Origin of the sequence: Pseudomonas sp. TE3-3-F2023 (assembly GCF_036784815.1) — a bacterium.
Classification (GTDB): Bacteria; Pseudomonadota; Gammaproteobacteria; order Pseudomonadales; family Pseudomonadaceae; genus Aquipseudomonas; species Aquipseudomonas pudica.
Window position 1 is genome coordinate 343,993 of the sequence record NZ_CP145113.1, and the last position, 230,686, is coordinate 574,678.

The 230,686-nt window shown below is 63.1% G+C and carries 200 protein-coding genes (2 of these 200 running past the window's edge); 89 read left to right on the forward strand and 111 right to left on the reverse strand.

The features are described from left to right. The 5 genes in view from V3314_RS01560 to V3314_RS01580 are tightly spaced (at most 47 nt apart) and all read right to left on the reverse strand, a layout consistent with a single transcriptional unit that may run on beyond the window. Positions 1–4,779: the 5' portion of an Hpt domain-containing protein gene (locus V3314_RS01560; RefSeq protein WP_338459851.1), read on the reverse strand. The gene continues 174 nt to the left of window position 1, outside the view; only the first 4,779 of its 4,953 coding nucleotides appear in the window; it begins with the start codon at positions 4,777–4,779; its stop codon lies beyond the left edge, outside the window. Between the two features lie 35 nt (positions 4,780–4,814). Next, entirely contained in the window at positions 4,815–6,839 is a 2,025-nt protein-coding gene (locus V3314_RS01565; RefSeq protein WP_235431385.1) for a methyl-accepting chemotaxis protein, read from the reverse strand. A gap of 41 nt (positions 6,840–6,880) precedes the next feature. Beyond that, positions 6,881–7,435 (reverse strand): chemotaxis protein CheW, encoded by a 555-nt coding sequence (locus V3314_RS01570; RefSeq protein WP_003257767.1) that lies wholly within the window; start codon positions 7,433–7,435, stop codon positions 6,881–6,883. Then, the gene (gene pilH, locus V3314_RS01575; RefSeq protein WP_025340906.1) at positions 7,432–7,797 is read right to left on the reverse strand and encodes a twitching motility response regulator PilH; all 366 of its coding nucleotides are present in this window, start codon (positions 7,795–7,797) and stop codon (positions 7,432–7,434) included. The genes V3314_RS01570 and pilH overlap by 4 nt, the downstream gene beginning before the upstream one ends. 47 nt (positions 7,798–7,844) lie before the next feature. Next, complete coding sequence (locus tag V3314_RS01580; RefSeq protein ID WP_003257770.1) at positions 7,845–8,246, reverse strand: response regulator; 402 nt, start codon at positions 8,244–8,246, stop codon at positions 7,845–7,847. Between the two features lie 297 nt (positions 8,247–8,543). On the opposite strand from V3314_RS01580, the gene gshB reads away from it, so the two are divergent. The 14 genes from gshB (at position 8,544) to V3314_RS01650 (ending at position 22,604) form a co-directional block, all read left to right on the forward strand. Beyond that, positions 8,544–9,497: a glutathione synthase gene (gshB, locus tag V3314_RS01585; protein ID WP_338459852.1), complete on the forward strand. Its 954-nt coding sequence runs from the start codon at positions 8,544–8,546 to the stop codon at positions 9,495–9,497. A gap of 91 nt (positions 9,498–9,588) precedes the next feature. Then, entirely contained in the window at positions 9,589–10,494 is a 906-nt protein-coding gene (locus tag V3314_RS01590) for an energy transducer TonB (RefSeq protein WP_046613438.1), read from the forward strand. Between the two features lie 178 nt (positions 10,495–10,672). Next, a complete protein-coding gene (locus V3314_RS01595) occupies positions 10,673–11,242 on the forward strand; it encodes a YqgE/AlgH family protein (RefSeq protein ID WP_015272081.1) in 570 nt (189 codons plus the stop codon). Next, positions 11,242–11,679 carry a Holliday junction resolvase RuvX gene (ruvX, locus tag V3314_RS01600; RefSeq protein ID WP_013974530.1) on the forward strand — a complete coding sequence of 146 codons (438 nt, stop codon included), beginning with the start codon at positions 11,242–11,244 and terminating at the stop codon, positions 11,677–11,679. Before V3314_RS01595 ends, ruvX begins: the two co-directional genes overlap by 1 nt. Positions 11,680–11,728: 49 nt before the next feature. After that, entirely contained in the window at positions 11,729–12,247 is a 519-nt protein-coding gene (gene pyrR, locus V3314_RS01605) for a bifunctional pyr operon transcriptional regulator/uracil phosphoribosyltransferase PyrR (protein WP_025340908.1), read from the forward strand. Between the two features lie 12 nt (positions 12,248–12,259). Next, the gene (locus V3314_RS01610; protein ID WP_338459853.1) at positions 12,260–13,264 is read left to right on the forward strand and encodes an aspartate carbamoyltransferase catalytic subunit; all 1,005 of its coding nucleotides are present in this window, start codon (positions 12,260–12,262) and stop codon (positions 13,262–13,264) included. Further along, positions 13,261–14,532, forward strand: coding sequence for a dihydroorotase (locus V3314_RS01615; RefSeq protein ID WP_046613441.1), 1,272 nt, complete (start codon positions 13,261–13,263; stop codon positions 14,530–14,532). Before V3314_RS01610 ends, V3314_RS01615 begins: the two co-directional genes overlap by 4 nt. Before the next feature lie 214 nt (positions 14,533–14,746). Next, on the forward strand, positions 14,747–15,277 hold the full coding sequence (gene hslV, locus V3314_RS01620) for an ATP-dependent protease subunit HslV (protein ID WP_003249309.1): 531 nt from the start codon (positions 14,747–14,749) through the stop codon (positions 15,275–15,277). A 76-nt stretch (positions 15,278–15,353) separates the two neighbouring features. Continuing rightward, positions 15,354–16,697, forward strand: coding sequence for an ATP-dependent protease ATPase subunit HslU (hslU, locus tag V3314_RS01625; RefSeq protein ID WP_015272084.1), 1,344 nt, complete (start codon positions 15,354–15,356; stop codon positions 16,695–16,697). Positions 16,698–16,885: 188 nt separating this feature from the next. After that, positions 16,886–17,263, forward strand: a complete 378-nt coding sequence (locus V3314_RS01630; protein ID WP_003249306.1) for a DUF971 domain-containing protein — start codon at positions 16,886–16,888, stop codon at positions 17,261–17,263. Positions 17,264–17,532: 269 nt separating this feature from the next. Beyond that, complete coding sequence (gene phaC / locus V3314_RS01635) at positions 17,533–19,212, forward strand: class II poly(R)-hydroxyalkanoic acid synthase (RefSeq protein ID WP_046613445.1); 1,680 nt, start codon at positions 17,533–17,535, stop codon at positions 19,210–19,212. 61 nt (positions 19,213–19,273) lie between these two features. Then, entirely contained in the window at positions 19,274–20,125 is an 852-nt protein-coding gene (phaZ, locus tag V3314_RS01640; RefSeq protein WP_338459854.1) for a poly(3-hydroxyalkanoate) depolymerase, read from the forward strand. Between the two features lie 168 nt (positions 20,126–20,293). Further along, positions 20,294–21,976: a class II poly(R)-hydroxyalkanoic acid synthase gene (phaC, locus tag V3314_RS01645; RefSeq protein ID WP_338459855.1), complete on the forward strand. Its 1,683-nt coding sequence runs from the start codon at positions 20,294–20,296 to the stop codon at positions 21,974–21,976. Between the two features lie 13 nt (positions 21,977–21,989). Then, on the forward strand, positions 21,990–22,604 hold the full coding sequence (locus V3314_RS01650) for a TetR/AcrR family transcriptional regulator (protein WP_046613449.1): 615 nt from the start codon (positions 21,990–21,992) through the stop codon (positions 22,602–22,604). A 113-nt stretch (positions 22,605–22,717) separates the two neighbouring features. Here V3314_RS01650 and V3314_RS01655 read toward each other — a convergent pair whose 3' ends face one another. From V3314_RS01655 to V3314_RS01665, 3 genes are all read right to left on the reverse strand, one after another. Next, on the reverse strand, positions 22,718–23,500 hold the full coding sequence (locus V3314_RS01655) for a phasin family protein (protein ID WP_046613450.1): 783 nt from the start codon (positions 23,498–23,500) through the stop codon (positions 22,718–22,720). 10 nt (positions 23,501–23,510) lie between these two features. Continuing rightward, positions 23,511–23,930, reverse strand: a complete 420-nt coding sequence (locus V3314_RS01660; protein WP_046613451.1) for a phasin family protein — start codon at positions 23,928–23,930, stop codon at positions 23,511–23,513. A 122-nt stretch (positions 23,931–24,052) separates the two neighbouring features. Continuing rightward, positions 24,053–24,328: a polyhydroxyalkanoic acid system family protein gene (locus tag V3314_RS01665; RefSeq protein ID WP_015272091.1), complete on the reverse strand. Its 276-nt coding sequence runs from the start codon at positions 24,326–24,328 to the stop codon at positions 24,053–24,055. A 124-nt stretch (positions 24,329–24,452) separates the two neighbouring features. Here V3314_RS01665 and ubiE point away from each other — a divergent pair, with 124 nt between their 5' ends. The 11 genes from ubiE (at position 24,453) to V3314_RS01720 (ending at position 34,722) form a co-directional block, all read left to right on the forward strand. Then, the gene (gene ubiE, locus V3314_RS01670) at positions 24,453–25,223 is read left to right on the forward strand and encodes a bifunctional demethylmenaquinone methyltransferase/2-methoxy-6-polyprenyl-1,4-benzoquinol methylase UbiE (RefSeq protein ID WP_046613452.1); all 771 of its coding nucleotides are present in this window, start codon (positions 24,453–24,455) and stop codon (positions 25,221–25,223) included. Further along, positions 25,223–25,846 (forward strand): SCP2 sterol-binding domain-containing protein, encoded by a 624-nt coding sequence (locus V3314_RS01675; RefSeq protein WP_046613453.1) that lies wholly within the window; start codon positions 25,223–25,225, stop codon positions 25,844–25,846. Before ubiE ends, V3314_RS01675 begins: the two co-directional genes overlap by 1 nt. Next, positions 25,843–27,462: a ubiquinone biosynthesis regulatory protein kinase UbiB gene (ubiB, locus tag V3314_RS01680; RefSeq protein WP_046613454.1), complete on the forward strand. Its 1,620-nt coding sequence runs from the start codon at positions 25,843–25,845 to the stop codon at positions 27,460–27,462. The genes V3314_RS01675 and ubiB overlap by 4 nt, the downstream gene beginning before the upstream one ends. Positions 27,463–27,534: 72 nt before the next feature. Then, on the forward strand, positions 27,535–27,927 hold the full coding sequence (gene hisI / locus V3314_RS01685) for a phosphoribosyl-AMP cyclohydrolase (protein ID WP_013974544.1): 393 nt from the start codon (positions 27,535–27,537) through the stop codon (positions 27,925–27,927). A 1-nt stretch (position 27,928) separates the two neighbouring features. Continuing rightward, on the forward strand, positions 27,929–28,264 hold the full coding sequence (locus V3314_RS01690) for a phosphoribosyl-ATP diphosphatase (RefSeq protein ID WP_046613456.1): 336 nt from the start codon (positions 27,929–27,931) through the stop codon (positions 28,262–28,264). Between the two features lie 154 nt (positions 28,265–28,418). Beyond that, positions 28,419–28,691 (forward strand): twin-arginine translocase TatA/TatE family subunit, encoded by a 273-nt coding sequence (locus tag V3314_RS01695; protein WP_003259853.1) that lies wholly within the window; start codon positions 28,419–28,421, stop codon positions 28,689–28,691. A gap of 3 nt (positions 28,692–28,694) precedes the next feature. Further along, positions 28,695–29,072 carry a Sec-independent protein translocase protein TatB gene (tatB, locus tag V3314_RS01700; RefSeq protein WP_338459856.1) on the forward strand — a complete coding sequence of 126 codons (378 nt, stop codon included), beginning with the start codon at positions 28,695–28,697 and terminating at the stop codon, positions 29,070–29,072. After that, a complete protein-coding gene (gene tatC, locus V3314_RS01705; protein WP_013974546.1) occupies positions 29,069–29,857 on the forward strand; it encodes a twin-arginine translocase subunit TatC in 789 nt (262 codons plus the stop codon). Before tatB ends, tatC begins: the two co-directional genes overlap by 4 nt. Next, a complete protein-coding gene (locus V3314_RS01710) occupies positions 29,854–30,561 on the forward strand; it encodes a 16S rRNA (uracil(1498)-N(3))-methyltransferase (protein ID WP_338459857.1) in 708 nt (235 codons plus the stop codon). Before tatC ends, V3314_RS01710 begins: the two co-directional genes overlap by 4 nt. Before the next feature lie 100 nt (positions 30,562–30,661). Beyond that, positions 30,662–32,578, forward strand: a complete 1,917-nt coding sequence (locus V3314_RS01715; protein WP_046613459.1) for a methyl-accepting chemotaxis protein — start codon at positions 30,662–30,664, stop codon at positions 32,576–32,578. 200 nt (positions 32,579–32,778) lie between these two features. Next, positions 32,779–34,722 (forward strand): methyl-accepting chemotaxis protein, encoded by a 1,944-nt coding sequence (locus V3314_RS01720; protein WP_046613461.1) that lies wholly within the window; start codon positions 32,779–32,781, stop codon positions 34,720–34,722. 133 nt (positions 34,723–34,855) lie between these two features. Here the strand turns inward: V3314_RS01720 and V3314_RS01725 are convergent, their stop codons facing one another. The 7 genes from V3314_RS01725 to pip form a co-directional block, all read right to left on the reverse strand. Continuing rightward, entirely contained in the window at positions 34,856–35,590 is a 735-nt protein-coding gene (locus V3314_RS01725; RefSeq protein ID WP_013974550.1) for an amino acid ABC transporter ATP-binding protein, read from the reverse strand. Then, positions 35,583–36,545, reverse strand: coding sequence for an amino acid ABC transporter permease (locus V3314_RS01730; RefSeq protein ID WP_338459858.1), 963 nt, complete (start codon positions 36,543–36,545; stop codon positions 35,583–35,585). The genes V3314_RS01725 and V3314_RS01730 overlap by 8 nt, the downstream gene beginning before the upstream one ends. A 78-nt stretch (positions 36,546–36,623) precedes the next feature. Then, positions 36,624–37,421 carry a transporter substrate-binding domain-containing protein gene (locus V3314_RS01735; protein WP_024087841.1) on the reverse strand — a complete coding sequence of 266 codons (798 nt, stop codon included), beginning with the start codon at positions 37,419–37,421 and terminating at the stop codon, positions 36,624–36,626. 253 nt (positions 37,422–37,674) lie between these two features. Then, a complete protein-coding gene (mdoH, locus tag V3314_RS01740) occupies positions 37,675–40,248 on the reverse strand; it encodes a glucans biosynthesis glucosyltransferase MdoH (RefSeq protein WP_025340923.1) in 2,574 nt (857 codons plus the stop codon). Beyond that, a complete protein-coding gene (locus V3314_RS01745) occupies positions 40,241–41,962 on the reverse strand; it encodes a glucan biosynthesis protein G (RefSeq protein WP_338459859.1) in 1,722 nt (573 codons plus the stop codon). The genes mdoH and V3314_RS01745 overlap by 8 nt, the downstream gene beginning before the upstream one ends. A gap of 263 nt (positions 41,963–42,225) precedes the next feature. Next, a complete protein-coding gene (dtd, locus tag V3314_RS01750; RefSeq protein ID WP_046613464.1) occupies positions 42,226–42,663 on the reverse strand; it encodes a D-aminoacyl-tRNA deacylase in 438 nt (145 codons plus the stop codon). Further along, the gene (pip, locus tag V3314_RS01755) at positions 42,660–43,631 is read right to left on the reverse strand and encodes a prolyl aminopeptidase (protein WP_013974556.1); all 972 of its coding nucleotides are present in this window, start codon (positions 43,629–43,631) and stop codon (positions 42,660–42,662) included. Before pip ends, dtd begins: the two co-directional genes overlap by 4 nt. A 171-nt stretch (positions 43,632–43,802) precedes the next feature. On the opposite strand from pip, the gene V3314_RS01760 reads away from it, so the two are divergent. The 3 genes from V3314_RS01760 to V3314_RS01770 all read left to right on the forward strand — a co-directional run bounded on the left by V3314_RS01760 (position 43,803) and on the right by V3314_RS01770 (position 55,103). Then, positions 43,803–45,068, forward strand: coding sequence for a DUF6543 domain-containing protein (locus tag V3314_RS01760; RefSeq protein ID WP_338459860.1), 1,266 nt, complete (start codon positions 43,803–43,805; stop codon positions 45,066–45,068). Between the two features lie 27 nt (positions 45,069–45,095). Further along, positions 45,096–49,328, forward strand: a complete 4,233-nt coding sequence (locus V3314_RS01765; RefSeq protein WP_338459861.1) for an NEL-type E3 ubiquitin ligase domain-containing protein — start codon at positions 45,096–45,098, stop codon at positions 49,326–49,328. Between the two features lie 264 nt (positions 49,329–49,592). Continuing rightward, positions 49,593–55,103 carry a DUF6543 domain-containing protein gene (locus V3314_RS01770; protein ID WP_338459862.1) on the forward strand — a complete coding sequence of 1,837 codons (5,511 nt, stop codon included), beginning with the start codon at positions 49,593–49,595 and terminating at the stop codon, positions 55,101–55,103. A 100-nt stretch (positions 55,104–55,203) separates the two neighbouring features. On the opposite strand, the gene hutG is transcribed toward V3314_RS01770, so the two are convergent. The 7 genes from hutG to hutC all read right to left on the reverse strand — a co-directional run bounded on the left by hutG (position 55,204) and on the right by hutC (position 63,632). Next, positions 55,204–56,007 (reverse strand): N-formylglutamate deformylase, encoded by an 804-nt coding sequence (gene hutG, locus V3314_RS01775; protein ID WP_046613469.1) that lies wholly within the window; start codon positions 56,005–56,007, stop codon positions 55,204–55,206. Between the two features lie 10 nt (positions 56,008–56,017). Further along, the gene (gene hutI / locus V3314_RS01780) at positions 56,018–57,223 is read right to left on the reverse strand and encodes an imidazolonepropionase (RefSeq protein ID WP_046613470.1); all 1,206 of its coding nucleotides are present in this window, start codon (positions 57,221–57,223) and stop codon (positions 56,018–56,020) included. A 16-nt stretch (positions 57,224–57,239) separates the two neighbouring features. Beyond that, positions 57,240–58,643: an amino acid permease gene (locus V3314_RS01785; protein ID WP_338459863.1), complete on the reverse strand. Its 1,404-nt coding sequence runs from the start codon at positions 58,641–58,643 to the stop codon at positions 57,240–57,242. Between the two features lie 152 nt (positions 58,644–58,795). Continuing rightward, positions 58,796–60,328, reverse strand: coding sequence for a histidine ammonia-lyase (hutH, locus tag V3314_RS01790; RefSeq protein ID WP_338459864.1), 1,533 nt, complete (start codon positions 60,326–60,328; stop codon positions 58,796–58,798). A 107-nt stretch (positions 60,329–60,435) separates the two neighbouring features. Then, positions 60,436–62,109, reverse strand: a complete 1,674-nt coding sequence (hutU, locus tag V3314_RS01795; RefSeq protein ID WP_013974561.1) for a urocanate hydratase — start codon at positions 62,107–62,109, stop codon at positions 60,436–60,438. A 243-nt stretch (positions 62,110–62,352) separates the two neighbouring features. Then, positions 62,353–62,925, reverse strand: coding sequence for a HutD family protein (locus V3314_RS01800; protein ID WP_196188485.1), 573 nt, complete (start codon positions 62,923–62,925; stop codon positions 62,353–62,355). Further along, the gene (gene hutC, locus V3314_RS01805) at positions 62,922–63,632 is read right to left on the reverse strand and encodes a histidine utilization repressor (RefSeq protein WP_153671434.1); all 711 of its coding nucleotides are present in this window, start codon (positions 63,630–63,632) and stop codon (positions 62,922–62,924) included. The genes V3314_RS01800 and hutC overlap by 4 nt, the downstream gene beginning before the upstream one ends. 145 nt (positions 63,633–63,777) lie before the next feature. Between hutC and V3314_RS01810 the strand changes: the two genes are divergently transcribed. Then, on the forward strand, positions 63,778–65,142 hold the full coding sequence (locus tag V3314_RS01810) for a formimidoylglutamate deiminase (RefSeq protein WP_046613479.1): 1,365 nt from the start codon (positions 63,778–63,780) through the stop codon (positions 65,140–65,142). 33 nt (positions 65,143–65,175) lie between these two features. Here the strand turns inward: V3314_RS01810 and V3314_RS01815 are convergent, their stop codons facing one another. The 5 genes from V3314_RS01815 to V3314_RS01835 all read right to left on the reverse strand — a co-directional run bounded on the left by V3314_RS01815 (position 65,176) and on the right by V3314_RS01835 (position 70,605). Next, complete coding sequence (locus tag V3314_RS01815; protein ID WP_046613480.1) at positions 65,176–65,748, reverse strand: lipocalin family protein; 573 nt, start codon at positions 65,746–65,748, stop codon at positions 65,176–65,178. Then, positions 65,745–65,999, reverse strand: coding sequence for an outer membrane protein assembly factor BamE (gene bamE, locus V3314_RS01820; RefSeq protein ID WP_003249234.1), 255 nt, complete (start codon positions 65,997–65,999; stop codon positions 65,745–65,747). Before bamE ends, V3314_RS01815 begins: the two co-directional genes overlap by 4 nt. A gap of 296 nt (positions 66,000–66,295) precedes the next feature. Further along, positions 66,296–66,892: a DUF924 family protein gene (locus tag V3314_RS01825; protein WP_046613482.1), complete on the reverse strand. Its 597-nt coding sequence runs from the start codon at positions 66,890–66,892 to the stop codon at positions 66,296–66,298. Positions 66,893–66,895: 3 nt separating this feature from the next. Continuing rightward, positions 66,896–67,906: a class 1 fructose-bisphosphatase gene (locus V3314_RS01830; RefSeq protein ID WP_085599848.1), complete on the reverse strand. Its 1,011-nt coding sequence runs from the start codon at positions 67,904–67,906 to the stop codon at positions 66,896–66,898. 248 nt (positions 67,907–68,154) lie between these two features. Beyond that, positions 68,155–70,605: a glycogen/starch/alpha-glucan phosphorylase gene (locus V3314_RS01835; protein ID WP_046613484.1), complete on the reverse strand. Its 2,451-nt coding sequence runs from the start codon at positions 70,603–70,605 to the stop codon at positions 68,155–68,157. Between the two features lie 185 nt (positions 70,606–70,790). Here V3314_RS01835 and V3314_RS01840 point away from each other — a divergent pair, with 185 nt between their 5' ends. Further along, positions 70,791–71,195, forward strand: a complete 405-nt coding sequence (locus V3314_RS01840) for a YkgJ family cysteine cluster protein (RefSeq protein WP_046613485.1) — start codon at positions 70,791–70,793, stop codon at positions 71,193–71,195. Between the two features lie 12 nt (positions 71,196–71,207). On the opposite strand, the gene V3314_RS01845 is transcribed toward V3314_RS01840, so the two are convergent. The 3 genes from V3314_RS01845 to thiI form a co-directional block, all read right to left on the reverse strand. Further along, the gene (locus V3314_RS01845; RefSeq protein WP_046613486.1) at positions 71,208–72,629 is read right to left on the reverse strand and encodes a PhoPQ-activated pathogenicity-related family protein; all 1,422 of its coding nucleotides are present in this window, start codon (positions 72,627–72,629) and stop codon (positions 71,208–71,210) included. 185 nt (positions 72,630–72,814) lie between these two features. Beyond that, entirely contained in the window at positions 72,815–74,635 is a 1,821-nt protein-coding gene (typA, locus tag V3314_RS01850) for a translational GTPase TypA (protein WP_013974573.1), read from the reverse strand. A 127-nt stretch (positions 74,636–74,762) separates the two neighbouring features. After that, positions 74,763–76,217, reverse strand: a complete 1,455-nt coding sequence (gene thiI, locus V3314_RS01855; protein WP_046613488.1) for a tRNA uracil 4-sulfurtransferase ThiI — start codon at positions 76,215–76,217, stop codon at positions 74,763–74,765. A gap of 491 nt (positions 76,218–76,708) precedes the next feature. Between thiI and glnA the strand changes: the two genes are divergently transcribed. The 4 genes from glnA (at position 76,709) to ntrC (ending at position 81,523) form a co-directional block, all read left to right on the forward strand. Then, a complete protein-coding gene (gene glnA, locus V3314_RS01860) occupies positions 76,709–78,115 on the forward strand; it encodes a type I glutamate--ammonia ligase (protein ID WP_015272115.1) in 1,407 nt (468 codons plus the stop codon). A gap of 173 nt (positions 78,116–78,288) precedes the next feature. Continuing rightward, positions 78,289–78,732 (forward strand): cupin domain-containing protein, encoded by a 444-nt coding sequence (locus tag V3314_RS01865; RefSeq protein WP_080958396.1) that lies wholly within the window; start codon positions 78,289–78,291, stop codon positions 78,730–78,732. A 272-nt stretch (positions 78,733–79,004) separates the two neighbouring features. Continuing rightward, positions 79,005–80,090 carry a nitrogen regulation protein NR(II) gene (glnL, locus tag V3314_RS01870; RefSeq protein WP_025340937.1) on the forward strand — a complete coding sequence of 362 codons (1,086 nt, stop codon included), beginning with the start codon at positions 79,005–79,007 and terminating at the stop codon, positions 80,088–80,090. Then, positions 80,087–81,523, forward strand: coding sequence for a nitrogen regulation protein NR(I) (ntrC, locus tag V3314_RS01875; protein WP_046613491.1), 1,437 nt, complete (start codon positions 80,087–80,089; stop codon positions 81,521–81,523). The genes glnL and ntrC overlap by 4 nt, the downstream gene beginning before the upstream one ends. A gap of 356 nt (positions 81,524–81,879) precedes the next feature. On the opposite strand, the gene V3314_RS01880 is transcribed toward ntrC, so the two are convergent. Then, the gene (locus tag V3314_RS01880; protein WP_046613493.1) at positions 81,880–82,317 is read right to left on the reverse strand and encodes a hypothetical protein; all 438 of its coding nucleotides are present in this window, start codon (positions 82,315–82,317) and stop codon (positions 81,880–81,882) included. Between V3314_RS01880 and trmL the strand changes: the two genes are divergently transcribed. Continuing rightward, complete coding sequence (gene trmL, locus V3314_RS01885) at positions 82,316–82,777, forward strand: tRNA (uridine(34)/cytosine(34)/5-carboxymethylaminomethyluridine(34)-2'-O)-methyltransferase TrmL (RefSeq protein WP_046613495.1); 462 nt, start codon at positions 82,316–82,318, stop codon at positions 82,775–82,777. The two genes, V3314_RS01880 and trmL, sit on opposite strands and share 2 nt — an antisense overlap. 162 nt (positions 82,778–82,939) lie before the next feature. Here trmL and secB read toward each other — a convergent pair whose 3' ends face one another. From secB to V3314_RS01900, 3 genes are read right to left on the reverse strand one after another with little or no spacing between them, the layout of a single operon-like run. Then, the gene (gene secB / locus V3314_RS01890) at positions 82,940–83,425 is read right to left on the reverse strand and encodes a protein-export chaperone SecB (RefSeq protein WP_013974581.1); all 486 of its coding nucleotides are present in this window, start codon (positions 83,423–83,425) and stop codon (positions 82,940–82,942) included. Positions 83,426–83,465: 40 nt separating this feature from the next. Beyond that, on the reverse strand, positions 83,466–83,720 hold the full coding sequence (grxC, locus tag V3314_RS01895; RefSeq protein WP_003249204.1) for a glutaredoxin 3: 255 nt from the start codon (positions 83,718–83,720) through the stop codon (positions 83,466–83,468). Between the two features lies 1 nt (position 83,721). Next, complete coding sequence (locus V3314_RS01900; protein WP_003259887.1) at positions 83,722–84,135, reverse strand: rhodanese-like domain-containing protein; 414 nt, start codon at positions 84,133–84,135, stop codon at positions 83,722–83,724. A 206-nt stretch (positions 84,136–84,341) separates the two neighbouring features. On the opposite strand from V3314_RS01900, the gene gpmI reads away from it, so the two are divergent. From gpmI to V3314_RS01920, 4 genes are all read left to right on the forward strand, one after another. Continuing rightward, the gene (gpmI, locus tag V3314_RS01905) at positions 84,342–85,877 is read left to right on the forward strand and encodes a 2,3-bisphosphoglycerate-independent phosphoglycerate mutase (protein WP_338459865.1); all 1,536 of its coding nucleotides are present in this window, start codon (positions 84,342–84,344) and stop codon (positions 85,875–85,877) included. Positions 85,878–86,106: 229 nt separating this feature from the next. Further along, complete coding sequence (locus V3314_RS01910) at positions 86,107–87,399, forward strand: murein hydrolase activator EnvC (protein ID WP_046613498.1); 1,293 nt, start codon at positions 86,107–86,109, stop codon at positions 87,397–87,399. A gap of 77 nt (positions 87,400–87,476) precedes the next feature. Further along, the gene (locus V3314_RS01915) at positions 87,477–88,793 is read left to right on the forward strand and encodes a S41 family peptidase (protein ID WP_046613499.1); all 1,317 of its coding nucleotides are present in this window, start codon (positions 87,477–87,479) and stop codon (positions 88,791–88,793) included. A gap of 5 nt (positions 88,794–88,798) precedes the next feature. Continuing rightward, positions 88,799–89,587, forward strand: a complete 789-nt coding sequence (locus tag V3314_RS01920; protein ID WP_046613500.1) for a divergent polysaccharide deacetylase family protein — start codon at positions 88,799–88,801, stop codon at positions 89,585–89,587. Here the strand turns inward: V3314_RS01920 and V3314_RS01925 are convergent. Together V3314_RS01925 and V3314_RS01930 are read right to left on the reverse strand one after the other, a co-directional pair. Then, complete coding sequence (locus V3314_RS01925) at positions 89,571–94,217, reverse strand: DUF6543 domain-containing protein (protein ID WP_338459866.1); 4,647 nt, start codon at positions 94,215–94,217, stop codon at positions 89,571–89,573. The genes V3314_RS01920 and V3314_RS01925 overlap by 17 nt on opposite strands. Before the next feature lie 120 nt (positions 94,218–94,337). Continuing rightward, a complete protein-coding gene (locus V3314_RS01930; RefSeq protein WP_223998156.1) occupies positions 94,338–96,284 on the reverse strand; it encodes a BCCT family transporter in 1,947 nt (648 codons plus the stop codon). A gap of 533 nt (positions 96,285–96,817) precedes the next feature. Here V3314_RS01930 and betI point away from each other — a divergent pair. The 7 genes from betI (at position 96,818) to trxC (ending at position 108,318) form a co-directional block, all read left to right on the forward strand. Continuing rightward, positions 96,818–97,474: a transcriptional regulator BetI gene (gene betI, locus V3314_RS01935; RefSeq protein WP_003259891.1), complete on the forward strand. Its 657-nt coding sequence runs from the start codon at positions 96,818–96,820 to the stop codon at positions 97,472–97,474. Positions 97,475–97,513: 39 nt separating this feature from the next. Continuing rightward, entirely contained in the window at positions 97,514–98,986 is a 1,473-nt protein-coding gene (gene betB / locus V3314_RS01940; protein WP_025340943.1) for a betaine-aldehyde dehydrogenase, read from the forward strand. A 78-nt stretch (positions 98,987–99,064) separates the two neighbouring features. Further along, positions 99,065–100,762, forward strand: coding sequence for a choline dehydrogenase (betA, locus tag V3314_RS01945; RefSeq protein ID WP_046613502.1), 1,698 nt, complete (start codon positions 99,065–99,067; stop codon positions 100,760–100,762). Between the two features lie 267 nt (positions 100,763–101,029). Further along, positions 101,030–102,772: a potassium/proton antiporter gene (locus tag V3314_RS01950; RefSeq protein ID WP_338459867.1), complete on the forward strand. Its 1,743-nt coding sequence runs from the start codon at positions 101,030–101,032 to the stop codon at positions 102,770–102,772. A gap of 34 nt (positions 102,773–102,806) precedes the next feature. Then, positions 102,807–106,115: a mechanosensitive channel MscK gene (gene mscK / locus V3314_RS01955; protein WP_338459868.1), complete on the forward strand. Its 3,309-nt coding sequence runs from the start codon at positions 102,807–102,809 to the stop codon at positions 106,113–106,115. 180 nt (positions 106,116–106,295) lie between these two features. Further along, on the forward strand, positions 106,296–107,756 hold the full coding sequence (locus V3314_RS01960; protein WP_338459869.1) for a YdiU family protein: 1,461 nt from the start codon (positions 106,296–106,298) through the stop codon (positions 107,754–107,756). 127 nt (positions 107,757–107,883) lie between these two features. Next, positions 107,884–108,318 (forward strand): thioredoxin TrxC, encoded by a 435-nt coding sequence (gene trxC, locus V3314_RS01965; protein WP_063912048.1) that lies wholly within the window; start codon positions 107,884–107,886, stop codon positions 108,316–108,318. Here the strand turns inward: trxC and V3314_RS01970 are convergent. Together V3314_RS01970 and V3314_RS01975 are read right to left on the reverse strand one after the other, a co-directional pair. Continuing rightward, positions 108,315–109,088 carry a ParA family protein gene (locus V3314_RS01970; RefSeq protein WP_046613507.1) on the reverse strand — a complete coding sequence of 258 codons (774 nt, stop codon included), beginning with the start codon at positions 109,086–109,088 and terminating at the stop codon, positions 108,315–108,317. The two genes, trxC and V3314_RS01970, sit on opposite strands and share 4 nt — an antisense overlap. Positions 109,089–109,224: 136 nt before the next feature. Next, positions 109,225–110,136, reverse strand: coding sequence for a LysR family transcriptional regulator (locus V3314_RS01975; RefSeq protein ID WP_046613508.1), 912 nt, complete (start codon positions 110,134–110,136; stop codon positions 109,225–109,227). 166 nt (positions 110,137–110,302) lie between these two features. Here V3314_RS01975 and V3314_RS01980 point away from each other — a divergent pair, with 166 nt between their 5' ends. Further along, positions 110,303–111,490 carry an MFS transporter gene (locus tag V3314_RS01980; protein WP_338460304.1) on the forward strand — a complete coding sequence of 396 codons (1,188 nt, stop codon included), beginning with the start codon at positions 110,303–110,305 and terminating at the stop codon, positions 111,488–111,490. Positions 111,491–111,605: 115 nt separating this feature from the next. On the opposite strand, the gene V3314_RS01985 is transcribed toward V3314_RS01980, so the two are convergent. From V3314_RS01985 to pilM, 24 genes are all read right to left on the reverse strand, one after another. Next, a complete protein-coding gene (locus tag V3314_RS01985; protein ID WP_075046628.1) occupies positions 111,606–111,953 on the reverse strand; it encodes a NirD/YgiW/YdeI family stress tolerance protein in 348 nt (115 codons plus the stop codon). Positions 111,954–112,014: 61 nt separating this feature from the next. After that, on the reverse strand, positions 112,015–112,398 hold the full coding sequence (locus V3314_RS01990) for a hypothetical protein (RefSeq protein WP_329604126.1): 384 nt from the start codon (positions 112,396–112,398) through the stop codon (positions 112,015–112,017). A 92-nt stretch (positions 112,399–112,490) separates the two neighbouring features. Then, positions 112,491–113,600 (reverse strand): type II secretion system protein GspL, encoded by a 1,110-nt coding sequence (gene gspL / locus V3314_RS01995; protein WP_046613512.1) that lies wholly within the window; start codon positions 113,598–113,600, stop codon positions 112,491–112,493. Beyond that, on the reverse strand, positions 113,593–114,450 hold the full coding sequence (locus tag V3314_RS02000; protein WP_338459870.1) for a type II secretion system protein GspK: 858 nt from the start codon (positions 114,448–114,450) through the stop codon (positions 113,593–113,595). The genes gspL and V3314_RS02000 overlap by 8 nt, the downstream gene beginning before the upstream one ends. Then, positions 114,447–115,037, reverse strand: a complete 591-nt coding sequence (locus V3314_RS02005) for a type II secretion system protein GspJ (protein WP_161797613.1) — start codon at positions 115,035–115,037, stop codon at positions 114,447–114,449. The genes V3314_RS02000 and V3314_RS02005 overlap by 4 nt, the downstream gene beginning before the upstream one ends. Further along, positions 115,024–115,404, reverse strand: a complete 381-nt coding sequence (gspI, locus tag V3314_RS02010; protein WP_052970496.1) for a type II secretion system minor pseudopilin GspI — start codon at positions 115,402–115,404, stop codon at positions 115,024–115,026. The genes V3314_RS02005 and gspI overlap by 14 nt, the downstream gene beginning before the upstream one ends. Further along, a complete protein-coding gene (gspH, locus tag V3314_RS02015) occupies positions 115,382–115,846 on the reverse strand; it encodes a type II secretion system minor pseudopilin GspH (RefSeq protein ID WP_046613516.1) in 465 nt (154 codons plus the stop codon). The genes gspI and gspH overlap by 23 nt, the downstream gene beginning before the upstream one ends. Further along, on the reverse strand, positions 115,843–116,289 hold the full coding sequence (gspG, locus tag V3314_RS02020) for a type II secretion system major pseudopilin GspG (RefSeq protein WP_046613517.1): 447 nt from the start codon (positions 116,287–116,289) through the stop codon (positions 115,843–115,845). The genes gspH and gspG overlap by 4 nt, the downstream gene beginning before the upstream one ends. 1 nt (position 116,290) lies before the next feature. Continuing rightward, entirely contained in the window at positions 116,291–117,496 is a 1,206-nt protein-coding gene (gene gspF / locus V3314_RS02025) for a type II secretion system inner membrane protein GspF (protein WP_338459871.1), read from the reverse strand. Between the two features lies 1 nt (position 117,497). Next, positions 117,498–118,961, reverse strand: a complete 1,464-nt coding sequence (gene gspE, locus V3314_RS02030; RefSeq protein WP_046613519.1) for a type II secretion system ATPase GspE — start codon at positions 118,959–118,961, stop codon at positions 117,498–117,500. Further along, positions 118,958–120,799: a type II secretion system secretin GspD gene (gspD, locus tag V3314_RS02035; protein WP_338459872.1), complete on the reverse strand. Its 1,842-nt coding sequence runs from the start codon at positions 120,797–120,799 to the stop codon at positions 118,958–118,960. The genes gspE and gspD overlap by 4 nt, the downstream gene beginning before the upstream one ends. After that, a complete protein-coding gene (locus V3314_RS02040; RefSeq protein WP_338459873.1) occupies positions 120,796–121,293 on the reverse strand; it encodes a type II secretion system protein N in 498 nt (165 codons plus the stop codon). The genes gspD and V3314_RS02040 overlap by 4 nt, the downstream gene beginning before the upstream one ends. A 5-nt stretch (positions 121,294–121,298) precedes the next feature. Further along, a complete protein-coding gene (locus V3314_RS02045; protein WP_338459874.1) occupies positions 121,299–121,811 on the reverse strand; it encodes a cytochrome b/b6 domain-containing protein in 513 nt (170 codons plus the stop codon). 51 nt (positions 121,812–121,862) lie between these two features. After that, a complete protein-coding gene (gene gbpA / locus V3314_RS02050; protein ID WP_338459875.1) occupies positions 121,863–123,323 on the reverse strand; it encodes an N-acetylglucosamine-binding protein GbpA in 1,461 nt (486 codons plus the stop codon). Positions 123,324–123,731: 408 nt separating this feature from the next. Next, positions 123,732–124,796 (reverse strand): uroporphyrinogen decarboxylase, encoded by a 1,065-nt coding sequence (gene hemE, locus V3314_RS02055; RefSeq protein WP_338459876.1) that lies wholly within the window; start codon positions 124,794–124,796, stop codon positions 123,732–123,734. 231 nt (positions 124,797–125,027) lie between these two features. Further along, the gene (locus tag V3314_RS02060) at positions 125,028–126,446 is read right to left on the reverse strand and encodes an FAD-dependent oxidoreductase (RefSeq protein ID WP_338459877.1); all 1,419 of its coding nucleotides are present in this window, start codon (positions 126,444–126,446) and stop codon (positions 125,028–125,030) included. A gap of 106 nt (positions 126,447–126,552) precedes the next feature. Further along, positions 126,553–130,998 carry a glutamate synthase large subunit gene (gene gltB, locus V3314_RS02065; protein WP_046613524.1) on the reverse strand — a complete coding sequence of 1,482 codons (4,446 nt, stop codon included), beginning with the start codon at positions 130,996–130,998 and terminating at the stop codon, positions 126,553–126,555. Between the two features lie 372 nt (positions 130,999–131,370). After that, positions 131,371–132,996 carry an AAA family ATPase gene (locus V3314_RS02070; RefSeq protein ID WP_338459878.1) on the reverse strand — a complete coding sequence of 542 codons (1,626 nt, stop codon included), beginning with the start codon at positions 132,994–132,996 and terminating at the stop codon, positions 131,371–131,373. A 15-nt stretch (positions 132,997–133,011) separates the two neighbouring features. Beyond that, positions 133,012–134,109, reverse strand: coding sequence for a 3-dehydroquinate synthase (gene aroB, locus V3314_RS02075; protein WP_046613526.1), 1,098 nt, complete (start codon positions 134,107–134,109; stop codon positions 133,012–133,014). A gap of 96 nt (positions 134,110–134,205) precedes the next feature. After that, complete coding sequence (gene aroK / locus V3314_RS02080) at positions 134,206–134,724, reverse strand: shikimate kinase AroK (RefSeq protein WP_338459879.1); 519 nt, start codon at positions 134,722–134,724, stop codon at positions 134,206–134,208. 4 nt (positions 134,725–134,728) lie between these two features. Continuing rightward, the gene (locus tag V3314_RS02085; RefSeq protein ID WP_338459880.1) at positions 134,729–135,997 is read right to left on the reverse strand and encodes a secretin N-terminal domain-containing protein; all 1,269 of its coding nucleotides are present in this window, start codon (positions 135,995–135,997) and stop codon (positions 134,729–134,731) included. Further along, positions 135,921–136,922 (reverse strand): pilus assembly protein PilP, encoded by a 1,002-nt coding sequence (locus V3314_RS02090; protein ID WP_338460305.1) that lies wholly within the window; start codon positions 136,920–136,922, stop codon positions 135,921–135,923. Before V3314_RS02090 ends, V3314_RS02085 begins: the two co-directional genes overlap by 77 nt. Before the next feature lie 11 nt (positions 136,923–136,933). After that, entirely contained in the window at positions 136,934–137,470 is a 537-nt protein-coding gene (locus tag V3314_RS02095; RefSeq protein ID WP_108480397.1) for a PilN domain-containing protein, read from the reverse strand. Further along, the gene (gene pilM, locus V3314_RS02100) at positions 137,467–138,348 is read right to left on the reverse strand and encodes a pilus assembly protein PilM (RefSeq protein WP_338459881.1); all 882 of its coding nucleotides are present in this window, start codon (positions 138,346–138,348) and stop codon (positions 137,467–137,469) included. Before pilM ends, V3314_RS02095 begins: the two co-directional genes overlap by 4 nt. A 204-nt stretch (positions 138,349–138,552) precedes the next feature. On the opposite strand from pilM, the gene V3314_RS02105 reads away from it, so the two are divergent. Further along, complete coding sequence (locus V3314_RS02105) at positions 138,553–141,006, forward strand: penicillin-binding protein 1A (RefSeq protein ID WP_046613531.1); 2,454 nt, start codon at positions 138,553–138,555, stop codon at positions 141,004–141,006. A 110-nt stretch (positions 141,007–141,116) separates the two neighbouring features. Here the strand turns inward: V3314_RS02105 and V3314_RS02110 are convergent, their stop codons facing one another. The 3 genes from V3314_RS02110 to rpmE all read right to left on the reverse strand — a co-directional run bounded on the left by V3314_RS02110 (position 141,117) and on the right by rpmE (position 143,602). Continuing rightward, on the reverse strand, positions 141,117–142,385 hold the full coding sequence (locus V3314_RS02110) for a malic enzyme-like NAD(P)-binding protein (protein ID WP_046613532.1): 1,269 nt from the start codon (positions 142,383–142,385) through the stop codon (positions 141,117–141,119). Positions 142,386–142,562: 177 nt separating this feature from the next. Further along, positions 142,563–143,384 carry a thermonuclease family protein gene (locus V3314_RS02115; RefSeq protein ID WP_108480399.1) on the reverse strand — a complete coding sequence of 274 codons (822 nt, stop codon included), beginning with the start codon at positions 143,382–143,384 and terminating at the stop codon, positions 142,563–142,565. Between the two features lie 2 nt (positions 143,385–143,386). After that, positions 143,387–143,602, reverse strand: coding sequence for a 50S ribosomal protein L31 (rpmE, locus tag V3314_RS02120; RefSeq protein ID WP_046613534.1), 216 nt, complete (start codon positions 143,600–143,602; stop codon positions 143,387–143,389). Positions 143,603–143,769: 167 nt separating this feature from the next. Between rpmE and V3314_RS02125 the strand changes: the two genes are divergently transcribed. The 3 genes from V3314_RS02125 (at position 143,770) to V3314_RS02135 (ending at position 148,644) form a co-directional block, all read left to right on the forward strand. Beyond that, the gene (locus tag V3314_RS02125) at positions 143,770–145,989 is read left to right on the forward strand and encodes a primosomal protein N' (protein WP_196188251.1); all 2,220 of its coding nucleotides are present in this window, start codon (positions 143,770–143,772) and stop codon (positions 145,987–145,989) included. A gap of 218 nt (positions 145,990–146,207) precedes the next feature. Next, the gene (gene argS / locus V3314_RS02130; protein WP_046613536.1) at positions 146,208–147,944 is read left to right on the forward strand and encodes an arginine--tRNA ligase; all 1,737 of its coding nucleotides are present in this window, start codon (positions 146,208–146,210) and stop codon (positions 147,942–147,944) included. Position 147,945: 1 nt separating this feature from the next. Then, positions 147,946–148,644: an SPOR domain-containing protein gene (locus V3314_RS02135; protein WP_196182388.1), complete on the forward strand. Its 699-nt coding sequence runs from the start codon at positions 147,946–147,948 to the stop codon at positions 148,642–148,644. Between the two features lie 125 nt (positions 148,645–148,769). On the opposite strand, the gene V3314_RS02140 is transcribed toward V3314_RS02135, so the two are convergent. Further along, positions 148,770–149,186, reverse strand: coding sequence for a TM2 domain-containing protein (locus V3314_RS02140; protein ID WP_085602019.1), 417 nt, complete (start codon positions 149,184–149,186; stop codon positions 148,770–148,772). Between the two features lie 166 nt (positions 149,187–149,352). Between V3314_RS02140 and V3314_RS02145 the strand changes: the two genes are divergently transcribed. Beyond that, entirely contained in the window at positions 149,353–149,988 is a 636-nt protein-coding gene (locus V3314_RS02145; RefSeq protein WP_085602018.1) for a C40 family peptidase, read from the forward strand. A gap of 127 nt (positions 149,989–150,115) precedes the next feature. Here V3314_RS02145 and V3314_RS02150 read toward each other — a convergent pair whose 3' ends face one another. Then, a complete protein-coding gene (locus V3314_RS02150) occupies positions 150,116–151,114 on the reverse strand; it encodes a PilT/PilU family type 4a pilus ATPase (RefSeq protein WP_338459882.1) in 999 nt (332 codons plus the stop codon). 65 nt (positions 151,115–151,179) lie between these two features. On the opposite strand from V3314_RS02150, the gene V3314_RS02155 reads away from it, so the two are divergent. The 9 genes from V3314_RS02155 (at position 151,180) to V3314_RS02195 (ending at position 157,749) form a co-directional block, all read left to right on the forward strand. Continuing rightward, on the forward strand, positions 151,180–151,866 hold the full coding sequence (locus tag V3314_RS02155; RefSeq protein WP_085602016.1) for a YggS family pyridoxal phosphate-dependent enzyme: 687 nt from the start codon (positions 151,180–151,182) through the stop codon (positions 151,864–151,866). Positions 151,867–151,904: 38 nt separating this feature from the next. Then, positions 151,905–152,723, forward strand: coding sequence for a pyrroline-5-carboxylate reductase (gene proC, locus V3314_RS02160; RefSeq protein ID WP_046613542.1), 819 nt, complete (start codon positions 151,905–151,907; stop codon positions 152,721–152,723). A 10-nt stretch (positions 152,724–152,733) separates the two neighbouring features. Beyond that, a complete protein-coding gene (locus V3314_RS02165; RefSeq protein ID WP_013974619.1) occupies positions 152,734–153,324 on the forward strand; it encodes a YggT family protein in 591 nt (196 codons plus the stop codon). Between the two features lie 99 nt (positions 153,325–153,423). Then, positions 153,424–154,563 carry a homoserine O-acetyltransferase gene (locus tag V3314_RS02170; RefSeq protein WP_046613543.1) on the forward strand — a complete coding sequence of 380 codons (1,140 nt, stop codon included), beginning with the start codon at positions 153,424–153,426 and terminating at the stop codon, positions 154,561–154,563. 7 nt (positions 154,564–154,570) lie between these two features. Further along, positions 154,571–155,191 carry a methionine biosynthesis protein MetW gene (metW, locus tag V3314_RS02175; protein WP_015272149.1) on the forward strand — a complete coding sequence of 207 codons (621 nt, stop codon included), beginning with the start codon at positions 154,571–154,573 and terminating at the stop codon, positions 155,189–155,191. Positions 155,192–155,213: 22 nt separating this feature from the next. After that, entirely contained in the window at positions 155,214–155,648 is a 435-nt protein-coding gene (locus V3314_RS02180) for a DUF4426 domain-containing protein (RefSeq protein ID WP_338459883.1), read from the forward strand. Then, the gene (gene rdgB, locus V3314_RS02185; protein ID WP_046613545.1) at positions 155,645–156,241 is read left to right on the forward strand and encodes an RdgB/HAM1 family non-canonical purine NTP pyrophosphatase; all 597 of its coding nucleotides are present in this window, start codon (positions 155,645–155,647) and stop codon (positions 156,239–156,241) included. Before V3314_RS02180 ends, rdgB begins: the two co-directional genes overlap by 4 nt. Beyond that, a complete protein-coding gene (gene hemW / locus V3314_RS02190; protein WP_338459884.1) occupies positions 156,238–157,413 on the forward strand; it encodes a radical SAM family heme chaperone HemW in 1,176 nt (391 codons plus the stop codon). Before rdgB ends, hemW begins: the two co-directional genes overlap by 4 nt. A gap of 9 nt (positions 157,414–157,422) precedes the next feature. Further along, positions 157,423–157,749, forward strand: coding sequence for a DUF3392 domain-containing protein (locus V3314_RS02195; RefSeq protein WP_003257821.1), 327 nt, complete (start codon positions 157,423–157,425; stop codon positions 157,747–157,749). A 37-nt stretch (positions 157,750–157,786) separates the two neighbouring features. Here V3314_RS02195 and V3314_RS02200 read toward each other — a convergent pair whose 3' ends face one another. The 5 genes from V3314_RS02200 to V3314_RS02220 form a co-directional block, all read right to left on the reverse strand. Continuing rightward, positions 157,787–157,981, reverse strand: a complete 195-nt coding sequence (locus tag V3314_RS02200; protein WP_338459885.1) for a hypothetical protein — start codon at positions 157,979–157,981, stop codon at positions 157,787–157,789. Positions 157,982–158,002: 21 nt separating this feature from the next. Then, entirely contained in the window at positions 158,003–158,725 is a 723-nt protein-coding gene (trmB, locus tag V3314_RS02205) for a tRNA (guanosine(46)-N7)-methyltransferase TrmB (RefSeq protein ID WP_085602013.1), read from the reverse strand. Between the two features lie 9 nt (positions 158,726–158,734). Continuing rightward, positions 158,735–159,529, reverse strand: coding sequence for a thiazole synthase (locus V3314_RS02210; protein ID WP_013974625.1), 795 nt, complete (start codon positions 159,527–159,529; stop codon positions 158,735–158,737). Between the two features lie 53 nt (positions 159,530–159,582). Continuing rightward, entirely contained in the window at positions 159,583–159,783 is a 201-nt protein-coding gene (gene thiS, locus V3314_RS02215; RefSeq protein ID WP_003257817.1) for a sulfur carrier protein ThiS, read from the reverse strand. Between the two features lie 102 nt (positions 159,784–159,885). Next, positions 159,886–160,257: a DUF423 domain-containing protein gene (locus V3314_RS02220; RefSeq protein WP_046613548.1), complete on the reverse strand. Its 372-nt coding sequence runs from the start codon at positions 160,255–160,257 to the stop codon at positions 159,886–159,888. A gap of 64 nt (positions 160,258–160,321) precedes the next feature. On the opposite strand from V3314_RS02220, the gene mtgA reads away from it, so the two are divergent. Further along, the gene (mtgA, locus tag V3314_RS02225) at positions 160,322–161,032 is read left to right on the forward strand and encodes a monofunctional biosynthetic peptidoglycan transglycosylase (protein WP_046613549.1); all 711 of its coding nucleotides are present in this window, start codon (positions 160,322–160,324) and stop codon (positions 161,030–161,032) included. Positions 161,033–161,213: 181 nt separating this feature from the next. Here mtgA and rpoH read toward each other — a convergent pair whose 3' ends face one another. The 4 genes from rpoH to ftsY all read right to left on the reverse strand — a co-directional run bounded on the left by rpoH (position 161,214) and on the right by ftsY (position 165,384). Further along, complete coding sequence (gene rpoH / locus V3314_RS02230; protein ID WP_046613550.1) at positions 161,214–162,068, reverse strand: RNA polymerase sigma factor RpoH; 855 nt, start codon at positions 162,066–162,068, stop codon at positions 161,214–161,216. Between the two features lie 111 nt (positions 162,069–162,179). After that, positions 162,180–163,202 carry a permease-like cell division protein FtsX gene (gene ftsX / locus V3314_RS02235; RefSeq protein ID WP_338459886.1) on the reverse strand — a complete coding sequence of 341 codons (1,023 nt, stop codon included), beginning with the start codon at positions 163,200–163,202 and terminating at the stop codon, positions 162,180–162,182. After that, on the reverse strand, positions 163,199–163,870 hold the full coding sequence (gene ftsE, locus V3314_RS02240; protein ID WP_013974630.1) for a cell division ATP-binding protein FtsE: 672 nt from the start codon (positions 163,868–163,870) through the stop codon (positions 163,199–163,201). Before ftsE ends, ftsX begins: the two co-directional genes overlap by 4 nt. A 2-nt stretch (positions 163,871–163,872) precedes the next feature. Beyond that, positions 163,873–165,384 (reverse strand): signal recognition particle-docking protein FtsY, encoded by a 1,512-nt coding sequence (gene ftsY / locus V3314_RS02245; protein WP_338459887.1) that lies wholly within the window; start codon positions 165,382–165,384, stop codon positions 163,873–163,875. Between the two features lie 230 nt (positions 165,385–165,614). On the opposite strand from ftsY, the gene V3314_RS02250 reads away from it, so the two are divergent. From V3314_RS02250 to V3314_RS02275, 6 genes are all read left to right on the forward strand, one after another. Next, complete coding sequence (locus tag V3314_RS02250; RefSeq protein WP_338459888.1) at positions 165,615–166,970, forward strand: pitrilysin family protein; 1,356 nt, start codon at positions 165,615–165,617, stop codon at positions 166,968–166,970. Beyond that, positions 166,963–168,453 carry a pitrilysin family protein gene (locus tag V3314_RS02255; RefSeq protein ID WP_338459889.1) on the forward strand — a complete coding sequence of 497 codons (1,491 nt, stop codon included), beginning with the start codon at positions 166,963–166,965 and terminating at the stop codon, positions 168,451–168,453. The genes V3314_RS02250 and V3314_RS02255 overlap by 8 nt, the downstream gene beginning before the upstream one ends. Continuing rightward, a complete protein-coding gene (rsmD, locus tag V3314_RS02260) occupies positions 168,453–169,055 on the forward strand; it encodes a 16S rRNA (guanine(966)-N(2))-methyltransferase RsmD (RefSeq protein ID WP_284385603.1) in 603 nt (200 codons plus the stop codon). The genes V3314_RS02255 and rsmD overlap by 1 nt, the downstream gene beginning before the upstream one ends. Before the next feature lie 94 nt (positions 169,056–169,149). Continuing rightward, positions 169,150–170,451, forward strand: coding sequence for a pitrilysin family protein (locus V3314_RS02265; protein WP_338459890.1), 1,302 nt, complete (start codon positions 169,150–169,152; stop codon positions 170,449–170,451). Position 170,452: 1 nt separating this feature from the next. Beyond that, positions 170,453–171,817 carry a pitrilysin family protein gene (locus tag V3314_RS02270; protein ID WP_338460306.1) on the forward strand — a complete coding sequence of 455 codons (1,365 nt, stop codon included), beginning with the start codon at positions 170,453–170,455 and terminating at the stop codon, positions 171,815–171,817. A 60-nt stretch (positions 171,818–171,877) separates the two neighbouring features. Then, entirely contained in the window at positions 171,878–172,870 is a 993-nt protein-coding gene (locus V3314_RS02275; RefSeq protein ID WP_046613557.1) for a hydrolase, read from the forward strand. Between the two features lie 45 nt (positions 172,871–172,915). On the opposite strand, the gene V3314_RS02280 is transcribed toward V3314_RS02275, so the two are convergent. Then, positions 172,916–173,770, reverse strand: a complete 855-nt coding sequence (locus V3314_RS02280) for a sulfurtransferase (RefSeq protein WP_338459891.1) — start codon at positions 173,768–173,770, stop codon at positions 172,916–172,918. A gap of 47 nt (positions 173,771–173,817) precedes the next feature. Continuing rightward, complete coding sequence (locus V3314_RS02285) at positions 173,818–174,483, reverse strand: TetR/AcrR family transcriptional regulator (protein ID WP_025340981.1); 666 nt, start codon at positions 174,481–174,483, stop codon at positions 173,818–173,820. A gap of 151 nt (positions 174,484–174,634) precedes the next feature. On the opposite strand from V3314_RS02285, the gene V3314_RS02290 reads away from it, so the two are divergent. The 5 genes from V3314_RS02290 to V3314_RS02310 all read left to right on the forward strand — a co-directional run bounded on the left by V3314_RS02290 (position 174,635) and on the right by V3314_RS02310 (position 179,132). Next, a complete protein-coding gene (locus V3314_RS02290) occupies positions 174,635–176,065 on the forward strand; it encodes a coniferyl aldehyde dehydrogenase (protein WP_338459892.1) in 1,431 nt (476 codons plus the stop codon). Between the two features lie 10 nt (positions 176,066–176,075). After that, the gene (locus tag V3314_RS02295) at positions 176,076–176,561 is read left to right on the forward strand and encodes a hypothetical protein (protein WP_046613560.1); all 486 of its coding nucleotides are present in this window, start codon (positions 176,076–176,078) and stop codon (positions 176,559–176,561) included. A 20-nt stretch (positions 176,562–176,581) separates the two neighbouring features. Next, positions 176,582–178,180 (forward strand): GMC family oxidoreductase, encoded by a 1,599-nt coding sequence (locus tag V3314_RS02300; protein WP_338459893.1) that lies wholly within the window; start codon positions 176,582–176,584, stop codon positions 178,178–178,180. A gap of 112 nt (positions 178,181–178,292) precedes the next feature. Continuing rightward, positions 178,293–178,772: a pantetheine-phosphate adenylyltransferase gene (gene coaD, locus V3314_RS02305; protein ID WP_014861498.1), complete on the forward strand. Its 480-nt coding sequence runs from the start codon at positions 178,293–178,295 to the stop codon at positions 178,770–178,772. 108 nt (positions 178,773–178,880) lie between these two features. Further along, positions 178,881–179,132 carry a YfhL family 4Fe-4S dicluster ferredoxin gene (locus V3314_RS02310; protein ID WP_013974644.1) on the forward strand — a complete coding sequence of 84 codons (252 nt, stop codon included), beginning with the start codon at positions 178,881–178,883 and terminating at the stop codon, positions 179,130–179,132. A 157-nt stretch (positions 179,133–179,289) separates the two neighbouring features. Here the strand turns inward: V3314_RS02310 and mutM are convergent, their stop codons facing one another. Both mutM and V3314_RS02320 read right to left on the reverse strand, forming a co-directional pair. Continuing rightward, entirely contained in the window at positions 179,290–180,102 is an 813-nt protein-coding gene (gene mutM, locus V3314_RS02315) for a bifunctional DNA-formamidopyrimidine glycosylase/DNA-(apurinic or apyrimidinic site) lyase (protein ID WP_046613562.1), read from the reverse strand. Between the two features lie 3 nt (positions 180,103–180,105). Further along, the gene (locus tag V3314_RS02320; protein ID WP_200899996.1) at positions 180,106–180,924 is read right to left on the reverse strand and encodes an HDOD domain-containing protein; all 819 of its coding nucleotides are present in this window, start codon (positions 180,922–180,924) and stop codon (positions 180,106–180,108) included. A 190-nt stretch (positions 180,925–181,114) separates the two neighbouring features. On the opposite strand from V3314_RS02320, the gene V3314_RS02325 reads away from it, so the two are divergent. The 3 genes from V3314_RS02325 to ilvD all read left to right on the forward strand — a co-directional run bounded on the left by V3314_RS02325 (position 181,115) and on the right by ilvD (position 185,052). Further along, a complete protein-coding gene (locus V3314_RS02325; RefSeq protein WP_046613564.1) occupies positions 181,115–181,654 on the forward strand; it encodes a type 1 glutamine amidotransferase domain-containing protein in 540 nt (179 codons plus the stop codon). A gap of 88 nt (positions 181,655–181,742) precedes the next feature. Further along, positions 181,743–182,939, forward strand: a complete 1,197-nt coding sequence (locus V3314_RS02330; protein WP_046613565.1) for a class I SAM-dependent rRNA methyltransferase — start codon at positions 181,743–181,745, stop codon at positions 182,937–182,939. 271 nt (positions 182,940–183,210) lie between these two features. After that, positions 183,211–185,052: a dihydroxy-acid dehydratase gene (ilvD, locus tag V3314_RS02335; protein ID WP_046613566.1), complete on the forward strand. Its 1,842-nt coding sequence runs from the start codon at positions 183,211–183,213 to the stop codon at positions 185,050–185,052. Positions 185,053–185,244: 192 nt separating this feature from the next. On the opposite strand, the gene V3314_RS02340 is transcribed toward ilvD, so the two are convergent. Further along, positions 185,245–186,300, reverse strand: coding sequence for a haloacid dehalogenase-like hydrolase (locus tag V3314_RS02340; protein ID WP_338459894.1), 1,056 nt, complete (start codon positions 186,298–186,300; stop codon positions 185,245–185,247). A gap of 244 nt (positions 186,301–186,544) precedes the next feature. Here V3314_RS02340 and V3314_RS02345 point away from each other — a divergent pair, with 244 nt between their 5' ends. Next, positions 186,545–187,936 (forward strand): L-cystine transporter, encoded by a 1,392-nt coding sequence (locus V3314_RS02345; RefSeq protein WP_046613568.1) that lies wholly within the window; start codon positions 186,545–186,547, stop codon positions 187,934–187,936. Positions 187,937–188,057: 121 nt separating this feature from the next. Here the strand turns inward: V3314_RS02345 and V3314_RS02350 are convergent, their stop codons facing one another. After that, on the reverse strand, positions 188,058–188,573 hold the full coding sequence (locus V3314_RS02350) for a dihydrofolate reductase (protein ID WP_046613569.1): 516 nt from the start codon (positions 188,571–188,573) through the stop codon (positions 188,058–188,060). Between the two features lie 54 nt (positions 188,574–188,627). Here V3314_RS02350 and V3314_RS02355 point away from each other — a divergent pair, with 54 nt between their 5' ends. Continuing rightward, the gene (locus tag V3314_RS02355; protein ID WP_338459895.1) at positions 188,628–190,019 is read left to right on the forward strand and encodes a DUF2868 domain-containing protein; all 1,392 of its coding nucleotides are present in this window, start codon (positions 188,628–188,630) and stop codon (positions 190,017–190,019) included. Further along, entirely contained in the window at positions 190,012–191,376 is a 1,365-nt protein-coding gene (locus V3314_RS02360) for a GTPase/DUF3482 domain-containing protein (RefSeq protein WP_046613571.1), read from the forward strand. The genes V3314_RS02355 and V3314_RS02360 overlap by 8 nt, the downstream gene beginning before the upstream one ends. 93 nt (positions 191,377–191,469) lie before the next feature. Here V3314_RS02360 and V3314_RS02365 read toward each other — a convergent pair whose 3' ends face one another. The 7 genes from V3314_RS02365 to V3314_RS02395 all read right to left on the reverse strand — a co-directional run bounded on the left by V3314_RS02365 (position 191,470) and on the right by V3314_RS02395 (position 200,573). Next, positions 191,470–192,345 carry a hypothetical protein gene (locus V3314_RS02365; RefSeq protein WP_338459896.1) on the reverse strand — a complete coding sequence of 292 codons (876 nt, stop codon included), beginning with the start codon at positions 192,343–192,345 and terminating at the stop codon, positions 191,470–191,472. Positions 192,346–192,739: 394 nt separating this feature from the next. After that, positions 192,740–193,288 (reverse strand): phosphonate degradation HD-domain oxygenase, encoded by a 549-nt coding sequence (locus V3314_RS02370; protein ID WP_046613572.1) that lies wholly within the window; start codon positions 193,286–193,288, stop codon positions 192,740–192,742. A 133-nt stretch (positions 193,289–193,421) separates the two neighbouring features. Continuing rightward, the gene (locus V3314_RS02375; protein WP_046613573.1) at positions 193,422–194,447 is read right to left on the reverse strand and encodes a putative 2-aminoethylphosphonate ABC transporter substrate-binding protein; all 1,026 of its coding nucleotides are present in this window, start codon (positions 194,445–194,447) and stop codon (positions 193,422–193,424) included. A 17-nt stretch (positions 194,448–194,464) separates the two neighbouring features. Then, on the reverse strand, positions 194,465–196,189 hold the full coding sequence (locus tag V3314_RS02380; protein ID WP_046613574.1) for a putative 2-aminoethylphosphonate ABC transporter permease subunit: 1,725 nt from the start codon (positions 196,187–196,189) through the stop codon (positions 194,465–194,467). A 1-nt stretch (position 196,190) separates the two neighbouring features. Next, complete coding sequence (locus V3314_RS02385) at positions 196,191–197,249, reverse strand: putative 2-aminoethylphosphonate ABC transporter ATP-binding protein (RefSeq protein WP_135001754.1); 1,059 nt, start codon at positions 197,247–197,249, stop codon at positions 196,191–196,193. A gap of 228 nt (positions 197,250–197,477) precedes the next feature. After that, positions 197,478–198,350 (reverse strand): LysR family transcriptional regulator, encoded by an 873-nt coding sequence (locus tag V3314_RS02390; protein ID WP_046613576.1) that lies wholly within the window; start codon positions 198,348–198,350, stop codon positions 197,478–197,480. 9 nt (positions 198,351–198,359) lie between these two features. After that, a complete protein-coding gene (locus V3314_RS02395; RefSeq protein WP_338459897.1) occupies positions 198,360–200,573 on the reverse strand; it encodes a heavy metal translocating P-type ATPase in 2,214 nt (737 codons plus the stop codon). An 84-nt stretch (positions 200,574–200,657) separates the two neighbouring features. Here V3314_RS02395 and cadR point away from each other — a divergent pair, with 84 nt between their 5' ends. Further along, a complete protein-coding gene (gene cadR / locus V3314_RS02400; protein WP_046613578.1) occupies positions 200,658–201,101 on the forward strand; it encodes a cadmium resistance transcriptional regulator CadR in 444 nt (147 codons plus the stop codon). A 130-nt stretch (positions 201,102–201,231) separates the two neighbouring features. On the opposite strand, the gene V3314_RS02405 is transcribed toward cadR, so the two are convergent. From V3314_RS02405 to V3314_RS02415, 3 genes are read right to left on the reverse strand one after another with little or no spacing between them, the layout of a single operon-like run. Next, on the reverse strand, positions 201,232–202,203 hold the full coding sequence (locus tag V3314_RS02405; protein WP_196182367.1) for a thymidylate synthase: 972 nt from the start codon (positions 202,201–202,203) through the stop codon (positions 201,232–201,234). 51 nt (positions 202,204–202,254) lie between these two features. Further along, on the reverse strand, positions 202,255–203,061 hold the full coding sequence (gene lgt, locus V3314_RS02410) for a prolipoprotein diacylglyceryl transferase (protein ID WP_013974665.1): 807 nt from the start codon (positions 203,059–203,061) through the stop codon (positions 202,255–202,257). Between the two features lie 16 nt (positions 203,062–203,077). Beyond that, positions 203,078–203,860 (reverse strand): sulfite exporter TauE/SafE family protein, encoded by a 783-nt coding sequence (locus V3314_RS02415; RefSeq protein WP_046613580.1) that lies wholly within the window; start codon positions 203,858–203,860, stop codon positions 203,078–203,080. A gap of 128 nt (positions 203,861–203,988) precedes the next feature. On the opposite strand from V3314_RS02415, the gene V3314_RS02420 reads away from it, so the two are divergent. Continuing rightward, positions 203,989–204,735: an NRDE family protein gene (locus V3314_RS02420; protein WP_338459898.1), complete on the forward strand. Its 747-nt coding sequence runs from the start codon at positions 203,989–203,991 to the stop codon at positions 204,733–204,735. Between the two features lie 134 nt (positions 204,736–204,869). On the opposite strand, the gene ptsP is transcribed toward V3314_RS02420, so the two are convergent. After that, positions 204,870–207,149 (reverse strand): phosphoenolpyruvate--protein phosphotransferase, encoded by a 2,280-nt coding sequence (gene ptsP / locus V3314_RS02425; protein ID WP_338459899.1) that lies wholly within the window; start codon positions 207,147–207,149, stop codon positions 204,870–204,872. A gap of 22 nt (positions 207,150–207,171) precedes the next feature. Then, positions 207,172–207,651 (reverse strand): RNA pyrophosphohydrolase, encoded by a 480-nt coding sequence (locus V3314_RS02430; RefSeq protein WP_003249017.1) that lies wholly within the window; start codon positions 207,649–207,651, stop codon positions 207,172–207,174. Between the two features lie 141 nt (positions 207,652–207,792). Here V3314_RS02430 and V3314_RS02435 point away from each other — a divergent pair, with 141 nt between their 5' ends. Next, entirely contained in the window at positions 207,793–208,449 is a 657-nt protein-coding gene (locus V3314_RS02435) for an HAD family hydrolase (RefSeq protein ID WP_135001758.1), read from the forward strand. Between the two features lie 130 nt (positions 208,450–208,579). On the opposite strand, the gene V3314_RS02440 is transcribed toward V3314_RS02435, so the two are convergent. Continuing rightward, positions 208,580–209,005, reverse strand: coding sequence for a DUF2269 domain-containing protein (locus tag V3314_RS02440; protein WP_046613582.1), 426 nt, complete (start codon positions 209,003–209,005; stop codon positions 208,580–208,582). 86 nt (positions 209,006–209,091) lie between these two features. Then, the gene (ilvA, locus tag V3314_RS02445) at positions 209,092–210,606 is read right to left on the reverse strand and encodes a threonine ammonia-lyase, biosynthetic (protein ID WP_338459900.1); all 1,515 of its coding nucleotides are present in this window, start codon (positions 210,604–210,606) and stop codon (positions 209,092–209,094) included. Between the two features lie 134 nt (positions 210,607–210,740). On the opposite strand from ilvA, the gene rpiA reads away from it, so the two are divergent. Beyond that, positions 210,741–211,415: a ribose-5-phosphate isomerase RpiA gene (rpiA, locus tag V3314_RS02450; RefSeq protein ID WP_013974672.1), complete on the forward strand. Its 675-nt coding sequence runs from the start codon at positions 210,741–210,743 to the stop codon at positions 211,413–211,415. 88 nt (positions 211,416–211,503) lie between these two features. Here rpiA and V3314_RS02455 read toward each other — a convergent pair whose 3' ends face one another. The 4 genes from V3314_RS02455 to V3314_RS02470 form a co-directional block, all read right to left on the reverse strand. Continuing rightward, complete coding sequence (locus V3314_RS02455) at positions 211,504–212,406, reverse strand: SdiA-regulated domain-containing protein (RefSeq protein WP_085601851.1); 903 nt, start codon at positions 212,404–212,406, stop codon at positions 211,504–211,506. Between the two features lie 90 nt (positions 212,407–212,496). Beyond that, positions 212,497–213,417, reverse strand: a complete 921-nt coding sequence (locus V3314_RS02460; protein ID WP_085601850.1) for an SdiA-regulated domain-containing protein — start codon at positions 213,415–213,417, stop codon at positions 212,497–212,499. 182 nt (positions 213,418–213,599) lie between these two features. After that, on the reverse strand, positions 213,600–214,265 hold the full coding sequence (locus V3314_RS02465) for a fumarylacetoacetate hydrolase family protein (RefSeq protein WP_039615006.1): 666 nt from the start codon (positions 214,263–214,265) through the stop codon (positions 213,600–213,602). 25 nt (positions 214,266–214,290) lie between these two features. After that, positions 214,291–215,688, reverse strand: a complete 1,398-nt coding sequence (locus V3314_RS02470; protein ID WP_338459901.1) for an FAD-binding oxidoreductase — start codon at positions 215,686–215,688, stop codon at positions 214,291–214,293. 170 nt (positions 215,689–215,858) lie between these two features. On the opposite strand from V3314_RS02470, the gene serA reads away from it, so the two are divergent. Then, a complete protein-coding gene (gene serA, locus V3314_RS02475; RefSeq protein ID WP_046613587.1) occupies positions 215,859–217,088 on the forward strand; it encodes a phosphoglycerate dehydrogenase in 1,230 nt (409 codons plus the stop codon). 105 nt (positions 217,089–217,193) lie between these two features. Here the strand turns inward: serA and V3314_RS02480 are convergent, their stop codons facing one another. Continuing rightward, on the reverse strand, positions 217,194–217,670 hold the full coding sequence (locus V3314_RS02480) for a DUF4399 domain-containing protein (protein WP_046613588.1): 477 nt from the start codon (positions 217,668–217,670) through the stop codon (positions 217,194–217,196). 223 nt (positions 217,671–217,893) lie between these two features. On the opposite strand from V3314_RS02480, the gene V3314_RS02485 reads away from it, so the two are divergent. After that, positions 217,894–218,382, forward strand: coding sequence for a transporter substrate-binding domain-containing protein (locus tag V3314_RS02485; protein ID WP_046613589.1), 489 nt, complete (start codon positions 217,894–217,896; stop codon positions 218,380–218,382). A gap of 122 nt (positions 218,383–218,504) precedes the next feature. Here V3314_RS02485 and V3314_RS02490 read toward each other — a convergent pair whose 3' ends face one another. Both V3314_RS02490 and V3314_RS02495 read right to left on the reverse strand, forming a co-directional pair. Next, positions 218,505–219,008, reverse strand: a complete 504-nt coding sequence (locus V3314_RS02490; RefSeq protein WP_046613590.1) for a DUF523 domain-containing protein — start codon at positions 219,006–219,008, stop codon at positions 218,505–218,507. Beyond that, the gene (locus V3314_RS02495; protein ID WP_046613729.1) at positions 218,995–219,627 is read right to left on the reverse strand and encodes a 2OG-Fe(II) oxygenase; all 633 of its coding nucleotides are present in this window, start codon (positions 219,625–219,627) and stop codon (positions 218,995–218,997) included. Before V3314_RS02495 ends, V3314_RS02490 begins: the two co-directional genes overlap by 14 nt. Positions 219,628–219,740: 113 nt before the next feature. Between V3314_RS02495 and V3314_RS02500 the strand changes: the two genes are divergently transcribed. Beyond that, positions 219,741–220,493 (forward strand): DUF2059 domain-containing protein, encoded by a 753-nt coding sequence (locus V3314_RS02500; RefSeq protein ID WP_153671407.1) that lies wholly within the window; start codon positions 219,741–219,743, stop codon positions 220,491–220,493. Here V3314_RS02500 and V3314_RS02505 read toward each other — a convergent pair whose 3' ends face one another. Beyond that, on the reverse strand, positions 220,494–221,420 hold the full coding sequence (locus V3314_RS02505; protein WP_135002122.1) for an alpha/beta hydrolase: 927 nt from the start codon (positions 221,418–221,420) through the stop codon (positions 220,494–220,496). Positions 221,421–221,632: 212 nt separating this feature from the next. Here V3314_RS02505 and V3314_RS02510 point away from each other — a divergent pair, with 212 nt between their 5' ends. Beyond that, on the forward strand, positions 221,633–222,202 hold the full coding sequence (locus V3314_RS02510) for a DUF6436 domain-containing protein (protein ID WP_046613593.1): 570 nt from the start codon (positions 221,633–221,635) through the stop codon (positions 222,200–222,202). Here the strand turns inward: V3314_RS02510 and V3314_RS02515 are convergent. Then, a complete protein-coding gene (locus V3314_RS02515; RefSeq protein ID WP_046613594.1) occupies positions 222,181–222,747 on the reverse strand; it encodes a sugar O-acetyltransferase in 567 nt (188 codons plus the stop codon). The two genes, V3314_RS02510 and V3314_RS02515, sit on opposite strands and share 22 nt — an antisense overlap. An 86-nt stretch (positions 222,748–222,833) precedes the next feature. Between V3314_RS02515 and V3314_RS02520 the strand changes: the two genes are divergently transcribed. Both V3314_RS02520 and V3314_RS02525 read left to right on the forward strand, forming a co-directional pair. Next, positions 222,834–225,197, forward strand: a complete 2,364-nt coding sequence (locus tag V3314_RS02520; RefSeq protein ID WP_046613595.1) for a penicillin acylase family protein — start codon at positions 222,834–222,836, stop codon at positions 225,195–225,197. Between the two features lie 120 nt (positions 225,198–225,317). Further along, entirely contained in the window at positions 225,318–226,136 is an 819-nt protein-coding gene (locus tag V3314_RS02525; RefSeq protein WP_046613730.1) for an alpha/beta hydrolase, read from the forward strand. 130 nt (positions 226,137–226,266) lie between these two features. On the opposite strand, the gene V3314_RS02530 is transcribed toward V3314_RS02525, so the two are convergent. The 6 genes from V3314_RS02530 to V3314_RS02555 form a co-directional block, all read right to left on the reverse strand. Next, positions 226,267–227,139 carry a transporter substrate-binding domain-containing protein gene (locus V3314_RS02530; RefSeq protein WP_046613596.1) on the reverse strand — a complete coding sequence of 291 codons (873 nt, stop codon included), beginning with the start codon at positions 227,137–227,139 and terminating at the stop codon, positions 226,267–226,269. Then, on the reverse strand, positions 227,136–227,909 hold the full coding sequence (locus V3314_RS02535; protein ID WP_338459902.1) for an amino acid ABC transporter ATP-binding protein: 774 nt from the start codon (positions 227,907–227,909) through the stop codon (positions 227,136–227,138). Before V3314_RS02535 ends, V3314_RS02530 begins: the two co-directional genes overlap by 4 nt. After that, positions 227,906–228,565, reverse strand: coding sequence for an amino acid ABC transporter permease (locus V3314_RS02540; RefSeq protein ID WP_338459903.1), 660 nt, complete (start codon positions 228,563–228,565; stop codon positions 227,906–227,908). The genes V3314_RS02535 and V3314_RS02540 overlap by 4 nt, the downstream gene beginning before the upstream one ends. Then, positions 228,546–229,211, reverse strand: a complete 666-nt coding sequence (locus tag V3314_RS02545; protein WP_135002117.1) for an amino acid ABC transporter permease — start codon at positions 229,209–229,211, stop codon at positions 228,546–228,548. The genes V3314_RS02540 and V3314_RS02545 overlap by 20 nt, the downstream gene beginning before the upstream one ends. A gap of 276 nt (positions 229,212–229,487) precedes the next feature. After that, positions 229,488–230,273: a MetQ/NlpA family ABC transporter substrate-binding protein gene (locus V3314_RS02550; RefSeq protein WP_025341021.1), complete on the reverse strand. Its 786-nt coding sequence runs from the start codon at positions 230,271–230,273 to the stop codon at positions 229,488–229,490. A gap of 175 nt (positions 230,274–230,448) precedes the next feature. Further along, positions 230,449–230,686, reverse strand: the 3' end of a protein-coding gene (locus V3314_RS02555) for a sigma 54-interacting transcriptional regulator (protein ID WP_085601839.1). 593 nt of this gene lie beyond the right edge of the window; the window shows 238 of its 831 coding nt (coding positions 594–831); the start codon falls outside the window, past its right edge; the stop codon is at positions 230,449–230,451.

Here is a 230,686-nt window from a genome sequence, read left to right on the forward strand (position 1 = left end):
GCGTGTGGCCACCTCGAAGCCGTCCATGCGCGGCATCTCGATGTCCAGCAGCAGCACATCGGGGCGGTGCTCTTCCAACAGGGCCATGGCATCAACCCCGTCCTTGGCCGTCAGCACGCTCATGCCGTGCCGTTCCAGCAGGCGGCTGGTGACCTTGCGCACGGTCACCGAATCGTCCACCACCATTACCAGCAACGCCCGCCGTGGCGCCGGGCCGAACACTTGGCGCCGGGCCGCACCATCGCCCGGCAGGCGCGCCAGGCGCCGCTGCTGGCCACGCAACTGGCCCAGCAGGTCGAGAATCAATACCACCCGGCCATCGCCCAGCAGCGTCGCCCCCGACAACCCGGCAACCGCGGCAAACTGCGGCCCCAGGCTCTTCACCACGATCTCGCGGCTGGGCGACAGGCTGTCGGCCTGGATGGCGAACGATTGCTCCTGGGAATGCACCAGCAACACCGGCAGCGGCACGCTCTGCCCGAGCAATGCCGGGCGTGGCATGCCCTGCAGCAGTTCACCCAGGTAGCGCAGCTCGTATTCGTGGCCGGCGTACACATAACGCGGGGCATCCAGCTGGTAGCACGCCGCCAGTTCGGCCGGCGGCACGCGGACGATGCCCTCGATGGTGTTCAGCGGAATGGCGTACTGCTCTTCGCCCAGATGCACCATCAGCGCACGGTTGACCGACACGGTGAACGGCAGGCGGATCAGGAAGCGCGCGCCCTTGCCCTGGGCCGACTCGATACTCATCGAGCCGCCCAGTTGCTTGACCTCCTCATGTACCACGTCCATGCCCAGGCCACGCCCGGAGATCTGGGTGATCTTCTCGGCAGTGGAAAAGCCCGGGCGCAAGATGAACTGGAGGATTTCGTGATCGCTCAGTTGCGCCTGCGGGTCCAGCAGGCCGCGTTTGATGGCCTTGCGGCGCACCGCTTCCAGTGGCACGCCGGCACCGTCGTCGGTCATTTCGATTACGATGTCCGCGCCTTCGTGCAGCAGATTCAGGTGAATGGTGCCCTGCTCCGGCTTGCCGGCGGCCAGGCGCATTTCGCGGCTTTCCAGGCCATGATCGACGGCGTTGCGCAGCATGTGCTCCAGCGGCGCCACCATACGTTCGAGCACGCTGCGGTCCAGTTCGCCCTCGGCATTGCCGACCACCAGCTCCACCTGCTTGCCCAGCTCGCTGGCCACCTGCCGTACCACACGCTGCAAGCGCGGCACCAGGCGCTCGAAGGGCACCATCAGGGTGGCGGTCAGGCCTTCCTGCAACTGGCTGTTCACCCGCGCCTGCTGCTGCAGCAGGCTGTAGGCCTCCTGGGCGCGCTGTGCCAGGGTTTCCTTGAGGTCCAGCAAATCCGAGGCGGACTCGAACAGGGCCCGCGACAGCTGCTGCAGTTGCGAGTGGCGGTCCATTTCCAGCGGGTCGAAGTCGTCATACGCATCACCTTCGAACTGCTGCCGGCTGGATATCCGCCCTTGGGTCTCGATGTCCAGGCGCAGCAACTGGTCGCGCATGCGCTCGAGGGTGGTTTCCATCTCGTTGAGGGTGAACTGCGCATCGTTGACCTGCTGCTCGATGCGCCCACGGATGATCGAGTGCTCACCGGCCAGGTTGCCCAGGTCGTCGAGCAACTCGGCATCGACCTTGACCATGTCGCCCGGTGCCCGCTCCGGTGCCACCGCCGGCGCCTCACTGGTCGCGGCCTCGACCGCCCCCTGGCCGGCGGCGCTATCGGCCAGGGCCGAGAAGCTGAAGTTGCGGATGTAGTCGATCAGCGCGGTGGCGGCATGCAACGGCTGCCCCAGGCGCACGGCATCGAGCATGTGCGCCAGGCGGTCATGGCAGTTCTGCAGCAAGGCGAACAATGGTGCGCTAGGCGGCATACGGCCAGCGGCCAGCAGCTCGTAGAGAAACTCCAGCTCGTGGGCCAGGTCGCCGATCGGCGCAATTTCGACCATGCGCGCCACACCCTTGAGGGTGTGCAGGTCGCGCATCAGGTTGTCCACCTCCACACTGTTGCGCGGGTCGGCCTGCCAACGCGCCAGTGCTGCGGCGGCACTCTCGACGATGTCCGAGCTTTCTTCGAGGAAGACTTCCAGCAGCTCTTCGCCTGGGCTTTCCGGCTCTTCGACCAGCGGCTCGGCCACAGCAGGCAGCAAAGGGTGGTGCGCCGGCCCCAGGCCAAGGGTATCGGCCAGGTCCATGTCCGGGTGCAGCGGCGTGACCGTGTCGATGCCCACCAGGCCGGTAGCCTCCGGAGCCAGGGCCTGGCCCAGCAGGTGGCGCAGGCTGTCGACCAGCCCCGGCCTTGGCGGGATGTCCTGCCCGGCCGCCACTTCGTCGAGCATGTCCAGCAGGGCCTCATGGGCCCGTTGCACGTGGGCGAAGAAACGCGCATCGGCGGGCAGGCTGCCCTCCTCCACGGCGCCGTACAGGTCGAGCAAGGCCTCGCACACGTCATCCATCTGCCACAGGTCGGCCGAGTGTGCTGCGTGGCCCAAGGTGGTCAGTTCGTCGAGCAGCGTGTCCAGCGCATCGCGCTGGCCGGGCTGTTCCTGCCAGCGCGACAGCAACGATTCGGCATCCAGCAGGATATCCATGGCCTGGGCCAGGAAACTGGCAATCAACTGCGGGTCGCGCTTGCTGCGCCGCTGATGCTGCGAGTCGTCATGCAAGCTGGCCAAGTGCGCGTCCACCGCCTGGCCAACCTGCTCGATCAGCTCCGCGGCACCAGGGATGGCCGCCAGCGGCGTACTATCGAGTTGCGCCAGGCCCAGGTGGAACAGCGAGCGAGCAGCTTCCAGCCATTCGATCTCGGCCATTTGCAGAGGCAGTTGGTGGCCTTTGTATTCACGTGCCAGGCGATCGAAGGCGGTGGCCAGTTCGGCGACCGGCATCACCCCGGCCATGGCGGCACTGCCCTTGAGCGTATGCAGGGCGCGCTGCAGGCCATCGCTGACCTGCGTATCGTGGCCGTCGGCGCCTTGCAGGAAAGCATCCAGGCTGGCCAGGTGGCCCTGCGCCTCGCTACGGAAAATGTCGAGCAATTGCGGGTCGAGACCATCGATGTCAGCTGCCACCGGGGCATCGTTTTCGGCCAGGGCATGCAGGTGCCCGGCCAGCTCCTCGATTTCCGTCAGTTGCGGTAACTGGCCTGCGGCAAAGTCGGCGAGCAGGTCGGGCAGGTAGACGAACACCTGCTGCAGGGCCACAACGCCTTCCGGGCCGAGCACGCTGCGGCCCTCGAGTACCCGGTTCAGCAGGTGTTCGGCGCCCCAGGCCAGTTCGGCCACCGCCTCGGCATGCACCATGCGGCCGCTGCCCTTGAGCGTATGCAAGGCACGGCGCACTTCTCCCAATGCCTCGCGCTGCTGGTTGTCGGCACGCCAGCGCAGCCAGTGGCGCTCGATTTCCGGCAGCAGCTCACCGGCCTCGTCGAGGAACACTTCACGCAACTCGTCATCGATGCCATCAGCGCTGCCATCGCGGCCCGCGGTGGCCTCGACCAGCGCGCAGTGCACCCCCAGCGCCGCAAGGCTGGCGCGCGCCATGTCGATGAAGGGCTGGCCATCCGCCAATGGGTCCGCCACCCGCCATTGCAGGTAGCATTCGGCGGCGCTCAGGGCCTCGGCCAGGTGCGTCAGCTCATCGGCTGGGGGCTCCATCTCCAGGTGCTGCAGCCAGCGCTGCACATAGCTGGCGCAACCGGCAAACAGCTCGGCCACGGCTGGTAGCATCAACATCGCCAGCGCACCGCGAATCTGCTGCAACAGCCCTGGCAAAGGTTGCAGGCGTTGCCGCGGCCAGCCGGACTCCAGGCAATCGCCGATCAGGTCCTTGGCCTGCTGCAGTACGTTCAGCGACTCGTTCAACACCAGTTGGCGGATCTCGGCCAGGTCCGAGCCCGGCAGGCCGCCCTGGCCGTTTTCCTCCAGCGGGCCGACCATGCCGTTGAGCGTAGCCTCCACGTACAGCAAGGCCCCTGCTACATCCATCAATACCGCGTCGTCCACGGCCCGCTCGCCCTGGGCCAGGGCCTGCAGCGCCAGCACCTGGTCGATGATCACCCGGCGTGGCTGCTGGAAGCCCAGCACTGCCAGGGTGTCGGCCACGTGGCGCAGGGGCGCCAGCAGGGCATCGAGCTGCTCGCTGTCCTGGCGGTCGCCACGCACGAACTGGTCCAGCCGCTCCTTGATGCGCATCAGGTCGTCGCACAGCGCGGTCACCACCGAGCGCAGGGCATCGCGGCCAGGCCCTGCCTGCAGCTGCTCGCGCCAGTTGCCCAGCGACAGGTCGAGGTTGGCCAGGTCGTCGGCACCGGCAAAGCGTTGGGCGGCGCCGCTGATCAGGCTGGCCTGGGCCAATGGCTCCTCGCCACGGCAGGCACGCAGTTGGTTGAGCAGCGGCAGCATCACCAGAGGCAGGTCGTGGCGGGCGCCGCGCAGGCGCTCCAGGTACGACGGCAATTGCTCCAGGCCGCGGAACAACGCGCCCAGGCAATCACCGCGGGGGCTGACCTGGCCATCGGCCAGGGCCTTGGCGAACAGTTCCAGTTCTTCGGCCAGGCGCGTGGCGCCGCGCAGTTCGAGCATGCGCAGGCAGCCGTGCACCTGGTGCAGGTTGTCGACCACGAATGCCAGCATCGACAGGTCGCCAGGCTCGCCGGCAAAGCGCTCCAGCGCCTGGCGCGCCTGGCCCAGGCAGTCGAGGATGGCGGCCTTGGTCCAGGCCAGCGCCACCGTGTCGTGGCGCTCAGGGCTTACTGGTGCTACAGCCATGGGCACTCCTCGGCGCGGCTCTTCAGCAGGACCATTCACTTGGGCTCTGCTGGTGGCGGCAGGGTGAATCCGGACACCGAACGGCGCATCTCGCTGGCCATGCGTGCCAGGTGGCGGATGCTGTCGGCGGTGGCGCCGGAACCGGCGGAGGTCTGCGCGGTAATCTGCTGGATGACCGCCATGGTGTGGGAGATCTGCCCGGCAGACGAAGTCTGCAGCTGGGCGGCATCGGAGATGCTGTGGATAAGATCGGCGAGGTTCTGCGATACGCCTTCGATCTCGGCCAGCGCCACCCCGGCATCCTGGGCCAGGCGGGCACCGCGCACCACTTCGGCGGTGGTCTGCTCCATGGAAATGACCGCCTCGTTGGTGTCGGCCTGGATGGTGCGCACTAGCGCCTCGATCTGCCGGGTGGCCGACGACGAGCGCTCGGCCAGGCGCTGCACTTCGTCGGCAACCACGGCGAACCCACGGCCAGCCTCGCCGGCCAGCGAGGCCTGAATCGCCGCGTTGAGCGCGAGAATGTTGGTTTGGTCGGCAATGTCGTCAATCAGGCTGACGATATCGCCGATTTCCTGGGAAGACTCACCGAGGCGCTTGATGCGTTTGGCGGTGTCCTGGATCTGCTCGCGAATGTTGTCCATGCCGTTGATGGTGTTGTGCACCACCTCGTTGCCCTTGTTGGCGATCGCCACCGAGCGTTCGGCCACCTTGGCCGACTCGTAGGCGTGTGCCGAAACCCGGTCTATCGACTCGACCATGTCGCCTACCGCCTCGGATGCCTCGCTGATCTGCTCGGCCTGGTGTTCGGAGGCCTTGGCCAGCTGGCGTGCGGTGTTCTGTGTGTCCTGCACGGCGGCAGCGACCTGCACGGCGCTGTGGTTGATGGTGGCGACCAGGTCGCGCAGTTGGTCCACGGAATAGTTGATCGAATCGGCAATGGCGCCGGTGAAGTCTTCGGTCACCGATACGGTCACGGTCAGGTCGCCGTCAGCCAGCTCTTCGATTTCATCGAGCAGGCGCATGATCGCCTGCTGGTTGCGTTCGTTCTTTTCCGCTGTCTCACGCAGCTGGCGGTTGGTGGTGCGCACCATCACCAGGCCGATGAGGATGATCGAAGCCAGCGCCAGCAGGCCCAGCACATAGCCGCCGACAGTGTCGAGGGTGCGCCCGCCGGCCAGGTTCTCGAAACCGTTGGCCAGGTGCGAGGCCTCGTCGAGCAGGGTTTGCGACAGGCTGAAGATGTTGCCGGCAGCCTCGCGCACCCGGAACAGTTCCGGCGAGGTTTCGAGGATTTCATCCACCGAGCCGGCAACGAACTGGAACAGCTCGGCAATTTCGGCCAGGCGCGCACGAGCGTCGGCGTCTTCGACACGGGTCACCTGGATCGCCGCGTTGCCACTGAGCATGCCCTCGAGCACCTGGCCGAAGCGCCCGGCATCGCGGCCGAAGGCGTCGGCCGCCTGGGCCGCGGCGTCGTCACCGGCCAGCACGGTGTTGACCGAGCCAAGAATGCGTTCGGCCAGCAGCAGCTGACGCTGGGCTACAGCCACCTGGCTGGCCGGGGCGCCGCTCTGCAGCAGGATTTCGACCACTTTCTCGTATTCCACCTGCAACTGCGGCACGGTCTCGGCCAGGGTCGCCGCCACCTGGTGCAGCGACAGCACCGTCTGCTCGCTGGCCAGGATGGTGTCGGTGTTCTTGCGCAGGTTTTCCCAGTCGCGGCGTACCGCCTCCATCTCGTCACGCACCGTGGGCGGCGCGGGTGGCAGGCCGGTGGACTTGTCACCTTCACGCAGGTAGCCCCAGCGCCGCTCGAAATCGTTGCGCGCGTCCGACAGCAGTTTGAAGGCCAGGGCCTTGCCGGTGGCGGCTTCCGTGGCGTTCTTGGCGATGCGCTGCGACAGCACCCGCAGTTCGCCGGCGTGGCCGATGTACTGCTTGTCGTAGTTGGACTGGGTATTCAGGTAGGCAAAGTTGGCGAACAGCAGGATGATCGACAGGATCAGGATCAGGAACAACAAGGTGATCTGCGCGATGCTGCGGGTACGCGGGGTCACGGTGGTGACGGGGGTGACAGGCTTGTTCACGTTCGCAGGTCCTATAACGCCACATCGAGAAAGCCCGGCGCCTGGGCCAGGGCGAAGGGGCTGAAGATCGCCCAGTTGCGTTCACGCGGGAAGTGCCCCTGCACGAAAGGTGCAGCGGCGCGGATCAGCGGCTGTGGTGGCGACAGCTGCAGGCTGTCGAGGGCAAAGTGCTGCAGGCCCAGCACCTCGTCCACCAGCAGGCCGACGAACAGGTCCTCGTGGTCCAGCACCAGCACCCGCCGCTGCTTGCCCGGGGCGGCGTGGCCCAGGCCGAAGAAGCTGCTCAGGTCCATCACCGGCAACAGCCGGCCGCGCAGGTTGGCTACCCCGCACACCCACGGCTGCACGCCGGGCACGCGGCTGCTGCGCGGTTCGCGCAGCACCTCGGCCACCTCGCCCATGGGCGCGACGAACCATTGCCCGGCAATACGAAAGCCGATGCCGCTCCACTGTTGCAGGCGGTTGTCCTGCGGCGGCTGGTCGGCGACCAGCAGGCGGCAGCGCCGGTCGATGTCCAGCAACAACTCGAAGGCGGTCAGCGACGCGCCCTGCGGGCGGGTGGTCAAGCCCCGAGCACTTCTTTGAGCTTGGCGATCAACGCGTCCTCTTCCACCGGTTTGGTCAGGAAGTCACGAGCGCCCTGGCGCGTGGCCCAGATACGGTCGGTTTCCTGGTCCTTGGTGGTGACCACGATCACCGGGATGGCGCTGGTTTCCGGGTCCTTGCTGAGCTGGCGGGTGGCCTGGAAGCCGTTCATGCCGGGCATGACGATGTCCATCAGCACTGCGTCGGGCTTGTCCTGCCTGGCCAGGGCCACGCCATCGGCACCGTTGTTGGCCTTGAGCACCTGGTAGCCGTGCTTTTCCAGCCATTCGGTCAATCGGTACATCTCTGTCGGCGAGTCGTCGACAATCAGAACTCGGGCCATGCTGGTTCCCCATCAGGAAAGAAAGACCGTGCCATGGCGGGGCGCGGTCAGGGTGCGTGTTGTTGGGCTGCGGCAAAACCGGGCACGTGGGCGCGGATCGCGTCGAGCAGTTCTTCCTTGCTGAACGGTTTGGTCAGGAACTGGTCGGAGCCGACCACCCGGCCGCGGGCCTTGTCGAACAGGCCGTCACGTGACGACAGCAAAATGACCGGGGTGTCCTTGAAGGCACTGTTGTGCTTGATTACCGCGCAGGTCTGGTAGCCGTCCAGGCGCGGCATCAACACATCGACGAAGATGATGCTGGGCTGGTGGTCGACGATCTTGGCCAGGGCATCGAAGCCATCGCTGGCGGTGATCACCTCGCAGCCCGCTTCACCGAGCAACATCTGCGCGGTGCGGCGGATCGTGCGCGAATCGTCGATCACCATCACCTTCAGGGGTTGTTCCATCACTTGGGCTACCGTCGCTGCTTATGCCGAATTCCTGGGGCCGCTTCGCGCCCCTATCGCGACACAAGGCCGCTCCTACAAGGGACCGCAATCTCCTGTAGGAGCGGCCTTGCGTCGCGATAGGGCTGCGCAGCAGCCGCAAAGGCCTGTTGTATAGCGCTATGACTGGCATTTTTAGCACACTCCGGGTGGCCGTTCCATCTGCGGAGCCCCTTGACCGGCGGCGCTCACGGCGCCACCCTGAGCCACTTTTCTTTCGATCCATCGCGGCCATGCGCCGCCAAGAGGAACCACCCCATGAGCGTTCGCCTCGGCATTGTCATGGACCCCATCGCGTCCATCTCCTACAAGAAGGACAGCTCGCTGGCCATGTTGCTGGCCGCACAGGCACGCGGCTGGAGCCTGTTCTACATGGAACAGCGCGACATGTACCTGGGCGCCGGCCAGGCCCGTGCACAGATGCGCCCGCTGAAAGTGTTCGCCGACCCGGCCCGCTGGTTCGAGCTGGGCGAGGAGCAGGACAGCGCGCTGGCCGAGCTGGACGTGGTCCTGATGCGCAAGGACCCGCCCTTCGACATGGAGTTCGTCTACAGCACCTACCTGCTCGAGCAGGCCGAGCGCGAAGGCGTGCTGGTGGTCAACCGCCCGCAGAGCCTGCGCGACTGCAACGAAAAACTGTTCGCCACCCAGTTCCCGCAGTGCATGGCGCCGACCCTGGTCAGCCGCCGTGTCGACATCCTGCGCGAGTTCGCCAACAGCCGTGGGGATGTGATCCTCAAGCCGCTGGACGGCATGGGCGGCGCCTCGGTGTTCCGCCACCGCAAGGACGACCCGAACCTGTCGGTGATCCTGGAAACCCTGACCCAGCACGGCAACCAGCAGATCATGGCGCAGGAATACCTGCCGCAGATCGTCGACGGCGACAAGCGCATCCTGATGATCGACGGCGAGCCGGTGGACTACTGCCTGGCGCGTATCCCGGCCAGCGGCGAGACCCGTGGCAACCTGGCCGCCGGTGGCCGTGGCGAGGCACGCCCGCTGACCGACCGCGACCGCTGGATCGCCGCCCAGGTCGGCCCGACCCTGCGCGAGAAGGGCCTGATGTTCGTGGGCCTGGACGTGATCGGCGACTACCTCACCGAAATCAATGTCACCAGCCCCACCTGCATCCGCGAGATCGATGCCGCCTACAACACCGATATCGGCGGGAAATTGATGGATGCCATTGATCGCCAGCTGAAGGCGCGCTGACCGCCGACGCACGGCAACAACCCAGAGTGGGGTATGATGCGGGTCCTTTTGGCCTGGCCTGCTACCCCGCCCTGCGGTTGCTGGAAACCTGATGACGCTGCCCGCTGACATCCCCGCCGACCTGCTCCCCCCCCGTGTTCGCCCGGTGGACCGGCTCGGCTTTACCCTGTTCCTGGCCGCCCTGGTGCACCTGGCGCTGATCCTTGGCGTCGGCTTCAGCGTGGTCAAGCCTGCCGAAATCCGCCACACCATGGACATCACCCTGGCCACCTTCAAGAGCGAGAAACCGCCGGAGAAGGCCGATTTCCAGGCCCAGGACAACCAGCAGGGCAGCGGCACCCTGGACAAGAAAGCGGTGCCCAAGACCACCGAACTGGCACCGTTCCAGGACAGCAAGATCAACAAGATCACCCCGCCACCCGCCGCGAAGCCCGAGGTGGTACCGCCCCCTGTCCAGCAGAAGTCGGCGGTAGTGACCACGGCGCCCAAGCCACAGAAGGTCGAGCCCAAGCCCAGGGAAAGCAAGCCGCAGCCCAAGCCGGCAGCCCCGGCACCGGACTTCGACAGCTCGCAGTTGTCCAGCCAGATCGCCAGCCTGGAGGCGGAGCTGTCCAACGAACAGCAGATGTACGCCAAGCGCCCACGCATCCACCGGCTCAATGCTGCATCGACCATGCGCGACAAGGGTGCCTGGTACAAGGAGGAGTGGCGCAAGAAGGTCGAGCGTGTGGGCAATTTGAACTACCCCGACGAAGCGCGCCGGCAACAGATCTACGGCAACCTGCGCATGATGGTGTCGATCAACCGCGATGGCTCGCTGTACGAAGTGCTGGTGCTGGAGTCGTCCGGCCAACCGGTGCTGGACCAGGCGGCGCAGCGCATCGTTCGGCTGGCGGCGCCGTTTGCGCCGTTTACCGGGGACCTGGCCGAGTTTGACCGGCTGGAGATCATCCGTACGTGGCGCTTTGCCCGTGGGGACCGTCTGTCCAGTAACTGAATCAGGGCCGCTTTGCGCCCCATCGCCGGCAAGCCAGCTCCCACAGGGATAGCACATGGCTTGAGATCGATGCGATCGGTGTGGGAGCTGGCTTGCCGGCGATGGGCTGCACAGCAGCCTCAAAACAGCCATGCCGAGCACCTTGTCAGCCTCGCCACCTGGCGCCACACTATCCCCCATGAAAACCCTCACGCCGAGCTACCTCAAGCATCAGTTCCTGATCGCCATGCCGCACATGGCCGATCCGAACTTCGCCCAGACCCTCACGTACATTGTCGAGCACAATGCCCATGGCGCCATGGGTCTGGTGGTCAACCGGCCGCAGGAGCTGAACCTGGCCGACATCCTCGAGCAGCTGCGCCCGGACGAAATGCCACCGGCCAGCACCTTGCAGGTGCCAATCTACCAAGGTGGCCCGGTACAGACCGACCGCGGCTTCGTGCTGCACAGCAGCGAATGCAGTTTCCAGGCCACCGTGGCGCTGGAGGGGCTGTCGCTGACCACTTCGCAGGATATATTGCTTGCCATCGCCGCCGGCGTAGGTCCGAAACAGAGCTTGATCACCCTGGGCTATGCCGGCTGGGAAGCGGGCCAACTGGAAGCGGAGCTTGCCGACAACGCCTGGCTCAACTGCCCGTTCGACCCGGAAATCATCTTCGGCCTGACCAGTGACCTGCGCCTGGAAGCCGCCGCCGCCAGCCTGGGGATCAACCTGAACCTGCTGACCAGCCAGGCGGGCCATGCCTGATGGCCGAACTGCACCCTGAACTGCGTCTGCTGCTGGGCTTCGACTACGGCAGCAAACAGATCGGCGTGGCCGTCGGCCAGGTGGTCACCGGCCAGGCCCGCGAGCTTTGCACCCTGAAGGCACAGAACGGCGTGCCGGACTGGGCCCAGGTGGAAAAGCTGATTGCCGAATGGAAGCCCGACGCCATCGTCGTCGGCCTGCCGCTGAACATGGACGGCACCCCCAGCGAAATGAGCGCCCGCGCAGAAAAGTTCGCCCGCCGCCTGAACGGCCGCTTCAACCTGCCCGTGCACACCCACGACGAACGCCTGACCACCTTCGAGGCCAAGGGCGAGCGCATGGCCCGTGGCGGCCAGCGCGGCAGCTACCGCGACAACCCGGTCGATGCCATCGCGGCCGCCCTGTTGCTGCAAGGCTGGCTGGAGGCCAATACCTGATCATCTTTGCCGCCGGGCCCGCCCGGCGCACCCTTCCGAGGAGCCTGCAATGAGCCTACCCGATCCAGCCGAACTGATTCGGCAGATGGCAGTCGACCTTCGCGCCCACCTGGCCCGCCGGGCAATTACCGAACCGCGCTACATCGGCATCCGCACCGGCGGCGTCTGGGTTGCCCAGGCCCTGCAGGAAGCCATGGGCGACACCAGCCCCATGGGCACTCTGGATGTGTCGTTCTATCGCGACGACTTCAGCCAGAACGGCCTGCACCCGCAAGTGCGCCCGTCCGAGCTGCCGTTCGAGGTCGAGGGCCAGCACCTGGTGCTGGTGGATGACGTGCTGATGAGCGGCCGCACGGTGCGCGCCGCGCTCAACGAACTGTTCGATTATGGCCGCCCGGCCAGCGTCACCCTGGTCTGCCTGCTGGACCTGGATGCCGGCGAACTGCCAATCCGCCCGAATGTACTCGGCGCCACCCTGTCGCTGGCCGCCCATGAACGGGTAAAATTGACCGGACCCGCACCGCTCGCCCTCGAGCGCCAGGACCTCGCCTCCGCTTCCGCCCTTTAAGAGTCCCCCGCGATGACGCCAATCGACGCCAAGCGCCCGCTGCAGCTCAATGATCAGGGCCAGCTGCGCCACTTCCTCTCGCTCGACGGTTTGCCCCGCGAACTGCTCACCGAGATCCTCGACACTGCCGACTCCTTCCTGGAAGTCGGTGCCCGGGCCGTGAAGAAAGTCCCGTTGCTGCGCGGCAAGACCGTGTGCAACGTGTTCTTCGAGAACTCCACACGTACCCGTACCACCTTCGAACTGGCGGCCCAGCGCCTGTCGGCCGACGTGATCAGCCTGAACGTGTCGACCTCCTCGACCAGCAAGGGCGAAACCCTGTTCGACACCCTGCGCAACCTCGAAGCCATGGCCGCCGACATGTTCGTGGTGCGCCACTCCGATTCCGGGGCCGCGCACTTCATCGCCGAGCACGTGTGCCCGGAAGTTGCCGTGATCAATGGCGGCGACGGCCGGCATGCGCACCCGACCCAGGGCATGCTCGACATGCTCACCATCCGCCGCCACAAGGGCAGCTTCGAGAACCTGTCGGTGGCCATCGTCGGCGACATCCTGCACTCGCGCGTGGCTCGCTCCGACATGCTGGCGCTCAAAGCCCTGGGCTGCCCGGACATTCGCGTGGTCGGCCCGAAAACCCTGATCCCGATCGGTATCGAGCAGTATGGTGTGAAGGTATACACCGACCTTGCCGAAGGCCTGAAGGACGTCGATGTGGTGATCATGCTGCGCCTGCAGCGTGAGCGCATGGCCGGTGGCCTGCTGCCCAGCGAAGGCGAGTTCTACCGCCTGTTCGGCCTGACCACCGCGCGCCTGGCCGACGCCAAGCCCGACGCCATCGTCATGCACCCGGGCCCGATCAACCGTGGCGTGGAAATCGAGTCGGCGGTGGCCGACGGCAAGCACTCGGTGATCCTCAACCAGGTCACCTACGGTATCGCCGTGCGCATGGCCGTGCTGTCCATGGCCATGAGCGGGCAGAACGCGCAACGTCAATTCGACCAGGAGAACGCCCAGTGACCATCAGTATTCTCGGCGCCCGGGTCATCGACCCCAACAGCGGCCTGGACCAGGTCACCGACCTGCACCTGGACGGCGGCCGCGTTGCCGCCATCGGTGCCGCACCGGCCGGGTTCAGCGCCAGCCGCACGATCCAGGCTGACGGCCTGGTCGCCGCGCCCGGCCTGGTCGACCTCGGCGTGTCCCTGCGCGAGCCGGGCTACAGCCGCAAAGGCAACATCGCCAGTGAAACCCGCGCCGCCGTCGCTGGCGGTGTCACCAGCCTGTGCTGCCCACCGCAGACCAAGCCGGTGCTGGACACCTCGGCCGTGGCCGAACTAATCCTCGACCGCGCCCGCGAGGCCGCCAACAGCAAGGTCTACCCGATCGGCGCCCTGACCAAGGGCCTGGAAGGCGAGCAACTGGCCGAGCTGGTGGCCCTGCGCGACACCGGCTGCGTGGCCTTCGGCAATGGCCTTAAGGAAATCCCCAACAACCGTACCCTGGCCCGCGCCCTGGAATACGCCGCCACCTTCGACCTGACCGTGGTGTTCCACTCCCAGGACCGCGACCTGGCCCACGGTGGCCTGGCCCACGAAGGTGCCATGGCCAGCTTCCTCGGCCTGCCGGGCATCCCGGAAACCGCCGAGACCGTGGCCCTGGCGCGCAACCTGCTGCTGGTGGAACAGACCGGCGTGCGGGCGCACTTCACCCAGATCACCAGCGCCCGCGGCGCGCGGCTGATCGCCCAGGCACAGGCCCTGGGCCTGCCGGTGACCGCCGATGTGGCGCTGTATCAGCTGATTCTCACCGACGAATCGCTGCGCGAGTTCTCCAGCCTGTACCACGTGCAGCCGCCGCTGCGCACCGCCGCCGACCGCGACGGCCTGCGCGAGGCGGTGAAGTCGGGGGTGATCCAGGCGATTTCCAGCCACCACCAGCCGCACGAGCGCGACGCCAAGCTGGCCCCGTTTGGCGCCACCGAGCCGGGCATCAGCAGCGTCGAGCTGCTGTTGCCATTGGCCATGACCCTGGTGCAGGACGGCCTGCTCGACCTGCCAACCTTGCTGGCCCGCCTGAGCAGCGGCCCGGCGGCGGCCCTGCGCCTGCCGGCCGGCGAGCTGAAAGTGGGTGGCGCGGCCGACCTGGTGCTGTTCGACCCGCAAGCCTCGACCGTGGCCGGCGAGCAGTGGTTCTCGCGTGGCGAGAACTGCCCGTTCATCGGCCACTGCCTGCCGGGGGCGGTGCGTTATACCTTGGTCGATGGGCACGTCTGCCACGAGGCCTGAGTAACCCTCACTGGCCTCATCGCCGGCAAGCCAGCTCCCACAGGGAAATCACTGCCCTCCAGGCCTGTGCTATCCCTGTGGGAGCTGGCTTGCCGGCGATGAGGCCAGCGCAAGGGAACATCTACCATTCATCCCCCACGGTTGAAATCCTTCCCCCCACCCCCATATGAGTCTGCATCAGGCACTTTCGCCCCGCTGCGTGGAGACTCTCCCCTTGACCACCATCGTTTCTGTCCGCCGTAACGGCAAAGTCGTCATGGGCGGCGACGGCCAGGTATCCCTCGGCAACACCGTGATGAAAGGCAACGCCAAGAAGGTGCGCCGCCTGTACCACGGCCAGGTCATCGCGGGCTTCGCCGGCGCCACCGCCGATGCGTTCACCCTGTTCGAGCGCTTCGAAGGCCAGCTCGAGAAACATCAGGGCCATCTGGTCCGCGCCGCCGTGGAACTGGCCAAGGAGTGGCGTACCGACCGTTCCCTGAGCCGCCTGGAAGCCATGCTGGCCGTGGCCAACAAGGACGCCTCTCTGATCATCACCGGCAACGGCGATGTGGTCGAGCCCGAAGACGGCCTGATCGCCATGGGTTCCGGCGGCGCCTACGCCCAGGCCGCAGCCCGCGCCCTGCTGAACAAGACCGACCTCTCGGCCCGTGAAATCGCCGAGACCGCCCTGAACATCGCTGGCGATATCTGCGTGTTCACCAACCACAACCTGACCATCGAGGAGCAGGACCTGGCCGACTGATCAGCTGTTCTGGCGCCTCATCCCGGTGATGGGGTTTTTCCACGCTGATTCATTCCGCCCGAGGACCATTTTCATCATGTCCATGACCCCCCGCGAGATCGTCCACGAACTCAACCGCCACATCATCGGCCAGGACGACGCCAAGCGCGCCGTGGCCATCGCCCTGCGCAACCGTTGGCGGCGCATGCAGCTCCCCGCCGAGCTGCGCGCAGAAGTGACCCCGAAAAACATCCTGATGATCGGCCCCACCGGCGTCGGCAAGACCGAGATCGCCCGCCGCCTGGCCAAGCTGGCCAACGCGCCGTTCCTCAAGGTCGAAGCCACCAAGTTCACCGAAGTGGGCTACGTGGGCCGCGACGTCGAGTCGATCATCCGCGACCTGGCCGATGCCGCGCTGAAGATGCTGCGTGAGCAAGAGATCATCCGCGTGCGCCACCGCGCCGAGGACGCCGCCGAAGACCGCATCCTCGACGCCCTGCTGCCGCAGGCGCGGGTCAGCAGCTTCGCCGAGGAAGCCGCGCAGACCAGCACCGACTCCAACACCCGCCAGCTGTTCCGCAAGCGCTTGCGCGAAGGCCAGCTGGACGACAAGGAAATCGAGATCGAAGTGGCCGATGCCGTGGGCGTCGAAATTGCCGCGCCGCCCGGCATGGAAGAAATGACCAACCAGCTGCAGAGCCTGTTCGCCAACATGGGCAAAGGCAAGCGCAAGGCGCGCAAGCTGAAGGTTAAAGAAGCGCTGAAGATGGTTCGCGATGAAGAAGCGAGCCGCCTGGTCAACGAGGAAGAGCTCAAGGCCAAGGCCCTGGAAGCGGTCGAACAGCACGGCATCGTGTTCATCGACGAAATCGACAAGGTTGCCAAGCGCGGTAACGTTGGCGGCGCCGACGTGTCCCGTGAAGGCGTGCAGCGCGATTTGCTGCCGCTGATCGAAGGCTGCACCGTCAACACCAAGCTGGGCATGGTCAAGACCGACCACATCCTGTTCATTGCCTCGGGTGCGTTCCATCTGAGCAAGCCGAGCGACCTGGTGCCCGAACTGCAAGGCCGCCTGCCGATCCGTGTGGAGCTCAAGGCACTGACCCCGGAAGACTTCGAGCGCATCCTGCAGGAGCCGCACGCGTCGCTGACCGAACAGTACCAGGCCCTGCTCAAGACCGAAGGCCTGAACATCGAGTTCCTCGCCGACGGCATCAAGCGCCTGGCCGAAATTGCCTACCAGGTCAATGAGAAGACCGAGAACATCGGTGCCCGCCGCCTGCACACCCTGCTCGAGCGTTTGCTCGAAGAGGTGTCGTTCAGCGCTGGCGACCTGGCCAGCACTCATGACGAAGCGCCGATCCAGATCGACGCAGCGTATGTGAACAGCCACCTGGGTGAGCTGGCGCAGAACGAAGACCTGTCGCGTTACATCCTGTAAGACCGCACGGGGCCGCTTTGCGGCCCAATCGCCGGCAAGCCAGCTCCCACAAGTCAGCGCGGCCCTCAAGGCCAGTGGAGTACCTGTGGGAGCTGGCTTGCCGGCGATTGGGCTGCAAAGCAGCCCCCTTGCACAATCCCCCGAATCTCCCGAAGCTGTACACCATCAGTTCTCCAGAGATTCCAGCCATGGCCCGCCTGCCCACCGCCATCAACCTGCACAAAGCCTCGAAAACCCTCAGCCTCACCTACGCCCCCGGCGAGGTCTACCACTTGCCCGCCGAATTCCTGCGCGTGCACTCTCCCTCCGCCGAGGTCCAGGGCCACGGCAACCCCATCCTGCAGTTCGGCAAGATCAACGTTGGCCTCAGCGGCCTGGAGCCTGCCGGCCAATACGCACTGAAACTGACCTTCGACGATGGCCATGACAGCGGCCTGTTCACCTGGGAATACCTCGAGCAGCTGTGTCTGCGCCAGGAACAGCTGTGGGCCGAATACCTCGACGAACTGCACAAGGCTGGGAAGTCCCGCGACCCCGCCGAGTCGGTGGTCAAACTCATGCTCTAGCGCAAGGCCTGCGGGATTTAGAGCGCATTTTCTAAAATCATCTGTTTGAATGCCTTACAGACAGCCCAGTGACGGGCTGTCTTGCGCATTACATGAAAGTCGGGTAACCAATGGGGGGTGGCAAGTTCCCTGCATCGAATTGCAGGTAGTCAGCACCCTCGCAGCACCGCTGTTCCTTATCACTGGTCACCCGAGTAGCAGTACCGGGCTCAGAACTGTGCACCCGTCACAGCAACCGGTACTCGTCTCAGGACAACGGAGCGTCGTAGATGAGTAACAAGAACAATGATGAGCTGCAGCGGCAGGCCTCGGAAAACACCCTGGGGCTGAACCCGGTCATCGGTATCCGTCGCAAGGACCTGTTGAGCTCGGCACGCACCGTGCTGCGCCAGGCCGTGCGCCAACCGCTGCACAGCGCCAAGCATGTGGCCCACTTTGGCCTGGAGCTGAAGAACGTGCTGCTGGGCAAGTCCAGCCTTGCCCCGGAAAGCGACGACCGTCGCTTCAATGACCCGGCCTGGAGCAACAACCCGCTTTACCGCCGCTACCTGCAAACCTACCTGGCCTGGCGCAAGGAGCTGCAGGACTGGATCGGCAGCAGCGACCTGTCGCCCCAGGACATCAGCCGCGGCCAGTTCGTCATCAACCTGATGACCGAAGCCATGGCCCCGACCAACACCCTGTCCAACCCGGCAGCGGTCAAACGTTTCTTCGAAACCGGCGGCAAGAGCCTGCTCGATGGCCTGTCCAACCTGGCCAAGGACCTGGTCAACAACGGTGGCATGCCCAGCCAGGTGAACATGGACGCGTTCGAAGTGGGCAAGAACCTGGGCACCAGCGAAGGTGCCGTGGTGTACCGCAACGACGTGCTGGAGCTGATCCAGTACAGCCCCATCACCGAGCAGGTGCATGCCCGACCTCTACTGGTGGTGCCACCGCAGATCAACAAGTTCTACGTATTCGACCTGAGCCCGGAAAAGAGCCTGGCGCGCTACTGCCTGCGCTCGCAGCAGCAGACCTTCATCATCAGCTGGCGCAACCCGACCAAGGCCCAGCGCGAATGGGGCCTGTCCACCTACATCGATGCCCTCAAGGAAGCGGTCGACGCGGTGCTGGCTATTACCGGCAGCAAGGACCTGAACATGCTCGGTGCCTGCTCCGGCGGCATCACCTGCACGGCATTGGTCGGCCACTATGCCGCCCTTGGCGAGAACAAGGTCAATGCCCTGACCCTGCTGGTCAGCGTGCTGGACACCACCCTGGACAACCAGGTCGCCCTGTTCGTCGACGAGCAAACCCTTGAGGCCGCCAAGCGCCACTCGTACCAGGCCGGCGTGCTCGAGGGCAGCGAGATGGCCAAGGTGTTCGCCTGGATGCGCCCCAACGACCTGATCTGGAACTACTGGGTAAACAACTACCTGCTCGGCAACGAGCCGCCGGTGTTCGACATCCTGTTCTGGAACAACGACACCACGCGCCTGCCGGCCGCCTTCCACGGCGACCTGATCGAGATGTTCAAGAGCAACCCGCTGACCCGCCCGGACGCCCTGGAAGTGTGCGGCACCCCGATCGACCTGAAGAAAGTGCCGTGCGACATCTTCAGCGTGGCCGGCACCGCAGACCACATCACCCCCTGGCAGTCCTGCTATCGCTCGGCGCACCTGTTCGGCGGCAAGATAGAATTCGTACTGTCCAACAGTGGCCATATCCAGAGCATCCTCAACCCGCCGGGCAACCCCAAGGCGCGCTTCATGACCGGCGCCGATCGCCCGGGTGACCCAGTGGCCTGGCAGGAGAACGCCACCAAGCATGCCGACTCCTGGTGGCTGCACTGGCAGAGCTGGCTGGCCGAGCGCGCCGGCGAGCTGAAGAAGGCGCCGACCCGCCTGGGCAACCGTGCCTATGCCGCAGGCGAAGCCGCCCCAGGCACCTACGTTCACGAACGTTGAGCTGCAGCGCCGTGGCCCCCTGCGGGGCTACGGTGTTCATTTCACCCCATGAGTCACGCGCATGCCGCAACCCTACATCTTCAGGACCGTCGAGCTGGACAATCAGTCCATCCGCACCGCCGTCCGCCCGGGCAAACCGCATCTGACGCCGTTGCTGATCTTCAACGGCATCGGCGCCAACCTGGAGCTGGTGTTTCCGTTCATCGAAGCACTGGACCCGGACCTGGAAGTCATTGCCTTCGATGTGCCCGGGGTCGGCGGCTCGTCCACGCCCCGCCACCCGTATCGCTTCCCCGGTTTGGCCAAACTGACGGCGCGCATGCTCGACTACCTCGACTACGGCCAGGTCAATGTCATCGGCGTGTCATGGGGCGGCGCCCTGGCCCAGCAGTTTGCCCACGATTACCCCGAGCGCTGCAAGAAGCTGGTACTGGCCGCCACTGCAGCCGGTGCGGTGATGGTGCCGGGCAAGCCCAAGGTGTTGTGGATGATGGCCAGCCCGCGGCGTTACGTGCAGCCGTCGCATGTTATCCGCATTGCGCCGATGATCTATGGCGGCGGCTTCCGGCGCGACCCGGAGCTGGCCATGCACCATGCTGCCAAGGTGCGCTCCGGCGGCAAAATGGGCTACTACTGGCAACTGTTCGCCGGGCTTGGCTGGACCAGCATCCACTGGCTGCACAAGATCCAGCAGCCTACCCTGGTGCTGGCTGGCGACGACGACCCGCTGATCCCGCTGATCAACATGCGCCTGCTGGCCTGGCGAATTCCCAATGCCCAGCTACACATTATCGACGACGGCCATCTGTTCCTGATCACCCGGGCCGAGGCCGTCGCGCCGATCATCATGAAGTTCCTTCAGCAAGAGCGTCAGCGTGCCGTCATGCATCCTCGCCCGACTTCGGGTGTGTGAGGGCGATTTGGGGGCCTGTGGGAGCGGGTTCACCCGCGAAGAATCCAACTCGGTGTATGGCACCGGCTTCGCCGGTGTGCGCGGGTGAACCCGCTCCCACAGAGACCCTGCTAAATCAGTAAGTATGTTTAGTCATGAGGCACCAGGTCAGGACGAGGGAGTGTTGCCATGAAAGACAAACCGGCCAAAGGAACGACAACGCTTCCCGCCACCAGCATGAACGTGCAGAACGCCATCCTCGGCCTGCGCGGTCGTGACCTGATTTCCACGCTGCGCAATGTCAGCCGCCAGAGCCTGCGCCACCCGCTGCACACCGCACATCACCTGTTGGCACTGGGGGGCCAACTGGGCCGGGTGATGCTGGGGGACACACCGTTTCAGCCGAACCCGCGCGATCCGCGCTTCAACGACCCGACATGGAGCCAGAACCCGCTCTACCGGCGCGGCCTGCAGGCCTACCTGGCGTGGCAGAAACAAACTCGCCTGTGGATCGAGGAAAGTCACCTGGACGATGATGACCGGGCCCGTGCGCACTTTCTGTTCAACCTGATCAACGATGCCCTGGCTCCGAGCAACTCGCTGCTCAACCCGTTGGCAGTCAAGGAACTGTTCAACAGCGGTGGCCAAAGCCTGGTACGCGGCATGGCCCATCTGCTCGATGACCTGCGCCACAACAACGGCCTGCCACGCCAGGTCGACGAGCGCGCCTTCGAAGTGGGCGTCAACCTGGCCGCGACCGCCGGCGCCGTGGTGTTTCGCAACGAGCTGCTGGAGCTGATCCAGTACAAGCCGATGAGCGAAAAGCAGTACGCCCGGCCACTGCTGGTGGTGCCGCCACAGATCAACAAGTTCTACATCTTCGACCTCAGCGCGACCAACAGCTTTGTCCAGTACATGCTCAAGAGCGGCCTGCAGGTTTTCATGGTCAGCTGGCGCAACCCCGACCCGCGCCACCGCGAATGGGGCCTGTCCAGCTACGTGCAGGCCCTGGAAGAAGCGCTCAATGCCTGCCGGAGCATCAGTGGCAACCGCGACCCCAACCTGATGGGGGCCTGCGCCGGCGGCCTGACCATGGCCGCGCTTCAGGGCCACCTGCAAGCCAAGCACCAGCTGCGCCGGGTGCGCAGCGCCACCTACCTGGTCAGCCTGCTGGACAGCAAGTTCGAAAGCCCAGCCAGCCTGTTCGCCGACGAGCAGACCATCGAGGCCGCCAAGCGCCGCTCCTACCAGCGCGGCGTGCTGGATGGCGCCGAGGTGGCACGGATCTTTGCCTGGATGCGGCCCAACGACCTGATATGGAACTACTGGGTAAACAACTACCTGCTCGGCAAGACACCACCAGCCTTCGACATCCTGTACTGGAACGCCGACAGCACACGCCTGCCCGCCGCGCTGCATGGCGACCTGCTGGACTTCTTCAAGCTCAACCCGCTGACCCACCCCGCCGGCCTGGAAGTGTGCGGCACACCCATCGACCTGCAGAAGGTCGAACTGGACAGCTTCACCGTGGCCGGCAGCAACGACCACATCACCCCATGGGACGCCGTGTACCGCTCGGCCTTGCTGCTGGGCGGTGACCGGCGCTTCGTGCTGGCCAACAGCGGGCACATCCAGAGCATCATCAACCCGCCCGGCAACCCCAAGGCCTACTACCTGGCCAACCCCAAGCTGTCCAGCGACCCGCGTGCCTGGTTCCACGACGCCAAGCGCAGCGAAGGCAGCTGGTGGCCGTTGTGGCTGGAGTGGATCACCCCGCGCTCCGGTCCGCTCAAGGCACCGCGCAGTGAACTGGGCAATGCCACCTACCCACCATTGGGCCCTGCGCCGGGCACCTACGTGCTGACCCGATGAGCATGCCGACCGGATGAAGACTCGCGACCGAATCCTCGAATGTGCCCTGCAGTTGTTCAACCAGCAGGGCGAACCGAACGTATCCACCCTGGAAATTGCCAACGAACTGGGTATCAGCCCCGGCAACCTCTACTACCACTTCCACGGCAAGGAGCCTTTGGTGCTGGGGCTGTTCGAGCGCTTCGAAGAAGCGCTGATGCCCTTGCTCGACCCGCCGCTGGAGGTACGCCTGGACGCCGAGGATTACTGGCTGTTCCTGCACCTGATCGTCGAACACATGGCGCAGTACCGCTTCCTGTTCCAGGACCTGTCGAACCTGACTGGGCGCCTGCCCAAGCTGGCCCGCGGCATGCGTAGCCTGATCAACGCGCTCAAGCGCACGCTGGCGGCATTGCTGGCCAGCCTCAAGGGCCAGGGGCTGGTAGAGAGCGAAACCCAGGCGCTGGGGCAACTGGTGGAGCAGATCACTTTGACACTGATGTTCTCGCTGGATTATCAGCGGGTACTGGGGCGCGAGGGGGATGTGGGAATTGTGGTGTACCAGGTGATGATGCTGGTGGCGCCGCATTTGCAGGCTCAGGCGCGCGGGGCAGCGGAGCAGTTGGCGGTGCGGTATCTGGAGGGGTAGGCCTGACAGGAATGTATTGCAGCAGCCGACGCATTCGCGGGTGAACCCGCTCCCACAGGGTACGGTGCAGTACCTGTGGGAGCGGGTTTACCCGCGAAGAAGTCGACGCGGTATCAGATCAGGGTACCGGTACCTGTCTGTGCCGGAGGCGGGTTGCTGGCCGGAGCAGCGGTTGGTGCCGGAGCTGCGCTAGCGGCCGGAGCGGCGCTGGCCGCTGGGGCTGTCGGCTTGGCCGGTGCTTTCTTCACCGCAGGTTTCTTAGCCGCGGCCGGCTTGGCCGCGGCCGGTTTCGCTGCCGGTTTCGCTGCCGGTTTCGCCGCAGGCTTGGCCGCCGCAGTCTTGGCAGCAGGTTTAGCCGCTGGGGCCTTGGCTGCCGGCTTGGCTGCCGCGGTTTTGGCCGCAGGCTTGGCCGCTGCCGTCTTGGCCAGTGGCTTGGCCGCCGCCTTGCTCGCAGCCGGTTTGGCCGCAGCGCGCGACGAAATCGGCGTAACCGAGGCACCGGTGAGTTTCTCGATCTGCTTGGTCAGGCTATCCACTTGCTGGTGCAGGGCCTTGATCTCGTTGCGGCTCGGCACGCCAAGGCGCGAGATGGCGCTGTTCAGGCGCTTGTCGAAGGCCTCTTCGAGTTCGCTCCACTTGCCCAGCGCACGATCCTTCACGCCCGATACACGCGAAGTGGTCGACGACTTGGCAGTTTCAGCGACATCTTCGGCGGTCTTCTTCGCCTGCTTCTCGGCCTTCTCACCATCCTTCACCAGCGAGTCGAACAGCTTCGGGCCGTCCTGGTCGATCTTCGAATAGATACCAAGCCCAGCCAGCCAGATCTTGCGGGAGTACTTCTCGATCCCGCCGACCCAGGAGCTGCCTTCTTTCTCTGAATTCTTCTTGCCAGCCATCCTGCTCTCCTTATGGTTTGTGCGCGACGCGCTCGAGCAGCTCGTGCAGCTGTTCAAGCTTGATGGACAACGCCTCAACGTCATGTTTAGACGGAATGCCAAGGCGATTCAAGGCGCGACCTACCCGCGCGTCGAAAGCTTTTTCGATCTTGTCCAGTTGAACTTCGACCTTGCCGCGTACGCGACTGACTTCCTGGGTCGCTTCGTCGATCTGGTTGTTGGCAGCATCGAGCTCCTTGTCGATGCGCTTCTTGCCACGCTTCTCGACGCCTTCGCCGGCCTTGACCAGCTCACTGAAGTAGTCGGAGCCTTCCTGGCCCACACGCGCATAGGCGCCGATGCCCGCCAGCCAGATCTTGCGCGCGTAGCCGCGCACCTCGCCCAGCGTGCCCGGGGCGTCGTCCTTTTTCTTCACAGTCACTTTGGCCATGCTCTGTACCTCATGCTCATGAGTGGAGGAGAAACCGCCCATGGAGGTTGGGCTTGAGCACAAGGTAGAGAGGGAAATTAGAATCTTCACCCTAAGGTGAAGGAGCATGGCCCGGGAAGGGCTCAGGCCAGGGCTTTGTCCAGCGCCCGCTCGATCTCGCCCTTGATGGTGCCGCTCATCATCGACAGCATCATGCCCAGCTTCAATTCGACACGGATGCGGTCATCGAAGATGTGCACGCTGCCGTTGGCACCGCTGCGCGCCACGTCGACCCGGTCACCGTTCCAGGTGGCCTTGAGGTCGTACTCGCGGGTCAGTTTGTCGACCAGCGCTTCAGCCTTGGCACGGGCGGCATCGCGGCCGAGGGAATGTTTGCGTTCGACGCTGATCTGGGTCATGCGGGTGTTCCTGAAGATGAAGACATAATGAGCATTATGCCCGCCCCCGCCCACTGGCACACCCCGCCAAGACAAATCCGCCCGTTCGCCCTAGAATGGCGGTAATTTTTTCCGGTGAAGCGATATGAACGACCAGCGCAAAGGCGACCACGCCGAACCCACCACCCATTTCGGTTACCAGGACGTCCCTGAAAGCCAGAAGGCGAAGAAAGTCGCCGAGGTGTTCCACTCGGTAGCGGCCAAGTATGACCTGATGAACGACGTGCTTTCCGGCGGCATGCACCGCCTGTGGAAGCGCTTCACCATCGAGCTGTCGGGTGTACGCGCCGGCAATCGTGTACTGGACATCGCCGGCGGTACCGGCGACCTGGCCGCCAAGTTTTCGCGGCTGGTCGGCCCGACCGGCCAGGTAGTGCTGGCCGACATCAACGAATCAATGCTCAAGGTGGGCCGTGACCGCCTGCTCGACCGTGGCGTGGCCGGCAACATCGAGTTCGTCCAGGCCGACGCCGAGAAGCTGCCATTCCCGGACAACCACTTCGACTGCGTGACCATTGCCTTCGGCCTGCGCAACGTCACCCACAAGGACGAAGCCATCCGCTCGATGCTGCGCGTGCTCAAGCCGGGCGGTCGCCTGCTGGTGCTGGAGTTCTCCAAGCCTACCAACAAGCTGATGTCCAAGGCCTACGACGCTTACTCGTTCGCCTTCATGCCGCTGGCCGGCAAGCTGATCACGAACGACTCGGAGAGCTACCGTTACCTCGCCGAGTCGATCCGCATGCACCCCGATCAGGAAACCCTGAAGGCCATGATGGTCGATGCCGGTTTCGACCGCGTCACCTATCACAACATGACCAGCGGCATCGTTGCCGTGCACCGGGGAATCAAACCCTGATGCTGCTGGCCGGGCTGTTCGCCAGCGTCGAACATGGCCTGAACCGCGTCCTGCGCATGGACAGCACGGCACTGCCGCGGCTGGCCGCGCTCGAGGGCAAGGTCATCGAGATCGACTGCCGCCAACCGGCCCTGCAGGTGTTCATCCTGCCCGATGAAGAGGGCCTGATGCTCGCCGCCCACTGGCAAGGCGAGGTCGACTGCAGCCTGCGCGCCCCGGCCGGCAGCCTGGCGCAACTGGCCCTGGCCAGGGACAAGACTGCCGTGCTGCACAGCCCGCAAGTGGAACTGCATGGCGACAGCGCCGTGCTGCTCGACCTGTTCGGTGTGCTGCAGGACCTGGAGCTGGACTGGGAGCACGAGCTGCAACGCTGGCTCGGCCCGGTCGCCACGGCGCTGCTGGCCGGCCACATCCGCCTGCGCGCACGTTGGACCCGTCAGGGCCTGACGCGCTTCAGCCAGAACCTTTCCGAGTACCTGGCCGAAGAGTCCCGCACTCTGGTCGGCAAGCGTGAAGCCGAAGCCGCCTTCAGCGAGCTCGATGCCCTGAAGCTCGATACAGAACGACTCGAGGCGCGTCTCAAGCGCCTTTCCCGAACCCTTGATACCAGCGATAACGCATGAAGCTGCTCGCCGTCCGCCGTCTATTTCGCATCCAGCGTGTGGTGATCCGCTACCGTCTCGATGACCTGCTGTTCGATCTGCCGCTCCCCTGGTGGCTGATGAGCCTGCGCCTGCTGATGCCGTGGCGCTGGTTGCCGCGCAAGCCGTCCGAGCTCAGCCGTGGCGCGCGCCTGCGCCTGGCCCTGCAGGACCTGGGGCCGATCTTCATCAAGTTCGGCCAATTGTTGTCCACCCGCCGTGACCTGCTGCCCAACGACATTGCCGATGAGCTGATGCTGCTGCAGGACCGCGTGCCGCCGTTCGACCCCAAGCAGGCCGTGGCGCTGATCGAGGCACAGCTAGGCGCCCCGGTAACGCAACTGTTCAGCCGCTTCGACGTCGAGCCGCTGGCATCGGCCTCGGTGGCCCAGGTGCACGCTGCGCGCCTGAAAAGTGGCGAGGAAGTGGTGGTCAAGGTGGTACGCCCGGGCCTGAAGCCGGTGATCGCCCAGGACCTGGCATGGTTGTTCCTGATCGCCAAGGCTGCCGAGCGCGCTTCGGCTGATGCCCGCCGCCTGCACCCTGTGGAAATCGTCGGCGACTACGAAAAAACAATCTACGACGAGCTCGACCTGCTGCGCGAAGCGGCCAACGCCAGCCAGCTGCGGCGCAACTTCGAAGGCTCCGAGCTGATGTACGTGCCCCAGGTGTACTGGGACCTGTGCCGTCCCAAGGTGCTGGTGATGGAGCGCATCTATGGCGTGCCGGTGACAGACATGGCCACCTTGGCCGACCAGCGCACCGACATGAAGCTGCTGGCCGAACGAGGCGTGGAGGTGTTCTTTACCCAGGTGTTCCGCGACAGCTTCTTCCATGCCGACATGCACCCCGGCAACATCTTCGTCAGCACGGTCAAACCATGGAGCCCGCAGTACATCGCCATCGACTGCGGCATCGTCGGCAGCCTGACCGACGAGGACCAGGACTACCTGGCGCGCAACCTGATCGCCTTCTTCAAGCGTGACTACCGCCGCGTCGCCCAGTTGCACATCGACTCGGGCTGGGTGCCGGCGCACACCAAGGTCAACGAGTTCGAAGCGGCGATCCGCACCGTATGCGAGCCGATCTTCGAAAAACCGTTAAAGGATATTTCCTTTGGCCAGGTGCTGATGCGCCTGTTCCAGACCGCCCGGCGCTTCAACATGGAAGTGCAGCCGCAGCTGGTCCTGCTGCAGAAGACCCTGCTCAACATCGAAGGCCTGGGCCGTCAGCTGTACCCGGAGCTGGACCTGTGGAGCACCGCCAAGCCATTCCTCGAGCGCTGGATGCGCGACCGCATGAGCCCCAAGGCCGTGCTCGGCAACATCCACAGCCAGGTCGAGCAACTGCCGCACCTGGCAGACATGGCCCGCGACCTGCTCGAGCGCCTGTCGCAACCGCACCTGCACGATCCGCAACTGCCGGAGCGGCGCCGCCAGGGCGACCGTTGGGCGCTGCGCCTGCTCGGCGCCGGCCTGCTCGGCGGTGGTGCGGTACTGGCCGCTGGTGCCGCCGCAGATGCCAGCCTGGCCGCCCCTGCCGCCTGGCCGGCCTGGCTAATGCTGGCCGCCGGCCTTTACCTGATCGTGCGCCAATAGCCAGCCGCGCCCATGGCTGGCACACTAGCGCAAAGGGCCCGGCACAGGAGCGGGCCCGCTTTGGAGTCGACGATGAAAGACTGGCTGGACGAGATCAAGTGGAACAGCGAGGGCCTGGTACCGGCGATCGCCCAGGACCACAAGACCGGACGCGTGCTGATGATGGCCTGGATGAACCGCGAATCGCTGGCCCTGACCGCCGCCGAGCAACGCGCCATCTACTGGTCGCGTTCGCGTGGCAAGCTGTGGCGCAAGGGTGAGGAGTCCGGGCATGTGCAGAAGCTGCATGAAATGCGCCTGGACTGCGATGCCGATGTGATCATTCTGATGGTCGAGCAACTGGGCCATATCGCCTGCCATACCGGCCGGGAAAGCTGCTTCTACCGCGTCTTCGAAGACGGCCAGTGGAAAACCGTCGACCCGGTCCTGAAAGACCCGGATGCCATCTACAGCGCAGGACACTGACATGAGCGACACCCTCAACCGCCTTGCCGAAGTGCTTGAAGAACGCAAGCAAGCGGCGCCCGACAGCTCCTACGTGGCCAGCCTGTACCACAAGGGCCTGAACAAGATCCTCGAAAAGCTCGGCGAAGAGTCGGTCGAGACGATCATTGCCGCCAAGGACGCGGCGGTCAGCAAGGATTACAGCGATGTCATCTACGAAACCGCCGACCTGTGGTTTCATAGCCTGGTAATGCTCAGCGCGCTGGGCCAGCATCCACAGGCCGTGCTAGATGAGCTGGAACGCCGTTTCGGGCTTTCCGGGCATGATGAGAAGGCGGCACGAACGCCTTCTGCCTGACGTATTTTGGGGCGCCTGTGGGAGCGGGCGTGCCCGCGAAGAATGCGACGCGGTGCATGGCACCGGCTACGCCGGTGTTCGCGGGCATGCCCGCTCCCACAGGGGCCGTGTTGCCGGATCGATTTGCTGTACACACATTTTTCAGGAGTACGAAATGGGTATCTTTGACTGGAAACACTGGATCGTCCTGCTGGTGGTCGTGGTCCTGGTGTTCGGCACCAAGAAGCTGAAGAATTTCGGCAGTGACCTGGGCGAGTCGATCAAAGGCTTCCGCAAGGCCATGAGCGATGAAGAGAACAAGCCGGCCGAGCAGACCCCGCCGCCTGCCCAACCCGTTCCACCAGTGCAGAATACTGCCCAGCAGAACCAGGGCCACACCATCGAAGGCCAGGCCCAGCCGGTCCAAGAGCCGCAGCGGAAAGACTGACCTATGTTCGGCATCAGTTTCAGCGAGCTGCTGCTCGTCGGCCTGGTCGCCCTGCTGGTGCTCGGCCCCGAGCGCCTGCCCGGTGCCGCGCGCACGGCAGGCCTGTGGATCGGCCGGCTCAAACGCAGCTTCAACAGCATCAAGATGGAAGTGGAACGCGAAATCGGCGCCGACGAAATCCGCCGCCAGCTGCATAACGAACACATCCTGCAGTTGGAAGAGGAGGCCAAGCGCATCCTCAACCCGATGACGCCACCGGCGCAGCCACCTGTTACCACCGCAACCGTTCAGCCGCCCGCCGGGCTCGAAGCCAGGCCGGTCGAGACCGCTGCCACCCCGGCCACGCCTTCTGAACCGCCTCAACCGCCGCGAGCCCCATGAGCGAAAATCCGGAACACGACCAGCCAATGCCGCTGGTTTCGCACCTGACCGAACTGCGCACCCGCCTGCTGCGTTGCGTTGCCGTCATTTTCCTGATCTTTGCCGGGCTGTTCTCCTTTGCCCAGCAGATCTACACCCTGGTCTCCGCGCCGCTGCGCGAGCACTTACCGGCCAATGCCACGATGATCGCCACCGACGTGGCCTCTCCGTTCCTCACGCCGTTCAAGCTAACCATGATCGTCTCGCTGTTCCTGGCGATCCCGTTCATCCTGCAGCAGATCTGGGGCTTCATCGCACCCGGGCTGTACCGGCATGAAAAGCGCATTGCCATTCCGCTGCTGGTTTCCAGCATCTTCCTGTTCTACGCCGGCATGGCCTTCGCCTATTTCCTGGTGTTCCCGCTGATCTTCGGCTTCTTCGCCAGCGCCACACCGGAAGGCGTGTCGATGATGACCGACATCGCCAGCTACCTCGACTTCGTGATGACGCTGTTCTTCGCCTTTGGCGTGGCCTTCGAAATCCCGGTAGCGGTGGTGCTGCTGGTATGGATCGGCGTGGTCGACGTCAAGTACCTGAAGAAGATTCGCCCCTACGTGATCATCGGCTGCTTCGTGGTCGGCATGGTCCTTACCCCACCGGACATCTTCTCTCAGACCCTGCTGGCCGTACCCATGTGGCTGCTGTTCGAGATCGGCGTGCTGTGCGGCAGTCTAATCCGCAAGCGCAGCGCCCACGACGAAACCGCCAACGACCACAACGACCAGCCACCAGCGACCCAACCGTGAACCTGTTGCTCCTTGAAGAGGCCGACTTCGTGTCGGCCGAACGCGTCGTTCTCGCAGACCGGCGTTTCACCCACATGCAGGACATCCACCGTGTAGCGGTGGGCGACAACCTGCGCGTGGGCCGTATCAACGGCCTGATGGGAAAGGCCACGGTGCTGCGCCTGGAAAGGCACGAAGCCGAACTGGAAGTCGCCTTTGACCAGCAGCCACCGGCCAAGCTGCCGCTGACACTGGTGCTGGCCGTACCTCGGCCGAAAATGCTGCGCCGGCTGTTCCAGACCGTATCTACCCTTGGCGTGCCGCGGCTGATTTTGCTGAACAGCTACAAGGTCGAGAAAAGCTTCTGGCAAACACCCTTCCTGCACCCGGACAGCATTCGCGAGAACCTCATCCTGGGCCTGGAACAAGCCCGCGACACCGTGCTGCCCGAAGTGATCATCGAGAAGCGCTTCAAGCCGTTCGTCGAAGACCGTCTGCCGGCCATCGCCGCAGGCACCCTGGGCCTGGTCGGGCACCCCGGCCCCTACCCCGCCTGCCCGCGTGCAGTGGAGCAGCCAGTGACCTTGGCCATTGGCCCGGAGGGCGGCTGGATCCCCTACGAGGTGGACCTGCTGGGCAAGGCCGGCCTGGCTCCGGTCCAGCTGGGCGACCGCATACTGCGGGTAGAAACCGCGGTGACAGCGTTGCTTTCACGGATTTTCTGACACACAAGTCAACTTTCACCCATAAAGTTTCCCTTCCTCAGGCCGATTGTCTTGGCAACACAACAATTAATCGTGCTGCCAAGGCGCCGGGGAGTCGTACATGTATCAATGGTTCGCCCAATCATTGGGCAATGTGAGCGTCAATCGCAAACTGGGGCTGGGCTTCGGCCTGGTGCTGCTGTTGACACTGGCCATCACCCTGGCCGGCTGGCACGGCATGGACAGCATCATCAACCGTGGCGACAAGCTGGGGAACATCTCGGTCATCCAGCAGTACACCCAGGAGCTGCGCATCGCCCGCCAGCATTACCAGCGCCAGCCTGACGAAGCCTCGGTGGCAGAGCTGGAAAAGGCCCTGGGAAACCTCGACCGCCAGGTGCAGTTCATGCTCGGGCAGATCGAGCAGCCCGCTGACAGTCAACGCCTTGAGCAGCAGCGCGAGGCCGTGCGCGGCTACCAGCAGGCATTCAACGAGCTGAAACAGGCCGGCCAACGCCGCGAGGCCAGCCGCGCCGTGCTTGGCGACACTGCCGACAAGGCCGCGGAGCTGATTGCCCGGGTGCAACGCGGCCTGCTGCAGGGTGGCGATATCAGCCAGTACCAGCACGCAGTGGAAGTCAGCGCCCTGTTGCAGCAGGCGCGCTTCCAGGTACGCGGCTATACCTACAGCGGCAACGCCGACTACCAGCAAACGGCGCTGAAGGCCATCGACCAGGCCTTGGCCGAGCTGCGCGCGCTGCCGGCCAAAGTACCAGCGGAGCACGCTGCCAGCCTGGACGATGCCACCACCGCCCTGGCAGGCTACCGCGACGCGGTCACCCAGTTCGGCAATGCCCAGGTTGCCAGTGAGCAGGCCCTGCAGAGCATGGTCGAACACGGCACGGTACTGCTGCAGACCAGCCAGGCGATGACCACCTCGCAAACCGCTGTGCGTGACGCCGGGGCTACCCAGGCCAAGACTCTGCTCGCCGTGGCGACCGTCCTGGCGCTGGCCCTAGGCCTGCTGGCGGCCTGGGTCATCACCCGGCAGATCATCATTCCGCTGCGCCAGACCTTGCACGCCGCCGAACGCGTGGCCAGTGGCGACCTGACCCTGAACCTGCAGGTACAACGCCGCGACGAACTGGGCCAGTTGCAAGCCAGCATGCATCGCATGACCCAAGGCCTGCGCGAGCTGATCAGCGGCATCGGTGATGGTGTCACGCAGATCGCCAGCGCTGCCGAGGAGCTGTCGGCGGTGACCGAGCAGACCAGTGCCGGGGTCAACAACCAGAAGGTCGAGACTGATCAGGTGGCGACCGCCATGAACCAGATGACTGCCACGGTGCATGAGGTGGCGCGCAATGCCGAGCAGGCCTCGGAAGCTGCGTTGATGGCCGACCAGCAAGCCCGTGAAGGCGATCATGTGGTCGGCGAGGCGGTAGCGCAGATCGAGCGCCTTGCCGGCGAAGTGGTCAACTCCAGCGAAGCGATGAACCAGCTCAAGGCCGAAAGCGACAAGATTGGCAGCGTGCTTGATGTGATCAAGTCGGTGGCCCAGCAGACCAACCTGCTGGCCCTCAACGCCGCGATCGAGGCGGCCCGTGCCGGCGAAGCCGGGCGTGGCTTTGCCGTGGTGGCCGATGAAGTGCGCAGCCTGGCGCAGCGCACCCAGCAATCGACCGAAGAGATCGAAGAACTGATTGCCGGGCTTCAGAGCGGCACCCAGCGCGTGGCCAGCGTGATGGACAGCAGCCGCCAGTTGACCGACAGCAGCGTCGAACTGACGCGCCGTGCCGGCAGCTCGCTGGAGACTATCACCCGGACCGTTTCGTCGATCCAGGCCATGAACCAGCAGATTGCCACGGCAGCGGAAGAACAAACCGCCGTGGCAGAAGAAATCAACCGCAGCGTGATGAACGTACGGGATATTTCTGACCAGACCTCGGCGGCCAGTGAAGAAACGGCCAGCTCAAGTGTGGAGCTGGCGCGGTTGGGTACCCACCTGCAAGGGTTGGTGGGGCGGTTCAAGCTGTAGGTTGATGTGTAGGTCGCCTGCACTGGCCTCTTCGCGGTAAACCCGCGAAGAGGCCGGCGCAGGCGGAGTATTCCTACCTATTGAAGCGAAATTTCCTACCTGATTATCAGGTCAAGTCCTACGGCTCCGCTGCCGATTGGCAAAGGTGTGATGCCAGCAATGCGTCTGCATCCCCGCCCCCAATCGCACGGAGATTCCTCATGCTCGGCTACCTCAACCGAAAGCTCGGCAACATCAGTGTCGCAGCCAAGCTCGCCCTTGGCTTCGCCGTAGTCCTGCTGCTTACCCTGGCCACCACCGTCAGTGGCTGGCGTGCACTGGATGACGCCATTGTGCGCTCGCAGCAACTCAGCGAAATCGGCCTGATCAACGATCTGACCAAAGACCTGCGCGCAGAGCGCATCACTTACCGTGTGCTCAACGACGACGCCAGCAGAACCCGGATAGCCAACATTCTCGACCAGCTCGACAGCATGCTGACCACCTTGCAGCAACGCAGCAGCGTGGATGAATCTCGGCAGATGCTGACGGAAAAGCTGGCGTTGCTGCAGCGCCTGCGCGACGACTTCAGCGAGCTGGAAAACACCGTCAACAAGCGCATCGCCCTGCGCCAGGCCATGCTGGCACAGGAGCAAAAGCTCAGTGAAGTGATCGATGATCTCCAGACCCAGGCCTTGCTGAAAATGCCTGCCGACAGCCAGCAAGGCGGTGTGCTGGGGCTGATGGACACGCTCAGCCGTCATATCGATGGTGCCAACCAGCAGAGCCTCGTTCCGGCCTATACCTTCTCCCCCGTGGAAAGCTTTGCCAAGGTCGGGGAGGCTTCGCTGGATGCCGCTGACAACAGCCTTGCGCAATTGCTCAAAGGCCTTGCTCCACTCGGTTTGCCCCGTACGCTCACCCAGCAGCCCGGGGAGCAGCTGGCCAGGTATCGCGCCAGCCTGGATGAATATCGCCGGACCGCAGTGCGTGTCGAACAGCTGCAAAACAACATGGAGAACATGGGCAACGAGCTGCGCGCGGTCAGCCTGGAACTTGGCAAACGCAAGATCGAGCAGCGCGACAGGGAAGCCCTCGAAGCACGCTCGCTGCTGGCCACTGTAGCCCTGCTGGCGTTAGTCGTAGGTGTGGTCGCCGGCTGGTTGATCACTTTGCAGATCACCCAGCCTTTGCGCCAAACCTTAGCCGTGGCCGGGCGCATCGCCATGGGCGACCTGAGCCAGACCGAACCGGTACAACGCCGCGACGAGATGGGCCAGTTGCAAACCAGCATGCGCGAAATGACCTTGAGCCTGCGCGAGCTGATCGGTGGCATCGATCAGGGCGTCGGCCAGCTGTCACAGGCCGCCACACAGTTGGCGGCCAGCAGCGAAGACACCAAGCTGCGCATCAACCAGCAGCGCGAGGAAACCGACCAGGTGGCCACGGCCATGAACCAGATGAGCGCCACCGTGCAGGAAGTGGCACAGAACGCTGAACAGGCCTCGCTGGCAGCGACCAACGCCGACCAGCAAGCGCAGGTCGGCGACCAGGTTGTGGCCGAAGCTATCGGCCGTATCGAACAGCTGGCCGGCCAGATGGACCATTGCCTGGCAGCCATGCAGCACCTGGCAGGCGAAAGCCAGCGTATCAGCGGCATCCTCGATGTGATCAAGTCGGTGTCCGAGCAGACCAACCTGCTGGCCCTGAACGCGGCGATCGAAGCGGCACGGGCGGGTGAAGCAGGACGTGGTTTTGCCGTGGTGGCCGACGAAGTACGCGGCTTGGCCCAGCGCACATCGACGGCGACCGAAGAGATTGGCCAGCTTATCGACAGCCTGCACAGCGGTACCGACGAAGTGACCCGCTTGCTGGACAACAGCAAGAACCTGACCGAACAGAGCGTGGAGCTGAGCCGCAAGGCGGGGCAGGCCCTGAGCCAGATAACTGATACCGTGTCGAACATCCAGGGCATGAACCAGCAGATTGCAACGGCCAGCGAAGAGCAGAGCGTGGTCGCCGAGCAGATCAACCGTAGTGTGCTGAATGTGCGGGATGTGTCGGATCAGACCAGTGCGGCCAGTGAGCAGACGGCGGCCTCGAGTGGGGAACTGGAGCAGCTGGGACAGCAGTTGCGAGGGATGGTGGGGCGATTCAGCATTTGAGATTGCGGGGGACCGCTTTGCAGCCCATTCGCCGGCAAGCCAACGCCCACAGGGACCGCACAGTTATCAGTACCTGTGGTAATCCTGTGGGAGCCGGCTTGCCGGCGATTGGGGCGCAAAGCGCCCCCTGCGGTTAAAGCACCTGGCGCAGGAACGCCTGCGCGCGCGGGTCTTTCGGCGAGGCGAAGAACGCAGCCGGCGCCGAATCTTCCAGCAGCTTGCCATGATCGAAGAACAGCACCCGGTCCGCCACTTCACGGGCAAAGCCCATTTCGTGTGTGACGCAGACCATGGTCATGCCTTCCTGGGCCAGGGTCTTCATCACATCCAGGACCTCGCCGACCATTTCCGGGTCGAGCGCCGAGGTCGGTTCGTCGAACAGCATCACTTTCGGGTCCATGGCCAGGGCTCGGGCGATCGCCACCCGCTGCTGCTGGCCACCGGACAGGCGCGACGGGTATTCGTTGGCTTTCTGCGCAATGCCCACCTTCTCCAGCAGCGCCCGGGCCTTGGCTTCGCGGTCGGCCTTGTTGCGCTTGCGCACCACCTTCTGTGCCAGGCACAGGTTCTCCAGCACGGTCATGTGCGGGAACAGGTTGAAGTGCTGGAACACCATGCCGACTTCGCGGCGATAGGCGTTGATGTCGGTTTTCGGATCGGCCAGTTGCAGGCCGTCGATGGCCACATGGCCTTCGTCGAAATGCTCCAGGCCGTTGAGGCAGCGCAGGAAGGTCGACTTGCCCGAGCCCGACGGGCCGAGTACCACCACCACTTCGCCCTTGGCGACCTGGGTGGTGACGTTATCCACGGCCCGTACCACGTGGCCACGGGTGTCGAAGACTTTCAGCAGGTCACGGACTTCAATCACTTTGCGCAAGCCTCCGCTCGAGCCGGCTGGCCAGGTGCGACAGCGGCAGGTTGATCAGCAGGTACAGGCCTGCCACGCAGAACCAGATCTCGAAGGTCGAGAACGAGGTGGTGATGGCCTCGCGGCCGCTCTTGGTCAGTTCGGTAATGGCGATCACCGAGACCAGCGAGGTGTCCTTGACCAGGCTGATGAACTGGCCGGCCAAAGGCGGCAGCACACGCTTGAAGGCCTGCGGCAGGATCACGTGGCGCATCGACTGGCCCGCGTTCAGGCCCAGCGAGCGGGCCGCTTCGTTCTGGCCCTTGGCGATGGACTGCACGCCGGCACGAACGATTTCGGCCACGTAGGCGCCGGTGAACAGCGCCAGTGCAGCCACCCCGGCAAACTCGCGGGACAGGTTGAGCACGGTACCGATGAAGAAGTAGAAGATGAAGATCTGTACCAGCAGCGGTGTACCGCGCACCAGTTCGACATACACCGTCGACAGGTCACGCAGCGTAGGGTTGCTGGACAGGCGGCAGAGGCCGGCGAACAGGCCGATCAACAGGCCCAGGGCACCGGATACCACCGAAATCCAAAGCGTGGTCCACAGGCCCCAGGCCAGCGGGCCGGCCGCCCAGTGGCGGGTGACGCCAATCTGGTCGCCTTCGGAAACATCGTCGCCGCGGGCCAGCTGCAGGCTGTCCTTGGCAACATCGAGCACCTGCTCGGCGCCGCTCTCGTCTTTCAGCGTGACACGGGCATCGTCGCCAGAGATGACGATGTCCTGCACGGTGCCGTAACCGGCGGCGCGCTGTGCTTCCTCGGCCTTGTAGGCGAAGTACTGCGGTACGCGGTTCCAGCGCCACTCGTAGGAAATCATCGAGGTGGCCATGTACAGGCTGAACGCCAGGCCCACCAGGACCAGGGCAGTCAAACCGTGCCAGGGCCACTGGGCTTTCTTGTGTTTGATCACGTGGGGTACTTCCGTAAATGCGAACGCGCAGGGTTTGCCTGCGCGTCGAGGTCATAAAGCCGGCTTGTGGCCTGGGCCTTATTCCATTTCCTTCAGCCAGTCCTTGTTCTTGAACCACTTGTCGTGAATACGATCGTAGGTCCCGTCATGCTTGATCTGGTGCAGGAAGTTGTTGATGAAATTGATGCTGTCGTAGTCGCCTTTCTTCAGGCCGAAGGCCAGCGGCTCGTAGGTGAAGGGTTCTTCGAGGAACAGCAGCTTGCCGGCACCGGCCTTGTCCACTGCCACCACGTTGTACGGCGCGTCGTAGACGAAGGCGTCAGCCTTGCCGTTGACCACGTCCATCACCGCTTCCTGCTCGTTGTCGTAGCCGTGGTACTTGGCCTTGGCGATCAGCTTCTTGGAAACCATTTCGCCGGTGGTGCCGAGCTTGGAGGTGATGCGGTACTTCTCGTTGTTCAGGTCCTTGTACGACTTGATCTCGCCCGCCAGTTCCTTGCGGATCAGCAGGGTCTGGCCAACCACGATGAAGGGTTCGCTGAAGTTCAGGCGCAGGTTGCGTTCCTGGGTCAGGGTCATGCCGCTGCCGATCATGTCGAACTTGTCGGTCAGCAGGGCCGGGATGATGCCGTCATAGGCCGTGGATACCGGCTCGAACTTGACGCCCATGGACTTGGCCATGGCTTTGAGGATATCGACTTCGAAGCCGATGATCTCGCCACGCTTGTTGGTCATCTGGAAAGGCATGTAGGTCGGATCCATGCCCACCCGCAGGGTGCCGCGCTTGACCGCGTCATCGATCGCGCCCGCCTGGGCCGCCGTCACGGCGACCAGGGCGGTGACACCGACCAGCAGTCGCGAAAGGTATTTCTTGATCATCACCAAGTCCCCTAGCAAGAAAAGTAGCGAATCTTATTGTTGGCATGGCCGTGGCGGCCGATGCGTCATATCGGAGAGGGATGCTAACGCATGGCGGCTCGGGGACCTAGAGCCGGGGGGGACTTTGTTGGCCAAAATCGGTGGGAGCCCTGAAAAGCTTCGCGGGCACGCCCGCTACCACAGGTACAGCGCATGCCTCAAAGGCTGTGAAGTACCCTGTGGGAGCGGGCGTGCCCGCGAATAGGCCCGATCAGGCGCCGACGAGTGCCGGTTGGCCTTCATTCTCCGGATGCAGCGGCAACAGCGGCGAATGCGGGTCGTTCTTGATCGATGCACGCCACACGTTGATCCACGCCGCATTGTGCTCGGCCCAGACCTGCTCGTGCAGGCGGGTCAGCGCCACCGGGTCGCTGAGCAGGGCCAGGCGGGTATTGAGGTCCAGCCCTTGCGGCCCGACCTCCATCGCCTTGGCCACGCGCTCGACGCGCAATGCCTCGATAGGCGCCGCCTGACCATGACGGGCAGTGGCCATGGCGCATGCCAGGGCGTTCTGCCGCGGGTCGACCACAGCCCGCACGAAGCCGTCATGCAGGGCATGCCAGCGGTTTTCGTGGGTGTACTGGTCGGTGGCCAGCAGCTCCTGCGGAGTGGCGTATTCCTCGGGGATGAGGAACAGCTTCTCGTCCTTGGCCGCCAGGCCCAGGCGGGTGCGGCTGGAGATCACCGAAACCGGAATCGACAGCACCAGCGAACCAACGATTGGCGCCAGCCACCACAGGAAGCTTGGGTTCAGCCAGGCCACCAGCGCCGCCCAGGCAATGCCCAACAGGGTCTGCGGGCCGTGGCGGCGCACCGCTTCGCTCCACGGAGTGGAGTCGTCGTCACGCTGCGGCGAGTTCCAGGTCGCGGCCCAGCCGAGGAACGCGGCCAGCACGAAGCGGGTGTGGAAGATCATGCGCACCGGTGCCAGCAGCATGGAGAAAAGCATCTCCATCAGCATCGACAGGGTGACCTTGATGCGCCCGCCAAACTCGGTCGCGCCCTTGGCCCAGATCAGGATGACGCTCAGCAGCTTGGGCAGGAACAGCAGCACGATGGTGGTGGAGAACAGCGCCACGGCCTTCTCCGGATGCCACTGCGGCCATAGCGGGTAGAGCTGGTACGGCTCGATGAAGTACTGCGGCTCCATCAGCGTGTTGGTCGCCAGCAGCGCGGTCGACAGCACCAGGAACAGGAACCACAGCGGTGCCGACAGGTACGACATCACCCCGGTGAGGAACACCGCACGGTGCACCGGGTGCATGCCCTTGACCAGGAACAGGCGGAAGTTCATCAGGTTGCCGTGGCACCAGCGGCGGTCGCGCTTGAGCTCGTCGAGCAGGTTCGGCGGCAGTTCTTCGTAGCTGCCCGGCAGGTCGTAGGCAATCCACACGCCCCAGCCGGCACGGCGCATCAGCGCAGCTTCGACGAAGTCGTGGGAGAGGATTGCACCAGCGAACGCACCCTTGCCCGGCAACGGCGCCAGGGCGCAGTGCTCGATGAACGGCTTCATGCGGATGATCGCGTTGTGGCCCCAGTAGTGCGACTCGCCCAGCTGCCAGAAGTGCAGGCCGGCGGTGAACAGCGGGCCATACACGCGGGTGGCGAACTGCTGCAGGCGCGCATACAGGGTATCCATGCCCGAAGCCTTCGGCCCGGTCTGGATGATGCCGGCGTCCGGGTTGGCCTCCATCAGGCGCACCAGGCTGCTCAGGCACTCGCCGCTCATGACGCTGTCGGCGTCGAGTACGACCATGTATTTGTATTCGCCGCCCCAACGACGGCAGAAGTCGTCGAGGTTGCCGCTCTTGCGCTTCACCCGGCGCCGACGGCGGCGGTAGAAGATGCGGCCGAAGCCTTTGGTTTCGCGGCACACGTCCAGCCAGGCCTGTTGTTCGGCCACGGCGATGTCGGTGTCGTTGGTGTCGCTGAGCACGAAGAAGTCGAAACGGTCGAGGTTGCCGCTGGCGGCCACCGATTCGAACGTTGCGCGCAGGCCGGCGAACACACGTGGCACGTCTTCGTTGCAGATCGGCATCACCAACGCGGTACGCGCCTCGGGCGCGATCGGCTCGTTGCCTGCACTGCTACCCGAAATCTTGTACTTGTCACGCCCGGTGAGCAGCTCGAGGAAGCCCATCAGCGCGGTCCAGAAGCCCGCCGATACCCAGCAGAACAGGATGCCGAAGAGAACCAGGATGGACGTCTGCAAGGCATACGGCCAAACCTGTACCACGGTGTCCCACAGCGGCTGGTTGACGACTTCGTCAAAGTCTACGAACGACCAGCCTTGGTACGGCAGGATGCCCTTCATGTACCAGCCGGCAACGATGGTCTGGCCGATCATCAGCGCCAGCAGGATGTAACGGCGGATCGAGCCGACCGTGCGCCAGCGGGCTGGCGGCAGCTCGCGCTTGGGCGGCTGCGGGGCGTTGGTGCGACCGGTCATGCGCCGCCACATGCGAATCAGCACGTTGGTGCGCCATGGCTCGGGCACGACCTTGGTGCGCTTGATCGGCGGTGCGATCTTCAGGCACAGGCGGCCACTGCCGTCGACGCCAAGCATTTCGGCGTCTTCCAGCTCGGCGGCGCTGCCTACGGTCAGGCGCGGGCCCACCGAGGCCTGCACGGCCTCGGCAGAGCTGGCGGCCGGGTTGGCCGCCAGGCGTTGGTGCAGCTCACTGAAGGACGTGCAGCTGGCGAGTTCCGCACGCTGCTCGTCGCTCAGTGGTAGGTGGGCCAGGTACTCGCGAAGCGATTCCGGCCTTGCGCTTGAGTTACTCATCGGCAGGCAACTGATAGCTCCAGGTCTCGGTCAGCACCTTCTCGGTGGTGGCCGGGGTCCCGTTGGTGGGCGCCGCATCGGCGGCAGGTTGTTCGGCCTTGGCGGCTTTCTCGGCCTTGGCTTGCTTGGCTGCAGCCTTGTCCTGCTTGGCGTCCTTGGCAGGCTTGGCGGCTTCGACCGGCACGTCACGCACCAGCGCGGCACGCATTTCGGTCGATTTGTTGGCTTCCTTGACCTTCAAACGAAGGGTCAGGCGCCAGCCCTTGGTCTCAGGGTTATAGCGCAGGTTGTTCTCGACCACCTCGGCATTGTCGCCCACGCTGATCTGGCTGCGCACGGCGGTATCTTCCGGCAGGGCGGCCAGCGTCGGGCCGGCGAAGTCGACCAGGAAGGCCACGCTGCCGTCTGGCTGGCGGATCAGGTTGGACTGCTTGACGTCGCCGGTGGAACGCAGGGTCTGCTTGACCCAGCCCAGCTCTGGAGCCTGGAACTTCGGCTCATCGATGGTCCAGTGCAGGCGGTAGGCGTACTCGAATGGCTTGCCTGGCTCAGGCAGCTTTTCCGGGCTCCAGAAGGCCACGATGTTGTCGTTGGTCTCGTCGGCAGTCGGGATTTCGACCAGGTCGACGGTACCCTTGCCCCAGTCACCCTTCGGCTCGATCCAGGCGCTCGGGCGCTTCTGGTAGTTGTCGTCGAGGTCTTCATAGTCGCTGAAGGCACGCTGGCGCTGCATCAGGCCGAAACCACGCGGGTTATCGACGCTGAAGTTGCTCACGGCCAGGTGTTTCGGGTTGTTCAGCGGGCGCCACAGCCACTCGCCGTTGCCGGCATGGATCGACAGGCCTTCGGAGTCGTGCAGGGCCGGGCGGTAGTTGAGGACCTTGGACGGCTGGTTGGGGCCGAACAGGTACATGCTGGTCAGCGGGGCAATGCCCAGGCGGCTGACATGGTCACGCAGGAACACGCGGGACTGCACGTCGACCACGGTGTCGTTGCCTGGGCGCAGGATCAGCTTGTAGGCACCGGTGGAGCGTGGCGAGTCCAGCAAGGCGTAGATGACCAGGTGCTTGTCGGCCGGCTTGGGCTTCTCGACCCAGAACTCGGTGAAGCGCGGGAATTCCTCGCCCGACGGCAGTGCGGTGTCGATGGCCAGGCCACGGGCCGACAGGCCGTACACGTGGCCCTTGCCGACCACGCGGAAGTAGCTGGCGCCAAGCAAGGTCATGATCTCGTCCTGCTTGTCGGCCTTGTTGATCGGGTACAACACACGGAAGCCGGCGTAACCGAGGTTCTTGGTGGTTTCCGGGTCGTGTGGCACGTCACCGAACTCGAAACGGCTCGGGTCGTACTTGATTTCCTCGACCTTGGTGGCGGTGACCTGGTTGATCTTCACCGGGGTGTCGAAGTGCATGCCCTGGTGATAGAACGACAGCTTGAATGGGGTCTTGTCCTTGGCCCACTCGGCCTTTTCCTGCAGGAAATGAATCTTCTGGTAGTCCGCGAACTTCATGTCGCGGAATACGGCCGGCAGGTTGCTTTTCGGTGCTTCGTACTTCTGGCCGGCCAGATCCTTTGCCTTGGCTGCAACATCGTCAAGATTGAATGCCCACAGCTGGCCCGCGCTCATCAGGCCGACCACTGCCACACTGGCCATCAGGGCCTTGCGCAGCCCGGTACCGGGGATTCTTGATGCTTTTTGGGGACTAACAATCACGAGCAACCCTCGCCGAAAACAGATCATGAAACCAACGGCCAGCGACAAATGCCGGGTTGGCGAGCACTGTTCGGACCCCGTGAGGGCGTAATGATTCCCCAAACGGATCCAGACAGTACTCGAGTCAGAGTGAAACGAACCTGCGAACGCAGGTCCATGCAGCGCGCGATTATCCAGCAGGTCGCGTGACAACGCATCAGGCTGGAACAACTATTTATCGTACAAAACCCCTTGTTTTCCTGTGAACAAGGGGTTTTTTACACTCACATTTGTAACATAAATGTTACGGGGCCATCATTGACCAGGTGCACCTGCATGTCTGCCCCGAAACGGCCGCTTGCCACATTGGCGTGCTGGGCCTTCGCCTGCTGCAAAAGATAGTCGAACAACTCGGCGCCGAGGGCCGGTGGCGCTGCTGTCGAAAAGCTCGGGCGCATGCCGTTGCGGGTGTCCGCCGCCAGGGTGAACTGCGACACCAGCAACAAACCTCCCCCGACATCCTTGAGCGACAGGTTCATCTTGCCCTGCTCGTCGCTGAACACCCGGTAGTTCAACAGCTTGTGCAACAGTTTGTCGGCCTGCTCACGGGAATCTTCAGGCTCGACGGCCACCAGTACCAGCAACCCTTGGTCAATTGCACCCACTACCTCCCCCGCTACCTCCACCCGTGCGCCACGCACACGCTGCAACAGGCCCCTCATGCTTCTTCCAGGGGCAGGTCGAGCAGGCGCCGGGCCATCTGGTCGGCGGCACGCACCAGGGCATCGGTGATGCCCGGCTCGGAAGCGGCGTGGCCAGCGTCACGGATCACCTTCAGCTCGCTGTTCGGCCAGGCCTGGTGCAACGCCCAAGCGTTGTCCAGCGGGCAGATCACATCATAGCGGCCATGCACGATCACCGCCGGCAGGTGGGCGATCTTTGGCAGATCGCGGATCAGCTGGTCCGGCTCGAGGAAGGCATTGTTCATGAAATAGTGGCATTCGATACGGGCGATCGACAGCGCGCGCTGCGGCTCGGAGAAACGGTCGACCACCAGCGGGTTGGGGCGAAGGGTGGCGGTACGGCCTTCCCAGGTGGACCAGGCCTTGGCCGCGTGCATCTGGGCGATCTGGTCGTTGCCGGTCAGGCGCTTGTGGAAGGCCGTGACCAGGTCACCACGCTCCTCTGGCGGGATTGGCGCAATGTAGTCCTGCCAGTAATCGGGAAACAGCCGGCTGGCGCCTTCCTGGTAGAACCACTGGATCTCCTGAGGCCTGCACAGGAAGATGCCGCGCAGGATCAGGCCATGCACCCGCTCGGGGTGGGTCTGGGCGTAGGCCAGGGCCAGCGTGGAGCCCCACGAACCGCCGAACAGCACCCACTTGTCGATGCCAAGGTGCTCGCGGATGCGCTCGAGGTCCTCGACCAGGTGCCAGGTGGTGTTGTTCTCCAGGCTTGCGTGCGGCGTGGAGCGGCCACAGCCGCGCTGGTCGAAGGTGATTATGCGGTACAGGGTCGGGTCGAAGTAGCAGCGGCTCTGGGCGTCGCAACCGGCGCCCGGGCCGCCGTGGATGAACACCACCGGCAGACCTTCTGGCGAGCCGCTTTCGTCGACATACAGCACATGCGGCGCTTCCACGGCCAGATCGTGCCGGGCGTAGGGTTTGATCTGCGGGTACAGGGTCTGCATTGCGCACTCCGTGTGAGGATTATTCGGCCGTGGGCCATCATAAACCTGAATTGCGCTTTGAGCACTGCCCGCGCTGATGCCACCGCACGGCAAGGGGCACATATATCTACCTCCAGCAACTCAGGCAGGCCCGCGATAGTCCCTCGCCCCAAATCAAGCAAGGGCCTCGCCATGCCAGCTGCAGTCACTGCCGTGCCTAGTGTTCATTACGCCACCATCGAGCGCAGAATCCCCACTTGGCTCAAGCACGCTCCACCAGAAACCCACCGTGCGATGCGCAACTGGCATCAGCCCCCTGCCTGGCTGGCGATGGCACTCCAGCAACAACCAGAAGTCGCCAAGGCATGGCAGGTAGAACACACACGCCACCGCGAGCACCAGGTACAGGTGCACAAGCTTTTCGAACAGCTTCCCACCCTGGAAACTTACGCCAGCAAGGCACTCACCGAAGCCATAAAGCAGCGATTCAGGCTTGACCTGGATGTGCGCAACACCTACCTCGTCGATGCCCGCCTGATCGAAACGACCAACGCCGTCGACAGCCGCCAGGCCGTCGACCGGGCTACACGCTCGCTGCTGCAGTGCGCCTTGCACAACTTCGACCATGACGCCACTGCCGAACATGGCATGGACGCGCCCGCCTCCCTGCTCAAGAGGTCGGTCATCGTCGATCACCGCCGCTTCATGGGCACCGTGCCGATCATCAATACACTGGATATCGCCGCCGAAGACTTCGCCGACTTGTGTCGCACGCTGGATATCGGCGGCAAGTACCATGAACAGGTACATGCCATCTATTACCCGGCGGGCACGCTTTCACTCGGCGCCGATGAAGCCGCACTGGCCGTTTATGAAACCCTGGGGCGTGCCGAGGTCTCGGCATTCCGGCAATCCCTGCATTTCGCCCGCCTCAAGGGTGATATCAGCGAAGCACTCTATTGCGCCGCTCTTGCAACACCACTTGACCAGGCGCCATCGCCCTCTTCGCCGGTGACGTTCAGCTTGCTCGACCTGTGGGAAGCCGAGCTGACCGGCGTTGTGCTCATTACCCTGCAAACTGAAGGGCATCAGGCCGTGGCGCTGTACATTCCTGAAGACAGCACGACGCCCCTCAAGGAGTTCGCCAGCCAGCAAGCCGTGCACGACGAATTGCGCGACAGGCTACAGACCGATATCGGCTATTTGGACAGGCACCTCGCCGACCGCGACAAGGCGTCGATAATCACCCGCCTGAAGGACCGGCTCATGCCCCTCGCCTGGAGTGCCCGCGGCTTGCATGAACGTGTAATGGACCCGCATGCCACCCTGTACCCAGTCATGAGGCCTTTCAGCCACGCTTTCCAAGGCGTGATGGCTTTCCAGAAGGCCCAGCGTCATGAGAAGGATGTGCTGTACCATGCCACTCCGACCGAAATCGTCGACCGGCGCACCACGTAAGCCCACCGGGAATTGGTTGCCGGCCGCGTGCTTACGGCCTTGAACATCGCCGGCTTCTTCGTGCCGGGGCTTGGCGAGGCAATGCTTGCCGTTTGCCTGGCCCAACTGGCCCATGAGGTGTATGAAGGGATCGACGCCTGGGAAAACGACGAGCGTGATACTGCCTATGGCTATCTGATCGATGTGGTCGAAAACGTGGCCGTCATGGCCGCCCTCGCCGCAGCAGCCAGGGCATTGAGGGGCTCACGGGGCAGCGAAAGCGGCACGGCGCTGGAAGGGCCGGAGACAGAAGAGCGAGCGGGCGCGGAGCCAGAGATAGCCCGTATTCCTGTAGAAACGCCTTCATTCATCGAAGAACTGGAAAGCGTGGAAACAGCCGATGGTCAGATACGGTTGTGGAAACCCGACCTGACGCCCTACCAGAGCTCCGAAATGCTGCCCAATGACCTGGTACCGGACGAACTGGGCCTGCGGCTTCACCAAGGGAAACGCTGGCTGGTACTTCAGGGCAATCAGTACATCGTCAGCCAAGCGCCAACGACAGGTGAATATCGTTTGCAACACCCTGCAAGTCCTCGCCGTTACCAGCCGCCAATGCGGCACAACGGTGCCGGAGCATGGTTGCACGTTACGGATAAGCCACTGAGCTGGTCGGGCATGACACTCCTGCGCCGCATCGGCCACTTGAGTGCGCACTTCGATGAGCCGACGCTGCAGCAGATTGTCACCATCAGTGGCGTACACGAAGACGAGCTGCGCCGAACCTTGGCCGAAAGCCGGCGGCTGCCGGCCTTGCTGGAAGACACCCTGCAACGCTTCAAGCTGGACGAAACAATCCGCCAGCTAGCAGACGAGAGCACTCGGCCAGCTGAGTTTTACAGGGCCTACGCCGGCCTTTCGCGCAACCTGGCACCGGGCGCCGAGGCGATCCAGAGAGCGTATCCGAAATTGCCGCCAGCAGTCGCCGATGAGCTGGCGCGCGAGGCCAGTGCCAACGAACTGAAGATGCTCGACAACGGCAAGGTACCCATACGCCTTGCCGAGGAAGTGCGCATCTACCAGCAACAAATTCGCCTTGCCCGCGCCCGCGAAGGGCTGTACCTGTCCAGCGTGCCGAACTGGGATAGCGACCTGTTGATCATGCATACGCTAGAACGCTTGCCAGGCTGGCCTGCGCAGACCAGGCTCCGGCTGCTCCAGCGCATGTTCTGGCCGACCCAGGATCATGCCATAGGCACGCCTGACACCTACCCAGTCAAGACCATCACCCATGCCCAAACAGGGTACATCGTCCACGACCATAGTCTGCCCAGTGCGGTGATCAAGGTGCATCCAAGCCTTTTCGCTGCATTGTACGAGGCACTACCAGCGGCCATGGCAAGCATGGACGTCACCGATCAGCAAGCGCTGCAGCGCCTTGTACAGGAAAGCCCGTTGCCGCCCCGCCCGGCCTTGAGGATGCTACTGGGCATGCAGCCCGTACGCCCTGGCTACCGTTCCCCCATGCGCCTGGCCGATGGCCGCCTGGGCTACCCGCTCAGTGGAGGCGGCCCGGCCACCCATGGCATCACCCGCCAGCGCCTGCTGGAAGCTATCGAAGCCACAGGGCTCGCCGCACGTACCGGCCGCTCAGCGGATCAGATTCTGCTGGCACTTGCCAGCCGCGGCCGTACGCAACTGCAGATACTCGAACATTTGCAGACACTGCTGGAGCAGCGGCAGGAGCTGCAAAGCAGCCTTGACGATTGGAGCGAAGCCATTTCGCCGGCAACCGACCAGGCAGCACACGACTACGACAGCCTGCGTGACTCGATCATGCAACATTGGTACGACACTGCTCTGGACGAGAGCAGCGGGCCCACCACCGAACTGCGTATTGCCCGCGTCCCCCTTGCCGACGTGCCGCTCACCTTGCCCGCCTTTTTCAATTCACGCGTGCGCAGCCTGAGCCTGATCGACCTGCCGTCTGGGTCCTTGGCGGGTTGGGCGCAGAACGAGCGCCTGCTGCAACGCCTGCTCAGGCAGATGCCACAGATCGAGTCGCTGGAAATCAGCCGTTCGTTTGACCCCAGGGCAACGCCCTCACCCTTCCTGTTCAGCGTGCCCACCATCACCGAGTGCCTGCCAGGGTTGCAACGACTGGTGCTCACCAACCAGAACATGACGCTCTCCGAAAGCGACCTGAACCTGCTGTCAGGGCTTCGCCAATTGAGATACCTCGACCTGAGTGGTAACCGGCTGGCGCAGAGCAACAGGCCAAGCTTCCATGAATTGACCCTGGATTACCTGGGCCTGGACCAGATGCAATTGGCCCAATGGCCGATCGGGATTGGCAGCGACGCCCTGGCGCGCATTGCCCATCTCTCATTGCGCCACAACAATCTCAGGTCGTTGCCCTCGTTCCTGCTTCATGAAGCAGACATGCTGACCACCCCACCGGTGATCTCGCTGGAAGGCAACAGCATCAATGAAACCCACCTGCAGCGCTTGTTGCTGAATGACCGCATCGACATCTCGGGTATCACCACTGACCAGCCAGCAGCACTTTCCGAACAGCTCACACGCATTCGCGATGAGCGACGGCAGATGCGCGATGCGATCGATGGCTGGGCCCAGGCATCCAGCTCGAGCAACCCATTGACCCAGGCCGCGCTGGCGGACAGGCAACGCATCGCGTCGGCGATCGGTCAATTCTGGGAACAACAGGAGCAGGGCCAGTCATACCTGCGCCTGCAACTCGAGGATGTGGCCATCGAGCATTTCCCCAGGCGGCTTCCAGCGTTCTTCGGCGCCCGGGTGCGTGCACTAAGCCTGACGCGGTTGCGGGGCAGCACCTCGCAGCTCGATGAACTACTCAGCCGGTTCCCCAACATCAGCCGGTTGACCATCGATGAACACCAGGCCGCCATGCCCTCGCTGGCATCTGCCCTGGTTCGCCTTCCCCGACTTACCTACCTGGAGTTTCGCAACATGGGGCTGGAGGTCGACCAGGCCATGATGGACATTTTCGCAGGGCTGCGAAACCTGACCTCGCTGGACCTGTCGGGCAACCGTGTAGGCAACATCGACCGGGTACCCGCATCATTGGCCAGCAACCTGCAGTCACTCGCATTGACCAACATGAACCTGCAAGCCTGGCCCAGCTGGTGTGACAGCTTGCTGCCACTGGAACTTCTGGACCTGAGCTCGAACAACATCACCCAGTTGCCCGAGCACATCCTGTCGAACCTGAACAATCCCATGCCGATCTCGTCGATCGCCTTGTTCGACAACCCGCTGCCTCTTGAAACCATCCTGCGGGTACGCACCTTCTCGGACAGTCAGCACAGCTATTCCTTTGCCCTGGATATCCCCGACGACCTGATGTTCGCCGATTCTTCCAGCGAAGGATCTCTCGACCATCCTCACTTCCCACTGCTGGGAGATGATACGCCCAGGCTGGAACACTGGATGCTGGGTAGCGAGGCGCAGAATGCCGCATTGCAGGACTGCTGGGAGCAGCTCGAAGGCAGTGACCTATTGCGTCTGACGGGCCGCTTGCACAATGCCGCCCCATACGTTGACCCAAATACGCGAGCCACCTTCTGCGAACGGGTGCGCTTGATGCTGGTGGTGGCTGCAAGCAACGAAACCGAGCGCCCGATCATGGAGAGCATCGCCGCAGCGGCATTGCCAGACCCGATAACCGGCTCGCAGACCTGCCATGACGGAGCGCTGCAGGAGTTCAACAATATTGAACTGTACCTGATGAGCCAACGCCTGTTGGTCGACGCCGGCGATTCCCTGCAAGCATTGCGTCGTCGCCTGTTGCAGCTTTTCCGGATCGAACAGCTGGAGCTGCTAGCCAACCAACGGACCGGCTCGGGTGACCGGGTTTCGGTACGCCTGGCCTACCGCCGGGAACTGGCCAGGGAACTGGACCTGCCGATTGCCGACAGCATGCGTTTTCGAGGTGCTGCGAACCTGGCGCACGATGAGCTATCCAGTGTGCTGGAAAAGGTCCGGAAAAGTGAACTGAGCGATGCACTGGTCGACTACATGCTGGCAAATACGGACTGGACCACGCGTCTGCGAGCCGAGTGTGCCGACCGCTTCGCCGAAATAGACGCACGTTTCCGTCTGCGGGTGCTCGAGCTGGCCAGCCAGGACCACTCGCTTCAGGACGAGTTGAACTTGCAGCAAGGCCTGCAAGATGACAAGGATCAGGAAGAGAGGGAGCTACTGCGCGAACTCACCATCAAGCAGATCAACAACAACTGACCCGTAGTGACTGGCGACGCGCATGACCTGCATCGCGTCGCCCATTTAATGGCCGAACCTTACCACCGATATCTCGCCTCCCCCCATTCCATCAGCGCCTGCGCTGATACGGGAGCTACCCCTTCCGAGCAACTCCGATCACTGGCCGCGAGTTTGCAAACAACTATCTAACACCTCCGGCCCCACCAAGGCGCCAAAACTTTCGCAAGCCACAGCTCGAATGAAACCTGTGGCGACCTTGATCAGCAAGATTCGGAGATGTTCATGCGAAAGCTTTCCCAAGCACCCACGGTGTCCACTCGCCACGTTGAAATCGTCCGGGCCAGGCTTCCAGAATGGGTGAGCGACCTCTCCGCGGACGAGGCCGGCGCGTTGAAAACATTCAGCTCCTCGCTGTGGGATTGGTTCGACCGGTCCAACCGCTCTCATCCAGACATCATCAAAGAGTTGCTGCACGACTATGCTGCTTATCGCAAGAGCACGGGCCCGCTGGCGGCTACCGTCGCAACCCTCCCAACCGTTGAGGAGTACGCGGCACCACTACTGACAGCTGCGATCAAGGCACGCTTCCGTATCGACCTTGATGTTCGCACAACCTATCTGAATGACGCCCGCCTATGGTCCTCGCATGCCACGCATATCGACGTGGCGAGCTATCCGACCGATATTCGCAAGCCGGTGCTACGTACCGACTACAGAACACTGTTGACCGCAGCGTTGCAAAACTTCAGCCCTAGCGAAACTGCCTTGGGTGCGCTGGACTTTGATCGGCGTATCCGGGCCAAGATCGCTACGGGTCCGTCCCGTGATAAACGCACGCTTTACGACATGGAGCCTGCACATTTCGCTGCGCTTTGCCGCGACCTCGATTTGGGACAAGGCTATCAAGACCTGATTGACTCGACGTTGGCGGATACGCAGCAGCAGCGGACGGCAGAGCGTTCAGCATTACTTGTCGAAGCTCACATGGCGTACCTCAAAGGGGATGTGAGTGAGGTATTCTACGAGCGGATAAAAGCGACCGCTGCCGGGCAGACGCCTGACGATGGCGCTGCCAACCTGACCGCTTACGCGCTTCGGCTCTGGGATACACCTCTTAACGGCGTGCTGGTTTTGAGCGACGATCTGGACAACGTCGAACGCACCCTGCCCGTGGTCGTCCATATCCCCGGCGACCCGGTGGCCCCGCTGAAAGAGTATCCATCATCGACCGCTTTTACCCATGCGCTGGTAAAACGGCTTGAACAGATGAATTACCTGGATTTCTTCCAGCGTTTCTTCCCGGCAAGGCACCGGGCCAAGTTGCGCGAAAAGGTCGTTGCCAGTATTTACCCCTATGGCTGGAGCCCGAAGGCCAACCTTTTGATACGTCAGCGCAGCACCAACCCTTCATTGCATCTACGTGCCAGCAAGCTCCCCGGGTCACCACTGGATGAAATGGTGAAGAGGAAAGTGGCCTCGGTGAAAGACGATGCCTTGTTCCATGCGGTACCCACTCGCCTGAAGAACCAACAAGCATTTGATGAGCGCATTCATCACTATCTGGCATTGGGCCTCGGTGCCCTCAATGCAGCTGCGTTCATCGTGCCGGTCGTTGGCCAGGCGATGGCTGTGGTCAATGTCATACAACTCGCATCCGAAACCTTCGATGGCATCCAGGCCTGGTCCCGCGGTGAGCAGGAACAGGCCTGGAGCTACCTGACGGATGTGATAGAGAACATAGCCTTGATCGGCGCGCTGGGGGCGGAGGGCCAAAGCAGTGTGCCTGCCAGAGAAATCATCCCCGTGGAAACTCCTTCCTTCATTACCGAACTGGAGCCGGTGACCTTGCCAGATGGACAGGAGCGTTTATGGAAACCAGACATGACGCCCTATGCCCACGACATCGTTCTGCCTCCTGGCCTGCAACCAGACCAATACGGCATCTATCACTATCAGGACAAAGCATGGGTCGCCATCGAGGACAAATATTTTGCGGTCACCCACAACCGGAATGGCGCCGACTATCGAGCCCGGCACGCCACTCTGATCGGGACCTACGAGCCCAAGCTGCGTCATAACGGGTTTGGCACTTGGCAACATGAACTGGACCGCCCTCTGCAGTGGCAGGGAGCCAAGCTGGTAAAACGTCTGGGACCCGACTTCTGGCGGCTGGATGAGCAAACCGCACAGCGGCTGTTGCGCATAAGTGACACCCACGAAACCGTACTTCGCCGCGCCTTGAGCGAAAACGACCGACCGCCGGCGCTGCTGGAGGACGCCAGGCGACGCTTCGCAGCGGATGAGCAAGCTTGCCAGGCTTACCCGGCAAGCGAAGCGTCAGCCCGGGCCGAGGCGTTCGAAAACTACTACCTGGAACTGTCCAGCACGGACGACCCAGCGGCGCTAGCCTTACAGCAGCACTATCCTCGGCTGCCGGCGGTCATTGCCGAAGAGCTTGGTTTTCACGCCAATGCCGAGGAGCTGAACCAGCTCGCCCAAGGCCGGGTACCTCAACGCCTTGCCGAGGAAGTCAGGGTCTATCAACAGGAGGTGCGCCTGGCTCGCGCCTATGAAAAGCTGTATCTGCAAACCCCGGCCTACAACCCGGATAGCGACAAACTGATCTTCCACAGCCTCGCTCGGATTACCGGCTGGTCAGATCAGCTACGTCTGGAAATACGCGATCGCTGGTACGGCGGTGCATTGATCGACAGCATCGGACAACCCAATGCGCCCACCCGGAAAATCCTCGTGCTAGAGGCCCCCCTGTACCAAGCCCATGATGACCAAGGTCTTCACCTGCATGGCGCTGACGAGCTCTATGCATCAGTACTGCACGCGTTGCCTGACGACATGCGTACCGCACTGGGTTTCCCCGGCACTTGGCAAAGCCAGGACCTGAAAGCGGCAATAGAACACAACTTGATGCCACGTCATGGCTTGCGCAAGCTACTGGGCATGCAACCGACACATCCTTCCCGCGTACCACCCATGCGCCTGGCTGGGGGCCGTATCGGCTATGCCTTGAGCGGCAGGGGCGCGCTAAGCGGCTTCATTGCACGGGAAACGCTGCTCGACTTGATATTGACGCTGCAGCTGGGTCCAGGCCTGGACCTGGAGCCTGAGAACATACTCAGGGCACTGGAAGCAAACTACGACCGCCAAAGCATTCTGGACAGGCTGCGGCAACTTCTGGACGAGCGCAGCCAGCTGGCCCTAGCCTTGGATACATGGGGGGCAGGCTCGGCGCATTCATTGGACCCGCAAGCCGAAGCACCAGGTCGAGCGAGGTTGGTAGAGGCAATCTGGCAAGCATGGTTGGATACCGCATTGGCCGACGTAATGGAGACCCCGTCTACCCTGTGGCTACAAGAGATATGGCCTACATTGTTACCTACCCAATTGCCTGCTTTCCTCACTCGGCGGATCAGGCAACTTCGCATCCAGACAACGACCCCGACGGCCAATGAGTTTGTCCGCGCTCATGAAACGATGGTCGCTTTCCTAGAACAATTCAGCGACCTGAGGGTACTGGAGCTGACCACTGCGGACCACACTCCCAGTAATGTGAGCCTCCCCCTGCTGCCTACACTTTTCAGCCGCTTTCCCAATTTGCAAGAGCTTCGCCTGATCAACCAGAGCCTGGTGATCGGCACATGGGAGATTCAAAGACTTCGGGAGATGCCACACCTTGAAGTTCTGGACCTGTCCGGCAACCTTGTACCAGATTCCGCAAACCTTGAGCGTTTACTACAGATGCATTTGCGTTACCTCGGCCTCGATCGTATAGCGCTACGCCAATGGCCCACCTGGATCACGCCCACCAATCTGGAAGGCGTGGAGGTACTCTCACTGAGAGAAAACAACATCACCAATATCCCGGGTGACCTTTTCAGTCAACCCAGTCTCCATGCTGCCCGGACGCGGATCAATCTGCATGGCAACGTTCTGACGGATCGAACCATTCGCAGGATCCTGCTTGACTGGAACCACCCGGGATACCCACTGTGGTTTGAATTGGATGTGCCGCAAGGGCTGCAAACTCAAATAGAGCATCTGCAAACCGAACGCTCCGAACTGAATGCTGTCATCGAGCAATGGACTTACGGCCAAGCTTCGTCCTCCGCACAAGCGGCGGACCGGCAACATATAGGCGAATGCATCATGAATGCCTGGCGCCGCCAAGCCGAAGGGGACAACTTTTCAGCAATGGAGCTCAGGAATGTCGGCCTCGAACATTTTCCTGAACGATTGCCAGCATTTTTCTGCAATCGCCTGCGCAGCCTGCAGCTTGACCGAGTAACTTTCTGGCAGCCCCAGCTGGACAATTTCTTGATGCGCTTTCCTAACCTGGAGGCGCTGAGAATGCATGGTCATGTCTACCCGTTACAGGCAGTCCCGAATGCCTTGCTGCGGTTGGAACAGCTTCGAACTGTGGTACTGGTAGACCAAGGTCTTCTGGTGGATCAGCAGGCCATGACGTTACTCGGCCAAATCCGCCAACTGGACACACTTGAACTCAGCGGCAATACCATTGGCCAGATCACAGATCATTCAACTTTGCCGCGGCACTTGAGCATGCTGCACCTGGATAACACAGGTTTGGTCGCCTGGCCCGAATGGGTCGAATCTATGATGCCAATCAGCGTTCTGGACCTGGACCACAACCAGATCAGCACGTTGCCTGCGCATGTTCTCGAAAATCCGCGCGACGACGGCATTCATACTGAAATTTCGCTGATGGGCAACCCGTTGAATCGGGAAACCATGATCAGTGCACATACCTCCGAGGGCTATCACCGACGCTTTTCTTTCAATATGGACTTGCCGCCTGATATCGAGGCAATGTCCCCTAACGTCCACTCCGACTCCAACAGCAGCTCCGTGGCATCCAGTGGGCATGTACATTCACCGGCACCCTTGGAGCAAGAAGTACCTTCCGTTGATCATTGGTTATCGACACAGGATGGCCAGGCGAGCACTCGGAGAACTGTCTGGGCCAGGCTGGAACAACAAGACCCCAATAACAACCTGCTGCGCCTGGTACAGCGGTTGACACACTCTGCGCCCTATCGCAACACTACCCTGCGCCCCGAATTAGTTCAGCGCGTGTGGGCGGTGATAGAGGCAGCGGACCGTGATGATGGCCTGCGAGCCTTGTTCAACGGGATAGCACAAGATGCATTACCCCAAGCTGACGGCAACCAGACTTGTGCCGATGGCGCGCTGCTGGTGTTCGTCCAGATTGAACAACAGATACTCCTGCAAAACATCCTTGGCGGACCGCCTGAGCATTATGGCGAAAACCTGCTCCGGTGGATGCGGAGCCAGTATCGTCTGCAGGCGCTTGATGAATACGCTGGCGCTCACCTTGTCGGGCGGGACGAAGCAGAGGTACGGCTGGCGTACCGCTTGCGCCTGAGTGCCGAACTTGACCTGCCGCTGCCCCCACGAGGCATGCTCTATGAAGGATCAGCTGACGTGGGTCAGCGCGAGCGGGAAGCCGTTGTCGAGTATGTACGCCAACGTGAAGACGGTGACGGCTGGCTCAGTTATGCGGCCGCGCAAGACCAATGGGTCCAATATCTGAGAAGTACGGATGAAGCGTACTTCCGCCAACAGAAAGAGGCCTATGAACTCAGTGTGCTCAACCTGCCTGACAGATACCCTGGCATGACCATCGAAGCACTACAACCTATGTACGATCAGCTCAAGCTCGACTATGACTCTCTGGTGCTCAGCCGCATTTATCAGCTGACCATTCAAAAGAGACGCGAGTTCTTGCACGACTGATCGGCGCAAAGCCCGGCAGCATTGTAGACGCTGTCGGGCTTTGGTAACTGCTCGCTTTCCATGCATGGCTGCTTGTCAGTCATTCCCCAGGTTGGCCGGGTTACCGACCATAACGCTGTTCCGCCCACGCCAGGCACGCCTGCAACAATCTCCGCAGCGCCTCCTGTGTCGGCCGTGCCAGGTCTTCGCGGTAATCGAACGGCTCGCTTTCTTCCATATACGTGCTCTGCGCCAGCTCCAGCTGCACCGCATGGATGTGATTGGCTGGGTTGCCGTAATGCCGGGTGATATGCCCGCCTTTGAAACGACCGTTGAGCACATGGCTGTAGCCCTGTGCCTGGGCACAAACACCTTGCAGGCGCTCGGCCAAATCCGGATCGCAGCTGGCGCCATTGAAGGTACCCAGGTTGAAGTCCGGCAGCTTGCCGTCGAACAGATGCGGGATCAGCGAACGGATCGAATGGGCGTCCCACAGCAGGGCGTAGCCGAATTCCTCGCGCAGCCGCGCCAGCTCACGACGAATCGTGTCGTGGTAGGGGCGCCAGATCTGCTCCAGATACTGCTTGCGTTCCTCGCCTGTCGGCACCAGCCCGTCCTTGAACAATGGCTCGCCATCGAACAGCGTGGCCGGGTACAGGCCAGTGGTGGCACCGGCGTACAGCGGCTTGTCGTCATCCGGGCGGTTCAGGTCGATGACGAAACGCGAATACTCCGCTGCCACGACACTGGCGCCCATCTCACGGGCGAAGTCATACAGCCGTGGAATATGCCAGTCGGTGTCCGGCAGGCTGCGCGCCTGGTCCACCAGACCGTCTCGTACAGCCGGCGAAAGTTTCAGGCCGGCATGGGGCATGCTGATCAGCAGCGGCAGGCGCCCCTGGTGAAAACTCAGTACCTTGTCCATCGTGCCTCACTCAGTTGGAAATCTCGTGGCCCTTGCGCACCACGCGCTTGGGCAGGTCGCCGCCCAGCCAATAGGCCAGGTCGGCGGGGCGTTCGATCTGCCAGGCGACGAAGTCGGCGACCTTGCCCACTTCCAGCGAGCCGTGGCTGTCACCCAGGCCCAGCGCCGTGGCGGCGTGCACGGTGACACCGGCCAGGGCTTCCTCTGGGGTCATGCGGAAGCAGGTGCAGCCCATGTTCAGCATCAACCTCAGCGACAACCCTGGCGAGGTGCCGGGGTTAAGGTCGCTGGCCAGGGCAATCTTCACGCCGTGGTGGCGCAAGGCGTCCATCGGTGGCAGCTGGGTTTCGCGCAGGAAGTAGAACGCGCCCGGCAGCAGCACGGCGACCGTGCCGGCTTTTGCCATGGCCATGGCGTCTTCCTCGGTCATGAATTCCAGATGGTCGGCCGACAGCGCGTGGTAGCGCGCCGCCAGGCTGGAACCGTGCAGCGACGACAACTGTTCGGCGTGCAGCTTGACCGGCAAGCCAAGCTCGCGCGCCTTGATGAACAGCCGCTCGACCTGGGTCGGGGAGAACGCCAGGTGTTCACAGAAGGCATCCACTGCGTCCACCAGGCCTTCAGCGGCCAGGGCCGGCAGCATTTCGTCGCAGATGTGCGCGATGTAGTCGTCAGCCCGGCCCACGTATTCCGGCGGCAGGGCATGGGCTGCCAGGCAGGTGGCGCGCACCGCCAGCGGCAACTCGTCGGCCAGGCGCCGGGCCACTCGCAGCATCTTGCGCTCGTTGGCAAGGTCCAGGCCATAGCCGGACTTGATCTCGATGGTGGTCACGCCATCGCGCATCAGCGCCTGGACCCGCTGGCGAGCACTGGCGAACAGCTCGTCCTCGCTGGCAGCGCGGGTGGCCCGCACGGTGCTGGCGATGCCGCCGCCCTGTGCGGCGATTTCGGCATAGCTAACGCCCTGCAGGCGCTGCTCGAACTCGCCGCTGCGATTGCCACCGAACACCGCGTGGGTGTGGCAGTCGATCAGCCCCGGGGTGACCCAGGCGTCGCCAAGGTCAACCGTACGCTCTGCCTCGACCGCCGCCAGCTCGACACGAGGGCCGATCCACTCGATCAGCCCGGCGTTGGTGACGATGGCCGCGTCTTCGATGGCCGAATAACGACCCCCGACCATGGTTGCTACATGGCAGTGCTGCCAGACGGTTCTCATACATTGACTCCTGTACTTAGCGGTGCAGCTCGGCCGGTTCCGCTACCGGTTCGCCTTGCCCTGCGCGCGGCTTGCACCACAGCAGGTAGGACGCCACCAGGAACACCACCCAGACCACGCCGACGAGCAATGCCGCCTGGGTATCCGGGAAGTAACCGAGCACACCAAAGATGAACACCATGAACGCAATGGCCATGGCCGGGCCGTAAGGCCAGAACGGCACCGGGAACTGCAGCTGGGCCACTTGTTCACTGCTCATGCTGCGGCGCATGGCCACTTGGGTGAGCAGGATCATCAGCCACACCCACACGGTGGCGAAGGTGGCGATCGAAGCGATCAGCAGGAACACATTTTCCGGGATCAGGTAGTTGAGCAGCACGCCGATCAGCAACGCAGCCCCCATCACCACCACGGTCATCCACGGCACGCCGTGCTTCGACAGCTTGCTGAAACCGCGCGGTGCATGGCCTTGCTGGGCCAGGCCGTACATCATGCGGCCGGCGCCGAAGATGTCGCTGTTGATGGCCGAGATCGCTGCGGAAATCACCACGATGTTCAGCACGGCGGCGGCAGAGCCGATGCCCAGGTTACTGAAGATTTGCACGAACGGGCTGCCCTGGCTGCCGATCTGCGGCCATGGGAACAGGCACATCAGCACGAACAGGGTGAGCACGTAGAACAGCAGGATGCGCAGGGGCACGGCGTTGATCGCCCTGGGGATGACCCGTTGCGGGTCCTTGGCCTCACCAGCGGTGACGCCGATGATCTCGATGCCGCCAAACGCGAACATCACCACTGCAAAGGAGGCAATCAGGCCACCCACGCCATTGGGCATGAAGCCGCCGTGCTCGAACAGGTTGCTGACACCCACGGCCTGCCCGGTGCCTACCTGACTGAAGCCAAAGGCCATGATGCCGAGGCCGGCCAGGATCATCGCCACGATGGCGCCGACCTTGAGCAGCGACAGCCAGAATTCCATTTCGCCAAAGACCTTGACGTTGCACAGGTTGAGGCCGCCGATCAGGAAGACGATGCCCAGCACCCAGATCCAGCGGGCCACTTCCGGGAACCAGAAGCCCATGTAGATACCGAAGGCGGTGACATCGGCGATGGCGACGATGACCATCTCGAAGGCGTAGGTCCAGCCGAGGATGAAGCCGGCCATGGGGCCGAGGTAGGTGCTTGCGTAGTGGCCGAACGAGCCGGCGACCGGGTTGTGCACGGCCATTTCGCCGAGGGCGCGCATGACCATGAATACGGCGGCGCCGCCGATCAGGTAGGCCAGCAACACGGCCGGGCCGGCCATCTGGATGGCCGAGGCGGAACCGTAGAACAGCCCGGTGCCGATGGCGGAGCCGAGGGCCATGAAACGGATGTGGCGGGCACTTAGCCCGCGTTTTAGACCTTGAGCTTGTTGCATGTCACGTCCTTGAATTGTTTTTGTGGTCGTGAGATCGAGGGGGCTGCCTTGCAGCCCTTTCGCAGCACAAGGCTGCTCCTACAAGGGAGCGCGTCGCCTTTGCAGGAGCAGCCTTGCGCTGCGAATGGGCCGCACAGCGACCCCTGGGGGCATTACAGGCTTGGCAGCACACCAGCCGGCAGCAGGCCGGTCAGGCGACCCTTGGCCAACAGTTCCACGGCCTTTTCGATGTCGGGCGCGAAGAAACGGTCACGGTCGTAGTGCGGCACTTCGCTGCGCAGCGCCTGGCGCGCCTGCTCCAGCTTGGCCGAGGTCTTCAGGCCCTTGCGCAGGTCCAGACCCTGGCAGGCGCCCAGCCATTCGATGGCCAGCACGCCACGGGTGTTTTCGGCCATTTCCCACAGACGCTTGCCGGCAGCCGGGGCCATCGACACGTGGTCTTCCTGGTTGGCCGAGGTCGGCAGGCTGTCCACACTGTGCGGGTGCGACAGGGCCTTGTTCTCGCTGGCCAGGGCAGCAGCGGTGACCTGGGCGATCATGAAGCCCGAGTTGACCCCACCGTTCTCCACCAGGAACGGCGGCAGCTGGGACATGTGCTTGTCCATCATCAGCGAGATACGGCGCTCGCTGAGCGAACCGATTTCGGCAATCGCCAGCGCGATGTTGTCGGCGGCCATGGCCACCGGCTCGGCGTGGAAGTTACCACCGGAAATCACATCACCTTCGGCAGCGAACACCAGTGGGTTGTCCGACACCGCGTTGGCTTCGGTGCCCAGTACCTCGGCGGCCTGGCGCAACTGGGTCAGGCAGGCGCCCATGACCTGCGGCTGGCAGCGCAGCGAGTACGGGTCCTGGACCTTGTCGCAGTTCTTGTGCGACAGCGACACTTCGCTGGAGTCACCCAGCAGGTCACGGAAGCAGGCAGCAGTGTCGATCTGGCCACGCTGGCCGCGCACTTCGTGGATGCGCGCATCGAACGGCGAGCGCGAGCCCAGTGCGGCTTCGACGCTCAGGCCGCCACAGGCGATGGCAGCGGCGTACAGGTCTTCGCCCTGGAACAGGCCACGCAGGGCATAGGCGGTGGACGCCTGGGTGCCGTTGAGCAGGGCCAGGCCCTCCTTGGCGGCCAGCGTCAGCGGCTCGAGGCCGGCCACGGCCAGGGCTTCGGTGGCTGGCAGCCACTGGCCCTTGTAGCGGGCCTTGCCTTCACCCAGCAGCACCAGCGACATGTGCGCCAGCGGGGCGAGGTCACCGGAAGCGCCCACCGAACCCTTCAGCGGGATGTGCGGGTAGACTTCGGCGTTGACCAGGGCGATCAGCGCGTCGATGACTTTGCGACGGATACCGGAGAAGCCACGGCTGAGGCTGTTGATCTTCAGCACCATGATCAGCCGCACCAGGTCGTCATCCAGCGGCGCGCCGACACCGGCGGCGTGGGACAGCACCAGCGAGCGCTGCAGGTTTTCCAGGTCATGGCTGGCGATGCGGGTCGAGGCCAGCAGGCCGAAACCGGTGTTGATGCCGTAGGCAGTACGGTCTTCGGCAATGATCTGCTCGACGCAGGCAACGCTGGCGTCGATGGCTGGCGCGGCGCTGGCGTCCAGTTGCAGGCGCACGGGCGCGGCATGGATGGCGCGCAGTTGGGCCAGGGTCAGGGTGCCGGGCTTGAGGGTCAATTCGGTCACTTCACTACTCCAATCGCGTGGAGCCGCAGGCCCGTTTGCAGGTGCCTGCGTGCTCCTTCTTGTTGTTCAGTATCACCCCTGGCGGGGTGCGATCCAAAGCGTGGCGATCAGCCAGTGATCATCGGCAGGTCCAGGCCCTGCTCCTTGGCGCACTCGATGGCGATGTCGTAACCGGCATCGGCATGACGCATTACACCGGTCCCTGGGTCGTTGGTCAGCACGCGTGCGATACGCTCGGCGGCTTCATCGGTACCGTCGCAGACGATGACCATGCCCGAGTGCTGGGAGAAGCCCATGCCCACACCACCACCGTGGTGCAGCGAAACCCAGGTAGCACCGCCGGCGGTGTTCAGCAGGGCGTTGAGCAGCGGCCAGTCGGAGACAGCGTCGGAACCGTCGCGCATGGCTTCGGTTTCACGGTTGGGGCTGGACACCGAACCGGAGTCCAGGTGGTCACGACCGATCACGATCGGTGCCGACAGCTCGCCGCTGCGTACCATTTCGTTGAACGCCAGGCCCAGCTTGGCGCGCAGGCCCAGACCAACCCAGCAGATACGTGCCGGCAGGCCCTGGAAGCTGATGCGCTCGCGGGCCATGTCCAGCCAGCGGTGCAGATGGGCGTCGTCGGGGATCAGTTCCTTGACCTTCGCGTCGGTCTTGTAGATATCTTCGGCATCACCTGACAGCGCCGCCCAGCGGAACGGGCCGATGCCGCGGCAGAACAGCGGGCGGATGTAGGCCGGTACAAAGCCCGGGAAATCGAAGGCATTGGCCACGCCTTCTTCCTTGGCCATCTGGCGGATGTTGTTGCCGTAGTCGAAGGTCGGCACACCCTGCTTCTGGAAATCGAGCATGGCTTGCACGTGCACGGCCATCGACTGCTTGGCGGCCTTGACCACTGCAGCCGGCTCGGTCTGCGCGCGGTCGCGGTACTGTTCCCAGGTCCAGCCGGCTGGCAGGTAACCGTTCAGCGGGTCGTGGGCGCTGGTCTGGTCGGTGACCATGTCCGGGCGCACGCCACGCTTGACCAGCTCTGGCAGGATTTCGGCAGCGTTGCCGTGCAGGGCGATGGAGATGGCCTTGCCTTCGGCGGTGTACTTGGCGATGCGTGCCAGGGCGTCGTCGAGGTCAGTGGCCTGCTCGTCGACGTAACGGGTTTCCAGGCGGAAGTCGATGCGGCTCTGCTGGCATTCGATGTTCAGCGAGCAAGCACCGGCCAGGGTGGCGGCCAGTGGCTGGGCGCCGCCCATGCCGCCCAGGCCGGCGGTCAGTACCCACTTGCCTTTCAGGCTTCCACCGTAATGCTGGCGACCGGCTTCGACGAAGGTTTCATAGGTGCCCTGGACGATGCCCTGGCTGCCGATGTAGATCCAGCTGCCGGCGGTCATCTGGCCGTACATGGCCAGGCCCTTGGCGTCCAGTTCGTTGAAGTGTTCCCAGTTGGCCCAGTGCGGCACCAGGTTGGAGTTGGCGATCAGTACGCGCGGGGCGTTGCTGTGGGTCTTGAACACGCCGACCGGCTTGCCCGACTGCACCAGCAGGGTTTCATCGTCTTCCAGGCGGGTCAGGGTCTCGACGATCTTGTCGTAGCACGCCCAGTTACGGGCAGCGCGGCCGATACCGCCGTACACCACCAGTTCTTTCGGGTTTTCCGCGACCTGTGGATCGAGGTTGTTCATCAGCATGCGCAGTGGCGCTTCGGTCAGCCAGCTTTTGGCAGTCAGCTTGTTGCCACGTGGGGCACGGATTTCAACGTCACGGTATTTGTTGTTGTCGGTCACGGGAAAGGTCCTCTGCGGTCGTCCGCGGGCGGGTATGTCGTGGTAGATATACAAACACACCTTTACTTGTATGTACAAGCATGGACAACCAAAATAGTTGGACTTTTCCGCTGAGCGGTGCGGAAAACCAAGGGGCCGCTGCGCGACCCATTCGCAGCACAAGGCTGCTCCTGCAAGGGTTTGCGTTCCCCTGCAGGAGCAGCCTTGTGCTACGAATGGGCTGCGCAGCAGCCCCCGGCTATCTCAACGTGAAACGAGTTCGATCAGGCAGAACCGCCCCTGCACATCCAACCCCAACAACTGGTCATTGCCTTCCAAGCGCAGGCAGTCATACAACCCCAAGCGCTGCGTCTCACCCCCGGCGATGCCAACCTCGACCTGGCTGCTGGCAGCGAACAGCAACACCGTCGACGCCGAGCTGTACAAGCGGCTGGTGCCATCGAACCACTGCAACCGCGCCCGGTAGCGCTGCGGTGCATAGATCAGGTTGAAATCGCGGATCGCCCCGCCCAGCAGCTTGCAGCTAACCTGGCTCTCTCCACTGAAGGCGAAGGCATCGAACGGCAGCAATGGCCTGCTGGCCTGGCCGTCGACCAGCAGGCGCATGCCGTCACCCTGCAGCACGGTGATGATCCGCTGGTAGCCGGCGAAGGTAGAAAACCCGCCCGACTCCTCGATATCGGCAATCGACAGGCGCCAGCCAAAGCCTTCCAGGCCTTCGCCACTGTCGCGGGTGATCTCTTCGGTGAAACCGCCACCGTTCTTCCACGGCATGCGCGGGTAGCCCTGCGCACGCAACAACTGCAGCTGGCTCATTTACTGAAACGTCCTTCCAGGCGATGACGGGAACCGGGGTGGATCAGCCGCGCGGCGGTCACCGGCTGGCGGCCGGACCAGGTGCGACGGCGGATCAGCAGGCAGGGCTCGCCCCGCTCGATCTGCAACAGGCGGCATTCTTCCGGCTCGGCCAGGATTGCCTCGACCACGTGCTCACCCTCGGTCAGCGGCGCCACCTGCGACAGGTAGGCGTAAGGCGTCTGCCGGGTGAAGTCCTGCTTGAGGTAGTCGGGGGCAATCGCCGCATTGACGTAGCGGTCCTCGATCTGCACCGGCACGCCGTTCTCGAAATGCACGATCAGCGAGTGGAACACCCGCTGGCCTTCGCGCATGTCCAGGGCCAGGGCCCGCTCGGAACCGGCCGCTTCCTCGGTGAGGGTGATTACCTGGCAGCTATGCTGGTGGCCACGCGCGGCAATTTCGTCGGCGATGTTGTTGACCTCGAACAGCGCCGAACGCCCCTTGGGCTCGGCAACGAAGGTACCGACCCCTTGCATGCGCACCAGCAGGCCTTCGGCGGTAAGTTCGCGCAGGGCGCGGTTGATGGTCATGCGGCTGAAGCCCAGCTGGCTGACCAATTCGCTCTCCGAGGGTACCCGGTGATGCGGTGGCCAGCTGCCGTTGTCGATCTGCTGGATGATCATCTGTTTGACCCGGGCGTACAGCGGAGCCGGGCCCTCGCCCATCTGGGCAACCAGCGCGGAGACAGGAGGTGTCGGCACGGCGTTGGATCCTTGTGCAAATGGAATGAGCGGTAGCTTGCCGCAGTTTACCCGGCAGGCAAACGCCTGTATATGTATATACAAGTTAACAATAACAGGATTTTCACCAATGTCCGCCTACTTCGCCGAACGCGCCCTGCTGCCTACGGGTTGGGCCAGCCATGTCCGCATCGAGGTTACCAGTGATGGCCAGCTGGCCCGCATCGAACCAGGTGCCTCGGGCGAGGGCGCCGAGCGGCTGGCCGGCCCGCTGCTGCCCGGCATGCCCAACCTGCACTCGCATGCCTTCCAGCGCGCAATGGCAGGGCTGGCGGAAGTCGCCGGCAACCCCAACGACAGTTTCTGGACCTGGCGCGACCTGATGTATCGCTTGGTCGGCCAGATCAGCCCGGAGCAGCTACAGGTCATCGCCCGCCAGCTGTACATCGAGATGCTCAAGGCCGGCTACACCTCGGTCGCCGAGTTCCACTACGTGCACCATGACCAGGCCGGCAAGGCCTACGCCGACCCGTCCGAACTGTCCCGCCGCATCAGCGCAGCTGCTGCCGACAGCGGCATTGGCCTGACCTTGCTACCGGTACTGTACAGCCACGCAGGCTTCGGTGGCCAAGCCCCGAACGACGGGCAACGGCGCTTTATCAACTCCACCGAACAATACCTGCAACTGCAAGCGCAGCTGGCCCCACTGCTGGCCGCACAACCTGCGCAGCAACTGGGTTTGTGCTTCCATTCGCTGCGCGCCGTGACGCCCGGGCAGATCGCAGAAGTGCTGGCAGCCAGCGACAAGCAGTGCCCGGTGCATATCCATATCGCCGAGCAGCAGAAGGAAGTCGACGACTGCTTGGCCTGGAGCGGCCTGCGCCCGCTGCAGTGGCTGTACGAGCACGTGGACGTGGACCCACGCTGGTGCCTGGTGCATGCAACCCATGCCGAGCCGGATGAAGTCACCGCCATGGCCCGCAGCGGCGCGGTTGCGGGGCTGTGCCTGACCACCGAGGCCAACCTTGGCGACGGGATTTTCCCGGCAGTGGACTACCTGGCGCAGGGTGGGCGCATGGGCATTGGTTCAGACAGCCATGTGTCGCTGAGCGTGGTGGAGGAGCTGCGCTGGCTGGAATATGGCCAGCGGCTGCGCGACCAGCGGCGTAACCGCCTGTATCGCGGCGACCAGCCGATGGTCGGGCGCACGCTGTATGACGCTGCACTGGCGGGCGGCGCGCAGGCGCTGGGGCAGGCGGTCGGGGAACTGACCGTGGGCAAACGTGCCGACTGGCTGGTGCTCGATGGACAGGACCCTTACATCGCCATGGCCGATGGGGATGCGATTCTCAACCGCTGGCTGTTTGCCGGGGGCGATCGCCAGGTGCGGGATGTGATGGTGAATGGGCAGTGGGTGGTGCGCCAGGGGCGCCATGCACAGGAAGAGCAAAGCCGGTTGGCGTTTGCCAAAGTACTGCGGCAGCTTTTGGGCTGAGTCTATTGGGGCTGCTTTGCAGCCCCCAGAAACTCAGTGCCTCTTGACGATCTGCTGGTCCGACGCACGCCAGATCAGCCGACTGGTGTCGTACCCCTGCTGCCGGGCCTTGGACATCAAGTTCTCGCGCTCCCAGGCCGGTAGCGTCGGCGTGCGCGACAGGATCCACAAGTGCTTGCGGTCCGGGCTGCCGACCACCGCTGTGCGGTAGCGCTCATCCACATAAAGAATCCAGTACTCGCCCCTCGCCACCCCTGGCACCAGCTTGGTGAACCAATTGTCGAACTCGACCCACAACTTGTCGGTGTGCCCCGGCTCCTGGATGTTCGCATGCCCTTCGGCGCGCAGCCATTCGTCACCCATGGTGCGGCAGCGGTTGAGGACGCCGAGGCTACCATCGAGCCTGAGATTGTAGTGCGCTTCGGACTGCTCGCAGCCGGTCTGGTAGCGCATCGGCAGGCGTGCCAGCTCGTACCACTTGCCCTGATAGCGCTTGAGGTCGATGTTGCCCGCAGTTTTCGGTGCCAGCGGGTCGTGCACAGAGCCGGCACAGCCACCCAGCAGCAACGCCAGGCATACCCCCATCAGCAGATACAGGTGCCTCATTTGAGACCCTGCCCTGAATACATGAGCACCTTGTCAGCCGCGTACTGCACACTGATGAAGCTCTTCTCGTCCCCCCAGGTGCAACTGCTCATCCCCAGCGCGCCAGAGCACTCGGTCGGCGTGCCAAGCAGCTGCTCGACCTCGGCCTTGTTCATACCGGCCTTGATCTTGGAATAGTTTTCCTGATTGATCTTGCTGCAGGCAGTCAGGACGACGCACAGCGACAACAGGGCGAGGGAACGCAACGACATGAAGGACACTCCTGGAGAGGGGATACAGGCGAGTGGCCTGCAGTGACCTTCGACGGCAAAAACCCTCCCAGGTTCCCTGGTCACCCTCCTCTCCCCCTACGCCATTGGTCGGATGGCCACTACTGTGCGATTAATCACAAAGAATTATCCTGCTCAAACAAAAAAGGCCGCCCCTACACACTGTAGGAGCAGCCTTGTGCTGCGAAAGGGCCGGTAAGGCCAACAAGGATGCAAGGGCAGCAGGGGCCTCTTCGCAGCACAAGGCTGCGCCTACGAAGATCCCGCCAGCCCTGGAATCAGAACCTGGACCCAGGCTCCAGCAAAAAGTCCATCTCTTCGCTGGTACTCGGCCGCTCCAGCACCAGGTTGCGGTGCGGGAAGCGCCCGAAACGGGCAATTACCCGCTGGTGCTGCTCGGCGTAGTCGAGGAAGCCTTCGAACAACCTGCGGTTGGCTTCGGGCTGCTCGTCCAGCAGCACCTGGTAGCGCTCGACGCACAGGTTCTGCCAGTCCAGCACCTCGGCATGCTCCAGCACCAGCAGCACGAACACTCGCTGGATCGGCAGCAACTGGTAATCCCAGTTTTTCTGCAAACCTTGCATCGCCACCACCTGGGCACGCCGGTCGCCCTCGAAGGCGCGCGGCGTGTCGCGGTAGATCATGCGTGGCAGCTGGTCCAGCAGGATCAGCAGGCCCAGCCAGCCCTGCGGGCTTTGCTGCCACTCGTCGAGCCCACCCGCCAGGGCGTGCTCGACCAGCTCGCCAAACAGCGCATGGGCCTCGGCATCATGATGCTTGCCGAACCACAGCGTGCTCTTCTCGTCAGCCACGGCCTGGGGACTGGTGCCCCAACCGAACCACCACTCCAGCAACGGCTGCCAAGGTGCGAGCATGACTTACTCCTTGTGGTAGGCGGTGACGCGCTCGACCTCTTCCTTCGAGCCGAGGATTACCGACACACGCTGGTGCAGGCTTTCTGGCTGAATGTCGAGGATGCGATCGTAACCGTTGGTGGAAGCGCCACCGGCCTGTTCGATGATGAAGGACATCGGGTTGGCTTCGTACATCAGGCGCAGCTTGCCCGGTTTGCTCGGCTCGCGGGCGTCACGTGGGTACATGAACAGGCCGCCACGGGTCAGGATGCGGTGTACGTCGGCCACCATCGAGGCGATCCAGCGCATGTTGTAGTTCTTCTTCAACGGGCCGGTCTCGCCTGCCAGCAGTTCGCCCACGTAGCGCTGAACCGGGGCTTCCCAGTGGCGCTGGTTGGACATGTTGATGGCGAACTCTGCAGTGCTTTCCGGCACACGGATGTTTTCGTGAGTGAGGACGAAGCTGCCCAGTTCGCGGTCGAGGGTGAAGCCCTTGACGCCGTTGCCCAGGGTCAGGATCAGCATGGTCTGCGGGCCGTAGATGGCGTAACCGGCGGCGACCTGCTGGGTACCTGGCTGCAGGAAGGCATTTTCGTTCAGGGTTTCGTTCTGGCTCAGGTATTCGTTAGGGCAACGCAGTACCGAGAAGATGGTGCCGACCGAAACGTTCACGTCGATGTTGGACGAGCCGTCCAACGGGTCGAAGACCAGCAGGTAGGCGCCTTTCGGGTACCGGCCCGGGATCTGGTAGGCGTTGTCCATTTCTTCGGAGGCCATGCCGGCCAGGTGGCCGCCCCACTCGTTGGCTTCCAGCAGGATATCGTTGGAAATCACGTCCAGTTTCTTCTGGACTTCGCCCTGCACGTTTTCAGTGCCCATGCTGCCCAGCACGCCACCAAGGGCACCTTTGGACACGTGATGGCTGATTTCCTTGCACGCACGCGCCACCACTTCGATCAGGAAGCGCAGATCGGCAGGGGTATTGTTGCTGCGGGTCTGCTCAATCAGATAGCGACTCAGGGTAACGCGGGACATGTATGGCTCCGAAAGGATTGGGGGATGAAAACCCCCGCAGTTTACAGGGAGAGTTGCGGGCTAGCGAGCAAAGAGACTCGACTTCAGCCCCTGAAGTTCAGCAAGCACCAAGCCGATGGTCGGTTGGGCTGCTGTGCAGCCCATCGCCGGCAAGCCAGCTCCCACAGGGACTGCACATGGCTCGAGGTCGACGCGGTCGAGGTAGGAGCTGGCTTGCCGGCGATGGGCCGCACAGCGGCCCCTTTTCCTCAATCCAGCGCCTTCCAGATCTCGCTGGCATACTCCCGAATGGTCCGGTCCGACGAGAACCAGCCCATCCGCGCGGTATTCAGCACCGCCATGCGCCACCATTCCTGCGGCGTGTGCCACAGCTCCTCTACCCTTCGCTGCGCATCCCAGTAGGCATCGAAATCGGCACACACCAAGAAGCGGTCATGAGCCACCAGCCCGTCGATCAGCGCGCTGTAGCGCGACGGGTCGTCCGACGAAAACACCCCGCTGCGAATGGCCTGCAGCACGTCGTTCAGGCGACTGGACGCAGCAATCGCCGCACTGGCGCCAAAGTCCCCGTCACGCCGCCTGGCCTCCACCTGCTGCGCGGTGAGGCCGAAGATGAACATGTTTTCGGTACCCACCTGCTCGCTCATCTCGACATTGGCACCATCCAGGGTGCCGATGGTCAGCGCGCCATTCAGGCCGAACTTCATGTTGCTGGTGCCGGAAGCTTCGTAACCGGCGGTGGAAATCTGCTCGGAAAGGTCCGCCGCCGGGATGATGCTCTCGGCCAGGCTGACATTGTAGTTGGGCAGGAACACCACTTTCAGCAGGCCGCGCACGGTCGGGTCGTTGTTCACCACCCGGGCGATGTCGTTGGCCAGCTTGATGATCAGCTTGGCCTGGTGATAGCTGGCCGCAGCCTTGCCGGCGAAGATTTTCACCCGCGGCACCCAGTCGGTACCGGGGTCGTTGCGCATGGCCTGGTACAGCGCCACGGTGTGCAGCAGGTTGAGCAACTGGCGCTTGTATTCGTGAATGCGCTTGACCTGCACATCGAACAGCGCTTCGGGGTTCACCGTAACGCCAAGGCGGTCCTGGATGATGCTGGCGAGGGCACGCTTGCTGTGCAGGCGCTGCGCGGCGAACTGCTTGCGGAAGCCGCTCTTGTCGGCAAACGGCACCAGATTGGCCAGGCGCCCTTCCGGGTCGTCCAGCAGTTCAGGGCCCAGCGCCTCGACCAGCATGGCGGTCAGCTGCGGGTTGGACTGGTACAGCCAGCGGCGGAAGGTAATGCCATTGGTCTTGTTGTTGATCCGTTGCGGGTAGAGCTTGTGCAGCTCGGCGAACACCGTGCTCTTCATCAGCTTGCTGTGCAGCGCCGACACACCGTTGACGCTGTGCGAACCAAGGAACGCCAGGTTGCCCATGCGCACCCGACGACCGTTGTCTTCTTCGATCAGCGACACGGCCCGCAACACGTCGAAGTCGTGCAGGCCTTTCGCCCTCAGCGCGTCGATGTGGTAGGCGTTGATCAGGTAGATGATCTGCATGTGCCGCGGCAGCATGCGTTCCATCAGCGCCACCGGCCAGGTTTCCAGGGCTTCGGGCAGCAAGGTGTGGTTGGTGTAGGCCAAGGTGCCGACGGTCAGCTCCCAGGCGGTATCCCAGGGGATTTCATGCTGGTCGACCAGCAGGCGCATCAGCTCGGCCACGGCGATCGACGGGTGGGTGTCGTTGAGCTGGATGGCCGCCGCGTCAGGCAGGTTGAGCAAGTTCTCGTGCATGTTCAGGTGGCGGCGCAGCAGGTCCTGCAACGAAGCCGAGACGAAGAAGTACTCCTGGCGCAGGCGCAGTTCCTGGCCCGCCTCGGTGCTGTCAGCCGGGTACAGCACCCGCGAGATGCTTTCAGCCCGTGCCACCTCGGCCACCGCCCCCAGGTGGTCACCGGCATTGAAACGTTCCAGGTGCAGCTCTTCCAGCGCCCGCGCACGCCACAGGCGCAGGGTATTGACGCTGGCCCCGCGCCAACCGACCACCGGGGTGTCGTAGGCCACCGCCCGCACGGTCTCGCCCGGCCACCACACCTGGCGCTGCTGGCCGTGGGTGTCGTGCACCGTTTCGACGCTGCCGCCAAAGCTGATGGGGTAGATCACCTCGGCGCGCTCGAACTCCCAGGGGTTGCCGAAGTCCAGCCAGTTCTCGGTCTGCTCCTGCTGCCAGCCATCGACCATGGCCTGGCGAAAAAGCCCGTGCTCGTAGCGGATGCCATAGCCGTGAGCGGCAATGCCCAAGGTCGACATGCTCTCCATGAAGCACGCCGCCAGGCGGCCAAGGCCGCCGTTGCCCAGCGCGGCATCGGGCTCGAGCAGGCGGATGCGCTCCAGGTCCACGTCCAGCCCTTCCAGTGCGTCACGGGCAATGTCGAGCAGGCCCAGGTTGCTCAGGCTGTCGTACAGCAAGCGGCCGATGAGGAATTCGAGGGAAAGGTAATAGACCCGCTTCTGGCTGCGGCGATAAGCCTGGCGGGTGTGGTCCATCCAGTGATCGACCATGTGATCGCGCGCGGCCAGGGCGATGGCTTCGAACCAGTCGTGGTCGAAGGCGTGCTCCGGGTCCTTGCCGACCGCGTAGGTCAGCTTGTCCAGTACAGCGGCGCGAAATTCGGCCACCTCGGCGTCACGAGCTTTGGGTTCCTGGGACATGCGGCATCCTCGGGCAAGTTGACGAAAACGGAGGGAGACTGTTGAGCCTAGACCCTTCGACAGGGAGTGACAGTTACCGTTCGCAGTTTTCATGCCCACTCTGCGATTCCGGCAAAAGGTTGTTCATAAATTGAACAATTCCGGTATGATCGCGCGCCCCAAGACCGTGATACACCACCATAACGATGAAAACGACCCTGATCGCCGCAGCCGAAGTCGACCGCCTGGAGACCTGGCAGCGCTACACCAGCAACATGTGCCATGGCTGCCATTCGACCTGCTGCACCCTGCCGGTGGAGGTGAAGATCAAGGATCTGATCCGTATCGGCGTGGTCGACGAGTTCGAGAAAGACGAACCGCCGAAGAACATCGCCAAACGCCTGCAGAAGGACGGCATCATCGAACGCTTCAACCAGAAGTCGGGAATCTTCACCCTGACCCGGATGAGCAATGATGACTGCCTGTACCTGGATCGTAAAAGCCGGCTGTGCACCATTTATGACAAGCGGCCGGATACCTGCCGCAACCACCCCAAGGTCGGGCCGCGGCCAGGTTACTGTGCTTACAAGCCAAAGGTGGCCTCGCGCTAGACCAGCCTGCCACTACCCACCAGCGGGGAAGCTCTTGCACGCACCGCCATGATCCATCGGCGGATGCTCAGGATAAGTCTGCGGCAGCACGCTGACCGGGCTGGTGGCGATGAAGCCGTCAGCAAATTTCGCCTCGATGAACTGCGCCTGCCAGCCTACAGCCGGCGCGGTGTGCCGCAGTGTGAAGCTCTGCATGGGAGCGAGCGTCTCGGACTGGTAGCGCACACCGCAGGCATAGCGGAAGTCGCGGTCATGGCTGTTGCTCGCCGTCCATAGCTTCACCGCCACGGGCGGCTCAGAGAAGCCGACGCTCATCTGCCCGGCATGCCCGCTTGCCGATACCTGCACGCTTGGCAAAGGTGTGCCATCGCGCAAGCGCGTCAGCGCAGGCACCAAGGTGCTGACAACCGCCTGACGCACTCCACCATGGTCCGAATTGGGTAGCACCCTGAGGCTGGTCTGGCCTGGCAAGCGCTGCTGATAGTCAGTGACCGGGTCAGGTGCGAAGAAATCGTCACCGCTGGCGGACACCAGGTACTTGGGAATGGCCAGACGCTGCCCTTTTTCGTTCAGGTACTGCATCGGGTCCATCATCGCCATCAGCCGCTCGAATGCCGGCGTTCCCAGCTGTTGCAGGACACCGGCCTGCTGGTAGGAACCCAGTGCCAAGGGCCAGTGACCACCATAACGCTTGCGCAATCCGGCCAGCATGTCCGAAGTATCCGCGACGTCGATCACACTGGGCACGATGGCCATTACCCTCTCATCGGCCAATGCCGTGAGCCATGCGCTCCAGCCGCGCTTGGAGGCGCCAGTGATAATGAAGCGATCAACAGTGAGCCCTTGCTTTTCCAGCTCTTGCTCGGCCAGATCCATCGCCCGGCTTGCCGCCGCGGCCATCGGCACGTGCAGTGGCAATTCCGGCGCGGCGCCGCGTAGCGCATGCGCCCAGGTATGGGCCACGGCGTCATCCTCACGCAAGGGCTTCTCGTTATCGTTGAAGGTCACGTACTGATTGGGCACATCGCTGATCATGACCACGGCCATCCGTGCCTTGAGGGCGACTTCGCGTAATGCCTCGCGGGTATAGTCAGGAGTTTGCGCCGGCCCGAACCGCACACCGTTGTTCACAACCAGCAAGGCTTTGCCGGGCACGGCATTGTGTGGGATATGCAGCTCGACATCATGCTCCCAGCGGTGCGGCTCAACCACCGGGGCTGGCTCCCACACCTGGGAGACCATCTGCAAGCGACGGAACTCATAGCCAGGCTCGGAGGCTTGCTCGAGCAATACGGCTTCCAAGGGTGCCTGACGCACCTTGCCAATATGACACTGGACGACATCCTGCGGACGCGGGTTGGCACAGTCCTGCACAGCACAAGCCTGCAAGCCAGCCATCAGGCAAGGGATGGCCAACGCTAAACGATAATTCATGTGCATGCTTCCTGCTTCAAGAAAGCACTTCACGCTAGGCCTCACAACAAGCGCGCACAAGTCGCAAAAGGCCGTGAAAGATGCAACCTACATCCGCTTGAGATATCCCCTACAAAAACCCGACAAACAAAAACGCCCCCGACCTTTCGACCGGGGGCGTTCTCGTTTCAGCTCAAGCTAGACGATCAAGCCTTGGCTTTCTTGGCAGCGCGGGTACGCTCGCCTTCGTCCAGGATCTTCTTGCGCAGGCGGATCGACTTCGGAGTCACTTCGCACAGCTCGTCGTCCTGGATGAATTCCAAGGCCTGTTCCAGGGTGTGGCGAACCGGCGGTACCAGGGCGATGACTTCGTCTTTGCCCGAAGCACGCATGTTGTCGAGCTTCTTGCCCTTGGTCGGGTTCACGCCCAGGTCGTTGTCACGGCTGTTCAGACCGATGATCTGACCGTTGTAGATGTCCTGGCCGTGCTCGATGAACAGCTTGCCGCGAGCCTGCAGGGTTTCCAGCGAGTAGGTCAGCGCCTTGCCGGTCTCGATCGAAACCAGTACACCGTTCAGGCGGCCGGACATCTGGCCGGCTTTCATGGTGTCGTAGCGATCGAAGATCGAGGTCAGGATGCCGGCACCGTTGGTCAGGGTCAGGAACTGGTTACGGAAACCGATCAGGCCACGAGCAGGCACGTTGTACTCCAGACGTACACGGCCCTTGCCATCCGGCGCCATGTTGGTCAGGTCGCCCTTACGCAGGCCCATTTCTTCCATGACCTTGCCCTGAGATTCTTCAGGGATGTCGATGGTGACGTTTTCGAACGGCTCCTGCTTCACGCCGTTGACTTCACGAATGATCACTTCAGGGCGGCCTACAGCCATCTCGAAGCCTTCACGACGCATGGTTTCGATCAGAACCGACAGGTGCAGCTCACCACGGCCGGAAACCTTGAACTTGTCAGCCGAGTCGCCTTCTTCAACGCGCAGTGCAACGTTGTACAGCAGCTCTTTGTCCAGACGTTCCTTGATGTTACGGCTGGTGACGAACTTGCCTTCCTTGCCGCAGAACGGCGAGTCGTTGACCTGGAAGGTCATCGAAACGGTCGGCTCGTCAACGGTCAGTGGCTTCATCGCCTCGACGTGGTTCATGTCGCACAGGGTGTCGGAGATGAACAGCTCGTCGAAACCGCTGATGCAGACGATGTCGCCAGCCTGGGCTTCTTCAACGTCGACGCGGTGCAGGCCGTGGTGGCCCATCAGCTTGAGGATACGGCCGTTACGCTTCTTGCCTTCGGTGTCGATGGCAACAACCGGGGTGTTCGGCTTGATACGGCCACGGGCGATACGGCCAACGCCGATAACACCGAGGAAGCTGTTGTAGTCCAGAGCGGAGATCTGCATCTGGAACGGGCCATCGACGTCAACGTTCGGCGCCGGTACGTTGTCGACGATCGACTGGTACAGCGGGGTCATGTCTTCGGCCATGTCGGTGTGGTCCAGACCGGCGATGCCGTTCAGGGCCGAAGCGTAGACAACCTGGAAGTCCAGCTGATCATCGGTGGCACCGAGGTTGTCGAACAGGTCGAAGATCTGGTCCAGAACCCAGTCAGGACGCGCGCCAGGGCGGTCAACCTTGTTGATCACGACGATTGGCTTCAGGCCAGCTTCGAAAGCCTTCTTGGTCACGAAGCGGGTTTGCGGCATCGGGCCGTCCTGGGCATCGACCAGCAGCAGCACGGAGTCGACCATCGACATTACACGCTCAACCTCGCCACCGAAGTCGGCGTGGCCGGGGGTGTCGACGATGTTGATGTGGTAGCCGTTCCAGTTGATGGCGGTGTTTTTCGCCAGGATGGTAATGCCGCGCTCTTTTTCCTGGTCGTTGGAGTCCATCACGCGCTCGTCGTTGAGCTCGTTACGCTCCAGGGTGCCGGACTGGCGCAGGAGTTTGTCTACCAGGGTGGTTTTACCATGGTCAACGTGGGCGATGATGGCGATGTTACGCAGATTTTCGATCACAACTGTATCTCGATCAGAGGATTCGGTTGCCGCCAGTGTAGGCGGCGAATATGTACGGTTTGAGGCTCAGCGGGCCCGATGGTCGGGAGGGCGATGGCGGATGCTGCCGCCATACAGCCCTGGCGTCTTATGCCGGACGATAAACACGCACATTGGCATGTCCCTCACTGAGCAGGTGGTGTGCGTGCAGACGGCTCATCACACCTTTGTCGCAATACAGCAAGTACTGGCGGTTGGCATCCAAATGCTTGAACTTGCTGTTGATGGCATAGAACGGCATGGCCTGGACTTCGATACCGTCGAGCACCAGAGGTTCGTCTTCCTGGGCATCGGGGTGACGAATGTCGATGACGATCTGGCCGGGCAGCGCCTCGGTCACTTCCTCGATTTCGATGTCCTTGCCCAGTTCGTCGATCACATGGTCGATGGATATCAGCCGGGCGCGTTCCAGTGCGCGCTCCAGCACGGCCATGTCGAACTGCTTCTCTTCATGCTCCATGCGGTGGCGCTTGGCGTGGGTGGTCGGGTTTACCGAGATCACGCCGCAGTATTCTGGCATGTGCTTGGCGAAGTCGGCAGTGCCGATCGCGTAGGCCTGATCAATGATGTCCTGCTTGTGGCTGGCCAGCAGCGGGCGCAGCACCAGCTTGTCGGTGGCCGAGTCGATGATCGACAGGTTCGGCAGGGTCTGGCTGGACACTTGGGAAATCGCCTCGCCGGTGACCAGAGCGTCGATCTCCAGGCGGTCGGCCATGTGCGCGGCACCGCGCAGCATCATGCGCTTCAGGGTCACACCCATGTAGCTGTTGTCGACCTTGTTGAGGATCTCGCCGACCACTTCCTCGAACGGCACGCTGATGAACAGCACGCGCTGGCTGCTGCCGAACTTCTTCCACAAGTAGTGGGCTACTTCCATAACGCCCAGCTCGTGGGCACGGCCGCCGAGGTTGAAGAAACAGAAGTGGGTCATCAGGCCACGGCGCATCATCTGGTAGGCCGCCACGGTCGAGTCGAAACCGCCGGACATCAGCACCAGGGTCTGCTCCAGGGCGCCCAGCGGGTAGCCGCCGATGCCTTGGTGCTGGTTGTGGATCACGTACAGACGCTGGTCGCGGATTTCGATGCGCACCAGCACTTCCGGGTTCTTCAGCGCGATGCCGGCGGCGCCGCACTGCTGGCGCAGCTGGCTGCCGACGTAACGGTCGACGTCCATCGAGGTGAAGTCGTGGTGGCCGCCGCGCTTGCAGCGCACGGCGAAATGCTTGCCGGCCAGCAGGTGGCCGAAGTGCTGCTTGCACTTGGCGACGATGTCATCGAAGTCGCCGAGCGGGTATTCCTCTACCTGCAGGAAGTGGGTGATACCGGGGGTGCAGGTCAGGCGCTCGATCATTTCGCGCTGGACTTTCTCGTCTTCGACGCGGGTGACCACTTCGAGATTGTCCCAGACACCATCGACCACGAGCTCAGGGTCGAGGTCCTTGAGCACGTTGCGGATGTTCTTGCCGAGCTGGCGGATGAAGCGCTTGCGCACCGGCCGGCTCTTGATGGTGATTTCTGGGAAGACTTTGACGATAAGTTTCATTGGTTAACAGCGCGCGCAGGGCCTGCCGAAAATGAGGGGCGCGAATTATAGCGGAAATTGCTCAGGATTTGACCAACTTTTGATCAGAAGCTTTCAGATAAATGCAGGAAGCGGGTTTTGCCCTGCCTGCTCCGGCCCTTTCGCGGGCTCGCCCACTCCCACAGGGACCGGACACATTTCCAAGGTTGTGCTAACCCCTGCGGGAGCGGGCGAGCCCGCGATGAGGCCCTCAAAGAAAGCACACAACTCAAGCAATGCACGCTATTGGTGCACTGCTACCAAAATTCGCATCTTAAGAGTGCATTCTTAACCGCCAACCCTACGCCAAATGCCCGCAAACGCCCCCTTTTATCCCGCCCTCGCCATTTTCGGGCACTGGCATGCAATTTGCTCCCTTGTGAGGCAGGTAAGCTTGGCCGACTATCCGCGCCCGGCAACACCCTTTTTCCAGGGCAGCGGCCCACCGCGCTCTAGACCATCCGGAGGACAACATGTCGAAGTCGGTTCAACTCATCAAAGATCATGACGTCAAGTGGATTGATCTGCGTTTCACGGACACCAAAGGCACTCAGCACCACGTGACCATGCCGGCGCGTGATGCACTGGAAGACGACTTCTTCGAAGTCGGCAAGATGTTCGACGGTTCCTCCATCGCTGGCTGGAAAGGCATCGAAGCTTCCGACATGATCCTGATGCCGGTCGACGAGACTGCCGTACTGGACCCGTTCACCGAAGAGCCGACCCTGATCATCACCTGCGACATCGTCGACCCTTCGAGCATGCAGGGCTACGATCGCGACCCTCGCGCCATCGCCAAGCGCGCCGAAGAGTACCTGAAGAGCACCGGCATCGGTGACACCGTATTCGCAGGCCCGGAGCCAGAGTTCTTCATCTTCGACGAAGTGAAGTTCCAGTCGGATATTTCCGGTTCGATGTTCAAGATCTTCTCCGAGCAAGGCTCCTGGATGACCGGCGCTGACGTGGAAGGCGGCAACAAAGGCCACCGTCCAGGCGTGAAAGGCGGCTACTTCCCGGTTCCGCCGTTCGACCACGATCACGAAATCCGTACCGCCATGTGCAACGCCCTGGAAGAAATGGGCCAGACCGTCGAAGTTCACCACCACGAAGTGGCGACTGCCGGCCAGAACGAAATCGGCGTCAAGTTCAACACGCTGGTGAAGAAGGCTGACGAAGTACAGGCGCTGAAGTACGTCGTGCACAACGTTGCCGACGCCTACGGCCGCACCGCCACCTTCATGCCTAAGCCACTGTACGGCGACAACGGCTCGGGCATGCACGTGCACATGTCGATCTGGAAAGACGGCAAGAACACCTTCTCGGGTGAAGGCTATGCCGGCCTGTCCGACACCGCCCTGTACTTCATCGGCGGTATCATCAAGCACGGTAAGGCCCTGAACGGCTTCACCAACCCATCGACCAACTCCTACAAGCGTCTGGTTCCAGGCTTCGAAGCCCCGGTAATGCTGGCCTACTCGGCTCGCAACCGTTCCGCCTCGATCCGTATTCCTTACGTCGGCAGCCCGAAAGCCCGCCGTATCGAAGCTCGCTTCCCGGACCCATCGGCCAACCCGTACCTGGCCTTCGCCGCCCTGCTGATGGCTGGCCTGGACGGTATCCAGAACAAGATCCACCCAGGCGATGCTGCCGACAAGAACCTGTACGACCTGCCGCCTGAAGAGGCCAAGGACATCCCGCAGGTTTGCGGCAGCCTGAAAGAAGCTCTGGAAGAGCTGGACAAAGGCCGTGCGTTCCTGACCAAGGGCGGCGTGTTCTCCGACGACTTCATCGATGCCTTCATCGAGCTGAAGAGCGAAGAAGAAATCAAGGTCCGCACCTTCGTTCACCCGCTGGAATACGAGCTGTACTACAGCTGCTGATCTGATCGGCGCCTGGCGCCGATGACATGATCACGAACGGCCTCCTTCGGGAGGCCGTTTTCGTTTCCGTGGCTGCGTCCTCGATTTCATACAGAACCGGCAGATGCCGCTGACATTTCGCCGCCCCTTCAGCACGCAGGGTAGGCGTCCCTTCAGTCAACGGACATCACGCCATGCGCAAACTTCTAACTGCAATGATTACCGTATCCGCCCTCCTCGCCGGCTGCGCCAGCAATGGCACCGCGCCAGGCCAGGCAACGTCACAGGTGCTTCACCGCGCCACCGGCAGTTGGGACGGCACCCCCTATCGCGATTACCCCGAAGGACGACCAGTGCTGTCGCTGGTGAAAGTCAGCATTCCCGCCCACACCACCCTTGGTTGGCACTGCCATCAGGCGCTCAACCTGGGCTATCTGGCAGAGGGCAGACTTGAGGTGGAAACCCGCGACGGCAAGCGCACAAGCCTGGTTGCAGGACAGACGCTGGCAGAACTTCATGGGGAAGTGCATCGCGGGCACACCACTGGGCAACCCGCCACTGTCATGGTGTTCCACGCAAGCAATGAAGACCTGGCGTTTTCAACGCCAGAAGCCGAATGCCCGCCAACTGTGCGATAAACCCTGAATCCACCTATGCTCTATATTGGTGCATTCTGTGAGCCAATGCCCCCGAATGCACCCCAAAAGCGATCACGTGAACCGTTTAATCAGTTCATTCTGGTGCGGTTTTCCCCGTTTCCAGGGCTTTATAGGCAAATTCCGCTTCTTTTCGGAGCCTTGGTTTGGTTCTTGCATTTTTTGCCCAAAGACTGGAATCAGCGGATCCACCGCGCGCCCGACCATGGCCGCGCCCATGCCCGACACGCGCCAAAAGAGGTCGACGACGCCCTATGACCATCAGCGATGCCCAGCACCGTCTGCTTCTGGACAACCTGACCACCGCCACGCTACTGCTCAACGCCGAGCTGCGCCTGGAGTACATGAACCCGGCCGCGGAAATGCTTCTGGCAGTAAGTGGCCAGCGCAGCCATGGGCAGTTCATCAGCGAGCTGTTCACCGAGTCGACCGAAGCGCTCAGCTCGCTGCGCCAGGCGGTCGAGCAGGCGCATCCGTTCACCAAGCGCGAAGCGCAACTCACCTCGCTGACCGGGCAGACCATCACCGTCGACTACGCGGTAACGCCGATCCTGCACCAGGGCCAGACCCTGCTGCTGCTCGAAGTGCACCCGCGCGACCGGCTGCTGCGCATCACCAAGGAAGAGGCCCAGCTGAGCAAGCAGGAAACCACCAAGATGCTGGTACGCGGCCTGGCCCACGAAATCAAGAACCCCCTCGGCGGCATTCGCGGCGCAGCTCAGCTGCTGGCCCGCGAGTTGCCTGAAGAAGGCCTGCGCGACTACACCAACGTGATCATCGAGGAAGCCGATCGCCTGCGTAACCTGGTCGACCGCATGCTCGGCTCGAACAAGCTGCCGTCGCTGGCCATGACCAACATCCACGAAGTGCTGGAGCGGGTCTGCAGCCTGGTGGAGGCCGAAAGCCAGGGCTGCATCACTTTGGTGCGCGACTACGACCCCAGCCTGCCGGATGTGTTGATCGACCGCGAGCAGATGATCCAGGCCGTGCTCAACATCGTGCGCAATGCCATGCAGGCGATCAGTTCACAGAACGAACTGCGCCTGGGCCGCATCACCCTGCGCAGCCGTGCCCTGCGCCAGTTCACCATCGGCCATGTGCGCCATCGCCTGGTGGCGCGGGTGGAGATCATCGACAACGGCCCGGGCATCCCGCCGGAACTGCAGGACACCCTCTTCTATCCCATGGTCAGCGGTCGCCCGGACGGTACCGGGCTGGGCCTGGCCATTACCCAGAACATCATCAGCCAGCACCAGGGCCTGATCGAGTGTGAAAGCCATGCAGGCCACACCGCATTCTCGATCTACCTGCCCCTGGAACAAGGAGCCACCGCCTCATGAGCCGAAGTGAAACCGTATGGATCGTCGACGATGATCGCTCCATCCGCTGGGTCCTGGAAAAAGCCCTGCAACAGGAAGGCATGACCACCCAGAGCTTCGATAGCGCCGATGGCGTGATGGGCCGCCTGGCACGCCAGCAACCGGACGTGATCATTTCCGACATCCGCATGCCGGGCACCAGCGGCCTCGACCTGCTGGCACAGATCCGTGAGCAGCATCCACGCCTGCCGGTCATCATCATGACCGCCCACTCCGACCTGGACAGCGCCGTTGCGTCGTACCAGGGCGGTGCCTTCGAGTACCTGCCCAAACCATTCGATGTGGACGAGGCGGTCTCGCTGGTCAAGCGCGCCAACCAACACGCCCAGGAGCAACAAGGGCTGGATGTACCGCAGAGCCTGGCGCGCACGCCGGAAATCATCGGTGAAGCACCGGCAATGCAGGAGGTGTTCCGCGCCATCGGCCGCCTCAGCCACTCCAACATCACCGTACTGATCAACGGTGAGTCCGGTACCGGCAAGGAGCTGGTGGCCCACGCCCTGCACCGCCACAGCCCGCGCGCGGCCTCACCATTCATTGCCCTGAACATGGCAGCCATCCCCAAGGACCTGATGGAGTCCGAGCTGTTCGGTCATGAAAAGGGCGCTTTCACCGGCGCCGCCAACCTGCGCCGGGGCCGCTTCGAGCAGGCCGACGGCGGCACCCTGTTCCTCGACGAAATCGGCGACATGCCTGCCGACACCCAGACCCGCCTGCTGCGGGTATTGGCCGATGGCGAGTTCTATCGCGTGGGCGGCCACGTACCGGTCAAGGTCGACGTGCGCATCATCGCCGCCACCCACCAGAACCTGGAGTCGCTGGTACAGGCCGGCAAGTTCCGCGAGGACCTGTTCCACCGCCTGAACGTGATTCGCATCCACATTCCACGGCTGGCCGACCGCCGCGAGGATATCCCCGCCCTCGCCCGCCACTTCCTCGCCCGCGCCGCCCAGGAACTGGCGGTCGAACCGAAGATCCTCAAGCCGGAAACCGAGGAGTTCATCCGCAACCTGCCATGGCCCGGCAACGTGCGACAGATGGAGAACACTTGCCGCTGGATAACCGTGATGGCTTCCAGCCGCGAAGTGCTGATCGGCGACCTGCCGCCAGAGCTGCTGAACCTGCCACAGGACGCCGCACCCGTAACCAACTGGGAGCAGGCCCTGCGCCAGTGGGCCGACCAGGCGCTGGCACGTGGGCAAACCAGCCTGCTGGACAGCGCAGTGCCGAGCTTCGAGCGGATCATGATCGAGACGGCGCTCAAGCACACCGCTGGCCGTCGGCGCGATGCGGCACTGTTGCTGGGTTGGGGGCGCAATACCCTGACCCGCAAGATCAAGGAGCTGGGGATGAATGTGGCGGGTGGCGATGATGAGGAAGGTGATGACCACTGAGTTCCGGTAAACCCATTGATCCTCGGGGCCGCTTTGCGGCCCCGAACATTTCAGCCCTTCGATGCACCGATCCTGTGCCCGATGCACCTCACTAAGGCACAAACCCCCTCAAAAAACGGCCAATTCACCCTGAAACCCAATATTCATGGGCGTTTAAAAATTGGCACGCCACCTGCAATGGATAGTACATACCCAGTTTCGGGGGCCCTGGTACAGGCAGGCCGGGTGAACCCCTCTTTTATTCGCAACATCGCCAGTTTTGGGGACCTCGGTACAGGCAGGCCGGGCCATCCCCCCTTTATACGCAGTACCCCTTTCGGGGACCCTGGTACAGGCAGGCCGGGATATCCCCTCTTTTATTCGTGCAGTTTCACCTGCAAACGCCAGCGCCCAGCGTCCTCTGCACCGGCCCACTCGCCGTGCAGAGGGCGCGCGGCCACCACGGTCAACAACAGACCTTCCTTGCTATTCTGCACCCGCCAGCTCACAGGCTTGCCCTGCAGGCTCAGTTGCCCTTGCCGGGCCGTGCCCTGGGCCTGGAACAACAGTGCTACCGTACCATCCACATTCTCACCATGCAGCTGGGGCTCTTCGTTGAACCACAGCTCCAGGCCATCCTGCACTACCTCCACCTGCTGCAGCTCGCGCTCTTCGGGCGTGGTCAGGCGACCGATCATCAGCCCCACCATCAAGCCGACGATCGCCAGCGACAGCATCACCCGCGGGAACGCCTTCGAACGCACGTCCGGTTCAGGGGTAGAATGCTCGTCATCTTCACGCTTGGAGCCGTGCATGTTTCACGTCATCCTTTTTCAACCAGAAATTCCGCCGAATACCGGCAATATCATTCGCCTGTGCGCCAACAGCGGCTGCGACCTGCACCTGATCGAGCCCATCAGCTTCGAACTGGATGACAAGCGCCTGCGGCGCGCGGGGTTGGACTACCACGAGTATGCCACGCTCAAGCGCCACGAGAGCCTGGCCGGATGCCTGGAAAGCCTGGGCAATCCACGGCTGTTTGCCTTCACCACCAAGGGCTCGCATCCCTTCCACGAAGTGGCCTACCAGCCGGGTGATGCCTTCCTGTTCGGGCCAGAAAGCCGTGGCTTGCCGACCGAGGTACTGGACAGCCTGCCGGCCGAACAACGTCTGCGCCTGCCAATGCGGCCGGGGTGCCGTAGCCTGAACCTGTCCAATACCGTGGCTGTAACGGTGTATGAGGCGTGGCGGCAGAATGGGTTTTCCGGCAGTTGATACGCTGCCTGCACTGGCCTTATCGCCGGCAAGCCAGCTCCCACAGGGACCGCACCGGCCTTGAAACCTGTCAGTAACTGTGGGAGCCGGCTTGCCGGCGATAGGGCGGGAACAGGCCAACAAAAAAAGGCGACCGAAGTCGCCCTTTTTCAAACGCAGCTATTACTGCACAGTCGGCGCTTCGCCAGCTTCCTGCATGCGCTGCATTTCCTGCGCGTACAGGGCGTCGAAGTTGACCGGCGACAGCATCAGGGCCGGGAACGAACCGCGGGTCACCAGGCTGTCCAGGGTCTCGCGGGCGTACGGGAACAGGATATTCGGGCAGAAAGCACCCAAGGTGTGGCTCATCGAAGCCGCATCCAGGTTCTTGATCAGGAAGATACCGGCCTGCTGCACTTCAGCGATGAAGGCCACTTCGTCACCGTTCTTGACGGTAACCGACAGGGTCAGCACCACCTCGTGGAAGTCGCCTTCCAGGGCTTTCTGCTTGGTGTTCAGATCCAGGGCAACGCTCGGTTCCCAGGTCTGACGGAAGATCTGCGGGCTTTTCGGGGCCTCGAACGACAGATCGCGCACATAGATGCGCTGCATGGAGAACTGAGGGCTGTTGTCTTCTGCAGCAGCGCCGTTGGTCTGTTGGTCAGTCATGGCAGATCCTTATCCTAATGTTTTTGAATGCAGTGCAAATTCAGGCCGCCAGCAGCGCGTCGAGCTTGCCGGCGCGCTCCAGGGCATAAAGGTCATCGCATCCACCGACGTGAGTGCTGCCGATCCAGATCTGCGGCACCGATGTACGACCGGCCTTCTGGCTCATTTCGGCACGAACCTGTGGCTTGCCGTCGACCTTGATTTCCTCGAAGGCCACGCCCTTGCTCTCGAGCAGGTACTTGGCGCGCATGCAGTAGGGGCAGTAGTCGCTGGAATAGACGATGACGGGCTTCATATCACTTCACCAGGGGGAGGTTATCGGCTTTCCAGCTGGAAACGCCACCGCTCAGCTTGGCGGCGTTGTAACCAGCCTTGAGCAATTCGCGGCAGATGGTGCCGGACTGCTGGCCCATCGAGTCGACGACGATCAGGGTCTTCTCTTTGTGCTTGTCCAGCTCGCTCATGCGGTTGACCAGCTTGTCCTGCGGGATGTTCACCGCACCGACGATGTGACCGGCGGAGTATTCCTTGGTCGGGCGGATATCGATGACCAGGGCTTTCTCGGCATTGACCAGGGCAGTCAGCTGGCCGTTGCTCAGGCTCTGGCCACCACGACGGATTTCGTTGACCAGCAATGCGACCAGCAAAACAACGAAGATCGCCACCAGGATGTAGTGGTTTGTCGCAAATTGAATCAGGTTAGCAACCATCTGGGGTGTTCCACGCGATTGAAAATGCCGGCCAGTATACACAGCCCCTTATTGCCACCAAAGCCCGACGGGCCGGCCGGAAAGGTACCTTCATGTTGCTACATTGGCCACGCTGGTCAGGGAACAGGACGAATATTCGCCGCCAGTGGCGCATTTGCCCTAAAATGCGTGTCTTTATCATCTTTGAACAACCGTGAGTTTGATTGATGACGAGTACGCCCAAACCCCTGGTCCTGATCATCCTGGATGGCTTCGGCCACAGCGAAAGCCCCGAATACAACGCCATCTATGCCGCCAACACACCGGTCTATGACCGCCTGCGCGCCAGCCAGCCGCATGGCCTCATTTCCGGCTCGGGCATGGATGTCGGCCTGCCGGACGGGCAGATGGGCAACTCCGAAGTCGGTCACATGAACCTCGGCGCCGGCCGCGTGGTGTACCAGGATTTCACCCGGGTGACCAAGGCCATCCGCGACGGCGAGTTCTTCGAGAACCCGGTACTGACCGGCGCCGTGGACAAGGCAGCCAGTGCTGGCAAGGCCGTGCATATCCTCGGTCTGCTGTCCGATGGCGGCGTACACAGCCACCAGGACCACCTGGTGGCCATGGCCGAACTGGCCGCGCAGCGCGGTGCACAAAAAATCTACCTGCACGCCTTCCTCGACGGCCGCGACACTCCGCCACGCAGCGCGCAGTCGTCCATCGAACTGCTCGACGCCACCTTCGCCAAACTGGGCAAGGGCCGCATCGCCAGCCTGATCGGCCGCTACTACGCCATGGACCGAGATAACCGCTGGGACCGCGTCAGCGCCGCCTACAACCTGATCGTCGACAGTGCTGCCGAATACACTGCCGACACCGCACTGGCCGGCCTGGAAGCAGCCTACGCCCGCGACGAGAGCGACGAGTTCGTCAAGGCCACGCGCATCGGTGAAGCAGTCAGGGTCGAAGATGGCGACGCGGTAATCTTCATGAACTTCCGCGCCGACCGCGCCCGCGAACTGTCGCGCGTGTTCGTCGAAGCGGACTTCAACGAATTCCCGCGTGCCCGCCTGCCAAAACTGGCCGCCTACATCGGCCTGACCCAGTACTCGGCGAAAATCCCGGCACCTGCCGCCTTCGCCCCGGCCAGCCTGAACAACGTGCTGGGCGAGTACCTGGCGAAAAACGGCAAGACCCAGCTGCGCATCGCCGAGACCGAGAAGTACGCCCACGTCACCTTCTTCTTCTCTGGTGGCCGCGAAGAGCCGTTCGAAGGCGAAGAGCGCATCCTGATCCCGTCGCCGAAGGTCGCCACGTACGACCTGCAGCCGGAAATGAGCGCACCGGAAGTTACCGACCGCATCGTCGAGGCCATCGAGCAGCAGCGTTATGACGTGATCGTGGTCAACTACGCCAACGGCGACATGGTCGGCCATACCGGCGTGTTCGAAGCTGCGGTGAAGGCCGTCGAGGCCCTGGATGGCTGCGTCGGGCGCATCGTCGAGGCGCTGGACAAGGTCGGTGGCGAAGCGCTGATCACCGCCGACCACGGCAACGTCGAGCAGATGGAAGACGAGTGCACCGGCCAGGCGCACACTGCGCACACTACCGAGCCGGTGCCGTTCATCTATGTCGGCAAACGCAACGTCAAAGTGCGTGACGGCGGCGTGCTGGCCGATGTGGCGCCGACCATGCTGAAGCTGCTGGATCTGGAAAAGCCGGTGGAAATGACCGGCACCTCCATCCTGGTCGACGCCTGATTCTGTGTATCGGGGCCGCTCTACGGCCCATTCGCAGCACAAGGCTGCTCCTACAAAGGGCTCGCGCAATGCCTGCAGGTGCAGCCTTGTGCTGCGAATTGACTGCACGGCAGCCCCGATAACACATGAATTCCAGACAAACGCCCCTCTGCACCCGCAGCGAGGCGTTTTTTTTGCCCGCCCGCGCGGGCATACTAGGCCAGTCTCCATCCTTGGTACGCCAAACCCCATGCTTCGCGCCCTGATCCTCCTAGCCCTGTCTTGCCTGCTCAGCCCGGCCTTTGCCGATGAGCGTGCGCAGACCCAGCAGCAACTGGACGCCACCCGCCAGGACATTGCCGAGCTCAAGAAGACGCTGAGCAAGCTCCAGGAAGAAAAGGCCGGCGTGCAAAAGGACCTCAAAGCCACCGAGACCGATATCGGCAACCTCGAAAAGCAGGTGGAGGCCCTGCAGCAAGAACTAAAAAAGACCGAGGGCGAGCTGGAGCGCCTTGATACCGAGAAAAAAAAACTCCAGAGCGCCCGCGTTGAACAACAGCGACTGATCGCCATCCAGGCCCGTTCGGCCTACCAGAATGGCCGCGAGGAATACCTCAAGCTTCTGCTCAACCAGCAGAACCCCGAGAAGTTCGCCCGCACCCTGACCTACTACGACTACCTGAGCAAGGCGCGCCTGGAGCAACTGCGCACCTTCAACGAGACCCTGCGCCAACTGGCCAACGTCGAACAGGAAATCGCTACCCAGCAGCAACAGCTGCTGGCCCAGCGCGCCGACCTCGACAGCCGCCGCCAGGCCCTGGAAACCGAGCGCGGCAAGCGCCAGCAGGTACTGGCCAAGCTCAACAGCGACATGAAGGACCGCGACCAGAAGCTGCAATCGCGTGAACAGGATCAGGCCGACCTGTCCAAAGTTCTCAAGACCATCGAAGAAACCCTCGCCCGCCAGGCCCGCGAGGCCGAAGAAGCGCGCAGGAAGGCCTTGCTGGCCCAGCAGGAAGCGGAAAAACGCCGCCAGCAGGAAGCCCTGGCCGCCGCTGCCGCCCGGGAACCGGTGGAGCCACCGAAAAAGGCCCGTACAACCCTGGGCCCGATGGTTTCCAGCGACGGGGCGAGCTACGGCGGCGCATTTTCTGCCGCACGGGGAAAACTTCCATGGCCAGTCAATGGTCGATTGCTGGCACGTTTCGGTGATGCCCGCGGCAGCGATGCCCGTGCCAAGTGGGATGGGGTGATGATCAGCGCAAACCCGGGCACCCAGGTACGCGCCGTGCACGGCGGGCGTGTGGTGTTCGCCGACTGGTTGCGCGGTGCCGGGCTTCTGGTCATTCTCGACCATGGCAACGGATACCTTAGCCTGTACGGCCATAACCAGAGCCTGCTCAAGAGTGCCGGTGATATCGTCAAGGCCGGCGAGGCCATTTCCACCGTCGGCGACAGCGGTGGCCAGGACGCTGCCGGCTTGTACTTCGCCATCCGCCAGCAGGGCCGGCCTACCGACCCTTCGCAGTGGTGCCGGGGCTAGTCAAATTTCCACGGGGTAGCCACAGGCTGCACCGATGCTCCCAAGGGAGCGCTTACAGGATCAGGAGTTCGTTCGACATGCTGCACTCGCCTCGTCTCACCCAGCTGGCCCTGTCCATCGCCCTGGCGGTCGGCGCGCCCCTGGCCACTGCCGCGGAGCCGGCCAAGCCGGCCGCAGTACCGGCCACCGAGGTGACCGCCAAGGCGCCACTGCCGCTTGAAGAGCTGCGCACCTTCGCCGAGGTCATGGACCGCATCAAGGCGGCCTATGTGGAGCCGGTGGATGACAAGACCCTGCTGGAAAATGCCATCAAGGGCATGCTCAGCAACCTTGACCCGCACTCGGCCTACCTCGGCCCCGAGGACTTCCAGGAACTGCAGGAAAGCACCAGCGGCGAGTTCGGCGGGCTGGGCATCGAAGTAGGCCAGGAAGACGGCTTCATCAAGGTTGTCTCGCCGATCGATGACACCCCGGCCTCGCGTGCCGGCGTGCAGGCCGGCGACCTGATCGTCAAGATCAACGGCGCCCCGACTCGTGGCCAGACCATGACCGAGGCGGTGGACAAGATGCGCGGCAAGGTCGGCGAGAAAATCACCCTGACCTTGGTGCGCGACGGCGGCACCCCCTTCGACGTGACCCTGGCCCGCGCGGTCATCCAGGTCAAGAGCGTGAAGAGCCAGCTGCTGGAGAACGACTACGGCTACATCCGAATCACCCAGTTCCAGGTCAAGACCGGCGACGAAGTAGGCAAGGCCCTGGCCAAGCTGCGCAAGGATAACGGCAAGAAGCTGCGCGGCGTGGTGCTGGACTTGCGCAACAACCCGGGCGGCGTGCTGCAGTCGGCGGTGGAAGTGGCCGACCACTTCCTGACCAAGGGCCTGATCGTCTACACCAAGGGCCGCATTGCCAATTCCGAACTGCGCTTCTCGGCCGACCCGGCCGATGCAAGCGACGGCGTGCCACTGGTGGTGCTGATCAACGGCGGCAGTGCCTCGGCCTCGGAAATTGTCGCCGGCGCCCTGCAAGACCAGAAGCGCGCCGTGCTGATGGGCACCGACAGCTTCGGCAAGGGCTCGGTGCAGACCGTGCTGCCATTGGCCAACGACCGTGCGCTGAAGCTCACCACCGCGCTGTACTTCACCCCCAACGGCCGCTCGATCCAGGCCCAGGGCATCGTACCCGACATCGAAGTGCGCCCGGCCAAGCTCACCGCCGAAGCCGACACCGACAACTTCAAGGAAGCCGACCTGCAGGGCCACCTGGGCAACGGCAACGGCGGTGCCGATCGCCCGACCGGCAGCGGCAAGCGCAAGGAGCGCCCGCAGGATGACGACTTCCAGTTGAGCCAGGCACTGAGCCTGCTCAAAGGGTTGAACATCACCTCCGGCAAGTGATCCCCATGCGGTATCTGCTTTGTCTGCTGTTCTGCCTTATGGCCGGGGTCGCGCAAGCGGCGCCGGCCGGCAAGGCCTACATGAGCATCATCATCGACGACCTGGGCCAGAGCAGCGAGCGCGACAGCCGTACCTTGGCCCTGCCCGGCCCAGTGACCATGGCGATCATGCCCGACACCCCGCATGCCACCACGTTCGCCCGTCAGGCACACAAGGCCGGCAAGACGGTGATCCTGCACATGCCCATGGACCCGGCTACCGGCCCTTACGCCTGGCACCCCGGCACACCTCTGCCGGAGCTGGCCCGGCGCCTGGACGCCGCCCTGGCGCAGGTGCCGTGCGTGGTCGGCATCAACAACCACATGGGCAGCCGCATGACCGCCGAACCCGAAGCAATGGCGATGCTGATGGCCGACCTGCAACGCAGGCACCTGTTCTTTGTGGACAGCCGTACCAGCGCTGCCACGGTAGCTGCATTCCAGGCTCAGGCCCAGGGCCTGGCACAGGTATCCCGCGATGTCTTTCTGGACAACGTACGTACGGTCGAGGCAATCGGCAGCGAATTACAGCTCGGGGTCGAACTGGCTCGCAAGCAAGGCTCAGCCGTGCTGATCGGCCACCCTTATCCGCAAACCCTCGAAGTGCTCGAACGCGAACTGCCCCGGCTGAAGCGCCAGGGCGTAGAACTGATCGGCCTGGAACAGATGATTGCCGAGCGGGGCAATCAGACGATGCCTGCGCATGTCAGGCATCACCCCACTGCCCCCGTTGGCCGGCTCAACGGAAAGGAATGATTCCTCGGGCCTCGGCCAGCGTAAGTCTTCCCCTGTGCACCCGCTGGCCCGAGGCTGCAGCGACCTGACTACTCAAACGACGCTGGCTCCAGGTCTTGAGGTGACCCACAGTGAAGTCCTCTGCAAAAGCGTCTGGCGAGCTGAAATGGAAGTGCGCAGCCCAGAGGTTACGCTTGCTCGGTAGGCGCACGATCCGGTATTCGTCAAAAGCGCTGCCATCCTGCATGGTGCGCCGTTCCAGATATTCGACCTGTATCAGGCGCTCTTCGTGGAGATACTGCAAGCCTTCGGCCGACGGATACTTGGTGTCAGTATAGAGCGTGGTCAATTGCAGTTTCTTCTCCGCCCCCAACTTGTCCAGATCCAGTTCCAGCGCCCTGACCAGTTTGTCGTTTCCTCCGGCATTGCGCACCACATTGAGCGCCTGATTCAGCTTTTCCAGATGCTGATCGAACAACTGCTTGAGCAACGCCCCTTTGATGTCGTGCTCGAGATAGTCCTTGGCCTGCTCCCGCACGGAATCGCTCTCGTCCAACAGCGCCTGTACCCACATGGGCAGGTCTGTTGGAGTAGCTTCGTCCGCCAATGAAGGGCGCTTGCTTTCCCGCTGTCGCCATTCCCCATCCACCAGTTCAAAGATAGCCAGTACTTCTTCACTGAAGGGCTCACGCACTTCCACGACCTGGTTTTCACCTATCGTCCTTTCAACTCCGATCATCAACTGCCCAGCGAGGTTGCGTACCACCCGCTGTTCTTCGGCAGACACCTTGTAGGGCGTGCGCTTTTGCGCGACTTTTCCACCATCCTGCTCCGAGATCGCGGCCACCAGCCGCTGCCCCGCATCCTCCTTCAGTTGCTCTACATGGTTGCGATACCGCTCGAGCATTGCGGGCTCTATCAGGTCGCCACCTTCGCGGAGAATGCGGGCACTATTGAGTAGTGCGGCAGAGTACTCATCCCATGCCTCCTGCAGGATCACGATACGGTCATCCGCCGACAGATTGGCGAAATCAAGCTCCCCATGAGCCTCCGCAGCATTGCGCAAGGCCACGCTGACCAGATCGTCCCGGTAGCGGCTGACTATCCGAGGGTCGCCGGGCGCATCAAGGTGCAAGGCCAAGTCAGCAAGGTTCTGCACCTGATGGAAGCGCATCTGCACGGTCGAGAATGTTCTTTCGTCGATCAAATGCCCCACTGTGCGATGGTCGCCAGGGGGGTTGGAAGGTATGACGAGCTCAATCGGCGACTCGGCCAGCAAATTGTCCAGGTGCAATCGTATGGCGAGCATGCGGTCCTGGTACCTCGCCACATGCTCCAGCTTGATACGGAACGCAGCATATTGTTCGCCGACCTCTGCCAATGGCTTCCCATTGATAGCCCGTTGCAGGGCGGCAAGTTGCGGATAGTCCGTCAGGTTCCAGAGCTCGTTATATACGAACACGCAATCGCGAATCAGCTCTATGCGAGCATTCTTTTCATGCTTGGCAACAGGTTCATCCAACCCATCTTTCTTGCGTTGCGTGGCATATTTGGGTTCTGCCATCGTGATCAACAGCTTTAGCTGTTCGTCTTCCTTGCCGATGGCCTCTTCAAGCAGCGAAACGATTTGCTCACGCTGCTGGGCGATGCTTTCCCGCACTTCCATCGCTCGTTGTTCATAACGCGCGGTCAGTGATCGGAGTGCTGTCGTATCAGTACCTGCCGGGGCCGAATTCACATCCTCCTGGGCCTTTACCTTCAACTCTTCTATTTTGGTAAGGCTCTGGTGCAAGGTCATCATCTGCTGTGTGACTGACTGGACCGTTGACTTCAACTTAGGAATTTCCACATCCAGCTGGTCGACGCGGTCGTACAGTTTCTTGAATCGGACCGATACCGAAGTCCTGGGGCCGGGAGCTCCTCCTGCAAGGCGCAGTTTCGTATCCACCCGCCAAGCCCCATCGACCAGTGCCAGCCAGGGCCCATAACCGCCAGTCGCATCGACCACCCGAACTCCATCAGCCAGCAACTTCACGCTATAAAGGTCACCAGCCATGGCCGCGTAGTAGTTTTCACCAATCTGGTACAGGCCTTCACCATCACCCGCTGCCAAGGGGCTCAAGCCATTGACCGAAACGCTGGAGCGCATGGCTTGCAACCTCTGCCGCTGTTGCGCGGGCAGCCAGTTGAACCCATGCTGGCCGCGCCAGGAAAAGTCCAGCACCTGGCTGCCCAGCTCGCCCAGCTTGCCTTCCGGTTCTTCACGCGCCTCGATAGCAAGTTCGACAAACGCGCCGTTTTGCAGGTCAGGCCCTTCGAACAGTGAAACCTCAGGCAGCCGCCTTGTGGGCATTGTCTCCTGCTTCGGTTGATGGGCATGCAGCAGCGTCATCCCGAGGTTGAGCAACAAATCGGCCACTGCAGCGGACCGATCGAACTCACCACCCTGCTCCAACGCGGTCAAGTCGTTTTGCAGAGAAGCCAGAAACTGTACCAACCAGGCCACAGACGCGACCGGACCGCGTATCGCCTGAGTCACCACATCGAACAACAGCCAGGCGCCTTCGCACAGGAGCTGCCAGCGGCTCTCGGCGTCAGATACCGATTCCAGGCCTGCCAGCTCGACCAGCAGATCTCGATTGGCCTGGTAAATTTTCTCGTCAACCTTGTTGAGCCACAGCTTCAGGTCGAGCATCGCCGGCTCCGGCTTGGCCGGGAGCGTATAAGGGTCGATACCAATACTCACAATGTGCGGCTCGCTGAAACCACCCTCTGCGTATACGTCGCGCGCGGTCGGATCGATCCAGTCAAGAATGCTCCCTTGCAAGAGAGCCGATTCACGAATATGTGCAAGCAGGGCCTCAAGGCTTGCGTACTCGCGAACCGTGTCCTGTCGATATAGCGGGCGGTACAGCAGAACCCTTGCCGGCTCGGCGCAGAACAGCAAGTACATGCCGCGCACATCGTCTTCCTTGCGCGAGTGACGGCTGCGCCTGAAAGCCAGGGGGATCAATGACATGCGCGGAACCAATGGGTCCTGATGACCTGCGCAAAAATCCACCACGCACCGTAAACCCACCTCGGAGACTTTCGCGTCGAGCCTGGCCGAAAGGGCGCTGGAAAGAAACGCGCTTCGCCATTCCCTGGCAAAACGCACGATGCGCTCGGCGCGCATGGTCTGATCATCGAACTGTTCGGCAACATAGGCTGGGTAACGGCCACCAATGTCTACCTGGGTCACCAGTCGCTTCGCAGCATTGGCATCCAGCCACTTCGGGGGCGTGATGCCCTTCTGATGGCGGACCTTTTTGATCTCCGCGCCCTTAAGCGAAGCAAGGTTACCGATAGCAAATTCGGTAAGCGACTTGGTACCCACGAACGCCAGTGGCTCGCCGCCGCCGGCACCTGTCGCAGCGCCGCCAGGCACACCCCGAGCGATATACAGGTCGAGAAGCAGGTGATCTGGAGAGGTTTCGTCCCCGTGCTCCTTTTTCATCTGCTCGCCCAGTTGCTGCGCGGTATACGCCGTCAATGACTGGATGCCGTCCAGCACCGAAACACCCCCGGCTTCCAACTGGTCAAGGGCGAGCTGCAACAACGCGGCGCGACAGGCAAAGCTGTCCTGGGGAGCGCTGGCCCTGAGCCCTGGCGGGGCCATGGTGGCTGGCGTGTCGTCTTCGTAGCGTACGAACCAGGCCGCCGGGTCGCTCAGATCGGCGAAACGCCTCTCCATTGCCGCCACATCGGACAAGCCACTGAAGCGCATCAGGTCGAAAGACTGGAACATGGACTCGAGCAACAGCGAAACCTGCTGGGCAAAGACGTTGCCCTCAACCGGCTGACGCGTCCACGAAAGGCTTTGGAAACTGTAGTGCCGCGCCAGTTCGTTGCGCAACGCTTCGCCGAAATCAGCCAGGGAAGCGAAGCTGCGCGTGATACCGGACGGCGCGCACCAGAGCACCACCTGCCGCTCATCGTAATCGCCAGTCACCAGCAGGTGACTGAGCATCTGGTCGTATTGAATCGACCCACAGGTCAGGCTGGCTTTCACGAAATAGACCGATGGCTGGGCAGCACCACCGCGGATCAATCCGCGGATGCAGGCCTGCTCCTGAGCATCCAGCCCCTGCAGAGGCAGGCCACGCAAGAGTGCAGTCCTGAGCAGCAGTTGCAACCACTGGTCACGGCTCACCCCTGCACTGCCCTTGGCATTCCAGTATTTGAGCTGTGCCTCGCAGAAAAGCCGTGGCAACTGCTTTACCAGCTCGTCGAGCGCATCGGACATGCCGCTCAGTTGGCGGGTGTCGAAAGCGCTGTCCGAGCCAGGAAAACGGTATGAGGAGGTCAGTGCAAGATTATGATGCCGCTCACCGAGAGGCTCGATGTCCAGCGGCTGTGCTTCGAGCAATGCCTGGAGCACACGGTCGACCAGCGGTTGCGTGGTCCAGTAGGGCGTCTCGGGATCGGGACTATCCAGCATGAGAGGGTCGGCGTTGGACAGCGCCGGCTTCACAAAGGCAAGCCAGGGCAGCTTCCCCAGCAGCAAGGTCCACAGCTTCTCGCTGGCCACCTGCCGCAATGTCGGCCGATCACTGAACTGACTGGCTGCGGCGTATTGAAAATCGAATGTGGGAATAGCGGAACGTTTCATCAAGCATGCCTCCGGAAGAAAACCGGCAGGCTGCAGCAAACTTGTCCGACACCCGGGCTAATTATTGCTTGCCAATGAAAAAGGCCCTGCGTCTTGCAGGGCCTCCTCATCGCTCAAGAATCAGCTGTACACACGCCCCAGCAACTGGCGGTGGCTTTCGAACTGGTCCAGTACATCACGCACGATCTGCTCTGGCGCAAAGCCCATCAGGTCGTACTCCTGGCTGCCATCGTGCAGGTACACCTCGGCACGATAGAAGCGCTGGCGCACTTCCGGCTCGCCTTCCACCGGTGCTTCGCTCGGCGCGGCCAGGTAGCCGTCCAGGCTCACTTCATAGACGAACGGGTTGCCCTCTTCCATCATCACCCGCAGGCCCATCATGTTGCGCGACTGGCCAACCCGGGTTTCCACCTCGAAGCCCAGGGTCTGCAACTGCGCGGCGGCTTCTTTCAGCGCCGGGCTGACCTGCTTGTCCATGAAACGCTGCACCACGGCCTGAGTCGGCTGCAGTTCCAGCTGGGTCAGGCGCTCGCTGAAGCCACGACGGCCACGGGCGGCCAGCTCGGCACGCTCCTGCTCGACTGCCACGTCCTGCTTCATGGCCTTGTACAGGCCGAACATGAACAGTACCAGCACCACCGAGAACGGCAGGCCCGCCAGCACTACCATGGTCTGCATCGCTTCGAAGTTACCGGCGAACAGCAGGCCGATGGTGACCAAAGTGATGACCACCGACCAGAACACCACCATCCAGTGCGGGGCGTCTTCGTCGACCTTGCCGCCTTTGCACGACAGGTTGGCCATCATCACCGCACCGGAGTCGGCCGGGGTGAGGAACAGCACGAAGCCGACGAACACCGCTACACCGATCACGATCTTGGCCGCCGGGAAGTATTCCAGCAGCTGGTAGATCGACATCGACGGCTGTTCCAGGGCGGTCTTGCCCAGCTCCACGGCGCCCTGGTTGATCACCAGGTCCAGCGCGGTGTTGCCGAAGATCGACAGCCAGGCCAGGGTGAAGCCCAACGGGATCAGCAACACACCGCTGACCAGTTGGCGCACGGTGCGGCCCTTGGAGATACGGGCAATGAACATGCCGACGAACGGGCCCCAGGAGATCCACCAGGCCCAGTAGAACACGGTCCACAGGCCCAGCCAGCGCTCCGACTTGCCGGCTTCGCCTTCATATACATAAAGGTCGAAGGTTTTCAGCACGATACCGTTGAGGTAGTCACCGATGTTCTGCACGAAGCCGTTGAGCAGGTGCAGGGTTTCGCCGCCCAGCAGGACGAAGATCAACAGGCCGCTGAACAGTACGATGTTCAGGTTGGAAAGGCGGCGAATGCCGTTTTCCACACCCGAGACCGCCGCCACGGTAGCAACACCGGCCATGACCAGGATCACCACCAGCAGGTTGGTCTTGCTGTGGTCCATGCCGAACAGGTATTCCAGGCCAGAGGCTACCTGCATCGAGCCGATGCCCAGGTTGGTCACCAGGCCCAGCAGGGTGACGAACATGCCGAAGATGTCCACGGCATTGCCGGCAGCGCCCTTGACCCAACGCTCACCCACCAGCGGGTACAGTGCCGAACGCAGGGCCAGCGGCTGGTTGTGGCGGTAGGCGAAGTAACCCACGGCCAGGCCGACCAGGGCGTAGATCGCCCAGCCATGCAGGCCCCAGTGCAGGAAGGTCAGCTGCAGGCCCTGGCGCGCTGCATCGAGGCTGGCAGAAGTGCCTTCCGGTGGATTGAAGTAGTGGTCCAGTGGCTCGGAGGCGCCGAAGTACAACAGCGAAATGCCGATACCGGAGGAGAACAGCATGCCGGCCCAGGCGCCATAGCTGAAGTCGGGCTGGTCATCCTTGCCGCCAAGCTTGAGCTTGCCGTAGTCGGAGAAGGCCAGGTAGATGACGAACAGCAGGTAACCGCCGATTACCAGCATGTAGTACCAGCCGAAGGTGCGCGTCAGCCATTTCTGGGCCACGCCCAGTACTTGTCCGGCGGTTTCGGGTACAGCGATAAGCAAGGCAGTCAGAACGAGGATCATCAGCGCGGAGGTGAAGAACACCACGCGGTTGACCCGTACCCTCTCGGCCGGAGGGTTGGTAAGTGAGGCAGAACTCATTGCACGAATGCTCCGGGCAGTGCGGCTGTGGAGGCTAATCAGTCTTTCCCGAGCAATTGGTGGAATATCCCCACTGCATCAGGTGTTATAAAAGCACCCTGGAAACCGTGATCCCGAATCGATACGTTGCAAAAAAACAGACAGGTGGCCTGCTGCAAATGCCACACCTTCGCTGAGGTGCGCGCATTCGTCACAGATCACCCCGCCCGCTCCAAGGGCCCGCCGCAGGGTCCATGACCGCACGGCAGAATCTGCATTTCGCATCGCTCATGCCCGTCAACGCCTTGTATTCCGGGGGTTACGCGATTTCCTGGGGTGTCAATCCGTGCCTTCTCGACCGCCTGAAAAACTGTCAATGGCACAAATTGTCGCAGAGCTTATTCTTTATTGATTGAACGTTCAATCAAAACAAAATAGACTGGCCTTCGCCGAGTCAGCCGCCCGTCGTCTGCTCGCAGGCCTGAGGAGATAGCAAGATGCCCAAGGTCGGTATGCAACCCATCCGCCGCCAGCAGTTGATCGAAGCCACGTTGCAGGCGGTCGATCAGGTCGGACTGGGCGACGCCAGCATTGCGCTGATTGCCCGTTTGGCCGGTGTGTCGAACGGCATCATCAGTCACTACTTTCGGGACAAGAACGGCCTGATCGCAGCGACGATGGGTTACATCATGAACATGCTCAACGAAGGTGTTAGAGCACGTCGCCAGGCCCTGACGGACGACAGCCCGCGCGCCCACCTGAAAGTGATCATCGAGGGCAACTTCGATGCCAGCCAGGTGAACGGCCCGGCGATGAAAACCTGGTTGGCCTTCTGGGCTTCCAGCATGCACCAGCCCGATTTGCACAGGTTGCAGCGGATCAACGACCACCGCTTGTATTCCAACCTGTGTTGCCAGTTCCGCCGCGCCCTGCCGCTCTACCATGCGCGCAAGGCAGCCCGTGGCCTGGCAGCCTTGATCGACGGCTTGTGGCTGCGTGGCGCCCTGTCGGGAGATGCATTCGACACCGACCAGGCGATACGGATTGCTTACGAATACATGGATCTACAACTGGCTAAGCAGCACACCCTGGGTACAAACGACCAGGCCGCTGAACAGCCGCGCACGGCCCTTGCCAACCCGGCAGGAGCGTGACGCGCAAGCCAAACCACACACTGCACTTGCGAGGACACTATGGCCCGTTTCGGAACGCAAAAACTCTACATTGATGGCGCTTACGTCGACGCTGGCAGCGATGCCACCTTCGAAGCCATCAACCCGGCTACCGGCGAAGTCCTCGCCCACGTGCAACGTGCCACCGAGGCTGACGTCGAGAAGGCCGTCGAAAGCGCCGAGCGTGGCCAGAAAGTCTGGGCCGCGATGACCGCCATGCAGCGTTCGCGCATCCTGCGCCGCGCCGTCGAGATCCTGCGCGAGCGCAACGACGAACTGGCTATGCTGGAAACCCTGGACACCGGCAAGTCGTACTCGGAAACCCGCTACGTCGACATCGTCACCGGCGCCGACGTGCTGGAGTACTACGCTGGCCTGGTTCCGGCCATCGAAGGCGAGCAGATCCCGCTGCGTGAATCGTCCTTCGTCTACACCCGCCGCGAGCCGCTGGGCGTGACCGCCGGTATCGGCGCCTGGAACTACCCGATCCAGATCGCCCTGTGGAAATCCGCCCCGGCCCTGGCCGCCGGCAACGCGATGATCTTCAAACCGTCGGAAGTCACCTCGCTGACCACCCTGAAACTGGCCGAGATCTACACCGAAGCCGGCCTGCCGAACGGTGTGTTCAACGTCCTGACCGGCAGCGGCCGCGAAGTCGGCACCTGGCTGACCGAGCACCCACGCATCGAAAAAGTCTCCTTCACCGGCGGCACCACCACCGGCAAGAAGGTCATGGCCAGCGCCTCGAGCTCGTCGCTCAAGGAAGTCACCATGGAACTGGGCGGCAAGTCGCCACTGATCATCTGCGCCGACGCCGACCTGGACAAGGCCGCCGACATCGCCATGATGGCCAACTTCTACAGCTCGGGCCAGGTGTGCACCAACGGCACCCGCGTGTTCATCCCGGCTGAAATGAAAGCTGCCTTCGAGGCCAAGATCGTCGAGCGCGTTGCCCGCATCCGCGCTGGCAACCCGGAAGACGAAAACACCAACTTCGGCCCGCTGGTCAGCTTCCAGCACATGGAAAGCGTGCTTGGCTACATCGCCAAGGGCAAGGAAGAAGGTGCCCGTGTGCTGTGCGGTGGCGAGCGACTGACCGCCGGTGACTTCGCCAAGGGCGCGTTCGTGGCCCCGACCGTGTTCACCGACTGCACCGACGACATGACCATCGTCAAGGAAGAGATCTTTGGCCCGGTGATGAGCATCCTCACCTACGAAACCGAAGAAGAAGTCATCCGTCGTGCCAACGACACTGAATACGGCCTGGCCGCCGGTGTCTGCACCAACGACATCACCCGCGCCCACCGCATCATCCACAAGCTGGAAGCCGGTATCTGCTGGATCAACGCCTGGGGCGAATCGCCGGCCGAAATGCCGGTCGGTGGCTACAAGCAGTCGGGCGTCGGCCGTGAGAACGGCGTCAGCTCGCTGGCTCAATACACTCGCATCAAGTCGGTCCAGGTCGAGCTGGGCGGCTACAACTCGGTCTTCTAAGGCCCTGTCCAGCCACGCCCGTGCCTCTGCGCACGGGCGTTCCCGCTCCCTGATCACCGCCAACACGAGGGTACTTTCATGTCCCAAGAATTCGATTACATCATCGTCGGTGCCGGCTCGGCCGGTAACACCCTGGCGACCCGCCTGACCGAAGACGCCGGCGTCACCGTACTGCTGCTGGAAGCCGGTGGCCCCGACTACCGCTTCGACTTCCGTACCCAGATGCCGGCCGCCCTGGCCTTCCCGCTGCAGGGCCGCCGCTACAACTGGGCCTACGAGACCGACCCGGAGCCGTACATGGGCGGCCGCCGCATGGAATGTGGCCGCGGCAAGGGCCTGGGTGGTTCGTCGCTGATCAACGGCATGTGCTACATCCGCGGTAACGCCATGGACTTCGACGGCTGGGCGGAACTGCCAGGCCTGGAAGACTGGACCTACCTGGACTGCCTGCCGTACTTCCGCAAGGCTGAAACCCGCGACATCGGCCCGAACGACTACCACGGGGGCGAAGGCCCGGTCAGCGTGACCACGCCGAAAGCCGGCAACAACCCGCTGTTCCACGCCATGGTCGAAGCCGGCGTGCAGGCCGGTTACCCACGCACCGAAGACCTCAACGGCTACCAGCAGGAAGGCTTCGGCCCGATGGACCGTACGGTGACCAAGAACGGCCGTCGTTCCAGCACCGCCCGTGGCTATCTGGACCAGGCCAAGAAACGCCCGAACCTGACCATCGTCACCCACGCCCTGACTGATCGCGTGCTGTTCGAGGGCAAGCGCGCCATCGGTGTGACCTACCTGGTCGGTGACAGCGAAGAGCGCGTTGAAGCACGCGCCCGCAAGGAAGTGATCGTCAGCTCTGGCGCCATCGCTTCGCCGCAGTTGCTGCAGCGCTCCGGTGTTGGCCCGCGCGCCCTGCTGGAAAGCCTCGACATCCCGGTGGTGCACGACCTGCCGGGCGTTGGCGAGAACCTGCAGGACCACCTGGAACTGTACCTGCAGTACGCCTGCACCCAGCCGGTGTCGCTGTACCCGTCGCTGCTGTGGTGGAACCAGCCAGCCATCGGTGCCGAATGGATGTTCAATGGCACCGGCATCGGCGCCAGCAACCAGTTCGAAGCCGGTGGTTTCATTCGTACCCGCCCTGAATTCAAGTGGCCGAACATTCAGTATCACTTCCTGCCGGTGGCCATCAACTACAACGGCTCCAATGGCGTGAAGGAACACGGCTTCCAGGCGCACATGGGTTCGATGCGTTCGCCTGCGCGTGGCCGCATCCAGGCCAAGTCGAAAGACCCGCGCCAACACCCGAGCATCCTGTTCAACTACATGTCCACCGAGCAGGACTGGCAGGAATTCCGTGACGGCATCCGCCTGACCCGCGAAATCATGGCCCAGCCAGCACTGGACCCGTACCGTGGCCGTGAGATCAGCCCAGGCGCACACGTGCAAACCGATGAAGAGCTGGACAAGTTCATCCGCGAGCACGCCGAAACCGCCTTCCACCCATCCTGCTCGTGCAAGATGGGCACCGACGACATGGCAGTGGTCGACGGTGAAGGACGCGTTCATGGCATGAAGGGCCTGCGCGTGGTCGATGCGTCGATCATGCCGCTGATCATCACCGGCAACCTCAACGCCACCACGATCATGATCGCCGAGAAAATCTCGGACAAGATCCGTGGCCGCAAGCCGCTGCCGCGCAGCACCGCCAAGTACTACGTGGCCAACGGTGCACCGGTTAAGGGCAAGCCGATGCGTGAGGTCAAGCAGGCGTAAATCCTGCACCGGTCTTTTCGCGGTTAAACCGCTCCCACAGGGTTTGCACAGGTCTGGAAACTGTGCAGCACGTGTGGGAGCGGGGTTCACCCGCGAAAGGGCCTGCCCAGACAACACCAGAAAAGGCACCCACCGCGGTGCCTTTTTTTCATCTGCAGAAACGCTTTACAGCCTGCCAATTCATCAGGTTAGAATCATTTGGCACGCGACCTGCTAGCGTCATGCTATCAAGTCCCCTCCCCCCTGCGGTCCCCGGAGTATCTGCCTTTGGATGCAAGCACCATCAACAGCCTGTTCCTGATCGGCGCATTGCTGGTGGGCGCAAGTATCCTGGTCAGTTCGCTGTCGTCGCGCCTGGGCATCCCTATTCTGGTCATCATCCTCGCCGTCGGCATGGTCGCCGGGGTCGATGGTGGCGGCATCATCTTCAACAACTACCCGACCGCCTACCTGGTGGGCAACCTGGCGCTGGCCGTGATCCTGCTTGACGGCGGCCTGCGCACGCGGGTGGCGAGCTTCCGCGTGGCGCTGTGGCCGGCGCTGTCGCTGGCCACCATCGGCGTGATGATCACCACCGCCCTCACCGGCCTGGTCGCCGCCTGGCTGTTCGACCTGAGCCTGATCCAGGGCCTGCTGATCGGCGCCATCGTCGGCTCCACCGACGCCGCGGCAGTGTTCTCGCTGCTCGGGGGCAAGGGCCTGAACGAGCGGGTCACCGCCACCCTGGAGATCGAGTCGGGCAGCAACGACCCAATGGCGGTGTTCCTCACCGTCACCCTGATCGACATGATCGCCAGCGGCCAGACCGGCCTGCACTGGAGCCTGCTCACCCACTTGCTGCGCGAGTTCGGCATAGGCGGGCTGCTCGGCCTGGGCGGCGGCTGGCTGATGCTGCAGTTGGTCAACCGTATCAAGCTGGCTGGCGGCCTGTATCCCATCCTGGTGATCGCCGGCGGCCTGGTGGTTTTCTCGGCAACCAACGCCCTGCACGGCAGCGGCTTCCTTGCCGTGTACCTGTGCGGCCTGGTGCTGGGCAACAAGCCTATCCGCAGCCGCCACGGCATCCTGCACATGCTCGACGGCATGGCATGGCTGGCGCAGATCGGCATGTTCCTGGTGCTGGGGCTGCTGGTCACGCCCCACGACCTGCTGCCCATCGCCCTGCCGGCGTTGGGCCTGGCGCTGTGGATGATCCTGGTGGCGCGGCCGCTGTCGGTGGTCGCTGCCCTGCTGCCGTTCAAGGCTTTCCATGGCCGCGAAAAGGGCTTCATCTCTTGGGTCGGCCTGCGCGGTGCGGTACCGATCATTCTGGCGGTGTTCCCGCTGATGGCCGGTCTGCCGGATGCCCAGCTGTTCTTCAACCTGGCATTCTTCATCGTGCTGGTGTCGCTGTTGGTGCAAGGCACCAGCCTGCCGTGGATGGCCAAGCTGCTGAAAGTGACGGTGCCGCCAGACCCGGCGCCAATCTCCCGTTCCGCCCTGGAAGTGCACATCACCAGCGAGTGGGAAATGTTCGTCTACCGCCTGGGCGCCGAAAAATGGTGTATCGGCGCCGCCCTGCGCGAATTGAAAATGCCCGAAGGCACGCGGATCGCCGCGCTGTTCCGCGGCGAGCAACTGCTGCACCCGTCCGGCAGTACGGTACTGGAAGTGGGGGACATGCTCTGCGTGATCGGCCACGAGCACAACCTGCCGGCCTTGGGCAAACTGTTCAGCCAGGCGCCACAACGTGGCCTTGACCTGCGTTTCTTCGGCGACTTCGTGCTCGAAGGCGATGCCGAACTGGGTGCTGTAGCGGCGTTGTACGGCCTGAAACTCGACGGACTGGACGCGAAAATGCCGCTGGCCCAGTTCATCCGACAGAAGGTCGGAGGCGCTCCAGTAGTAGGTGACCAGGTCGAATGGCATGGCACGATCTGGACCGTGGCCACCATGGACGGGAACAAGATCCAGAAAGTAGGCGTCAGATTCCCCGAAGGAACGCGACCCGGACCAGGATTGTTCCTCTAAATTTCATTCTGCCGGATCCACAAGTAGCCTGCCTATGTCCCTGCGCGTGTACCTCCGCACAGCCCTCCTCGGGCTGTGCCTGTCTCTCTCTTTTGCAGCCACGGCAGCAGAAGCCCCGACCACCGCCAGCATCCAGAACAGCCTCGACAAAATCGCCGAGCGCAAGCTGCCCGAGGCCGAGCAGAAAGCCCTGCAGCAGGTGCTGGAGCAAACCCTCAGCCTGCTCGCCAGCAAGGAAGACAACGAAAAGAAACTCGCCGCGCTGAAGCAGCAGCTTGCCGGTGCGCCGAAAGAAACCAGCGACAGCCAGCGCGAACTGGCCAGGCTAAAGGAAAGCAAGCCACAGCCGGTGGCTCAGCGTTACGCCAGTCTCTCGGTGCCGCAACTGGAGCAGATGCTCAGCGAGCGCAGCACCCTGCAGGGCGAGCTGCAGAAGGCGTTGTCAGAAGCCAACAGCCTGATCATCAACTCGCAGACCCGCCCGGAACGCGCACAGGCCGAAATCAGCAACAGCCAGGCGCGCACCCAGCAGATCAACAGCCTTCTCAAGACCGGCAAGGACGCTGGCAAACCGATCAACGCCGACCAGCGCAACCAGTTGAATGCCGAACTGGCCTCGCTCAACGCCCTGACCCTGCTGCGCCGCCAGGAGCTGGCCGGCAACAGCCTGCTGCAAGACCTGGGCAACGCCCGCCACGACCTGCTGATCGAGCGCACCGCGCGCCTGGAACAGGAAATCCAGGACCTGCAGACCCTGATCAACGACAAGCGCCTGGCCCAGTCCCAGGAAGCGGTCACCCAGCAGTCGATCGAGGCCCAGAAAGCCGGCGGCAGCAGCTTGCTGGCCACCGAAAGCGCGGTCAACCTCAAGCTCTCCGACTACCTGCTGAAAAGCACCGACCGCCTCAACGAACTGACCCAGCAGAACCTGCGCACCAAGCAGCAACTGGACAGCCTGACCCAGGCTGACCAAGCGCTGGACGAGCAGATCAACGTGCTCAAGGGCAGCCTGCTGCTGTCGAAGATCCTCTACAAGCAGAAGCAGACCCTGCCGCACCTCAAGGTCGATCGCGACCTGGCCGACCAGATCGCCGACACCCGCCTGTACCAGTTCGAGATAAACCAGCAACGCGAGCAGATGAGCAGCCCGGTCACCTACGTCGACAAACTGCTGGCTGCCCAACCACCGGAAGATGTGACGCCACAGCTGCGCAAGGCCTTGCTGGAAGTGGCGATTACCCGCAGCGATCTGCTGGAGCGACTGAACCGCGAGCTGTCGGCGCTGCTCAACGAATCCATCACCCTGCAGCTCAACCAGAAGCAGCTGTTGGGCACCGCCCAGAGCCTGCGCACCACCCTCGACGAGCAGATGTTCTGGATCCCCAGCAACAAGCCGCTGGACTGGGACTGGCTGCGCTATGTGCCGGAGCGCCTGGCCGACCAGATGGCCAACCTGCCGTGGGGCTCGGGCCTGAAGGAGCTGGGCGACGGCCTGAGCCAGCGCCCGTTGCTGTTCTTGCCGCTGCTGCTGGTGATCGGCGCCCTGCTGTGGCGCCGCAAGTACCTGTACCAACGGCTGGGCAAGGTGCACCAGGACATCGGCCACTTCCGCCGTGACAGCCAGTGGCACACACCCCAGGCGATCCTCATAAACATCCTGCTTGCGATGCCGGTCAGCCTGGGCCTGGCCCTGTGCAGCTACGCCCTGCAGATCGACGCCCGCGGGCAGAACGCCAACCTCGGTGCCGCCCTCTGGCAACTGGCCCAGGCCTGGCTGGTGTTCTACACCGCCTACCGCATCCTCGCCCCGGGCGGCGTGGCGGAAATCCACTTCCGCTGGCACAAGCCACAGGTCGAGTTCCTGCGCGGCTGGGTGCGCCGCCTGGGCACCGTGGTACTGGCACTGGTCGGCGTGGTGGCGGTGGCCGAACATCAGCCTTCGGCGCTGGCCGATGATGTACTGGGTATAGGCGTGGTACTGACCTGCTACGCACTGATGGCCTGGCTACTCAGCCGCCTGTTGCTCAGCAGCCCGGCACACCGCGACACCTCGCTGTTCCGCAAGGCCGTGGGTGTGGCCTTCACCGCCCTGCCCATCGCTCTGTTCGTGGCCGTGTGCTTCGGCTACTACTACACCGCGCTGAAACTTACCGACCGGCTCATCTACACCCTGTACCTGCTGCTGTTCTGGCTTGTGATCGAAGCCGCGTTCGTGCGTGGCCTGTCGGTGGCGGCACGGCGCCTGGCCTACCAGCGCGCGCTGAGCAAGCGGGCGGCGGCCAAGGAAGGGCTGGATGGCGAGGTCATCACCGAAGAGCCAACGCTAGACATCGAGCAGGTCAACCAGCAGTCGCTGCGCCTGATCCGCCTGGCCCTGCTTGGCGGCTTCATCGCCGGCTTGTACTGGGTGTGGGCGGACCTGATCTCGGTGTTTGCCTACCTCAACAATTTCGTCCTCTACGAATACACCAGCGGCACCGGCGCCGCCGCCAGCATGGTGCCGATCAGCCTCGGCGACCTGCTGGGCGCATTGGTGATCGTCGGCATCACCTTTGCCCTGGCCGGCAACTTGCCCGGCCTACTGGAAGTGCTGGTGCTGTCACGCCTGAACCTGGCTCAGGGCAGTGCCTACGCCACCACCACGCTGTTGTCGTACACCATCGTCGGTATCGGTATCGTCAGCACCCTGTCGACCCTGGGGGTCAGCTGGGACAAGCTGCAATGGCTGGTGGCCGCGCTGTCGGTGGGCCTGGGCTTCGGCATGCAGGAGATCTTCGCCAACTTCATCTCCGGCATCATGATCCTGTTCGAGCGCCCGGTGCGGATTGGCGACACCATCACCATCGGCAACCTGTCGGGCACGGTGAGCAAGATCCGCATCCGCGCCACCACGATTACCGACTTCGACCGCAAGGACATCATCGTCCCCAACAAGACCTTCATCACCGGTCAGCTTATCAACTGGTCGCTGACCGACACGGTCACCCGGGTAACGCTGAAGCTGGGCATCGACTATGGCTCTGACCTGGATCTGGTGCGTGACCTGCTGCTCAAGGGTGCCCACGAAAACCCACGCGTGCTCAAGGACCCGGAGCCGATCGTGTACTTCCTCAACTTCGGCGAGAGCTCGCTGGACCACGAGCTGCGCATGCACGTACGCGACCTGGGCGACCGCAACCCGACGCTGGACGAGATCAACCGCTACATCAACCGCGAGTTCAAGGCACACAACATCAAGATCTCGGTGCGCCAGGTCGAGGTGTTCCTGATGGATCCGAAGGGCGGCAAACAGCAGCTGATTCCGGTGGAGCAGCCGAAACCGGATGGCACTGCTTCGGCCTGAGTGGGCTCTAATACTTTATTCTGTGCAGAATCCCTGCGAGGGCTTTGCCCTCGATCGCCGGCAAGCCAGCTCCAACAGGGGCCGTGCCGCACCCAGGCCCTGCACATCCCCTGTGGGCGCTGGCTTGCCGGCGATGGGCCGCAAAGCGGCTCCCTAGGTACCGACTTCCAGGAGCAGCCCGTGAAAGCCCTCGACCAACTCACCTTTGACAATCGCTTCGCTCGCTTGGGTGACGCGTTCTCCACCCAGGTCCTGCCCGACCCCATCTCAGACCCGCGCCTGGTGGTAGCGAGCGAGTCGGCCATGGCGCTGCTCGACCTCGACCCGGCCCAGGCAGAGCTGCCGGTTTTCGCCGAGCTGTTCAGTGGCCAAAAGCTGTGGGAAGAGGCCGACCCGCGGGCTATGGTCTATTCCGGCCATCAGTTCGGCTCCTATAACCCACGCCTGGGTGATGGCCGCGGCTTGCTGCTGGCCGAAGTGCTGAATGACCAGGGCGAGCACTGGGACCTGCACCTCAAGGGCGCCGGACAGACGCCCTATTCGCGCATGGGCGACGGCCGCGCTGTGCTGCGCTCCTCGATCCGCGAGTTCCTCGCTTCCGAGGCCCTGCACGCCCTGGGCATTCCCAGCAGCCGGGCACTGTGCGTGATCGGCTCCAGCACCCCGGTGTGGCGCGAAACCCGCGAAAGGGCGGCGATGCTCACCCGCCTGGCGCAGAGCCATGTGCGTTTCGGGCATTTCGAATACTTCTACTACACCAGGCAGCCGGAACAGCAGCGCGTGCTGATCGACCATGTGCTGGAGCAGCACTACCCCGAATGCCGCGATGCCGTGCAGCCGTATCTGGCCATGTTCCGCACCATCGTCGAGCGCAATGCAGAGCTGATCGCCCTGTGGCAGGCCTATGGCTTCTGCCATGGGGTGATGAACACCGACAACATGTCGATCCTCGGCATCACCTTCGACTTCGGCCCGTACGCCTTCCTCGACGATTTCGACGCCAACTTCATCTGCAACCACTCCGACGACCGTGGCCGCTACAGTTACGCCAACCAGGTCCCTATCGCCCATTGGAACCTAAGTGCGCTGGCCCAGGCGCTGACCACGGTGATCGAAGTCGAAGCGCTCAAGGAGGCGCTGGGCCTGTTCTTGCCGCTATACCAGGCACACTACCTGGACCTGATGCGCCGGCGTCTGGGCCTGACCACCGCGGAAGAGGACGACATGGCGTTGGTGGAGCGCCTGCTGCAGCGCATGCAGAGCGGTGGTGTGGACTACAACCTGTTCTTCCGCAAGCTGGGCGATCAGCCCGTTGCCGAGGCGCTGAAGGTGGTGCGTGACGACTTCATCGACCTGGCCGGTTTCGATGCCTGGGGGACGGACTACCTGGCCCGCTGCGAGCGTGAAGCGGCCAATGCGGAAGGGCGGCGTGAGCGCATGCATGCGGTTAACCCGCTGTATGTACTGCGCAACTACCTGGCACAGAAAGCCATCGAAGCAGCCGAAGCGGGGGATTACAGTGAAGTGCGTCGGCTGCATCAGGTGCTGAGCCGCCCGTTCGAGGAGCAGGCCGGGATGCAGGGCTATGCCGAGCGACCGCCGGAATGGGGCAAGCACCTGGAAATCAGCTGCTCATCATGAATCCTGGGGCCGCTGCGCGGCCCATCGCGACACAAGGCCGCTCCTACGAGGGTACTCGGACTCCTGTAGGAGCGGCCTTGTGTCGCGATGGGCTGCAAAGCAGCCCCAAAAACCTCAAGGAATTGACATGTCCGAACCACTGGTAATCCCCTGCCCCCACTGCAACGGCCTCAACCGCCTGCCCGCCGAGCGCCTGGGCGACGCGCCGAAATGCGGCCGCTGCAAACAGGACGTGCTGCTGAGCACCCCTTTCGAACTCACCGAAGCCAGCTACGCCAGCCAGATCAAAGGCGATCTGCCACTGCTGGTCGACATCTGGGCGGATTGGTGCGGTCCGTGCAAATCCTTCGCCCCCACCTTCGAACAGGCCGCCCGCCAACTGGCCGGCCGCTGCCGCCTGGCCAAGCTCGACAGCGAAGCCAACCGCAACCTGGCCGGGCAACTGGGCATCCGCTCGATCCCCAGCCTGCTGCTGTTCAAGCATGGCCGTGAAGTCAGCCGTCAGGCCGGGGCGTTTCCACTCCAGTCGCTGATGGAGTGGTTGCGTAGCCAGGGGGTCTAAGCGTTCTCCTCGAGCAGCGAGTGCAACTCGACAAACTGCAGGGTCAGCTTGTGCCTGGGCTCCAGATGAATCAGCGGAAGGCTGGCATGGTGCGACTCACGCATCTTCACCGAGCTGCCCAGGTACACCGGTAGCACCGGGAGCCCTTCGGCCAGCAGCTCGTCGAGCATCTGCTGTGGCAGGCTGGCGCGGGACTGGAATTGGTTGACCACGATGCCTTCGACCACAAGGTCTTCGTTGTGGTCATCCTTGAGTTCTTCGATCTCGGCCAGCAGGCCATACAGGGCCTGGCGAGAGAAGCTGTCGCAGTCGAAAGGAATCAGCACGCGATCGGCGGCGATCAGTGCGGAAACCGCATAGAAGTTAAGTGCTGGCGGGGTATCGATGTAAATGCGCTCGTAGTCCTCGTCGAGTTCGTCGAGCAACTTACGCAGCTTGTTGATCTTGTGCTTCGCCTCAAGCTTCGGCTGCAGATCGGCCAGCTCGGCCGTGGCGGTGACCACGTGCAGGTTGTCGAACGGGGTTTCATAGATATCGACCTGATTCTTCTTGCTGAACGGCCCGCTGGACAGGCTTTGCTTGAAGAAGTCGGCGATGCCCATGGGGATATCGTCGCCGGTCAGGCCAGTCAGATACTGGGTCGAGTTGGCCTGGGCATCCAGGTCGATCAGCAGGGTCCGATAACCTTCGCTGGCGCTCACCGCCGCCAGGTTGCAAGCGATGCTCGACTTGCCCACACCACCTTTCTGATTGAACACCACGCGCCGCATGATTGACCTCCGTGTATCAACGAATGCCCGAGTATGTGGTGCGGCTGCGGCAATGACCAGTGCCATTTGCCCGAAGCAACAGCCTCAAGCCATGCGCGCCCCCTGTGGGTGCTGGCTTGCCGGCGATGGGGCCCGATCAGGCAACGACACTGCCCCCGCCAGCCACCTGCCCCGTGAGCAACTCGGCAAATGCCCGTGCCATCGCCGACCCACCATGCTCGCGCTGCACCAGCCACACCGCCGACATCGCCCCTTCATCCAGCAGCGTGCGATAAACCACCCCTTCGATGCGCATGCGCTGGAACGACGCCGGCAGCACCGATACCCCAAGCCCTGCCGATACCAGCCCGATGATGGTCATCGCCTCCCCCGCCTCCTGGGCAAAATGCGGGCTGAAACCCGCCTGGCGCGCCAGGCTCAGCAACTGCGCGTGCAACCCGCTGCCATAGCTGCGCGGGAAGAACACGAACGGTTCATGGGCCAGCGCGGCCATGTGCACGCCATGGTCAGTGCCTTCGGCCAATGGATGCGAGGCATTGATCACCGCCACCAGCGGCTCGCGAAAAAGTTCGGTTGCCACCAACCCTTCTGGCAGCGGCATCGGCCGCATCAGCCCAACCTCGATGGACTCGTCGAACACTCCTTCTGCAACATCGCGACTGCTCATTTCCTTGAGGTTAAGGTGCACCGCCGGGAAGCGCTGGCGAAACGCGTGGATGGCCTTGGGGATCTTCGAGGTGAACGGTGCCGAGGAGGTAAAGCCGATCTTCATCTCCCCCAGCTCCCCCAACTGCGCACGCCGGGCGACATCGGCGGCCTTTTCCACCTGCGCCAGCACCTGGCGGGCCTCCTCCAGGAACAACCGCCCCGCCTCGCTCAGCTCGACCCGACGGTTGGTACGCTCGAACAGCCGGGCCCCCAGCTCCTGCTCCAGCGCCTGGATCTGCTGGCTCAAGGGTGGCTGGGAAATGCCCAGCTGCTGGGCGGCGCGGCCAAAATGCAGCTCTTCGGCCACGGCGATGAAGTAACGCAAATGGCGCAGTTCCATGATCGGCTCCGAACAGGTCGCAAAACGTCTTAAATAGGTCGAACAATATATTGGATCTAATCATTAGCCAGCTATATGCTTTTTTTCATTGCGCCAGAGGTACCCGCCCGTGAAAACTGCTGTAGCCCCCCTTCCCGTCGAGCCAGACCCTGCCCCGCTGAACGAAATGTGGATCGAAAAAGGCACACCCGCCTTCATGAAGACTGTGCTGGCGCTATTCAGCGGCGGCTTCGCCACCTTCGCCCTGCTGTACTGCGTGCAGCCGATGATGCCATTGCTGTCGAAGGAATTTGCCATCAATGCGGCGCAGAGCAGCCTGGTGCTATCAGTCTCCACAGCCATGCTGGCGTTCGGCCTGCTGATCACCGGCCCGATCTCCGACCGCATCGGGCGCAAGCCGGTGATGGTGTTTGCCCTGGTCTGCGCCGCCCTTTCCACCCTGGCCAGCGCTGTGATGCCGAGCTGGGAACTGGTACTGGCCTCCCGCGCCCTGGTCGGCCTGTCGCTGAGCGGCCTGGCGGCGGTGGCGATGACCTACCTGAGCGAAGAGATTCACCCGCAGCACATCGGCCTGGCCATGGGCCTGTACATCGGCGGCAATGCCATTGGCGGCATGAGCGGGCGCCTGATCACCGGCGTACTGATCGACTTCGTCAGCTGGCACACGGCGATGCTCACCATAGGCGGCCTGGCCCTGGTGGCGGCGCTGGTATTCTGGAAGGTGCTGCCCGAATCGCGCAATTTCCGCCCGCAGGCGATGAACCCACGCAGCCTGCTGGATGGCTTCGTCATGCACTTCAGGGATGCCGGCCTGCCCTGGTTGTTCCTCGAAGCCTTCCTGCTGATGGGCGCATTCGTCACCCTGTTCAACTACATCGGCTACCGCCTGCTGGCCGAGCCCTATCACATGAACCAGGCGCTGGTCGGCTTGCTGTCAGTGGTGTACCTGTCTGGCATCTACAGCTCGGCGCAGGTGGGCGCGCTGGCTGACAAACTGGGCCGGCGCAAGGTGTTCTGGGCCAGTATCGTGGTGATGGCGGGCGGCTTGATGATGACTCTGGCCAGTCCGTTGGCGATGGTGATCGTCGGTATGCTGGTGTTCACCTTCGGCTTTTTTGGCGCGCACTCGGTGGCCAGCAGCTGGATCGGCCGCAGGGCTTTGAAGGCCAAGGGACAGGCGTCGTCGTTGTACCTGTTCAGCTATTACGCCGGGTCGAGTGTGGCCGGTACGGCGGGCGGGGTGTTCTGGCATCAGTGGGGCTGGAATGGCATCGGGCTGTTCATCGGCAGCCTGCTGGCGGTGGCGTTGCTGGTGGCGCTACGCCTGAGCAAGTTGCCGCCCAAGACAGCCTGAGCATGGGGCTGCTTTGCAGCCCATCGCCGGCAAGCCAGCTCCCACAGGACCCCACAAGGCTCATGACCTGTGGAGTACTTGTGGGAGCTGGCTTGCCGGCGATAGGGCCCTCGGATCAGTTGATGATCTCGACCATATCCACATCCACCTCCCGGCTCATCAGGTGCTTCTCCACCTCACCGGTCAGCTTGACCTTGGTCTTGTCGTTGAACGGCGTCGGCGGCAGGTCTTCATCATCGATTTCCACGGTGATGGTGCCGGTGTTGTCCTTGAACTCGTACTTATCGTCGTTGTTGATCTTTTTGGTCACGAAGCCTTGCAGCACCACTGGAGTGTCGTCGGCAGCGTCGTTGGCCGCTGCTACGGTGGTGACCGACTGGGCGCCGGGGCCGGTGTAGCCGGCAGCCAGGGCGGCAGTGCTGAACAGAGGGGCGAGGATCAAGGCGAGGTAACGGATTTTCATGGTGACAGGTCCTGATTCGATTTCGATGGAAACAGCCTACCGCTGCTGGCTGAAGCCAACCTTAATCAGCACTGGCCTCATCCAGCGCCAACCCCAACTGCGCCTGCAGCCGCTCCCCGACTACTTGCAACTGCAAGCTACGGACCTGCGCGCCTTCACGCTCCAGCGCATGCAGCCACCCCAGCAGTGGCGCAGGCTCACCCTCGAGGCTTACGTCCACCTGACCGGCCCGTGCCTGCAACCCGATAATTCGCAAACCGGCGGCCAGTGCGCGCTCGTTCAGAACAGCGGGTGTCAGCACCGTCACCGGTTCCCTGGCCAAGGCCGGGCCTGTCGAAACCCGTTGCAGATGCCCGGTGAGCTTCAGCTCATGCGCATGGGCGAGCTCGGCCTGTTGCAAGCGCTGCTTGCCGGGTACCCAGGCAAACTGCCAGAGCAGGACCATGGCCAAACTCCAGAGTGCGGCCATGATCACTGCCCTTCGATTACCGGGTATCGATTGCCATTGGCCTATCAGGGCCTGCTCAATCCACCGCATCAGCGAGTCTCCCTGAAAGTCAGGGTCGCGCGCACAACCTGCTCGGCCTGCCGGGCTTGATCCATCAGCACGGCAGGCGCCCGCTGGCGCAGGCGCTCAAGGTCATCGAAACCTTGCGCAACCACTTCCATGCGCCACCCTCCGCGGGGACTGGACACGGCTCGCTCAACCGTGATGTTCCCGGTTTCCACCAATTGCTCCGTGAAAGATACCAGCCCCTCCACGGTAGTCTTCTCTCGGGGACGGAATTCCAGTGCCCTGATCTGTGTGGCCAGGTCACCTGCGACAGACTGCTCGGGCGCCCAACGCAGAAACGTCTGAAGATTCTCGGCATGTAGCTGTGCTGTACGTTCCGACAGCCATTCAGCACGCAGATGTTCCGCCAGGCACACCATTGCGAAGGCCAGCAGCGCTCCGCCCGCCAGGGAGGGCCAGGGCACGATCGGGCTGCGTCGCCGAAATGGCCCCTGACGCAGGTCCAGGGCCTTGGCTCGACCTTGGATGAAGGTGTGAAAGGCGCTATCGACGGTTTGGTTGTGGAGCGCCTGCCCTGCATCAGCAGGTTCGGCCGGCCGCTCCATCGGCGGCAGTTGCCGCACCAGGACCTCGGCCGCCTGGGGGCCGGCGACCAGCCAAGGCCCACCATGCCCACCCAACAACCAGCGGCCCTCGAGCCACAGTGCACGGGGCTGCTCTGCGCCCAGCAGGTCGGCATCGACATGGATCCCGAGCGGGTCGATTCCCTGGCTTTTCAACAAGGCCATCAGGCTGGCCAGAACTTGACGCTCTATCACCAGAGCCCGGCGATGCCCCTGCGCATCCGGCGGGCCGAACACCAGATGCAGCGTTTCCAGCGGCGCTGCCAAATGGTCTTCGGCAGCGTAGATCAATGTTTCAGGCTTGGGCCGCTTGCCCGGCACAGGACCGATCTCGCAACTGCCCAGCATCTCCATAGGTACCACCACGATAGCAGGACCGGTGAGCGTCGGAGCCAGCTCCTCCAGTCGTGCCTTGTGCAGGCTGCCGTCCGCTGCACGCAGCCACACCGGCCACCGCGCATCGGCTGCCGCAACCCCTTCCGGCAACAGGTACAGCCAATTCTCACTCATCTGCTCTTTGCTCCCGCATCGCAGAAAACACACGCCGCACCACACGAACCTGATGCGTGTCCAGATCGATCTCCAGGTCGCTGTACAGGTACATGCGCTTACCTGCCATCTCTGCCTGCACCTCCAGGCGAAACCAGCGGCTGGTCACGGCCAGCCCGCGCCTGTCCAGCCCCACGCCTTCCAGTTGGGGCAGGGCCAAAAAACGTTCTACCGTTGGGTAACCCGCTTCGGGGCGCTCGCTTACCAGTTGGCTTGCCACCGTAAGCGACACCTCGGCGGACGCCGCAAGCAGTAGCGCCGGGGCCGTGTTGATGTTGAGCCGCGCCTCCTTGGGCAACACCACTACCCAAGGCTGCAAACGCGCCATTACCTCAGCGGAAACACCCGGCAACGTACGCAACTGGGTTGGGTCGAGCATCGGTTGGCCAGTGAGCCCTTCCAAAGCGGGTGGCTCCACCTGCAACGAATGGCACAGGCGCTCCCAGCGCTTGAGCAGCAGCGGGTCGGGTGCCTTGCCTGCCATCAGGGCGCCGAGGTTCAAGCGGCCCGACAGGTCCTCCAGCTGCAGGCTCAGTTGCCCCTGACCAAGGGTGAACGCTCGGGGCTGGGCCCAGGATTGTCGAACATGAGTGACCTGCAGTACTTCGCCAACCTCACGGCGCAAGCTCGCCAGGGCATGCTGCTCGCCGGCCTGAGCCAAACGCAGCAAGCGCGACGCTTCGATCTGCTGGCCGACACCACCAATCAGCAGTTGATGGCTGCGCAACATACCGGCTGACAGCAACGTGAGCAGCGCCATGACAAGCAGCACGGTGACCAGCGCAAGCCCCTTTTGACGTTGTCCCCTCATTGGCTGGTGCCTCCCAGCGGCAGTACTCGCCGAATCTGTTCAAAACGGCTGGTCGACAGTGTCACCTCCAGCGCCTGCGGTGGCACCGGCCGGCGCTGGGCCATTGGCCAGCGCGCCTGCCAGCCGCTACCGGGCACATGCAGACGCCAGTGCAGCTCGCCTACACCTTCGAGCAAACGCTGCGGGCGTGGCTGGCCTTGCCCCAGCGTGCGTCGCTGGCGCCACAGCACGCCGTCTTCGAGCCAGTACTCGACAACCCTCAGCTCGCTGCGCTTGAGCGCTTGGCTGCCTTGTTCGCTGGCCAACCAATGGACCCGAGTGCCGTTCAGCAGAATGCCGTAACCGCCCTTGCCCAGGCTCGCGGGCGCATACCCCAGCATGGCATCGCGCTGGATCAAGCTCATGGCCCTGCCCAGCGCACGCAGCTCATCGGCCTGTGCCTGGCGTGCGTACTCGGCACGCATGAACACATCGAACACGCGCGCACTTCCAATTGCCAGGATGGCAAAGATAGCGAGCGCCAACAGCAGCTCGATCAAGGTGAAGCCCCCCTGGCGGGTCATCCTGCCCGGGCTAGCGCGGTGCATCCGCCATCCCCAGCCACCCCGTGGCCTGATGCAGCACCTGGCGGTCCGCAGCAAGGCCCACACGCACATGCACCTCCAGCAAGCCACCCACGCCCAGGCGGCGGCTTTCGTGCAGAGTCCAGCGGTGTTGACCGAACATGACCTCCAGGCTCCGCTGGCCGGGAGCCAGCGCAGCTTGCAGGCCCAGCTCCGTCAGGTGGTTGTCGGCCACCCAACTAGCCAATAGACGCTCTCGAACCCCCTGCGACTGCGCCAGTACATGCTGGCTGGCCGTGGTCACCGCCACGGCCAGTACTGCGAAAATCGCCAGCGCCACCAACACCTCCAACAGGGTGAAGCCGCGTTCAGTACACGAGCTGGGGGTCATTGAGGCCATCACTCGACACGGAAACAAGGCGCACATCGTCCGCCTCGAAATGCAGGGAAAACGGCGTGTGCTCGTCATTACCGTACATCAGCAGCTGCGGCGCCCCGCCAGCCAGAGCATATGGCGCAGACAGCCCATCCATCTCCAAGCGCAGGTCCAGGTCAATATCGCGATGCCTGCCGGCTGCCTCCCAGCCATCCTCGGAGGCTTTGAGCAGTTGGTAACCCTGGGCATCGATGCGAATACCTTGCGTCAGCCCTTCCAGCACCGCCTGCTGCCGCGCGAATTGCACCAACTGGAGGAAGAGGCTGGCCTCCTGACTGGCCACTCGCTGCGGATCGCGTGCGAACGTGAATCCGGCCATGCCCATCACAATGCCCAGCAACAGCATCACCAGAAGCAGCTCCAGCAGGGTGAAGCCTCGAGAACGGCGCTGTTTCATTCAGACCAGTTACCGATATCAGCATCCATTTCCTCTCCGCCCGGCTGACCGTCGCCGCCCAGGGAGTAAAGGTCATAGCCCTGGGTCGAACGGGTTCCTGGGCTTGCATACTGGTAATGCGAGCCCCAGGGGTCGGTTGGCGTGCTCTTCAGATAGCCTTGGGCACTCCATTGACGTGGCAGTGGCGCCACCGTGGGGCGTTTCACCAAGGCGTCCAGCCCTTGCTCGGTTGTCGGGTAGCGGCCATTGTCCAGACGGTAGATTTCCAGCGCGGTGGAAATTGACTGGATATCGGTGCGGGCTGCGGTCAGCTTGGCATGGTCGGGACGGCTCATGACGTTGGGCAGCACCAGCGCGCCAAGAACCCCCAGGATAATGACCACCACCATGATTTCGATGAGAGTGAAGCCGCGTTCGGCGCGGCGTGATGAACGCATGGACATGTCAGTTGACCAGTTGGTTGAGGTTGAGGATCGGCAGCAGGATGGCGAGCACGATGAACAGCACGATGCCCCCCATCACCAGCAGCATCAGGGGCTCACAGAGGCTCACCAGCAAGGAAATACGCCCCGCCAGTTGCTTGGCCTGAAGGTCTGCGGCACGTTCGAGCATGGTGTCGAGCTCACCGGCGCGTTCGCCGCTGGCGATCATGTGCAGCATCAGCGGTGGCAAGGCTTCGCTGCGTGCCAGGCAGTTGGCCAGCGAGGCGCCCTCGCCCAGCTCACGGGCGGCCCGCAGCAGGCGCTCGCGTAGAATCAGGTTGCCGATCACGGCCGCGCTGATGTTCATCGCCTCGACCAATACCACGCCGCTGCGCCCCAGAATCGCAAGGGTGCTGATGAAGCGGGCCGCTTCGCTGGCCCGGACGAATTCGCCATATCCGGGCAGGCGCAGTGAAAAGCCATGCCATTGCCTGCGCCGTGCCGGTTGGCGAAGGGCACAGGCAACCAGTGCGATGGCCATGGCCAATAGCGCCAGCGCTGCCAAGCCATAATGGTTCGTGGCATCGCTCAAGGTGATCAGCACTCGCGTTGCCAGCGGCAGTTGTGCATGGTCACGCGAAAAGGCCTGCACCACGTCTGGCACCACATAGCCCAGCAGAAAACCCACCACCAGCAACGAGATAACCAGCAGGATCACTGGGTAAACCATCGCCAGCTGTACCTTCTGCCGCAGGGCCTGATGGTTCTCGCCATGCTCGGCCAAACGCTCGAGCACACCTGCCAGGTGGCCGGAACGTTCGGCAGCGGCCACGGTGGCCCGATAAACCATGGGGAATGCCTGTGGGTAATGCGCCAGGGCCTGCGCCAGCGCATGGCCTTCGGCAACCCGCTCAGCCACGCCGCGCAATACCTGACGTACGTGGCGCGGCGTACTCTGCTCGGCAACTGCCTGCAAGGCCTCGGTCAACGGCACCCCGGCATGCAGCAGAGTCGCCAGCTGGCGCGTCAGCAGCGAGCGCCGGGCCAGACTCAGGGTATTGCGTGCCAGCAACCGGGCCAAAGGGGATGCCCCCAAGGGTCTCATGCTCAGCACCAGCAACCCTTGCTCGCGCAATGTTTGCCGGGCCTGGCGCGCACCCAACGCCTCCACGGTGCCTCGCTGGCGCACACCCTTGGCATCTTGGGCCTGGTAGCGGAACAGCGCCATGTCAGTCCTGCCCCGTCACGCGCAGCAGTTCTGCCACGCTTGTCTGCCCCTGGCAGACACGCTGGACGCCATGCTGGAACAGGCTTGGTGTATCCACGCGGATCAATTCGAGCATGTCGTCCTGAGACGCCCGGGCATGAATCGCCTGGGCCAACGCGGGCTTCACCACCAGCATCTCGTGCAACGCCAGGCGCCCGCTGTAACCCAGCTGGCATTCGCTACAGCCCTGCGCCTTGTAGAGCCGCGGCGGCAATTCGGCCGGGTGGCCCAGGACGCTCGCCGTGGCCTCGTCCACTTCATGTTCGACCCGGCAATGGGGGCAAAGCCGTCGCACCAGGCGCTGGGCCATGATCCCGGCCAGTGAAGATGCGAGCAGGCAAGTATCGACGCCCATGTCGGCAAGCCGTGTAATTGCGCCCAGAGCGCTATTGGTATGCAAGGTGGACAGCACCAGATGGCCCGTCAGCGAGGCCTGCACCGCAATCTCGGCGGTCTCCCGATCGCGGATCTCGCCCACCATGACCACGTCGGGGTCCTGTCGCAAGATGGCACGCAGCCCCCGGGCGAAGGTCATGTCGACCTTGGTGTTGACCTGGGTCTGGCCGATGCCGGGAAGGTAGTATTCGACCGGGTCTTCGACGGTGAGGATATTGCGCGATACCTGGTTGAGGTACGAAAGCGCGGTGTACAGCGTTGTGGTCTTGCCGGAACCGGTGGGCCCGGTGACCAGGAAAATGCCATGTGGTTTCGCCAGCATGCGCATGAAGCCAGCACGTACCGAGCCGGGCATCTGCATATGGTCGATGTCCAGACGCATTGCCTGTTTGTCCAGCAAACGCAGTACCACCCGCTCGCCATGGGCGGCGGGCAAGGTCGACACCCGCACATCCACTTCGTGGCCGGCCAGACGCAGGCTGATCCGGCCATCCTGAGGCACGCGCTTCTCGGCGATGTCCAGGCGCGCCATGACCTTGATGCGCGAAACCAACAGTGCAGATAGCTCCCGCGGTGGCGCCAGCACCTCGCGCATGACGCCGTCGATACGCATGCGTACGCGCAACTGATGCTCGAAGGTTTCCAGGTGGACGTCCGAGGCCCGGGCCCTGACCGCCTCGCTGAACAAGGCATTGAGCAGGCGGATGATCGGCGCATCGTCCTGTTGCTCCAGCAGGTCGCTGGTTTGCGGCAAGGCTTCAGCCAGCTGCGCAAGGTCGATTTCCCGGTCCAGGCCCTGAACAACGGCCTGCGCTGCATCCTGGCCGGGGCCGTAGCAACTGGCAAGGCGCTCGGCGAAGTCGGCATCGCTGACACGCCGCAGGTGCCAGTTACTGCCCACTACACGGCAGGCCTCGGCAAGAGCGGCCAGCGAAGTGCTCTCTCGCATCAGCAAGGCAGGCTCAGCCGCTTGGCGGTCGAGCAGAATGCCGTGACGTCGGGCAAAGCTGAACGGCAGGTCGCTGTTCATGAGCGTGGCCCTGGTGCGCCGGGCAGAGCCTGCGACTCGAACATCTGCCGGGGATCTTCCGGCAGGGTCGAATCATCCGCAGCGCGTACCCCTTCGTAGGCGCGTCGCCCCGTTTCGACCAGCTCGGCCTGGCTGCGCAGAATGGTCGGGCGCAGGAAGACCATCAGGTTGGTTTTTTCCTGAGTATCGCTGCGCCACCGGAACAGACCGCACACCCATGGGATTCGGCTGAGCAGCGGAACACCGCGCTCTACCTTGCGCACGCTGTCCTTGATCAGGCCGCCGATCACGATAATCTCGCCATCGGCGGCCAAGATGGTGCTCTTGAGCGTGCGCTTGTTGGTGATCAGGTCGTTCTCGGTCGTGCTGGGTGCAATTTCCGAGCTCTCCTGCTCGACCTCGAGGCGCAGGCTGCGCCCTTCATTGATGTGCGGGCGCACCTTCAGGCTGATACCGATGTCCTTGCGCTCGACTGTGGTAAAGGGGTTCTCCGAACCACTACCGGGGGTAACGTAGGAGCCGGTCTTGAACGGCACGTTCTGGCCTACCAGGATCTGCGCCTCCTGGTTGTCCAAGGTCAGCAGGCTCGGCGTCGACAACAGGTTGCTGCGGCTATTGCTGGCCAAGGCCGAAACCAGCGCGGCAAAACGGTCCGAGCCAATGGCCAGGGCGACGCCCCCCGGCAGCTTGGTTTCCTTGCCCAGCAGGTCGGCCAGGGCAGCACCACTTTCGCTGAAGGTAACGCCGCCTTTGAGTCCACCTTTGTCGATGCCCCATTGCAGGCCCAACGCTTCATCGATGCTGCCACTGACTTCGACGATTGCCGCATGGATCAGCACTTGCGCCCGGGGCTGGTCCAGTTGTTGGATGATCTGCTCCACGCGGCCCAGCGTCTGCGGCTCGCCCATTATCACCAGGGCGTTCTGGCTGGCATCGGCCTTGACCATGGCCTCGCCGGGGAGGTCCGCGCCCAGAGCCTTGGTGCCCGGCGTACCATCGAGCCGCTTGCCCACCTCACCCAATACTTCGGCAAGCTGCTCGGCACTACTGTGTTGCAGGCGCACCACCCGCCAGTTCTGCGAAGTGGCCGGGACCGGTACATCCAGCGAGCGGGTCAGTTGCGCAAGACGTTGCCTGGACTTGCTCGGGCCCAGGATCAGAAGACGGTTACCGTTCATGTCAGCCAGTACCCGAACGCCGCTGTCCGGGCCACCGGCGGCGGCTTCGACCACCGGGAACACAACCTCGGCCTGGGCTTTGCGCAAGGTCACCAGTTCATGATCATGCCGCTGGCCACTGTCGAGCTGCAGGACCAGGTTTTCCAGGCGGTCCAGGTTGGCTGCGGAGTCGGTGATCACCAGGGCGTTGGCGGAGCTGGACGGTCCAATGTAGCCATTGCTGGAAACCAACGGCCGCAGCAAGCCGGCCAGATCGGCAGCGACACTGCCCGACAGGTTGAAAACCCGTGTGGTGACCGCTGCCGGTATGGCCTCCACCTGCTGGTTTGCCCAGGCCTTGGCTTCGCTTGCAGGCAGCACCAGCAAGCGGTCGCCGTCGTTCACGGCGGCAAAGCCCTGAGCATTGAGCACCGAGTAGAACAGCCGCCGTATCCCTTCGCGATCAAGCGCCTCGGTCGAAAGGACGGTGATGCGCCCCTGCACGCGCGGGTCGAGAATGATCGGCTGGTCAAGGATCGCCCCCACCTCACGCACCACATCGCGCACGTCGGCATCGCTCATCGCCAGTTGCCAGGTGGGTGCCTCAGCAAGCACCAGGGAGCAGGCAAGGGTTAGAGAGGCGCCGAACGAGGTGGCGCGCAGATATCGCATCAAAGTCATTGCACCTCCCGCAACAGGCGGGCTGAGGGGTCTGAAACAGGGCGCGGGCGGGTTGCCGCACCCGTGGGCAGAAATACAGAGGGCGTATCGCTGGACAACGACACGACTTCCTCGCGGCCGTCGATCCACAGCACGATGGAACGCACATTTATTTGGCGCAGCACGCCATGGCCAGGTAGCCGGTCTCCGACGCGATAGATAGCCTCGCCGCTATCGCTTCTCACCAACGCTCGGGCATCGCCCTGGCTGGAAACGAAGCTGGCCTTGAGGGCGATATCCGCCCGGCTCGACTGCCGTTGAGCCGGCGCCTGAAAGCCGAACGCCAGGGCCAAGGTAGCCGCCGACAATGGTTTTTCCGGCAAAGCCGCTGTTGTCACCGGCGGGACCTGGACGATCGGGGGCGCAACTGCGGGATAAACGCTTTCACGCCATGCCAGGCAGGCAAGCGTTACCAGCGCGAACGCCAGCCAAATCAGATACGACGAGCGCTTCATCGTAATCAGGGCAACATCCGTCTCAGCACGCGCCGCCCGGACAGCTCATGCAAGAGCACGGCGGCGATGTGCATCGCAACGCCAAGGCCTAGCAACAGGCAAGAAGCGATGTGAGTCTTGAACCAGACGTTGTGCCAGAACGGGTCGCTCAGCATGGGCGCGATGGAGAACCAACCGAACACATCGATGACCCGGTCCATCATCAGCACCCCGGACAACAGCACGATAGCTGTGGTCCAGTACAAGCCCTCATGGGCGAGATGAGCGATGCGCTGGTGCTTGAGATGGTCATGCGGGCTGCGTGGTTTGGGTCTGGTCAGGCGCAACAGCCAGCGCAGCATGAATACGGGGATGAACAGCGTCGTCGTGGCCACATTGACGAATGCCACAAAGTGGCGTGTGGCGGGGGAGACATTCAGGTACGCCACGTAGAAACCGCTGATCAAGACCCAAATGATGACCGTGGCAGAGATCCAGTGCAGGAGGATCTGCTGCCAGCAATATTTTTGTACTTGCATAGATAGTACTCGAGGAGCCTGGCCCCACCGGAAGGGGCCAGGCCAGACGCTTTACTTCTCGGTCCAGGCCATGTTCCAGTCGGAGCCAACACCTGGCTCGAACTGGTTGGCAGCCGCTGAGTACTGCCCGCAGTAGCCCGAGTTAGGGAACGGCTGGCACTCGTAGACCTTGCCATTCTTACGCTGCAGCACTGTTGTGCCAGCCTTGTAGCTCGACAGCGATTCCGGGAAAACGAAGTCGTGAGACCCATCGCCAGCCGCTTTGAGCTGAACCGTCTTCTCGTCCTGCAGCAGCACCCGCTCACGCTTGTCCACACCTACGACCTTGAGAGTATGCTCGCCTTCGGTACTTTCGACATTCAGCACGAATGGCTCGGTGCCGTTGACGCTCTGGCGCGAGTAAGACACCTGCTTGTTGTTATCGAACAGCCGCGCTGTCACTGTCAGGGCGTTGTTGGTCATGACGGTGAAATCCACAGCACCCTTGCCGTCGGTGATCGTGTATTCGGGTTTGACATCGTGCAGGTGCATCGTGGGCTGCTCGCCAGCGGCGGTTTCAAAGTGCAGAAGGTAGTTGGTCAGCCCACTTTCGGCTTTGGCGAAGATGCTGTTGGAACCCTGCACAGGCTCGATATTACCGTCCGCATCCATTTTACCGGCACGTACCAACGTCTGGGTTTCGTTGATCTGCTTGGCGAGCTTATAAGCCCAGTTGGCAGCGATGGCTTCTTCGGCATTTTCGATCTTGATGCTTACATGGTTTGCAGGACGCTCCCCATTGGCATCGAATGCCCTGGCAGTAACTTTATCCCCAACTTCTAGGTCACGGCTGGCGCTTATTTCAGCCAGGCGCGGCCACTCAGGGACCGGGCCGCCATCCAGTTGGATATCGACGTCAGCGACACTGTGGAAAGCCTTATCGGTATCGCCAACCTTCCAGACGGCGAGAATCACGTGCTGGCCCGAACGGTCAGCAGGCAATGTGCAGCTGTGCCTTGGATTGGTACCGGTACCTTTTGCTGGTATCTGGTTGCTGCCATCCAACGCACAGAACGGGGCCGAATCGAATGAGTCACGAGTCAACGCAGCGTTGGGGTTCCAATCCGCCTTGGTAATGAAGTACTCCCACGACCGCACCGGATGCGGAGCCTCATAATGCCAGTCGAACTGCATGTTACGGTCCACGACCGGGGTCAGATGCCAGCGATTGGCTGATTGCTCATCGAGTGCGGCAAAGTCTCCCCGAACGCCACCACTGGCGATTTTTCCATCCTCGGGACCTTGGCTTGGAAAGCGCCCTACCACTTCGCCGACCGACCAAGGTTCGTACTGGGCACCTCCGCAGTTGACGTTCACGTTTTCAAAACCTGCATGGCAGAGCGCTGCACGAGACGGAGGGTCAGCCAGGTGACCATGTGCATTGGCAATTTGCGTCTGCAAACCTGCACCTGCGATCGCCACCCACACACCGGTGGCGACAACGCTTTTTCGCAGGGTCTTTCTTGTATTCATCACGAACTCCGAACGCATTGCTGGTTAAATGCGTAAAGGCGCATTTATTGAAATGCAATGCACCTTCAGCGCGAATGGAGACCGGAGAGTAAAGAAAACAAACTTGCGCTCATGTAGGAATAAACCTGGAAGGCCGCGGTCTTTTCTCGTGGCTTTGAGGCAATTTCCATTTTGGAACTTTCGAAACAAAAGCGCTAAAGATGCAAGGAAGAATTACTATCGACCTTGAATGTCGAAAACTTCCTCTACACACCGAAAGATTCACAGCGACACGCAACTTTCTTGGTGAAGCGCTGATATATAACTTGACCAAGCCTGTTCAACATCAGGGAAAAATCACCAAACTGATGCGAACAGGCTTGCGAAAGACTCCCCAACTCAAAACATTTGCTCTAGGGGAACCTCGAATCAAGCGTGGTATTGCGCCGACAGCTCATGCACGGCGTTGATGAACACGCCGGCGTGCTCCGGGTCGACTTCCGGTGTGATGCCATGGCCCAGGTTGAACACGTGGCCTGTGCCATGGCCATAGCTGGCCAGGATGCGCGCCACTTCCTTGCGGATGGCCTCGGGCTTGGCGTACAGAACGGTCGGATCCATGTTGCCCTGCAGCGCAACCTTGTCACCCACGCGGCGGCGGGCGTCGCCGATTTCGCAGGTCCAGTCCAGGCCCAGCGCATCGGCACCGGCTTCGGCGATGCTTTCCAGCCACAGGCCGCCGTTCTTGGTGAACAGGATCACCGGCACCTTGCGCCCCTCGTGCTCGCGGATCAGGCCGCTGACGATCTTGCGCATGTAGGCCAGGGAGAATTCCTGGTAAGCCGCCGCCGACAGGTTGCCGCCCCAGGTGTCAAAAATCTGCACGGCCTGGGCACCAGCGAGGATCTGGCCGTTGAGGTAGCTGGTGACCGACTGGGCCAGCTTGTCCAGCAGCAGGTGCAGAGCCTGCGGGTTGTCGTAGGCCATGGCCTTTGTCTTGCGGAAGTCCTTCGACGAGCCGCCTTCGACCATGTAGGTAGCCAGGGTCCACGGGCTGCCGGAGAAGCCGATCAGCGGCACGCGGCCGTTCAGCTCGCGGCGGATGGTGCTGACCGCGTCCATCACGTAGCCGAGGTCTTTCTGCGGGCCGGGGATCGGCAGCGCTTCGATGTCGGCCGGGGTACTGATGACCTTCTTGAAACGCGGACCTTCGCCGCTTTCGAAGTACAGGCCCAGGCCCATGGCATCGGGGATGGTGAGAATGTCCGAGAACAGGATCGCCGCGTCCAGCGGGTAGCGGTCCAACGGCTGCAGGGTGACCTCGCAGGCGAACTGCGGGTTCATGCACAGGCTCATGAAGTCACCGGCCTTGGCGCGGCTGGCGCGGTACTCCGGCAGGTAGCGGCCGGCCTGGCGCATCATCCACACCGGGGTGACGTCTACGGGTTGCTTGAGCAGTGCACGCAGGAAACGATCGTTCTTCAGGGCAGTCATGTCGGCATCCGGAAAAATAGTGCGGGCATTTTCTCAGACGCACAAAGAAAAGGCACGGCCGTTTGCCGTGCCTTTTCTCTATAGGTATGTCCTGGATCAATAGATTTTGTATACAAAATCCTAATGATGGAAGGTACCAATGGCCCTGTCGCCTACAAACCAGCTCCCACAGGGTGAGCCGCAGCCCTTGTGGAAGCCGGCTTGCCGGCGATCAGCCAAGTACAGGCAGCATCAGACTTTCAGGTAGTCCAGGATACCTTCGGCAGCAGTGCGCCCTTCGAAGATAGCCGTCACCACCAGGTCCGACCCACGCACCATGTCGCCACCGGCAAACACTTTCGGGTTGCTGGTCTGGTGCTTGAACTTGCCTTTCTCCGGTGCCACCACGCGGCCCTGGCTGTCCAGCTGGATGCCATGCTGCTCGAACCACGGCGCCGGGCTTGGGCGGAAGCCGAAAGCGATGACCACGGCATCAGCCGGCAGGATCTCTTCGGACCCTGGGATCGGCTCCGGGCTGCGGCGGCCACGGGCATCCGGCTCGCCGAGACGGGTCTCGACCACCTTCACGCCTTCGACCTTGTCCTCGCCGACAATGGCGATAGGCTGGCGGTTGTAGAGGAACTTCACGCCCTCTTCCTTGGCGTTCTTCACCTCACGACGCGAACCCGGCATGTTGGCCTCGTCACGGCGATAGGCGCAGGTCACCGACTTGGCGCCCTGGCGGATCGAGGTGCGGTTGCAGTCCATCGCGGTGTCACCACCACCCAGCACCACTACCTTCTTGCCCTGCATGTCGACGAAGTCTTCCGGCGACTTCTCGAAGCCCAGGTTGCGGTTGACGTTGGCGATCAGGAAGTCCAGCGCGTCATGCACGCCCGGCAGGTCCTCGCCCGGGAAGCCGCCTTTCATGTAGGTATAGGTACCCATGCCCATGAACACCGCGTCGTACTCGGCGAGCAGTTGCTCCATGGTCACGTCCTTGCCCACCTCGGTGTTCAGGCGGAACTCGATGCCCATGCCGGTGAACACTTCTCGGCGGTTGCTGAGCACGGTCTTTTCCAGCTTGAACTCGGGAATGCCGAAGGTCAGCAGGCCGCCGATTTCCGGGTTGCGGTCGAACACCACCGGGGTAACGCCGGCACGTACCAGCACGTCGGCACAGCCCAGGCCGGCCGGGCCGGCACCGATGATGGCGACGCGCTTGCCGGTTGGCTTGACCTTGGACATGTCCGGGCGCCAGCCCATGGCGAAGGCGGTATCGGTGATGTACTTCTCCACCGAGCCGATGGTCACCGCGCCGAAGCCGTCGTTCAGGGTGCAGGCACCCTCGCACAGGCGGTCCTGCGGGCATACGCGGCCACACACTTCCGGCAGGGTGTTGGTCTGGTGCGACAGCTCCGCCGCAGCCAGGATGTTGCCTTCGGAGACCAGCTTCAACCAGTTGGGGATGAAGTTGTGTACCGGGCACTTCCATTCGCAATACGGGTTACCGCAGCCCAGGCAGCGGTGCGCCTGCTCCACGGACTGCTGCGGCTTGAAGGGCTCGTAGATTTCCACGAACTCCTTCTTGCGCTGGCGCAGCAGCTTTTTCTTCGGGTCCTTGCGGCCCACTTCGATGAACTGGAAGTCGTTGTTCAGACGTTCAGCCATTTTTCAAAACCTCTTTACCGCAGTTGCCAGCCTCAGGCTGCAAGCTGCAAGACGATCACTTGAGCACGACAGGCCCCGCGCACGGGGCCGTCACTTGCAGCTGTTGTTACTGCGGGTTGGCACGGGTGCTGGACAGCAGTTGCTTCAGGTTGGCTGCCTTCGGCTTGACCAGCCAGAAGCGCCGCACGTAGTCGTCCAGGTTCTCCGAGAGCTCACGCCCCCACTCGCTGCCGGTCTCTTCCACGTACTCGGCAAGGACCCGAGCCAGGTGGCTGCGGTAGGCCTCCATCGCTTCGCCACTGATACGCTGGATTTCCACCAGCTCATGGTTGAGCTTGTCGACGAAGGTATTGTCCATGTCGAGCACGTAGGCGAAGCCGCCAGTCATGCCAGAACCGAAGTTGTAACCGGTCTTGCCCAACACGCAGACAAAGCCGCCGGTCATGTATTCACAGCAGTGATCGCCAGTGCCCTCGACAACAGCGTGGGCGCCGGAGTTACGTACAGCAAAGCGCTCGCCAGCAGTACCGGCGGCGAACAGCTTGCCGCCAGTGGCGCCGTACAGGCAGGTATTGCCGACGATGGCGCTGTGCTGGGTTTCGAACGGGCTGCCGGCTGGCGGCACGATAGTGACCTTGCCACCGGTCATGCCCTTGCCGACGTAGTCGTTGGCATCGCCTTCCAGGTGCAGGTTCAGGCCACCGGCGTTCCACACGCCGAAGCTCTGGCCCGCAGTACCCTTGAAGCGGAAGGTGATCGGCGCCGCGGCCATGCCCTGGTTGCCGTGCAGACGGGCGATTTCGCCCGACACGCGCGCACCGATGGAGCGGTCGCAGTTGCAGATGTCGAGGCTGAACTCGCCACCAGCCTGGTCGCGGATGGCCGGCATGGCCATTTCCACCATCTTCTCGGCCAGCTCGCCCTGGTCGAACGGCGGGTTCTTTTCGACTTCGCAGAACTGAGGCTTGTCAGCCGGGATGTGCGAGCTGCCCAGCAGCGGCGTCAGGTCCAGGTACTGCTGGCGCTCGGTGTCGCCTGGCAGTACATCGAGCAGGTCGGTACGGCCGATCAGCTCGCCGAGACTGCGCACACCCAGCTTGGCCAGCCACTCACGGGTTTCTTCCGCGACGAAGGTGAAGAAGTTGATCACCATGTCGACGGTGCCGATGTAGTGGTCCTTGCGCAGCTTGTCGTTCTGGGTGGCTACGCCGGTAGCGCAGTTGTTCAGGTGGCAGATGCGCAGGTACTTGCAGCCCAGCGCGATCATCGGCGCGGTACCGAAACCGAAGCTTTCGGCGCCGAGAATGGCCGCCTTGATCACGTCCAGGCCGGTCTTCAGGCCACCGTCGGTCTGTACCCGTACCTTGCCGCGCAGGTCGTTGCCGCGCAGGGTCTGGTGGGTTTCGGCCAGGCCCAGCTCCCATGGGGCACCGGCGTACTTGATCGAGGTCAGCGGCGAAGCACCGGTACCACCGTCGTAGCCGGAGATGGTGATCAGGTCGGCATAGGCCTTGGCCACACCGGCGGCGATGGTGCCGACGCCAGCTTCTGCCACCAGCTTGACCGAAACCAGGGCTTGCGGGTTGACCTGCTTGAGGTCGTAGATCAGCTGGGCAAGGTCTTCGATCGAGTAGATGTCGTGGTGCGGCGGTGGCGAGATCAGGGTCACGCCCGGTACCGCGTAACGCAGCTTGGCGATAAGGCCGTTGACCTTGCCGCCTGGCAGCTGGCCGCCTTCACCGGGCTTGGCGCCCTGGGCAACCTTGATCTGCAGCACTTCGGCGTTGACCAGGTACTCCGGGGTCACGCCAAAGCGGCCGGTGGCCACCTGCTTGATCTTCGAGCTCTTGATGGTGCCGTAGCGCGACGGGTCTTCACCGCCCTCGCCAGAGTTGGAACGCGCGCCCAGGCGGTTCATCGCCTCGGCCAGCGCTTCGTGGGCCTCTGGCGACAGTGCACCCAGCGAGATACCGGCGGAATCGAAGCGCTTGAGGATCGCCTCCAGCGGCTCGATCTGCTCCAGCGGCAGCGGCTGTTCGGCCACCTTCACCTTCAGTAGGTCGCGGATCATCGACACCGGGCGCTGGTCGACCAGCGTGGTGTATTCCTTGAACTTGGCGTAGTCGCCCTGCTGCACGGCGGCCTGCAGGGTGTTGACCACATCCGGATTGTAGGCGTGGTATTCGCCACCGTGAACGAACTTCAGCAGGCCGCCTTGCTGGATCGGCTTGCGCGCGCTCCAGGCTTCGGCTGCCAGCAGCTTCTGGTCGCTTTCCAGGTCTGCGAAACGCGCACCCTTGATGCGGCTGGAAACGCCCTTGAAGCTCAGGCCGACCACTTCCTCGGACAGGCCGATGGCTTCGAACAGCTGCGCACCACGGTAGGAGGCGATGGTAGAGATACCCATCTTCGACAGGATCTTCAGCAGGCCCTTGGAGATGCCCTTGCGGTAGTACTTGAAGACTTCGTCCAGGTCGCCCAGCACTTCGCCGGTACGGATCAGGTCGGCCAGCACTTCATAGGCCAGGTACGGGTAAACGGCCGAGGCGCCAAAGCCCAGCAGCACGGCGAAGTGGTGCGGGTCACGGGCAGTGGCGGTTTCCACCAGGATGTTGCTGTCGCAACGCAGACCCTGTTCGGTCAGGCGGTGGTGCACCGCACCAACGGCGAGCGAGGCGTGCACCGGCAACTTGCCCGGGGCGATGTAGCGGTCGCTTAGCACCAGCTGGGTCTTGCCAGCGCGCACGGCTTCTTCAGCCTGGTCGGCGATGTTGCGGATGGCCGCTTCCAGGCCGACGCTCTCTTCATAGTTGAGGTCGATCAGCTGGCGATCGAAACCTTCGCGCTCCAGGTTCATCAGCGAACGCCACTTGGCGGGCGAGATGACCGGCGAGCTGAGGATTACCCGCGAAGCGTGCTCCGGGGACTCCTGGAAGATGTTGCGCTCGGCACCCAGGCAGATTTCCAGGGACATGACGATCGCTTCGCGCAGCGGGTCGATCGGTGGGTTCGTCACCTGGGCGAACTGCTGGCGGAAGAAGTCGTACGGTGAACGCACGCGCTGCGACAGCACGGCCATCGGCGTGTCGTCCCCCATCGAACCGACCGCTTCCTGGCCCTGCTCGCCGAGCGGGCGCAGCACCTGGTCACGCTCTTCGAAGGTGACCTGGAACATCTTCATGTATTGCTTGAGCTGGTCAGCGTCGTAGCTGGCCACGCCCTGATCGTCGGTCAGCGTCGCCTGGATGCGCGTGGCGTGCTGACGCAGCCAGCGCTTGTAGGGGTGGCGCGACTTCAGGCGGTTGTCGATGGCGTCGGTGTCGAGGATCTGGCCGGTTTCGGTGTCCACGGCGAAAATCTGGCCCGGGCCGACACGGCCCTTGGCAATGACATCCTCGGGCTTGTAGTCCCATACGCCGATTTCCGACGCCAGGGTGATGTAGCCGTTCTTGGTGGTCACCCAGCGCGCCGGGCGCAGGCCGTTACGGTCGAGCAGACACACCGCATGGCGGCCTTCGGTCATTACGATACCGGCCGGGCCATCCCATGGCTCCATGTGCATGGAGTTGTATTCGTAGAAGGCGCGCAGGTCGGCGTCCATGGTCTCGACGTTCTGCCAGGCTGGCGGTACCAGCATGCGCACGCCACGGAACAGGTCGATACCGCCAGTTACCATCAGCTCCAGCATGTTGTCCATGCTCGAGGAGTCGGAACCGACGCGGTTGACCAGCGGGCCGAGCTCTTCGAGATCGGGGATCAGGTCGTTGGCGAACTTGGTGCGACGGGCCATGGCCCAGTTGCGGTTGCCGGTGATGGTGTTGATCTCGCCGTTGTGGGCGAGGAAGCGGAACGGCTGCGCCAGCGGCCATTTCGGCAGGGTGTTGGTGGAGAAGCGCTGGTGGAACACGCAGATCGCGGTTTGCAGGCGCTCGTCACCCAGGTCTGGGTAGAAGGCCGCCAGATCGCGCGGCATCATCAGGCCTTTGTAGATGATGGTCTTGTGCGAGAAGCTGCAGATGTAATGATCGGCGTCGTGGGCGTTGGCCACAGAGGAACGGCGACGGGCACTGAACAGCTTGATGGCGAATTCCTGGTCGCTCAGGCCTTCACCGCCGATGAACACCTGCTCGATCTGTGGCAGACGCTCAAGGGCCAGGCGGCCGAGCACGCTGGTATCGATCGGCACCTTGCGCCAGCCGACCAGCTTCAGGCCAGCAGCGAGGATCTCGCGGTCCATGTTCGCGCGAGCGGCTTCGGCTTTGACCGGGTCCTGGTTGAAGAACACCATGCCGACGGCGTACTGCTTGGGCAGCTCGACGGCGAAATGCTCCTGGGCCACGGCACGCAGGAATTGATCGGGCTTCTGCATGAGCAGACCGCAACCGTCACCGGTCTTGCCGTCGGCGTTGATGCCGCCGCGGTGGGTCATGCAGGTCAGTGCCTGCATGGCGGTTTGCAGAAGGTGGTGGCTCGGTTCGCCCGTCATATGGGCGATCAGGCCAAAACCACAGTTGTCCTTGAATTCTTCGGGATGGTACAGACCTGTTTTCATAGACACATTCTCACCAGGTTCACCTCTCAACGGAGGTAAATCTCTTTTTTAACAACCACTTACCATCCACGCCGATCAAACGCCAGCTTTTTTGCGGTGGCCATGGAAAACCATTGTTGCACAGCGACAGCGATGCTCACAAATTTTCATGTCTCACCATTGAAAATTTATGTCGCAATTTTGAATGTTTTTGCGCCATGCGCCGTGATAGCGGCTTGGCTCGAGTCTGAAGCGTTTCAGCCATGACTGCAAGTAAGGCTTGTGGCCGGCAGTCTGGGACAGAAAAGCCTGCCGCGTGACAACGCAGCAGGCTAGTCGAAAGTCAGTAATCGCTCAGCAACTGGGCGGCGGGGTGGTGCCGCCCGGAAGGTATCAGCGGGCCGAGGCCAGCTCTTGTTGGACGCTGGCGACAGTACGTGGCCAAGGTTTACCAGCCTGGACCTTCGCTGGCAAGTTCTTGATTGCCGCAACCGCTGCGTCGCGGTTGGCGAAGTTGCCGTAAGTGACTACGTACAGCGGCTTGCCCTGCAGGTTTTTCTTGAAGTAGCGATAGTCGCCACCCTGCGCCTTGACGAACGCCTGGGCCGAAGCCTCGGAGCTGGTACCCAGGATCTGCACCACGTAATTGCCCGGTTTCTGCCCGGCGTACCAACCGCTGTTGCCGCTGCCACCGGCCACCGGCTTCTCGACAGGCTTGGCGACCGGCTTGGCCACGGCGACCTGGGTCGGTGCTGGTGCCGGCTTGGCAGGCGCAACCGGCTTGGCAGGCTGGGTTGCGACAGGTTTTTGCGCTGGCGCAACCGGCTGTGGTTGCGGCTGCGCTGGCGCTGCGGCCACTGACTGGGCAGGTACCGGTGCCGGGCCCGCTGGCACCCCTTGCGGCGGTGCGATGGTGGTCACGGTTGGTGGCGGGTTGCCTAGCTGCAGAGCGGTATCACCGGCCGGGCTGCCCTCCTCACCTTCGCCCATGCCTGCGGCCTGGGCCAGCGGCTCGCGCATCACCGGCTGCGACTGGCCAACCAGGGGCAGCGGCATCGGCTGGGACGAACCCGAGAACTCGATGGCCGGGTTGCCACCATTGGCCTGGCCCTCGCCAAGTGGCAGCTGGGCCTGGGCGGCCGGCGCTTCGGCAGGCGCCTTGTCACCTTTCTTCGGCATCAACACCGCGGCCGCAACGGCGACCACAACCACAGCGGACAGCGCGAGCACATGTTTTTTAGGCATCTTGAACCCCATGGATGGTCGCTTGGCCGTCGAGCGGCTGGCGATCATGGCTTCGATCAAAGTGTCACGGGCGACCTGGTTGATGTTGCCAGGCCAGCCGTCGGAGTTTTCATGGATATCGACGATCTGTTCACGGCTGAACACCTCGATGCCCCGGCCAGCACCTTCCAGGCGCTGCTCCAGGTACTCGCGGGTTTCTTCTTCGCTGTAGGGGGCGAGTTCGATGATGTGGAAGCGTTCTTCCTCGATATTGATCTCATCCAGCCCGGCAATCAGCGACGGCTCACCGAACAGGAACACATGCGGGCGCCCTTCCGGTACACCCGCCGCCAATTCCAGCAACGCTTGGAGTGCCGACTCGTCGAGTTGTTCCGCATCGTCCACCAGCAAATACACTTCCTGGCCGGTCAGTGCCAGTTGCACCACCTTGGCCAGAATCGCCTGCATTTCGGCCTCGGCCACATCCAGGCTCTGCGCGACCTGGCCGAGTACGCTTGCGGCATCGCTGGCGCCACGGGCGGATACCACCACGCTCTGCACCGCCTGCTTGTTGGTACTGGCCACCAGGGCCTGGCGCAGCAGGGTCTTGCCGCTGCCCAGTGGACCGGTGACAACCAGCATCAGCTGGCTGTAGCGCGCCAGGTGGTGCAGCTGGCCGAGCACGGGCTTGCGCTGGGCCGGGAAGAACTTGAAACCGGGCACGCGGGGTGCGAACGGATCGTGGCTCAACTGGTAATGGTCGAGAAAGGCCTCATCGGCATGCAAACTGGTCATTGCGCTGTCACAACCTCAAAGCTGGGCCACGATCGCGCGGTAATCCGCCGACAACGTGGCCTGAAGAATCTCTTTCGGATAGTCGTCGGTCACCACGGCCTCGCCCATCTGGCGCAGCAGCACCAGACGCAGCCGGCCGTCGAGCACCTTCTTGTCGACCGCCATGTGCTCCATGAAATGCGCCGGGGTCATTTCCTGTGGTGGCACCACCGGCAAACCCGCGTCCTGCAAGAGGCGGATTCCGCGATCGCGCTCGTCCTGGTCGATCCAGCCAAGACGCATGGACATTTCCAGGGCCATCACCGTGCCCGCCGCCACGGCTTCGCCGTGCAGCCACACACCGTAACCCATGTGGGTCTCGATGGCATGCCCGAAGGTATGCCCCAGGTTCAGCGTGGCGCGTACGCCAGACTCGCGCTCGTCGGCACCCACCACCGCGGCCTTGGCCGCGCAGGAGCGGCGGATGGCTTCGGTCAGCGCCACCGGGTCGAGGGCGCGCAACGCCTGCATATTGTCCTCGAGCCAGGCGAGGAATGGCTTGTCGCAGATCAGGCCGTACTTGATCACTTCGGCCAGGCCTGCGGACAGCTCGCGCGCCGGCAGAGTCTTGAGGCTGGTGGTATCGATCAGCACCGCATTGGGCTGGTAGAAGGCACCGACCATGTTCTTGCCCAGCGGGTGGTTGATGCCGGTCTTGCCGCCAACCGAAGAGTCGACCTGGGACAGCAGGGTGGTCGGCACCTGAATGAAGTCGACGCCGCGCTGGTAGCAGGCGGCAGCGAAGCCGGCCATGTCACCGATCACGCCACCACCCAGGGCAACCACGGTGGTGCGGCGGTCGTGTCGTGCAGTCAGCAGGCCATCGAAGATCAGTTGCAGGGTTTCCCAGTTCTTGTGGGCTTCACCATCAGGCAATACCACCGGCAGCACCGAATAGGCACCCAGGGTCTTGCTCAGGCGTTCGAGATACAGGGGCGCGACGGTCTCGTTGGAAACGATGGCAACCTGCCGCCCGGCGATGTGCGGCGCCAGCAGCTCGGGCTGGTCCAGCAGGCCTTCGCCAATGTAGATCGGGTAGCTACGCTCGCCCAGGTCGACCTTTAGTGTCTGCATGTATCCCCACAATATACTTGGGCGCGGCGCCGTTCGGGCACCCGCGCGGTAACGTTGAACCTCGCCTCGGCGCTGGTGGCCGAGAATAGTCCCGGGCTAACGGGGCGGCAACTGCTGCAAACGCTCGAGAATATCGATCACCACCATGCGTGGCGGCCGCTCGTCGGTTTCCACCACCAGGTCGGCGATCTCACGATAAAGCGGGTCACGGGTTTCCAGCAGAGCGCGCAAGGTCGCCTCGGGGTTAGCGGTGCGCAGCAGGGGGCGATTACGATCGCGCGCGGTGCGGCCAACCTGCTGTTCCACAGAAGCATGCAGATAGATCACCCGGCCACCCTTGTGCAGGGCCTGGCGGTTGGCTTCGCGCAGTACCGCGCCACCGCCGGTCGCCAGGACCACGCCGTCGAGTGCGCACAGCTCGGCGATCATCGCCTGCTCACGGTCACGGAAACCCGGCTCGCCTTCCTTGTCGAAAATCCACGGGATGTTGGCACCGCATCGCAGTTCGATTTCCTTGTCGGAATCCTTGAACAGCAAGCGCAGCTCTTTGGCCAATAGGCGTCCGATGGTGCTTTTACCAGCGCCCATGGGTCCCACAAGTATCAAATTTCGCACAGAATCAACGACTCACAGCAATCGCCTGGTCACTCATGATACGCGGAGTCAGGAAGACCAGCAGCTCGGATTTTTTCTCTTGTAATGCATCGCGTCGAAACAGCCGCCCAACATACGGCAGATCGCCGAAAAATGGCACCTTGTCGACCACATTGTTTTGCGAAGTCGAGTACACGCCACCAATAACGATCGTTTCACCGTCCACCACGCGAACCTTGGCATTGACCTCGTTCTTGCGGATCGGCGGTACGTTGTTCAAGGCATTGACGTAATCCGGCTCGTCCTTGGTCACCCTGACGGTCATGATCACCTTGTTGTCCGGGGTGATCTGCGGGGTCACCTCCAGCGACAGCGAGGCTTCGCGGAACGCTACCGAGGTTGCGCCGCTTTTGCTGGTTTCCTGGTACGGCACCTCGGTACCCTTGAGAATCCTGGCCGTTTCCTTGTCAGCGGTGACCACCTTGGGCTGCGAAATGATTTCGCCGTTGCCGCTCTTTTCCATGGCACTGAGTTCCAGGTCGAGCAGCACGTCGCCACGCAGCACGCCCAGGCCGATACTGCCGCCCACCCGCTCCACCCCGAGATCGACGAACAGGTCCTTGCCCGGCCGAGGGTCCTCAACGTAAAGCGGCCCACCCCAGCGCACCCCCAGGCTTTTTTCGTAATCGACGTTGGCTTCGACGATACGCGCCTCGATCGCTACCTGGCGCACCGGCACATCCAGTTGCTCCACCAGTTGCCTCAGCTCGGCAAGGCGGTCGGCCGGCTGGTGCACCACCAGCGTGTTGGTGCGCTCATCGACACTGAGGCTGCCCCGACCGGTTAGGATGCCGTCATCCGCCAGGCTCGCCAGCAGCAGCTCCGCAAGTTCGGCGGCCTTGGCGTGATGGATGGGCATCAGCTCTCGGCGCAACGGCTGCAACTGCGCATCCAGCGCCTGGCCCACACGGGCATCGACAGACTGCGCGGCGAACTCGGCCGCAGGCGCCACAAGCAGCACATTACCCTCCTGGCGCCGGGCCAGGCCCTTGCTGCGCAGCACCAGGTCCAGCGCCTGGTCCCATGGCACATCCTGCAAGCGCAAGGTGACGCTCCCCTGCACGGCATCGCTGGCGACCAGGTTGACCCCGGCATAGTCAGCCAGCACCTGCAGCACCGAGCGCACTTCCACATCCTGGAAGCTCAGCGACAGTGGTTCACCCTGGTAGGGCGTCGCCGACGCCAGCGGGACCGGCAGCAGGGCTGCCAGCATCCATTTCATCAATGTTTTCATCGTCGTCCGGGGCCTCCGTGCCCAAGTGCCTTGCGAGCGTGATGAACGCCGTACGTTCATGCCACTCCCCTGCGATGAACAGCCGTTCGAGTACTTCGACCTGGGCTTGATCAACCCTCGCCACTACCCCCTGGTCACGCCCGACTCGGTCCCCAGGGCGCACGCGATAGAGTCTGCCAGCAGCCATCAGCAGTGCTTCGTGTTCCGCCCCACGCGACAGGCTGCCGACCATCTCCAGTTGCGCCAAAGGCACGCCGGCCAACCCGCTGCCCGTCAATCGCTTCGCCCCAGGCGCAAACGGGTCGACTGGCGGCGCTGCCATCACGCCCCTGGCCGGCATGCGCGCATACATCGCAGGCTCCGGCACTGGCGCCAGCGCCTGAAAGGCATCAACCCGCAACTGCAGGCGCAGCAGGCCAGGCTTGCCATCTACTGCAGCCAACTGCAGGTCACCACTGCGTAGCACACGCGCCTGGCCCAACCAGTCGCCCAGCCACTGACGCACGGCCGCGTAACGCCCCACCACCTGAAGCTCCAGCGGCACCTTGCGAAAGCCGGCCTGCTGTTCGTCTTCATGTACATCGAAGCGCTCGATGAGCAAGCCGTGCGCATGCCCCGACGCCGCCAGGCGCTCGAGCAGGTCACTCATGCCCTCCCCGGCTGCCAGGTGCCAGTACGCCTCCCGCAAGCGTCGTTCGGCAACGGCCACAGACGCGTGGAGTTGCTCCAGCTCGGCCAGCTGCACCTCGCCGGCTGAATGCTGCTCGTGCAACTCGGCATGCCGAGCCTCCTCCTGCGCCTGCTGCTGCAGTGCTGCAGGGAGAAGTATGGCGCAGCCCAGGCCGAACAACGCCAAGGCCACCAGCACGGGCGCCAGCTGCCTGAAGCGGCTGGAGCGCTCGGCCACGGCCAACCAGCCGAGCACCTGCGCAGCATTCACGACCAGAACGCCGAAACGCGCGCACCCAGCAGGAATTCATCGCCGCCCGGCAGGCTCCTGATGCGCTTGAGCTCCAGACCGACCAGCGCGCCGGAGCGGCTCAGGTCACGCATGAACTGCGCGACCACGGCGCCCGAGGTGGCCAGCCCGGTCATCTGCAGGTTGCCGTCTTCCAGGCTGAGGTCGAGCAATTGCACACCCACTGGCAACGCCCGCTCGAGGTCAGCGAACACCCCGGCCAGCACATCCTGGTGGGCACGCAGGCCCTCCAGCGCCACCGCGCGTGCCAGTAGCGCCTCGTGCTGCGCACGCACATCGGCCAGCGGCTGCAATTGTTCGCCCAACACCTCAAGTGCTGCCTGGTGTCGGGTATTGGCCAGCGCCTGCTGCTGCCCGCGCTGGCGGGCCAGCTGGTCGACCAGCGTCACGCCACACAGGGCCAGCAGCGCTCCGGCGACCAGCTGCCTTCGAAAAGACCGCAACGCGGCCTGGCGTTGCCGTTCGCGCCAAGGCAGAAGATTCAGCCGCATCATCGGCGCAACCCTCCCAGAGCCAGGGCGCACGCCAGGATCATCGCGCCATCGACATGTTCCAGGCGCGCCAGATCGGGTACCAGGCGACACGGCAGGTTCAACCGAGAGCCGAGGCTCTGCAACTGCCCCGGTTCGATAGGGGAACGGCTGGCAATCAACAGGCAATCGGGCAAAGGCTCACTGGCGAGCAAGGCCAGCAAGCGCTCCGGCAGCGCTCCCGCTATCGTCGACAGGCCCAGGCTCAGCTCACGCCGCTGCTGAGGCCGGCCCGACTGCCAGCCATGAAGGGTGGTGCTTTGCGCCTCGATACGCAGCAGCGCCGAGCGCTGCTGCCTGTCCAGTGGCAGCATGCGCCCCAAGGCAATGCTGTCGACCTCCACGGCCTCCAGTTGCAACCCGGCCTCCTCGATGATGCTTTCAAGTGGCGCCAGTGCACTCTGTCGGCACGCAGCTACCATCACCTCAGCGCAGCCTGGCTCGACCCTAGAGCCTCCCAGAACCTGAAAATCCAGGGCCAGGTCTTCCAGCGGAAATGGAAACAGCCGTTCGGCGTCAGCCAGCAACTGCGCCTCCATTTCTGGCCCACCCTGTTCCACCGGCAGATGGCACACTTTGCAGATCACCTGGTTGCCCGGCAGTGCCAGCGCGACCCTGCGCTGCCTGAGGCCGCTGCGTCGGTAGGCCCGCCTCAAGGCAGCCGCCACGGCGCCAGGTTCTGCCACCCAATCACTGCCAGCCGGTGATTCGAACGGTTCTTGTACCGAGGCAAGCACCCGGCAGCGCCGGTTACGCCGCTGCAATTGCACAATCCGAACGGAGTCAGGGGCAATTTCCACCCCCAAGAGTGAACCGGCATCCTTGCCAAAGCGTCCTAGCATCGTGGCATCCTTGTTGTCTGTCGCCGCCGTCTGTCGCGACTACCTGCCCCAACCCCGCGTCAACACTAGGCCGCGCCGCCCCATCGAGGCGACGGGCAGCCTGGCCGGTAACCCGGAGAGACGAAAAAATGCTTATAATGCCCAGCGTTTTTTGGTCCGCCGGACCTGCGTGCAATCCACTCCCAACCTGGACACCGAAAAGCCTTGATACGTCTGCTGAAGTTCTTCTGGTGGTCTTCCGTCGCAGTCATCTGCGCGCTCGTACTCGGTGTGAGCGGTGCGTTTCTGTATCTTAGCCCCAGCCTGCCCTCGGTCGAATCGCTCAGAAGCATCCAGTTGCAGATCCCCCTCAGGGTGTACAGCAGCGACGGCAAGCTGATTGCCGAGTTTGGCGAAATGCGTCGCTCGCCGATCCGCTTTGCGGAAATTCCCCCACAATTCATACAGGCGCTTCTGTCAGCCGAGGACGACAATTTCCTCAACCACTACGGTGTCGACCCCAGCAGCCTGATGCGCGCCGCAACCCAGCTGGTGAAAACCGGCCACATCCAGACCGGCGGCAGCACCATCACCATGCAGGTGGCGAAGAACTTCTTCCTCACCAGCGAGCGCAGCTTCTCGCGCAAGACCAACGAAATTCTGCTGGCGCTGCAGATCGAACGTGAGCTGACCAAGGACGAGATCCTCGAGCTGTACGTGAACAAGATCTACCTGGGCAACCGCGCGTACGGTATCGATGCCGCTGCGCAGGTGTACTACGGCAAGTCGATCCGCGACGTGAGCCTGGCGCAGATGGCGATGATCGCCGGCCTGCCCAAGGCACCCTCGCGCTTCAACCCGCTGGCCAACCCGGTGCGCGCCAAGGAGCGCCGCGACTGGATCCTCGGCCGCATGTACAAGCTTGGCAAGATCGACGAAGCCAGCTACCAGGCAGCCCTGGCCGAGCCGCTCAACGCCAGCTACCACGTGCCCACGCCTGAAGTGAATGCGCCTTACATCGCCGAAATGGCCCGCGCCGAAATGGTCGGCCGCTACGGCAGCGACGCCTACACCGAAGGCTTCCGTGTCACCACCACGGTGCCCAGCGACATGCAGGAAATGGCCAACAAGGCCATCCTCAACGGCCTCTCCGACTACGATGAGCGCCACGGCTACCGCGGCCCCGAAGCACGCTTCCCGGGGCGCACCCAGGCGGCCTGGCTGCAGGAACTGGGCAAACAGCGCAGCCTTGGCGGCCTGGAGCCGGCCATCGTCACCCAGGTCGAAAAAACCGGCCTCAAGGTGCTGACCCGCAGCGGCCAGGAAGAGCTGGTGGCCTGGGACACCATGAAATGGGCGCGCCCGTTCATCAATAGCAACTCCCAGGGCCGTGCGCCGCAGTCGCCGGCGGACGTGGCCCAGGTCGGTGACCTGGTGCGCCTGCAGCGCCTTGAGGATGGCAAGTTCAAGTTCAGCCAGGTGCCTGGCGCGCAGAGCGCGCTGGTCACCCTCGACCCTTACAACGGCGCCATCCGCGCCCTGGTCGGCGGCTTCTCGTTCGAGCAGAGCAACTACAACCGCGCCATGCAGGCCAAGCGGCAGCCGGGCTCGAGCTTCAAACCGTTCATCTACAGCGCCGCCCTGGACAGTGGCTACACCGCATCCAGCCTGGTCAACGATGCACCGATCGTCTTCGTCGACGAGTACCTGGACAAGGTCTGGCGACCGAAGAACGACACCAACACCTTCCTCGGCCCGATCCGCATGCGCGAAGCGCTGTACAAGTCGCGCAACCTGGTGTCGATCCGCCTGCTGCAGGCCATGGGCGTGGACCGCACCATCGACTACATCGCCAAGTTCGGTTTCAACAAGCAGGACCTGCCACGCAACCTGTCGCTGGCACTGGGCACCGCCACCCTGACCCCGATGGAAATCGCCACTGGCTGGAGCACCTTTGCCAACGGCGGCTACAAGATCACCCCGTACCTGATCGAGCGCATCGAAAGCCGCAGCGGCGAGACGCTGTTTACCGCCAACCCGGCCCGCGTACCACAAGGTGCCGAGGACCAGGCGGGTGTGGCCGCGCCCGAACAGCCGATCAGCACCGCCGCCATGCCGGGCGAGGCACCCGCCGCCTTCGGCCAGGTAGCGCCTGCACCGCAGGCGCCGGCTGTGGCCGAGCAGATAGTCGACGGGCGTACCACCTACATCCTCACCAGCATGCTGCAGGACGTGATCAAGCGCGGTACCGGCCGCCGGGCGCTGGCCTTGGGCCGCACCGATCTGGCAGGCAAGACCGGTACCACCAACGAATCCAAGGACGCCTGGTTCTCCGGCTACAACGCCGACTACGTGACCACCGTCTGGGTCGGTTTCGACCAGCCCGAAACCCTTGGGCGCCGCGAGTACGGCGGCACGGCGGCACTGCCGATCTGGATGAGCTTCATGGGCGCGGCGCTCAAGGACAAGCCTGCGCATGCGCCAGCAGAGCCGGAAGGCATCCTCAGCCTGCGCGTCGACCCGGTCAGCGGCCGTGCCGCTTCGCCGAGCACGCCGAATGCCTACTTCGAGCTGTTCAAGGCCGAGGATTCGCCGCCGTCGGTGGACGAACTGGGCACTGGCGCAGCACCGGGCAGCCCGTTGCCGGCGGATGAAGCGGCACCGATGGATCTGTTCTGAAGCACAGCGGTTAACGCCGCCCCCTACAAGGGACGGCATCATCAGTGCAGCGTGTAAACAAAAAGCCCCGGCTCATACGAGCCGGGGCTTTTTGTGTCGCCAGGCAGCAATCAGCCTTTGAACACGTCATCCACGCTGGTCAGCGGGTAGTGCTTCGGATACGGCAGGGTAGCCACGCCGGATTCGATGGCGGCCTTGGCCACCGCGTCGGAAACGACGGTGATCAGGCGAGCGTCCAGCGGCTTCGGAATGATGTACTCACGGCCGAACTCCAGGCCTTCCACGCCGTAGGCCTCGCAGACTTCCTTCGGCACTGGCAGCTTGGCCAGGTCTTTCAGGGCGATGGCGGCGGCGATCTTCATTTCTTCGTTGATGCGCTTGGCGCGAACGTCCAGGGCACCACGGAAGATGAACGGGAAGCCCAGTACGTTGTTGACCTGGTTCGGATAGTCGGAACGACCGGTAGCCATGATCACGTCGCTGCGAGTGGCGTGCGCCAGCTCAGGCGAGATTTCCGGGTCCGGGTTCGAGCAGGCGAACACGATCGGGTTGGCAGCCATCGACTTCAGGCCTTCGGCGCTCAGCAGGTTCGGGCCGGACAGGCCTACGAACACGTCGGCACCGTCGAGGGCGTCAGCCAGGGTGCGCTTGTCGGTTGCGTGGGCGAACTGCGCCTTGTACTGGTTCAGGTCGTCACGGCCAGCGTGAATCACGCCGCTGCGGTCGATCATGTAGATGTTCTCGACCTTGGCGCCCATGCTCACCAGGAGCTTCATGCAGGAGATCGCGGCAGCGCCGGCACCCAGGCAGACGATCTTGGCGTCTTCCAGCTTCTTGCCGGCGATTTCCAGGGCGTTGATCATGCCGGCAGCGGTCACGATGGCAGTACCGTGCTGGTCATCGTGGAATACCGGGATGTCGCACTGTTCGATCAGGGTGCGCTCGATTTCGAAGCACTCAGGCGCCTTGATGTCTTCGAGGTTGATGCCACCGAAGGTGATCGAGATGCGGCGAACGGTGTCGATGAAAGCCTGTGGGCTTTCCGATTCCACTTCGATGTCGAACACGTCGATACCAGCGAAACGCTTGAACAGAACACCCTTGCCTTCCATGACCGGCTTGGAAGCCAGTGGGCCGAGGTCACCCAGACCGAGGATGGCGGTGCCGTCGGAAATCACCGCAACCAGGTTGCCTTTGCCGGTGTATTTGTAAGCCAGCTCTGGATCACGGCCGATTTCACGCACGGGCTCAGCAACACCTGGGCTGTAGGCGAGGGCGAGATCACGGGCGGTGGCGGTGGGCTTGGAGAGCTCGACGCTCAGTTTCCCCGGACGAGGTTGAGCGTGATATTCGAGAGCGGCGGTTTTCAGGTCTGACATGGTGGGCATTCCGCTATTTACTGTTCTGACGGACCGCCGAGGATACGCAAAGAGCCGGGGAGCCACAAGACTGGTCGGTCACTTGTGTCAAGGCCTTTAGCCTACGACTTTACGCTATAACCCACGGGGCATACGCCTCACAGTGTGTACAATTTAATAGCGAAATGTCTACATCTTTTAGCCTGAAATGCGCTCCAACATGCCCGGATCGGTCAACGGCAACAGCCAGCGTCGCTGCCCGGGCTTCAGGCCGCCCTTACGGGAACGATCCAGCACCCAGCCACGCGCCTCGACCTGGCGCCCCTTGAGGTTATCGAAGAAGCTGGCGGGGAAGTTGCGCTGCAGACGAGCGGGAACCTGCAGCACCACGGCCCCGTCCAGGTTCAGCCAGACCCCGCTACGGTTGCGCTCCACGCCTTCGATGCGGCCCGCAATGATCGCGAAACCCGACTGCCTCACATCCCCGGCACGCACCACAGGCGAACGACGCCACAGCCCGGAGCCAGCCTTGCGCGCAGCCTGCTCGGCAAGCTGCTGGCAAGCGCTGAGGCGCACATTTGGGGCAACCGCGACGCGATAGCCCAAACCCTCGCTGAGCAACTGTGCCTCGATATTGTCGCCATTGCGGCCGTAGATATGCGCCAGCGTGCGGCCGTATTTGTCCTTGGACTGGACGCCCGGCTCCAGCACGACACGCCCGTCGCTGGCCTTGACCAAGGCCTGCAAACGTTGCCTGGCGGACTCGGCATAGGGCTCGCTGTTGCGCCCGTTGCGGCCGATTTCCGGGGCGTTGATACCGATCAGTCGCACGCTGCGGCCATCGACTAGACGCAAGGTATCGCCATCCACCACCTGCCGTACCGCCACCCACTGTGGGCTGTCCGGCAGCGGGCAGAACGCCAGGGCCGGGAAATGCCAGATGACGCCCATAAAAAAGGCGCCCACAAGGGGCGCCTTTTTTTGCAGCAATGCGAAACCCGAGGGGCTCGCCATGCGCATGATTACTTCTTGGTACCGAACATACCGAAGCGATCGGCGAACTTCTGTACGCGACCACCGGTGTCCAGGACTTTCTGCTTACCGGTGTAGAACGGGTGGCACAGGTTGCAAACGTCGATCGACAGGGTGCTGCCCAGGGTCGAACGGGTTTCAAACTTGTTGCCGCAGCTGCAGGTGACTGCAACTACTTCGTAGTTCGGATGAATATCTGCTTTCATGGTCACTTCCTCGAGCTGCGTGCCGCCACCCAACACCAATTGTTGAATACCGCACGTAATTAGGCGGCGAATAATACCAGAGCATCACGCCAACGCAAGTTGTCGCTTGCACCGACCGTCGTCTGCTAGGCTCGCCAGTCTTTGAAACGCCCTCCGAGACTTTTCGCGTGTCCGACGTCATCCTGCGCCTTGCCCTGCCCTCCCCGCTGCGTCGCCTGTTCGACTACAAGGCGCCGGCAAGCATGGCGCGCCAAGCCTTGACCCCGGGCATGCGCATTCGCGTGCCATTCGGCCGCCGCGAAATGATCGGCGTGCTGGTGGAGGTGTGCGAGCAAAGCGAAGTGCCCGCCGACAAGCTCAAGCCGGCCAGCGCCCTGCTCGACCCGGTGTCGCCGATCCCGCCGTCGCTGTTCAAGTTGTGCCTGTGGACCGCCCAGTACTACCAGCACAGCCTGGGTGACACCCTGAGCTGGGCCTTGCCGACCCTGCTGCGCCAGGGCGAACCCGCCGAGATGCGTCAGGAGCGCTTCTGGCACGTCGCCCCCGACGCCCGCCTGGAAGACCCTCGCATCGCCCGCGCACCGCGCCAGCGCGATGCCCTCAAGACCCTGGCCCAGCACCCGCACGGCGTGGCCCACAGCCTGCTGGCCAAGCTCAACCTGAACAAGGACAGCCTCGACCTGCTGCTGGCCAAGGACCTGGTACAGATCGAGGTCCGCCGCCACCTGCCGGCGCTGCGCCACGAACACTGGCTGGCACAGCCGGAACTACCGCTCAACGAAGAGCAACGCGACGCCTTCGACGCCGTGCGCGAAGGCTTTGGCGGCTTCGGCGCCTTCCTGTTGGCCGGTGTCACCGGCAGCGGCAAGACCGAGGTGTACCTGCAACTGATCCGCGAAACACTGGAGGCGGGCAAGCAGGCCCTGGTGCTGATCCCGGAGATCAACCTCGGCCCTCAGACCCTGGCCCGCTTCGAGCAACGCTTCAACGCCCGCATCGCCCTGCTTCATTCGGCGGTGAACGACCGCGAACGCCTGGATGCCTGGCTGGCAGCCCGGGACGGCGAGGCAGACATCATCATCGGTACCCGCTCGGCGCTGTTCACGCCGATGAAGAACCCCGGCCTGATCATCATCGACGAGGAGCACGACGGCTCCTATAAACAGCAGGAAGGCCTGCGCTACCACGCCCGCGACCTGGCGTTGGTGCGTGCCCATCAGGAAAACGTCCCGATCCTGCTCGGTTCTGCCACGCCATCACTGGAAACCCTGCACAACGCGCTGACCGGCCGCTACCGCCTGCTGCGCATGAACCAGCGCGCTGGCGGCGCCCGCCCGCCGCGGATGCTGCGTCTGGATGTGAAGAGCCTGCCACTGGACAGCGGCATCAGCGGCCCACTGCAGCAGGCCATCCGCCAAACCCTGGAGGCAGGCCAGCAAGTGCTGGTTTTCCTCAACCGCCGCGGTTTCGCCCCGACCTTGCTGTGCCACGACTGCGGCTGGCTGTCCGAATGCCCGCGCTGCGATGCGCGCATGACCGTACACCAGCGCTCCGGCGTGCTGCGCTGCCACCATTGCGGCTATGACGAGCGCCTGCCGCAGCAGTGCCCGCAGTGCAACCACGTTGACCTGCGCCCGGTCGGCGCCGGCACCGAGCGCGCCGAGGAACGCCTGAAAGTGCTGTTCCCTGATTACCCGATCCTGCGTGTGGACCGCGACAGCACGGCACGCAAGGACGCCATGCACAACCTGTTCAGCACCATCCAGCGCGGCCAGCCGAGCATCCTCGTCGGCACCCAGATGCTCGCCAAGGGCCATCACTTCCCGCGGGTGACCCTGGTGGCTATCCTCGATGCCGATGGCGGGCTGTTCTCCGGCGATTTCCGCGCCAGCGAACGCATGGCGCAGCTGATCGTGCAGGTTGCCGGGCGGGCCGGGCGGGCCGAGGACCCCGGCAAGGTCATCATCCAGACCCATCTGGCCGACCATCCACTGCTGGTGCAGCTTACCGAGCAGGGTTACTTCGCCTTCGCCGAACAGGCCCTGGACGAGCGCCGCGCCGCCGGGCTGCCGCCTTACTCACACCTGGCACTGCTGCGCGCCGAAGCGCACAAGCCCGGGCAGGCCGAAGCTTTCCTCGACGAGGCCTGCGCCGCCGCCGAGCGCCTGGTGGCGGAACAGCGCCTGCCTGGCATCGAGCTGCTGGGGCCGGTGCCAGCACCGATGGAGCGTCGCGCCGGGCGCTTCCGGGCGCAACTGTTGATACAGGCCAATACCCGGGCGCCTTTGCATCGACTGATCAGCTCCTGGTTGCTAGTGTTGGAGCAGATGCCGAGCGGGCGCCAGGTGCGTTGGTCGCTGGATGTCGACCCGGTAGACCTGTACTGAATCGACCGGCCTAATCGCCGGCAAGCGAGCTCCCACACGTTGCGCGCGCTCTTCTGCGGGAACTGGCTTGCCGGCAATGAGGCCCTCGAACACAACATGGAACCCTTGATGGTTGCACCCCAAAGGTTGGCAACCCGCCCCCGGCCACGGATAATGCCCAGTTTTTCCACCTGCGCATCCAAGCGCTCCACCGCGCTTGCGGTCGAAAAGAGATCCCCATGAAAGACACCATTCGCCAGCTGATCCAGCAAGCCCTCACCCAACTCGTCACCGACGGTGTGCTGCCTGAAGGGCTGTCGCCGGCGATCCAGGTGGAAAACGCCCGGGACAAGACTCACGGCGACTTCGCCAGCAACATCGCCATGATGCTGGCCAAGCCGGCCGGCATGAAGCCGCGCGACCTGGCCGAGAAACTGATCAATGCCCTGCCGGCCAGCGCCGACATCAGCAAGGTCGAGATCGCCGGCCCCGGCTTCCTCAACTTCTTCCAGAACACCGACGCCCTGGCCAACCGCCTGGATGCCGCACTGGCCGACGCCCACCTGGGCGCGCGCAAGGCCGGCCCTGCGCAAAAGGTCGTGATCGACATGTCGGCACCCAACCTGGCCAAGGAGATGCACGTCGGCCACCTGCGTTCGACCATCATCGGTGACAGCGTGGCGCGCGTGCTGGAGTTTCTCGGCGATGAGGTGATCCGCCAGAACCACGTGGGCGACTGGGGCACCCAGTTCGGCATGCTGCTGGCCTACCTGGAAGAAAACCCGATCACCAGCGACGAACTGTCCGACCTGGAAAACTTCTACCGCGCCGCCAAGAAGCGCTTCGACGAATCCGAAGAGTTCGCCACCCGCGCCCGCGGTCTGGTGGTCAAACTGCAGGCCGGCGACCCGGACTGCATGGCCCTGTGGACGCGCTTCAAGGACATTTCGCTGTCGCACTGCCAGAAGACCTACGAACTGCTCAACGTCAAGCTGACCATGGCCGACGTGATGGGTGAAAGCGCCTACAACGACGACCTGGCCAACGTGGTCGCCGACCTCAAGGCCAAGGGCTTGCTGGTCGAAGACCAGGGCGCACAGTGCGTGTTCCTCGACGAGTTCAAGAACAGCGAAGGCGAACCTTTGCCGGTTATCGTGCAGAAGGCCGACGGCGGCTACCTGTACGCCACCACCGACCTGGCCGCCGTGCGCTATCGCAGCAACGTGCTAAAGGCAGACCGCGCCCTGTACTTCGTCGACCAGCGCCAGGCCCTGCACTTCAACCAAGTGTTCGAAGTTGCACGCCGCGCAGGCTTCGTCGGCCACCCGATGCAGATGGAGCACATGGGCTTCGGCACCATGAACGGCGCTGATGGCCGCCCGTTCAAGACCCGTGACGGCGGCACCGTGAAGCTGATCGACCTGCTCACCGAGGCCAAGGAGCGCGCCTACGCGCTGGTCAAGGAAAAGAACCCGAGCCTGGCCGATGACGAACTGCGACACATCGGCGAAGTGGTGGGCATTGGCGCGGTTAAGTACGCCGACTTGTCCAAGCACCGCACCAGCGACTACAGCTTCAACTTCGAGCTGATGCTCAACTTCGAAGGCAACACCGCGCCTTACCTTCTGTATGCCTACACCCGCGTGGCTGGCGTATTCCGCAAACTGGGCAAGGGCTTCGATGAAGTCGACGGCAACATCGTGCTACAGGCTGCCCATGAGCAGGACCTGGCCGCGCGCCTGGCGCAGTTTGGCGAAATCCTCAACAACGTCGCCGACAAGGGCACACCGCACGTACTGTGCAGCTACCTGTACGACCTGGCCGGCCTGTTCTCCAGCTTCTACGAGAACTGCCCGATTCTTGCCGCCGAAACCCCGCAGCAGCAGCAGAGCCGCCTGCGCCTGGCGGCCCTGACCGGTCGCACCCTCAAGCAAGGTCTGGAACTGCTCGGCCTGGAAACCCTGGAGCGCATGTAAGTTGGCTGCCAAGAAAAAACCTGCACCCAAACGCGGCGCCAGCCGCCAGACGGCACCGGCCAAGCAGCCGATCCCCGGTTGGGTATGGCTGGCGGTAGGCCTGACCGTAGGCGCCTTCATCGTGTTCCTGATGAAACTCGAGCCCGGTGGCGAAGACATCAAGCGCACCAAACCCGAGCAGCAGAAGGCGGAGAAAGTGGCCGAGGCCGGCAAACCGGCGCAGACCAACCCGCAGCAGCCGGTGAAGCCGAAGTACGACTTCTACACGTTGCTGCCGGAGTCCGAGGTGATCGTGCCGCCGGAGGCCGTGCCAGAGAAGACGCCACCCGTCCCGGCCCAGCCGGTGACCCCGGTGACGCCGGCCGAAGCGGCGAAGATCGACACGGCGCGAGCTCAGGCTGCGCTTATGGGCCAGACCCCGCCACCGGCACCACCGGTGATCAAGCCGGCGGCAACCACCCAGTTCTTCCTGCAGGCCGGTTCGTTCCGCAAGCAGGCTGATGCCGACAAGGTACGCGCGCAGATCATCCTGCTGGGCCAGTCGGTGAAGGTGGAGTCGGGCACGGTCAAGGACGAAACCTGGTACCGCGTGCTGGTGGGCCCGTTCAGCAACCGCGAGCAGCTGACCGGGGCGCAGAAGCAGCTGGCCGGGGCAGGTTTCAGCAACCTGCTGCTGCAACAGCGGCAGACCCGTCAGTAAAAAAAGGCCTTGCTGCTTCGGTGCGACAAGGCCTTTTTCATAGGCGCTTCCGGCCTCTTCGCTGGTGAACCCGCTCCCACAGGGCTCTATGGTGCCTGTAGGAGCGGGTTCACCCGCGAATAATTTCAGCGCCCCGCATTCCGCTCGGAAACCTGGCTGTTCAGCGTCCAGAAGTCATACAGCACCCCCACAAGGAACAGCCCGCCGGTAAAGAAGTAGATGATCGCGGTGATCCACTTGCCCTGATACAGCCGGTGCAGCCCAAACACCCCCAGGAAAGTCAGCAGGATCCAGGCGATGTTGTAGTCAATCCGCCCGGACTGGAACCTGAGGTCGGCTTCACGGTCCATGGACGGGATCAGGAACAGGTCGATCAACCAGCCGATGCCCAGCAAGCCAAGGGTGAAGAACCAGATGGTGCCGGTTACTGGCTTGCCGTAATAGAAACGATGCGACCCGGTAAAGCCGAAAATCCATAGCAGGTAGCCAATGGTCTTGCTGTGGGTGTCGTGAAACGGCGCCCCTTGTTGATAACTGTTCATTCATAGCCCCCGTGGGTTATCCGAAAATTTTCTAAGAAAAAATGTGACTTTCTTGTCGCAGGCCGACGTACGGCACCTGGACAATCGACCAACGGATCAAAGATTGATCAAAAAGCTGTTATAAAGTTGCGCGCCCAACACATAACTATTCATAAGAGCTTCATCTATGCCGCCTTTACTCAAGACATGGCTGACCCTCTGCCTATTATTGCCCCTGGCCGCCCACGCCACCAATCGTGAGCAACGTCTTCCCAATGGTTTTACCGGCTACACCACCAATGCCTCGGTAAGACATGCACCGGTCAAGCAGACCGCGCTGCGCACCCGCCCAAGCAATGTCGCCAGCAGCCGCAGCGTGCCCGGTGTGCCGGTCGCCGCCATGTCGCCAAAGCAGAGCAGCGACGTGCTCAGCCGTGCGGTGAATGTGCTTGGTACCCCTTATGTCTGGGGCGGCAGCAGCCCGAAGAAAGGCTTCGACTGCAGCGGGCTGGTCAAATACGCCTTCAACGACGTCGCCGACGTCGACCTGCCGCGCACCTCCAATGCCATGGCTCAGGGCCACGGCGTCAAGGTGGCAAAGAGTGACCTGAAGCCAGGTGACCTGATCTTCTTCAACATCAAGAGCCGCCGGGTGAACCACGTTGCCATCTACCTGGGCAACGACCGCTTCATCCATGCTCCACGCCGTGGCAAGCGGGTAAGCATCGATACCTTGAGCAAGCCGTACTGGCAGAAGCATTACGTGGTGGCCAAGCGAGTGCTGCCGAAAGAACAGCAGCAGCTGAACCTGGCCAAGCGCTGATCTGATCAGCCCTCTCCTGTATCGGCCTCTTCGCGGGCACGCCCGCTCCCACAGGTACCGCGTCGCTCTCGCGGGCAGCGCCATACCTGTGGGAGCGGGCGTGCCCGCGAAGGGGCCGGTACCGCCACTACAAGTCTTCGATCAGCCCTCGCTCCCTCAGCCCCCGCATTGCCCCTTCCATCGTCCGCATCCCGTCCGCACCACCCGCCTGCATCACCGAACACAACTGCGCCATCCGTCCTTCCCGAACCAGATTACGCACCGCTGGCGTTACCACCAGCACTTCCCGCGCAGCAACTCGACCACCGCCCGCACGCCTGACCAGCACCTGCGCCACCACCAGGCGCAACGACTCGGCCAGCATCACCCGCACCAGTGGCTTCTCTTCTGCAGCGAACACCTCCACCAACCGGTCAATGCTGTTGACCGCCGAACGCGTATGCACAGTCGCCAACACCAGGTGCCCGGTCTCGGCCGCACGCAAGGCCAGGCGAATGGTTTCCAGGTCGCGCAGCTCACCGATCATGATCACATCCGGATCCTGGCGCAGGGCACTGCGCAGCCCTTGGGCGAACCCACCGCAATGGCGGCCGACCTCGCGCTGGTTGACCAGGCTGCGCTGGCTGCTGTGGATAACCTCGACAGGGTCTTCGAGGGTGATGATATGCAGAGCCCGATCGCGGTTCAGTTGGTCGAGCAGTGTCGCCAAGGTGCTGGACTTGCCGCTCCCGGTCGGTCCACCAACGAGGATCAAGCCATCGCTGCACTGCGCAACAGCTTGAAACACATCCCCCAGGTCAAGTTCATCGAGTGTGGCGATATGCCCCGGAATCAGGCGAAAGGTGGCCGCAGGGCCATGCAACTGGCGAAACAGATTCAGCCGAAAGCGCCCCAGCATCGGCAGTTCCAGCGCAAGGTCCAGCTCATCACCCTGGGCCCACTGTCGGCGCTGGTCTTCATCCAGCATGGGCGCCATGCCCTCGGTCAAGGCAGCCGGGCCCAAGGTCGGCAGTGCCATGCGCTGCAGCTCGCCATCCAGGCGCAACATCGGTATCTGGCCCGCCGCCAAGTGCAGGTCGGAAGCCCCCGCATCCACGGCCCGGGCCAACAGTTCGGTCACATCCATGAGACTCCCCAAAGGCCTTCAAGTAGGTAGAATGCCGCAACCCCCACAGCCGCCGGCATCAGTCCATGTCCACCCTAGCAGACAACCTTTCCGCTATTTACGCCCGAATCGCCAGCGCTGCCCAGGCTGCCGGGCGTGATCCGGCCAGCGTCCAGTTGCTGGCCGTGAGCAAGACCAAGCCAGCCAGCGCCATCCGCGAGATCCACGCCGCCGGTGTGTGCGATTTCGGGGAAAACTACCTACAGGAAGCGCTGACAAAGCAGCAGGCTCTCAGCGACCTACCCTTGATCTGGCACTTCATCGGCCCCATTCAGTCGAACAAGACCAAAGCCATTGCCGAGCATTTCGATTGGGTACATTCCGTGGACCGCCTGAAAATCGCCCAGCGCCTGTCGGAGCAGCGCCCGGCCGGGCTGGCGCCACTGAACATCTGCCTGCAGGTGAACGTCAGCGGCGAAGACAGCAAGTCCGGCTGCGCACCCGCCGACCTGCCGACCTTGGCCAAGGCGGTAGCAGCACTGCCCAACCTGCGCCTGCGCGGGCTGATGGCCATCCCGGAACCTACCGATGACCGCGCCGCCCAGGAAGCCGCCTTCGCCACCCTGCGCCAGTTGCAGGAAGGCCTGGGCCTTGGCCTGGACACCCTGTCCATGGGCATGAGCCACGACCTGGAAGCGGCCATCGCACAGGGTGCGACCTGGGTGCGTATCGGTACCGCCCTGTTCGGTGCCCGCGACTACGGGCAGCCCTGATTCCATGCTTTACTCACTCTTTCCCACAAGGACCTGACATGAGCAAGACTCGTATTGCCTTTATCGGCGCCGGCAACATGGCCGCCAGCCTGATCGGTGGTCTGCGTGCCCAGGGCCTGGACGCCTCGCAGATCCGCGCCAGCGACCCGGGCGCCGAGACCCGCAGCCGCATCCAGGCCGAGCACGGCATCGAAACCTTCGAGAGCAACGCCCAGGCCATCGACGGCGCCGACGTCATCGTCCTGGCGGTCAAACCGCAGGTCATGAAAGCCGTGTGCCAGACCCTGCAACCGAACCTGCAGGATGGCCAGCTGATCGTTTCCATCGCCGCCGGCATCACCTGCGCCAGCCTGCAAAGCTGGGTCGGCGCTCGCCCGGTGGTGCGCTGCATGCCCAACACCCCGGCACTGCTGCGCCAGGGCGTAAGCGGCCTGTACGCCACCGCGGAAGTATCCAGCGAACAACGCCAGCAGGCCGAGCAACTGCTGTCGGCCGTGGGGACCGCCCTGTGGCTGGAGCAGGAGCAGCAACTGGACGCCGTGACTGCCGTTTCTGGCAGCGGCCCGGCATACTTCTTCCTGCTGATCGAAGCAATGACCGCGGCAGGCGAAAAGCTTGGTCTGCCACGTGAAACCGCCTCCCAGCTGACCCTGCAGACAGCCCTGGGCGCCGCACGCATGGCGGTTGCCAGCGATGTCGATGCCGCCGAACTGCGCCGGCGTGTCACATCGCCTGCCGGCACCACCGAAGCGGCGATCAAGTCGTTCCAGGCCAGCGGCTTCGAAGCCATTGTCGAACAGGCGCTGCAGGCTGCGGCTACGCGTTCCGCCGAGCTGGCCGAACAACTGGGCAAATAAGGAGCCTTAGATGAATGCACTGTCCGGCGCCGCGATCTTCGTGGTGCAAACCCTGGTCAGCCTGTATCTGGTGATCGTCCTGCTGCGCTTCGTCCTGCAGCTGGTCAAGGCCAACTTCTACAACCCGCTGTGCCAGTTCGCCGTGCGTGCCACGCAGCCGCTGCTCAAGCCGATTCGCCGGGTCATCCCCAGCGTCGGTGGGCTGGATACCTCTTCGCTGCTGTTGTCGGTGGTCATCCAGGCGCTGCTGATGGCATTCGTGCTGATGGTGACCTACGGCACCTTCGGTGACATCCTGCACCTGCTGATGTGGGCCATCATCGGTATCACCTCACTGTTTCTGAAGATTTTCTGGGTAGCGATGATCGTCATGGTGATCGTGTCCTGGGTTGCTCCCAACAGCCACAACCCGGCAGCCGAACTGGCCTACCAGATCAGCGAACCAGTGCTGGCACCGTTCCGCCGCATCGTGCCCAACCTGGGCGGCATGGACATCTCGCCGATCTTCGCCTTCCTCGCGATCCAGGTGATCCAGTCGTTCGTAATGCCGCCGCTGGCCGCCTACGCCGGCATGCCACAAGAGCTGTGGCGGATGATCTGAGCCTCACCTGACCCTGGTTGCTTCCAGCGGCAAGCCTCTGCTTGCCGCTGGGGGTAGCGCTCTTTAGACTTACGCCTCCGTCAAGCGTGAGCAGGGTCGATGTCCACTGTCTTTCCCGAAGATTCCGTCGGTCTGGTAGTACCGCAAACCGCCCGGTTCGATGAACCGCTGGCACTGGCCTGTGGCCGCTCCCTGGCCAGTTACGAACTGGTCTACGAGACCTATGGCACCCTGAACGCCAGCGCGAGCAACGCCGTGCTGATCTGCCATGCCCTTTCCGGCCACCACCATGCCGCTGGCTACCATGCCGCCACCGACCGCAAGCCGGGCTGGTGGGACAGCTGCATCGGCCCTGGCAAGCCGATCGACACCAACCGCTTCTTCGTGGTCAGCCTGAACAACCTGGGCGGCTGCAACGGCAGCACCGGCCCCAGCAGCGTCAACCCGGCCACCGGCAAGCCCTATGGCGCCGACTTCCCGGTGCTGACCGTGGAAGACTGGGTGCACAGCCAGGTGCGCCTGGCCGAGCGCCTCGGCATCCAGCAGTGGGCTGCCGTGGTCGGAGGCAGCCTGGGTGGCATGCAGGCGCTGCAGTGGACCATCAGCTACCCCGAACGGGTGCGCCATTGCGTCGACATCGCCTCGGCGCCCAAGCTGTCGGCACAGAACATCGCCTTCAACGAAGTGGCACGCCAGGCCATCCTCACCGACCCCGAATTCCACGGTGGTTCGTTCCAGGACCAGGGCGTGATCCCCAAGCGCGGCCTGATGCTGGCGCGCATGGTCGGCCACATCACCTACCTGTCGGACGACTCGATGGGGGAGAAATTCGGCCGTGAGCTGAAGAGCGACAAGCTCAACTACGACTTCCACAGCGTCGAATTCCAGGTCGAGAGCTACCTGCGCTACCAGGGCGAGGAGTTTTCCGGGCGCTTCGACGCGAACACCTACCTGCTGATGACCAAGGCGCTGGACTACTTCGACCCTGCCGCCGCCCAGGGCGGTGACCTGGCGGCCACCCTGGCCCACGTCAAGGCGGATTACTGCATCATGTCGTTCACCACCGACTGGCGCTTCTCCCCGGCCCGTTCGCGCGAGATCGTCGACGCCCTGATGGCCGCGCGCAAGAACGTCTGCTATCTGGAGATCGACTCGCCTTACGGGCACGACGCCTTCCTGATCCCAACGCCTCGCTACATGCAGGGTTTCTCGAACTACATGAACCGCATTGCCATCTGAGGACAGCATGAGAGCCGATCTGGAAATCATCCACGACTGGATCCCCGCCGGCAGCCGGGTACTCGACCTGGGCTGCGGCAGCGGCGAACTGCTGGCCTCGCTGCGCGACCGCAAGCAGGTCACCGGCTATGGCCTGGAGATCGACGCCGACAACATCGCCGCCTGCGTGGCCAAGGGCGTCAACGTCATCGAGCAGGACCTGGACAAGGGCCTGGGCAACTTCGCCAGCAACAGTTTCGACGTGGTGATCATGACCCAGGCCCTACAGGCCGTGGAGTACCCTGACCGCATCCTCGACGAGATGCTGCGCGTGGGCCGCCAGTGCATCATCACCTTCCCCAACTTCGGCCACTGGCGTTGCCGCTGGTACCTGGCGACCAAAGGCCGCATGCCGGTTTCGGACTTCATGCCGTACACCTGGTACAACACGCCGAACATCCACTTCTGCACCTTCGCCGACTTCGAGGAACTGTGCCACGAGCGCCGCGCAAAGGTGCTCGACCGCCTGGCAGTGGACCACTTGCACCGCAACGGGTGGGGTGGCCGGCTTTGGCCTAATCTTCTAGGTGAGATCGGCATCTACCGCGTCAGCAGCCCGGGCCTGCAAGAACATCAGCTCGCGGTCTGACGCCTACCGGAGGAATCACCCCATGCGTCGCCTAGCCCTGTTCCTGATCAGCCTGTGCCTGGCCCTGCCGGTACTGGCTGCCGATGCTGCCCGCCCCGAGCGCAAGGAAGTGTTTGGCGACGTGACGGTGCACTACAGCGCGTTCACCTCGAGCATGCTGACACCGGAGGTGGCCGCAGCCACCGGCCTGGTACGCAGCAAGAACCAGGGCGTACTCAACATCGCCGTGCTCAAGGCCAACAAGCCCGCCACGGCTGTGGTCAGCGGCACGGTCAAGGACCTGACCGGGCGCAGCAGCCCATTGTCGTTCAAGCAGATCACCGACCAGGGCGCGGTTTACTACATCGCCCAGTTCAAGATCGACCAGGCAGAGACCGTCACCTTCGACCTGAATATCGAAACCGGCGGCATCAGCAACTCCCTCAGCTTCAACCAGGAAGTGTTCCCAGGCGAATGATGAATTTCCAGCAACTCGTATTGGCCAGCCATAACGCCGGCAAACTCAAGGAACTCCAGGCCATGCTCGGCGCGTCCGTGCAGCTGCGCTCGATCGGCGAGTTCAGCCAGGTCGAGCCGGAAGAGACCGGCCTGTCGTTCGTCGAGAACGCCATCCTCAAGGCGCGCAACGCTGCTCGCATTTCCGGTCTGCCGGCCTTGGCCGATGATTCGGGCCTGGCGGTGGACTTCCTCGGCGGCGCGCCAGGCATCTACTCGGCGCGCTATGCCGACGGCAAGGGTGACGCGGCGAATAACGCCAAGCTGCTTGAAGCACTGAAAGACGTGCCTGAAGCCGAGCGCGGCGCACAGTTCGTTTGCGTCCTGGCACTGGTGCGCCACGCCGACGATCCGCTGCCGATCCTGTGCGAAGGCCTGTGGCACGGGCGCATCATGTTCGAGGCCAGTGGCGAGCACGGGTTTGGCTACGACCCGCTGTTCTGGGTACCGGAGCGCAACTGCTCCAGCGCCGACCTGGCCCCTGTGGACAAGAACCAGCTCAGCCACCGCGCCCGCGCCATGGCCCTGCTGCGCCAACGCCTGGGCCTGGCATGATCGAAACGCTGTCCCCCCCCGGCGCGGCAAGTTTCACCAGCCTGCCGCCGCTGGCGCTGTACATCCACATCCCGTGGTGCGTACGCAAATGCCCTTACTGCGACTTCAACTCTCACGCTGCCGGGCCTGAACTGCCGGAGGATGCCTACGTCGCCGCCCTGCTGACCGACCTCGACCAGGAACTGGCCGCCGTGCAAGGACGGCCGATCAGCTCGATCTTCTTCGGCGGCGGGACCCCGAGCCTGTTCAGTGCCGACGCCCTTGGCCGGCTGCTGCGTGGCGTGGAACAACGTATCCCGTTTGCGCCGGACATCGAAATCACCCTGGAGGCCAATCCGGGCACGTTCGAGCAGGACAAGTTCAAGGCCTACCGGCAAACCGGCATCAATCGTCTTTCCATTGGTGTGCAAAGTTTCCAGCCAGCCAAACTGCAGGCGCTGGGGCGTATCCACAATGGCGATGAAGCGGTCCGCGCCGCCGGCATGGCGCGCGCCGCCGGCTTCGACAACTTCAACATGGACCTGATGCACGGCCTGCCCGACCAGTCGCTCGACGATGCGTTGGGTGACCTGCGCCAGGCCATCGACCTGGGGCCGACGCACCTGTCGTGGTACCAGCTGACCGTGGAGCCGAACACGGTGTTCTGGAACCAGCCACCCGAGTTGCCCGAGGACGACATCCTCTGGGACATCCAGGAGGCCGGCCAGGCACTGATGGCCGAGCACGGCTTCCGCCAGTACGAGGTCTCGGCCTATGCCCAGGCTGGGCGCGCTGCCCGGCACAACCTCAACTACTGGCGCTTTGGCGACTTCATCGGCATCGGCGCCGGTGCCCACGGCAAGCTGACCTTCGCCGACGGGCGCATCCTGCGCACCTGGAAAACCCGCCTGCCCAAGGATTACCTGAATCTGGCCAAGCCGTTCAAGGCCGGCGAAAAGCAGCTCCCAGTCGAAGAACTGCCGTTCGAGTTCCTGATGAACGCCCTGCGCCTGACCGATGGGGTGGAAGCCGAACTGTTCACCCAACGCACCGGTTTGCCGCTGGCGCAACTGCATGAGGCACGCCGCGCGGCCGAACAAAAGGGCCTTTTGCAGGTCGAACCGGATCGACTAGTGGCCACGCCAAGGGGCCAGTTGTTCCTCAATGACCTGCTGCAGTATTTCTTGACCTAAGGATGACCCATGGATCTGGTACTTGATTTGCTCGCGACGGTTTCTCGCTGGAGCCGCAGCAACCTGTCGGAGATTTCACTGGCCTTGGTAGGCTGCCTGCTGGTGCTGTTCGGCACCGATATCAAGGGCTGGGTGGAACAGCGCCTGGGCGGCCTGGCGGGCGCCCTGCGCGTACCGTTCATGGCCTTGCTGGTTATGATCGGCAGCGGTGCGGCGCTGATCTATGCAACGCCTTGGGTGGTGAAAGGGCTGAGCCAGTTCAACAACTATGCGCTGGCGCCGGTGTTGCTGGTGGTACTGGTGCTGATCGGGGTGGTGGCGGATCGACGGGGCTGAGCCACGGCCTTGCAGGAGCAACTGTCTTGCTCAAAATTTAAATGCGCATGCGGTCACTGTGGGAGCGGGCATGCCCGCGAACACCGGCAAAGCCGGTGCCATCCACCGCGTCGCCTGTTTCGCGGGCACGCCCGCTCCCACAGAAGTCCCGAACGCTCTTGAGCACAGTCATAAAAAAACCGCCCTTCTCAAGACGGTTTTTTTTCGCCTGCATTTCTGCAGGCATCAGCATATTGAAAGGCCGATCAGCCGATCAATCCACCTTTTCGAACTTCAAATCCCAAACCCCATGGCCCAACCGCTCGCCGCGGCGTTCGAACTTGGTGATCGGGCGCTCTTCCGGCCGTGGCACGTAGGTACCGTCGGCCGCACGGTTGCGATAGCCCGGGGCAGCGCTCATCACTTCCAGCATGTACTCGGCATATGGCTCCCAGTCGGTAGCCATGTGGAACACACCACCGGGCTTGAGCTTGCGCCGTACCAGCTCGGCGAACTCCAGCTGGACGATGCGGCGCTTGTGGTGACGCGCCTTGTGCCATGGGTCGGGGAAGAACAGCATCAGGCGGTCGAGGCTGTTGTCCGCCACGCAGCGGTTCAGCACTTCGATGGCATCGCAGTCATATACCCGCAGGTTCTTCAGGCCTTGGGTCAGCACACCGTTGAGCAGCGCGCCAACACCCGGGCGGTGTACTTCCACACCGATGAAGTCCTGCTCAGGCGCGGCAGCAGCCATTTCCAGCAGGGAATGGCCCATGCCGAAGCCGATCTCCAGGGTGCGCGGCGCCGAACGGCCGAACACCTGGTCGTAGTCCACCGGGCTGTCGGCCAGCGGCAGGATGTACAGCGGGCCGCCCTGCTCCAGGCCACGTTGCTGGCCTTCAGTCATGCGCCCAGCGCGCATCACGAAACTCTTGATGCGGCGGTGCGGGCGGGCTTCGCCGTCAGTGGTGATCGGCGTATCGTGCGATTCAGTCATCAGGGGCTCTTACTTGATCAGACCATCCAGCGGCGAAGAGGCGCTGGCATAGAGTTTCTTCGGCATACGGCCGGCCAGGTAGGCCATGCGACCGGCAACGATGGCGTGCTTCATGGCCTCGGCCATCAGCACCGGCTGCTGGGCGTGGGCGATGGCCGAGTTCATCAGCACCGCTTCGCAGCCCATTTCCATGGCGATGGTGGCGTCGGACGCGGTACCCACGCCAGCATCGACCAGCACCGGCACCTTGGATTCCTCCAGGATGATCTGCAGGTTGTAGGGGTTGCAGATACCCAGGCCGGTACCGATCAGGCCAGCCAGCGGCATGACCGCAATGCAGCCGGCTTCGGCCAGCTGGCGGGCGATGATCGGATCGTCGCTGGTGTAGACCATCACATCGAAACCATCCTTGACCAACACTTCGGCGGCCTTGAGGGTTTCGATCACATTGGGAAACAGGGTTTTCTGGTCGGCCAGCACTTCCAGCTTGACCAGGTTGTGGCCATCCAGCAGTTCGCGGGCCAGACGGCAGGTGCGCACGGCTTCGACCGCGTCATAGCAGCCAGCGGTGTTCGGCAGGATGGTGTAGCGGTCCGGTGGCAGCACATCGAGCAGGTTCGGCTCGCCCGGATTCTGGCCGATATTGGTGCGGCGCACGGCAACGGTGACGATCTCGGCACCCGAGGCTTCGATAGCCAGGCGGGTTTCTTCCATGTCACGGTACTTGCCGGTACCGACCAGCAGGCGCGACTGGAAAGTACGCCCGGCCAGGGTGAAGGGCTTGTCGCTACGAACGTTGCTCATGGTTGTTCCTCGGGAAAAGGTTGCTGGGCTTGCAGGTGAATCGCCGGCCGGAATCAGCCGCCACCGATGGCGTGGACCACTTCGACCTGGTCGCCATCATTCAACAGCGTGCTGTCGTGCTGGCTACGCGGCACGATATCCAGGTTCAGTTCCACCGCGACGCGGCGCCCGGTCAGCTCCAGGCGGGCCAGCAGGGCCGCGACGCTTTCGCCAGCGGGCAATTCGTAAGGTTCACCGTTCAGTTGAATGCGCATGCGCACGGCCACCATTGTTCTTTGGGGCCCGCATTCTAGCGCCGAACCGCCCCGCAACCCAAGGGCGCTGCACGCCATTAGTCGCGATTGTGGACCACTCGGTCAACCGAGCCGCCAGGCTGCCAGGCCCAAGCACAGCCAGCCGGCGAGGAAGCACAGGCCACCAATCGGAGTGATGATGCCCAGCTTGCCCAGGCCGCTGAGGGTCAGCAAGTACAGGCTACCGGAGAACAGCACTATCCCCACGGAAAACAGGCCGCCAGCCCAGCCGACCAGCCGCCCTGGCAGGTGAACCGAGAGAACGGCGACAGCAAAGATGGCCAAGGCATGTACCAACTGGTAGGTCACACCAGTCTGGAAGATCGCCAGATAATCGGCCGTCAGTCGGCTTTTCAGGCCGTGGGCGGCAAATGCACCCAAGGCGACACCGGTGAAGCCGAAAAAGGCGGCAAGCATCAGGAAGCTGCGAAGCATGGGACGACTCCTTGGATCGGGTCTGTATAATGGCCCCTTCCACCCGTACGGCCAAGCCATCGCCATGCTGCCAACCCTTCTCCGCCGCCTCTCCCGCGCCCTGCTCTGGTTCGCTGCCGGCAGCATCGTGCTGGTGCTGGTGTTCCGCTGGGTGCCACCACCCGGTACGGCGCTGATGGTCGAGCGCAAGGTGCAGTCCTGGGTGAATGGCGAGCCGATCGACCTGCAGCGCGACTGGGAGCCGTGGGAGAATATCTCCGATGACCTCAAGGTCGCGGTCATTGCTGGCGAGGACCAGAAGTTCGCCAACCACTGGGGGTTCGACATCCCGGCCATCCAGGCGGCGCTGGCCTACAACGAGCGCGGCGGCAGCATTCGCGGTGCCAGCACCCTGACCCAGCAGGTGGCCAAGAACCTGTTCCTGTGGTCCGGGCGCAGCTGGTTCCGCAAAGGGCTGGAGGCCTGGTTCACCGCGCTGATCGAGCTGTTCTGGTCGAAGGAGCGGATTCTCGAGGTCTACCTGAACAGTGCCGAATGGGGCAAAGGGGTGTTTGGCGCCCAGGCGGCAGCGCGCTACCACTTTGGCGTCGATGCTAGCAGGCTTAGCCGCCAGCAGGCGGCGCAGCTCGCGGCAGTGCTGCCGAGCCCGATCAAGTGGAGCGCCAGCCGGCCGAGTGCCTACGTAGCCAGCCGGGCCAGCTGGATTCGTCGGCAGATGAGCCAGTTGGGCGGGCCCAGCTACCTGATGCAGCTCGACACTTCGCGCAAACTTTGAGCCTTATGGGGCTGCTGCGCAGCCCATCGCGACACAAGGCCGCTCCTACAGGGGATCGCAGTCTCTTGTAGGAGCGGCCTTATGTCGCGAAAGGGCCAAAGCGGCCCCAAAATCTCCCAGCCAATAAAAAAGCCGCTCACCCTATCCGGGCCAGCGGCTTTTCCTTGCAGCCAGGGCTCGATCAGGCCGCGATCAGCGCCTTGACCTTGTTCATCGCATTCTTCTCAAGCTGGCGAATCCGCTCAGCAGAAACGTTGTACTTGTCCGCCAACTCGTGCAACGTGGCCTTCTCCTCTGCCAACCAGCGCTGGTAGAGAATGTCGCGGCTACGTTCGTCCAGCCCTTGCAGTGCTTCGTGCAGGTTGCTGGTGGAGTTGTCGCTCCAGTCGGCATCCTCAAGCTGCACCGCCGGATCGTAGCGGTGGTCTTCCAGGTAATGCGCAGGCGACTGGAAGGCACTGTCGTCGTCAGCTTCCGCTGCCGGGTCGAAGGCCATGTCCTGGCCGCTGAGGCGGCTTTCCATCTCGCGCACTTCACGCGGCTCCACGCCCAGGCTTTCCGCCACGCGGTGCACTTCGTCGTTGTTCAGCCAGGCCAGACGCTTCTTCTGGCTGCGAAGGTTGAAGAACAGCTTGCGCTGGGCCTTGGTGGTGGCCACCTTGACGATGCGCCAGTTGCGCAGGATGAACTCGTGGATCTCTGCCTTGATCCAGTGCACGGCGAACGACACCAGGCGCACGCCCATTTCAGGGTTGAAGCGCTTGACGGCTTTCATCAGGCCGACGTTGCCTTCCTGGATCAGGTCGGCCTGGGCCAGCCCGTAGCCGGCATAGCTACGAGCGATATGTACGACGAAACGCAGGTGGGCCATCACCATTTGACGAGCGGCCTCGACATCCTGCTCATAATAGAGACGCTCGCCCAGATCACGCTCCTGCTCGACAGTCAGCAGCGGAATGCTGTTGACCGTGTGCACGTAGGCTTCCAGGTTTGCACCGGGCACCAGGGCATATGCAGGTTGCAACGATGTGGTCATTCAAGAACCTCCGACTTACAGAACTCACGCCTTGTGGGCGCTGCCAACATTGACCTGGAACAACGGTACAAGTTCCATAGTGAAGAATTTGTCAATGCTGGCACGTAAAAACTATCGCGGCGCCAGCTCGTTCAGATGGCGGGCCACTGCGATCCATGCACCGATATACCCCAACAGCACCGCTCCGATCAAGAGCGACAGACCATCGGACGCCGGCACCCCGCCCAGGGCGAAGTCGCTGCCGTACAGCCCGGACAGCCCTACCACCGCCTCATTCAGCCAGTTCAGGCCAAACGCCAGTATGCCCCATGCGATCACACCTGCGCCCAGGCCATACAGTGCGCCCATATAGAGGAAAGGCCGGCGTACGTAGGCGTCTGTGCCGCCGACCAGTTTGATCACTTCGATCTCGGTACGGCGGTTTTCAATATGTAGACGAATTGTGTTACCGATTACTAACAACAGGGCAGATATCAGCATCACGGCCAGGCCGAAGACGAAGCGGTCACCCAGCTTGAGAATGGCCGCCAGGCGCTCGACCCAAACCAGGTCGAGTTGCGCAACTTCCACCCGTGGTAGCTCCGACAGGCGCTGACGCAAGGCTTCCAGGGCCGGTTTGTCAACTTCGGTAGGGGTCACCACTACCACGCCAGGCAGCGGGTTGTCAGGGAGTTCACGCAGGGCTTCGCCCAGGCCGGACTGCTGCTGGAACTCCTCCAGCGCCTGCTCGCGGCTGACATACTGCGCGTCGGCCACGCCGGGCATGCCCTTGATCTCGTCGCGCAGCGCCTCGCCTTCGCGGCTGCTGGCATCAAGCTTGAGGTACAGCGAAATCTGCGCGGCGCGCTGCCACGAGCCGCCAAGCTTCTCGACGTTCTTCAGCAGCAACGACAGGCCCATGGGCATGCTCAGCGCCACCGCCATCACCAGGCAGGTGAAAAAGCTGCCGATCGGCTGCTTGCCCAGCCGGCGCAGGCTGTCAGCCATGCTGGCACGGTGGCTTTCCAACCAGGCATGCAGCAGCGTGCGGAAATCCGGGCCGTCATCGTCGTCGTGCTTTTTCTTCGCCGGTTGCGGGTCGGCCGGCTTCGGCGCAACCCGCTCGGAAACCTTTGGCGTACGTGTAGTGCTCATTGCCCGGCCTCCCCATCGCCGATCAAGCGGCCGCGCTGCAAGGTCAGCATGCGGTGGCGCATGCGCGCAATCAGTGCCAGGTCGTGGCTGGCGATCAATACCGTGGTACCCAGTCGGTTGATGTCCTCGAACACCCCCATGATCTCCGCGGCCAGGCGCGGGTCGAGGTTACCGGTGGGTTCGTCGGCCAGCAGCAGGGCTGGCTGGTGGACGATGGCGCGGGCGATGCCCACCCGCTGCTGCTGCCCGGTGGACAGATCGGCAGGAAACAGCTCGCCCTTGTCGGCCAGCGACACACGCTCCAGCGCCGAGTCCACGCGCTTGGCGACCTCGGCCTTGGACAGGCCGAGAATCTGCAGCGGCAAGGCGATGTTGTTGAACACCGTGCGGTCGAACAACAGCTGGTGGTTCTGGAACACCACGCCGATCTGCCGGCGCAGGAATGGGATCTGCGAATTGCTGATCTGGCCCAGGTCCTGTCCGGCCAGCATCAGCTTGCCGCTGGTCGGGCGTTCCATGGCCAGCAGCAGGCGCAGCAAGGTGCTCTTGCCCGCGCCCGAGTGGCCGGTGACGAACAGGAATTCGCCCCGGCGCGCCCGGAAACTCAGCTCATGCAAACCCACATGACCATTGGGATAGCGCTTGGCAACCTGTTCGAATCGGATCATGTTCAGTCTCGCTCGGCGAACAGAGCCTTGACGAACGGCTCGGCTTCGAAGGTACGCAGGTCGTCGATGCCTTCACCGACACCGATGAAGCGGATCGGCAGCTTGAACTGCTTGGCCAGGGCAAAGATCACCCCGCCCTTGGCAGTGCCGTCCAGCTTGGTCAGGGCAAGACCGGTCAGTTCGACGCTCTGGTTGAAGTACTTGGCCTGGCTGATGGCATTCTGGCCGGTGCCAGCATCGAGTACCAGCAGCACTTCGTGCGGCGCCTCGGCGTCGAGCTTGCCGATGACCCGGCGGACCTTCTTCAGCTCTTCCATCAGGTTGTCTTTGGTGTGCAGACGGCCAGCGGTGTCGGCGATCAGCACATCGACACCACGAGCCTTGGCGGCCTGTACGGCATCGAAGATCACCGAAGCGGAGTCGGCGCCGGTGTGCTGGGCGATCACCGGGATCTGGTTACGCTCGCCCCACACCTGCAGCTGCTCGACCGCAGCAGCACGGAAGGTGTCGCCAGCAGCCAGCATCACTTTCTTGCCTTCGAGCTGCAGCTTCTTGGCCAGTTTGCCAATGGTGGTGGTCTTGCCGGCGCCGTTCACACCGACCACCAGGATCACATAGGGCTTGTTCTGCGCCTGTACCACCAGCGGCTGCTCGACCGGGCGCAGCAGCGCAGCCAGTTCTTCCTGCAACGACTTGTACAGGGCATCGGCGTCGGCCAGCTGCTTGCGGGCAACCTTCTGGGTAAGGTTCTGGACGATGGTCGAAGTGGCTTCCACACCAACGTCGGCAGTCAGCAGGCGGGTTTCGATCTCGTCGAGCAGGTCGTCGTCGATGACCTTCTTGCCCAGGAACAGGCTGGCCATGCCCTCGCCGATGCTGGCGCTGGTCTTCGACAGGCCCTGCTTGAGGCGGGCGAAAAAGCCGGGCTTGGCCTGCTCGGCCTGTGCGGGGACCGGGGCTGCAGCCACAGGGGCAGCAGGCTCTGGTGCTGGGCGTTCCGGGATGGCGGGCGGCGCTTTGGGCTCCAGATCCGGCACCAGGGCCACGGGCTCTTCGGCAACCGGCAGCACCAGGTTGCTGACCGGTGCGGCCGATTCGACGACCGGGGCTGGCTCGACCGGCGCCGCCTGCAAGGGCATTGACGCGACCGGCTGCGGTGCAGGTGCCACCAGCGGCTGGGACGCGACCGGCTCGGGTTCAGGGGCCTGCAACGGTTGGGAAGCAACCGGTTCGGGGACAGGGGCCTCGACCACCGGGGATTGGACGGGTGCGGCGACCTGCTGCGGTTCTGTCAGCTGCGGAGCCGCGGGGGCCTGAACCGGTTCAGGGGCCTGTGGCACTTCGGCGGTAGAACCCTCGACCGGAGCGGCTGCAGGCTGCTCGACGGCTGGGGGTTCATCCGCGGGCACTTCCGTTGCCACGGGTTGCTGCGGTTTCTTGCGAAACCAGCTGAACAGGCCTTTCTTCTCACCAGCCTCGGCTGGCGCTTTTTTGTCGTCGTTGGAACCAAACATGGAAGACGGCTATCTCAGGGTAGCGATGGGCCAGCTATGGCGCATCGGGAATTCTCTCTACGCAGAACAGACTATCTTGAAGCCGGCTGGTTCATGCGCAACGTTTTGTCTTAGTGTCCTGCGGGCCAGAACGGCGACAGGCATGGTCGCCAGGCAACCGGATCAGTATCCTAGCACCTCCTGGCCCGCCGACGCTAAACCAGCGGGCCGCCGAACAGGTTAAACACCGTATGAATGCTCTAGCCCGCCGCGCCGCTGGCCTGTTGCTCGGCACGCTCTGCCTGCCGCTCGCGGCTTTCGCCGCCGATGTGCAACCCACCCACGAATTCATCCTCGACAACGGCCTGAAAGTAGTCGTGCGCGAGGACCACCGCGCCCCGGTTGTGGTCTCGCAGATCTGGTACAAGGTTGGCTCCAGCTACGAAACCCCTGGCCAGACCGGCTTGTCCCACGCGCTGGAACACATGATGTTCAAGGGCAGCGCCAAGGTCGGCCCTGGCGAGGCCTCACGTATCCTGCGTGACATTGGCGCCGAAGAAAACGCTTTCACCAGCGACGACTACACCGCCTATTACCAGGTACTGGCCCGCGACCGCCTGCCAGTGGCCCTGGAGCTGGAGGCCGACCGCCTGGCCAGCCTGCGCCTGCCCGCCGACGAATTCAGCCGTGAAATCGAGGTAATCAAGGAAGAACGCCGCCTGCGCACCGACGACCAGCCCAACGCCAAGGCGTTCGAGCTGTTCCGCGCCATGGCCTACCCGGCCAGCGGCTACCACACCCCGACCATAGGCTGGATGGCCGACCTGGAGCGCATGAAGGTCGAGGAACTGCGTCACTGGTACGAATCCTGGTATGCCCCCAACAACGCCACCCTGGTGGTGGTCGGCGATGTCACCGCCGATGAGGTCAAAGGCCTGGCGCAGAAGTACTTCGGCAGCATCCCCAAGCGTGCCGTGCCGCCGGCCAAGTTGCCGCTCGAACTGGCCGAACCAGGCCAGCGCCAGCTGACTCTGCACGTGCGCACCCAGTTGCCGAGCCTGATCTACGGTTTCAACGTACCTGGCCTGTCCACCGCCAAGGACCCGCGTACGGTGCATGCCCTGCGCCTGATCTCGGCGCTGCTCGACGGCGGCTACAGCGCCCGCATGCCGGCACGCCTGGAACGTGGCCAGGAGCTGGTGGCCGGTGCTTCTTCCAGCTACAACGCCTTCACCCGCGGCGACAGCCTGTTTCTGATCTCGGCCACACCGAATGTGCAGAAGCAGAAAACCCTCGCCGATGTCGAAGAAGGCGTCTGGCAGCTGCTGGATGAGCTCAAGACCACCCCACCCAGCGCCGAAGAGCTGGAGCGCGTACGCGCCCAGGTCATTGCCGGCCTGGTCTACGACCGCGACTCCATCAGCAGCCAGGCTACTACCATCGGCCAGCTGGAAACCGTCGGCCTGTCCTGGAAGCTGATCGACAGCGAGCTGGACGAGCTCAAGCGCGTTACCCCGCAGGACATCCAGAACGCCGCGCGCACCTACTTCACCCGCGAACGCCTGAGCGTTGCCCATGTATTGCCCGAGGAGACCGCTCATGAGTGATCGCCGCGCACCACGCCCAACCCTGCTGGCTACGGGCATTCGCGCCCTGGCGCTGGCAGCGGTGCTGGCCGCTCCGGCCATGGCCGACAACGCCGCCAAGGCCGATACCAACGCGGCACGCCCGGCCAACACCTTGCAGTCTCTGGCCGAGCTGGATGGCAAGGCGCCCAGCCGGCGCCAGTTGAACATCCAGCACTGGAACACCGCTGAAGGCGCCCGGGTATTGTTCGTCGAGGCCCGCGAACTGCCGATGTTCGACCTGCGCGTCACCTTCGCTGCCGGCAGCAGCCAGGATGGCGACACGCCAGGCCTGGCCGCCCTGACCAACGCCATGCTCAACGAGGGCGTGGCCGGCAAGGACGTGACTGCCATCGCCGCAGGCTTCGAGGGCCTGGGGGCCGACTTTGGCAACGGCTCCTATCGCGATATGGCCGTGGCCTCGCTACGCAGCCTCAGCGCCAAGGACAAGCGCGAGCCAGCACTCAAGCTGTTCACTGAGGTGACCGGCAAGCCTACCTTCCCCGAGGACGCCTTCAAGCGCATCAAGAACCAGATGCTGGCCGGCTTCGAATACGAGAAGCAGAACCCCGGCAAGGTCGCCAGCAAGGCGTTGTTCGCCAACCTCTACGGCGACCACCCCTACGCGCACCCGAGCGATGGCACCGCCGAGAGTATCAATGCCATCAGCCCGGCACAGCTGCGCGCTTTCCATACCAAGGCCTACACTGGCGGCAATGCAGTCATTGCTCTGGTTGGCGACCTCAGCCGCAGCGAGGCCGAAGGCATAGCTGCCCAGGTATCCGCCGGCCTGCCCAAGGGCCCGGCACTGGCAGCACCGGCACAACCCGCTGAAACCTACCCGAGCCTCAACCACATCGATTTTCCGTCGTCACAGACTCACCTGATGCTCGCCGCATTAGGTATCGACCGCCAGGATCCGGATTGGCCAGCGCTGTCGCTGGGCAACCAGATTCTCGGTGGTGGCGCCTTTGGTACCCGATTGATGAGCGAGGTGCGCGAGAAGCGCGGCTTGACCTACGGCGTGTACTCGGCATTCAGCCCGATGCAGGTACGGGGCCCGTTCATGATCAACCTGCAAACCCGTGCCGAGCTGAGCGAAGGCACCCTCAAGCTGGTGCAGGGAATTCTCGCCGACTACCTCAAGACCGGCCCTACCCAGCAAGAACTGGACGACGCCAAACGCGAGTTGGCCGGGAGTTTCCCACTGTCCAATGCAAGCAATGCGAGCATCGTCGGCCAACTGGGCGCCATCGGTTTCTACAACCTGCCCCTGACCTGGCTGGAGGATTTCATGCAGCAGTCCCAGGCACTCACGGTCGAGCAGGTCAAGGCAGCCATGAACAAACACCTGTCAGCGGATAAACTGGTGATGGTCACCGTGGGCCCGAAAGTGCCACAGAAGCCGCTGCCTGCCCCCACTGACAAGCCCTCCGAGCAGCCGCTCGGGGTACCGGAGCACTAATGCCAAGATCCACCCCACCCGCCCGCCCGCAACCGGGCCAAAGCAAGGGCCAGGGCCACCTGCGCATCATCGCCGGCGAATGGCGCAGCCGCCGTCTGGCGGTGCCGGACGGCGAAGGCCTGCGGCCAACGCCCGACCGCGTGCGCGAAACCCTGTTCAACTGGCTGGCGCCCTATATCGAGGGCGCCCGCGTGCTGGACGCCTTTACCGGTAGCGGCGCCCTGGTGCTCGAAGCCCTGTCCCGCGGGGCCGAGGACGCCGTCGCGCTGGACAGCAATCCGGCGGCCATCGCCAACCTGAAGAACAACCTCGAGATCCTGCGCTGCCCGCGCGGGCAAATCCTGCAGACCGACGCCCTGCGCTACCTGCAGGGCCCGGCCAAGCACCAGTTCGACGTGGTATTCCTCGACCCGCCGTTCCACCAGAACCTGCTGGCCGAAACCTGCAACCTGCTGGAACGGAACCAGTGGCTGCGCGAACAGGCGTGGATCTATACCGAAAGCGAGGCGGCACCATCGGCTTTGCAGTTGCCGGGCAACTGGCGCCTGCATCGCGAGAAGAAGACCGGCCAGGTGCATTACGCACTTTGGCAACGGGGTTGACCCTGTAACCCTGGGCTGCCGTATTTAGTTACCACAAACCTGTCGCCTTCATGGCTGAAGCTGCTCCTCCGATTCCTGCAGGAGCACTTCAACCATGACCAACCACCACGCCCCACCCGCGCCGGCAGGCTCGGTACACACCTTTACCCTCGCCAACGGCCTGCGCGTCTACCTGCGTGAAGACAACCGCGCACCGCTGGTCAGCGTACAGCTTTGGTACCACGTAGGCTCCAGCTACGAGCCCGAAGGCCACACTGGGCTGTCCCATGCCCTGGAGCATCTGCTGTTCGAAGGCAGCAGCAAACTGGCTCCTGGCCAGTATTCCGCACTCATGAGCCACTTGGGCGGTGACCCGAATGCCTATACCTACGCCGATGCAACGGTCTTTCCGCTGACATTGCCTCGCAACCGCCTGGAGATTGCACTGGAGGCCATGGCCGACGTCATGGCCAGTGCCACCCTGAGCGACGTGCCTTTTGCCCGTGAGTTGGCTGTCGTCATGGCTGAGCGACGCGAGGATATCGACAACAGCCCCTTGGCACTGGCACTTGAACATCACCAGTTGCTGGCCTATGGCAACAGCGGCTATGGCCCCCCAGTGACCGGGCACAAGACCGACCTCGGCCAAATGACCCTGGCGGCGGCGCGCACTTGGTACCAGACCTGGTACCACCCCAACAATGCCACGCTCGCCGTGGCCGGTGACATCGCGCTGGCCCAGCTACAAAAGCTGGTGACACGACACTTTGCAGCGATCCCCGCCAACCGCCTGCCAACACGGCAAATACCAACAATGCCCTCAGGGCAGGTTCGGCGCAGCCAGACCCTGCGCTGGCATGGCCTATACACCGGAGTGGTCGTCAGCTTCAACCTTCCCAGCCAATGCACTGCGCGCTCGAGTTCACAAGCCTACGCGCTGCGCCTACTGCCGGAGATCCTTGCTGAAGGCCACGCCAGTACGCTACAGCGCCTGTTGGTGGTAGACGCTCCGCTACTGCAAGGCCTGAGAGCGACCTATGAGCCTTGGCAGCGCGGTGACAGCCTGCTGACCCTCTACGCGTTCTGCAGCCCACAAGTTACACCGGAGGCTGCCGCAGAAAGGTTGATGCTGGAAATCGAAGCGTTCCGCCAGTCGGCCCCCTCCAAGGAAGACCTTGAACGCGCCAAGGCTCGCCTGCTGGCCAGGCAGCTGTTCGAAAGGGACGACATCGGCAAACAGGCAGAGGCCATCGGCAAACAGGCCGCCTGCGGCCTGGACCCTGTTGCCCTGGACGATGAGCGGCAAGCCATCGAAGCCGTGACAGCCGAGCAGGTAGGTCTGGTTGCGTTGGAGTTCCTGACTGAAGCCCGTGCGGCCATCACCTTCATGCACCACAAGGAGAGCACCGATGAATGACATGATCGAGCGCACGCCGCAGCAGGCTGCAGCCAACGGAAACTACAGTGGCTTGGTCTCGGCCCGGGGTGTTGACCTGGACCAGCTCGAACCCCTTCGGACACAGGTGCAGACGTGGACAACGAAGGCAGGCACAGGCGTGAAGTTCGTCGAAGCCCGCGGGTTGCCTATCGTCGATGTGGTTTTACGGTTCAAGGCCGGCACGACCCAGGACTCCTTGCAACCCGGCCTGGCAGCCTTGACGCTGTACACGCTCGACGAGGGCAGCCGGCGCTACACCGGTGCCCAGCAGGCGGAGCGCATGGAGCGCCTGGGCGCGATCATGGAAAAGCAGATACGCCTGGAGCACGCAACGCTGAGCCTGCGCAGCTTGAGCACGAAAACGATACTCGAGCCGGCCTTGGAAGTGTTTACCGACCTCGTGGCACAGCCTGCTTTCCCCGCGCCGGCACTGGAGAAGATCAAGCGTCAGCTCGTGCAGCACAACGCTTCACGTGAACGGCGCCCCAGCCTACGGGCGCGCAGCGAGGCGTTTCGACATTTGTTCAAAGGCCATCCCTATGACAACCCGCTGGGCAGCACCATTCAAGGTGTGGACGCCGTCAGCCGTGAGGACTTGCGGGCATTCCACCAACGCGCCTACAGCGCCAGCAACCTGGAAATGGTGCTTGTCGGAGACCTGGCTCTGAGCGAGGCCCAAGCCATCGCGCAACAGATCAGCCAGGCTTTGCCGCAAGGCTGGTCCGCCGTCGACCTGCCAGCCGTCCCGGCAGCGACACCCGCAACCATCAACGTCGAACAGCCCGGTGCCAGCAGTGCTGTGCTGGTGGCACTGCCTATGAACGTCCCCGCCAATGACCCGGAATTCCAAGCCTTGGTCTTGGCCAGCGAAGTGCTGGGTTCAGGCCTCGAATCGCGTCTGATGGTGGAACTGCGCCAACGTCGCGGGCTGACCTACGGCATCTACAGCCATGCCTCGCCGTTGAGTTCCGGTGGGTTGTTCACCATCGAGTGGGAGGTCGCGCCACGCTACGTGCAAGCCACGCAAGAACTGGTAACAGCCGTGCTGCGCGATTTCATCGAGCACGGGCCAACCCAGGCCGAACTAAAGCTGGCACGCAAACAGCTGGCTGGGCAGTTGCTGCGTGGCATCGCGCAGAACAACAGCCTCGCAGCATTGCTTACGGAGATCACCCGGCAAAACCAACCAGAGGACCATCTGAACGGCTACATCGAACGCATCGAAAGGCTGAGCCCGGCGGATATTCGCGCGGTAATGCATCGCCGGCTTGACCTGAACTACAAGGTGCTGGTCAGTGTCGGCCCACGTGTCGTCCAGCAGCAGCTGCCAGCCACCGACCAATAGCGCAGGTACAGTGGCGCTGTTTCATGGCACTCTAGGCAGGCACATCACGAGTTGCCCAGCATGCCCAGCACCAGCGCCACATTCCGCCCGGCCATCGGCCTGTCCAACCCCCACCTGCAAACCCTGTGGGGGCCACTGTGGCGCAAGCTGCCTGAATTGCAGCGCAACCGCGAGCGGCTTTGGCTGGCCGATGGCGACTTCATCGACCTGGACTGGCTCGGCCCGCACCAACCCCACGCGCCATTGGTGATGGTGCTGCACGGCTTGACCGGCTCGTCCCACTCGCCCTACGTCAAAGGCTTGCAGCAAGCGCTGCAAGGCCGCGGCTGGGCCAGCGTGGCGGTGAACTGGCGCGGTTGCTCGGGCGAGCCCAACCTGCTGCCACGCAGCTACCATTCCGGCGCCAGCGAAGACCTGGCTGAAATCGTCAGCCACCTGCGCGCCCAGCGCCCGTTGGCGCCGTTGTATGCAGTGGGTTATTCGCTGGGGGGCAATGTGCTACTGAAATACCTGGGCGAAAGCGGTGTCGCCAGCCAGTTGCAGGCTGCGGTTGCAGTGTCGGTGCCGTTTCGCCTGGACCACTGCGCCGACCGCATCGGCCAGGGCTTTTCAAAGGTGTACCAGGCGCATTTCATGCGCGAGATGCTGGCATATGTGCAGGTCAAACAGCGGCACTTCCATGACAAGGGCCAGCATGAACGGCTGGCGACGCTGCAACGGCTGGGGCCGCTGGGCGGCCTGCGCACGTTCTGGGATTTTGACGGCAAGGTCACCGCACCACTGAACGGTTTTCGTGATGCGCACGACTACTACCGCCGCTCATCGAGCCATTTCTTCCTCGGCCAGAACCGCACACCGACGCTGATCATCCACTCCAGCGATGACCCTTTCGTCTCCGGCCACAGCCTGCCCGCGCCCCGCGAACTGGCACCGCAGACCCGCTTCGAACTGCACAGCCGCGGCGGCCACGTGGGCTTTGTCGATGGCAGCCTGCGCAACCCGGGGTATTACCTGGAGCGGCGGATTCCACAGTGGTTGGTGGAGGGCCAGTAGGAACTGCGGTTTTCATTGGCAGTACCGGCCTCATCGCCGGCAAGCTTACTCGCCAGTAGCTATGCCATGCTGCGGATCGTTGATCCACTCGCTCCACGACCCGGCATACAGCTTGCCCAGCGGATACCCGGCCAACGCCAGGGCAAACAGGTTATGACACGCCGTCACCCCTGACCCGCAATACGCCACCAACTGCTCCGGCGCCCGCCCGGCCAGCATTTCGGCAAAGCGTTGTTTTAACTGGTCCGGCGGCAGAAAACGCCCATCAGCCCCCAGGTTGTCGGTGAACGCCGCGCACTGCGCCCCGGGAATATGCCCCGCCACCGGGTCGATCGGTTCCTCTTCGCCACGGAAACGCGGCAAGGCACGGGCATCGATCAAGGTCAGGTCTGCGTTACCCAAGCGCTTTGCCAGGTGCTCGGCATCGATCAGCAGCTTGCCATCCGGCTCACCGTTGAAGGTGCCTTCACGCTTGAGCGGTGGGTCCAGGCTGAGCGGCAGGTGCGCCGCATGCCAGGCCTTCAGGCCACCGTCAAGGATCGCCACGCCGCTGCGCTTGCCCAGCCAGGCCAGCAGCCACCAGGCTCGGGCGGCAAAAGCGCCAGGGCCGTCGTCGTACAGCACCACCTCGCTGTCATCGTCCAGGCCCCACTCACGCAGGCGCTCGACCAGCCGGCGCGCATCCGGCAACGGATGGCGCCCGGTGCGCCCCTTGCTCACCGGCCCGCTTAGGTCGCGCTCCAGGTCGGCAAAATGCGCCCCGGCAATATGTCCCTGGGCATAGCTGCGCTGGCCATAGTCCACATCCTCGAGGGCAAAGCGGCAGTCGAGGATCACCAACTTGGGCGAGCCCAGACGCTCGGCCAACTGCTGCGGGGTGATCAATTGCGCAAGGGGCATGACAATCTCCTGATCGATGGCACCATCGATAGCACTGAGGCCCTGGGTTAGTGCTCCAGGGCCTGGTTGAACGGTACATGGAATTCCTGGCACAGGGCGTCCACGGCATTGCGGGCGTTGTCGGTGACGAAGCCGAGCTCCAGCACCAGCACCTGGTAGACGCCGCGCTTGAAGGCTTCTTCACCCAGGTGCGCGGAATGCTCCCGCGTGGTGCTGAGAAAACGTACCCAGGACGTCAACACGATCCAGGCGTTGATGGTCAGCGATTCGATCTGCGCTGGTGCCATGGCCAGGATGCCCGCCTCGACGAAGCCGCGGTAGATCGCCTGGCCCTGGCGCAGGCAGCGCTCGGAAAAACGCCGATAACGGGCGGCCAGCTCCGGGTCGCTGTCCAGCAGGTGCTCCAGGTCGCGGTGCAGAAAACGGTAGTTCCACATCGCCGCCAGCAGGGCCTTGAGGTAGAAGCGCTTGTCCTCCACGGTCGCCGCGCGGCCTTGCGGCGGGCGCAGGAAGCTGTCCACCAGTTCTTCGTACTGGCTGAACAGCAAAGCGATGATCGCCTGCTTGTTGGGGAAGTGGTAATACAGGTTGCCGGGCGAAATTTCCATGTGCGCGGCAATGTGGTTGGTACTGACGCTGCGTTCGCCCTGCTGGTTGAACAGCTCGAGGCTGTTCTGCACGATGCGCTCTCGGGTCTTCATGCGCGGGGCCATGCTCAGCTCCCAGTCTGCGGGCCTTCATCAAAGGGTCATCTTACGGCGTATTGGCTATGGAATGCACCGCTCGACAACGCGGAAAAATTCGCACCATCGTACAAATTAGAGTATAGGCTCTAGTGACTCCCTGCCCGGACTCGAAGCCGCCATGAACTCGCCCAGCGCCTTGCCCCCTGTGCAATCCGACCTCGACCTTGCGGCGACGTTCGCCAGCCAGCGCCAAGCCTTTGCCGGCAACCCCTTGCCAGCGGCGGCGCAGCGGCGCCAATGGCTGAAAAGCCTGCGGGAAGCCTTGCTGGCCGGCCAAGCCGAACTGATCGAGGCAATCGGCCAGGACTTTGAGGGGCGCAGCGCCGACGAGACCTTGCTGGCCGAGCTGCTGCCCTCGGTGCAAGGCCTGCGCCACGCCGAAAAGCACCTGCAGCGCTGGATGCGCGCCAGCCGACGCAAGGTCGGCCTGGTTTTCCAGCCGGCCAGCGCGCAGGTGCACTACCAACCCCTGGGGGTGGTCGGCATCATCGTGCCGTGGAACTACCCGCTGTTCCTTGCCATCGGCCCGCTGACCTGTGCCCTGGCCGCCGGCAACCGGGTCATGCTCAAGCTCAGCGAAGCCACGCCTGCCACTGGCCTGGCGCTCAAGCAACTGCTGGAGCAGGTGTTCCCCACCGATCTGGTCAGCGTGGTACTCGGCGAGGTCGAGGTAGGCCAGGCCTTTGCCCGCCTGCCGTTCGATCACCTGCTGTTCACCGGCGCCACCAGCGTGGGGCGCCAGGTAATGCTGGCTGCGGCGCACAACCTGACCCCCGTCACCCTGGAGCTAGGTGGCAAGTCGCCAGCCATCGTCTCGGCCGACGTACCGCTGGACAGCGCCGCCGAACGCATCGCATTCGGCAAGACCCTCAACGCCGGCCAGACCTGCGTCGCCCCTGACTACGTGCTGGTGCCACGCGAGCGCCTGGAGGCCTTCAGCGACACTTACCAGCGTGCCGTACGCAGGCTGTACCCGCGCATTATCGACAACCCCGACTACACCGCCATCATCAACCAGCGCCAGCTGCAGCGCTTGCAGCATCTACTGGACGATGCCCACGCCAAAGGTGCGCAGGTACTCGACCTGTACCCCGGTGAAACCCGCCAGGGCCGGCGCCTGCCACCCCACCTCCTACTGGGGGTGAACGACGGCATGCAGGTGATGCAAGAAGAAATCTTCGGCCCGCTACTGCCGCTGGTACCCTACGACAGCCTCGAGCAGGCACTGGCATACATCAACCAGCGCCCGCGCCCGCTGGCTCTGTACTACTTCGGCTATGACCGCGCCGCCCAGGAGCAGGTGCTGCGCCAAACCCACTCCGGCGGAGTGTGCCTGAACGACACCCTGCTGCACGTGGCCCAGGATGACTTGCCGTTCGGCGGCATCGGCCCTTCAGGCATGGGCCATTACCATGGCCATGACGGTTTCCTGACCTTCAGCAAGGCCAAGGCGGTGCTGGCCAAGCAACGCTTCAACGCTGCCCGGCTGATCTACCCGCCTTATGGCAAAGCCTTGCAGCGCCTGGTCTTCAAGCTTTTCATCCGCTGAGGGCCGGCCCATGCACCGCCGCGAACTGCTGCGCTTCAGCCTTGGCGCCAGCGTCTTTCTGGCCGGTACCAGCCTGGTCGGCTGCAGCGCACACACAGCCGCAACGGGTTACCAGGTACTGCGCGACGACGACCTGCCGCTGCTGCGCGCGCTGATCCCGGTGGTACTGGCCGGCACCCAGGCCGCCGAGACACTAGTGCTGCATAGCCTCGACCACAAGCTGGCGGCGCTGTCACCAGAAATGCTCAAACTCACCCGGCAGTTGTTCGACGTGCTCAACCTGCCGCTCACCCGAGGCCCCTTGACCGGTGTCTGGGGCGCCTGGGAGCAAGCCAGTGCCGCGCAGATCACAGCCTTCCTGCAACGTTGGCAGGACAGCTCGCTGAACCTGCTGCGCATGGGCCACGCCTCGCTGCTGCAGTTGCTGCAGATGGCCTGGTACGAACGCCCCGAATCCTGGGCCGCCTGCGGCTACCCCGGGCCACCGAAAATCTGAAAACAACAAGAGCAGCGCCAATGCCTGTACCCGACCCGTTTCGCCAAGGCCTGGAAAGCGGCTGGATCACTCATGACGCCTCGCGCCTGGAGCACGACCTCACGCTGGAAACCGACGTTGCCGTGATCGGCAGCGGTGCCGGTGGCGCTACCAGCGCGCAAATGCTCAGCTATGCCGGCTTCAAGGTGCTGCTGATCGAAGAAGGCCCGCTGAAGACCAGCAGCGATTTCCACCTGCTGGAAAACGAAGCCTATGCCAGCCTGTACCAGGAAGGCCTGGGCCGCATGAGCAAGGACGGCGCCATCACCATCCTCCAGGGCCGCGCCGTGGGCGGCACCACGCTGGTCAACTGGACCTCCAGCTTTCGCACGCCGCCACAGACCCTGGCGCATTGGGCCGCAGCCCACAACGTGAGCGGGCTGGGCGAGGAGCAAATGCGCCCCTGGTTCGAGCGCATCGAGCAGGAACTGGGCATCACCCCCTGGGCCCTGCCACCGAACGCCAACAACGACGTGCTGCGCCGTGGCTGCGAACAGCTGGGTTACCGCTGGGCGGTGATCCCGCGCAACGTGCGCGGCTGCTGGAACCTGGGCTACTGCGGCATGGGTTGCCCGGTGAATGCCAAGCAGTCGATGCTGGTCACGCGTATTCCCGCCACCCTCGAACAGGGCGGCGAGCTGCTGTACCTGGCTCGGGCCGAGCGCTTCGAACACAACGGCGAGCGCGTCCAGGGCCTGTCATGCCAGGCCCTAGATAGCCAGGGCATACACGCCACAGGTCGGCAGGTCCGCGTTCGCGCGCGTCACTACATCCTTGCCGGTGGCGGCATCAACAGCCCGGCCCTGCTGCTGCGTTCCGACGCGCCCGACCCGCATGGCCGCTTGGGCAAACGTACCTTCCTGCACCTGGTCAACTTCAGCGCAGCACGCTTCAACGACCGTATCGACCCCTACTATGGCGCCCCGCAGTCCATCTACAGCGACCATTTCCAATGGCAAGGCGGCAGCGATGGCCCGGTTGGCTACAAGCTGGAAGTACCACCACTGCACCCGGCCCTGGCCAGCACCCTGCTGGGCGGGCACGGCTACGAGAATGCCCGGCGCATGGCCGAACTGCCACATACCCACGTGATGCTGGCGCTGCTGCGTGACGGCTTCCACCCACAAAGCCAGGGCGGGGCTGTGGAGCTGCGCGGCGATGGCTCACCGGTGCTCGATTACCCGATCACCGACTACCTGCGCGATGGCCTGCGCCGCGCCTACCGCAGCATGGCGCAGATCCAGTTCGCCGCCGGCGCCACCCAGGTCACCCCCGTGCACAGCGATGCCAGCGCCGCGTCCAGCCTGGAGCAGGCCTTGGCCATGATTGACAAGTTGCGCCTGGAGCCGTTCCGCACGCGCCTGGGCAGCGCTCACGTGATGGGTGGCTGCGCCCTCGGCGACGACCCGAGCCAGGCGGTATGCGACAGCCTGGGCCGCCATCACCAGCTGGAGAACCTGTCGGTTCACGACGGCTCGCTGTTCCCCACCAGCATCGGCGCCAACCCGCAACTGTCGGTGTATGCCATCAGCGCCAGGCTCACCGAAGCGCTGCTCGCCCGCCTGGCACACAGCGCATGACAAGGAACAGGCCCCCTGTCTATAGTGCCATCAGCCGGCCGCACGACTTGGCCGGGGCGCCGTCGCTGCGCTACCATCCGACTCCCCAACGCACTCCAGCCAGGATGACGCGATGAACCGAGTGTTGTACCCGGGTACTTTCGACCCCATTACCAAAGGCCATGGCGACCTGGTCGAGCGCGCCTCGCGGCTATTCGACCACGTGATCATCGCGGTGGCGGCCAGCCCGAAGAAAAACCCGCTGTTCCCGCTGGAACAACGGGTGGAGCTCGCCCGTGAGGTCACCAAGCACCTGCCCAATGTCGAAGTCATCGGCTTCTCCTCGCTGCTGGCGCATTTCGCCAAGGAACAGGGCGCCAACGTCTTCCTGCGTGGTCTGCGTGCGGTGTCCGACTTCGAGTACGAGTTCCAGCTGGCGAACATGAACCGGCAACTGGCCCCCGATGTCGAGAGCCTGTTCCTCACGCCTTCGGAGCGCTATTCGTTCATTTCCTCGACCCTGGTCCGGGAAATTGCCGCGCTGGGCGGTGATATCAGCAAGTTCGTCCACCCGGTGGTGGCCGAGGCGCTGACCGAACGCTTCAAGAAATGACCTTTAGCGGCTGATCATCGCGCCCGCGTGCACTGCGGGCGCGAATGCGGCACAATTGTGCCCACTGCGTTGAACATGCCCGGGCGCAGAGCCCCGGCCGGAGTCCCCATGTCCCTGATCATCACCGACGATTGCATCAACTGCGACGTCTGCGAACCCGAGTGCCCGAACGAGGCCATCTCTCAAGGCGAAGAGATCTACGTGATCGACCCTAACCTGTGCACCCAGTGCGTGGGCCATTACGACGAGCCGCAATGCCAGCAGGTCTGCCCGGTCGACTGCATCCCGCTGGATGAAGCGCACCCGGAAACCGAAGAAGAGCTGATGGCCAAGTACCGCCGGATTACTGGCAAGGCCTGATCCCTTCAGCCCTACGCTGTACCTGTAGGAGCGGCCTTGTGTCGCGATGGGGTGCGAAGCGCCCCCCAAATTTCAGCTCCGCAGCAGAAATTGCCGGGGCCGCTTTGCGGCCCATCGCGACACAAGGCCGCTCCTACAAGGTACCGCGTAACTTGCCTCAGCGCTGGCAGCGCGGGCAATACACACTCGCCCTCTGCCCCAGCTTCACCTCGCGCAATTCCGTGCCACACACCTTGCACGGCTGCCCGCCCCGCCCGTACACGAACAATTCCTGCTGGAAGTACCCCGGCTGCCCGTCGCCACCAATGAAGTCGCGTAGCGTGGTGCCGCCCTGCTCGATCGCCGCCGCCAGCACGCGCTTGATCTCGATCGCCAGCTTCAGATAGCGCCCGCGGGAAATCCCGCCCGCTTCTCGACGAGGGTCGATGCCGGCGGCAAACAGCGCCTCGGTGGCGTAGATGTTGCCCACCCCCACCACGACCGCGTTGTCCATGATGAACGGTTTGACCGCCATCGACCGCCCACGGGACAGCTGGAACAGCCGCTCGCCGTCGAACAGGTCGGTCAGCGGTTCCGGCCCAAGGCGCAGCAGCAGTTCGTGGTTTAGCGGGTCCAGGCTCCACAACATCGCGCCAAAGCGGCGCGGGTCGGTGTAGCGCAGCATCAACCCCGACTCCAGCTCGATATCCACATGTTCATGTTTGGCCGCAGGCAAACCCAGCTCGACCAGGCGCAGGTTGCCCGACATGCCCAGGTGACTGATCAGGGTGCCGACCTCGGCATTGATCAAAAGATACTTGGCACGCCGCTCGACACTGACGATGCGCTGCCCCGACAGGCGCACATCCAGGTCTTCCGGAATCGGCCAGCGCAGGCGCCGATCACGCACCACCACCCGGCTGACGCGCTGGCCTTCCAGATGGGGCGCAATACCGCGCCGGGTGGTTTCTACTTCTGGCAATTCCGGCATGTGTCAGTGCCCACCCATCTCGCGAATGTTCTGCTTGAGGTTTTCGAAGTCGTATTCCGACAAGCCTATGTAATCGAGCACCAGCGGGCCGACCACATTCCATTCGTGGTCCACGACCTGGTTGCCCAGCACCCGGTACGATGCGCAGATGTGCTCGGCCATCTTCAGCACCGCCAGCAGGTTTTTCAGCTGGTTCTGCGTATTGCGCGAACTCTCGTCGCGGAACACCGCCAGGGCGTTGTGGTGGTTGGCAATGGCCGCGCTGAGGTGCTCGGGCAGGCGCCAGGACTTGGCCGTGAAATAGCCGACCACCGAATGATTGGTGTTGAACGCGCGGTTTTCGGTATCGACCACGCGGGTTTCCGCGTCGGCCTTGGCATAGGCCTCTTCCAGTACGTCCATGTAGTCCGGGAAGCGCTTGAGCATCAGCGGAACGCCACAGTCGTGGAACAGGCCCAGGGTGTAGGCCTCGTCCGCCGCCTGGACGCCGGTGCGCTTGGCCAGGGTCAGGCAGGTCATCGCCACGTCCTGGGCGGTGTCCCAGAAGCGGTTGAGGGTAACGATGGTCTCGTCGGTCATCTCACCCTTGATCGACTGGGCGTTGATCAGGTTGATGATAGAACGGCTGCCCAGCAGGTTCACCGCGCGCTGAATCGAACCGATCTTGTTGGAAAGGCCGAAATGCGGGGAATTGACCAGCTTGAGCAAGGCACCCGAGAGGCCCGGGTCCTGGGAAATCAGCTTGGCGATGGTTTCCAGATCCGGGTCAGGCATGTACTGCTCGAACTGCAGGTCTACCATGATCTGCGGTTGCGGCGGGATGGTGATGCCTTGCAAGGCTTGCTGGATTTGTTCGGCGCTGAGTTCTTGGGACATACGTACACACTCGTTTGGGACCGGCGATTCTAACCCTCCAGACCGGAAAGGGACCAACCACTGAATCATTGCGCCGGAACTTTACTTTATCCATCCGGGCCTCTTGCTCACATTCATCAAAGAAGGAGCAAGGCCCATGAGTGCAGAACTGAACGGCAAGCGAGTGGCTTTCCTGGTCACTGACGGCTTCGAGCAAGTGGAACTGACAGGCCCTCGAGAAGCTCTGGAACAGAGCGGCGCTGTGGTGGACATCCTCAGCGACAAGGAAGGCACCGTACGCGGTTGGAACCACGACCAGCCGGCCGACGCATTCGCCGTTGACGCCACTTTCGAAAGCGCCCACCTGGACCTCTACGATGCCCTGGTCCTGCCCGGCGGCGTGCAAAACTCTGACACGATTCGCTTGATCCCCGCCGCGCAGAAACTGGTGAAAAGCCACGATTCGGCTGGCAAGCCGCTGGCCGTGATCTGCCACGGTGGCTGGTTGCTGGTGTCGTGCGGGTTGGTCAAGGGCAAGAGGCTGACCAGCTACAAGACCCTGCAGGACGACATCCGCAACGCCGGTGGAGACTGGGTAGATGAAGAAGTGGTAGTCGATGGCAACCTGATTACCAGCCGCCAACCCGATGACATTCCGGCGTTCAACCGGCAACTGATCAAGGCATTGGCAGCCTGACTACCGCTCGACGGCATCACATGCTCCTGCGAGGGACGTATGGCCAGGCAGCAGGCTATAATCCCGCTCTTTTTTCCGGAGCGACGTCATGTCCCTGCCCAGCCTACGCCTCAAAGCCAATGCCGACCGCCGCCTGCGCGCCGGCCACCTGTGGGTCTACAGCAACGAAGTCGACGTCAGCGCGACCCCGCTGCAAGGCTTCCAGGCCGGCCAGCAGGCTGTTCTCGAGGCGGCCAACGGCAAGCCGCTGGGTATCGTCGCACTGAGCCCTAACAACCTGATCTGCGCCCGCCTGCTGTCGCGCGACGCCAAATTGCCGCTGGACAAATCGCTGCTGGTGCACCGCCTGAACGTTGCCCTGTCGCTGCGCCAGCGCCTGTTCGACCAACCGTGCTACCGCCTGGTCTATGGTGACTCCGACCTGTTGCCAGGCCTGGTGGTCGACCGCTTCTTCGACATCCTCGTGGTGCAATTGGCCTCGGCAACGATGGAAGCGCACAAGGACGACGTGATTGCAGCCCTGGTACAGGTGCTCAAGCCAAGCGGCATCCTGTTCAAGAACGACTCCTCCGCGCGTGATGCCGAAGGCCTGCAGCGCTATGTCGAGACCGTCTATGGCGAAGTACCGGACTGGGTGCCACTGGAAGAAAACGGCGTCAAGTTCGAAGCCCCGGTACGCGAAGGCCAGAAGACCGGCTGGTTCTACGACCACCGCATGAACCGTGCACGCCTGGCGCCGTACGTGAAAGGCAAGCGTGTGCTCGACCTGTTCAGCTACATTGGTGGCTGGGGCGTGCAGGCCGGCGCCTTCGGCGCCAGCGAAGTGTTCTGCGTCGACGCCTCGGGCTTCGCCCTGGACGGCGTGGAGCGTAACGCCGCGCTGAACGGCATCAGCGAGAAACTGACCTGCATCGAAGGCGATGTGTTCGAGGCCCTGCGCGAGCTCAAGGCGGCTGAAGAGCGCTTCGACGTGATCATCGCCGACCCACCCGCCTTCATCAAGCGCAAGAAAGACCTGAAGAACGGCGAAACAGCCTACCGCCGCCTGAACGAGCAGGCCATGCGCATGCTTACCAAGGACGGCATCCTGGTCAGCGCCTCGTGCTCGATGCACCTGCCCGAGGACGACCTGCACAACATCCTGTTGACCAGCGCCCGTCACCTGGACCGCAACTTGCAGTTGCTCGAACGCGGCGGCCAAGGCCCGGACCACCCGGTGCACCCGGCCATCGCCGAAACTCGCTACATAAAGAGCATCACCTGCCGGTTGCTGCCAAACAGCTGATATCCGCTAAAAAGGGCCGCCAAGCGGCCCTTTCCTGCTGCAATCTCCCCGCCAGCTATCCACATCTGCATTCCCTCGCCGCGCCAGCGGTGTAGAATCGGCCTATTCATCGCCAGTCATCCCCGGCGGGTTTATGAGCTCTGCCCAAGCACGCGGCGATCCCGCGCGGTCTTCGGCCCCATCCGTGCCAGTGGCAACCGGCCTGCGGTACAAAGGACAAGAGAAGCTCACTCCCCTTTTTGTGACCTGATTAAGCCGCCAGGAGTGTTTCATGCCTGATTATCGTTCCAAGACTTCCACCCAAGGCCGCAACATGGCCGGCGCCCGTGCCCTGTGGCGTGCCACCGGGATGAAGGACGAAGATTTCAAGAAACCGATCATCGCCATCGCCAACTCGTTCACCCAGTTCGTCCCGGGCCACGTGCACCTGAAGGACCTGGGCCAGCTGGTCGCCCGCGAAATCGAACGCGCCGGTGGCGTGGCCAAGGAATTCAACACCATCGCGGTCGATGACGGCATCGCCATGGGCCACGACGGCATGCTCTACTCGCTGCCAAGCCGCGAGATCATCGCCGACGCCGTGGAGTACATGGTCAACGCCCACTGCGCCGACGCCATCGTGTGCATCTCCAACTGCGACAAGATCACCCCCGGCATGCTGATGGCCGCCCTGCGCCTGAACATCCCGGTAATCTTCGTCTCCGGCGGCCCGATGGAAGCCGGCAAGACCAAGCTGGCCAGCCATGGCCTGGACCTGGTCGACGCCATGGTCATTGCCGCCGACTCCTCGGCTTCCGACGAAAAAGTCGCCGAATATGAGCGCAGCGCCTGCCCGACCTGCGGTTCGTGCTCCGGCATGTTCACCGCCAACTCGATGAACTGCCTGACCGAAGCCCTGGGCCTGGCCCTGCCGGGCAACGGCTCGACCCTGGCCACCCACGCCGACCGCGAGCAGCTGTTCCTCACTGCCGGCCGCACCATCGTCGAGCTGTGCAAGCGCTACTACGGCGAGAACGATGAGTCGGTACTGCCGCGCAACATCGCCAACTTCAAGGCGTTCGAAAACGCCATGATGCTCGACATCGCCATGGGCGGCTCGACCAACACCATCCTGCACCTGCTGGCTGCCGCCCAGGAAGCCGAGGTGGCGTTCGACCTGCGCGACATCGACCGCCTGTCGCGCAAGGTGCCGCAGCTGTGCAAGGTTGCGCCGAACATCCAGAAGTATCACATGGAAGATGTGCACCGTGCCGGCGGCATCTTCAGCATCCTCGGCTCGCTGGCCCGTGGCGGCCTGCTGCACACCGACCTGCCGACCGTGCACAGCCGCAGCATGGGAGAAGCCATCGCCAAGTGGGACATCACCCAGACCGATGACGAAGCCGTGCACACCTTCTTCAAGGCCGGCCCTGCCGGCATCCCGACCCAGACGGCATTCAGCCAGTCGACCCGTTGGGAGTCCCTGGATGACGACCGTGAGAACGGCTGCATCCGCAGTGTCGAGCACGCCTATTCGCAGGAAGGCGGCCTGGCCGTGCTGTACGGCAACATCGCGCTGGATGGCTGCGTGGTGAAAACCGCCGGTGTCGACGAGTCGATCCTGGTGTTCGAAGGCACCGCGAAGATCTTCGAGAGCCAGGACAGCGCCGTACGCGGCATCCTCGCCGATGAAGTGAAGGCCGGTGACATCGTGATCATCCGCTACGAAGGCCCGAAAGGTGGCCCGGGCATGCAGGAAATGCTGTACCCGACCTCTTACCTGAAGTCCAAGGGCCTGGGCAAGGCTTGCGCCCTGCTCACCGACGGCCGCTTCTCGGGCGGCACCTCGGGCCTGTCGATCGGCCACGCCTCGCCGGAAGCCGCCGCTGGCGGCGCTATCGGCCTGGTGCGCGACGGCGATAAAGTGCTGATCGACATCCCGAATCGTTCGATCAACCTGCAGGTCAGCGACGAAGAGCTGGCCGAGCGCCGTGTCGAGCAGGACAAGAAGGGCTGGAAACCGGCTGAAGTACGCCCACGCAAGGTGACCACCGCGCTGAAGGCCTATGCCCTGCTGGCGACCAGTGCCGACAAGGGCGCTGTGCGTAACAAGGCGATGCTGGAAGGGCTGTGAGGCTCTGACGGTGTGAATGAAGAACCGGCGCCTTGGGCGCCGGTTTTTTTATACCTGTGATTTGTGTGCTGCTCGTACTGGCCCTATCGCCGGCAAGCCAGCTCCCACAGAGACCACACAATTCTGAAGGCCTGTGTGTTCCCTGTGGGAGCTGGCTTGCCGGCGATAGGGCCAGTACAGGCGAAACACCAACTACTGAATCTGCTCCGGCGTCACGATCACCCAGTTCTTGTCCGCCGTCACCGGCAGCCCTTCCTTGGCCTGCGCCGCTGCATTCCTGGCAATCATCCCGTTCATCTGTTCCATGTACTTGGCCTTGCGGTTTATCCACAGGTGGATACCACCTTTGCCCACATCCACACCATGAAACTGCATGTAGCCATCACTGGTCGGCGTATCGCCTCCCACCAGCACCGGTTTCTTCCACTCATCGATATAGGTCAGGATCGCCGCCTGCTTGCCTGCCATCCAGGTGGCCGGGGTCCACAGGTACGGGGTCAGTTCCAGCCCCACGTTGGCCTTGGCGTCATAGTGCCCGGCGCTGATCTGCTTGCGCGCGGTGGTCAACTGGCCGCTGGCGCGGTCCTTCAGCAACAGGCTCACGCCAATCACATTCTGCGGCTTCACGTTGTAACCGTACTTGGGGTCCGACGCGACCATGCGCACCAGCTCCTCGGAAGCAGCGGAAATCACATAGACCTCGATACCGTTCTCCATCAGCTTGTTGTACAGCTCGGCCTGGCCCTTGAAGACCTTGGGCGGCTGTACCTCGATGGCCTTGACCTGGTCCCCTTCATAATAAGTGGCCGGGATCGGTTTTCCGGAGGCCATCAGCTCATCCACCTGCACCTTCAGCTCCTGCAGGGTAAAGCCGGAGAACACCTGGGCCACCCACGGGTAGCAGACCATGTCGTCCACTTCGCACAGCCGGTAGTAGTAGCTGAACAGGCTTTCCTTGTGCTCGGCGGTGTCCTTGAACGGCATCAGCTTCAACGAGGGGTCGAGCTTGTCGCGGCTCAGCAGGCCCTTGTTTTCCATGAACGGCAGCAAGGCCTCTTCAAGATCGTAGCGGTAGCTGGTGTTGTCCATGTCGAACACCGCGTAGTTACCCTTGTTGGCATTGGCGGCAATCATGCTGTCGAGCTGCCTGGCCGCCTCGGCGGGCCAGTGCTTGAGCTCGGTGGCGAAGGTTTCGATACTGAACAACAGGGACAGACCGATGGCGACGGCTTTCGGAGCGAACTTCATGCACGAATCTCCTGAAATGACCCAGAAACGCTAGTGCAACAATCCCCGCCGGCAGCCCTTGATAACGACCTCAACGCAGCTGCAAACGCCGTGTTCATTGCAATCCGCGACACGCCGTTATTCCATAAACGACTATGCACATTCTATTTGGGTATAAATTCGTTTGTTTTCAGCCTGTTAGCATTTCCGTTCGCAATCGCTCACAGAGGCGATGCCTCTTCTGCTTTTTTCTGCTGGAGCTTCAATGAACCTGCCGCTGTCCCTTAACCTGCTGGCGTTCCTGGCCCTATTGCTGGGCCTGACACAAACCCGCCGCACCGACTGGAGCCTGGCCAGGAAAGTATTGCTGGGCCTGGTGCTGGGCGTGGTGTTCGGCCTGATCCTGCATACCGTCTACGGCGCTGGCCACCCCGTGCTCAAGGCCACCATCGCCTGGCTCGACCTGGTCGGCAACGGCTACGTCGGCCTGTTGCAGATGATCGTCATGCCGCTGATCTTCGCCTCGATCCTCAGTGCCGTGGCGCGCCTGCACAATGCCTCGTCACTGGGCCGCATCAGTGTGCTGAGCATTGGCACCCTGCTGCTGACCACCGCCATCGCCGCGTTGATCGGCATCGTCCTGACCAACCTGTTCGGCCTGAGCGCCGAAGGCCTGGTGGCCGGCGCGCTGGAAAGCGCGCGCATGCAGGTTATCCACAGCGACTACGCCGGCAAGGTCGCCGACCTCAACATCCCGCAACTGCTGCTGTCGTTCATCCCCAGCAACCCGGTAGGTGACCTGGCACGGGCCAAGCCGACCTCGATCATCAGCGTGGTTATCTTTGCCGTCTTCCTCGGCCTGGCCGCGCTGCAGCTGATCAAGGACGATGCCGAGAAAGGCGAACGCGCGCTGTCGGCTATCGACACCCTGCAGGCCTGGGTGATGCGCCTGGTGCGGGTGGTAATGAAGCTGACCCCGTATGGCGTGCTGGCACTGATGACCAAGGTGGTGGCCAGCTCGAACATGGAAGACATTCTCAAGCTGGGCAGCTTCGTGGTGGTGTCGTACCTGGGCCTGGCGCTGATGTTCGTGGTGCACGGCATTATCCTGGCCGCCACCGGCGTGAGCCCGCTGCGCTTCTTCCGCAAGGTGTGGCCGGTGCTGACCTTCGCCTTCACCAGCCGCTCCAGCGCCGCCAGCATTCCGCTGAACATCGAAGCGCAAACCCGCCGCCTGGGCGTACCGCAGTCGATTGCCAGCTTCAGCGCATCGTTCGGTACCACCATTGGTCAGAACGGCTGCGCCGGGCTCTATCCCGCCATGCTCGCGGTGATGGTGGCGCCGGCGGTGGGCATCGATACCTTCGACCCGCTGTGGATCGCCACCCTGGTGGCCATCGTTACCCTGAGTTCGGCAGGTGTTGCCGGCGTAGGTGGCGGTGCAACTTTCGCCGCGCTGATCGTGCTGCCGGCCATGGGCTTGCCAGTGGAACTGGTGGCGCTGCTGATTTCGGTGGAGCCGCTGATCGACATGGGCCGTACGGCGTTGAACGTGAACGGTTCGATGACCGCAGGGGTGGTGACCAGCCAACTCCTGAAAGAGACCGACAAGGACGTGCTGGCCGGCGATGAGCATGCCGAGCTGAGCCACACCTGACATATTTTGGGGGGCGCTTTGCGCCCCTTCGCGACACAAGGCCGCTCCTACAAGGAAAACGAGTATCCCCTGTAGGAGCGGCCTCGCGTCGCGATAGGGCTGCAAAGCAGCCCCAACAATCTCAAACCTTGTCCCAGACCTCGAAGTGATAGGCAGGCTTGCCCTCTTCGACCTGAGCCTCGCTCGACACCAGCTTCCACTGGCCCTCATCGAACGCTGGGAACCAGGCATCTCCCTTCGGTGCCAACTCGACCCGCGTCAGGTACATGCGGCTGACCAGCCCTTTCTCCAGCGCCTGCCCATACAGTTGCGCCCCGCCAACCAGCATCAGCTCACCGACGCCCTGCTCACGCGCCCACTGCTCGGCCCGCACCAGCGCTTCTTCCAGCGAGCCAAACACCTCGGCCCCTGCCAGTTCCAGCCCTGCCTGTCGGCTGACCACGATATTCAATCGCCCGGGCAATGGCCTGCCCAGCGAGTCCCAGGTCTTGCGTCCCATGATGATCGGCTTGCCCAGGGTAGTGGCCTTGAAGTACTTGAAGTCCCCCGGCAAATGCCAGGGCATGGAGTTGTCGATGCCGATCACGCGGTTCTCGGCGTGAGCCGCGATCAGGCTGAGGGGGAGTGATGTATTCATGCCAGCGAGGATAGCACCGGGCGTGTGGGTTATGCTTCTGCCCTGACCTGTGCAATGGAAGACCTTGTGACCGCACCCACTTCACTGGACAAGCGCTGGCTCACCGAAACGGTACGCCTGCGCGAGGAACATGCCGGCCCCCTGGAGGACCAGGAAGCCAACCGCCGCGCCCGCCAGGCAGGCGGTGACCTGGCGGCCCGCATCGAAACCCGCGCCCTGTTCCTGGCCGAACGCGACGGCATCACCACCGCCCTGCGCCACTGGAAACAGGGCGCACGCCTGGCGCTGCTGGCCTTGCTGGTGCTGGCCGTGTTCAGCGGCGCAGGGCTGGCCCTGGCCGCCTTGGGCGACGGGCAGCGTCCGGTGAATGTGTTCTGGGCCCTCGGCAGCCTGCTCGGGCTGAACCTGTTGATGCTGCTGGGCTGGGCCATCGGCTTTGCCCTGAGCGGTGAGCACGGCGCAGGGCTGGGCCGCCTTTGGCTGTGGCTGAGCGAACGCTTTGCCCGTGACGCCAAGGCCGCGCACCTGGCACCGGCGCTGCTGGTGCTGCTGCAACGCCAGCGCCTGAACCGCTGGCTGCTCGGCCTGCTGGTACATGGCCTGTGGCTGCTGGCGATGGTCAGCGCACTGGGCATGCTGCTGGCCTTGCTGGCGACCCGGCGCTATGGCTTTGTCTGGGAGACCACCCTGCTCGCCGCCGACCCGTTCATCCACCTGACCCAAGCCTTGGGCGCGCTGCCTTCGTTGCTGGGTTTCACAGTACCCGACGAGGCCATGATTCGCGCCAGCGGCGACAGCCAGCCGGCCCTGGACCTGGCGCGCCAGGCCTGGGCCAGCTGGCTGCTTGGCGTGGTGCTGGTGTACGGCCTGCTGCCGCGCCTGCTGTTGGCCGGGCTGTGCCTGTGGCGCTGGCGCCAAGGCCGACAACGCCTGGCGCTGGACCTCAGCCTGCCCGGCTACGCGCAGCTGCGTGAAGCGCTGATGCCGCGCAGCGAACGCATAGGCGTTCAGGATGCCGCGCCCGAAGCCTTGCCGCAGTTTGCCGCTGGCCAGCTGGAAAGCGGCAGCAGCGGTGCCCTGCTGGTCGGCCTGGAGCTGGACGACCAGCATCCCTGGCCGCCCGCGCTGCCGAAAAGCGTAACCAGTGCCGGCGTGCTCGACAGCCGCGAATCGCGTAACCGCCTGCTCGAACAGCTCAGCCGTTTCCCGCCAGCACGCCTGGCCATCGCTTGCGACCCGCGCCGCTCTCCTGATCGTGGCAGCCTGGCGTTGCTCGCCGAACTGGCACGCAACGCCGGCGCCACCCGTATATGGCTACTGCAGGCTGCACCGGGCGAGGCGCTGGACGCCCAGCGCCTGGGCGATTGGCACGAAGCCCTCGACCGCCTTGGCCTGGCGCATGCCGATACCTCCCCGCTGACCTGGCTGGAGCATGGCCATGACTGAGCCGCTGAAACTGGCCGTGGTCGGCCACACCAACGTCGGCAAGACCTCGCTGCTGCGCACCCTGACCCGCGACGTCGGCTTTGGCGAAGTCTCCCACCGTCCCAGCACCACTCGCCATGTGGAAGGCGCGCGGCTGTCGGTGGACGGCGAACCATTGCTCGAGTTGTATGACACCCCGGGCCTGGAAGACGCCATTGCCCTGCTCGACTATCTCGAACGCCTGGAGCGTCCGGGCGAGCGCCTGGACGGCCCGGCCCGCCTCGAACGTTTTTTGCAAGGCAGCGAGGCACGCCAGCGTTTCGAGCAGGAGGCCAAGGTGCTACGCCAGCTGCTGGCCAGCAATGCCGGGTTGTATGTAATCGACGCCCGCGAACCAGTGCTGGCCAAATACCGCGACGAACTGGAAGTGCTGGCCAGTTGCGGCAAGCCGCTGCTACCGGTGCTCAATTTCGTCGTCAGCAGCCAGCATCGTGAACCCGAGTGGCGCGACGCCTTGGCCCGCCTGGGCCTGCATGCGCTGGTGCGCTTCGACAGCGTGGCGCCCCCGGAAGACGGCGAACGCCGCCTGTACGAAAGCTTGGCCTTGCTGCTGGAAGACGCCCGCCCGGCGCTACAACGGTTGATCGATGATCAGCAGGCGCAACGCCTGGCCCGTCAGCGCAGCGGTAAGCGGTTGATTGCCGAACTGCTGCTCGATTGCGCCGCTTGCCGGCGCAGTGTTGAAGCCGAACCTACGGCAGAGGCCAAGGCCATCGAGGCGCTGCGCCAGGATGTACGTCAGCGGGAACAGCGTTGTGTCGAGGCGTTGCTCAAGCTCTATGCCTTCCGCCGTGAGGATGCCAACACCGGAGATCTGCCGTTGCTGGATGGGCGCTGGGGAGATGACTTGTTCAACCCCGAAACGTTGAAATTGCTCGGCGTGCGCCTGGGGAGCGGCGTGGCGGCGGGTGCGGCGGCTGGTGCGGGTGTCGACTTGCTGGTGGGTGGCCTTACCCTCGGCGCTGCCGCCCTGGCCGGCGCCATAGCCGGAGGGGCGCTACAAACTGCGCGCAATTATGGCTCACGGTTAATGGGCAAATTGAAGGGCCAGCGTGAGCTTACGGTGCACGATAGCGTGCTGCGCTTGCTCGCCCTACGCCAGCAGCAGTTGATGGCAGCGCTGGATAGCCGCGGGCATGCCGCGCAGAACAGCATTCGCCTGGGTGAGCTGGGTGAGAAGGCCTGGCGCGAAGGCAAACTGCCCGAGGCCTTGAGCAAAGCGCGCGCGCATCCGCAGTGGTCGACGCTCAATCCTGGGGCACGCGTGAATCAGGCTGAGCGGCAAGAGCAGCTCGAGGCACTGGCTCTGGAAATGTGAGCCCTCACCCCAAGTCTGCTCCCGCATCGTGTATCACAGTAATCGATAACCCATCATCAATTTTAAACACCGTATGGGTTACCTGATGGATCATCAAAGCCCGAGACAAAGTGTATTCGGATACACCATAAAATACTCGACCCTTCGGAAATCACAGACATTGAAGCCTGAGTAGCTTCTCACCGTAGCCGTCACCTCTTCCAATGCCTCATTATAATAAAATTCGACTGTAGCAGTCGCTTTACCGAAACCGTCAAAAATCTCCAGCTCGGTAATACCCGGCGCATACAACTGATCAGGGTTACCCGTCAGCGAATATTCGCCCCCAAATGTTCCAAAACTCAAATTCAATGCCGAATTGACTTTCTCATATACCCCAGAGACTTTTTGATAAACATTACCTTTAAAATAAATATTTACATTCCTCAATAAACTGAATGCCTCATTACTTGGAAACCTCCACTCTGAATTTAATTTTTTGGGAGCAGGACATGCCTTCTGAATACCGCCAGCTGGCACATTAACAGTATTGAATTCATGTAATGCCTCTAGCTTCCCTTCCTCAACCGCCGAAGCTTCCGCTGTAGGGTTCACATCGAGACTAACTCCACCCACGACGTCATCGAAGACTACGTAACTTTTATAAATCTCATTTGTCTCGGAAGAAAAATCAACCCGATCGTCTTTGGCTTCGATTTTAAAATTATGATTACCGCTGGCATTGGAAAAAACCAATTCAGTAGAACTAGTAATCCTATATGCTTCATCCTTATACTCATTGCGATATAAGTGAGTAGATAGCACGCCACCGTTGCTCGGATCCCAACTCTCTATTAATCTATGACTGACAGGCTGCGTCATATGCCTTTGATAAATCGCAGGCACTATGGAAAGCTTATCGGATTGATATATCCCTCTGATACTGAAAGGGAGCTGAGATGACACACCGAACGCTTCATGCTTAGACATTTGAAAAACTCCAATGAGGTTGGCATTGTCGGAGTCGACGTCCTCATTGAAAGGCGGAAAAAAGATGCTGACAACTAGCAGAAATACTAGGGAAATCTCTGTAAGCAGCGGAAATCCATTCATAGAAACGCTATGCTTCTGCTCTCAACACCGCCTGATCTATTACCGCCCCCCTATCTCCTCGGCCCGCTCACCCCGCCTCCACATCCGCACGCTCAAGCTGAACAGCGGGGCGCGCTCAATGCAGAGTGTTCTCTAACAATTATCCGCTATCGAACCGAGGTAGACGCCCTGCCCGAGACCTCGAGCAGGGCGCGGCTGACTCAGAGATAGTGACAGAACACCTGTGGCCGCTGTGCCTGCAGATTCGAGGGCGCTAAAAACAATCAACCACTCAGATCAACGCCAATGCCCTTTCTTTCAACGCCAGCAGATCTATCAACGGCGCCCCGACCTCTTTCGCCCGCTCATCCCACTCCCGCATCCGCAGGCTCACGCTGAACAATGGGTCGCGCTCGAACGCATCCGCCTCGGCCTCGCTCATCACGCCCCCTTGGTACTCCAGGGTCCGCCGGCTCGCCTCGCTCAACCGCTGGTAATACCCCGGCTGGCGCAAGGTCAGGTAACGTTTGGCCTCCACGTGATACTGCACCAGCCGCGCCATGCGTTCGCCGAAGCCACAGCGGCGTAAGTATTCTGCGCCGATGCGTTCATGGCTGACTACGCCATAGCCGCCCATGCTGGCGTCACCGCCGCACAGGTGGCCGATGTCGTGGAAGAACGCCGCCAGCACCACTTCGTCGTCGAAGCCTTCGGCCATGGCCAGTTGCGCGGCCTGGGACATGTGTTCGAGCTGGGTGATGGCTTCGCCGATGTAGTCGTCACTGCCGTGGCGTTCGTACAGCGCGAAGGTGCTGTCGATGATCTGGGCTGGGGTGGGCATCACTGTTTATTCCTGGCTGGATTGCAGCAGTGGCTTCTTCGCGGGCATGCCCGCTCCCACAAGGATCGCACACAGCTGAAGGACTGCGCGGTACCTGTGGGAGCGGGCGCGCCCGCGAAGAGGCCGGTGCAGGTTACTGCTGAGCCACCTTCTCCGACTTGCCGTCATAGCGCTTGCGCCACTCGGCCAGGATCTGGTCACGGTTCTTCGAGGCCCAGGCAAAGTCGTTCTTGATCAGGCGCTGTTCATAGTCCGCCGGCAGTTCGGTCTGCGGCTTGGCAATGCCCGGGGCAGCCAGCACGGCGAAGTTCTCCTTGTACAGCTCCATGGCCGCCGGGCTTGCCGAGAAATCAGCCAGGCGCCTGGCCGCATCCGCTTTTGGCGAACCCTTGATCACCGCAGTCGCCTCGATCTCCCAGCCCAGGCCTTCCTTCGGCAGCACGATGTCCAGCGGCGCGCCCTGGCGCTTGAGCTGCACGGCCGGGTACTCGAACGAGATACCGATCGGGAACTCACCCGCTGCGGCAAGCTTGCACGGCTTGGAACCGGAATGAACGTACTGGCCGATGTTCTGGTGCAGCGCATCCATGTATGCCCAGCCCTGCGGCTCGCCAAAGGTCTGCAACCAGGCACTGACATCCAGGAAGCCGGTGCCGGACGAGGCCGGGTTCGGCATGACGATCTTGCCCTTGTACTCGGGCTTGGTCAGGTCCTGCCAGCTCACCGGCTTGCTCAGGCCCTGCTTCTCGGCCTCGATGGTATTGAAGCAGATGGTCGCGGCCCACACGTCCATCCCGACCCATGCTGGCGGGTTGGCTGCGTCGCGGTAGTTGGCGGCGATCTTGCCCAGGTCCTTCGGTGCGTAGGCTTCGAGCATGCCGTTCTGGTCGAGAATGGCCAGGCTCGATGCGGCCAGGCCCCAAACTGCGTCGGCCTGCGGGCGCTCTTTCTCGGCCAGCAGCTTGGCGGTGATGATGCCGGTAGAGTCGCGTACCCACTTGATTTCGATGTCCGGGTTGGCCTTTTCGAAGGCCTGCTTGTAGCTCTTCAGCTGTTCGGCCTCCAGGGCGGTATAGACCGTCAGCTGGGTGCCAGCGGCCGAAGCCTGCAGGCTGAACACGGCGGAAACGGCAGCGGCAAGTGCAAGGTGCTTGTACATGGTTAGTTCCTTACAGGTCAGACGGTCGCGGCGCGTTGGCGCCAGGCTTGGGAGCGGCGCAGCAGGCCGCGTGAGGCTGCGGCCAGCAGCAGTGAAGCACCGGCACTGGTCAACAGGATCAGGGTGGACATGGCGGCGGCACCACCGACATTGCCGGCGTCGTCCATGTTCAGCACGGCGACGGCAGCCAGAATGGTGTCGGGGCTGTACAGGAAGATTGCCGCCGACACGGTGGTCATCGCCGATACGAACAGGTAGCGGATGATGTCCAGCAGCGCCGGCAGGCAGATCGGCACGGTCACCCGCAGGAAGTGCCTGTACAGCGGCGCCTTCAGCGACAGCGCGGCGGCCTCGAACTCGCCGTCGAGCTGACGCAGGGCAGTGGTCGCGGTCATCTGCGCGGTGGTCAGGTAGTGGGCGATGGTGCACACCACCAGCAGCCCCATGCCGCCGTAGAACACATGCAGCGGGTTGCCGTTCAGGTTGAAGAAGAATACATAGCCCAGGCCCAGCACCAGGCCCGGCACGGCCATGGGGATGAAGCTGAGCAGGCGCAGCGCCTGGTTGAGCAGGCGTTGGCCCTGGGTCTTTTCCATCAGGTAGGCGCCGGTGAAGATCACGATGCTGCCGATCAATGCGGTGCCGATGGCCATGGTCACGCTGTTGCGGTAGGCCAGCCAGCCGCCACCGGCGGTGTCCTCGAACATGTAGTGACGCAGCGACAACGACAGGTTGTAGGGCCAGAAGGTGACCAGCGACGAGTACACCGCCATGCCGATCACCAGCAGCAACGCCGAGCACACCAGCAGCACGATCCCCAGGAAGCAGGCATCACGGCCCCGCGACGGCTTGGGCTCGAACACCTGTGCACGCCCGCTCATGGTCTCGCCCTGGCTCCGACGCAGCCAGGCATCGACGGTAAAGCTGAACAGCGCCGGCAACAGCAGCACCATGCCGATCAGCGCGCCGCGGCCGAACTGCTGCTGGCCGACCACCGCCTTGTAGGCTTCCAGCGCCAGCACCTGATAATCGCCGCCGACCACGACAGGTACACCGAAGTCGGTGATGGTCAAGGTGAACACCAGGCAGAACGCTGCGAATACTGCCTGGCGCGTGGCCGGCCAGGTGATGCTGGTGAACGCTCGCCAGGGGCCGGCACCCATGCTGGACGCTGCGTCGAACAGGCGTGCATCGGCCAGCGACAGTGCCGACAGCAGGATCATCAGGGCATGCGGGAAGGTGTAGATGGCCTCGCCCAGCACAATGCCCCAGAAGCCATAGATGTTGTCGCTGAGCAACCCGCGCAGCAGCCCTTGGTTACCGAACAGGTAGACCAGGGCGATGGCCGGCAGCATTGACGGAGCCAGCAGCGGCAGCAGCGAAATCCCCCGCCACAGGCCTTTGCCCGGAATCAGCGTGCGTTGCAGGGCGTAGGCGAACAGGTAGGCCAGCGGTACCACGATGGCTGCCACCGTGAAGGCCACCGACAGGCTGTTGCCTAGCAGCCAGTGGAAGTTTTCACTGGCGAACAGTTCGCGGGCCGCCAGCAGGCCGCCACCCTGGCCCGCATCTGCGCTGAAGCCGCGCCAGAAGATCGCCAGCAGCGGCATCAGCACCGCCAGTACCAGAAGGATCAGCAGCAGGCTCTTGCCGCCGACGACGAACAACCGGTCGCCCAGGGCAACGCCAGCACGCGGCGTGGCCTTGGCCTGGCTCAGCGGCAGGGACATTGGCGCGGCCATCTCAGGCAAACACCTGCAGGCTCTGCGGTGGCAGCGCCACCCAGATGTCCTGCGAGCCCAGCCGCGGCATTGCCTCGGGAGCCAGCTCCGCCAGCAGTGCATGGCCAGGCAGCGCCTTGAGTTCGAAGCTCATGCGGCAGCGGTTACCGAGGAAGGTGATTTCACGGACCATGGCCGGGAACAGGTTTTCTTCGTGCACCTCAGGGTTGACCGTGATCGCCTCCGGGCGGCAGAACAGCCGGCCACTGCTGGGGCGGGCCGAACCTGGTGCCAAACGCATGTTCATGCCACCGACCTGGGCATGGCTGTCACTGCTGCGCTGGAACGGCAACCAGTTGCCCTGGCCGACGAACTCGGCAACGAACGGCGTGGCCGGTTGGTCGTAGATTTCCTGCGGGGTGGCGTACTGCTCGACCTGGCCGTTGTTCATCACCGCAATGCGGTCGGCCATCAGCATGGCCTCGTCCTGGTTGTGGGTGACCATCAGTGTGGTGATACCCAGCTGGCGTTGCAGCTGGCGCAGTTCAGTGCACAGGTGCTCGCGCACCCGGGCATCCAACGCCGACATCGGCTCGTCCAGCAGCAGCAACGACGGCGACGGTGCCAGCGCGCGGGCCAGGGCCACACGCTGCTGCTGGCCCCCGGAAAGCTGACCGGGGTATTTCTTCTCGCTGCCGGCCAGGCCCACCAGTTCGAGCATTTCGGCCACTCGCTGGCGGGCCTGCTCGCGGCCACTGCCAGTCAGGCCATAGGCGATGTTGGCTTCGACGGTGAGGTTGGGGAACAGCGCGTAGGACTGGAACAGGATGCCGTAGTCACGGGCCTGAGGTGGCAGCTCGGAGATGTCGCGCTCGCCGATGTATAACGTACCGCGGTCCTGGCGCTCCAGGCCGGCGATGCAGCGCAGCAGCGTGGTCTTGCCGCAGCCAGACGGACCGAGCAGGCACACCAGTTCGCCGGCGGCGATGTCCAGCGAGACATCGTTCAGCGCCGTGAAGGCGCCGAAGCGCTTGTGGATGTTGCGCACTTTCATCTGTGCGCCGGGGGTGGTGTGGTTCATGGCAGGGCCTCATCGAAGAGATGGGGGCCATGCTAGGAAGGCTGTGCGAAGTTTCTGTGGCTTTAGAGCAAAAGCGGATGATAGTGGTATAGGCAGATTTTGTAGTGGCCTTCAAGGGCCCTATCGCCGGCAAGCCAGCTCCCACAGGTACTACACAGGTCTGAACGACTGTGGGATAACTGTGGGAGCTGGCTTGCCGGCGATAGGGCCGGTACAGCCACTACATGGCTATGAGAAGTGCGAACCGGCCACTTCCTGCGCCACCCCAAGGAAGGCCGCCGGCAACCGCGCCTGACGCCGCTCCTTCAGGCAATACAGGTACTCATGCATCACCGGCGCGTTCTCCAGCGCCAGCACTCGCAACTCAGGGTTGTGTGGCACCTCGTGCCGGGCAATCACGCTGATGCCGATATTGCGCAGCACCGCCTCACGGATCGACTCGCGGCTACCAATCTCCAGCAAGGCTCCGGCCTTCACCCCGGCCTCCTGCATCATTTGCTCGGTCAGCTTGCGTGTGGTCGAGCCTTTCTCGCGCATCAGCAGGCAATGACCGGCGACCACGTCAATGGACACCGCCTGGCGGTGTGCCAACGGGTGGTTGCGATGCACCGCCACCACCAACGGGTCAGTCCCCAGCACCCGACGCACCAGCCGCGCGTCTTCCAGCAGTTGCGACGAAGCGGCGATATCCACCCGGTAGTCCTCGAGCATCTCCAGCACCTGCTGCGAGTTGCCGATTTCCACCGCCACTTCCACCTGCGGCAGGCGTTCGCGGTAGATCTTCACCAGGTCGAGAATGTAGTAAGGCGCCGTGGCAGCAATGCGCAAGCTGCCCTGGGCCTGGCCGCTGTTGCGCAGCTCGAACTCGATGTCGGCCTCCTGCTGCAGCAGTGCCTTGACCATCGGCAGCAGGCGCACGCCCTCCTCGCTCAGCACCAGGCGCCGCCCGCCGCGGTAGAACAGCTCCACCGCGTACTGGCTCTCCAGGTTGCGAATCTGCGTGGTCACCGTGGGCTGGCTGAGCCCGAGCTTCTTCGCCGCCAGGGTGATGCTGCCCAGGCGGGCCACCATGTAGAAGGCTTTCAGCTCCGAACTCAGCATTCACATCCTCTATTTGCGCAACAGGCGCAAGCCGTTGAACACCACCAGCAGGCTCACGCCCATGTCGGCGAATACCGCCATCCACATGGTGGCCATGCCGGCAAAGGTGATCGCCAGGAATATCGCCTTGATACCCAACGCCAGAACGATGTTCTGCATGAGGATCGCCGCACTTTGGCGCGACAGCCTGACGAAGGCCGGGATTTTCCGCAAGTCGTCATCCATCAGCGCCACATCGGCGGTCTCGATGGCGGTGTCGGTACCGGCCGCCGCCATGGCAAAACCGATCTCGGCGCGGGCCAGCGCCGGGGCGTCGTTGATACCGTCACCGACCATGCCCACCCGATGGCCCTGAGCGTACAGGGTTTCGATGCTCTTGAGCTTGTCGGCAGGCAGCAGGTTGCCTTCGGCACGGTCGATACCCACCACGGTGGCGATGGCCTGGGCGGTATGCGGATTGTCACCGGTCAGCATGACAGTCTTGATGCCCAGCTCGTGCAGCTCGGCGATGGCCTGGCGACTGCTTTCCTTGACCGTGTCGGCCACCGCGAACAGCGCCAACGGGCCGGAGCGGTCGAGCAGCAGCACCACGGTCTTGCCCTGGCGTTCCAGCGCATCCAGCTGTGCCTCCAGCTCGGGCGAGCACAGCCCCAACTCCTCGACCAGACGGTGGTTACCCAAGTGGTAAACCTCACCCGCGATGGTACCGCGCACGCCACGCCCAGCCAGGGCGGCGAAGTCATCGACCTCGCTCAAGGCCAGGCCTTGCTCCTTGCCGAACTGGGCAATGGCGCGGGAAACCGGGTGGTCCGAACGCTCGCCCAGGCTGGCTGCCAGGGCTTGCGCGCGGCCTTCGAACAGCGGCTCCAGTACCTTGGCGTCGGTCTGCACCGGCTTGCCGTGGGTGATGGTGCCGGTCTTGTCCAGGGCCAGGAAGTCCAGCTGGCGCCCGCCTTCCAGGTACACGCCACCCTTGATCAGGATGCCCTTGCGCGCGGCAGCAGCCAGGCCGCTGACGATGGTCACCGGCGTCGAGATCACCAGGGCGCATGGGCAGGCCACCACCAGCAGCACCAGGGCGCGATAGACCCAGTCGAACCAGGCACCGGCCATGAACAGCGGCGGTATCACCGCAACGGCCAGGGCAATGGCGAACACCACCGGGGTGTAGATGCGCGAAAAGCGGTCAACGAATCGCTGGGTAGGCGCCCGCGCGCCTTGCGCTTTCTCGACGGCCTTGATGATCCGCGCCAGGGTCGATTGCCCGGCAGCAGCGGTAACACGGAACTCCAGTGCCCCTGCCTGGTTGATGGTGCCGGCGAACAGTTTGTCGCCCACAGCCTTTTCCACGGGCAGGCTTTCGCCGGTTATCGGTGCCTGATCGACACTGGATTGCCCGCTGGTCACTTCACCGTCCAGGCCAATGCGTTCGCCGGGGCGTACCCGCACCAAGGCCCCGATGGCTACCTCCCGCACCTCCACTTCCCGCCACCGGCCATCGGCCTGGCGCACGGTGGCCATGTCCGGGGTGAGCTGCATCAGGCCACCAATGGCATTGCGCGCCCGGTCCAGCGAGCGGGCTTCGATCAGCTCGGCGACGGTGAACAACACCATCACCATGGCCGCTTCCGGCCACTGGCCGATCAGCACCGCACCAGTCACGGCAATGCTCATCAGCGCGTTTATGTTGAGGTTACGGTTTTTCAGGGCGATCCAGCCCTTCTTGTAGGTCCCCAGGCCACAGCCGAGGATAGCTGCCAGCGCTAGCGCCGCCACCACCCACTCCGGGGCCAGCGCGGCAAAGTGCACGATTTCGGCGGCGACCGCGGCAATACCGGCCAACGCCAGCGGCCACCAGCGGGTCTTTGCCACTTGTGCTGCGCTGGCGGCGCCATCGTCTTCGGCGCCAAGCGGCTCGGCTTTCATGCCCAGGCTGCCGATGGCCTGCTCGATTTCAGCGGTGCCAGCCAGGGTATGGTGCACGCCAAGCACACGGTTGATCAGGTTGAATTCCAGTTGCTCGATACCGGCCAGCTTGCCCAGCTTGTCCTGGATCAGGGTCTGTTCGGTAGGGCAATCCATGGCCTCGATGCGGAAACGGCTGAACTGGGCATGGCTGCTGGCCTTTTCGCTCAGTTGGACCAGAGCTGGCGCAGCAGCGCTACCACAGCAGCTATGAGCGTGGTGATCGTGCTTGTGTTCGTGGCTGACAGGCTGGTTCATGGGGTCATCCTTAATTTGAGCCTGTTGCCAAGTGAACACCCTGTAGCCACTATAGGGTCAAGCCACTTGCTAGAGAATTTCGTGATGAAGATCGGAGAACTGGCCAAAGCCACCGACTGCGCCGTGGAAACCATCCGCTATTACGAGCGTGAACACCTGCTGCCGGAGCCGGCGCGCAGCGACGGCAACTACCGGCTTTACACCCAGGCCCATGTCGAGCGGCTCACCTTCATCCGCAACTGCCGCACCCTGGACATGACCCTGGATGAGATTCGCAGCCTGCTACGCCTGCGTGACAGCCCCGATGATTCGTGCGGCAGCGTCAATGCGCTGATCGACGAGCATATCGAGCATGTGCAGGCACGGATCGATGGGCTGGTGGCGTTGCAGGAACAGCTGGTGGAGCTGCGACGGCGCTGCAATGCGCAAGGGGCGGAGTGCGCGATCTTGCAGCAACTGGAGACGAACGGGGCGGTATCGGTGCCGGATACCGAGCATTCGCATGTGGGGCGAAGTCACGGGCATTGAAAGATCCAAGGGCCTAATCGCCGGCAAGCCGGCTCCCACAGGTTTTGCACAGCCCCCACTGGCAGCGCCGTCCTGTGGGAGCTGGCTTGCCGGCGAAAGGGCTGCAGAGCAGCCCCGGAAATCTGAAAGATCACACCGCCATCGGCGCCGTCATCGGCGCATGGTGCTCATACCCTTCCAGCCAGAAATCGCTCGGCTCGATCTTCTCCAGCCACTCCGGCTCGTACTTGCCCGTCTCGGCAAACGCCGGCACGCGGTCGCTGATCACCAGCTTCGGCGCTTCCAGCGGCTCACGCTTGAGCTGCTCGTTGAGCATGTCCAGGTGGTTCTCATACACATGGGCATCGCCGATGAAGTAGGTGAACCAGCGAGGGGTGTACCCGGTCAGGCGGCCGAACAGCGACAGCAGCGCTGCGCCTTCGGTGAGGTTGAACGGCGTACCCAGGCCCAGGTCGTTGGAGCGGATGTAGAGGGTCAGGGAAATTTCCCTGGTCTCCACATTCGGGTGGAACTGGTACAGCAGGTGGCACGGCGGCAGGGCCATCTCGTCAAGCTGCGCACAGTTCCAGCCGTGGAACAGGATACGGCGGCTGCCCGGGTCGTTGGCGATGGTGTCCAGGCACTGGCGCACCTGGTCGATGGCTTTGTACAGGATGACGAACGCGACGCCATCCTCCTCGTCCTGGGCGATGCGGCGGAACCCCGCCTTTTCGGCCATGTCGATGGCCGCCGGGTTGCTCAGCGGGATGCGCTTGTAGCCCGGCCACTGGCGCCATTGCACGCCGTAGATCTCGCCCAGGTCGTCATGCCCCTGGCGGAACGGGTTGGCCAGCCACTGGGCGTTCTCGTTGGCGTTCTGGTCCCAGACCTTGCAGCCCAGTTCGCGGAATTCACCGGCATTCTTCACGCCACGCAGGAAACCAACCATTTCGCCGATCGCCGACTTGAACGCCAGTTTGCGCGTGGTAATGGCCGGGAAGCCCTTCTGCAAGTCGAAACGCAGCATGGCGCCCGGCAGGCTGATGGTGCGGATGCCGGTGCGGTTGCCCTGCAGCGTGCCGTTGTCGATGACGTCGCGGACCAGGTCCAGATACTGTTTCATGGCTTACCTGTAGCAAAAACGGCAGAAGGATCGCCCCTGCCGTGGGATTAATCAGGCGGGTTTCGCCGTAGGCTTGCGATTATAAGCCCACCAGATCAGGCCAAGGCCAGCCAGGATCATCGGTACGCACAGAATCTGACCCATGGTCAGCCAGCCCCAGGCCAGGTAGCCAAGCTGGGCATCCGGTACGCGGACGAATTCGACGATGAAACGGAAGATGCCGTAGAACAGCGCGAACATGCCGGATACTGCCATGGTCGGCCGCGGCTTGCGCGAGAACGCCCAGAGGATCAGGAACAGCGCCACACCTTCTAGTGCGAACTGGTACAGCTGCGATGGGTGACGCGGCAGCTGCGCCGGGTCGCTGAACGGCGGGAAGACCATCGCCCATGGCACGTCGGTGGCCTTGCCCCACAGCTCGGCGTTGATGAAGTTGCCGATGCGCCCGGCACCCAGGCCGATCGGCACCAGCGGAGCGACGAAGTCCATCAGCTCGAAAAACGACTTGTTGTTGCGCTTGCCGAACCACAAGGCCGCCAGCATCACACCGATGAAACCGCCGTGGAACGACATGCCACCCTTCCACACCTCGAAGATGAGCGTCGGATTGGCCAGGTAGGCGTGCAGGTCGTAGAACAGCACGTAGCCCAGGCGACCACCGACGATCACACCCATCGACAGCCAGAACACCAGGTCGGAGAGCTTTTCGCGCGTCCAGGTGGGGTCGAAGCGGTTCAGCCGGCGCGAGGCGAGCAGCCAGGCACCGCCGATACCGACCAGGTACATCAGGCCGTACCAATGGATTTTCAGCGGCCCGATGGCCACGGCCACGGGGTCTATCTGCGGGTAAGGCAGCATGGAACTTCCTCTCGATTCAAATCAAAAAGCTGAGGCCGACACAGAACAGCAGGGCTGCGAACAGGCGTTTCAACAAACGTGGCGACAGCTTGTGCGCCAAGCGCGCGCCGAAGCGGGCGAAAAACATGCTGGTCACGGCAATGCCGACCAACGCCGGCAAATACACGTACCCCAGGCTATGGGCCGGTAGGTGTTCCTCGTGCCAGCCCAGCAGCATGAAACTCAGGGCGCTTGCCAAGGCAATCGGCAGGCCGCAGGCCGAAGAGGTGGCCACTGCCTGCTGCATGGGCAGGCTGCGCCAGGTCAGGAACGGCACGGTCAGCGAACCGCCACCGATGCCGAAAATGGCCGAGGCCCAGCCGATAACCCCTCCTGCACCAACCAGCGCGGGCTTGCCGGGGATGCCACGACTGGCCTTGGGCTTGAGGTCCAGGGCCATCTGCGCGGCGATGACCAGGGCGAACACACCGATGATCTTTTGCAGCAGTGGCCCCTGGATCAGCGAGGCGGTCTTGGCGCCGACACCAGCCCCAAGGAGGATGCCGAGGGTCATCCAGGCGAAGATCGGCCATTGCACCGCGCCCTTGCGATGGTGCTCGAGCACCGCATTGATCGAAGTGAAGACGATGGTTGCCAGCGACGTACCGACAGCCAGGTGGGTGAGCACAGAGGCGTCGAAACCCTGCAAGGTGAAGCTGAACACCAGCACCGGCACGATGATGATACCGCCGCCCACGCCGAACAGCCCGGCCAGCACACCGGCGCAGGCGCCCAACAGCAGATAGAGCACGAATTCCATTCGTCTTCCCCGAGAAAACAATGCGGCATGGTAACGGAAGCCGGGCTCGGGGCTCTAGTGAACAGTGTGTCAGGATGGATCCTCCCCGCCGCTGTGGGTACAGTGGCAAAAACCCAGAGGCCCGACCGATGTGCCTGATCGTATTCGCCTGGCGGCCGGGGCATGCCCTGCCGCTGATCGTGGCGGCCAACCGCGATGAGTTCTATGCCCGCCCCACCCAGGCCCTGGCGGCCTGGGAGGATGCACCCGGGGTATATGCCGGGCGCGACCTGGAAGCCGGCGGCACCTGGCTGGGCGTCGGCCCGCAGGGGCGGTTCGCGGCGCTGACCAATATTCGCGACCCAGCGCAGGCTTTGGGGCCGCGCTCGCGGGGCGAGCTGGCGGCGGCGTATCTGCAGGGGGAGTTGGGGGTCGAGGCGTATCTGGACCAGGTGGCCAGCCGCAGCAGGCAGTATTCAGGGTTCAACCTGCTGGTGGGCGATGGGCGACAGCTGGGCTATCTGCATGCCCGGGACGCGGCGCCGCGCTTGCTGGAGGCCGGGGTTTACGGGCTTTCCAACGCCGGGCTGGATACGCCGTGGCCGAAGCTGGTGAAGGCGCGTAGTGGGCTGGAAGGATTGCTGGATACGCCGGAGCCGCAGCGCTTGCTGGCGTTGCTGGCCGATGCCGAGCCTGCGCCGGAGGGCGAGCTGCCAGAGACGGGCGTGGGGTTGGCGACCGAGAAGCTGCTATCGAGTGTGTTCATTGCCAGCCAGAACTACGGGACCCGGGCGAGTACGGTGCTGATTGTGGATGATCAGGGAAGAAGGCGGCTTATTGAGCGCAGTTTCGGGCCATTTGGCGGACACTTGGGGGAAGTTGAGTTGCTTGTCTGATAATTTGATGTTGCTTGCGCCGGCCTCTTCGCGGGTAAACCCGCTCCCACAGGTACTGCGCCGCATCTGAAGGCTGCGCTGTACCTGTGGGAGCGGGTTTACCCGCGAAGGAGCCGGAACAGGCCACCTGACATTCAGAGGGACTTATTGGCCCCAGGCCCGATCATCCGCGCCAACCCAAGGTTTTTCAGGGCCAGTTGCAGCGAGCTGTGGATAACCTGCGGGTTGTCATGGCTCAGGGCCTCCGTCAGCAACTCCTTGGCCTTGCCCAGGTTGATCTGGCGCAGCATCCACTTCACCTTCGGCAGGTTGGTGGCGTTCATCGACAGGCTGTCGAAGCCCATGGCCATCAACAGGATCGCCGCTGCCGGATCACCGGCCATCTCACCGCAGATACTCACCGGCTTGCCTTCGCCATGGGCGTCGCGCACCACTGTGTTCAGCGCCTGCAACACCGCCGGGTGCAGGTAGTCGTAAAGATCGGCGACCCGCGGGTTGTTACGGTCCACCGCCAGCAGGTACTGGGTCAGGTCGTTGGAACCGACCGACAGGAAGTCCACCTGCCGCGCCAGCTCCTTGGTCTGGTACACCGCCGCAGGAATTTCCACCATCACGCCAACCGGCGGCATCGGCACATCGGTGCCTTCGTCACGCACCTCGCCCCAGGCGCGGTGGATCAGGTGCAGCGCCTCTTCCAGCTCATGGATGCCGGAAATCATCGGCAGCAGGATACGCAGATTGTTCAGCCCCTCGCTGGCCTTGAGCATGGCGCGGGTCTGCACCAGGAAGATTTCCGGGTGGTCGAGGGTGACACGGATGCCGCGCCAGCCGAGGAACGGGTTTTCTTCCTTGATCGGGAAGTACGACAGCGACTTGTCGCCACCGATGTCGAGGGTACGCATGGTCACCGGCAGCGGGTGGAAGGCCGCCAGCTGCTCACGGTAGATGGCCAACTGCTCTTTCTCGCTGGGGAAGCGCTGGTTGATCATGAACGGCACTTCGGTGCGGTACAGCCCTACCCCTTCGGCGCCGCGCTGCTGGGCACGGGCAACATCGGCGAGCAGGCCGGTGTTGACCCACAGCGGCATGCGGTGGCCGTCCGGTGTAACGCACGGCAGTTCGCGCAGGGCATCCAGGCCCTGGGCCAGTTGGCGCTCCTCCTCGACCACGTCGCTGTACTGCTTGCGCAGCACTTCGCTGGGGTTGGTGAACACCTCGCCCTTGTAGCCGTCGACGATCATCTCGATGCCGTCGACCTTGGAATACGGCAGATCGACCAGGCCCATCACCGTCGGGATGCCCATGGCGCGGGCCAGGATGGCGACATGGGAGTTGCCCGAGCCCAGTACCGAGACCAGGCCGACCAGCTTGCCTTCCGGCACTTCGCCGAGCATCGCAGGGGTCAGCTCTTCACTGACCAGGATGGTGTTGTCGGCATACACCAGCGACTGCGCCCGGGCTTCCTGCAAGTAGGCCAGCAGGCGCCGGCCCAAGTCCTTGACGTCGGAGGCGCGCTCGCGCAGGTAGTCATCGTCCATCAACTCGAAGCGGTTGACGTGCTCGCCCACCACCTGGCGCAGGGCGCCCTGGGCCCACTGGCCGGTCTTGATGACCTCGGTCACCTCACCGCCCAACGCAGCGTCTTCAAGCATCATCAGGTACACATCGAACAGTGCACGCTCCTCCGGGCGTAGCTGGGTGGCCAGCTTGGCCGACAGCTTGCGCATATCGTCGCGCACGCCTTCGAGGGCGTTCTGGAACAGCTTCAGTTCGGCGTCGATATCATCGACGGTCTTGTCCGGTACCACTTCCAGATCGGCTGGCGGCAGCATAACCACTGCTCGACCCACGGCGGCGCCAGGCGAGCCCGGTACGCCGACGAAGCGCGCCTCCTGGATGCCCTTGCCCTGGCGGCCCAGGCCACGGATTGAGCCGGTGGCCTCGGCGTGGGCGATAACTCCAGCGAGCTGGGCGCTCATGGTGACCAGGAAGGCTTCTTCGCCCTCGTCGAACTGGCGGCGCTCCTTTTGCTGGATGACCAATACCCCGACGACGCGGCGGTGGTGGATGATCGGCGCACCGAGGAAGGAGGCGAATTTTTCTTCGCCGGTTTCGGCAAAGTAGCGATAACGCGGGTGGTCGGCAGCGTTTTCCAGGTTCAGCGGCTCTTCCCGGGTACCGACCAGGCCGACCAGGCCTTCGTTGGGGGCCATGCTGACCTTGCCGATGGAGCGCTTGTTCAGGCCTTCGGTGGCCATCAGCACGAAGCGGTTGGTTTCCGGGTCGAGCAGGTAGACGGAGCAGACTTGGCTGCCCATGGCCTCCTTGACACGCAAGACAATGATCCCCAACGCCGACTTGAGATCTTTGGCGGAGTTTACTTCCTGGACGATCTTGCGCAGCGTATTGAGCATGGCTCGGGGTCGAACTCCGTCGTCAGTCGCGCGTCAGCAGACGCGGTGCTAGCTCTTTCAGGGCGCGTCGGTAGACCTCGCGCTTGAATGTCACAACCTGGCCCAGCGGGTACCAATAGCTTACCCAGCGCCAGCCGTCGAACTCCGGCTTGCCGGTCAGGTCCATTCGCACCCGTTGTTCGTTGCTGACCAGACGCAGCAGGAACCATTTCTGCTTCTGGCCGATGCACAGCGGCTGGCTATGCGTACGCACCAGTCGCTGGGGTAAACGATAACGCAACCAGCCACGGGTGCAGGCAAGAATTTCCACATCATCGCGTTCAAGGCCAACTTCTTCGTTCAGCTCGCGGTACAGGGCATCTTCCGGCGTCTCGTCAGGGTTGATGCCACCCTGGGGAAACTGCCAGGCATCCTGGTTGATCCGTCGAGCCCATAGCACCTGCCCGGCATCATTCGTGAGAATGATCCCGACATTGGGGCGAAAACCATCCGGGTCGATCACGGCAGCAACCTCGCAAACGCATGTCACCGCATTGTTCCACAAAGCTTGCGAGCGCAGCAACGCGCCCGCCAAGCTTATGTGCAGCAGCGTGAAAACTCCGTATTCTGCGGGCCTACCCTGTGGCTGATGCGAGTGACCGCGATGCGCCTGGCTTTATTCGACCTGGACAATACCCTCCTCGGTGGCGACAGCGACCATGCCTGGGGCGACTACCTTTGCCAGCGCGGCATCCTCGACCCGGTTGCCTACAAGCAACGCAACGATGGCTTCTATCAGGAATACCTGAACGGCACACTGGACCTGCAGGCCTACCTGGCCTTTTCCATGGAAATCCTTGCGGCAACACCGGTACTCCAGCTCGACGAATGGCACCGCGATTTCATGCGCGACTGCATCGAACCGATCATCCTGCCCAAGGCGCTGAGCTTGCTGCAGCAACACCGCGAGGCTGGCGACCAGTTGGTGATCATCACCGCCACCAACCGCTTCGTCACCGCACCGATTGCCCGGCGCCTGGGGGTTCGCGTGTTGCTGGCGACCGAATGCGAGATGCGTGATGGCCGCTATACCGGGCGTAGTACCGATATACCGTGTTTCCGTGAAGGCAAGGTGACGCGGCTGGAGCGCTGGATGCTGGAGAACGGTTTCGACCTTGAGGACAGCTATTTCTATAGCGACTCGATGAACGATTTGCCGCTGTTGCAGCGGGTGGCGCATGCGGTGGCGGTGGACCCCGACCCGAAGTTGCGGGCGGAGGCCGAGATGCGTGGGTGGCCTGTGGTTTCGCTGCGGGATTGAGGTTTTCCTGTGCCGGCCTCTTCGCGGGCATGCCCGCTCCCACAGGGATCACCACAAGCCTGGAGGGCTGCGCCGTACCTGTGGGAGCGGGCGCGCCCGCGAAGAGGCCGGCACATACAGCACAAGCCTGTCAGACCGGCTTGGCGCCCATCAGCCCGGCGATGGACAGGAAGCAAACCCCACTGAACACCGCCAGTGCCAGAGTAAAGCGCAACCCCACCACCTCAGCCTTGCGCAGCCGGTTCAACCGCACCAGCAGCCACCACACGGCAAACGCGCCCAGCGTATATATGACGCTGGACGCCAGCACCCAGGTCTGCCCCAGCGGCCAGCCCACAAGGTGCACGAGCCACCAACCGGTGAACGGCATGCTCACCAGGCACAGGCCCATTACCAGCCAGACGAACACCAGCGGCCGACGCAGCAGCTTGGCGTAGGCCTCGGCATCACCCTGGCGGCGGGCGCGCACGGTCCAGAGCGCCAGGCCCAGAGCACCCAGCAGCAGGAGCGCAGTGGCGATGATGTGCAGGGTCTTGAGGGTGTTCAGATTTTCCATGTCTCGGTTGTCCTTGAGCAGGCCATTTTGTGCAGGCATCTTCGCGGGCTTGCCCGCGAAAGGGCCGTCAGCCCCAGCTTAGCCGCTCAGCCCAGGAACAGCTTGTAAGCCGGGTTGTCAGTCTCGTCCCAGTACGGGTAGCCGATCTTCGCCAGCGCCGACGGCACCAGGTGGCGCTCGTCCTCCGGCACCTGCAACCCCGCCACCACGCGCCCGTCAGCGGCGCCATGGTTACGGTAATGGAACATCGAGATGTTCCAGCGCCCGCCCAGCTTGTTGAGGAAGTTGAACAGCGCCCCCGGCCGCTCGGGGAACTCGAAGCGCAGCACCATCTCGTCACTGGCACCGGCCGAATGGCCACCGACCATGTGGCGAATATGCAACTTGGCCAACTCGTTGTCGGTCAGGTCTGTAACCGGGAAGCCCTGCTCGGTCAGTTGCTGTACCAGCGCCGCACGCGGGTCGTTTTCCGGGTGGGTCTGCACGCCGACGAAGATATGCGCCTCGTCGGAGGTGTGCTTGCGGTAGTTGAACTCGGTGATCTGGCGCTTGCCGATAGCCTCGCAGAAGGCCTTGAAGCTGCCCGGGCGTTCGGGGATGGTCACGGCGATGATCGCTTCGCGCTTTTCACCCAGCTCGGCACGCTCGGCCACATGGCGCAGGCGGTCGAAGTTGACATTGGCACCGGAGTCGATGGCCACCAGGGTCTGCCCGGTCACGCCGTAAAGCTCGACGTACTTCTTGATGCCTGCCACGCCCAAGGCGCCGGCAGGCTCGGTGATCGAGCGGGTATCGTCGTAGATATCCTTGATAGCCGCACAGATCTCGTCGGTACTGACGGTGACCACTTCATCCACATGATGGCGGCAGATATCGAAGGTGTGCTGGCCGATCTGCGCCACCGCCACGCCGTCGGCGAACAGCCCGACCTGCGGCAGCACCACGCGCTCGCCGGCCGCCATGGCCGCCTGCAGGCAGTTGGAGTCGTCCGGCTCGACGCCAATCACCTTGATTTCCGGGCGCAGGTACTTCACGTAGGCAGCAATGCCAGCGATCAGGCCACCGCCACCCACCGGCACGAAGATCGCGTTCAGCTGGCCTGGGTGCTGGCGCAGGATTTCCATGGCCACGGTGCCCTGCCCGGCGATGGTGTGCGGATCGTCGTAGGGGTGCACGTAGACGAAGCCCTTTTCATCGACCAGTTTCAGCGAATAGGCCAGTGCCTCGGGGAACGAGTCGCCATGCAGCACCACCTTGCCGCCCCGCGAACGCACGCCTTCGACCTTGATCTCCGGGGTGGTCTTGGGCATCACGATAGTGGCCTTGATGCCCATCTCGCGCGCGGCCAGGGCCAGGCCCTGGGCGTGGTTGCCTGCCGAGGCGGTGACCACGCCACGGGCCAACTCTTCCGGGGTCAGCTGGGCCAGTTTGTTGTAGGCCCCGCGAATCTTGAACGAGAACACCGGCTGCAGGTCTTCACGCTTGAGCAGAATCTGGTTGCCCAGCCGCTTGCTCAGCTGCCCGGCGCTCTGCAGCGGGGTTTCTACCGCAACGTCGTAGACGCGCGAGGTGAGGATCTTCTTGACGTACTGTTCGAGCATCGGGAAAGCATCACTGGGCCGCGGGACAAGGGCTGGGAGTCTACCCCAGCGCTACGTCGGGCGACCACAGCAAAGCCGCCCGAGCCGTTATACTAGGCTCTTTTCGAAACCGCCCTGCCCCTCTCGGAGCCCGCATGACCCAGGACCAACTCAAACAGGCCGTCGCCCAGGCCGCTGTCGACTTCATTCTGCCCAAGCTGGATGAAAAGAGCGTCGTCGGCGTCGGCACCGGTTCGACCGCCAACTTCTTCATCGACGCCCTGGCTCAGCACAAGACCGCCTTCGACGGCGCGGTCGCCAGCTCCGAAGCCACCGCCCAGCGTCTGAAGGGCCATGGCATCCCGGTCTACGAGCTGAACAGCGTCAGCGAGCTGGAGTTCTACGTGGACGGCGCCGACGAGAGCGACGCGCACCTGAACCTGATCAAGGGCGGCGGCGCAGCCCTGACCCGCGAGAAGATCGTCGCCGCCGTGGCCAAGACCTTCATCTGCATCGCCGACGCCAGCAAGCTGGTACCGGTGCTGGGCGCCTTCCCGCTGCCGGTCGAAGTGATCCCCATGGCCCGCAGCCACGTGGCGCGTCAGCTGGTCAAGCTGGGTGGTGACCCGGTGTACCGTGAAGGCGTGGTTACCGACAACGGCAACGTGATCCTCGATGTGCACAACCTGCAGATCACCAACCCGGTGGAGCTGGAAGCGCAGATCAACGCCATCGTTGGCGTGGTGACCAACGGCCTGTTCGCGGCGCGTCCGGCAGATTTGCTGCTGCTGGGTACCTCTGAGGGCGTGAAAAGCCTGAAGGCCGAGTAACCTGCGGCGAGGGCTTCGCCCTCGATTCGCAACACAAGGCTGCTCCTACAAGAGTACGCGACTTCCTGTAGGGGCAGCCTTATGCTGCTCACTCCGCTGGCTGTTTGAACACATAGAACAGGTTCGGCTCACTGACCAGATAGATGGTCCCCGCCTCATCCATCGCAATCCCCTCCGCCTGCGGCACCGTCGCCTGCAACCCCTGGAACCCCTTGCGCAACGACAAGGTACTCAGCGGCCGGCCCTCCACATCCAGCTCCAGTACCAGCCGCGACTCGTCCGACAGCGCCAGCAGGTGCCCACTGCGCTCATCGAACTGCAAGCTCGACAGGTCCCGCACGAACAGCCGCGAATCGCGCTTGCGATCCTGCACCACATGCACCGCATAGGGCTGCTCAGGGTTGTCGTGCGGGAAGCCATGCACTTCGTAGATCAGCATCGGGTCACGCTCCTTGGCCACGAACAGGCGCTTGCCCGCCGAATCGTAGGCCAGCCCCTCGAAACCCTTGTTGCCGTTCAGGCCGATGCCCAGGGTCAGCTGCTCGGCATCGCCGGCATCGAGGAACATCGTGTCGTCCTCCAGGCGCACGCGAATCAGCCGCTGTTGACGCTCGTCGGTAATCACATAGCTGTTGGGCCCGACGTACTCCACGGCTTCCGGGTCGCCGAAGCCGGTCAGCGGTACCCGGCGCAGGATCCGGCCGTCCAGCGACAGCTCGATCAGCTCCGAGCGGGCATTGGTGACGGTAAACAGGGTCTTGCGATCGGGATCGTAGGTCAGCGCCGATAGGTCGTCATCCAGCCCTTCGACCGGCTGAGCCTCCACCACCACCCGGTAACGGTCCAGGCCAATGCTCTGCTCGGCAGGCTGCCACCAGACCTTGAGGTTGAACCAGCCTCGCTCGAACAGGCGGAACTGCTGCCCGGCCAGGCCGAGCAGGAGCAGGCCGACGGCGGCCAGGACAAGGAACGGGCGAACAAAACGGCGCATGAGTTCAGACTCGACATAGGGGTGGCGAATCTAACCATGAACAACTGAAGTAAAGCTTAATGCCAGCATCCGAAAAGTCGGATGTTGGGCTCAGTTCTTTCTGAAGCGATAGAACAGGGCCGGCTCGCTGACCATATACAGGTTGCCCTTGTCGTCCATGGCCACCCCTTCGGCACGCGGAATGGTGTCCCGCAAGCCGTTGAAACCGCCGAGCAAGGTCATGAAGCTGACTTGCTGGCCCTGCTCATCCAGCTCCAGCAGCATGTTGGAATCCGCGGAAAGCGCCAGCAGGTGGCCGGTACGCGGGTCGACGCTCAGCGCCGAGAGGTTGCGCAGGTCCAGTTCATCGTTGGGCAACGGCTGCTTTTCACCCGTGAGCGGGCTGCGACCATCGGTGTTCCAGGTGTAAAGCCTGGGCGGGCGCTCTTCTCCGATGATCAGGCGCTGGCGCAGCGGGTCCCAGGCCACCGCCTCGAAACCCTTGTTGCTCTTCACCGACTGGCCCAGGTCGTGGCTCTGGAAATCATCATGGTTCAACGAGGCGGTCTGTGCATCCACCTTGACCACAGTCAGGTCGTGCAGGCGCTCATCGGTGATTGCCAGGTAGCCGTCTTCCAGCACGGCGACACCTTCCGGGTTGTTCCAGCCGTTGAGCGGGATCTTGCGCAGTACATCGCCGTCCAGGCTCAGTTCGACCAGGATCGGGTTCTTGCCCATGACTGCGAACAGGGTGCGGGTACGCGGGTTGTAGGCCACATCCGAGGCCTCATCGTCGTCCATGCCTGGCAGCGGTTTGGCATCGATGTCGACCTGGTAGTCCGGCAGCCATACGCTTTCGCTGCGCTCGGCGGTGCTTTCGAAGCCTTCCTTGACCCACAGCGCGCCGCGATCATCCCAATGCATGGCCACGGCAACGCCATAGCCGATTACCGCCGCCGCGGCCAGGCCGAAGGGCCAGCGCAGGAAGAAACGACGCTTGGGGGTTGCCGGAGCGCTGGTGGGAGATGGCATGCGGGGGTCCTGGGCAAATGGGCGTAGATTCGCGCATTATCCGGATCAGGTGTGAAAAATCGGTAAACAGGACCGGCCTCTTCGCGGGTAAACCCGCTCCCACAGGGTTCTCCACAGGTTTGAAGCTTGCGATATTCCTGTGGGAGCGGGTTTACCCGCGAAGAAGGCGACGCGGTTTCGAATCAGAGTACCCGGCTTTCGAAGCGGCTCACACCCGGCAGCTCAAGTACCAGTTCGTCACCGACATTGAACGGCCCCACACCCGCCGGGGTGCCAGTCAGGATCACGTCCCCCGCCTGCAGCGAGAAATGGGCGGCCATGTGCTGGATCATCGGCACGATCGGGTTCAGCATCATCGCGCTGTTACCGTCCTGGCGAACTTCGCCGTTTACGGTCAGGCGCACCGGGATGTCGGTCACATCCTCGAAGCTTGCGGCCGACACGAACGGCGGCAGTACACAGGCGCCGTCGAAGCACTTGGCCAGCTCCCATGGCAGGCCCTTTTCCTTCAGTTTGGCCTGCACATCGCGCAGGGTAAGGTCCAACGCTGGGGCGTAACCGGAAATGGCGTCCAGCACCTCTTCCTCGCTCGGATGAGTCGACAGCGGTTTGCCCAGCAACACGGCAATTTCCGCTTCATAGTGCACCGAGCCGCGCTCCACTGGAATCTTGAAGCCGCCCTCGGCCGGCACCACACAGCTGCCCGGCTTGATGAACAGCAGCGGTTCGGTGGGGATCGGGTTGTCCAGCTCCTTGGCATGCTCGGCATAGTTACGGCCGATGCACACCACCTTGCCCAGTGGGAAGTGAATGCGTGTGCCGTCTACGTACTGGTGCTGGTAACTCATGGCCGACTCCTCTGGATACTGCTTTCTATTCAGGTGCGAAGATCTTACCCGGATTCATGATGCCGTTAGGGTCGAACACGGCCTTTATTGCCTTCATGCAGGCGATTTCTTCGGGCGAGCGGCTGTAGCCCAGATAGTCGCGCTTGGTCATGCCCACACCATGCTCGGCGGAAATCGAGCCGTTGTAGCGCTCGACGATCTCGAACACCCACTTGTTGACCTTGGCGCACGAGGCGAAGAAGTCATCCTTGCTCATGTGCTCGGGCTTGAGGATGTTCAGGTGCAGGTTGCCGTCGCCGATGTGGCCGTACCACACCACTTCGTAATCCGGGTAATGTTCGGCCACGATGGCATCTATATCGCGCAGGAACGCTGGCACATTCGATACCGTGACCGAAATGTCGTTCTTGTACGGGGTCCAGTGCGAGATGGTTTCCGACAGGTACTCGCGCAGTTTCCACAAGTTTTTCAGCTGGGTCTCGCTCTGGCTCATCACCCCGTCCAGCACCCAGCCTTGCTCGACGCAGTGCTCGAAGGTGGCCAGGGCTTCGTTGGCCACCTCCTCGGTGCTGGCCTCGAACTCCAGCAGCGCGTAGAACGGGCAGTCGGTATCGAACGGCGCCGGCACATCGCCACGCGCCAGGATTTTGGCCAGGCCCTTGTCGGAAAAGAACTCGAAGGCGGTCAGGTCCAGCTTGCCCTGGAAGGCATGCAGCACCGGCATGATCGAGTCGAAATCCGGGGTCCCCAGCACCATCGCGGTGAGGTTGCGCGGCGCACGGTCCAGACGCATGGTGGCCTCGACCACGAAGCCCAGGGTGCCTTCGGCACCGATGAACAACTGGCGCAGGTCGTAGCCGGTGGCGTTCTTGATCAGCCCCTTGTTCAGCTCCAGCAGCTCACCCTTGCCGGTGACCACCTTGAGCCCGGCCACCCAATTGCGGGTCATGCCGTAGCGAATCACCTTGATCCCGCCGGCATTGGTGCCGATATTGCCGCCAATCTGGCTGGAGCCGCTGGAGGCGAAGTCCACCGGGTAATACAGGCCCTGCTCCTCGGCATAGGCCTGCAACTGGCGGGTAATTACCCCTGGCTGGCAGACCACCGTGCGGTCGAAGGCATTGAAATCGAGGATCTGGTTCATGTAGTCGAAGGCGACCACCACTTCGCCATTGGCCGCCACGGCGCCTGCGGAAAGCCCGGTACGCCCGCCCGACGGCACCAGCGCCACCTTGTGCGTATTGGCCCAGCGTACGATCGCCTGCACCTGCTCCACCGTCTTGGGGAAGACGATGGCGCTGGGAGCCGGTGGATAGTGCTTGGTCCAGTCCTTGCCATAGGCCTCCAGGGAAGCTGTGTCGGTCAGGACCTTGCCAGGGTCGACCAGGGTCATCAGTTCATCAATAACAGCGGGGTGGGTCATCGCTGGAACTCTCGACTTATTCATAGTCACCCTGAGCACTCTTCACCTGTCGGGATAAGCTCAGATTGTGTCGCGTATGCTAGCATAGCCCTCCCGCTGTTCATGCTAAGGCTGCCTTTGCGCCTGGCATCACCCTCGCCATTTTTTCTCCGGGATACAGGTTTACGCAGATGAGCAAGACTTCTCTCGACAAGAGCAAGATCCGGTTCCTTCTTCTTGAAGGTGTGCACCAGAACGCGGTCGATACCCTCAAGGCCGCCGGCTACACCAACATCGAATACCTCACTGGTTCGCTGCCGGAAGCCGAGCTGAAGGAAAAGATCGCTGATGCCCACTTCATCGGCATCCGTTCGCGCACTCAGCTGACCGAAGAGATCTTCGACTGCGCCAAGAAACTGGTCGCCGTTGGCTGCTTCTGCATCGGCACCAACCAGGTCGATCTGGAAGCTGCCCGCGAGCGCGGCATCGCCGTGTTCAACGCGCCATACTCCAACACCCGTTCGGTAGCCGAACTGGTACTGGCCGAAGCCATCCTGCTGCTGCGCGGCATCCCCGAGAAGAACGCTTCCTGCCACCGTGGCGGCTGGATCAAGAGCGCGGCCAACTCCTTCGAAATCCGCGGCAAGAAGCTGGGTATCGTCGGTTACGGCTCGATCGGCACCCAGCTGTCGGTCCTGGCCGAGAACATGGGCATGCAGGTGTATTTCTACGACCCGCTGACCAAGCTGCCACTGGGCAACGCCGTACAGGTCACCAGCCTGCACGAGCTGCTGGGCCTGGCCGACATCGTTTCGCTGCACGTGCCTGAGCTGCCGTCCACCCAGTGGATGATCGGCGAGAAGGAAATCCGCTCGATGAAGAAGGGCGCGATTCTGATCAACGCTGCCCGTGGCACCGTGGTCGAGCTGGACCACCTGGCCGCCGCCATCAAGGACCAGCATCTGATCGGCGCCGCCATCGACGTGTTCCCGGTCGAGCCGCGCTCTAACGACGAGCAGTTCGAAAGCCCGCTGCGTGGCCTGGACAACGTGATCCTGACCCCGCACATCGGTGGTTCCACCGCTGAAGCACAAGCCAACATCGGCCTGGAAGTGGCCGAGAAGCTGGTCAAGTACAGCGACAACGGTACGTCGGTATCCTCGGTCAACTTCCCGGAAGTGGCCCTGCCGGCGCACCCAGGCAAGCACCGCCTGCTGCACATCCACGAAAACATCCCGGGCGTGCTCAGCGAGATCAACAAGGTATTCGCCGAAAACGGCATCAACATCTCCGGTCAGTTCCTGCAGACCAACGAGAAAGTTGGTTATGTGGTGATCGACGTTGACGCCGAGTACTCCGACCTGGCGCAAGAGAAGCTGCAACAGGTCAAGGGCACCATCCGTTCCCGCGTCCTGTTCTAAGTTCGCTGGCGGCATGAAAAAGGGAGGCCCTGGTGGCCTCCCTTTCTTTTGCCTGTGACGTTGGTGCCGCCTGCTTCGCGGGTTTACCCGCGAAGAACCCAACACCTATTTAACGTCGACGGTGATCTTCTGCGACACGACGCTCGGCTTGAACGGCACGTGATACTGGTCACCGAGCACCAGCTGCAGGGTGTGCTTGCCAGGGGTCAGGGTAATGCTGGTTTCGGTCTGCGCCTTGCCGAAGTGCAGCACTTGCGGGCCATCCGGCAGTGCAGTGCCGGCCTGTGGCATCAGGCTAGATGGCAGCGGCATGTCGGCCACCGGCTCTTTATCCACGTCCACCAGCAGGTGGTGGTGCCCGGTGTGCGGGGTGCTGTCGCCCGCAGGCTTGAGCGCCATGCCCTCGATGCCGAACTTGACGGTGAAGGTCCTGTCGACCGTAGCGCCATCGGCGGGGGAAACGATGAAGACCTTGGCATCCTTGGGCGGCTCCTGGCTTTTCAGGGCATCTGCGGCACTTGCGAACATTGACGCTCCCATCAACAGACCAGCAACGGCAGCACGCGAAAATAGGCTGTTCATTCACTTCTCCTGTGATTCACTTATTGACCGCCGCCAGTATTCCAGTGGCGGCGGTGGTTCACCTTAGTTGATATGTGCGCCCAGATGTTCACATCCTGAGGCAGAAATATTTCAATCAGGGTTAAACAAGGCCGAGGCTTCAAGGTCATAGGCTGCGCTCGACCACGGCGAGGAAGAAAGCCGTGGCGAAGGTTATTCAAATGCCAAAGAGAAAGGGGCTTTCATGCGTTCGACCATAGGAGTAATGCTGGCGGTACTGATCACGCCATTGGCTCAGGCCGAGCTGATAGACGAAATTGCCGACCGGGGCGAACTGCGCATTGCCGTACAGGTCGACAACTCGCCGTACGCATTCAAGGAAAACGACCACCTGAGCGGCTTCGAGATCGACTTCGGCCAGGCGCTGGCCAAGGAACTGGACCTGCGCGCCGAATTTATCGAAGCGCCCGCGGCAGAGGTGCTGCCGGGTGTCGAGACCGGCAAGTACGACATCGCACTGACCCCGTCGAGCGAATCGCCCAAGAATGACGGCCCGCTCGATGTGAGCCTGCCGTTTGGCGAGAAGCAGCTGGTGATCCCGTTCCAGAAGGACAACCCGGCGTTCGAGAGTGCGGTGAACAATGCACTGCAACGGCTCAAGGACAGCGGGCGGACTGCCGAACTTGAGCAGAAGTGGTTCAAGGGTGTACCTGAGACTGCGGACGGGCAGTAAGTTCTTTATTGCCTGTACTGGCCTCTTCGCGGGCACGCCCGCTCCCACAGGTTAATCACAGGCCCGGGAGCGGGTGCTATCCCTGTGGGAGCGGGCGAGCCCGCGAAGAGGCCAGTACAGGTTCAAGCAGAAAACTCAATCAGAGCCTGCTGTGCCTCGTCCAGCTCCAGCTCGCTGAACACCAGCACCCCCGCCCGCCGCAGCAATGCCGTGGTCACCCCTTCCCCGGCCACCTTCACACCACTGAACGTGCCGTCATAGGTCAACCGGTTGCCGCACGAAGGGCTCCCAGCCTTCAGCACGGCCACACGAATGCCATGACGGCGCACCAGCTCCAGCGCCCGCTGCGCCCCGGCCAGGAACTCGGTGCTGACATCCTCGCCCGTAACCGTCAGTACCCGCGCGCCACCGTCGAGCACCTCCCCACCCTGCCCGCCCGGTATCTCTGCCGGCGGCCGTGGGGTCGGCAAGCCACCCGCCACTTCCGGGCACAACGGCACCACGCGCCCTTCGGCCTGCCAGCGCTGCAACAGGTCGGGGTGGCCGCTGGCGCGGCCGTCATAGCGCACCGGCTGCCCCAGCAGGCAGGCGCTGACCAGCACCTTGGGCAGGTCAGAACAGGTCATTGCCACGGCGCCGGAACCAGCCGGTCAACGAAAGCCGCTCACGCCCTGCCGGCAGCACCTCATGGGGTACCTCGCCCGACAGGAACACTACCAGGCAGCCCGCCACCGGCTCGACATCATGCTCGACACCGTCCACCAGAAACATGCGCAACTGGCCACCATCCTGCGGCTGCCAGTCTTCATTCAAGTACAGTACTGCCGACACCATGCGCCGGTCATCGTCGCGGAAACGGTCAAGGTGCCGGCGATAGAACGCCCCCGGCGGGTACAGGGCAAAATGGCACTCGAAGTCTTCCAGGCCCAGGAACAGGCCCTGGTTGATGGCCTGGCGCAACTGGTCCATAGCGGCCAGGTATTGGTCGCAGGCCTCGGCCTGGCCGGGATCGATCCACTGGATCTGGTCGCCGCGAATTGCCTCGCGCACCTCCTGCGCAGCACCGCGCCCAACCCCCGCGGGGTTGAGCTCGCCTTCGGCATCACGGCGCCGGCACTCGGCCGCCAGCGCGCGCACCAGGTCGGCAGGCAGAAAAAGCGCCTGCTGGGACCAGCCATGGGTGGCCAGATCGTCGACGACGGCCGCAAGTATCGGGTGTTCAGGGGAGATGTGCATGGCGCGCATCATATCCATTAGCCCTGCCGGCGCACAGCGCCACTTGGCCGAGAAGCACGCGGATATCTCGACAAACCGGCGCCCGGCCACGGACAATAGCCACCTGCCGACAGGAGTCCTGAATGCGCCGTCTGTTTTCCCTGATTCTGCTGATGATCTGCACCGTGCCTGTCTGGGCAGACAACCTGGATCAACTGTACAAGGCCGCCGGCTGGCCCGACCAGCGCGCCCATTTCAATGATGCCCTGACCGCCGCCCAGGAACGCTACCGCAACAGTTTGCCACCCGCCGTGTACCAGGCGCTGGTCAACAACAGCAACCAGCGTTTCCAGGCCCAGGCGGTGGACCGTCGCGCCCAGGCGCAACTGCGCGCAACCTTGGCCAACCCGGCACCGGCGCTGGCCTTCTTCAAGTCGCCGCTGGGGCGCAAGGTGGTGGCTGCGGAGCTCAAGGCCACACGCAAGGACGAATTGGCCAGGAATGCCAAGGGTTTGCCAAAGATCCAGGCCAGCGATGATCGCCTGCTGATAATCGGCCACCTGGCCCAAGCCCTGCCGGCGCGCGAAGCCGGCGCCGAAGTGAGCCTGGCCATCGCCGGCGTGGCGGCCGACAGCCTCAGCTCGATGATCCCCGGCCTGTTCGGCGGCGGCCAGGCCCAAGGCCTGCTCGACGGCCAGCGCCAGCGTCTGATGAGCCAGATTGGCGAAGACCTCAACAACACCCTGCTGTATGTCTACCGCGACCTGACTGACGCCGAACTGGAAGAGTTCGCTACCTTTGCCGAGTCGCCAGACGGCAAGGCTTACTACCAGGCCGCCCTGGCCGCCGTTCGCGCAGGCCTGGCGGTTGGCCAGAGCAGCAGCGACCTGAAGTGATCAGCCCAGGCGCTGGTCGATGAAGTCGAAGTAGCGCTGGCGAATGCCCGGTAACTCGTTGGCCAGGTGGTGACGGGCCTCGGGCAGCATCAAGATCTGCGGCTCTGCAAACTTGGCCTTGAGCACTTCGAGGTTGTAGGGCCAATCCACTGTGCCATCCGCCTCTCCTTGCACGATCAACGGCCGCCGCGTGCTGCGCGGAGCGGCCTCGATGCGTTTGACCCAGTCAATCAAGGCGCCCACCCAGGCCGTTGGCAGGCGGCGCGGTTGCAGCGGGTCGGCTTCGAGGAACGGCAGGAAGCTCGGGTCATTGGTGTTCTCGCTGAAGCGCCGCTCGATGCCATTCACGAAGTGACGCAACACACGATAGCTCAGCTTTGACCAGCGCCAGGCACAAGGCCGCACCAGCGGCGCCAACAGGATGACCTGACCATCGATGGGGCTGCGCGCGCCTTGGTACAGCAGGTGGTCCACGGCGATGGCGCCACCGGTGCTTTGCCCGCAAAGGTGCCAGGGGCGCGGCAGCTGCAGCGTGAGCGCCTGCTCGAACAAAGCTTCCAACACCTGCTGATACACCGCGAAATCACTGATGCTGGCCCGCTCGCCGCTGGACAGGCCATGGCCGGGCAGGTCGCAACTGATCACGGCGAAACCCTGTTTGAGCGCCCAATCGATCACATGCCGGTAGAGGCCCATATGGTCGTAATAGCCGTGCAACAGGAACAGCGTCGCGCTCGGCTGCTCGGGTAGCCAGGCCTGCCCGACCAGCTCGAAGCCTGCGGCCTGGAAGCCGCCCAGCCAGCTGTGGGCCGACAGGCTCAAGCCGTAGAAGCGCTGGTAGTCCTGCGCCTGCGCCGACAACGGCTGGCGAGCGGTCAACGGCGCCAGGCTGGTGCGCAGGAGGTCGGGGTTAAAGGCAGCGGGCATCGGGTACATCCACAGTGAAGCAAGTATTGATCTGGGATATTCAGCTCTGGCTGGCGTCGTGGCAAGCTTGGACTATGTGTCACCTGTACCGGCCCTATCGCCGGCAAGCCAGCTCCCACAGGTTACCGGCCTCAGGCCTGGTGATATCCTGTGGGAGCTGGCTTGCCGGCGATAGGGCCAGTGGACCCACCACAAGAAACCCACAGACATCCATGCCGACCCGCCTTGCCAAACCAGTCCTGATCGCCCTCGCCTTGCTGCTCTGCACCACTTTGGTCTGGCAGGCCTACACCGCCTTCCAGGCCCGCTACCTGCGCCCGTTCGACAACCAGGCCACGCTGTTCGACGGCAGCCAGCTGCAGTTGCCCCCCGAACTGGCCGGCCCCGGCCCGATCCGGGTAGTACATTTCTGGGACCCGGCCTGCCCGTGCAACGTCGGCAACCAGCAGCACCTGGGCGACCTGGTCAGCCAGTTCGCCAGCCAGGGTGTGACCTTCCACGTGCTGCAAAAGCCCGACAGCCACGGCCAGTTGCCCGCCAACCTCACCGCCCTCAAGCCACTCGCCAGCGTGCCCGGCAGCGAAAACCTGCCCGCCTCCCCGGCCGTGGCCATCTGGGACCGGCAAGGTAACCTGGCCTACTTCGGCCCCTACAGTGAAGGCGCGGTGTGCAACGCCAGCAACAGCTTTATCGAGCCGATCCTCAAGGCGCTACTCGACGACCGCCAGGTGAGTGCCTCCAATACCCTGGCGGTGGGCTGCTACTGCCCTTGGGCCGGCTGACGCACCCGCGCAGGGTTGCCCACCACCACCGCACCAGCCGGTACGTCACGGGTAACGACACTACCGGCACCCACCACGGCGTTGTCGCCAATGGTCACCCCCGGCAGGATGATCGCCGCGCCGCCGATCCACACGTTGTTGCCGATAGTCACCGGCCGGCCACTCTCCAGCCCTGTGCGGCGCACCTCGGGGTCGAGCGGGTGGTCAGCGGTATAGATCTGCACGTTGGGGCCGATCTGGCAGTCGTCACCGATACGCACCGGCAGCACGTCGAGGATCACGCAGCTGAAATTCATGAAGGTATTGCGGCCGACGCTGATGTTGTAGCCATAGTCGCAATAGAACGGCGGGCGGATCACCGCGCCTTCGCCGACCTGGCCAAAGTGCTCTACCAAAAGCCCATGACGTGCGTCGTTGAGCAATTCGACACTGCTGTTGTAGCGGTGCATCCAGTGCTTGTTGGCGATCTGCTCGGCCTGCAGCTCGGGGCAGCCAGCGTGGTAGAGCTGGCCTGCAAGCATTTTCTGTTTTTCGCTGAGGGACATGGAAACTCCTTCCTGGGGCTATGCTCTGTTCGCGAATCCGCCGATCATCGGACCACATTTTTCTCTTGAACGCACAAGGAGCCTGCATGAAGCGCAGCCTGACCCTGTTGGCCGTGGTGGTTGCCGTGGCCGCCGGCGCCGGATACTGGTACGTGCAGGGCAAGCTGCCGCAACGCGAGGGCGAGGTGGCGATCGCCGGCCTGCAGGCGCCGGTCAGCGTGCGCTACGACGCCCGCGGCGTACCGCACCTGCAGGCGCAGAGCGAACAGGACCTGTACCGCGCCCTCGGTTATGTGCATGCCCAGGACCGGCTGTTCCAGATGGAGATCCTGCGCCGCCTGGCACGGGGTGAGCTGGCCGAGGTGCTGGGCGACAAGCTGCTGCCCACCGACACCCTGTTCCGCAGCCTGCGTATTCGCGAACAGGCAGCGCTGATGGCCAAGCGTCAGGACCGGCAATCACCCGCCTGGCAAGCCCTGCAAGCCTACCTCGACGGGGTGAACAGCTGGCAGGCCAGCCACCCCAAGCCCATGGAATTCGACCTGCTTGGCATCACCCCGCGTCCGTTCAGCCCCGAAGACACCCTGAGCATCGCCGGCTACCTAGCCTACAGTTTTGCCGCCGCGTTTCGCACCGAGCCCGCGCTGACCTACATCCGCGACCAGCTGGGCCCGGAGTACCTGAAGATCTTCGATCTCGCCTGGCGGCCCGAGGGCGCCCTGAGTACACCGCTGGCCGCTGCCGACTGGCAAAGCCTGGAGGCGCTCGCCCGCCTCAGCCATGACGCGCTGGGCGATGCGGGCATCCCGCAATTCGAAGGCAGCAACGCCTGGGCCGTGGCCGGCAGCCGCACCCGCAGCGGCAAGCCGCTGCTGGCCGGTGACCCGCACATTGGTTTCGCAGTGCCAGCTGTGTGGTACGAGGCCGAGCTGTCGGCGCCGGGCTTCAACCTGTATGGCTACTTCCAGGCTCTCAACCCGTTCGCCCTGCTCGGCCACAACCGCGACTTCGGCTGGAGCCTGACCATGTTCCAGAACGACGACGTCGACCTGATCGCCGAACGCACCAACCCGGCCGACGCCAACCAGGTGATGGTCGATGGCAAATGGCAGGCGCTGGAAAAGACCGAGCAACAGATTGCCGTCAAAGGCGAAGCACCGGTCACCCTCAGCCTGCGTCGCTCGCCCCATGGCCCGATCGTCAACGACGTGCTGGGCGCCACTGCCGGGCCCACGCCAATCGCCATGTGGTGGGCGTTCCTGGAAACCGAAAACCCGATCCTCGACGGTTTCTACCAGCTCAACCGCGCCGATACCCTGGGCAAGATGCGCGAGGCCGCGGCCAAGGTGCATGCGCCAGGGCTTAACCTGGTGTGGGCCAATGCCCGTGGCGATATCGGCTGGTGGGCGGCGGCGCAGTTGCCGATCCGCCCCGACGGCGTCGACCCCGCGTTCATCCTTGACGGTGCAAGTGCGCAGGCCGACAAGCTCGGCTTCTATCCCTTCAGCGTCAACCCACAGCAGGAGAACCCGCCGCGCGGCTACATTGTCTCGGCCAACTACCAGCCTCCGGCGGCGGTGCCGATCCCCGGTTACTACAACCTGCCGGACCGAGGTCGCCAGCTCGATCGCCACCTGGCCAACCCCGCGGTGAAGTGGGATACCCAAAACAGCCAGGCGCTGCAGCTGGACACCGCCAGCGACCATGGCCCGCGCACCCTTGCACCATTGCTGGCAACGCTGCGCGCAGTAGCCGAAGGTGACGAAGAGAAGGAACTGGTCGAGCAACTGGCAGCCTGGAGCGGCGACTACCCGCTCGACTCGACAAGTGCCACGTTGTTCAACCAGTTCCTCTATGAGCTGGCATTCGCGGCCTTGCATGACGAGCTGGGCGACACTTGGTTCCCGGTGCTGATCAGCACCCGCGCCATCGACGCCGCCCTGCCGCGCCTGGCAGCGGATGCCGATTCGCCGTGGTGGAACACCCGCGGAACCAACCAGCGCACCGATCGAACCGCCGTGGTGCGCACGGCGTGGCAGAACAGCTTGAAGCACCTGCGCAAGACCCTGGGGAATGATCCTGCCAGCTGGCAGTGGGGCAAGGCCCATACCCTGACCCACAACCACCCGCTGGGGGTCAAAAAGCCGCTGAACCTGCTGTTCAACGTTGGCCCGTTCGCCGCACCGGGCACTCATGAAGTGCCGAACAACCTATCTGCGAAGATCGGCCCGGCGCCATGGCCGGTGACCTATGGGCCGTCGACGCGGCGGCTGGTCGACTTTGCCGATGCCGGGCAGGCGCTAACCACCAACCCGGTCGGCCAGAGTGGCGTGCCGTTCGACAGGCATTTTGCGGATCAGGCCGAAGGGTACGTGCAGGGGCAGTACCAGAAGGCGCAGATGGGGGTGATTCCGGCGCAGAGTACGTTGCGTCTGGTGCCAGCCAAGTAAAAGGCTGCTCCTGCAAGAGACCGCGATCCTGGTAGGAGCAGCCTTGTGCTGCGAATGGGCCGCAAAGCGGCCCCCGACAATTTCGAATACCTCACAGCACTCACAGCCGAGACCCATTCCATGCAAAGACACTTCATCGAAATCGACGGCGCCCGCATGAGCTACATCGACCAGGGCCAGGGCTTTCCGGTCGTGCTCGGCCACAGCTACCTGTGGTCCGCCGAGATGTGGCAGCCACAAATCGAAGCCTTGTCAGCACACTTCCGCGTCATCGTCCCCGAGCTGTGGGGCCACGGCGTCTCAGATGCTCCGCCTGCCACGACCATCGACATGAGCGCTCTGGCCCGCCAGCATCTGGCACTGCTGGACGCCCTGGACATTGGCAAATGCCATTTGGTCGGCCTGTCGGTCGGCGGCATGTGGGGCGCGCAACTGGCCCTGGAACACCCTGAGCGGGTAGACCGCCTGGTGCTGATGGACACGTACCTCGGTGCCGAGCCGGAGGCGACCCGGCTCAAGTACTTCGGCCTGCTTGACGCCGCCAGTGCTGCAGGGCTGTTCCCGGAGCCATTGCTGGACATCGTCGTACCGATCTTCTTCCATGCAGGCGGGCAGACTGTGCCGCAAGTGCGCGAAGGCTTCCGCGCAGCATTGAAGGCGAGCAGTGCCGAGGTGATTCGGCACAGTCTCGACCCGATGGGGCGAGTGATCTTTGGCCGGCCAGACTTGCTGTCGCGACTGGGAGAACTGGTAAGTGAGCGGACCATCGTGATCTGCGGCGACCAGGACATTCCACGGCCGCCGGAAGAGTCCAATGAAATGGCGCGGATCATTGGCTGCCTGGCGGCGCAGATTCCGTTTGCGGGGCATATCTCCAGCCTGGAGAACCCGCGGGTGGTGAATGAATTCCTGTTGAACTGGCTGCCGCGCAACCAGTGATATTGCCGGGGGCTGCCTTGCAGCCCTTGTGGGAGCGGGTTCACCCGCGAAGCAGGCAACTCGGTGCATGGCACCGGCTTAGCCGGTGTTCGCGGGTGAACCCGCTCCCACAATGGCCCCATTTACCCGACTAACCTTGCCACTTGCCCCCTTCCACAATCACGCTTTCCGGCTTGGTGTCATCGCTCAGTTCCTTGCGCACATACTGGTCATACAGCTTCAGCAGAAACTTCTCCTCCCCCAGCTTGGCCAGCTCGGCATTCACCCAGTCACGCAGTTCGGTGTTGCCCTTCTTCACCGCCGGTGCAATCGGGGCTTCTTCACCCAGCAGCTCAGGCAACACGCGGTACCCCGGGTTCTGCTTGGCCCAGCTGAACAGAATCAGGTTGTCCTGCGCATAAGCATCGCCACGCCCGGCGGCCAGCGCCTGCAACGACTCGCTGTTCTTTTCGAACTTGAGCAGTTTCCAGTCCGGGTGGTTCTTGGTCAGCCAGATATCAGCGGTGGTGCCGGTGGTGACGATGATGGTCTTGTCGGCCAGGTCGTCGAGCTTCTGCACCGGGCTGCCATCCGCGACGATTGCCTGCACGGCAACGCGCAGGTTGGGGTTGGTGAAGTCCACCGCTTCCTTGCGCTCCGGGGTCACGGTCATGTTGGCGAGAATCAGGTCGACCTTGTCGCTCTGCAGGAACGGGATACGGCTGGCCGGCTCCACGGCAACGAACTCGACCTTGTTTTCATCACCCAGCAGGTCCTTGGCCAGGCGCCGGCCGATATCGGTGTCAAAGCCCACGTAGCGGCCCTGCTCATCGACGAAACCGAACGGTGGCTTGTCGGTGAACACGCCGACAATCAGCTTGTCGCGGGCCTTGATGGTTTCCAGGTAGCTGGTGGCCGGCGAGGCCGCCGCCGGCTTGGGTGGCTCTTCAGCCTTGTTGCAGCCGGCCAGCAGGGCCAGGCCGAACAACGGCGCCAGCAGTTTGGTGAGGTTGGCAGTTTTCATGACAGTTCCTTGTGCAGTGTCTTCGGCAGGCTTTCTACGAAGGAGAATTTCTCCAGGAACTGCTGCGCGCGTGCGGTCCGCGGTCGTGTCAAGAAGCTCTCGGGGTCGCCCTGTTCAAGGATCCTGCCGGCCTCCATGAACACGATGCGGTCGGCCACCGCGCGAGCGAAGGCCATTTCGTGGGTAACGATGAGCAAGGTCATGCCGTCGCGTGCCAGGCCCTGGATCACCTGTAGCACCTCCTTGACCATTTCTGGGTCGAGGGCCGCGGTAACCTCGTCGAACAGCATCACCTCGGGGTTCATGCACAGCGAACGCACGATGGCTATGCGCTGCTGCTGGCCCCCGGACAGTTGCCGGGGAAAGGCGTCGCGTTTGTCCAGCAGGCCGACCCGCGCCAGCAGCGCCTCGGCCTGGGCCTGGGCTTCGGCGCGCTCGCGCCTTTGTACCTTGAGCGGGCCAAGCAGCAGGTTGTCGATCACGCTCATGTGACCGAACAGGTGATAGCTCTGGAACACCATGCCGACCCGCTGGCGGACTTCGCGCCAATCGGTACGCGGGTCGAGCAGCTCCTGCCCGGCCAGGCGCAGGTGGCCGCCGTGGGCCTGCTCCAGGCCGTTGAGGCAGCGCAGCAGCGTGCTTTTGCCACAGCCGCTGGGGCCGAGAATGACCACCACCTCGCCGGCCGCCACCTGGAGGTCGACGTCCTTGAGCACCTGGTGCTCGCCAAAGAACTTGTTGAAACCCTGGAATTCGATCAATGCGCTCATGAGTGGGCCCAGCGGCGTTCCAGCACGCGTGAAGCGGCGGACAGCGGATAGCAGACGATGAAGAAGAACAGGAACAAGGCGCCGTAGATCAGCACCGACTCGTAGGTGCGTTCGATGATCTGCTGGCCGGCCTTGATCACCTCGACCACGCCGATCAGCACCGCCAGCGAGCTGGTCTTGATGATCCGCGTGTAGATGTTGATGGTTGGCGGGGTCATGCGCTTGAGCGCCTGGGGCAACAGCACGTAGCCGTACAGCTGCCAGCCTGCCAGACCGATCGACAACCCCGCCTCGCGCTGGCCGCGCGGCAGCGAGTGCAATGCGCCACGCACCACCTCGCCCACCTCGCTGGCGCCCCACAGGCTCAGCACCAGCACCGCGCACCAGAAGCTGGGAATGCTCACGGCCAGAAAGATCGGCAGGCCGAAGAACGCCAGATAAAGCCAGACCAGCACCGGTATGGCACGGAACAGCTCCAGGTACACTTGCAAGGCAATGTTCAGGGTACGGTTGCCCAAGGTTGCCAGCACACCATAGAGCACACCGCCCAGCGTCGCGAAGAGGATGCCCAGCGCAGAAATGGCCAGGGTCTGCACCGCGCCGCCAGCCAGTTGCGGCAATGCCTGCAGCAGCAGTTCAGACGCCGAACTGGCCATGTTGCAGCCTCCTTTCGATATAGCGCAGCAGCAACGACAGCGGCAGGAACAGCAGCACACATAGCAAGGTCAGCACGGTGAGCATTTCATAGGTCTTGTAATACAGCGCGATGTAGTTCTTGGTGGTGTAGAGAATTTCCGGCACGGCCACCGCCGAAACCACGGTGGTTTCCTTGAGCAGGAAGATGAAGTTGGCGAACAGTGCCGGCAGGCTGAGGATGCCGGCCTGGGGCAGCACCACATGACGCAGCAACTGGCCTTCGGACAGGCCGATGGAGCGCCCGGACTCCAGCTGGGCACGGGGCACGGCCTCGATGCCGGCGCGCAGCACTTCGGTCAGGTAGGCACCGCCCATGAAAGTCATGGTGATGATTGCCGCGGCAAAGCCGGAAATCTTCAGGCCCAGGCTGGGCAAGGCGAAGTAGACGAAGAACAACTGGATCAGCAGCGGCGTGTTGCGCGCCAGCTCCACGTAGGCTTTTACCAGGCGCCACAGGTACGGGGTGCGCAATACCAGCAGTGTGGCGTTGACCAGGGCGACCAGCAGCGAGGTGGCGATGGCGATCAGGCCGACCTGCAGGGTCACGCCCACTGCCTTGAGGAAGGCGGGCAGTGTGCCGAGGATGAATGCGGTGTCGAGGGTCATGGGTAAAGCAGGTCTGCAGGGTGCGCGTGGGCACGATAGATAGACTCTAATGATCTAAAAACTTTTTAATAAATACCTTTATAGAATATTCATATCACCGAGACGTCACGCAGTACCCTGTGGGAGCGGGCGCGCCCGCGAACACCGGCGTAGCCGGTGCCATCCACCGCGTCGCCTGCTTCGCGGGCGCGCCCGCTCCCACAGGGTCCTGCGCCCACAAGCAAAAACGCCGACACATGGTGTCGGCGTTGGGTCATGCAAGGTAATGCAAGCGCATCAGAACGCCGGCAGCACCGCACCTTGGTACTTCTTGGCGATGAATTCCTTCACTTCCGGGCTGGTCAGGGCCTTGGCCAGTTTCTGGATGGCTTCGCTGTCCTTGTTGTCAGGGCGGGCGACCAGGAAGTTCACGTATGGCGAGTCGCTACCTTCGATCACCAGCGCGTCCTTGGCCGGGTTCAGGCCGGCTTCCAGGGCGTAGTTGGTGTTGATCATGTCCAGGTCGACCTGGTCCAGCACGCGCGGCAGCATGGCCGACTCAAGCTCGCGGAACTTCAGCTTCTTCGGGTTCTCGGCAATGTCCTTGGGGGTGGCCAGTGCGTTTTTCGGATCCTTCAGGGTGATCAGGCCAGCCTTCTGCAACAGCAGCAGAGCGCGGCCGCTGTTGCTGCCCTCGTTAGGGATGGCAACGGTAGCGCCTTCTTTCAGTTCACTCAGGCTCTTGACCTTCTTCGAGTAACCACCGAAGGGTTCGACGTGCACGCCGATCACGGTATCCAGGTGGGTGCCCTTGCCTTCGTTGAAGTTCTGCAGGTACGGCAGGGTCTGGAAGTAGTTGGCGTCCAGGCGCTTCTGGTCAACCTGGACGTTCGGCTGCACATAGTCGGTGAAGACCTTGATCTGAAGGTCCACACCTTCCTTGGCCAGGGTCGGCTTGATCAGCTCGAGGATTTCGGCGTGCGGTACCGGGGTGGCGGCAACCACCAGTTTCTCGGCGGCAGCAGCCAGGCCGGCAAACGACAGGGCAGCGGCCAGGGCAGTGGTCAGCAGGGTCTTCTTCATGGTGATCCTTGTTCTGGTTCTGGGCCATCGGCGATGGCGAATCGGGTGCCCAACCGGTTCACCAGCGGGCGTGAGGCGGACAATACCCAGATTTTTTATTCCGTAACAATATCTTTTATTTAGCTGCTTATTCCAAAAGCAAACTGCCATCAGCCACTTTGCTTATGAGCGGTGTCTAGCGCGCGGGGTTTGCCAGGTCGAGGTCCTCAGCCAGGATCTCTTCGCCGTCATTCACCAGCAAGGCGAAGTGGATGACGTTCTCCAGTTCACGGGTGTTGCCCGGCCAGGGATGTGCTTCCAGCACCTGCTGCGCCGCCTCGCTCACGAGCGGCACAGGCCGCTGCAGGCGCACGCTGTAGATGCCCACGAAGTACTCGGCCAACGGCAGGATATCGCCCGGCCGCTCGCGCAGT

Coding starts and splice junctions, on each gene's coding strand:
- pilH (WP_025340906.1), bottom strand. CDS start 7,797: ATGGCCCGAGTTCTGATTGTCGACGACTCGCCGACAGAGATGTACCGA.
- V3314_RS01580 (WP_003257770.1), bottom strand. CDS start 8,246: ATGGAACAACCCCTGAAGGTGATGGTGATCGACGATTCGCGCACGATC.
- gshB (WP_338459852.1), top strand. CDS start 8,544: ATGAGCGTTCGCCTCGGCATTGTCATGGACCCCATCGCGTCCATCTCC.
- V3314_RS01590 (WP_046613438.1), top strand. CDS start 9,589: ATGACGCTGCCCGCTGACATCCCCGCCGACCTGCTCCCCCCCCGTGTT.
- V3314_RS01595 (WP_015272081.1), top strand. CDS start 10,673: ATGAAAACCCTCACGCCGAGCTACCTCAAGCATCAGTTCCTGATCGCC.
- ruvX (WP_013974530.1), top strand. CDS start 11,242: ATGGCCGAACTGCACCCTGAACTGCGTCTGCTGCTGGGCTTCGACTAC.
- pyrR (WP_025340908.1), top strand. CDS start 11,729: ATGAGCCTACCCGATCCAGCCGAACTGATTCGGCAGATGGCAGTCGAC.
- V3314_RS01610 (WP_338459853.1), top strand. CDS start 12,260: ATGACGCCAATCGACGCCAAGCGCCCGCTGCAGCTCAATGATCAGGGC.
- hslU (WP_015272084.1), top strand. CDS start 15,354: ATGTCCATGACCCCCCGCGAGATCGTCCACGAACTCAACCGCCACATC.
- V3314_RS01630 (WP_003249306.1), top strand. CDS start 16,886: ATGGCCCGCCTGCCCACCGCCATCAACCTGCACAAAGCCTCGAAAACC.
- phaC (WP_046613445.1), top strand. CDS start 17,533: ATGAGTAACAAGAACAATGATGAGCTGCAGCGGCAGGCCTCGGAAAAC.
- phaZ (WP_338459854.1), top strand. CDS start 19,274: ATGCCGCAACCCTACATCTTCAGGACCGTCGAGCTGGACAATCAGTCC.
- phaC (WP_338459855.1), top strand. CDS start 20,294: ATGAAAGACAAACCGGCCAAAGGAACGACAACGCTTCCCGCCACCAGC.
- V3314_RS01650 (WP_046613449.1), top strand. CDS start 21,990: ATGAAGACTCGCGACCGAATCCTCGAATGTGCCCTGCAGTTGTTCAAC.
- V3314_RS01655 (WP_046613450.1), bottom strand. CDS start 23,500: ATGGCTGGCAAGAAGAATTCAGAGAAAGAAGGCAGCTCCTGGGTCGGC.
- V3314_RS01660 (WP_046613451.1), bottom strand. CDS start 23,930: ATGGCCAAAGTGACTGTGAAGAAAAAGGACGACGCCCCGGGCACGCTG.
- V3314_RS01665 (WP_015272091.1), bottom strand. CDS start 24,328: ATGACCCAGATCAGCGTCGAACGCAAACATTCCCTCGGCCGCGATGCC.
- ubiE (WP_046613452.1), top strand. CDS start 24,453: ATGAACGACCAGCGCAAAGGCGACCACGCCGAACCCACCACCCATTTC.
- V3314_RS01675 (WP_046613453.1), top strand. CDS start 25,223: ATGCTGCTGGCCGGGCTGTTCGCCAGCGTCGAACATGGCCTGAACCGC.
- ubiB (WP_046613454.1), top strand. CDS start 25,843: ATGAAGCTGCTCGCCGTCCGCCGTCTATTTCGCATCCAGCGTGTGGTG.
- hisI (WP_013974544.1), top strand. CDS start 27,535: ATGAAAGACTGGCTGGACGAGATCAAGTGGAACAGCGAGGGCCTGGTA.
- V3314_RS01690 (WP_046613456.1), top strand. CDS start 27,929: ATGAGCGACACCCTCAACCGCCTTGCCGAAGTGCTTGAAGAACGCAAG.
- V3314_RS01695 (WP_003259853.1), top strand. CDS start 28,419: ATGGGTATCTTTGACTGGAAACACTGGATCGTCCTGCTGGTGGTCGTG.
- tatB (WP_338459856.1), top strand. CDS start 28,695: ATGTTCGGCATCAGTTTCAGCGAGCTGCTGCTCGTCGGCCTGGTCGCC.
- tatC (WP_013974546.1), top strand. CDS start 29,069: ATGAGCGAAAATCCGGAACACGACCAGCCAATGCCGCTGGTTTCGCAC.
- V3314_RS01715 (WP_046613459.1), top strand. CDS start 30,662: ATGTATCAATGGTTCGCCCAATCATTGGGCAATGTGAGCGTCAATCGC.
- V3314_RS01720 (WP_046613461.1), top strand. CDS start 32,779: ATGCTCGGCTACCTCAACCGAAAGCTCGGCAACATCAGTGTCGCAGCC.
- mdoH (WP_025340923.1), bottom strand. CDS start 40,248: ATGAGTAACTCAAGCGCAAGGCCGGAATCGCTTCGCGAGTACCTGGCC.
- dtd (WP_046613464.1), bottom strand. CDS start 42,663: ATGAGGGGCCTGTTGCAGCGTGTGCGTGGCGCACGGGTGGAGGTAGCG.
- pip (WP_013974556.1), bottom strand. CDS start 43,631: ATGCAGACCCTGTACCCGCAGATCAAACCCTACGCCCGGCACGATCTG.
- V3314_RS01760 (WP_338459860.1), top strand. CDS start 43,803: ATGCCAGCTGCAGTCACTGCCGTGCCTAGTGTTCATTACGCCACCATC.
- V3314_RS01770 (WP_338459862.1), top strand. CDS start 49,593: ATGCGAAAGCTTTCCCAAGCACCCACGGTGTCCACTCGCCACGTTGAA.
- hutG (WP_046613469.1), bottom strand. CDS start 56,007: ATGGACAAGGTACTGAGTTTTCACCAGGGGCGCCTGCCGCTGCTGATC.
- hutI (WP_046613470.1), bottom strand. CDS start 57,223: ATGAGAACCGTCTGGCAGCACTGCCATGTAGCAACCATGGTCGGGGGT.
- V3314_RS01785 (WP_338459863.1), bottom strand. CDS start 58,643: ATGCAACAAGCTCAAGGTCTAAAACGCGGGCTAAGTGCCCGCCACATC.
- V3314_RS01800 (WP_196188485.1), bottom strand. CDS start 62,925: ATGAGCCAGCTGCAGTTGTTGCGTGCGCAGGGCTACCCGCGCATGCCG.
- hutC (WP_153671434.1), bottom strand. CDS start 63,632: ATGGGCGAGGGCCCGGCTCCGCTGTACGCCCGGGTCAAACAGATGATC.
- V3314_RS01810 (WP_046613479.1), top strand. CDS start 63,778: ATGTCCGCCTACTTCGCCGAACGCGCCCTGCTGCCTACGGGTTGGGCC.
- V3314_RS01815 (WP_046613480.1), bottom strand. CDS start 65,748: ATGAGGCACCTGTATCTGCTGATGGGGGTATGCCTGGCGTTGCTGCTG.
- bamE (WP_003249234.1), bottom strand. CDS start 65,999: ATGTCGTTGCGTTCCCTCGCCCTGTTGTCGCTGTGCGTCGTCCTGACT.
- V3314_RS01825 (WP_046613482.1), bottom strand. CDS start 66,892: ATGCTCGCACCTTGGCAGCCGTTGCTGGAGTGGTGGTTCGGTTGGGGC.
- V3314_RS01830 (WP_085599848.1), bottom strand. CDS start 67,906: ATGTCCCGCGTTACCCTGAGTCGCTATCTGATTGAGCAGACCCGCAGC.
- V3314_RS01835 (WP_046613484.1), bottom strand. CDS start 70,605: ATGTCCCAGGAACCCAAAGCTCGTGACGCCGAGGTGGCCGAATTTCGC.
- V3314_RS01840 (WP_046613485.1), top strand. CDS start 70,791: ATGAAAACGACCCTGATCGCCGCAGCCGAAGTCGACCGCCTGGAGACC.
- V3314_RS01845 (WP_046613486.1), bottom strand. CDS start 72,629: ATGAATTATCGTTTAGCGTTGGCCATCCCTTGCCTGATGGCTGGCTTG.
- thiI (WP_046613488.1), bottom strand. CDS start 76,217: ATGAAACTTATCGTCAAAGTCTTCCCAGAAATCACCATCAAGAGCCGG.
- glnA (WP_015272115.1), top strand. CDS start 76,709: ATGTCGAAGTCGGTTCAACTCATCAAAGATCATGACGTCAAGTGGATT.
- V3314_RS01865 (WP_080958396.1), top strand. CDS start 78,289: ATGCGCAAACTTCTAACTGCAATGATTACCGTATCCGCCCTCCTCGCC.
- glnL (WP_025340937.1), top strand. CDS start 79,005: ATGACCATCAGCGATGCCCAGCACCGTCTGCTTCTGGACAACCTGACC.
- ntrC (WP_046613491.1), top strand. CDS start 80,087: ATGAGCCGAAGTGAAACCGTATGGATCGTCGACGATGATCGCTCCATC.
- trmL (WP_046613495.1), top strand. CDS start 82,316: ATGTTTCACGTCATCCTTTTTCAACCAGAAATTCCGCCGAATACCGGC.
- V3314_RS01880 (WP_046613493.1), bottom strand. CDS start 82,317: ATGCACGGCTCCAAGCGTGAAGATGACGAGCATTCTACCCCTGAACCG.
- secB (WP_013974581.1), bottom strand. CDS start 83,425: ATGACTGACCAACAGACCAACGGCGCTGCTGCAGAAGACAACAGCCCT.
- grxC (WP_003249204.1), bottom strand. CDS start 83,720: ATGAAGCCCGTCATCGTCTATTCCAGCGACTACTGCCCCTACTGCATG.
- V3314_RS01900 (WP_003259887.1), bottom strand. CDS start 84,135: ATGGTTGCTAACCTGATTCAATTTGCGACAAACCACTACATCCTGGTG.
- gpmI (WP_338459865.1), top strand. CDS start 84,342: ATGACGAGTACGCCCAAACCCCTGGTCCTGATCATCCTGGATGGCTTC.
- V3314_RS01910 (WP_046613498.1), top strand. CDS start 86,107: ATGCTTCGCGCCCTGATCCTCCTAGCCCTGTCTTGCCTGCTCAGCCCG.
- V3314_RS01915 (WP_046613499.1), top strand. CDS start 87,477: ATGCTGCACTCGCCTCGTCTCACCCAGCTGGCCCTGTCCATCGCCCTG.
- V3314_RS01920 (WP_046613500.1), top strand. CDS start 88,799: ATGCGGTATCTGCTTTGTCTGCTGTTCTGCCTTATGGCCGGGGTCGCG.
- V3314_RS01925 (WP_338459866.1), bottom strand. CDS start 94,217: ATGAAACGTTCCGCTATTCCCACATTCGATTTTCAATACGCCGCAGCC.
- betI (WP_003259891.1), top strand. CDS start 96,818: ATGCCCAAGGTCGGTATGCAACCCATCCGCCGCCAGCAGTTGATCGAA.
- betB (WP_025340943.1), top strand. CDS start 97,514: ATGGCCCGTTTCGGAACGCAAAAACTCTACATTGATGGCGCTTACGTC.
- betA (WP_046613502.1), top strand. CDS start 99,065: ATGTCCCAAGAATTCGATTACATCATCGTCGGTGCCGGCTCGGCCGGT.
- mscK (WP_338459868.1), top strand. CDS start 102,807: ATGTCCCTGCGCGTGTACCTCCGCACAGCCCTCCTCGGGCTGTGCCTG.
- trxC (WP_063912048.1), top strand. CDS start 107,884: ATGTCCGAACCACTGGTAATCCCCTGCCCCCACTGCAACGGCCTCAAC.
- V3314_RS01970 (WP_046613507.1), bottom strand. CDS start 109,088: ATGCGGCGCGTGGTGTTCAATCAGAAAGGTGGTGTGGGCAAGTCGAGC.
- V3314_RS01975 (WP_046613508.1), bottom strand. CDS start 110,136: ATGGAACTGCGCCATTTGCGTTACTTCATCGCCGTGGCCGAAGAGCTG.
- V3314_RS01980 (WP_338460304.1), top strand. CDS start 110,303: ATGTGGATCGAAAAAGGCACACCCGCCTTCATGAAGACTGTGCTGGCG.
- V3314_RS01985 (WP_075046628.1), bottom strand. CDS start 111,953: ATGAAAATCCGTTACCTCGCCTTGATCCTCGCCCCTCTGTTCAGCACT.
- V3314_RS01990 (WP_329604126.1), bottom strand. CDS start 112,398: ATGGTCCTGCTCTGGCAGTTTGCCTGGGTACCCGGCAAGCAGCGCTTG.
- gspL (WP_046613512.1), bottom strand. CDS start 113,600: ATGAGTGAGAATTGGCTGTACCTGTTGCCGGAAGGGGTTGCGGCAGCC.
- V3314_RS02000 (WP_338459870.1), bottom strand. CDS start 114,450: ATGAGGGGACAACGTCAAAAGGGGCTTGCGCTGGTCACCGTGCTGCTT.
- V3314_RS02005 (WP_161797613.1), bottom strand. CDS start 115,037: ATGCACCGCGCTAGCCCGGGCAGGATGACCCGCCAGGGGGGCTTCACC.
- gspI (WP_052970496.1), bottom strand. CDS start 115,404: ATGACCCCCAGCTCGTGTACTGAACGCGGCTTCACCCTGTTGGAGGTG.
- gspH (WP_046613516.1), bottom strand. CDS start 115,846: ATGAAACAGCGCCGTTCTCGAGGCTTCACCCTGCTGGAGCTGCTTCTG.
- gspG (WP_046613517.1), bottom strand. CDS start 116,289: ATGTCCATGCGTTCATCACGCCGCGCCGAACGCGGCTTCACTCTCATC.
- gspF (WP_338459871.1), bottom strand. CDS start 117,496: ATGGCGCTGTTCCGCTACCAGGCCCAAGATGCCAAGGGTGTGCGCCAG.
- gspE (WP_046613519.1), bottom strand. CDS start 118,961: ATGAACAGCGACCTGCCGTTCAGCTTTGCCCGACGTCACGGCATTCTG.
- gspD (WP_338459872.1), bottom strand. CDS start 120,799: ATGACTTTGATGCGATATCTGCGCGCCACCTCGTTCGGCGCCTCTCTA.
- V3314_RS02040 (WP_338459873.1), bottom strand. CDS start 121,293: ATGAAGCGCTCGTCGTATCTGATTTGGCTGGCGTTCGCGCTGGTAACG.
- V3314_RS02045 (WP_338459874.1), bottom strand. CDS start 121,811: ATGCAAGTACAAAAATATTGCTGGCAGCAGATCCTCCTGCACTGGATC.
- gbpA (WP_338459875.1), bottom strand. CDS start 123,323: ATGAATACAAGAAAGACCCTGCGAAAAAGCGTTGTCGCCACCGGTGTG.
- hemE (WP_338459876.1), bottom strand. CDS start 124,796: ATGACTGCCCTGAAGAACGATCGTTTCCTGCGTGCACTGCTCAAGCAA.
- V3314_RS02060 (WP_338459877.1), bottom strand. CDS start 126,446: ATGGCTGAACGTCTGAACAACGACTTCCAGTTCATCGAAGTGGGCCGC.
- gltB (WP_046613524.1), bottom strand. CDS start 130,998: ATGAAAACAGGTCTGTACCATCCCGAAGAATTCAAGGACAACTGTGGT.
- V3314_RS02070 (WP_338459878.1), bottom strand. CDS start 132,996: ATGACCAGTTTGCATGCCGATGAGGCCTTTCTCGACCATTACCAGTTG.
- aroB (WP_046613526.1), bottom strand. CDS start 134,109: ATGCAGACACTAAAGGTCGACCTGGGCGAGCGTAGCTACCCGATCTAC.
- V3314_RS02085 (WP_338459880.1), bottom strand. CDS start 135,997: ATGAAAACATTGATGAAATGGATGCTGGCAGCCCTGCTGCCGGTCCCG.
- V3314_RS02095 (WP_108480397.1), bottom strand. CDS start 137,470: ATGATGCGGCTGAATCTTCTGCCTTGGCGCGAACGGCAACGCCAGGCC.
- pilM (WP_338459881.1), bottom strand. CDS start 138,348: ATGCTAGGACGCTTTGGCAAGGATGCCGGTTCACTCTTGGGGGTGGAA.
- V3314_RS02110 (WP_046613532.1), bottom strand. CDS start 142,385: ATGTCAGACCTGAAAACCGCCGCTCTCGAATATCACGCTCAACCTCGT.
- V3314_RS02115 (WP_108480399.1), bottom strand. CDS start 143,384: ATGCGCATGGCGAGCCCCTCGGGTTTCGCATTGCTGCAAAAAAAGGCG.
- rpmE (WP_046613534.1), bottom strand. CDS start 143,602: ATGAAAGCAGATATTCATCCGAACTACGAAGTAGTTGCAGTCACCTGC.
- argS (WP_046613536.1), top strand. CDS start 146,208: ATGAAAGACACCATTCGCCAGCTGATCCAGCAAGCCCTCACCCAACTC.
- V3314_RS02140 (WP_085602019.1), bottom strand. CDS start 149,186: ATGAACAGTTATCAACAAGGGGCGCCGTTTCACGACACCCACAGCAAG.
- V3314_RS02145 (WP_085602018.1), top strand. CDS start 149,353: ATGCCGCCTTTACTCAAGACATGGCTGACCCTCTGCCTATTATTGCCC.
- V3314_RS02150 (WP_338459882.1), bottom strand. CDS start 151,114: ATGGATGTGACCGAACTGTTGGCCCGGGCCGTGGATGCGGGGGCTTCC.
- V3314_RS02155 (WP_085602016.1), top strand. CDS start 151,180: ATGTCCACCCTAGCAGACAACCTTTCCGCTATTTACGCCCGAATCGCC.
- proC (WP_046613542.1), top strand. CDS start 151,905: ATGAGCAAGACTCGTATTGCCTTTATCGGCGCCGGCAACATGGCCGCC.
- V3314_RS02165 (WP_013974619.1), top strand. CDS start 152,734: ATGAATGCACTGTCCGGCGCCGCGATCTTCGTGGTGCAAACCCTGGTC.
- V3314_RS02170 (WP_046613543.1), top strand. CDS start 153,424: ATGTCCACTGTCTTTCCCGAAGATTCCGTCGGTCTGGTAGTACCGCAA.
- metW (WP_015272149.1), top strand. CDS start 154,571: ATGAGAGCCGATCTGGAAATCATCCACGACTGGATCCCCGCCGGCAGC.
- V3314_RS02180 (WP_338459883.1), top strand. CDS start 155,214: ATGCGTCGCCTAGCCCTGTTCCTGATCAGCCTGTGCCTGGCCCTGCCG.
- rdgB (WP_046613545.1), top strand. CDS start 155,645: ATGATGAATTTCCAGCAACTCGTATTGGCCAGCCATAACGCCGGCAAA.
- hemW (WP_338459884.1), top strand. CDS start 156,238: ATGATCGAAACGCTGTCCCCCCCCGGCGCGGCAAGTTTCACCAGCCTG.
- V3314_RS02195 (WP_003257821.1), top strand. CDS start 157,423: ATGGATCTGGTACTTGATTTGCTCGCGACGGTTTCTCGCTGGAGCCGC.
- V3314_RS02200 (WP_338459885.1), bottom strand. CDS start 157,981: ATGCTGATGCCTGCAGAAATGCAGGCGAAAAAAAACCGTCTTGAGAAG.
- trmB (WP_085602013.1), bottom strand. CDS start 158,725: ATGACTGAATCGCACGATACGCCGATCACCACTGACGGCGAAGCCCGC.
- V3314_RS02210 (WP_013974625.1), bottom strand. CDS start 159,529: ATGAGCAACGTTCGTAGCGACAAGCCCTTCACCCTGGCCGGGCGTACT.
- thiS (WP_003257817.1), bottom strand. CDS start 159,783: ATGCGCATTCAACTGAACGGTGAACCTTACGAATTGCCCGCTGGCGAA.
- V3314_RS02220 (WP_046613548.1), bottom strand. CDS start 160,257: ATGCTTCGCAGCTTCCTGATGCTTGCCGCCTTTTTCGGCTTCACCGGT.
- mtgA (WP_046613549.1), top strand. CDS start 160,322: ATGCTGCCAACCCTTCTCCGCCGCCTCTCCCGCGCCCTGCTCTGGTTC.
- rpoH (WP_046613550.1), bottom strand. CDS start 162,068: ATGACCACATCGTTGCAACCTGCATATGCCCTGGTGCCCGGTGCAAAC.
- ftsX (WP_338459886.1), bottom strand. CDS start 163,202: ATGAGCACTACACGTACGCCAAAGGTTTCCGAGCGGGTTGCGCCGAAG.
- ftsE (WP_013974630.1), bottom strand. CDS start 163,870: ATGATCCGATTCGAACAGGTTGCCAAGCGCTATCCCAATGGTCATGTG.
- ftsY (WP_338459887.1), bottom strand. CDS start 165,384: ATGTTTGGTTCCAACGACGACAAAAAAGCGCCAGCCGAGGCTGGTGAG.
- V3314_RS02250 (WP_338459888.1), top strand. CDS start 165,615: ATGAATGCTCTAGCCCGCCGCGCCGCTGGCCTGTTGCTCGGCACGCTC.
- V3314_RS02255 (WP_338459889.1), top strand. CDS start 166,963: ATGAGTGATCGCCGCGCACCACGCCCAACCCTGCTGGCTACGGGCATT.
- rsmD (WP_284385603.1), top strand. CDS start 168,453: ATGCCAAGATCCACCCCACCCGCCCGCCCGCAACCGGGCCAAAGCAAG.
- V3314_RS02265 (WP_338459890.1), top strand. CDS start 169,150: ATGACCAACCACCACGCCCCACCCGCGCCGGCAGGCTCGGTACACACC.
- V3314_RS02270 (WP_338460306.1), top strand. CDS start 170,453: ATGATCGAGCGCACGCCGCAGCAGGCTGCAGCCAACGGAAACTACAGT.
- V3314_RS02275 (WP_046613557.1), top strand. CDS start 171,878: ATGCCCAGCACCAGCGCCACATTCCGCCCGGCCATCGGCCTGTCCAAC.
- V3314_RS02280 (WP_338459891.1), bottom strand. CDS start 173,770: ATGCCCCTTGCGCAATTGATCACCCCGCAGCAGTTGGCCGAGCGTCTG.
- V3314_RS02285 (WP_025340981.1), bottom strand. CDS start 174,483: ATGGCCCCGCGCATGAAGACCCGAGAGCGCATCGTGCAGAACAGCCTC.
- V3314_RS02290 (WP_338459892.1), top strand. CDS start 174,635: ATGAACTCGCCCAGCGCCTTGCCCCCTGTGCAATCCGACCTCGACCTT.
- V3314_RS02295 (WP_046613560.1), top strand. CDS start 176,076: ATGCACCGCCGCGAACTGCTGCGCTTCAGCCTTGGCGCCAGCGTCTTT.
- V3314_RS02300 (WP_338459893.1), top strand. CDS start 176,582: ATGCCTGTACCCGACCCGTTTCGCCAAGGCCTGGAAAGCGGCTGGATC.
- coaD (WP_014861498.1), top strand. CDS start 178,293: ATGAACCGAGTGTTGTACCCGGGTACTTTCGACCCCATTACCAAAGGC.
- V3314_RS02310 (WP_013974644.1), top strand. CDS start 178,881: ATGTCCCTGATCATCACCGACGATTGCATCAACTGCGACGTCTGCGAA.
- mutM (WP_046613562.1), bottom strand. CDS start 180,102: ATGCCGGAATTGCCAGAAGTAGAAACCACCCGGCGCGGTATTGCGCCC.
- V3314_RS02325 (WP_046613564.1), top strand. CDS start 181,115: ATGAGTGCAGAACTGAACGGCAAGCGAGTGGCTTTCCTGGTCACTGAC.
- V3314_RS02330 (WP_046613565.1), top strand. CDS start 181,743: ATGTCCCTGCCCAGCCTACGCCTCAAAGCCAATGCCGACCGCCGCCTG.
- ilvD (WP_046613566.1), top strand. CDS start 183,211: ATGCCTGATTATCGTTCCAAGACTTCCACCCAAGGCCGCAACATGGCC.
- V3314_RS02340 (WP_338459894.1), bottom strand. CDS start 186,300: ATGAAGTTCGCTCCGAAAGCCGTCGCCATCGGTCTGTCCCTGTTGTTC.
- V3314_RS02345 (WP_046613568.1), top strand. CDS start 186,545: ATGAACCTGCCGCTGTCCCTTAACCTGCTGGCGTTCCTGGCCCTATTG.
- V3314_RS02350 (WP_046613569.1), bottom strand. CDS start 188,573: ATGAATACATCACTCCCCCTCAGCCTGATCGCGGCTCACGCCGAGAAC.
- V3314_RS02355 (WP_338459895.1), top strand. CDS start 188,628: ATGGAAGACCTTGTGACCGCACCCACTTCACTGGACAAGCGCTGGCTC.
- V3314_RS02360 (WP_046613571.1), top strand. CDS start 190,012: ATGACTGAGCCGCTGAAACTGGCCGTGGTCGGCCACACCAACGTCGGC.
- V3314_RS02365 (WP_338459896.1), bottom strand. CDS start 192,345: ATGTCTAAGCATGAAGCGTTCGGTGTGTCATCTCAGCTCCCTTTCAGT.
- V3314_RS02370 (WP_046613572.1), bottom strand. CDS start 193,288: ATGCCCACCCCAGCCCAGATCATCGACAGCACCTTCGCGCTGTACGAA.
- V3314_RS02375 (WP_046613573.1), bottom strand. CDS start 194,447: ATGTACAAGCACCTTGCACTTGCCGCTGCCGTTTCCGCCGTGTTCAGC.
- V3314_RS02380 (WP_046613574.1), bottom strand. CDS start 196,189: ATGGCCGCGCCAATGTCCCTGCCGCTGAGCCAGGCCAAGGCCACGCCG.
- V3314_RS02385 (WP_135001754.1), bottom strand. CDS start 197,249: ATGAACCACACCACCCCCGGCGCACAGATGAAAGTGCGCAACATCCAC.
- V3314_RS02390 (WP_046613576.1), bottom strand. CDS start 198,350: ATGCTGAGTTCGGAGCTGAAAGCCTTCTACATGGTGGCCCGCCTGGGC.
- V3314_RS02395 (WP_338459897.1), bottom strand. CDS start 200,573: ATGAACCAGCCTGTCAGCCACGAACACAAGCACGATCACCACGCTCAT.
- cadR (WP_046613578.1), top strand. CDS start 200,658: ATGAAGATCGGAGAACTGGCCAAAGCCACCGACTGCGCCGTGGAAACC.
- V3314_RS02405 (WP_196182367.1), bottom strand. CDS start 202,203: ATGAAACAGTATCTGGACCTGGTCCGCGACGTCATCGACAACGGCACG.
- lgt (WP_013974665.1), bottom strand. CDS start 203,061: ATGCTGCCTTACCCGCAGATAGACCCCGTGGCCGTGGCCATCGGGCCG.
- V3314_RS02415 (WP_046613580.1), bottom strand. CDS start 203,860: ATGGAATTCGTGCTCTATCTGCTGTTGGGCGCCTGCGCCGGTGTGCTG.
- V3314_RS02420 (WP_338459898.1), top strand. CDS start 203,989: ATGTGCCTGATCGTATTCGCCTGGCGGCCGGGGCATGCCCTGCCGCTG.
- ptsP (WP_338459899.1), bottom strand. CDS start 207,149: ATGCTCAATACGCTGCGCAAGATCGTCCAGGAAGTAAACTCCGCCAAA.
- V3314_RS02435 (WP_135001758.1), top strand. CDS start 207,793: ATGCGCCTGGCTTTATTCGACCTGGACAATACCCTCCTCGGTGGCGAC.
- V3314_RS02440 (WP_046613582.1), bottom strand. CDS start 209,005: ATGGAAAATCTGAACACCCTCAAGACCCTGCACATCATCGCCACTGCG.
- ilvA (WP_338459900.1), bottom strand. CDS start 210,606: ATGCTCGAACAGTACGTCAAGAAGATCCTCACCTCGCGCGTCTACGAC.
- rpiA (WP_013974672.1), top strand. CDS start 210,741: ATGACCCAGGACCAACTCAAACAGGCCGTCGCCCAGGCCGCTGTCGAC.
- V3314_RS02455 (WP_085601851.1), bottom strand. CDS start 212,406: ATGCGCCGTTTTGTTCGCCCGTTCCTTGTCCTGGCCGCCGTCGGCCTG.
- V3314_RS02460 (WP_085601850.1), bottom strand. CDS start 213,417: ATGCCATCTCCCACCAGCGCTCCGGCAACCCCCAAGCGTCGTTTCTTC.
- V3314_RS02465 (WP_039615006.1), bottom strand. CDS start 214,265: ATGAGTTACCAGCACCAGTACGTAGACGGCACACGCATTCACTTCCCA.
- V3314_RS02470 (WP_338459901.1), bottom strand. CDS start 215,688: ATGACCCACCCCGCTGTTATTGATGAACTGATGACCCTGGTCGACCCT.
- serA (WP_046613587.1), top strand. CDS start 215,859: ATGAGCAAGACTTCTCTCGACAAGAGCAAGATCCGGTTCCTTCTTCTT.
- V3314_RS02480 (WP_046613588.1), bottom strand. CDS start 217,670: ATGAACAGCCTATTTTCGCGTGCTGCCGTTGCTGGTCTGTTGATGGGA.
- V3314_RS02485 (WP_046613589.1), top strand. CDS start 217,894: ATGCGTTCGACCATAGGAGTAATGCTGGCGGTACTGATCACGCCATTG.
- V3314_RS02490 (WP_046613590.1), bottom strand. CDS start 219,008: ATGACCTGTTCTGACCTGCCCAAGGTGCTGGTCAGCGCCTGCCTGCTG.
- V3314_RS02495 (WP_046613729.1), bottom strand. CDS start 219,627: ATGCGCGCCATGCACATCTCCCCTGAACACCCGATACTTGCGGCCGTC.
- V3314_RS02500 (WP_153671407.1), top strand. CDS start 219,741: ATGCGCCGTCTGTTTTCCCTGATTCTGCTGATGATCTGCACCGTGCCT.
- V3314_RS02505 (WP_135002122.1), bottom strand. CDS start 221,420: ATGCCCGCTGCCTTTAACCCCGACCTCCTGCGCACCAGCCTGGCGCCG.
- V3314_RS02510 (WP_046613593.1), top strand. CDS start 221,633: ATGCCGACCCGCCTTGCCAAACCAGTCCTGATCGCCCTCGCCTTGCTG.
- V3314_RS02515 (WP_046613594.1), bottom strand. CDS start 222,747: ATGTCCCTCAGCGAAAAACAGAAAATGCTTGCAGGCCAGCTCTACCAC.
- V3314_RS02520 (WP_046613595.1), top strand. CDS start 222,834: ATGAAGCGCAGCCTGACCCTGTTGGCCGTGGTGGTTGCCGTGGCCGCC.
- V3314_RS02525 (WP_046613730.1), top strand. CDS start 225,318: ATGCAAAGACACTTCATCGAAATCGACGGCGCCCGCATGAGCTACATC.
- V3314_RS02530 (WP_046613596.1), bottom strand. CDS start 227,139: ATGAAAACTGCCAACCTCACCAAACTGCTGGCGCCGTTGTTCGGCCTG.
- V3314_RS02535 (WP_338459902.1), bottom strand. CDS start 227,909: ATGAGCGCATTGATCGAATTCCAGGGTTTCAACAAGTTCTTTGGCGAG.
- V3314_RS02540 (WP_338459903.1), bottom strand. CDS start 228,565: ATGGCCAGTTCGGCGTCTGAACTGCTGCTGCAGGCATTGCCGCAACTG.
- V3314_RS02545 (WP_135002117.1), bottom strand. CDS start 229,211: ATGACCCTCGACACCGCATTCATCCTCGGCACACTGCCCGCCTTCCTC.
- V3314_RS02550 (WP_025341021.1), bottom strand. CDS start 230,273: ATGAAGAAGACCCTGCTGACCACTGCCCTGGCCGCTGCCCTGTCGTTT.